Here is a 210822-nt window from a genome sequence, read left to right on the forward strand (position 1 = left end):
CTCCGGCGGTTTCTTCTGATCCAATGTGGTGAGAATATCGCGCAGATTGGTGGCTGATCCCAAATCCATGGGGGCATCGCGCAGGGCCAGCCGATCCGCGCGCATCTGCACCTGCGCTGTGGCTTCTTCGCCCGAGATATAAACACAATGATGGCCCCGTTTTGAAAGGGCGGCCACCGCCTGCAAGAGCAGGGTGGATTTGCCAATGCCGGGATCGCCGCCGATGAGCAGAGCCGAGCCGGAGACAAGACCGCCGCCGGTTGCGCGATCAAATTCGGCGATACCGCTCAGCATCCGGGGCGGGCTGATGCTGGGCTGATCCAGCCCCACCAATTCGATCTTCCGCCCCCGCGAGGGGCCAAGGCCCCGGGGACGTCCCGATCCGCCAAGGCCGGTTTCCTCGATGATCGCGCTCCATTCCTGGCACTGATCGCAGCGGCCCTGCCATTTGCGATAGGTCGCACCACAGGATTGGCAGACAAATTGTGTTGTTGATTTCACCATTTGGAGATGTTAGCGTTTTGTTCTTGTTTTTCCAAGGGCGAAATCGACGAAAACCGGAAAAATCAGCCCATCAGCCGATCCCCGCCGATTAATGAGAGCGCAGGGCCATTTTGATCGGCCCTTCAGCGCGCCCATGAATGAATTGATCGACATAAGCATTGCCGGATTGATCGATATCCGCTTTGCTGCCGTGCCAGATGATTTTGCCATCATAAAGCATGCCAAGATTATCCGCGATCTTGCGGGCGCTGGCCATATCATGGGTGATGGTGACAGTGGTTGCCCCCAGATCGCGCACACATTCCACGATCAGATCATTGATCACATCGGCCATGATCGGATCGAGGCCGGTGGTGGGCTCATCGAAAAAAATAATTTCAGGCTCAGACGCAATGGCCCGGGCCAGGCCCACACGCTTTTTCATACCGCCTGAAAGCTCATCAGGATGCAGATCCGCCACATCGGATTGCAGGCCCACCCGTTTGAGCTTTTCAAGGGCGATGCTTTTGGCTTGTGCCCGCCCCATGCCTTGGGCCTTTATCAGCCCGAAGGCCACATTTTCCCAGACTTTAAGGCTATCGAACAGGGCAGCCCCCTGAAACAGCATGCCAAATTTCGACATCTGCTTTTGCCGATCTTTCTGGCTGCGAGTGAGCACATCCTGACCATCGATGCGGATGGTGCCTTCATCGGGGGTCAAAAGGCCGATGATGCATTTGAGCAAAACCGATTTGCCGGTTCCCGATCCGCCGATGACCACGAGGCTTTCGCCCTTGGCAACGCTTAGATCGAGCCCATCCAGCACGATTTTGGGACCAAAGCGTTTTTTAACGCCTGAGAGTTCGATTTTAGGCGCGGTGCTCATGATTGGAAAACCGTGATGGTGATGATCAGATTGGCAAGTAAAATGAGAATGAAGGCCGAAACCACGGCATTGGTGGTCGCCCGACCCACACCCTGTGCCCCGCCGGTGGAATAATAGCCGTGATAGCAGCCCATCAGGGCGATGACGAACCCGAAAACCGCCGCCTTCACAAGGGATGAGACGATATCGGTGACTTCAAGAAAATTCATCGTCACCGTGAGATAGCTGCCGGGATTGAATCCCAGCCTTTGGGTGGCGACCAGAAAGCCGCCGAAAACCCCGATGATATTAGCGACGATGACCAGCCCGGGCAGGGTGATGACACCGGCGATGAGGCGCGGCACCACAAGATACTTATAAGGATTGGTCGATAAGGTGACGAGGGCATCGATCTGTTCGGTCACCCGCATGGTGCCGATCTCTGCCGCCATCGCTGAAGACACCCGACCCGCCACCATCAGCCCCCCTAAAACCGGGCCCAACTCGCGCACGATGGCAATCACCACCACGGCGGCCATGGTGCTTTCGGCATTGAAGCGTTCCGATCCCACATAGATCTGCTGGGCAAGGGCAGCGCCGGTAAACAAGGCCGTAAGCCCCACAACGGGAAGGGAATTATAGCCGATGACCATCATCTGCTGGCCGATATTCTTCAAAAACAAGGGCGGCAAAACCAGATGCCGAAGGGCATGGCTGGCAAAGAGGCTCAACCGCCCCAATGCCGCCAGACCGTCAAGGGTGAGGCGCCCGATGATGGCAAAAATGTTCATTGCCCGAAAATCCCTTTGCGGATGGACGCTCCATGGTCGTGCAAACTGATCCTGAACGGGCGCAAAGCGGCTGATGGATATTCGGGAGTGTGCATGATCCACTATGATCCGAGGCTAAGGCCGATAAACGGCACTGTTATCACGATAATTTGGCGGGACATTAGAGGAGCCGCAGGCATTGGTCAATTCACGGCCCTGTGGGCATAAAGGCGCGCGCCCCCAAATCACCTAACCGATGCGTTCGGCGGTATATTCGGGCACGGCTTCATCCGTAAAGCGGGTTGTTTCCTTGATGAAGCGCAAACGCACTGTGCCCGTGGGGCCATGGCGCTGCTTGCTGACGATGACTTCGGCCAGGCCACGCGCCCGTTCCATCTGATCCATCCATTCCGCGAATTTTTTCTCATCACCCTCATCGGGCTTGGCCTGTTCTTTATAATATTCATCGCGATAAACGAACATCACGATATCGGAATCCTGCTCGATCGAGCCTGATTCGCGTAAGTCCGATAATTGCGGACGCTTGTTATCGCGGCTTTCAACGGTTCGGCTCAATTGCGAAAGCGCCATCACCGGCACCTCCAGCTTTTTGGCCAGGGCCTTCAAACCCCGGGTGATTTCAGAAATTTCCTGCACCCGGCTTTCGGCTCGGGCTGCCGATCCGCTGAGCAATTGCAGATAATCCACGATCACAAGGCCGATATTATGCAGCCGCTTCAGGCGTCGGGCACGGGTATAGACACCGGCAATCGACAGGGCTGCGGTATCATCAATATAAAGGGGCAGATTTTCGATTTCCTGCACTGCGCGGGTCAGATCTTCAAATTGCCGGTCGGTGAGGCGGCCCCGGCGCATTTCTTCGGATTTGATATTGGCGCGATCCGAAACGATACGGGCCGCCAATTGATCGGCGGACATTTCCAATGAGAAAAAAGCCACCGCCGCCCCACGGGATCGCTTCGGTTCAACGCCATTTTCGCGATCTTCCAGCCAGCGCATGGCGGCATTATAGGCGATATTGGTCGCAAGCGAGGTTTTCCCCATGGCCGGGCGACCGGCAAGGATCAATAGATCGGTTTTATGAAGCCCGCCAATCTGGGCATCCAATGCCTTCAAGCCGGTAGAGACGCCGGAAATCTTGTCGGGGTCTTTATAGGCGGCTTCGGCGGCTTCGAGGGCTTTATAAATTGCCGTGCGAAAAGGGGTGAAGGAACTGTTGGCGCTGCCGGTTTGGGCCAGATCAAAAAGCCGGGATTCCGCCGCTTCCAATTGCCCCTCACCGGAATCCGATGGATCGGCATCATAAGCGGTGATCACCATATCCTGGCCCACCGAGATGAGGGCACGGCGCAAAGCCAAATCGCGCAAAGTGCGGGCATAATCCGTGGCATTGATGATGGTGGCCGCCGAGGCCGCCAATCGCGCCAGATAGGTGCCGCCGCCCATCTCGGCCAAGGCTTCATCCTGATCGAAAAAGGGGCGCAGCTTCACCGGATCGGCAGTATGATCGCGATCAATCAGGCGCAGGATCATATCATAGATGCGCCCATGAACCGGCTCGTGGAAATGTTCCGGCTGCAAAAATTCGCGCACCTGTTCGGCGGCTTCATTATTCACCAGCATCGCGCCCAGAAGCGCCTGCTCGATTTCCAGATTGCTCGGCGGCTGCCGATAATCCAGAGACTCGGGCGATGGCTGCTCGTGGGTGGCCCCGGGATGCAGGGTGACAGTTTTGTGATTGTGTTCTGACATGTCGTCCTTGATGCCATGGCTTTGCCCCAACCGCAAAGCATAAGAAATCAGGAAGTTATCCACAGGCTGTTAACTTCGGGGAGAAGTCAGGAATGTTGTTTTCCTGGCAGCTTATGCAGATGAGGGGCGTTTTCCCTTGCATCCCGGGGCGGCTATGGGTAGGAAAGACGCATTCCGCACATGAGCCGCTGGGCAGGGTGATCGGCAGATCACATCCGCCTTCCGGTGTTTCCCATTTGGGGAAATATTTGGCTCATGGAGGACGAACCGGTAAAGGAGAAGATTACCATGGCGCTGCCACAATTCAGCATGCGTCAGCTTATGGAAGCTGGCGTTCATTTCGGTCACCAAACCCATCGTTGGAATCCCAAGATGCGCGCCTATATTTTTGGCGATCGCAACGGGATTCATGTCGTTGATCTGTCGAAAACCGTTCCCTTGCTCTCGCGAGCGCTGAAAGAAGCGCGCGATGTAGTGGCGGGCGGCGGTCGGGTGCTTTTTGTGGGCACCAAGCGTCAGGCCTCGCCGATTGTTGCGGATGCCGCCCGGCGTTCGGGGCAGTATTTTGTCAATCACCGCTGGCTTGGCGGGATGCTCACCAATTGGCGAACCATTTCCCAATCGATCAAACGGCTGAAACAGCTTGATGAAAAGCTGGCCGAACCGGATACAGGCTTCACCAAGAAAGAACGTCTGCAACTCACCCGGCAGCGCGATAAGCTCGAACTCTCGCTTGGCGGGATTCGTGATATGGGCGGCTTGCCCGATCTGATTTTTGTGATCGATACCAATCGCGAAGAAATTGCCATTCAGGAAGCCAATCGCTTGGGGATTCCGGTGATTGCGGTGGTTGATACCAATTCCAATCCCGATGGCGTAACCTATCCCATTCCCGGCAATGATGATGCCACCCGGGCGGTGAAGCTTTATTGCGATCTGATGGCCATTTCCATTCTTGATGGGATTTCTGTGCAGCTTGGCGAAAGTGGCGCTGATATTGGCGAAATGGAAACCGCGCCGGTGGAAGCGGTTCTGGATGATGCCCCCGCTGATGAAATCCCGACTGAAATCCCGACGGCCGAAGCGCCTGTTGCTGAAGGCACGGACGGCACCGATACCAACGCCTGATCATAAGGAATGAGGGCGGCTGATGGCCTGTTGGCTTTCTGGCCGCCCGCAATCGATCCGGTTCGGGATGTGACGAGACAAGATGCGAAGGAACAGATGATGGCTGACATTACAGCTTCGATGGTAAAAGAGCTGCGCACCAAAACCGGTGCCGGCATGATGGACTGCAAAAAAGCCCTTGGTGAAACCGATGGCAATCTTGAAGAAGCGGTGGATTGGCTGCGTAAGAAGGGTCTTGCAGCAGCGGCCAAGAAATCAGGCCGCGTAGCCGCTGAAGGCTTGATCGGTGTTGCGGTTTCTGATCGGCGCGGGGCGATGGTCGAGGTGAATTCCGAAACCGATTTCGTGGCTCGCAACGAGCATTTCCAGGCCTTTGTCGGCAAAACTGCCGATCTGGCACTGGAATTTGGCGGTGATGTTGAAAATTTGAAAGCAGCCGCTTTTCCTGAAGCTGGTCGCACGGTCGAAGAACAGGCAACTCATCTGATCGCCACCATCGGCGAAAATATGTCCGTCCGGCGGAGCGTTTTGCTTGAGGTGCCCGAGGGTTATGTGGGCTCTTATGTGCATAATGCCGCAGCCGATGGCTTGGGCAAAATCGGTGTACTGGTGGCCTTGAAATCATCGGCACCTCAGGATGTTTTGGAACCTTTGGCCAAGCATATCGCCATGCATATCGCCGCCACAGCGCCGCAATCCCTTGATGTGGCTGATCTCGATCCGCAATTGATCGAGCGTGAAAAAACGGTTCTGAGCGATCAGGCCCGCGCCTCTGGCAAGCCGGAAAACATCATCGAAAAGATGATCGAAGGCCGGATGCGCAAATATTATGAGGAAGTCGTTCTGCTAAAGCAGATTTCTGTTGTCGATGGTGAAAATCGCGTTGAGCAGGTGGTGGAAGCCGCAGCCAAAGCCGCCGGTGCCCCCATTGAACTGCTGGCGTTCAGCCGCTTTGCCTTGGGCGAAGGCGTGGAGAAGGAAGAATCCGATTTCGCCGCTGAAGTGAAAGCGGCTGCCGGTTCCTGATCCTTGTTTCTTTACGGGACATAATCGATAGCCCGGTGGCCTTTTTGGCTGCCGGGCTTTTTTTCACCAAAAATATCCCGGAACATGGTTTCGCCAGTGGCACATCTCGTCAACTGAAGCTAAGCTCCCGTGCGCATTCGTTGTTCCTGATCTCAAGAAAGCCGACCATGACCATGACCAGTTCCCCCAAATATAAGCGCATTCTTCTCAAACTTTCGGGGGAAGCCCTGATGGGGGATAACAGCTATGGCATCGATCCGGCGGTGATTGATCGGATCGCTGCAGATATAAGCGCTGCGCGGGATATGGGTGTGGAAATCTGCCTTGTGGTGGGCGGCGGCAATATTTTTCGGGGCTTATCGGCAGCGGCCAGCGGATTTGATCGGGCATCAGCCGATTATATGGGGATGCTGGCTACAGTGATGAATGCTTTGGCTGTGCAAAATGGCCTTGAAAAACACGGGATTTATACCCGCGTTCTGTCGGCTATCCCCATGTCCAGCGTGTGCGAGCCTTATATCCGCCGCCGGGCGATCCGCCATATGGAAAAGGGGCGGGTGGTGATTTTTGCTGCGGGTACGGGCAATCCCTTTTTCACCACCGATACGGCGGCGGCCCTGCGGGCGGCTGAAATGTCATGTGATGCGCTGCTCAAGGGGACGCAGGTTGATGGTGTTTATACCGCCGACCCCAAAAAGGATAAAACGGCTGAGCGCTATGAGACGCTGAGCTTCATGGATGTCTTGCGCCAGGATTTGCAGGTGATGGATGCTTCGGCTGTCAGCCTGTGCCGCGAGAATAAAATTCCCATTCTGGTTTTTTCCATCCAGAACCCCGGCGAACTCAGCCGCGTTCTCGATGGATCAGGAACATTCACGATTGTCGGAGAGAAGGACTAGACGATGGCGGACACACTCTTCAAAGACCTCGAACGCCGCATGAAAGGCGCGATCGACAGTTTAAAGCATGAATTTTCGGGGCTGCGCACCGGGCGGGCCAATACGGCCATGCTCGATCCCGTGACTGTTGATGTTTATGGCGCGATGATGCCAATCAATCAGGTGGCAACCGTTTCCACCCCCGAAGCCCGGATGCTGAGCGTGCAGGTGTGGGATCGCTCGAATGTGAGCGCGGTGGAAAAAGCCATCCGCAATTCCGGTTTGGGTTTGAATCCCATGACAGAAGGGGCAACCCTGCGTATTCCGGTTCCTGAATTGAGCGAGGAACGTCGGCGCGAAATGTCGAAAGTGGCAGCGAAATATGCCGAGCAATCGCGCATCGCCGTCAGAAATGTGCGCCGCGATGGCATGGACGATGTCAAAAAGCTCGAAAAAGATGGTGAAATTGGTCAGGATGAGGCCAAGAAATGGTCTGATCGCATCCAGAAGCTGACAGATGATATGATTGCGCAGATCGATCAGGTTCTGGCGCACAAGGAAAAGGAAATCATGCAGGTTTGATGGCCTCCGTTCAACCCACAACCGAACCTGCGGGGTTGGCTTCGATCCCCCGTCACATTGCCATCATCATGGATGGGAATGGCCGTTGGGCTGCGGCCCATCATCTGCCGCGCGCCCTGGGGCATCGTCGGGGGGCGGATGCCGTGCGCCGCACGGTTGAGGCCTGCATTGCCGAAGGCATTGCGGTGCTGACCCTTTATGCTTTTTCATCGGAAAACTGGAAACGACCCGCCGATGAGGTTGAAGATCTGATGGCGCTGTTGCGTCTTTATCTGAAGCGCGAAATCAACGATCTGCACCAGAATGGGGTTCGGGTCCGCTTCATGGGTGCATTGAAGGATCTGTCCGCCGATCTGCAAATGATGATCAAAAAAGCTGAGGCCCGTACGATAAACAATAAAAAGCTGACCTTGGTGATTGCCCTTAATTATGGCTCGCAGGCGGAAATTGTGATGGCTTGCAAGGCTTTGGCGCAAAAAGCCGTGGCGGGAGAGATAACCCCCAATGAGATTAATTGCCAAATGCTGGCCAATCATTTGCAATTGGCCGATCTGCCGCAGCCGGATCTGGTGATCCGAACCAGTGGCGAGAAAAGACTGAGCAATTTTCTTCTTTGGCAATCGGCCTATTCCGAATTACTTTTTCTCGATATTTTATGGCCGGACTTCAATGCCGAAAGCTTGAAAACAGCGATCAGGGATTATCAGGGACGGGAGCGGCGATTTGGTGGCCGATAAACGTGCAGAGCAAGAACCGGATGAGCATAAGGATGGGGATGATCTCCTGATCGATGCCATACATGTCCAGCCAACGCCCTCGCAATTGATGACCCGGGTGAGTTCCGCCCTTATTCTCATTCCTTTGGCTTTATCTGCCGTTTGGCTTGGCGGCATCTGGTTTGCCGGGCTTTTGGCCCTTGTGGGCGCGGTGATGAGTGTGGAATGGGCCATAATCGCCGGTTTCAATCGTCGACTTTTGGGCGCTTTTTATGGTTTCACAACCCTTCTTGTTGCAGGGTTTATCCTGTTTTCATCAGAAAAATTTGCTCCTGATTTTGCAGTAGGTTCTCTTTCGTCACTCGCCGATTGGGGGCTTTTTACAGCTTGTGCGGGCGGCGTTTTGTTATTGCTTTCTTTGGCCTCTGCTCGCTTTGCCCCTTTGAAATGGGGGGGGCTTGCCATTTTCTATTGCTGGACCCCCCTATATGCCCTGATGTGGCTGCGGGCACAGGATGGGGGCTTATGGCTTGTGGCCTGGGTGCTTTTGGTGGTGTGGGGAACCGATATTGGCGGTTATTTTGTTGGCCGGGCGGTTGGCGGTGCCAAACTTGTGCCAAAAATCAGCCCTAATAAAACATGGGCGGGCCTTTTTGGCGGCATGGCTTTGGCGGCTGTGGCGGGTTTGATCGGGGCTTTATGGTTTCATTTTGGCTCGATTTTTTATCTGGCTTTGGCGGCGGCTGGGCTTGCCGTGGTCGGCCAGATTGGTGATCTTGCGGAAAGTGCCTTGAAGCGGCATTTCAATGTCAAGGATTCCGGGCGGATTATTCCCGGCCATGGGGGTGTTCTGGATCGGGTGGATGGACTTGTTTTCGTGGCGCCGCTGGTGGCTCTGTTCCTTTATTTTGCGCGATAAACAAAGAGACGATTTATGAATGAGGTTCGCACCATCACGATTTTGGGGTCAACCGGCTCGATCGGGTGCAATACATTGTCTTTGGTTGAAGACAATCCCCAGGCTTGGCGGGTACTGGCTCTGACGGCTCATAGCAATGTCGATTTATTGGCAGAACAGGCAAAGCGGGTAGGGGCCCAATTGGCCGTAATTGCCGATCCGGCGAAATTTGCAGCCCTCAAAGATGCCCTTGCCGGTTCTGATGTGCGGGCTGCGGCCGGCCCGGATGCCCTGCTCGAAGCCGCCGAACTCCCCGCCGACTGGGTGATGGCGGCGATTGTGGGGGCGGCTGGCCTGAAGCCGACGATGAAGGCCATCGAGCGCGGCGCGATCATTGGTTTGGCTAATAAGGAATGTCTGGTTTGTGCGGGCGATCTTGTCATGAAAGCCGTGCAAACCCATGGCGCCACCTTGCTCCCTGTGGATTCAGAGCATAATGCCATTTTTCAGGTGTTTGATTTCGCGCGACCCGAAGGTGTGTCGAAAATCATCCTCACCGCTTCGGGCGGGCCTTTCCGTACCCATCCTCTTGCCAGCCTGCAAGATGTCACCCCGCAACAGGCGGTCAAGCATCCCAATTGGGCGATGGGCGCGAAAATTTCCGTGGATTCCGCCAGCATGATGAACAAGGGTCTCGAGTTGATCGAGGCCTATCATCTTTTTCCTCTGGCCGAAGATCGGATCGAAATTCTGATCCACCCCCAATCGGTGATCCATTCCATGGTGGCGTTTGTTGATGGCTCGGTTCTGGCGCAGCTCGGCAGCCCCGATATGCGCACGCCGATTGCCTATTCTTTGGCCTGGCCCGCCCGAATGAAAGCGCCGGTCAAGCCACTTGATCTTGCCGAAATCGCCCGGCTCGATTTTGAAGTTCCTGATCTGGTGCGGTTTCCGGCCCTGCGGATGGCCCGGGATGCCTTGCGCGCCGGGGGCAGCAGCCCAACCATTTTGAACGCAGCCAATGAAATTGCCGTGGCGGCTTTTCTGGAAAAGCGGATTGGCTTTCTGGATATCACTTCTATTGTTGAAGAGTGCCTTTCAGCCATGCCATCGGTTGATCTTGGCTGCCTTGATGATGTTTATGAAATCGACAGCCGCGCCAGAGCGCAGGCCGCATCCTGCGTCAACGCACTGGTATAAGGTCTTTTGCCATGGAAACCGGCAATCCCGGATTGATCTTTACGATCATCAGTTTTCTGATTGCTCTCACCATCCTCGTTTTTGTGCATGAGTGGGGCCATTATATCGTGGCGCGCCTGTTCAAGGTGCGGGTGGATGTGTTTTCCATTGGCTTTGGTCGTGAAATTTATGGCCGGACCGACAAGAACGGAACACGCTGGAAATTCAGCATTTTGCCCCTTGGGGGCTATGTCAAATTTTACGGCGATGCCAATCAGACAAGTCAGGGCACCCCCGATCTCGATAGCCAGATGAGCGATGAAGAGAAAGCCGTGTGCTTTCATTATAAGCCGGTGGGCCAGCGGGCAGCGATTGTAGCGGCCGGGCCTGTGATCAATTTTCTTTTCGCTATTTTGATCTATTTCGGTCTGTTCGTCAGCATCGGCCAACCGGTGCAGCCAGCCATCATTGCCGATGTTCAGCCCGATATGCCGGCGCAGGGGATTGGATTGCAGGCCGGTGATAAGATTCTGTCTGTGGCGGGCCATAAGATCGAGGACGCCCGCGCCCTGATCCGAACCGTCTCCCTTTATCCAGAGATGACCGTGGATATCGTCTGGCTGCGCGATCAGGATCAATTCAGCCAAAAGGTGACATTGGCTGAAGATGTGCAAATTGACCGATTCGGAAACAAATATCGCCGTGGCCTTTTGGGCGTGGCGCTTGATGCCCCCCAAAGCCTGCAAAGATCAGGGGTTTTTGAAGCCATGGGTGAGGCGGTTTCAGAAACGGTGACGATGGTGCGGCTAATGCTTACCGCCACGGGGCAGGTCATCATGGGGGTGCGCTCTCTTGATGATCTGGGGGGGCCTGTGAAGATCGCGAAGGTAACAGGCGAGCAGGCATCACTGGGAATTCTGGCTTTTATTCAATTGGTTGCCTTGATTTCCATCAATCTTGGTCTGGTCAATCTTTTTCCGATTCCCATGCTCGATGGTGGCCATTTGCTGTTTCACCTGTTTGAAGCGATCAAGGGTTCGCCGGTGAGCGCCCGCATTCAGGAGATGGGATATATGGCTGGCTTTGCCCTGATCATCAGCTTGATGCTGTTTCTTACTTTGAACGACTTGCAATCCTTGGTGCAGTGAGACAGTCTGCCCACGCACTCGATGATGAATTTCAATTTCAGATAAGGTATGTGACATTGCGGACGTTCCTGCTTAATCGGGTGCCCTCCCTTGCTCCTGTTCTTTTTCGTGTCCTTTTGGCATCCGTTCTTCTGCTTTGGACTGCGCCTCAGCTAAAGGCTCAGGATCTGAGCACCACGCCATCCCCCTTTGCCGTTGGTGAAGGCCGGATCGAAGGCATCGCCGTTAGGGGGATCCAACGGATCGAATCCGCTACGGTGGTTTCTTATCTTTCGGTCAGGATCGGGGATCCTTTCGATCCTCGTTTGCTTGACGATAGCCTGAAAAGCCTCTTTGCCACGGGCCTGTTTGCCGATGTGTCTTTTGATCGGCGCGGCAATACCCTGATTATCGATGTCGCTGAAAATCCGATCATCAATCGCATCATTTTTGATGGCAATAAACGCCTTGATAATGAAGAGCTGAGCGCCGAAGTTCAATTGCGCCCGCGGATCGTCTTTACCCGCGCCAAAGTGCAGGCCGATGTGCAGCGGATGCTCGATCTTTATCGGCGATCGGGCCGCTTTGCTGCGGTGATCGAGCCTAAGGTGGTGCAGCTTCCGCAAAATCGTGTCGATTTGATTTTCGAGATTTCCGAAGGCCCGAAAAGCAAGATCAGGCGGATCAATATCATTGGAAACTCTGCCTTTTCCGATAAGGATCTGCGGGCTGAAATGGCCACCACAGAAGCGCGTTGGTGGCGGCTTTTCGGCTCCAATGATACCTATGATCCTGATCGACAGGCATTTGACCGTGAACAATTGCGCAAATTCTATTTCAATAATGGCTATGCCGATTTTCGCGTTGTATCCGCCACCGCTGAGTTGACACCTAATCGTGAGGATTTCATCGTTACCTTCGTGATCGAGGAGGGCGAGACCTATCGTTTTGGCACGGTCGAGATCGAAAGCGAAATCCGCGACATTGATGAATCCCTGTTTCGCGCTTTTTTAGGGATGCGGGAAGGGCAGCTTTATAATCTCGACAGAATCACCAATACCGTTGAGCGGCTGACCAATGCCGCCGGGGTGCTGGGCTATGCCTTTGTGACCGTGCGCCCCATACCGCGCAAAAATCGTGAAACCAATACGCTGGATATCACCTTCCGCATTCTGGATGCCCCACGGGTTTATGTGGAGCGGATCGAAGTGCATGGCAATGTGCGAACCCGCGATCAGGTGGTTCGGCGCGAATTCCGGCTGGTTGAGGGTGATGCCTTCAATCTGTCGAAGATGGAACGGTCGCGTCAGCGCATCAATTCGCTGGGCTTTTTCCGGGAAGCCGAAGTTGAACAGCTTCCAGGCAGCAGACCGGATAGATTGGTGCTCGATGTCAGCCTCGAAGAAGATGCCACCGGTGAATTATCCCTGGGCGCGGCTTTTTCCAGCCTTGAAAATTTCATTTTCGAATTCAGTATCCGGGAACGCAATCTTTTGGGCCGGGCGCAGGAATTGCGGCTGAATTTCTCACTCTCCAGCCTGCGCCAACAGATCGATATCGGCTTCACCGAGCCGCGCTTTTTGGGCCGGAATATTTCAGCCGGGATTGATCTTTTCCAAATCAATCTGGAACAAAGCCGGTTCAGCAGTTTCCAGACCACCACCACAGGCCTTTCCTTGCGCCTTGGTCTGCCGATTGCCGAACGCGCCGTGCTGGCCTTGCGCTATTCCATCCGTCGCGATCTCGTGGATATCGGCAATATCGATCCGAATCGCACGTCCCGCTTTATTCGTGATCAGTTGGGGGATAATATCACGTCTTTGGTGGGCTATAGCCTGATCTATGATAGCCTCAATCATCCCTTGCGCCCAACACGTGGGCAACGGGCGGTTTTCAGCCAGGATCTGGCCGGATTGGGGGGCGATATCTTCTATCTCCGCACCCGGCTCGATTATGATAAATTCGTGCCGTTGATCTGGGGCTTTTATGGCCGCTTGGGCGCCGAAGGTGGCTATATTCGTGGCTTGGGTCAGGATATCCGGATCAATGATCGCTTCTTCCTTGGTGGGCCAAGGGTGCGCGGCTTTGATACGGCGGGTCTGGGACCGGCGGCTGTTCTGCTCGATAATGAAGGCAATCCGATTACCGGTTTCCGGCCTGATTTCATCGGGGGTGAGGCTTTCTATCAAGGGACTGCGGAATTGTTCCTGCCCTTGGGCGAAGCCGCGCGTGAATTAGGGGTGCAAGCCAGCCTTTATCTGGATGCTGCTTCCTTGTTCGAGATTAGCGGCAATACTGAGTTCGAGGGGGAAGCTGTGTTTGGCGATACAGCCAAACCCCGTATTTCTGTTGGTCTGGGCGTAGCTTGGGAATCACCCTTTGGACCATTCCGGATCGATTTCGCCAAAATCTTGCAGAGCGAAGAATTTGACGATACCAAAACGTTCCAGTTCAATGTTGGAACCAGTTTCTGAAAATATACGACCTGAAATAGAAGGAAGGACGTCTCGTGCTGAAAAAAATTCTAATGACAATGGGGCTGATCATGCTGGCGGGCGCGGCCCATGCGCAATCAACCCCCAATTCCAAAATCATCGTCGTTGATTTTGATCGGGTTTCCCGCGAATCTTTGGTGGGCAAGGATATTGCGGCCCAAACCCAATCCTTTCGTCTTGATCTGGAAGGGCAGGCCCGCGCCGTGCAGCAGCAGCTGACGGCCGAAGAAGAAGAACTGACAAAACAACGCAGCATCATCAGCCAGGATGCATTCAACGAAAAAGTGCGTACTTTCCAGCAAAAAGCGCAAAAAATGCAGGCTGATCTTCAAGGCCTTGATCGCCAGAGCGGACAGGCCATGCAGCAGGCCAATCTGGAAGTTCAGCGCGCCTTGCGGCCGATCGTGCGCGAAACAATGGAAGCGAAGGGAGCCAATATCGTTCTGGATAAAGCTCTCGTCTCGCATCATGTGGCAGGGTTGGATGTCACCACTGAAGTGATTGAAAAGCTTAATGAAGTTCTGCCAAGCTATGATGTGTCCCTGCCTAAAGTGAAAGAATGATCCGAGCTTCAGGCCAGCAGACTTATCCCGTCATGAACGAGAGAGCAAAAATCGAATGAGTGAACTGGATGTCCTTGATATTGGCGATATCGTTCGCAAGATCCCCCATCGCTTTCCCTTCCTTCTGGTGGATCGTGTGAAGGATATCGTTCCCGGTGAAAAGGCGACCGGGATCAAGAATGTGACGATCAATGAACCCTTCTTTCCCGGGCATTTTCCTGAACGGCCGGTGATGCCCGGCGTTCTGATCATCGAGGCCATGGCACAAACCTGCGGGATTTTGGTTGTTCATAGCCTGGGAGAAGAGGCTGAAGGGCGGCTTGTTTATTTCATGAGCATTGATAATGCCCGTTTTCGTAAGCCTGTAACCCCCGGCGATGTTTTGCATCTCGAGGTCGTAAAGGAGCGATCACGCGGCAATGTCTGGCGCTTTGCCTGCCTTGGCAAGGTTGAAGGGGCTGTTGTTGCTCAGGCAACTGTGGCTGCCATGCTGTTGGAAAAAGATGCAGGCTAAGCTGCGCTTCAGCTTTTTATCGCCTTCAAAAGCCATCATTAAAACCCGTCATGAAGCCAAGCTTCATGGCGGTTTTTTATGCGCATGGATCCGCTCCATTAAGAAGGTGCAACGAACAAGCGACCAAGAAAAAGCCGCCAGCAGCGGGTTGGCTGCCAGCGGCTTTTCAGATTGAGCACCGCGTGAGGCTCAAGAATTTCAGCGTTTTTCGATCGGCACGAAATCACGCTTGGGCGAACCGGTATAAAGCTGGCGTGGACGACCGATGCGCTGCACCGGATCAGCGATCATTTCATTCCACTGCGCCACCCAGCCCACGGTACGGGCGATGGCGAACAAAACAGTGAACATGGATGTGGGAAAGCCCATCGCCGAGAGAATGATGCCGGAATAAAAATCGACATTGGGATAAAGCTTTTTCTCAACGAAATAGGGATCTTCCAAAGCGATTTTTTCAAGCTCGCGCGCCACATCGAACAAGGGATTCTTGATGTTCAATTCATCCAGAACCTGATGCGCTGTTTTGCGCAATACCGTGGCCCGTGGATCGTAATTTTTATAAACCCGATGGCCAAAGCCCATCAGGCGGAAGGGATCATCCTTATCTTTAGCGCGGGCAATATATTCGGGAATACGATCAGGCGTGCCGATTTCTTCGAGCATCCGCAGGGCCGCTTCATTCGCACCGCCATGCGCCGGACCCCATAAACAGGCACAGCCAGCAGAAATACAGGCAAAGGGATTGGCACCCGAAGAGCCCGCCAAACGCACGGTGGAGGTGGATGCATTCTGCTCATGATCGGCATGCAGCGTGAAGATCATATCCATCGCATCTTCAAGAATGGGATTGACCTTATATTCCTCGCAAGGGACTGAAAACATCATATGCAGGAAATTGCCGGCATAGGATAGATCATTGCGCGGATACATGAAGGGCTGGCCCACCGAATATTTATAGGCCATGGCTGCGATGGTCGGCATTTTGGCGATCATGCGATAGCTGGCAATGATCCGCTGACGTTCATCACTGATATCGGTGCTATCATGATAAAATGCGGCCAATGCGCCCACAACCCCCACCATCACCGCCATGGGATGCGCATCGCGGCGGAAGCCGGTGAAAAAATGATTGAGCTGTTCGTGCAGCATAGTGTGATAGGTGATGTCGTGGATGAATTTCTCTTTTTCTGTCTTGGTTGGCAATTCGCCATAGACCAGAAGAAAGGCAACCTCCATGAAATCGCTTTTTTCAGCAAGCTGTTCAATGGGATAACCCCGGTACATCAACTCGCCCTTATCACCATCGATATAGGTGATCTTTGATTCGCAACTGGCTGTCGAGGTAAAGCCGGGATCATAGGTGAATTTACCGGTTTTCGCATAAAGCTTGCGAATATCCACGACATCGGGGCCAACTGTGCCTGATTTCAGCGGCATATCGAAATCAATCCCGTCACCTTTCAGTGTCAGAACCTTTTCATTCTCACCGCGAGCGGATTTGGTACTCATAGGGTATCTCTCCTTGCCCTTTTGTTATCATTCCGGGTCGAGTGGCTGACATGAAAACACATTAGGACACTCTGTTCTGTTTCAGGCTTTCGTCTGATCACGCAATCTTCCCAGACTTTCATCGCGCCCAAGCACCTCAAGGACATCATAGATGCCAGGCGAAACATTGCTGCCCGTAAGCGCCGCACGCAACGGCTGCGCGACCTTACCGAATTTTAATTCATGAGCCTCAGCAAAGGCCTGCAATGCCTGTTCAATCGATGATGCAGACCAATCCTTTATAGGTTCCAGTGCGTTGATTGAAGAGGCAAGAATGGATCGCGCCTCATCATTTAGAATTTTTTCCGCCGGCTCGTTCATAAGCAGCGGACGTTCCTTAAATAGGAACAATGCACTTTCAGACAATTCCAAAAGTGTTTTGGCCCGTTCCTGCAAGCCCGGCATGGCCTTTGAAAGCAGGGTCAGATCATCTGCCAAAAGCCCGCGGTTCAGGTCTTTTTCGAGAAAAGGGCGGACCTGTTCACAAAGCCGTGCCGGTGATGATTGCCGAATATAATGGCCATTAAAACTGGCGAGTTTCTTGAAATCAAAGCAAGCCGCGCCCTTGCCAATGCCTTCCAGCGAAAACAGCTCGATAGCATCTTCAGTGGAAATCAATTCGGTATCGCCATGCCCCCATCCAAGCCGCAACAGATAATTGCGCAGAGCCTGAGGCAAATAACCCATCTCCTGATAGGCATCGATGCCCAAAGCCCCATGGCGCTTGGACAGTTTTTTGCCATCAGGCCCATGGATCAGCGGAATATGGGCATAGACGGGAGCCGTCCAATCCATCGCATGAATGATCTGGATCTGCCGAAACGCATTGGTCAGATGATCGTCGCCGCGAATGATATGGGTGACCCCCATATCATGATCATCAACCACCACCGAAAGCATATAGGTGGGTGATCCATCGGAACGCAGCAAAACCATATCATCAAGTTCCTGATTGGGAACCCGCACAAGGCCCTGCACATGATCTTCGATCACCGTCTCACCGCTAAGGGGGGCCTTGAAGCGAATGACAAAGGGGCGACCTTCGGGGTGATCCACAGCCGTGCTATCGCGCCAGGGGCTGGCAAAGCGCAAGGGGCGGCCTTCGGCACGGGCCTGCTCTCTGGCGGCCTGCAGCTCTTCCTGGGTGGCAAAGCAGCGATAGGCATGGCCCTTTTCGAGCAATGCCTGAGCGATTTCACGATGGCGATCGGCACAGGATGCCTGCGATATGGCTTCGCCATCCCAATCAAGCTCAAGCCATTTAAGACCATCGAGAATGGCCGCGACGGCCTGATCCGTGGAGCGGCTGCGATCTGTATCTTCGATCCGCAAAAGAAACTGTCCGCCATGATGGCGGGCAAAAAGCCAATTGAACAAGGCAGTGCGGGCGCCCCCGATATGCAAAAAGCCGGTGGGCGAGGGGGCAAAGCGCGTGACCACATTCGTTTTATTCACATGAGGGCCGGAACCCATGATACTCACTACCTTATTCTTGGCCAGATCAAAGACGCTCTCTTTTGAACGCATCTTAGCGTTTCCAATCTGGACTATCAGACTTATCGGATGCAGGTTTAGCAGATCAGCCGGAAAAAGCGCTGCAAAACGTGAACCGCGATGCCTTCTAGCACAATGATTGTTCAGTCACAAAGAGGCCAATTCTGAACCCCGAAAAGAGTGTTGCAGCCTTGGTCGCACAAAATGGCCGTCCCTTTGCACCGGGCGCGCTTTTGGTGCGGGCGATTTCACTTGATCGTGAAGCCTTCATCTTGTGGAGTCCGGTGCTGATGGGCTGCGGCATCGGGGTATATTTTGCCTCTCCCTTTGAAATTCCGGTGATTTTTACGGGCCTTTCCTTCATTCTCTTGCTTGCCTTGTGGATTGTGGGCCGGGGTGTTTTCAAAATTATGATGACCGCCACATTGCTCATGATCAGTGGGCTGATGCTGGCGCAATGGCGGAGTGCGCAGGTCGCCGCCCCGGTTTTAAACGAATCGACCCGCCCCATCGCGCTTTCGGGGCAGATCGCCAGAATCGAGCCGCAGCAGGGCACGTCTGCCCGTTTTACCCTCAACCAACTACAGATGGCTGGATTTGATCCGCACGATACGCCCCAAAAAATCCGGGTCACCGTTCGCACGCAATTTGGAGAGGCAAAGCCGGGGGATCGTGTTTCATTCCGCGCCATTCTCAATCCCCCGCCAGAACCGGTGATCCCTGATGGCTTTGATTTTGCCCGCGATGCATATTTTAAGGGAATTGGGGCCGTGGGCTTTGCAGTGAGTGATGTGGCAATTATCGGTCGGGCGACGGAGTTCTCCATCCTCTCAAAAATTGAAGGGCTGCGCTATCAATTGGCTGATCGCGTGCGCCAAAGGCTGGGGCCGGATGCCGGCCCGATGGCCGCCGCCTTACTCACCGGGATGCGCAGCCCCATCGCCGAGAAGGATGTGAACGCTATGCGGGTGGCGGGATTGGCGCATTTGCTGGCCATTTCCGGCCTTCATATTGGTCTTGTGACCATGGTGGCGTTTTTTGTTTTGCGTGCGGGAATTGCGCTGGTCCCGGCCATCGCTTTGCGCCTTGATGGGCGCAAGCTGGCAGCCATTGGCGCGTGGATGATTGCTTTGGGCTATTTTTTACTGTCCGGTGCCACGATCCCCACCCAAAGGGCCTTTCTCATGACCAGTGTCATTTTATTGGCGCTGCTCATGGGGCGGCAGCCCTTTACCTTACGGCTGGTAGCATTTTCAGCTTTTATCACCTTGCTGTTTTCTCCGGAAGCCCTGCTCAGCCCCAGCTTTCAAATGTCATTTGCTGCGGTGACGGCGCTTGTGGGGGCTTATGAGATTCTGTCTGGGAAATCCTGGCTGAAACCAGATAAAAGCCGCTTTGGCCGCAGGATCGCTTTTTATTTTCTGGGGGTGAGCCTCACCACCATCATCGCTGAGATCGCCATCGCGCCATTTGCTGCCTATCATTTCAATCAATTCACCAGCTATGGGTTGCTGGCCAATCTGGTGGCTGTGCCGCTGATGGCTTTTGTGGTGATGCCCGCCGGGCTTTTGGCACTGATCCTGATGCCTTTGGGGCTGGAGGGTTGGGCGCTGGATCTGATGGGTCTTGGGGTTTCGATTATTTTAAAGACCGCGCATCAGGTTACGGGATTGCCGGGCGCGGAATGGATCATCCCCGCTTTGCCAACCATGGCGCTGGTATTTTTTGTGATGGCGGGATTATGCTTTTTTTTATGGCAGCAGATGATCTTGCGATTGCTATCGCTCCCTTTATTGCTCGTGGCTGCGGCGCTGGCCGCTTCACAGCGCCCGCCTGATCTTCTGATAAGCCGGGATGCCGATCTTTTTGGGGCCACAACAGTTGATGGCCTTGCGGTTTCAACCCTAAGCAAGGCCCGCTATAGCCGAGAGCAATGGACAAGGGTGACCGGGGCCGAAACAGCGTTTTTATGGAATAAGGCCTTGATGGAGAGAGAGGCCGGCAAGGGAAGAGCGGGGCGGCCTTTAGCCCAGTGCGATGCCATGGGCTGCACGATGGGCACGGCCCCCAATCTGATCAGCATAGCCTTTACCCCCGAAGCCCTGCGGGAAGATTGCCACAAAGCCCATATTCTGTTGGCAGCCATCCCGGTTTGGGGTGCGTGCCCGATCCCTGACATTGTCATCGATCGTTTCGATGTCTGGCGGGATGGAGCCCATGCCCTTTGGATCGATGGTGGGAATATCAAGATCAGATCTGTGCGGGAGGCACGAGGCAACCGACCCTGGGTACGAAACAGACAGCATAAAGAAACCGAACAAAACCAACAAAGCGATGAGGATGGATCAAGCGCATTTGAAAGCCCTGATGAGAGCTTTCAATAGCGACGCAAAAGCCCCACCAGGCGCCCTTGGATGCGCACACGATCCGCTGCCAAGCGTTGCACCTGATATTGCCTGTTTGAGGGGATCAATTCAATTTCGCGCCCCGCGCGCCTGATCTTTTTCAGGGTGGCTTCCTGCCCATCCACCAAAGCCACGATGATTTCGCCATCGCGGGCGGTATCGCATCCCGCAATCACAATGGTATCGCCATCCAGAATACCGGCTTCGATCATGCTGTCGCCATCAACGGTCAGGGCATAATGCAGCCCTGCGCCGATCATCCCTTCAGGGACGGAGACAAAGTTGTCGCTATTTTCAAGGGCTTCGACGGGGGTGCCCGCAGCAATCCTGCCATGCAGCGGGATCATGATTCCGGCATCTGAAGACTTCGCCGCCTTTTGCGTGCGAACCTCGCGGGATGCATCCGCCTGATCGCCCATGACAGCAACATCTGCATCAGCAGCAGAAGGGCGACTGAAGGGCAGGATGGTTCCCCCCGGATAACCCTGATCAGCCTGCGAGACGGCACGACCTGTCTTCTCTGCATCGGATTGCACAGAAGGCGAGGGGCGCGCCAAGACCGATTGCACAGACCCCCGCCCTTGGTCCGACCCGAAAGAGGCTCCCCCTTCAGGCAGGCGGATGACATCAAGGGCCCGCGCCTTATTCGGCAAACGGCGGATGAAGCCGCGTTCTTCAAGGGCGGTGATCAATCTATGAATGCCGGATTTTGAAGCCAGACCCAAAGCATCTTTCATCTCATCAAAAGAAGGCGATACCCCCGTGCTTTTCAGCCGCTGATGAATGAAATGGAGCAGTTGATGCTGCTTTTTGGTGAGCATGAGCCAGGCTCCTGAAGGGTGCATGTTTTACTTATGTTCCATCTTAGTTCACGGGAACAATCTGTCAAGACCCCATTTCGCCATCCTTTTAAAGGCCCCACAAAGTGACTTTTCAAATCCCACAATGTTGATCCAAAAGCAGGATCGTGACCGGATCATCCGTCTCGGCTTTCGGGGCATGAGGGGGGCGCAGGATCAGGGCATTGGCTTGGGCAAAAATGCTCAGCACGCTGCTATCATCCTTGGGCAGGGGCTTCACATGCGCATGGCCTTCGGCATCAAGCCAGAAAACGGCCCGGAGATAAGCCTCTCGCGGGCCATTTGCAGCCAAAGACCCAGCAAGGCGGGCGGCCTGCGGATGGGGCAGGCGCGGGGCGCGACCCGCCAGCGCATCGATGGCAGGGCCTAAAAACAAAAGAGCACAGACCAAAGCCGAAACCGGATTGCCTGGCAAACCAAGGAGCGGCATATCCCGCAATCGACCAAACACGATCGGCTTGCCGGGTTTAAGCGCTACTTTCCAGAAGGCGAGATTGGCTTTTTCATCCTGCATCGCCTGTGCCACCAGATCATAATCCCCCACACTGGCGCCCCCCACCGTTACCAGCAGATCGCAGCCCCTGGCCATGGCGATGGCGGCTGCGAGTTGGTCCGGTTGATCCCGGGCGATGGGCAGATGCACCACATCCCCCCCACGGGCGATGATCATCGCTGATAAGGCAGGGCTGATGGAATCGATGATCGCATCCTTTCCCAGCGTTTCGCCGGTTTGCACCAGTTCATCGCCAGTGCTCAACAGGCCGATCCGGGGCTTTCGATAAACCTCGACCCAGGGAACATTGGCCGCCGCGATCACCGCCAGATGACGCGGTGAAAGCGAAGTGCCAACCTCCAGCACGGGATCGCCTATCGTGAAATCGAGGCCCTTGCGCCGGATATTCGCTCCCGTCTGCACTGATTTGTGCAAAATGATATGTTGATCACCGCTGCTTTCGGTTTGTTCCTGCATGATCACGGCATCCGCGCCATCGGGCAGGGCTGCACCGGTGAAAATGCGGATGGCGCTGCGCGCCGGCAAGGGGCCATCAAAGCCTGCACCCGCGCGGGAAACCCCTGCAAGCTTTAGCTTTTGATGGGGTGAGGTGCTGTCGGCGGCACGGATCGCATAGCCATCCATGGCCGAAAAATCCGCCGGGGGCTGGGTTCGGCGGGCCAGCACCGGGGCCGCCAGAACACGATCATAACAGGCCATCAGCATCAGGCTTTCCCGCCCCTGCGGGGCCAGCCCTTCAAGGATTGTCCGGCGGGCCTCTTCAACGCTGATCATGGCGTCTCCTCGTGATAATCGCCTGATTTCCCCCCTTCCTTATGCACCAATCGCAGATCGCCGATCCGCATGGTTTTTTCCACGGCCTTCGCCATGTCATATAAGGTGAGGGCAGCCAGAGAACAGGCGGTGAGGGCTTCCATTTCAACCCCGGTTCGTTCCTGGGTCGATACTTCAGAGATAATTTCAATCCCTTCATCAATCGCATTGAAATCAATGGATAAAGCGGTAATCGCCAAAGGATGACACAAAGGGATGAGATCGCCGGTTCGCTTGGCAGCCATGATCCCGGCGATGCGGGCGGCGGCAATGGCATCGCCCTTGGCAAGGCCGCCTTTCATGATCAGATCGCGGGTTTTGGGGGACATGAAAAGGATGCCCTTGGCCATGGCTTTTCGCGCCGTCACCCGTTTTTGCGAGACATCGACCATATGCGCTGCCCCGCTTTCATCCAGATGGGTGAGCCTTTGCCCCGCCTGATCCTTGATGATTTTTTCAGGCATCCGCCCGCTCCAACAAAGCACGGGTGGCACGGGTGACATCTTTCTGGCGCATCAGCGATTCCCCGATTAAAAAGCTGGTCACGCCCTTTTGGGCACATAAAGCGAGATCAGCGGGGGTGAACAGCCCCGATTCGGCCACCAGCAGGCGATCGGGCGGCACATCGGCGCAAAGATCGAGGGTGGTCTTGAGATCAACACTCAGTGTTTTCAGATTGCGATTATTGATCCCGATCAGGGGCGAGGGGATATTGAGCGCGCGCTGCAATTCATCCCTGTCATGCACCTCAACGAGGATATCCATCCCAAGGCTTTGGGCAGCCTGCGCCAATTCCAACGCCTGATCATCATCAAGTGCGGCCATGATCAGCAAAATGCAATCCGCACCCAAAGCCCTTGATTGGGTGATCTGATAGGGATCGAGCATGAAATCCTTGCGCAAAACCGGAAGGGACACCACAGCCCTTGCCGCGCCCAAAAAGGCATCATCGCCCATGAAATAGGGCTTATCGGTCAGCACCGATAAACAGCTGGCCCCGCCCGCCTCATAGGCAAGGGCCAGGGTTGCGGGATCGAAATCAGCCCGGATCAGCCCTTTCGAGGGGCTGGCCATTTTAATTTCACAAATCAATCCATAGCGATTATCCGCACGGGCTTTTTGCAAAGCCTGATAAAAGCCGCGCGGCGGGCTGATCTGATCAAGCCTTTGTTCCAGATCGGCAAGGGACAGCGCTTGTTTGTCCTTGGCGATCTGCTCGCGCTTATCCGCGCAAATTCTGCTCAAAACATCAGACATCGGCTGTTTCTCCACGGCTATAGGCCGCCCAGTCATTCAAAAGGGCCAAAGCCTTGCCGCTATCAATGGCATTTTGGGCCATGGCAACACCGGCTGCCACATCAGCTGCGCCACCGCCCAGCATCAGCGCCGCCCCGGCATTCAGGGCCACAACATCCCGATAAGCCGAAGGCTGCCCCATCAAAAGATCGCGCAAGGCGGCGGCATTATAGGCCGCATCACCACCCTTTAAAGCTTCCAGGGGATGGCGTTTCAGGCCGAAATCTTCGGGGCGGATGGTCATCTCCTCAAGCTTTCCATTGCGAAAACTGACCACCGAGCTTTCCGTGCTGATGCTCAATTCATCCAATCCATCATGGCCATGCACCACCCACACATGTTCGGACCCCAAAAGCCCAAGGGTTTCCGCCAGCGGTTTCAGCCAGCGTTGATCATAAACCCCGATCAGTTGGCGCTTGGCCCCCGCCGGATTGGTGAGAGGGCCCAGAATATTAAAAATGGTGCGCACGCCCAGTGATTTTCGCACCAAAGCCACATGGCGCATGGCTTCATGATGGCGCGGGGCCAATAAAAAGCACAGGCCAAACCGATCGAGCGCGCCTTGAACGCGATCAAGGGGCGCATCCATTGCCACGCCCAGATGGGCCAACACATCCGAGGAGCCAGACAGAGAGGAAACGGCGCGATTGCCGTGCTTGGCCACCGGCACACCGGCAGCAGCCGCAACAATGGCGGCGGCAGTGGAGATATTATAGGTGCCCAAGCCATCGCCGCCGGTGCCGCAGGTATCCACCGTGCCGGGGGGTGCCTGAAGGGGCAGGGCATTGGCGCGCATCACATCCGCACCCCCGGCGATTTCCGCTACGGTTTCCCCACGCATTTTAAGGCCCATCAAAAAGGCCGCGATTTCGACATCTTCTGCCGCCCCATCCATGATCAGCCGAAAGGCATCGCGAGCTTCGGCACGATCCAATGCATGGCCATCGGCGATGCGGGCGATGATTTTCTGCAGATGCGACATTTCAGATCACCCCTTCGCTATGAAAGGCATCGGCCAGCGCCAGAAAATTTCCCAATATTTTATGGCCATGATCAGAGGCAATGCTTTCAGGGTGAAATTGCACCCCATGAAGCGGTTGATCAACATGCTGCAAACCCATGATCAGGCCATCTTCGGAACGGGCGGTGATCGAAAGGCAGGAGGGCAGATCATCCTCAGACACGATCAGAGAATGATAGCGCGTGGCATTGAATGGCGAGGGCAGGTCCCTGAACACCCCCCGCCCATCATGGCTGATGGTGCTGACCTTGCCATGCATCACTTTGGGCGCCCGCTTCACGGTTCCACCAAAAACTTCGCCGATGGCCTGATGGCCCAAACACACGCCCAAAATGGGCAAGCGGCCCGCCGATTTTGCGATCAGATCCCTGGTGATCCCGGCATCACTTGGGGTCCCCGGTCCGGGTGAGATGATCACCCCATGGGGGCGCATTTCACGAAGCACAGCATCGACACTGATGGCATCATTGCGCACGACCTGAATATCGGCCCCCAATTCACCCAGATAATGGAATAAATTGAAGGTGAAGCTATCGTAATTATCGATCAGTAAATACATCAAGAACACGCTTATCCTGAAGTTGCATTATAAGCCCCATCGCTGGGCAGAGCCATCTGATGCCTGCCAAAAATCATGATCGGGTCGCCTTTTCGTAAGAAAGTGTTTATCAGTGTCCCTGCAAATGAACCAGCCCGAAGCGTCCTCATGATGCATTTCGGGAGATGAGGCGAGATGTGACGGCCAAAAATCAGCAAAAACAGCGTCAAAAGCAAAAGCCCGTCAAAACGGCCAGGATCGGAACCGGTTACAAAACATGGCTTGCGCGGGCGGGGCGGGGCCTTGGCCTGATCGGTACAGTGGCGATTTTTGGCGTTAGCCTTCTGGCTTTATGGCATCTTTCGGGGCTTTACTCATCGTCTGAAAGGGCAGAGCCCGATAAAAGCGCTGCGGTTACGGCCCTAAAAACTGCGCCGCCGCATATCTCAAAAAGCACATCCCTTGCCAATCCCGAGATCGAGGGGGCAAAGCCCCGGCCCCTGATTGCGCGAACGCCGCCGGGCTTACCGGCATGGCAGGCGAACGCCGCAGCTTATCCGAAAGCCACGGGCGGCTCCCTCCATCCAGCTATTGTTTTGGTGATCGATGATCTGGGGTTGGATAAAGCCGCGGGCAGGGCGGTGATTGCACTTCCTGGACCCTTGACCCTCGCCTTTTTGCCCTATGCCGATGATTTGCCCCAACAAACCGCCAGCGCCCGGGGGCGCGGCCATGAATTGCTGGTGCATATGCCGATGGAGCCGATGAGCGACAGCGCCGATCCCGGCCCCATGGCACTTTTAAGCGCATTGGATCAAGCGGCCATGCAAAGCCGGCTCGATTGGAATCTCAGCCGTTTTCAAGGCTATGTGGGGATCAATAATCATATGGGCAGCCGCCTCACCGCCGATGAAAAGGCCATGACCCTGATCATTGGTGATCTGAAAAAGCGGGGCTTGCTGTTTTTGGATTCGCGCACCACGGTGAAAACTGTGGCCAGCCGATTGGCGAAAGATCATGATGTACCCAGTCTATCGCGCGATGTGTTTCTTGATAATGATCGCAGCGCCCAAGCGGTGAAGGCCCGGCTAAAGGAAATGGAGCATATCGCCCTAGAAACCGGGCTGGCCATCGGGATTGGCCATCCCCATGATGAAACGATCAAGGCCATTGCCCAATGGCTGCCCGATGCCCAAAAGCGCGGCTTTGTGCTGCTGCCTTTGAGCGCCGCCATCATCCGCCAGCAATCGCTGTATCGCCATATGGCTGAAAGGCAGGATGGGGCGCGCTGAAGCCTTTCCCGGCTTCAATCCAGCCCAATCCTTAATCCAGTTTTGGCCCATGGCCGGGAAGCTGGGCAAAGCGCACCGCTTCTTCGGCAGCACGAAAAAGGGCTTTGGCTTTGTTTTCACATTCCTGATGTTCCATTTCCGGAACGCTATCGGCCACCAGACCGGCCCCGGCATGAACGTGCATAACGCCATCTTTCACCACCGCCGTGCGCAAAACGATGCAGGTATCCATGCTGCCATTGGCGGCAAAATAACCCACCGCCCCGGCATAAGGTCCTCGGCCTTCGCTTTCCAGTTCATCGATGATTTCCATGGCCCGGATTTTGGGGGCACCCGAAACGGTTCCGGCAGGAAAACCGGCTTCCAGAGCGGCCACGCTATCGAATTTTTCTTCATCAAGCCTGCCGGTCACATTCGAGACGATATGCATCACATGGGAATATTTCTCGACCAGATTGCGCTGGGTGACCTTCACCGTGCCGGGGATGGCGACCCGGCCCACATCATTGCGGCCCAGATCCAAAAGCATCAGATGTTCCGATAGCTCCTTGGGATCGGATAAAAGATCGGCCGCCAGAGCTTCGTCTTCTGCGGCATCCTTGCCCCGGGGGCGGGTTCCGGCGATTGGCCTGATGGTCACATCCCCATCGCGGGCGCGGACCAGAATTTCAGGCGACGAGCCTACCAGTGCGGCTTCCTCGAAATTCAGAAAATAAAGAAAAGGCGAGGGATTGAGCCGCCGCAGTGTGCGGTAAAGCGCAAAGGGCGGTAAGGTGAAGGGCACTGAAAAGCGCTGGGAGAGCACCACCTGAAAAATATCGCCTGCGGCCATATGCTCTTTGGCGCTGGCCACCATCTGGCGATAGCGATCAAGGCCGGTATGGCTGGTGATCTCGGCCTGCGCCGCGTTTTTGCTGCCGTTTTTCGCCCGGATCATCGGCAGGGGCTTTGATAGCGCTTCCTCTGCTGATTGCAGCCTTGAAAGCCCCGCATCATAGGCCGCATCGGCGCTGATTTCGGCATTCGGGCGCAAAGGGGTAACCAAAGTGATGCGATCGGTAACCTGATCGAAAATGGCCATCATGGTGGGGCGCAGAAACAGAGCCGTGGGCAGGCCATAGGGATCGGGATTGCCCGGACCCAGATCTTCCATCAGGCGCACCATATCATAGCCCATATAACCCACCAATCCCGCCGCCATAGGGGGGAGGTCCGAAGGCAGATCAATCAGCGATTCTTTTAGCAAACGGCGCAAGGCCGGCATAGCGGGCAGATCATCGGGCATAAAATGGGCGGGCTGGCCGGGGGTGATCTGCGCCCGTTCCGCCCGATTGCCATGGCAGCGCCAGATCAGATCCGGGGCGAATCCGATGATCGTATAGCGCCCGCGCACGGCCCCGCCTTCCACCGATTCCAGCAAGAAGCTGCCGGGCTGGCCGCCGGTGAGCTTCAGATAGGCAGAAACCGGCGTTTCCAGATCCGCCACCAGGCGGGTGGCCAGAACCTGGGCGATGCCACGATCATAAAGCAAGCGGGCATCATCGCGTGAAACCGTTTCGTCCGGCACCTAGAAACCACCCTGGGGGGTAAGAGCTGCTTGGGGATCAACGATTTGCTGGAACAGTTCGCTATTCACTTCAACCCCCAGATCGGCACGCAGGGCATTTTCATATTGCACCAGAGCATCATTTAAAAGTGCGGTGCCCAAATCCTGGATCAGGGCATCATAAGCCACAGGATCCTGTGCGGGATCACCGGGCTTTACCTCATCAAGCCTGACGATGACATAGCCATCGCCATTGGCAGTGCGTTCGACACTGATTTCACCAACATCCATCCGAAACATCAAACGCCCAACCACAGGGGCCACCTGCTGGCCCTGATCGACCCGCGACCGGATCACCCAATCGGATGAAGCAAGGCCGGCATCATTTTCTTTGGCCAGATCAGCCGCCGCCTTGCCAGCGCGAAGGGCGGTGGCAATGGTTTCTGCCTGCGCCCCGGCCTGTGCCAGCTTGCGTTCATTGATCAGCCGATTCAAAAGCTGGGTGCGAACATCTTCAAAAGGCCGTTGCTGGGGCGGGATTTCATCCACCACATCCACCAGCACAAAGCCGCCATCATCGCTCGGCTCAAGCAAAGCAGGCTCATCAATGGCCAGTTCCCAGCCTTTGGCCAGATGGCGCGCAACGGCCCCCTCAACCGCACCGCCCTCAGCCAATCGACCATCGCGTGACACGGTGGCTTCTGCATAGGTCAGCCCCAATTCATTGGCGATTTCCTTGAGCCCAACACCCCGGGCCAGCATGTCTTCGGCTTTGACCGAAATATCATAAACCGTTTCCAGCGCTTTTTCTTCGGCCAGATCCTGACGGAGTGTTGCGGCAACCTGATCAAGGGGGCGATCAAGGGGTGGGGTGATGGATCGCACCCGAAAGACATGCCAGCCGAAAACGCTTTGGGCGGGGGGGCTCAGCGCCCCTTCATCTGTGGCGAAAACGGCATCGGCCACCCGGGCATTATAATCGGTTTCCAGATCGGTGCGGCTGACATCGCCCAGGGTAATCTCATCAACGCTGAAATCGGTCATTTCTTTGACAAGGCTGGCGAAATCTTCCCCGCTTTCAATCCGGCGGACGAAGGTTTCCGCCTTTTCCTTTTCATCTACACCAAAAGAAACGATATCCACCGTGCGTAATTCAGGGATCTGAAATTGCGCCAAACGCTCTTCATAAGCGGTGGCCAGCTCTTCATCGGTGATGTTTTCTGGTTTGGCGACGGAAGCCGGTGAGATTTCCGCCACTGCGATGGCCCGATAAGGCGGGGTCATATAGCCGGATTTTTCCAGTTCATAAGCCGCCAGCAGTTCATCTTCCGAAGGGGCATCCACAGCGCCGATTTCACTGGCAAGAACGCTGAGAATGGTCGCCTTCCGCCCTTCATTGCGAAAGCGGAACAAAGGCTTGGCCAAAGCATCGGGAACCGGACGCCCCGCGACCAGCGTTTGGAGCATCTGCCGCCTGACAATATCTGTGCGCAGGGATGTTTCAAATTCAGCCGCCGTAAGCCCGGCACGGGCGATCTGATTTTCATAGGCCTGCCGATCGAATTTGCCATCAAACCCGGCAAAGGCCTCAACACCGCGCAAAATATCCACGACCTGACGATTGCTGCCGCGCAGGCCCAGATCGCGGGCATGGCTGACGAAAAGCTGTTCTGAAATGAGCTGCTGCAAAACCTGCTGGGGAATACCCAAACCCAAAGCCTGCTGACGATCAATCGGTTGGCCGATCTGGGATTCGATCTGACGCAGGCGCTGATTATAAGCCCGATCGAATTCCACGACATCAATTTCAGAATCCCCCACACTGGCAATCGTGCGGCCGCCGGTATTGGAAAACAGATCGGGAATCCCCCATAGGGCGAAGCTGGCAATCAAAAGACCCAAAAGGGCAAGAACCACAAATGATCCCAAGGTGCTGCGAATGGCGCTGAGCATGAATTTTATCTCGCTCTAGATGATAAAGGAGCCGCATGATCGAGGCATTGATTTGAGGCGCAGTGTAATGGCTGAAGCGTCAATTGCAAATATCGACCGTTCTTGGCGTTTTCTTATGGTGCTGATAGATATATCTGCAAGGATAATCTGTATCTTTTGGCCGATTTCCCGCTAAACATGCTGATCAATGGGGAAAAAGCCTGCCGATCGCAGCCTATCACGCAAGGAACCTTCTTATGTCTCAGCCAGCTATCAGGCCATTGGTTGCCGGAAACTGGAAAATGTTTGGTCTCAGGTCCGCGCTTGCTCAGATTGAACGCTTGCGCGCATTATTGGCCGCAAACCCACCCGGGGCAGACTGCGCCATCTGCCCGCCTTTCACCCTGATCGATGCCGCCATCAAAATCACCGCTGGCAGCGCAATCGCCATTGGGGCACAGGATTGCCATAGCGCGGATGAAGGAGCCCATACCGGCGATATTGCCGCCCCGATGCTGGCCGATCTGGGGGTGCGCCATGTGATTATTGGCCATTCAGAACGGCGCACGGATCATGGCGAGGGTGATTCTCTGGTTATGGCCAAGGCGTGCGCTGCCCATAAAGCGGGCCTATCGGCGATCATCTGTGTGGGGGAAACCCTTGCCCAGCGCGATGCCGGGGCGGCTCTTGATATTGTCATAAAGCAGCTTGAAGGATCGGTGCCTGCCAAAGCCAATGCCGCGAACAGCATCATTGCTTATGAACCGGTTTGGGCGATTGGCACCGGGCGCACGCCACAAACGGATGATATCGCCCAGATGCATCAGGCGATCCGATCCTATCTCACCAACCGCTTTGAAGATGGTGGATCAATGCGCATTTTATATGGGGGATCGGTGAAGCCCAAAAATGCGGGTGAATTGATGTCGGTGGCTCATGTCAATGGCGCTTTGGTCGGGGGGGCAAGCCTTGACAGCGGCGATTTCAATGCCATTCTCGATGCTTATCGGCGTTGAAAATAGCCGCTTTGCCTGGCGCCTTGCTATGGCTCGGCTTTTTGTTCATCGTCGGCGCTATAAACTTCTTGCTGGTCATTGTCGTTTGTCTGCGTTAGACAGGCGGCCAATGCGCCAACGGGGGTTCGCCCGGGATGGTGCGTTCCACATTTTATCTGCATGGTACTTATAAGATGCAAGTCGTTCTTCTTATTGTTCATCTGGCCATCGCCATTGCTCTGGTTGGTGTTATTCTTTTGCAGCGATCCGAAGGTGGCGGATTGGGCATGGGTGGCGGCCCCGGCGGTATGATGTCGGCGCGCGGTGCGGCTGATCTGCTGACCAAGACCACATCCATTCTGGCGGCTGGTTTTCTGATCACCAGCCTGACCTTGGCGATTCTTGCAGGCCAGGGTGAGGATAATCGTTCGGTTCTGGATGAAACCCCGGTCGAACAGCCGCAATCGGATACGCCCAGCGTTCCCGTACCGGAATAATTAACGTTTTTCGGTCCACGCCTTTTCCTGCTTGTTGTGGGCTTTTTTGTGTAAAGTCTGCTTTGGTGGGGATATTTTCATGATTGTCCTGAAATCCAGAACTGTTGCTTTGCCAATAGTCAACAATAGTGCGCGTTCATGACCCGTTTCATCTTCATCACCGGCGGCGTTGTCTCTTCCCTTGGAAAGGGCCTTTTATCGGCCGCTTTGGGAACCTTATTGCAGGCGCGTGGCTATTCCGTTCGCTTGCGCAAGCTTGATCCTTATCTCAATGTCGATCCGGGCACCATGAGCCCCTATCAGCATGGCGAGGTTTATGTCACCGATGATGGGGCGGAAACCGATCTTGATCTGGGGCATTATGAACGCTTTACCGGGGTGCCTTCGCGTTCCACCGATAATATCACCTCAGGCCGTGTGTATCAGGATATCCTGACCAAGGAACGCCGGGGCGATTATCTGGGCGGCACGGTTCAGGTGATCCCCCATGTTACCGATGCGATCAAGAATTTTGTGCTGGCTGAAACCGCTGGTATCGATTTTGTCTTATGTGAAATCGGGGGCACGGTAGGCGATATTGAAAGCCTGCCATTCATGGAAGCCATCCGCCAATTGGGCACCGAGCTGGAGCGTGGGCAATCGTGCTTCATCCATCTCACCCTTGTGCCTTTCATCAAAGCGGCGGGTGAACTGAAAACCAAGCCAACCCAGCATTCGGTAAAGGAATTGCGCGGGATCGGGATTTCGCCCGATGTGCTTGTATGCCGGGCCGAGCACCCCATTCCCCTCAGTGATCGCCACAAGATCGCTTTGTTTTGCAATGTCGCCAAATCGGCAGTCGTTCAGGCGCTTGATGTGTCATCGATCTATGAAGTGCCCATTGCGTATCATGCCGAAGGTCTTGATGACGAGGTGCTCAAGGTTTTTGGCATCCCCACCGATCCCCCCATCGATCTCAACGGCTGGAAAGAGATCGTGCACAATCTCAACCATCCCGAAGGCGAGGTGACCATCGCTATCGTCGGGAAATATACCGGCCTAAAAGATGCTTATAAATCTTTGGGAGAGGCGTTGATCCATGGCGGCATCGCCAATCATGTGCGGGTGCGGATCGAATGGATCGAGGCGGAAGTTTTTGAACAGCCCGATGCCATTCATCGCCTTGAGGATGTGCATGGCATTCTGGTGCCGGGCGGCTTTGGTCATCGCGGCACAGAAGGCAAAATTGCCGCCGCCCGCTTTGCCCGCGAACATAATGTGCCCTTTTTCGGCATCTGCCTGGGGATGCAGATGGCGGTGATCGAGGCCGCCCGCAATATGGCCGGGATCAAGGACGCCGGTTCAACCGAATTTGGCGAATGCAACGCCCCCATTGTGGGGTTGCTCACGGAATGGGCCACCGAAGCGGGCATTGAACTGCGCGATCAGGATACCGATCTGGGGGGCACTATGCGTTTGGGGGCCTATCCCGCCTTGTTAAAGCCCGGATCGCATGTGCATGAGATTTATGGGGCCGACCGTATCTCCGAACGGCACCGCCATCGTTATGAAGTGAATATTTCCTATCAACAGGATCTGGAAAAAGCGGGGCTGGTGTTTTCCGGAATCTCACCTGATAACAGCCTGCCTGAAATCGTCGAAATTCCCGGGCATCCTTGGTATATCGGCGTGCAATTCCACCCCGAATTGAAATCAAAACCTTTTGATCCGCATCCCCTTTTTGCCAGCTTCATCGGCGCTGCCTTAAAGCAGAGCCGATTGGTTTAAGCAGCCGAACGATACTCAAAATCCCGCATCCGGCATATCCAGAACCGTGGTATCGAGCGACGCCAGAAACGCTGCCTGCGGCCCGGTTTTGGGCAATTCATGATGGAAGAAATAGCGCGCCGTCATCAGCTTTCCGGCATAAAAGGCCCGTTCATCACCCGATGCCTGCTCAATCGCCGCAGCAGCACTGGTGGCTTGGCGCAGCCACATCCAGGCCATCACGATATGGCCGGTCATCAGCAGATAATCATGGGAATTGGCCAGAAAGCTTTCGGTCTTGCCCTCGCGGGCGGCACCTACCAGCTTCATCGTCACCCGCGACATCAAATCAACAGCGCCCTGCATGGCGGCAACAAACTCTTCCAATGCCGGATATTTTGCTGCCGCGCCAATGGCCTCTCCCATGCGTTCCATCACCATATGGAATGCGCGGCCCTGATCGGCCATCACCTTGCGCCCCAAAAGATCAAGACTTTGGATGCCATTGGTGCCTTCATGAATAGGATTGAGGCGATTATCGCGATAAAGGCGTTCCAGCGGATAATCGCGGGTATAGCCATAGCCCCCTAAAATCTGCATCCCCAGCTTATTGGCTTCAAGGCAGAATTCCGATGGCCAGGCCTTGGCCAGCGGCGTCAGAAAATCGAGCAAAAGCAACAGGTCGACTTTTTCCTTAGGGTCATCGCTTTGCTGCGCATGATCCAAAAGATGCGCGCAATAAAGGCACAGGGAAAGGCCACCCTCGACATAGGATTTCTGGGCCAGCAGCATATGCCGCACATCGGCATGGGCAATGATCGGCACCTGCGGGGCTTCGGGGTCTTTGGCATCAACCGGGCGCCCCTGGGGCCTTTGGCGCGCATAATCAAGGGAATAAAGATAGCCCGCGTAACCCATCATGGTGGCCCCAAGTCCCACGCCGATGCGGGCTTCATTCATCATATGAAACATCGTGCCAAGCCCATGATGGGGCTTCCCCACCAAAAAGCCCTGACAGGCACCGGATTCGCCAAAATTGAGCAGGCAATTGGTGGTACCACGATAGCCCATTTTGTGATTGAGCCCGGCCAAAGCCACATCATTGGAACCAAGGGTTTGACCCTGTTCATCCAGCCGATATTTGGGCACGATGAACAGCGAAATGCCCTTCACCCCGGCGGGGCCACCGGGGATTTTTGCCAGGACCAGATGGATGATATTCTCGCTCAGATCATGATCGCCCCCCGATATCCACATTTTCGTGCCGCTGATCTGATAGCTGCCATCCGCATTGGCCACGGCTTTGGTGCGGATATCGCCCAAAGAAGATCCTGCCTGCGGCTCTGAAAGGCACATGGTGCCAAAAAATCGGCCCTCCAGCATGGGTTTTAAAAAACGTTCCTTTTGCCATGAATCGCCATGCGCCGTCAGCAGATTGGCCGCCGCGATGGTCAGAAAGGGATAGGCCGTGGTGGCGGCATTGGCCCCTGTAAAAATGGCCGCCACAGCCTGGCTGATGCATAAAGGCAATTGCATCCCGCCTTCATCTTCATCCCGATGCGCCAGATGAAAGCCGCCTTCAAGATAAGCGCTCATCGCCTCTTTCACTTCGGGGATCAGGCTGACCTTATCGCCATCGAATTGCGGCTCTTGTTCATCGGATTTATGGGCGTGATTGGCAAATTTATCGATGGCCAGCTTTTCCGCCGCATCGATCACCGCTTCATAGGTGGCCCGATCATGATCCTTGAACCGGGGATAGTGGCTAAGCTTTTCAACATCGAGCATTTCATAAAGCTGAAACGCCAGATCCCGGCGATTGATGATGCGGTCCATAAACGACTCCTAAGCTGATATTCTGTCCATTTTATAGAGATGGAACAGAAAAGACATAGCTGATCAAATGGGGGGTTCTGCTGAGGATGGGAAAGGGTGGACTCCGGGTCTCTGCCCGGGGTGACGAAATTTATATGGCGTATCATAAACTTACGTCATCCCGGACGCGGGGCAGCCCGAAGGGATGCGCCGCAGAGCCGGGATCCACGCTTCGGCACGCTCAGCCCTTCACGAGATGGACCCCGGGTCTCCACCCGGGGTGACGGAATAAAAAGCAAAAATAAGATTTTACTGAATTTTCTTTAGAGACTGAGCGAGAAGGACATAAAGCTTGCCCATATCCGATGAAATCAGGGTCACCGACATGGCGCTATGGCGATCGCGTGTTGAAATCTGTTCCATCAGGGCTTCAAAATCACGGAAGAATTTCAATACGGTATCGCGAAATTCACGATCATTTTCAAACATCTGGGTGATGCGTTGGCGGGTTTTCCGATCCGCCATGCGCACCGCCCGGCGCGAAAAGATGGAGCGATCACCGGACAGATAGCGCTGCCACACCTCATCGGGCACATCATCATCAAGAATTTTATCGATATCCACCGAAGCCGAATGCAGGCTATCCACCAGAAGCGACGATGTTCTGACAAATTCATCGCTGGAGGCGGCCAGCAGGCGGCGCTCCACCTCCTCGGATTTACTGAGAAAGCTGTTGGCTTTATGGATCAGCTTATCGGTTTGTTCCGCCAGCCTTTTGGCCATGCGTTCGCTTTCTTCGCCGGCATCATTGGCCGCCTGCCGCAGATGCATAACGGTTTCATTCATCGACTTTGACACCCGGTGTTCCATATCCGCAACACCCTGATCAAACAGGCTATTGAGGCTTTCCATCGAGGCCCCGACATCTTCCAGGCTGCGGCTGATGCTTTCCGACAGATTGCGCTCGAAGCTTTCCGATGAGTCTTTGGCGCTGGTTTCAGCGCGTGCGGCAAGAACAATGATCTGTTCGGCAGCATGGGAAAAGCGCTGGGCGATTTCATCGAGACGATTGCCGGTATCATCGCCAGCCTCGCGGAGGAGGGCGGCTTTATCGGTGACGATCTGGGCAATATCCTGCAAGCGGCTGGCGGCTTCGCTGGTATCGTCCAGCACCCGCTTGCGCTCGCCACCAAAAGCCGTGGCCGCCTGGCCCAGGGATTGGGATGACCGTTCCAGAACATCCATCAGCCCTTCACCCTCATTTTTCAATTGCCGGATAGTGCTTTCCAGGGCATTGGCGGTCTGGTTGCTGCGATCCTTGAGCTGTTCGATTTCATCGCCCAGGCCCTGGCTGCTTTCCTTCAGGCGGGCGGATGTGCTTTCAGCTTGCTGGCTCAGGCTTTCAGACTGTTTGCGGAATTGTTCTGCGGCATCGAGAACAGTGCTGCTGCTGGCTTTTGAAGCTTCGGCCAAAGCGCCGCGCTCATGCTCCAGCTTTTGGGTGACATCATCAACACGACGCCGCATATCCTCCAGAACCTGACCGAGATTGACAGAGCGTTCATCCATACGCTCCCCGGCTTCACCCATATTGCGCGCCGCATCGCCCGCCGCCGAGGCGACCATTTCCGCCTGATCAGCCAGCATGGTGGCAAGCCGGCTCAATTCCTCGACACTGCGGGTGGCGCGATTTTCCACGGCGCCGGCTTCCTGATCGAAGCTGGATTTGAGATGATCCAGCCTTTCAGCGATCCGGGTGCCCGCCTGATCGGCCCTTTGATCGAATTGATTAAGCTCATCAGCAAAGCCGGAGAGCATCGTTTTCACCCGTGAAAGGGTATCTTCTGCCTGTTTCTGGGTTAAAAGATCAGCTTCATGGGCCTGATCGGCGAGATCTTGCGACAAAGCTTTGAAATTATCCCGGGCCTGATCGATGCTGGCGGTGATCACGGCTTTGATTTCAGCCGCCTGTTTTTCAATCAGATGCGCCGCTTCTTCGGTTTTCCCTATGGCCTGCTCGGCGCGGTCTGAAAGCAGATCGCTGTTCTTATTCAGGGCTTCGGATACACGCTGAGCATCGGTTTCTGAGGATTGCGCCAGAAAAGCCAGGCGACCATGGCGTTCCTCCAAGGCTTCGGACAAGGTGCCATCGAGCTTATCCAAGCCTTCCATGCGCTGATGCAAACGGTCGAGCTGCTGATCCATGGCTTCGCTGATCGCGCTCATTCGGGTTTCAAGGCTTAAAGACAGCCCATCGATGGCCTGAAGGCGACGCGACAGCCCCTGTTCTGATGCGGCGATCTGCTCAACGCTGTGATCCGCCGCCCGGATGATATCTTCAGCCCGGGCATCCAGTCGCTTTGACACCTCGTTGATATCTTCATCGGCATGGGTCGTGGCCATGGAAATGCGCTCGGCAAAACGATCCGCCAGATCCGATGCGCCCGATAGTCTGCGGCCAATCAGCTCTTCGATTTCAAGAAGGGCATCGCGTTCACGCTGCAGGGCATTCTGGATGGTGGCCGATTTGGCTTCGGCATCGGCGGTCACCGAAAATAGGTCCGCCACTTCCTTTTTGAAACGCGCTTCAAGGCTATCGATTCGGCTGGCGGCCAGATCAACAGCGGCTTCCACATGATCCATATCATGACGAATTTTGCCAACAAGCTGATCCAGACGCTTTTCGGCATGTTCGATGGGGGCGAGCGCGCGATCAAGATTGCGCGCAATATTCAGGCGATGTTCCAGCAGGGGATCGGTTCGTTGAAACACCAGCGTGATCAGCCACACCACGGCCAAGGGCGAGAATACGCCCCCCACAAGTGCTGAAATGGCCGCTATATCCAAAGGCGCATCGGCCAGAAAATATCCCTTATCCCAGGCAAGAAAAGCCGCCAAACCCAGCCATATCAGGCTAAAAGCCGAAGCCAGCAGAAAAGACCAAAGCCGCCGCACCCGCGAAATCGAGGGGGTCATGTCCTTCAAAGGAGCCGCTGTTTCTCGGCCTGACACAGACCCTTGATCAGTGGCCTGATCTTCGGATTGGGCCTCTTGCGGCGGCGGTGGCTGGAAATCCAGTTTGGCGTTCATATCATATCCCGATGGGGCTTGTGCCACGCTTGCTCAATGGGTCATTGAAGGTGCATGATGCCCGAATTGACCTTCATCATGATTTAAATTCTTTTCGCATTCTGGAAAGCCATTCCATGTCTTCTCTTCAACCAAATGGGGATGATCCCATTGATCTTGCCCATCTTGACAATTTTACATCCGGTGACAAGACCTTGCAGTCGGATGTTTTAAAACTCTTTCTTGATCATGTGCCCGCCTATCTTGATCAGCTTGATGATACGACATCCGATCAAAGGAAGGAACAGCTTCACAGATTAAAGGGAACGGCGCGATCCGTGGGGGCCTGGCCACTGGCAAAGCTGGCGGAAAAGGCCGAGCAGGCGGATTTTGACGAGCAGCTTCCTCTGATCCGGGCCATGCGCGAGGAATTTGCGCGGCTGAAGGCCTTTCTGCCTTAGGATCAGAACCCGGGGCATTTCTGTGTAATATTATTGAAAAATTTACGTTATTCAGCCTTACATAGGCTTTGCGGAACTGTCTTCGGGTGGGTCGAGGCTTCAATGGCTGATTATGATTTTGAAAAACTATGTGTTCTTGTTGTTGAGGACAGCCTTTTCATCAGGTCCCTTTTAATCAATTCACTGCGAATATTGGGGGTGGGAAAGGTTTTTGCCGTTGATCATGGGGGCGAGGCCATTCATTTCCTGAAAAAGGTAAAAGAAGATCCCATGGCTGCGGGCACGCAGGAAGTGGATATCGTGATTTCAAATTGGCAGATGTCGCCGGTGGATGGCATGATTTTACTGCGCTGGGCGCGCCGCCATAAGGAAAGCCCGGATCGCTTCATTCCGTTCATTCTGATTACCGGCTATTCCGAACCCAAAAGGGTGCATGAAGCCCGCGATATGGGGGTCACTGAATTTCTGGCCAAACCTTTTACCATCCATGCCATTGGTAATAAATTGATTTCGATCATCGAACGGCAGCGGCAATTCGTTCATACGCGCTCTTATTTCGGGCCCGACAGGCGGCGGCGCACGGTTGAAATTCCTTTTGAAGATCGGCGGCATCTGACCGATAAAAGCCCCGGTGTGGAGATAGTGCGTGGCTGATCCCAATGAAAAAAAAGCGCCCACAATCGTCCGCTTTTACCGCTTTCGCAATCGGTTGAAGGAAAAAACCCATGGCTTGGCCGGTGGCAAGGGGGGGATTTCCGCTGAGGCTTTGGAAGCGGCTGAAAAAGCCCTTGAATCCATGGCCGAGGATTATCCCGATTGGGTATCGGGTTTGATCACCAAATTGGCCGAACAGCATGGCCGCTGTGTGGATACCCCCGAAGATCGCCGCGATCATTTCGAGGAAATCAATCGGATCGCCCATGATATGAAGGGGCAGGGTGGTACCTTCGGCTTTCCCCTGATCACTGATTTTGCCGATTCCCTTTATAATTTCACCACAATTCGCAATGATATTAATGATCGCATGGTGGAATTGGTGAAAGCCCATATCGATGCCATGCGGGCGGTGATCAAAGGTCGGATCAAAGGTGATGGCGGGGAGATGGGCCAACAGCTTTCGGCCACATTGCAAAAAGCCATCGAATCCTACAAAAAAGGCGATTGAGTCCGAAAGGCCTATTTCGCGCGGTTTTTTATCTGCTTGCCTTGTCAGTCGATGGTCATGGGCCTAAAAGTCAGGGGCTTGGTTCCTTTGGCCTATGAGTGTATTTCATGATGTCATCCGATCAGATTCCTGCCGAAAACGAAACCCGCCCAACGATTTATCTGAAGGATTATCAGCCCCCGGCCTTCAGGATCGAGCGGGTTGATCTGGATTTCGATCTGCAAGAAGAGGGCACCCGGGTCACATGCCGCATGGTTTTGCAGAAATTGGCGGCAGATCAGGATGATCTGGTGCTGGATGGCGATGCCGGATTGAAGCTGTTATCCATCACCCTTGATGGGCAGCCTGTGGCCGCAGATCGCCTGCACCGGCAGGATGAAACCCTGCGCATCAAGGCGGTGCCCGATCATTTCACCCTTGAAACAGTGGTTGAGATCGAACCGCAAAAAAATGACCGTCTTGAAGGGCTTTATCGCTCAGGCGGGCAATTTTGCACCCAATGCGAGGCTGAGGGCTTCCGCAATATCACATTTTTTCTCGACCGCCCGGATGTGATGAGCATTTATCATGTACGCATCACAGCCGATAAAGCCCTTTATCCCGTGCTGCTTTCCAATGGCAATCTTGTGGAAACTGGCGATCTGGCCAATGGCCGCCATTTTGCCCTGTGGCATGATCCTTTTCAAAAGCCGAGCTATTTATTTGCCTTGGTGGCTGGGGATCTGGATTGCCTCAAGGATCATTTCACCACCCGATCGGGCCGTGATGTCAGCCTTAATATCTATGCCCGTGCCCATGATCTGCCCAAATGCCGACATGCCATGGAAAGCCTGAAGCGGGCCATGCGCTGGGATGAAGAGGTTTATGGCCTGGAATATGATCTTTCCATCTTTAATATCGTTGCGGTATCCGATTTCAATATGGGGGCCATGGAAAATAAAAGCCTCAACATTTTCAATACAAAATATGTTCTGGCCGATCCTGAAATCTCAACCGATGATGATTTTGATCATGTGGAAGGGGTGATTGCCCATGAATATTTCCATAATTGGACTGGCAACCGCATCACCTGTCGGGATTGGTTTCAGCTTTCTTTGAAAGAAGGGCTGACCGTTTTTCGTGATCAGGAATATTCATCCGATCAGGGCAGCCGCGCTATCAAGCGCATCCAGGATGTGCGGATTCTGCGCGCGCATCAGTTCGCGGAAGATGATGGCCCGATGGCGCATCCCGTGCGCCCCGAAAGCTATATGGAGATCAATAACTTCTATACTGTGACCGTCTATAATAAAGGGGCGGAGCTGATCCGCATGATGCACCGAATTCTAGGGGCGGATGGCTTTCACCGTGGGATGGATATTTATGTTCAGCGCCATGATGGGCAGGCTGTAACCTGCGATGATTTTGTTGCCGCCATGGAAGATGCCAATGGGGCAGATCTGTCGCATTTTGCTTTATGGTATAGCCAAGCCGGCACGCCGCATCTTGATGTGCGCGAAGATTGGGATGATAAAACAAAGATATATAGCCTTTATTTCAAGCAATATATCAATCCAACACCGGGCCAGAGCACAAAGGCTGCACTGCATATTCCCATTTTGATGGGGTTGATTGGCCCCAATGGTGGGGAGATGGCGGCCCGATTGATCGAAGGCGATGCGGACCAAACGGAGAAGGGTTGGCTTTTGCATGTGAAGGAAGCTGAGGCGGTGTATCGCTTCACTGATCTGGCAGCAAAGCCGGTGCCCAGCCTTTTGCGGCAATTCAGTGCTCCAGTGCAGCTTTCTTCGCCCGTGGATGATGGGCAAAAGCATTTTCTGGTTCGCCATGATCAGGATGAATTTTCCCGTTGGGAAGCCTGTCAGGATCTGATGATTGATGCCATTTTGAAAGGCGTATCGGCGATTTCGCTGCAAAAGCCGATGCCCGATGTCTCTGAACTGATCGAAAGCTGCGCGGCTCTCCTGAAGGATGCAGATCGCGATCCGGCTTTTACCGCAGAAATCCTGACTATGCCGAGCGAGGCTTATATCGGCCAGAAGATGACGCCGGTGGCGGTGGATGCGATCCACGAAGCGCACCAATATCTGAAAAAGGCATTGGCGGATGGTTTGGCAAGCCAATGGCGGGACCTTTATGCTCGATTGGCGAATAAAGGGCCTTATGAATTAACAGCCGAACACAAAGCCCGCCGGGCTTTACGCTCTGTGGCCCTTCTATATCTTTGCTTTGGCGGCGATAGCGATCCGGCTTTAAAGCATTATCAAACAGCCGATAATATGACCGATAGGCTGGCAGCCTTGCGGATCCTATCCCATAGCGATGATGATGATCTGCGCGAGCGGATTTTTGCCGATTTCTATAACAGATTGGCGCATGAGCCCCTTGCCATTGATAAATGGTTTGCCATGCAGGCTTTATCTTTGCGGCCGGATTGTCTGGATCGGGTGAAATCGCTTTTGCGCCATGATGCCTTTTCTTTACGTAATCCCAATCGCCTGCGGGCCCTGGTCGGCAGTTTTGCTGCGGGAAATCAGCTCCGTTTTCATGATATCAGCGGCGAAGGTTATCGCTTTTTAGGAAAAATCGTGGGCGAAGTGGATCGGTTTAATCCGCAAACGGCGGCGCGCCTGATCCTGCCTTTATCAACCCATAAGCGGTTCGATCCCGAAAGATCGGCGATGATGACATCTGTTTTGCGTGGTCTGGCAGCCAATAAAGATCTGTCGCGCGATGTCTATGAAATCCTCACAAAATCGATTTCCGAAGAATAGGAGCAGAACCCTCAATCAAATATGCTTTTCCGAAACCCCTAGAAAAAAGATTTGCGGACTTCCACCTTCCACATGCATGGGAAAGATGCCGCGTGTGATGATCCATTTAATCTGATTGACGATCATATCGCCGCGGCTGAATTGTGGTTGCCCGGAATCCAGCACGCGTTTGAATTCCGCACAACGTTTTAAAAACATAGCATGATCCATCTGTTGGGAAAGAAGCCGCCCTTTCCATGATGCTTTTATCACCGCACTGATCCCGCTGCCATGCAGGCGCACGCGATAATCGGGCTCGGCTTCGGGATCATCTGATGCAGCTACCTGCTCGAAAAGAATGATCCAGGGCAGGGCGGATGGCACTTTAAAAGGATTGAATGTGGTGCGGTGGGGGGTTTTTCCATCATTCAAGGACAGCCAATATTGGTAGAAGGCCATCACCGGATGGGCCGGCTGTAAGCTCTGTGCCTCAATGGGATGAGGCTCATTCATATAAGAAAAATCAGGGTAATCTTCGGATGGATAAATTTGTATCATATGAAAAAGCCCAGACATTTTGTTTCATTTTAGCAGAGAGCGTCATCTTTAGAAAAAAGAATAAGGCCGCATTCTTATATAAGGCTTAATTTCTTTTGGGCAGGCTCCAGCCGAATTGGATGGCTCCGGCGCGAATAATAAAGGATGCCAGAAATCCAATCCCCGCCGCCCAGATGAAGGGTAAGCCTGCCCATGCCAGCAGCACGTAGAAAAGGGCGCCGATAAATGCCGCCGTTGCATAAATTTCCTGCTGCAAGATCATCGGAACATCATTGGCGATGATATCGCGGATGATCCCCCCGGCAACCCCGGTCACAACCCCCATCATCGTGGCGATCAGGGGATCATTGGTCACCAGAAAGGCTTTGCGCGCCCCGGTCACAGCAAATAAGGCAAGGCCCAAAGCATCAAACCAGATGATCACTGTGCGCCGGCTTTCCAGATGCTTTTCCCCGAAATAGGCCGCCAGAACGGCGATGCCGGTGATCCAGATCGGGCGGGTATCTTCGATCCAGAAAACCGGAACATCCAAAATCAAATCCCGCAAGGTGCCGCCGCCCACCGCAGGCATCAGAGCCAAAACGGCAAAACCAAAGATATCCATATCCTTGCGCGCCGCAGAAAGAGCGCCGGAAAGGGCAAAAGCAAGAATGCCAACCGATTCAATGATAACAAATAACGGACTCATGGCTTTACCTATGTCTCCAAATAGTTGAACACTAGCACAGTTATAAATGTCATTGGATAGTGACCATGCTGGGTGAATATCGTGCGCTGACGCAAAATCCGCTGTTGTTTCTGGAGCAGAAGGGCCAATCAAAAGCTGATATAATCCCGATCAAAATCGGTTTTGAAACGCTTTATCTGCTCAATAATGCCGATCATGTAAAATCTGTTTTTGTGGGGAATGATCCCAATTTCGTTAAAGGCCGCTATTATCGCCGCATCACGCCACTATTGGGCGGCGGGCTTTTCACTCTTGAAGGCGAAGAATGGCGGCGTCAACGGCATATTGCCCAGCCCTTTTTCGGGGGGGAGCATTTTCGGGCCTTTGCCCCGATGATCGGCCATTCCGGCCAGCAAACCATCCAGATCATCAAAACGCATCTGGCCGATGGGGCCAATGGGGAAGGGCGATCCGATCTCGATCTGCTCAATTTCTTCTCGGCCATTGCCCTGATGATTGCGGTTCATGTTTTTTTCGGCCTGAAGGTGCGTTTTGATGACAGTGTGCAGCTTGCCCAGGATTTATCGGACATTCTACGTTTTTTAGAAGGCAGACTCTGGTCGCCAATACCGCTGCCCTTATGGGTGCCCACAAAGGATAATCAGCATTTTAATCAGCGAAATCGCCATTTTCATCGTTTTCTGGATCAGCAGATCGATCAAAGATTAGGGGGTGAGGGGGATGATCAGGGGGCATTGCTGCTTGATGCTATCTTAGGGGCCAATGGCCTATCGGCTTCAGATCGTGCTGAAAATCCGGACACGCGCCGCAAAACGACACGGGCGCAACTCTTGTCGATTTTGATAGCGGCCTTTGAAACCAGCGCCTTATCCATGCTCTGGTCACTGATCTTGTTAAAACAAAATCCGGCAATCGAGGCACAGATGCGGGCTGAAGCCGATGCTGTTTTGAATGCTGAAGAATTGACCACAGCCCATATCAATCAACTGGAAATATCAAAGCGCGTGTATCAGGAATCCATGCGCCTTTATCCCCCGGGATGGTGCTTTTCACGGGAACTGGAAAAGCCCCATCAATTTGGTGAGACGCATCTGTCGGCCGGGAAAACGGTGGTCTTGTGTGCGTATAATATTCATCGGAACCCCCTTTACTGGGAGCATCCCACGCGCTTTTATCCTGATCATTTCACCAGTGAAAACAGCGCCAAACGGCCCCGCCATGCCTATTTTCCCTTTGCCGGCGGCCGCCATGCCTGCTTAGGCGCACGCTTTGCGATGCTGGAAGGGCCCTATCTGCTGTCCTTGATCCTGAAAAATTTCGAGATCGATATCGAGGAAGCTGATAAGATCAAACCCATCGCCGCCACGACCTTAAGACCGGACAGGCCGGTGAGGGCGCATTTCGCACTGAGACCGTAAATTTTCGCCATAAAGGACAGATATATTCACGGGAATTCGACCTTGCCTCTCTCTGCATGCTTGAAATTTACAGCAATTTCTGCGCTAATAGGGAAAGTCATTTTCATCCAGGCTTTCAAAAACAACAGGAGATAAGCAATGGAGCCAGGCGATCCAGTTGATAATTATGTAGGGCGGCGGATCCGTGAACGCCGTAAAATTGTTGGGCTCACGCAGCAGAAGCTTGCCGTGAAGCTGGGTTTGAGCTTTCAGCAGGTCCAAAAATATGAGCGCGGAACCAATCGTGTTGGGGCCAGCAAGCTGGTTCAGCTTTCCCAGGCGCTGGATGTTCCCATTTCCTATTTTTTTGAAGAAATCGAGCGCGATCATGGCGTGGAAACAGTCAATCAAAAGCCTGCCATCGATCCCCATATCCTGTCTCATGCCCAGGTTTTATCAGTCGTGAAATGCCTCATTGGGATTCGCGATGATCGGGTCCGGCGGCGGATGATCGATCTTATTCAATCGGTGCATGATAGCCAGGATCAATAGGGCTTCAACTTCCGGACTATGGGGCGATAATATTAGAACCCATTAAGCGGCGTTGCAGTTTGCGACGTCGTTTTTTTATGTGATGACAGTCTCTTAGACAATTTTCTGACAGAAAAACAAGCGGGGGCCTCTCTATCTCACATCATCCATAAAGCGCATAATTTATATTATGTAAAATTTAGCAGCTTTGGGGAAGCCCGTCCGGGGTGATCTGATCCATGGCCCCGAAACGCGGCCTGAAGCTGGCACTGGACCTTAGATCAACAGCATCGATGAAGCCGGCAAAAATCAAAGGCTCATAATGAAAATAAGCTTCAGCAATGATCGCCATATCCCCTTCACCCAGAGACAGGCTTCCCGGAAGAGCAAGCTGTGTCTCTCCCTCATTGCCGATTTCACTCATCAAGCCGATAAGCGCCCCTTCGCATCGCTGCCAGTTGATCTTGTTGCCCTGATTGGCCGTGCCGATGGCCCCGCTCAAGATCACCCGACCTTGCTGGTTCATATCGAATGGCTTTGAAACATGGTTCATCGCAGCGAAAATCTGGGCGATCTCGTTTTCCGTAATGCCATCCTCTGCCTGCGACACCATATCCGCCATGGAAGATGCCAAAGACGACAATTTCTGATTGGCCAGCATGAAACGGCCCATTTCCACGGCTCCCGCCAGCAAAAGCAGCAGCACAGGAAGAACCAGCGCCGTTTCAATCAGGATCGAACCTTTTTGATTGTGATGCATCGAAAGCATCGGCTTCAGCCGCGATCTCAACTGCATAAAATGGCCCCCCCGGTGGAACTATCTTCTTCCAGCAGATTATAAGGCTCATTCCGCACGGCGGTGGAAGCCTGAAGCCCGATCGCGCCTTTATCGGAGCCGGTCATAAATGCAAAAGCCGGGGTGATCAGCTTTAATTGTATCTGCGCATCATAAACGACGATGGCCCCGGAACCGCCCAGCCCCGATGCGCCCATATCCGCATCCCATTGCCCATTTTGATTGATATCGGTGAAACATTCGCCGCTATCATAAACATCATTGGCATTGTCATCGCTGAAGGGCTCGGGTTTTCCGATATCGGCAAAACTCTCATAAACTTTTGTCTCGATCACAACCGGCCCGACAAGAGTAAAATTTTCCATCATGTCGAGAACCCGGCTACGAACATAGCTTTCTCGCGAGCCATCAACGGGCACGAAGCCGGTGACGCCGCGTCTGGATGCTTCGCGTACGGCACCTTCAAGGGTAGCATTGGCAAAGCTGATATGCCCGATTTCAACGATTCCCATGGTCAGCCCGATGATAATGGGAAACGCAATCGCAAATTCCACGATGGCTGATCCCGCCCTGCATCGGCAGAAATCGCGTGCCTTATGGTAAAACATCTGTTTATCAGGCATCTGTGCGTTCTCATGCATTCATAAAGTATTGAATGTTAATCGATGGTTCCTAATAATGTGTTCCCGGTTATTTAAATATTCGTGAAAATATTCTTTATTCTTTAACGGGCTGTTCAGTCCTCTCTGTCAGTCTCATATTTATACGAATCCAACCATGCGGAGGGGAGCATGAAAATGCTGTCAGTTTGGCGAATGGGGCTTTGTGCTCTTGTAAAAGCGCGCCCCCTGCTCCCTTCTATTCCACATCGCTTATGGCGGGAAAAATCGGGTTCGATGCTGGTTTGGGTCGCGGTTTCGCTGATCCCGCTGGTGGTTTCTGTTGGTATGGCCACCGATATTGCCCGTGGCTTTGTCATGCGTTCGCAGCTCAATACGGCTTTGGATGCCGCGGCTTTGGCGGGCGGACGGGCCTTCAATCTGCCCAGCCGCGATGATGATGTGCGCAATTATTTTGCGGCCAATTTTCCCAGCGGATTCATGGGGGCTACCTTAGGTGAGCTTGAAATCGAACCGCTGGAAATCCCCGGAGAGCCGGAACGCCTGCGGGTATCGGCGTCCGTTGAAATGCCAACCCTGTTCATGAAGCTTGTCGGCATCGAAGAGATGAGCGTGGGCACCAGCGCTGAAGTCACCCGTGAAAATCTGGGGCTGCAGGCCGTTCTGGTGCTGGATCATACCGGTTCGATGAAGGGATCAAAGATCAATGCCCTGGAAGATGCCAGCATCGATCTGGTTGATATTCTGTTCGGCAATAAGAAAAACCAGCCCCATGATCGCTTGAGTATTGCCATCGTTCCCTATTCGGCCGCCGTAAATGTAGGCGATCTGGGTAGTTCTTTCCTTGATTTCAGCGGCATTCCACCGGAATTTTTCTATAAACCCAATGATGACAGGAAATGGAAAGGCTGCGTGCTGGCGCGGGAAACCCTCACCTCGCTCAGTTCCAATCCCAATGTGCTTGATGTCGGGGCGTGGGATATCAGCCTGGCCCCGCCTGCCGTTGGCGGGAAATGGCGGCCCTATATGTATCCGCATTGGTATGATAATAAATATCGCAGCTTTCCATTTCAGGATGATGTAGACCCCCGCGACCCCGGTAAAAATGCCGGCAGCAATCTCGATGGTGTTTTTGATGCCAAGGCCTATCGCCAGGGCAAAGGCCCCGATGGTGAGGTCTGGAGCAATCCAAACACCAATCCATCATTGGGCAATGCCTATACCGGCCCCAATATCGGCTGCCCTGCCGAGGTGATGACATTCAACAATAATTATGATCAGGTTATTGATTATATTAAAGACAATACAATCGCCTGGTCGCGCGGGGGCACCATTGGCAGTGAAGGTTTAATGTGGGGCTGGCGGATGCTCGATCCCGAACCGCCCTTCCCCAATATGGTTCCTTATAATGATCCGGCAACGGTGAAGGCCCTTGTGATGATGACCGATGGGGTGAATGAGGTCTTCCGCTGGCCCCATAATCAATATGCCAAAACCGCTTCTAACGGCCGTCGCTCCGAACCTGAGAATGATGGATCGGATATGCCGGAATCCGATTATACCGCTTATGGGCGTCTTGATGATGGCCGCTTGGGGACGACGAATATCAATGTCGCGGCCGAGGCCATCAATCTCAGAATGATCAAGGCCTGTGCGGCGATGAAGATGGGCGGGGTGAATGGTCAGGATCGGGTGCAGATCTATACCGTTATTTTTGGAGGTTTCGCGACTGAAAACAGCCCCAGAGCCAGAAATCTTCGAGAGCTTTATCAAGATTGTGCATCGCGCCCGGCGAATGCCTTTCTGGCCCCCAGCAATGAAGATCTGCGGTCTGCGTTCCGCACCATCGGCAATGATCTCGCCAATCTGCATCTCAGCCGCTGATTTATAAGGGATCAGGGGCGCAGGGTCATCCGCTCGCCCGTGATCTCAAAGCCTTCGAGCCGATTGAGGAAGGACATGCCCAGCAAGGATGTGTTGAGATTGCCATCAGTCACACTGGCCCGCACATTCTCGATGGTCAAATGCCCGCCGATCTCGATGCTTTCAAGAAAGATCGGGGCCCCCATCACCACCCCATTGGCGGTGTAATAGCGCTCGAAAAACTGTTCCGGAGGGGGATTGATCCCTAATGCCATAGCATCCCTTTTCGAGAGGATGACATGGCTGGCCCCGGTATCCACCAGAAAGGTGATCGGTTGGCCGGAAACATGGGCGCGTACCTTGAAATGGCCGCTGGGATCGCGTTCAAAAACCATGGCCTCGCCACTGCGATAGCCCCGTTCTGTCGCCACATTGCCCACCACCCGATCCGCCACCCCGCCTATTTCATGGCGAAAGGCATAGGCAATGGCCAAAACAAGCACAATGCCCGACCAGATCGCGATATTTCGGAAAAATTCCCGAAAATGCATGCGCAAAGAAATGACGATCAGGCTGCCAATGCTCATCAAGGTGACTAAAGTGAGGATGCCGCCCAGATGATTGATCCGCGTGCCGGGAAAAAGCCAGCTGAGCACCAGATATAAAACCAGCAAAAATCCAAACAACCAGAGAAGTTTTTTAAAAACAGGGCGAAGCCCCCCGCGCCCCTTCTGTTCGGGGCGGTGTGATGGCGGCACGGGGCTTTTTGGTCTCCATGGATCTGATGGCATCACCCTAATTTAGGTGCAGCCGCGTGATATTGAAAGATCAAAGGGTTTTTATGCGGCGGCTTCCGCCATAAGGCGCAGCACCATGCCATCATAAGCGGGTTCGATATGGGGCGGCAAAGAACGCCTAAGGCTGTCATAATCCATATCATTGCTTAAATGGGTGAGAATGGCGCGTTCGGGCTTTACCTCATCGATCCAGCCGAGGGTTTTATCCAGATGGGAATGGGTGCGATGGGGGCGATGGCGCAGGGCATCCACCACCCAAAGCTTGATCCCCCGGAGCAGATCAAGGCTTTCCTTGGGGAAGGCATTCACATCGGTGGAATAGGCAAAATCCCCGAAACGAAATCCCAAAGACCAGATGGGCCCATGTTCCTGCCAGAATGGCTGGGCACATAATCCACCGATCCGGATCGGTCCGGCGATTTCATGACCTTTGCAGATCGCCGGATAGCCATGGCGGGATGAAAAAATATAATCAAAGCGCTGATAAAGACGATCCAGCGTTTCTTTAGGCGCAAACAGGGGAATTTCGGCCCCCTGTTCCATATGAAATCCCCGCAGATCATCGATCCCATGGGTATGATCGGCATGATCATGGGTGATCAGCACAGCATCGATATGATCGATCCCGGTGGCCAGCAATTGCGCGCGCATATCGGGCCCGCAATCGATCAGAAGATTGATATCGCCTTGCTGGATCAGAATCGATGCCCGGGTGCGTCGATTTTTGGGCTGCGCCGGATCACAGCGCCCCCAATCATTGGGCAGGCGTGGCACCCCGGTGGATGTGCCGCAGCCCAAAATGGTGATCTGCATGCTATCCGTGCCCTGCCCCATCAAAACCACCTTTTAACGCACCCACCCTTCATCATTGGGCAGCCAATCCGCTTGGCGGGGTGGCTTTGGAAAACAGCCGGAAAAAATTGGCCGTTGTCTGGCGCGCCAAATCCTCAAGCTCAATCCCCCGGAGATTCGCCAAAAACCGCGCGGTATCGGCAACATAGGCGGGTTCGCAAATTTTGCCACGATAGGGCACAGGCGCCAAAAAAGGCGCATCGGTTTCCACAAGCAGGCGATCATCAGGAATGGCTTTCGCGGTTTGCTGCAGGTCGGTGGCTTTTTTGAAGGTAACGATCCCTGAAATCGAGATATAAAACCCCAGATCCACCATCTGTTTCATGAAATTCCGGCTGCCGGTAAAACAGTGGATCACTGCCTTGAATGGCCCCTTTTCCAATTCCGCGCTTAGAATATCAAAGCTATCGGCTTCGGCATCACGGCTATGGATGACCAGGGGCAATCCCGTTTCCCGGGCCGCCGCGATATGCTCTTTGAAGCTTTTGATCTGATGATCGCGCGGGGCATTTTCATAGAAATAATCAAGCCCGGTTTCCCCTAAACCGATGATCCGGGGATGCGCCGTTCTGGCAATAAGATCAGCAGCCCCCATCCCGGTTTCGGCTTGCGCCTCATGGGGATGGATGCCCACCGTGCCAAACACATCATGATACTGATCCACAAGGGCAATGATCTCATCATATTCGCGCAATTTGGTATTGATGCTGAGAAAAGTGCCAATGCCCGCCGCCCTTCCGCGTTCAATCACCGCATCAACATCATGGGCTAAGCCTTCGTAATTCAGATGACAATGGCTATCGACCAACATCAGGATGCATCCTTTTCCGCAAGCCTTGGAAAAATACCGCTTGGCGCCGGCAGGGCCAGCCCCGCCTTCAAACGCCCCGCTTCGCCCAGATCGGCAAAGCCCCGATTTTCATCCGGCACAGCCAGTTGATCAAGCAAATGCGCCATGCTTTTGGGCATCAAAGGCTGGGCCAGAATCGCCAGATTGCGCACCGCTTCGGCGGCCACATAAAGCACCGTGCCCATCCGTTCGGGATCGGTTTTCTTCAGGGCCCAGGGCTGTTCGGCTGCAATATAGCCATTGGCCCGGGAAATCTGCCGCCAGATCACCTCGATCGCTTGATGAATGGCCTGATCATCAAGATGAACCCGCACTTCATTCAAGGTTTTATCAAGATCGCTGAGCAAAACCGCATCCGCATCCGATAAAAGACCCGGTTGGGGGATCAGACCACCACAGTTTTTAGCGATCATCGACAGGCTGCGTTGGGCCAGATTACCAAAATCATTGGCCAGATCGGCATTGCAGCGCGCCAGAAAGCCTTCGCGGGAAAAATCGCCATCATTGCCGAAAGGCACTTCGCGCATCAGGAAATAGCGCACCGGATCAAGGCCGAATTCTTCAACCAAAGCAAAGGGATCAATTACATTGCCAACAGATTTTGAAATTTTCTGGCCTTCATTCGTCCACCAGCCATGGGCAAACACCCGCTGCGGCGGCTCCAGACCTGCCGCCATCAAAAAAGCGGGCCAGTAAACCGCATGAAAGCGCAGAATATCCTTGCCCACCATATGCACATCGGCGGGCCAGAAACGCTGATAATCCCCGCTATCGCTACGTTCGGGATAACCAAGGGCGGTGATATAATTGGTCAGGGCATCGATCCACACATACATGATATGATCGGGATCACCCGGCACCGGAACCCCCCAATTAAAGCTGGTGCGGGAAATCGATAAATCCCGCAATCCGCTTTTAACAAAGCTCATCACTTCATTCATGCGGCTTTTGGGTAAAACGAAATGCGGGTTTTTCTGATAAAAATCCAGAAGCTTATCCTGCCATTCCGATAGCTTGAAAAAATAGCTCGGCTCTTCCAGCCATTCCACGGGCGCACCGCTGGGGGCGCATGTCTGGCCATTCGGCCCGTCGATCAATTCGGATTCGGCATAAAAGGCTTCATCGCGTACGGAATACCAGCCGCTATAAGCTCCTTTATAGATATGGCCCGCCGCTTCGATCCGCTGCCATAAGGCCTGAACCGAGCGGATATGGCGATCTTCGGTGGTGCGAATGAACTGGTCGATGGAAAAATCCATGCTCTCCACCAGATCACGAAAGCGGCCCGACACGCGATCACAAAAGCTTTGGGGATCGACCCCGGCAGCGGCGGCGGATTTTTCCACCTTCTGGCCATGCTCATCGGTTCCGGTCAGGAACATGACATCAAAACCATCCAGCCGCTTGAAGCGCGCCAGCACATCGCAGGCCAGGGTGGTATAGGCATGGCCGATATGGGGCACATCATTCACATAATAAATAGGCGTGGTGATGTAATATGTTTTCCGTTCCGGCATGGCGGACCCTTATCCTATCTGTAAACCTGATCAGTGGTGTGATGGCATGCGGCCAGCGGCGGCTTCATCCAGCATCAAAAGCAAAGACAGCAAAACCTGTTTACGATCAAGATACACAGCATCAGTCCGCGAAATCAGGCCGGTCATCTTTTCCCACAGCTCTACCCAGCGATCAAGCGCCAGTGAAGCCACAAAATGCTGGCGCAGCGCGCCCTCCCCTTCGATCACATCGCGGCTGCCATCAGAAAATGCCTCTGCATTCCCCATTGCCGCCCATCGCACGCTGGTTTCAACCCACCATAAAAGCAGGCTGATCATAAGCTGATAGGCGGGCTCAGCTGATTTGAGGGAGAACCGACCGGAAAATTGATGCGCTTTCACCAGATCGATGCCCGGCATGGTGCGGATCAGCGCCAGCAGATCGGCATAAAGAGAAAGGCCATCGCCTTCGGCCAAACTCATGGCCCGCCCCGGGGCTCCATCCGATAAAATGGCCAAAGCCCGGGCCTCATTCGCCGCCAGATCAGGATGGCTCAAGGCAAGCGCATCGATCACCTTTTGCTGCAACACAGGGGCCAGCGCCAGATTGCGGCAACGCGAGCGGATGGTGGGCAAAAGCCGCCCCGGCGCATGGGAAATCAATAAGAGAAGACAATCAGCAGGCGGTTCTTCAAGAATTTTAAGAATGGCATTGGCGGCATTGCGGTTCAATTCATCCGCCGCATCGATGATGCACACCCGCCAGCCTTTCTGAGCCGCCGTGCGGTTAAAAAAGGCCTGCATCTTGCGTACATCATCCACCAGAATATCGCCGCGCATCACCTTGCGCCGATCATCCCACCCTCGTTCGATCACTAAAAGATTGCCATGCGATCCTTGGGCAATGCGCTGAAACACCGGATCATCCGCCGGAAGATCAAGGCTTGTTAAGGGCGCGAGCTCCGGGCTTTGGACATTATCATTGGGGCCATGATCCTTGAGGTCATGATTTTTGAGGGCGGGGCCAAAAAGCGAGGGGGGGTCATCGCGGCTTGTCTGCTCATTGGATTTCAAGATGAACCGGGCCATGCGATAAGCCAAGGTGGCTTTTCCCACCCCCCTTGGTCCGGTGATCAGCCAGGCATGGTGCATCTTGTGCGATGCGATGGCATCGAGAATGATCCGCTCGGCCCGCTCATGGCCATAAAGCTTTGTGCTATGGCGCGGATCATGGGCATCCGGCCCCGGTTCAGCCGATTTTTGTCCTGCCGCAGGTCTTGCCATCAGCCCTGCCCCGCATCCATCACAGGTCTGGTTTTGAGGGATGCAATTTGCTTCAAGATGATCTGCGCCACCTGATGTTCATCCCCCGATGCATCGATCAAATGGCAGCGCTCGGGGTAGAAGATCGCAAGCTTTTGAAAAGCTGCAGAAAGGGCGTGATGAAAAGCATCCCCCATCCGTTCATAACGATCCTCAGCAAGATTTGAAGCCTTTGTCGTCTGCTGATCATCGATCTGCGATTGCCGCGAATGCGCCCGCAATAATCCCTCAGCTGGGGGCAGATCCAGAATGAAGGTGAGATCGGGCAATAATCCATCGGGATGATCCGGGCTTCCCAAAGCCAGGGCATGGAGGGATTCAATCCGCTCTCGGCCCACGCCCTGAGCAAGCCCCTGATAAACCAGCGTGCTATCCCTGAACCGATCGCTGATCACCCAAGCCCCACGATCAAGCGCTGGCTGGATGGTTTTGGCCACATGATCCACTCGGGCGGCGATATGCAAAAGCGCTTCGCTCATCGGTTCCCAGCGTGCGGGATCGCCCCTGACCAGCAGATCGCGGATCTGCTCTGCCCCCGGTGCGCCACCGGGTTCCCGTGTCAGCACCACATCATGCCCTTGGGCGCGCAGATGATCGGCCAGAAGCCGGGCCTGTGTCGATTTCCCGACCCCCTCGCCGCCCTCGAATGTGATAAACATTCCAGCCACGTGCCGATCTTTGGATGGCAGCCCGCTCATTTCCCGGCAGAACCAAAAAGCAGATAATCAAGCGCCGCGCCAATCCGTCCAAAGCCGCTCACAGGTTCGATGCTTTCCCCCGCCAAGACCGGGATCTGCCTTTCTCCCAGATCAGGCGCGCTTAAGGTGACGGTGGCCACAGGCTGGCCTTTTTCAATGGGGCTGGGGATCGGATTATCATAGCGCAGCACCATTTCGAGTGCCGTGCGATCCCGCCGCGACAAGGTGAGCTTTAGCGGATCCTGAACAATCAGGGGGACTTTGCCGCTTTTGCCCAGCCACACATCGGCCTCGCCGATCTGATCACCGGCATCGAAAATGCTATAAGTATCAAAAGCGCGAAAGCCATATTCCAGCAAGGATTGGCTTTCCCGAGCCCGCGCCGATACGCTATCCAATCCCGCAACCACCACAATCAAACGACGGCCATTGCGGATCGCCGATCCCGTGAGCCCATAGCCAGCGGCTTCGGTGTGGCCGGTTTTAAGGCCATCAGCCCCATCCATACGATAAATCAAAGGATTACGATTGGATTGGGTGATCGCTTCACCCGTGCGGAAATCCTTGCCATGGGTGAAGCTTTTTTCGGCATAAATTTCATAAAGCTCGGGAAAATTCCTGATCGTTTTCTCGGCCAGGGTCGCCAGATCATGGGCGGTGGTATATTGGCCATCCGCAGGCCAGCCGGATGCATTCTTGAACTGGCTGTTGCTCATGCCGATTTCAGCGGCTTTTTCATTCATCCAAAGGGCAAAGGCATCTTCCGTTCCCGACATCATTTCGGCCAGAACCGTGCAGGCATCATTCCCCGACGAGACAATGATGCCGTAGAGTAATTGCTTTACGCTCACCTCTTCACCGGCGCCTAAAAACATCAAAGAGGCTTCGGTGCCCGCCCAGCGCCGCCAGGCTTCATCGCTCACCCTTGTGGTATCATCAAGGGAAAGGCTGCCCGCGCGGATCTGATCGAATGCCAGATACACGGTCATCATCTTTGACATCGATGCCGGGGGGAATGGGGTTTCAGGGTCTTTGGAAAACAGCACATCACCGGTTTCCATTTCCATCAGCAAGGCATGGCGGGCCGATGTTTCAAGCCCCTGCGCCACCGCTGCCAAGGGCGCCGCCACCAAAAGGGCGGCCATGAGACAGCAGATTTTGAATAATCTTTTCACAACAATCATTTTCAGGTGCTTCTTCAAAGTGAACATCAAGGGTGAGTGCCATGACAAACGGCCCGGCCACGGCGTTTTTCATGCAGATATCATATCAGCCCAGCCGATCGGTAAAAATGCGGGCATCATGATAGCCGCGATCAAAAACGCGATCCAGAATGCGCCGGGCATCGCGCTCATTCCCAAAAGGCCCGATACGAACGCGGAAAACCTGCCCTTCATTTGTATCGGCAGCCTGAATGATCACCGATTTCAAATCATTCAAACTGCGAAAAACCCGATCCGCATTGCTCCGATCCGCAAAAGAACCGATCTGGATGAAAAAGGGCCCCGGCACCACGGTATCAGCGGCCACCTGCCGGGGCGTTGCAGACCGTTTTCCGCCATCGGCCAGACTGCCATCGGGGCGCACGACCTGTACCCGCACGCGGGTCGTTCCCTGATCCTGAAATCCCAAAAGCTGAGCTGCCCGGCGCGACATATCGATGATCCGGTCCCGGGCAAAGGGGCCGCGATCATTGATCCGCACCGAAATCGCCCGGCCATTTTCCAGATTGGTCACCCGTGCCATGCTCGGCAAAGGCAAAGTGGGATGCGCGGCGCTCACTTTATTCATATCAAAAACTTCACCATTGGCAGTCGGCTTGCCATGAAAGTTCGGCCCATACCAGGATGCCACCCCTACCCGATCATAATCATGATCGATGGCCGGATAATACCAGATGCCGCCGATCTGATAGGGTCGGCCCACTTTTTGTTCCGTGGATTGCGGTGGGGCGCTTCCTGGGCCATAAGATCCCGATCCGCTGCTGCAGGCAGCCAGAACCAAAAGGCAAAGCGCGGGCAGGATCTGTTTCACTGTCATGGTCTTCAGGATCATATCCCCCCATCATTCAGCCGATAAAAGGGCATCAGCCAGATGCCCCACAGCCAGAGCATAAAGATCGGAACAATTATAGCTCAAAATGGCCCGGTAATTTCCATAAGTCAGAAAAGCCTGATCGGCAACCGTCCCCGGCTTCACAAGGGATGCCTTGATCTCAACCATCGGCAAAGCCTCGCCATTCAGGCGCTTCACGCCTCGGCGATCCCATTCCGCCAGGCTGAGCATCCGGCTGTGATTTCTAAGGGCCCGACTACAGCTTGATGGGGGCGTTTCCTGGGCCAGATCGCCCTTCGTGGGCAAAAGATCAGGAGGCACGCGCACCGACCTGCCCCATATATAGCGATCATCCCAGCCATGGGATTTCAGATAATTGGCAATCGATGCGAAAACATCCACGGGGGTATTCCAGATATCGCGGCGGCCATCCTTATCGAAATCTTCGGCATAGGCGATGAAACTGCCGGGCATGAACTGGCTTTGGCCCATGGCCCCGGCCCATGATCCTTTCATCTCGGATGCGGTGATATGCCCTTCATCAATGATTTGCAGGGCGGAAAAAAGCTGCCGGCGGAAAAAATCTGATCGCCGCCGATCATAAGCCAGGGTGGCAAGGGATTGAATGACATTCATGCCCCCGGTGAAGGAACCATAATTGGTTTCCAACCCCCAAATGGCGGCGATAAACCGAGGCTGCACACCATAATGATCGGCCACGGCGCGCAAAGGCTCGCGATATTCAACCATCATCTCCCGTCCGCGTTTGATCCGCACCGGGGAGACGCGGGCAGCGAGATACTCCTCGAAAGTCTGGGTGAATTCAGGCTGTTTGCGATCCAGTTCCACCACCCGTTCATTGGGGACCACCGCGCCCAAAGCGGCATCAATCGTTGCCTTAGAAATTCCTTTGCTGCGGGCTTCGGCGCGCAATTCATCAAGCCATTGATCAAAAGGCGGCAGCGAAGGCTCTGGTGCGTCAGTGTCCTCAGCGGTGTCTTGAGCCTTCAGGGTGGATGGAGCGAAGGGCAAAAAAGCCACGCTCATAAAGATGATCACCATAAAGGCGCGCATAAAAAGCCAAGGCGAAAGCGTGCGATTAAAATGGCGGAAGGACACAAAACCCATGAAAAAACTTTCCTTATGATCGCACAATCAGATGAAACGCTATAGAATGCCCGCTCATATCCCCTCAAAGCCTCGATATTTTGTGACCTTTACAGAGATGTGCGGCGCATTTTAGGCGGCCATGGTCTTAGTTTCTACAAGTGGCGCTCTGATCGCAAGCATTGTCATTGCTTTTGATGCCAATTGATATTTTTGGGGAATTGGCAATCGCCGATGATACGCTTAGGCACTTGGCGACAGCAAAAACTTCGGATACAAGGGCGCCATATCGCGGACGGGTGGCAGAGCGGTTGAATGCACCGGTCTTGAAAACCGGCAAGGGTGCAAGCCCTTCGTGGGTTCGAATCCCACCCCGTCCGCCATTTTTTCCTGCTCGTTATACCAATAGCCGTCATCCCAAGCATTCAATCGCTGATGTCTTGCGCCAAAGAATCCAGCAGGGCTTTTTCTTCGGGATGGGCAAGAGCGATTTTGGCATGATCCAAAGCCTTCGCCGAAATGATCAAGGCAGCCTTCCCATAAATATCGGGGGCAGCGATCCGCAGAGCCTGCAAGGATTTTTGCAAACGGATCTGCACCTCGATCAGCCCTGCTCCATCACGCGCAATGGGCAGAAAAGCATCTTCGAGCAGTTCAATCGGCTTGATGGGAGGCACGAAAAGATCCGGATATTTCGGCTCTTTTTGTTGCTCGGGATCATATTCGAGCAAAACCGAGACGATCCGCCCCAAAACCTCGATCGCTGTGCCCGGATCATTGACCGAAGGCGACAAGGCGCGCGAGGCGATTTCAGACAAGACGATGACCCCGAAACGCGGGTCCTGATCATAATTTCGCACCTTGCCGATGGTAAAGGCAAAGCTGAGATGCTGCGTATCTTCCTCAGATAATTCGTCGGCCGAATGGCTGAACAAAGGGCGACCGGGATAGCAATAGCTGCCCGGCAGCACCGATAGCCAGATGCGACAGTGCCGCGCGCTGGCAAATTCAGCCAATCGCTCCATATCGATATGCTGAACATATCCACAAAGGGGAGATGTAACCGGCAGGCTTTCATCCGGGGGTGGCCCTTCATAAGGGCACCCACCCAGACTGGGGGATTGGCTTCTGGATTGCAAGGCGTGAATGGCTGCCCGCTCCACACGATTGATGGCATCGCTCATCCGGCCAAATTCCATCAAATGGGAAATCCAGCGCAATAAGGCACCCACCACCATCGCAATGACAGCAATCGTGACCAGAAACAGCAGCAACCGCCCACCATCATCATAAGCGCCAGCCTGCAAGGTGATGATGCCAACGATGCTATAAAGAAAAGACCCGATGAAGCTTGCCAGAACGATCTGGCTGGTTTTGTCTTCGTGTAAAAGCCTTGCAACACGGGGGGTTGCTGCATTGGAAACCGTTGAAAGCGTTGTCACCATGATCGACAGGGAGAAGGTGGTGACTGCCAGCATCGATGTTGCCAGAATACCCAGCACCCGATCAACGGCATCAGCCCCGAAGGTGGCCCCAATATTTTGGGGGATCATGGGGCCCAAAGGAACCGAGACCAAAGCCGTTAACACCCCGAGCAGGGCATAGGAAACGGCCCGCACCCAGATACGCCGCATGATCTGTTGCAGATGCCAGTGCCATTTGCCGATCATTTGATCTTTCCTTCAGAAGCGAAGATTTCCGTGACATAGCATCTGAATATGCCCATAGGATCATGTCGAGCTTTTTGTTAGGAAGGCTCATGCATTTGCACACAAATGAATATCCCTTCCCGCCCATTGATCGGCCAGCCAACCATGACGGATCTGCTCTCGCGCGTTTTATTTCGTGATCATCTGGTGATCATCCTCAATAAACCTGCGGGCCTTGCGGTTCACAGCGGGCCGCGCGGAAAAGCATCCCTCGAGGATGATTTCGATCAATTGCGCTTTGGCCTGCCCCGGCTTCCGGCTTTGGCGCATCGTCTTGATGCCGATACCAGCGGCTGTCTCGTTTTAGGCCGCCATCCCAAAGCCCTGCGCAAGCTGGGGCGGATTTTCAGCGAGGGTTTAGCGCGCAAAACCTATCTGGCCATCACCACATCCCCGCCCCCCGCAACCAAAGGGATCATTGATCATCCCCTGTTGAAAATCAGCAGCAAGGCAGGCGGCTGGAAAATGATTGTCAGCCCTAAAGGAAAAAGCGCGATCACCGATTATCGTGTTCTGGACTCCTGGGATGGGCACCATTTGCTGGAGCTTCACCCCCGCACCGGGCGCACCCACCAGATCAGGGTACATCTGGCAGAAATCGGCTGCCCCATCCTCGGCGAGCCAAAATATGATCCGGCCCTGAAAGCGAGTGCCCCAGCCCATAAGGATCGAGACTCGGCGCAACCTTCAAATGATCAAAAGCTCTATCTTCATGCCCGCCGTATTGAATTACCGCTCTATGCTGATCGCCCCTTAATCGATATCAGGGCCCCCCTGCCTGATCATTTTAAAATGCTGATCAATCAATATGATCAATCCCATCTTTCTTTTTAAAATACGCCTTAAAATTGAATATTAACCTTAGATGCAGCTTAGTTAAAAATCCAGAGGTTGAATTTTGCACATTTTTGCGCGTTAATAAATTGTTGCTGCCTGGTGCCGTCACTTTTGCAAAGATGTCGAAATGCTGAATAACCCTCATGTTCTGTCGCGATTATCAGAGTCCCGCTTTCTGGACTATTTTGAACATATCGGTCGCGGCATCATCATTTTTGACAAGCATTTCAAATATATCTGGTCCAATCGAAATTTTCGCGAGATGATGGGCTATCCTGAGCATTATTATCAGGATGACATGCTGATCGATCAATTTGTGGCCTATGATTGCAAACGGGGCCTTTATGGCACAGCAAGGCCAGAGATCGTTGCGGCTGAATTAAAGGCTGAACTCGGCGCCTCTGATACATCGTCCATCGAGATCGAAATCCCCAATGGCCCGATCGTGCAATTGGATCGTCGCATGGCAGCCGATGGAAGCTATGTATATGAATGCACCAATGTCACCCATCTGCGCTCTGAAACAGAACGCAGCGCGCAGGATACGGCCATCATTCAGCAGCTATCGGATGGTGTGGTTGTCGCCAATCTGGATTATCGGCTGATCTATTTCAATTCCGCTTATCTCAAGCTTTTCAGCTTTGCCCTCAAAGACCCCAATGCCATGTTTTTGCCGCCTCATGGCATGGCCGCGACGATGGAATTTCAGGCCTTTACCAAAGCCATGGACAGCGCCATTGCCGATCATGGGCGCTATGAATGTGAATTGCGCATCAAGGGACAGGATGACGAGGAAAAGATCATCCATAGCACCTGCCTGCCGCGCCGCGATATTGCAGGACACCATATCGGCTATATTGGTATTTTCCGCGATATAACCAAAAGCGCCCATGATCGGGCGCGATTGGAACGCCAGAATCGGGTGATTTCACAATTGAACGATTCCGTGGTGATTGCCGATCACAATGGCAAAATAACCGATTGCAATCCTGCGACCATCGATATCTTCGGCTATGAGCTTGATGAGCTAAAGGGCAAGCGGCTGCTCGAAACCGTTCAGATGTATAAAAATACCGGCAGCATGAAGCTGTTTGTCATGAATGCCTTGAAAACCGGCGGAAGCTGGAATGGCGAGCTTAATCTGCGCCACAAGGATGGGCATCTCGTGGTCATGGATTGCAATGTTCAGCCCTTTTTCGATGAGCATGGCAATCGTATCGGAATGATTGGGGTGCATCGCGATATCACCAAACGCCAGCGCGCGGAAATGGAGATCAAGCAGCAAAACCAGATCATCGAGCATATGTGGGAAGCGGTAATCATTACCGATCCCCAAGGCCGCATCGAAGAATATAATGCCAGCGCTAGCCGCATTTTGGGCCTGCATGATAAACGCCCGGCCAATGAAGCCTGCAAGCAGCATCTGATCCAGATTACCGATAATGTTAAGAAAACGGGCCGCCATGAGGAGGAATATGTCATCGGCGATCCGGCCAGCCCTGATGCGATTTACATGGATTGCCTCGCCATGCCGGTCATCGGCCGGGATGGGGATGTTGTCAGGATCGTCAGCGTGCATCGCGATGTAACAGACCGGATTCGCCGACAAAAAGAGCAGGATGAACGGACGATTCAAAAAGAGCGGTCCATGCGCCTTGAATCTTTGGGAAAAATTGCCGGGGGGATCGCCCATGATTTTAACAATCTGCTGACCCCGGTTCTGGGCTATGCACATCTGGCAAGATCAGCGGCTGAAAAAGAGTCACCCGTTTATCATGATATTGATCGGGTGATTAAAGGCATGGAAAAAGCCCGCAATCTGGTGCGCCAGATCCTGGCTTTCGGCCAAAAGCTGGATAGCACTCGGTCTATCGAGGTGTTTGATGATCTGATTGCCACGACCCTAAGCCTCCTTAAAGACAGCTTCCCGCCGTCAGTCGAAGTTTTATGGACTCCAGGCTGCGCCGATACCCGCATCCAATGCAATAAAACATTAATCGATCAGCTTTTCATGAATTTATGCTGGAATGCAGTGCAGGCCATGCACGAAGGCGGCACATTAAGCATCAAAACCGATCAGAAAGGCGATTGGGCAGCGATCCGATCGCAATTTCAACTCAAAGGCGATGATCATGTAAGATTGGTCATCAGCGATACCGGGCCGGGGATCGACGCCAAAACCAAAAATCACATCTATGAACCGTTTTTCACCACCAAGGGATCATCCAAAAGCCACGGGCTTGGATTGTCGGTGGTGCATGGCGTGGTCAAGGCCCATGGCGGGACCATTCTTGTGCATAACATCAAGCCTCATGGTGCTTGTTTCGAAATTTATCTGCCTGCCACAAAAGATCATAATATAGCTGCAAATCAGCCTGAATTCTCAGATAAACATCAATATAGAAACAACAAAGAAACAATTCTGATTATTGATGATGAGGAGGATGTCAGAAAAATTCTAAGAAGAATGCTCAATGACATGGGTATCAAAACATTGTGTGCCGAAAGCGGACCGCGCGCCATTGAAATAATAAAAAATAATCCCAATATAAATTTGGTGATTACAGATTATTTAATGCCGGAAATGAGCGGTGAAGATTTCGCGAAAACATTTCGATTGCACAACAAATCCACACCCATTGTTTTGCTCAGTGCCGTCATCGAGCCAAGAACTGTCAGGGAATATCGCGCTTGGGGCGTTAATGCCTTGTTACAAAAACCGGTTGTGCCCGAAGATCTGTATGAAATGATCTGCGCGCAACTGGATGGGGAAAACAAAGCTTGAACTGAAATTGAAAATTTGCAGTCGCAAATATGAAGATGGGGATTTTCATGAACAAAGTTGCCTATTTACACACCGAAAAGGCAGACCATGTGGAATGCGGACGCATTCTTCTGGTTGAAGATGATACAGATAATCGGGAGATGATCGCCCGCTTTCTCGCCCGCGATGGGCATCATGTGGACAGCGTTGCCAATGGGGCTGATGCCCTTGAAAAAGGTGCCGAACAAAGCTTTGATCTGGCCATCATCGATCTTGGTCTGCCGGATATTGATGGCATCATTCTGGTGCGCCAATTTTCCCGCCGCCTGGGTATCCCGGTTCTGGTTTTAAGCGGACAATCTGAAACCGAGCAACGCATTCGCGGGCTGAAAGAAGGGGCCGATGATTATTTGGCCAAACCCTTCGAGCCCAATGAGCTAGCAGCCCGCATTGAAGCGATTTTGCGCGCCCGCAGGCAAGCCTCAAGCCTGTCCCTGAAAAACGGCAAGCGCTATGTCATCGATGGTTGGATCATTGATACGCTGCGCGAAACCGTTGTCAATCAGGCGGGTGAAACGGTTTTTCTGTCAAACGCCGAATTCAAGCTTTTAAAAGCCCTGATGGAAAAACCCAATCAGGTGCTATCGCGCAAGGATATTCTTGATCTCACCCATTCCGGAGAGGATGCCACCGAGCGCAGTGTTGATATTCAGGTCACGCGCTTGCGGAAAAAGCTGGAAACCGATCAGGAAAAAATGCAGCTCATCCGCACGGTGCGTCGGGCTGGCTATATGCTCGTAGCCGACAAGATCGAGTCAACAGACTAGGCCTCGTGCCTGTAAAGGCTATCAAGAGGGCAATTGCCTTGTTTTTTGGTGAATGCCCCCTTGATGGCTTGAACGGTCTGTGCTCAATGATAAAAAAATTCGGGCCAAAAATCAGTCTTGATCAGCAGCCTATTGGTATCGTTCATGAGCAGTGAAAAAATCAAAAGCCAATTGATCGCCTTGCAATCAAGCTTACGCGCCTTCCATGATGGGGATGGAGAGCGCACAAAGCCGGTGATGCTTGATCAAAGCTCTGTGGGGCGTTTATCGCGCATGGATGCCATCCAGGGTCAGGCCATGTCATCAGCGGTCCGACAAAGACGCGAAAACACCCTGAAAAAAATCGATCAGGCCCTGCAACGGATCGATGATGGCGACTATGGCTATTGCATCACCTGTGGCGAGGAAATCGCATCCCAGCGTCTTGAGATCGATCCCACCGCATCACAATGCACATCCTGCGCTTCGGGCGGCTTTCAAGGCTGAAGCCCGATATTTTCGGTCACCTCCAAAGGCTTGAGGTTTTCAACAAAAGGCATCACCGTGCATTCGGCGCTTTGTTCATGAAGCTCAGCACAGATTGCTTTCCCGGCGCTATAGCCCTTCACCGGACCGGTTAAAAGCCGCCACACCGTTTTTAGATCCTTGAAGCGTCCTTCGGCATAATAGGGCTTGAACCCGGCCAAAGTTGGCAGGGCATTAACGAGGCTCCAGGCTTTTTCAACGCGCTCAAGGCTTGAAAATGTGCCCAATTGAAGATGATACTCGGGAACGGCCTCGCTGGTCGTTTTTGCGGGCTTCACCGATGCGGGGGCTGGTTCCGGCTTCTTTTCAGGCGCGATGGGCACAGGTTTCTTTGGCGGATCGAGTTTCACCTCTGCACTTCCGTTGATTTCCGGGCTGTCGATTTCCGACCTGTCGGTTTCCGACCTGTCGATTTCAGGGCTCGCCGCTTCCTTTGCTCCGTCGTCATAAGGTAATTGCCCCAAAAAAACGGCAGAGGCGAGCGCGCGCCCCGATAAATCGCCCAATCGTGCATAAAAGGGGGCATTGCGTCGGGCCTGCTCGGCATTGAGCGCCTTTACTGCTAAGCGCTGGGCTTCATCAGGACGGCCTTCCATGGCCGCGATCAGCGCCAGATTTTCGTCAACAACACGGCTGTTGGCTTCAGGTCTATCGGTTGCCTGCAAAAGATCGCGCGCTGCCGCATATTCCCCCGATAAAGCCATTGAAAGCGCCAGATTGCTCAGGATATCCGCATCATCCGGGGCGCGTAAAAGCCCTTCGGCATAGGCAAGGCGGGCCGCATCATGCTGGGCTTTCAGATCAAGGGAAACGGCCAGCAGATTATAGCTGCGCGCCGAGTCCCGCCCCGCATCATGCAGTTTCAAGATCAGCTTTTCACTGCGGTCGAATTGTCCATCACCAATCAAAAGCCCGGCAAGCGCAAGAGTCGCCGCTTCATGATCTGGCTTTTTCAAAAGCGCCTGCTCCAATGCAGTGCGGGCGCGTTCCCGTTCGCCAATCGCCAGAAAAATCTCACCCAATGCGGTATCGATATCGGGATCATTGGGCGCCTTTAACTGCGCCTGACGATAAAATTGCAGCGCCGATTGCAAATCACCAGCCTTTTGAAAGCGGTCCCCCAGCCTTTTCAGGCGCGGCGCGTTCATATCATCGATGCCCGCGCGCACCCCTTCATCACGATCCATGCGCGCGGATTGCGATGCGCAGCCGCCTGCCATCAGGGCCGATAACAAAAGCATGAGCCATAAAGCCAGCTTCAAAAGCCCCCGGTTCATCATCCTGCCCCTTTCTTTAGAATGTCATTTCACCAGATCATTGATTTCCTCTGGTGAAAAGCCAAAATCGCGCAAAATATCGCGGCTATGGGCACCGGGCACAGGCGGCGGACCGGCAATCTGCCCCGGCGTGCGGGATAATTTTGGCGCGGGGGATGGCTGAAGCAGGCCATTATAATCGGTAAATGCCTGCCGCGCTTTCATATGGGGATGATCGGGCACTTCTTTATAATCCAGCACCGGGGCAAAGCACAGATCGCTGCCTTCCAACAGATCGCACCATTCCTGCCGGGTTTTTTCCGCCATTTTCTCGGTTATCGCTGCGCGCATCCCCTTCCAACTGCGAAGATCAAGCTGATTTTGGCAAGCCGGATGATCCGCCAACCCCGTCATTTTCAAAAACAAGGCGAAAAACTGCGGCTCCAAAGGCCCGACAGAGACAAAAAGCCGATCTTTGGTTTCATAAACATCATAAAAAGGCGCGCCACCATCAAGCAGATTGCTGCCCCGTTTCTGGCGCCATAATTGATTGGCATCCATCATATAAACAACCGACATCAGGCTCGCCACTCCATCCACCATGGCGGCATCCACCACCTGCCCTTCTCCGGTGGCACGGGCATGGATCAGGGCACAGAGCATCCCAAACAGCAGATAAAGCGCGCCGCCACCAAAATCGCCCACAAGATTAAGGGGGATGCTCGGCGCCTCATTGCGCCGCCCGATCGCGGCCAATGCCCCGGCCAGCGCGATATAGTTGATATCATGCCCAGCAGCACCCGCTAAAGGTCCGCTTTGCCCCCATCCTGTCATCCGGCCATAAACAAAACGCGGATTTTGGGCAAGGCATTGATCAGGCCCAAGGCCCATCCGCTCCATCACCCCGGGGCGGAATCCTTCGATCAGGCCATCAGCGCTGGCGATGATCCGCAAAAGCGCCTGTTGCCCGGCTTCCGATTTCAGATCCAGCGCCAATGATTGCCGACCGCGATTGAGAATATCGCGCGCCGGATCGCCCACCATCATGGGATTACCGCCGGGCCGATCGATGCGGATCACCCGCGCCCCCTGATCCGCCAGCATCATGGCCGCAAAAGGCCCCGGACCGATGCCGGCAATTTCAACAATCGTGATCCCCGAAAGCGCGCCCATCACTTCAATTCCTTTTCCAAAAGCCTATTTCATAAAGCCTGTTTTGCCATGCTATAACAGCATTCATGACCTGCCGATTTTGGTTAGACCTATTAGGAGAATTTTATGCGCAGCGAAAAGGTGACATTCGAAGGAACGCAGGGAAATCTGGCCGCACGGCTTGATCTGCCAGAAGGCAGGCCCAAAGCCTATGCCCTTTTTGCCCATTGCTTTACCTGCAGCAAGGATGTGTTTGCCGCATCGCGGATCGCTGCAGGTCTGGCCGATCTGGGCATTGCCACCTTGCGCTTTGATTTCACAGGGCTTGGGGCCAGCGATGGTGAATTTGAGAATACCAACTTCACATCAAATATCGAAGACCTTCTCAAAGCCGTTGATTTTATGCGTGAAAGCTATGAAGCCCCCAAGCTTTTGATTGGCCATAGCCTGGGCGGTGCCGCCGTTCTGGCTGCCGCTGGAAAAGTTGATGAAGCGCAGATTGTGGCAACCGTGGGTGCCCCCTATGATCCCGATCATATTCGCCATCATTTTGATCAGCATATCGAAACCATCAATGAGAAGGGTGAAGCCGAAGTGAAAATCGGTGGCCGCCCTTTCCGGGTGAAAAAGCAGTTTCTTGACGATATTGGCGGTCATGATCAAAAGGAACGGATCGCCAATCTGAAAAAGGCACTTTTGATCTTTCATTCGCCCATCGATCAGATTGTGGGGGTGGATAATGCCGCCAATATTTTTGCCGCCGCCAAGCATCCCAAAAGCTTTATCACCCTGGATGATGCCGATCATCTGCTTACCGCCCGGGAAGATGCGCTTTATGTGGCGCAGGTGATTGTGGCCTGGGCGCGGCGCTATGTGAAGGGGTTGAGCACGCCTGAACTGAAAAGCCCGTGGAAGCCAAGCCCGGATCACAGCATTGTGGCGGAGGCCCAGAGCGGCAAATTCCTACAGGTGATCAATGCCAATGGCCATAGCCTGCTGGCGGATGAACCCATTGATATGGGGGGCGATAATCTGGGGCCCAGCCCTTATGGCCTGCTGCTATCCGGCTTGGGGGCCTGCACGGCCATGACCATCCGCATGTATGCCGATCGCAAGAAATTGCCCCTTGAGCATGTTTCGGTCAAGCTCAGTCATCAAAAAATTCATGCCAGTGATTGTGAAGAGTGCGACACCAAAGAAGGGCAGCTCGATGATATCGAGCGGGAAATCGAACTGGTTGGCGATCTTGATGATGAAACCCGGCAAAAGCTGCTGGAGATCGCCGATAAATGCCCGGTTCATCGCAGCCTGCACGGTGAGGTACGCATCCGCACCAGCCTTTTGAAAAGCTGAGATCAGCCCCATCGGGGCACACCTCGGTTAAAAAAACAGCATGATCGGCCTTTATTTTCGGCGGATCATGCTGTGATCATTTTATCGAAAGCTATGCAAAACGCTCAGCCCTGTTTTTTGGGTGGCTCCACAATGCGAATATGCAATTCGCGCAACTGTTTCAAATCCACCATCCCCGGCGCCCCCATCATGGGATCCTGAGCGCGCTGGTTCATGGGAAACAGAATAACTTCGCGAATATTGGGTTCATCGGCCAACAACATCACGATCCGATCAATCCCGGGGGCAAGGCCACCATGGGGCGGCGCGCCATAACGAAAGGCATTGAGCATCCCGGAAAATTTCTCTTCCAAAACATCCTTTGAATAGCCTGCGATTTCAAAGGCTTTGACCATGATATCCGGGCGATGATTTCGGATCGCGCCCGAGCTCAATTCGATGCCATTACACACGATATCATATTGATAGGCCAGAATATCGAGGGGATCTTTGGTTTCCAAAGCCTCCAGCCCGCCTTGGGGCATGGAGAAAGGATTATGCGAAAAATCGATCCGCTTTTCATCCTCATCATATTCAAACATCGGAAAATCAACGATCCAGCAGAATTTATAAGCTTCCGCATCGATCAGTTCGAGCTCTTCGCCAAGCCTTGTGCGGGCCAAACCCGCCAATTTTGCGGCCTGCGCGGGGGTGCCAGCGGCAAAAAACACCCCATCATCTGAGGCAAGGCCCAGATCCTTGAACAACTGAGCGGTTTTCTCAGGGCCATGATTTTTAGCGATCGGCCCGCCGGGAACCCCATCCTTGCTATTGATATAGCCGAGCCCGGCATAGCCTTCGCTGCGCGCCCAATCGTTCATCTTGTCGAAAAAGGCGCGGGGGCGCGCCCCTGCCCCCGGTGCCGGAATGGCCCGCACCACCGATCCTTCTTCAACCAGCTTGGCAAATAATCCAAAGCCGCTGCCACGAAATTGCTCAGTCACATCGACAATTTCGATGGGATTGCGCAGATCGGGCTTGTCATTGCCATATTTGAGCATGGATTGCGCATAGGGAATGCGTGGAAAAGGCGGTTTTGTCACCGGCTTTTTGCTGAATTCCTCAAACACCCCATAAAGCACCGGCTCGATGGCATTGAACACATCATCTTGGGTAACAAAGCTCATTTCCACATCGAGCTGATAAAATTCGCCGGGGCTGCGATCCGCGCGGGCATCTTCATCACGAAAACACGGCGCAATCTGGAAATAGCGATCAAATCCCGCCACCATGATAAGCTGCTTGAACTGCTGCGGAGCCTGAGGCAAAGCATAAAACTGGCCGGGATGCAGCCGTGAAGGCACCAGAAAATCCCGCGCGCCTTCCGGTGATGAGGCGGTCAGGATCGGGGTTTGAAATTCCATGAAGCCTTCATCCGTCATCCGCCGACGGATCGATGAAATCACCTTTGAACGCAACACGATATTTTTGTGCATGGTTTCACGGCGCAAATCCAGAAAGCGATATTTCAACCGAATATCTTCGGGATAATCCTGCTCGCCAAAAACCGGCATGGGCAATTCTTCGGCCGCCGACAGAATTTCGATCTGCTGGGCATAAACTTCGATATCACCGGTTTCCAGATCGGGATTGACCGTTTGCGGATCGCGCAACACAACCTTACCATCCACCCGGATCACCGATTCCGCGCGCAAGGACTCGGCCAGGGCAAAGCCTTCGCTGTCAGAATCGAGCACGACCTGGGTGATGCCATAATGATCACGCAGATCGATGAACAACAAATTGCCGTGATCCCGCTTTCTGTGTACCCAGCCCGAAAGCCGAACGATATCGCCCACCTGATCCTTGCGCAAACTATTGCAACGATGGCTGCGATAAGGATGAAGGGATGATGGATTTTGAAGCTGGGACATGGGGATCACTCGGTCTTTATGATGGCGGAGAAAGAGATTGAAGGCAAAGCGCTGCATTAGATCTGAAACAGCGCTTATGGCAATGGTTCATAGCTAGATAACGGTTTATGCTTCATCTTTGTGGCTGCGGTAAAGCACATGGATTATGGGTTATTGTCAAGGCGTGCACGGTTCTGACGGTCATGATTTGGCAATTTTCAATCATGGGGTTTGTAATGAACCTGATGAGCCGTGTATAGCTCGGATTTCAATTGCAGGATATAATAGCAGGTCATGTCCCTTATAACCGATCAAGATGGGCTGAAAGCCCTTACCGAACGCCTATCGAAAGCGCCCTATATTACGGTTGATACCGAATTCATGCGTGATAACAGCTATTATTCAAAGCTGTGTCTCATTCAGGTGGCTGATCAGGATGGCGCTTTTGCGATCGATCCCCTAAGCCCTGATCTTGATCTGGAGCCTTTTTACGATCTGTTGTTCGATCCTTTGGTGATCAAGGTTTTTCATGCCTGCCGTCAGGATATGGAAATCTTTTTTCATGCCAAGGGCCGCCTGCCCGCACCGATTTTCGATACGCAGGTGGCCGCCATGGTCTGCGGATTTGGGGATTCTGCAGGCTATGAAACACTGGTGAAACAGATTGTCGGTCAATCTTTGGATAAAACCGCGCGTTTCACCGATTGGTCGCGGCGTCCCTTGTCGGATCGGCAATTGACCTATGCCTTGGGCGATGTCACCCATTTGCGGGTCATTTACGAAAAACTTCGCGACAGCCTCGCAAAAAACGGTCGCGAAGGCTGGGTGGCCGAAGAAATGAACATCCTCACCAGCCCCGATACCTATCGCCTTGATCCCGTGAATGCTTGGGAACGCATCAAATTTCGCTCCGGCACGCCACGGTTCATTGCCCGATTGCAGGCTTTGGCCCGCTGGCGTGAAGAACTGGCCCAGGCCCGCGATATTCCACGCAGCCGGGTGGCGAAAGATGATGTGCTTTTGGAAATTGCCGCCCATCCCCCGGCCCAGATCGAAGCTTTGGATCAGGTGCGCGGCTTATCACGTGGCTTTCATGCCAGCAATCCGGGCGCGGCCTTGTGGGATGCGTTGCAAGAGGCGCAGGCCATTCCCGAACAGGAACTGCCGAAAAAACCCCATTCGCCCCGCCCTTCGCAGAAAACGCCTGCGATTGCCGATCTTTTAAAGGTGTTGTTGAAATGCCGCTGTGAAGATGCGGGGGTAGCCCATAAGCTGGTGGCCAGTGGTGCGGATATTGATGAAATCGCCCGCAATGCCCATGCCCCTGTTCCGGCCATGACCGGCTGGCGCTATGAGCTATTTGGCCGGGATGCCCAAGCCCTACGCGAAGGTGCCATCGCCCTCACCGCCCATGGCAATCATATCGAAATCGTGGAAATCGAGCCTGCAAACGACAGCGCCTAACGAGCTATCGGCGCAAACAGCCCGATAACGCATCACGATCAATCGTCACGATGAACTTTTTCCATCTTTTCGTGGCGTTCCTGAGCTTCCAAAGTCATCGTGGCAATGGGCCGGGCATCCAGCCTTTGCAGGCTGATAGGATCGCCGGTCACTTCGCAATAGCCATATTCCCCCTGCTCCAAACGGCGCAGGGCAGCATCGATCTTGGAAACCAGCTTGCGCTGGCGATCCCGTGTGCGCAATTGGATCGACCAATCGGTTTCACTGGATGCGCGATCGGCAATATCCGGCTCTTTCAGGCTATCCTGTTGCAGGCTTGCCAAAGTTTCGCGCGATTCTTTCAAGATTTCTTCGCGCCAATTTAAAAGCTTGCGGCGGAAATATTCCTGCTGCCTTTCATTCATGAAGTCTTCGTCTTTTGACGGACGATAATCCGATGGTAAATCATAACTCATTAGGCTCATCCGCTCCTTTAACCAAGGCCGCCCGGATCGCCCGGCCCGCCTGGGGTGATCCCATACTCATCATCGGCAATCTCATCCAAAGCCGGAGAAAGGGGCATCGGCACTGCACGCCTCGCTCAAGGCTCCAGACCTGCGCCGGATTTATAATGATCTGCAAGGCCTGCGGCAAGCAGTTAGGCGGGAACCCAAGAAAAATTTACAATGTGTTTGGGGGGGATAGATAAAATGCAATTGAATGGCATGGAAACAAGCAGGATAATTCTGGAAGAGGTCAGCTTTCCTGTTCCAATTTTGCCAGTTCCACCTCTGCCCGCACTTCAATGTCATCCAAAATCGCAGACAAGGCAGGATCAAGGGTGCCATCCCGTTGATCACGGGCCAAACGCGATAGCTGGCTGAGCTTTGATTGGGGAATCGCCCCCATCAAAAGGCCCTTGCGCACATCTTCAAGCATATCGAGCATATCATGCGCCCGGGCCAAACCTTTAGAGCGGCCAGCGGTAGCATCCGGCATTTCCTGCAAGGCCAAAAGCGCATCCACGGAGGCAATCGGCCCAGAGGCAGCCGCAGGGGTTGATGAAGAGGTGGCCCGCCCGCCCTCGACAGAGGCAGAAAAGGCGGCACCCCCTGCTACGGAAGACTTTGAAGCCTTCTGCGACGATTTCAACGAACTGGATTTACCGGGGCCATCTATGCGCATGAAGATACAATAACCATTGCGCCGCCAAAAGAGCAAGACTTGCCGAAGCTTCGGGCTAGCCCCCGGAAAATTCTGACCTCCGTTAAAACCAACGGCGTGCTGTGATTAAACAAGCCATTGATTTTAAACTTTATATTTTGTGACCAGTGGATGGCAATAATTGGCATGATTCTCGCATAAATTCTGGCGAGACGATAAAAAGACGCATCATGGGCTTTGGCGGGATCAAATATGAATCAGATGATCAGCCAAGCTTATGAACCGGAACAGAAAGAGACTGGCCATGTTTGCAAAACGCATCATCCATTTATCAGCGCTGCTGTTATCGGCGATCATGCGCCTTGATAGCAGATATTATCTGATTGCGATGGCTGTGGCTTTGGGCTTTTCAACGCCAGCCCATGCGGCCTCTCGGCTGAAAGATCTGATCAATGTTGAAGGTGTGCGCGAAAACCAGCTTGTGGGTTATGGGCTTGTGGTGGGGTTGAACGGCACTGGCGATACCTTGCGCAATGCCCCTTTCACCCAGCAAAGCCTTGAGGCGATGCTGGAACGCTTAGGCGTGAATACCCGTGATGCCAATAATATGGTAACGGATAATGTGGCCGCCGTGATCGTGACCGCCGATCTGCCGGCCTTTGCCCGCCCCGGCAATCGGATCGATGTGCAGGTCAGCACTTTGGGCGATGCCGAAGATCTGCGCGGCGGTGTGTTGATGGTAACCCCGCTTTTGGGGGCCGATGGCGAAGTTTATGCCGTGGCCCAGGGCCCCATCGCGGTGGCCGGATTTGCCGCAGCGGGCAATGCCGCCAGCATCACGGTGGGGGTGCCCACATCGGGCCGCATAGCCAGCGGGGCCATTGTGGAACGCGAAGTCGCCTTTGAATTTTCCAGCCTGCAAAAGGTCCATCTGTCCCTGAAAAATCCTGATTTCACAACTGCCAATCGGATCGCCCAAGCCATCAATGGCGCCATCAGTGGATCGGTTGCCAGCATGATCGATCCTTCTACGGTCACTTTGGTGCGCCCGGCGGGCTATGAAAAATCGCTGATTCAAATGGTAACGGAAATCGAACATCTGGTGATCGAGCCCGATTTCCCGGCCAAGGTGGTGATCGATGATCGCTCGGGGATCATTGTGATGGGGGCCGATGTGCGGGTGAGCACAGTGGCCATTGCCCAAGGTAATCTGACCATCCGCATCACCGAAACGCCGGTTGCTTCACAGCCTGCCCCCTTTGGTGAAGGGGAAACGGTTGTTTTGCCCCGCACTGATGTGGCCGTTGATGATGATGGCGAAAAGCGCCTTGCCATCGTTGATGATGGGGTTTCATTGCAGGATCTGGTGGATGGCCTCAATGCATTGGGGATCGGGCCTCGGGATATGATCTCGATCCTGCAGGCGATCAAGGCGGCAGGCGCCCTACAAGCTGATATCGAGGTGATGTGATGGATATCACCCTCGTCCAAAACGCTTTCCCATCCGGTGGCACGGATTTTGGCCAGGCAAGTTTTGCCGGGATGAAAGCCCGCCTCGACAGCACCCGGGATGCCGCCTTTTCCTCGACCCGCATCAGCGATAGCGAGGCCCGTGACAAGGAAATGCGCAAAACAGCCGAGGATTTCGAGGCCGTGTTCATGGGCCAGATGCTGGCCCCGATGTTCAGCGGATTATCCACCGATGGCCCCATGGGTGGCGGTCATGCCGAAGAAGTTTTCCGTTCGATGATGGTTGATGAACTGGGCAATAGCGTTGCCAGATCAGGCGGAATCGGCATTGCCGATACGATCTACAAACAATTGCTGACATTGCAGGAGATTTGAAACATGACCCGGCAAGGAACAGAAGATGCCACCGAAAAAAACCAAGCGCCTGCGGAGCAACCCGTTCTCGCTCAGCCCGTGCGGGATTTTCTGGCCATATCAGATAATCTCACCAACCTTTTAGCGCGGGAAAATGCCCTGCTGGAAACCCGCAGACCGAGGGAGACGAAAGCGCTGGCGGGTGAAAAAATCCGCCTGACCGAAGCCTATAAACAGGCATTGGAAGATTTGCGCAGCAAGGAAAGCCAGTATCTTGGCCCCAAGGATTCAACCATCCGCAAAAAGGTGAAAGCCACGACCGAACTTTTTCGTGCCGAATTGGCCCGCCATGCCAAGCTGATCATCCGCTTGAAAACGGTCAGCGAAGGGATCGTTAAATCCATCAGCGATGAAGCGATGAAGCAAAAAAATCCGGTGCGGAATTATGGCCAGAATGGACGGATGAACACGCCTTATGGAGCGGGGGCTTCCCTAAGCCTGGATCGGCAAATCTGAAGTGGCGCCATAGGCATCATCGGAAAGTCCGGCGATTTCCGGCCGCAAATTCATGATTTGGGCCAGATTTTGAAAGCGGCGCGCCACCACTTCATTAACGATTTCATGGGCATCCGGCTCAACATCCAGCACCAGCCGATCCGAAAAACGCTTCAGGCTGACCCGCTTTAAAAGATTTGAGGTGCCCCCCGATATCCGATGGCCCAAACGCAAAGCCTCACCCAGGATCAGGGCTTGCCTGATATCTTCTTCCCCCAGCATCGAGCGACACAGGCTGGCCAGCGGCATTCCATCAGATGCCCCGTAAATGCGGCCAAGAGCCAGGCCCACAAACCCGCGATCCTTATGATCGATGCCCACAAACCGGCCATAGAGTGCTTCCATGATCGCCCGCTCTGCCCGGTAATCGGGATGCCCCCGCCATGAAATATCCGATAAAAGGCAGGTGCCATAGCGCAGGCGCTTCAGCTCGGGGCGATCTGTTTTGCTCTCGAATAAGGGATCGATCCAACGCATCAGCCGATCCCCATGCTCCTTGAAACGACCGCCGATTTCCGCCATGTCCCGCGCCGCCGCAATAAACGGATCTTCAGCTTTCAGGGATTGCGGCAATCGTTGATATACCAGTCCTTCGCGCAGCCCCAAAGAAGAGGTGATCACCTTATTGGGGCGCATATGATCCAGAATATGATATAAAATCAAGGCGGCACAGGGCATCACGGCGGCCCGGCGGGATGGCACGGAATTGATTTTGGCAAGGCTTTGCGGCTCTTGTTGCGCAATCAGCTTCGCCAGATCCTGGGCATCCGCGCCTTCAAGAGAAAAGGCGTGCAAAATAGGCAAAGGTGTTTTTTTCTGCACCATATTGACCCGGCTGACCGCGCGCCACGCCCCACCCACGATATAAAAATTCTTATTCCGCCGCGCTTTCAGCCATGGCACTTCTTTCAAGCTGGCGATGATCTTGCGGCTGATCAGCGTCTGATCATCGTTAAAATCACCCTGAAGCCTTAAAGGGCCAATGGGCAAAGTGATCTTTTCCGTGATCGCGCCTTTGGCAATTTCTACGAGTTCGAGACTGCCGCCGCCCAGATCACCAATGATCCCATCGGCATCGGGAATGCCCGATAAAACCCCCAAAGCAGATAATTCGGCCTCTTCTTTCCCGGAAATAACCCGGACCCTGATGCCGGTATCCGATTTGATCCGGGCAATAAAAGCCGCTCCATTGCTGGCTTCACGCACGGCAGCGGTGGCCACGGCATCGATATGACCCGCCTCAATCCGCATGGCTTTCATAAGCAGCTGAAACCGCTTCAAGGTAGCGAGGGCCGCCGCCATCGCCTCATCATCCATCTTGCCGGTTTTGCTGATCATCCGACCAAGCCCACACAGCACTTTTTCATTGAAAAGGATGTGCGGATTGCGGCTCATCTTGTCGAAAACCACAAGACGAACGGAATTGGACCCGATATCAATTACCGCCAGATGATCGCGGGAATCGTGGATGCGGTCTTTAAAAGAGGATTGCGGCACGCATTCAATACTTCACAAAGGGCCTTATTCGGTCAAACGAAAGACACCAGATAAAATCACAAAAGGCAAGGCCCCATAAACGCTTCATCGGTATCGATGATCAGTCACGCGGCGGCAAAATAAGTTGTGGCGCGCCATCCGGCCGGGTTCCATCCGGTTCCATATGATGCAGGTCCACCTCCAGCTTGGCCGGGCGCTCGGTTTCAAGGGCGCGGCCACGACCGGAAAGGCTGGGGTTTTTCATGAAATAGGTATGGGCGGAAAAAGGCTCTTCATCGCCTTCGGGGATAGATCGCTGATAATCGCCATCCGGGCGAAGCCACCAGCTTTGCTGATTATCTTTCAGATTGGCCACCATCACCTGCCCCATGATCTGTTCATGAACCGTGGGGTTTTCAATCGGAACCAGCGATTCCACCCGGCGATCAAAATTGCGTGGCATCCAATCCGCCGAAGAAATGAACACCCGTGCTTTTGCCGATGGCAAACCATGCCCGGCCCCAAAACAGGCAATGCGTGAATGTTCCAAAAAACGCCCGACAATGCTTTTGACCCGGATATTTTCCGATAAATCCGGCACCCCGGGGCGCAGGCAACAAATCCCCCGAATGATCAGATCAATCTCAACCCCGGCCATCGAGGCTTCATAAAGTTTTTCAATGATCTGGGCATCCACCAGTGAATTCATCTTGGCCCAGATCGCCGCCGGACGCCCGGCCCGGGCATGGCCGATTTCAGCATTGATCATCTTGATTAGGGAGTGACGAATATCAAAAGGAGACATCGCCAGCTTTTCCATATTGCGCGGACGGGCATAGCCGGTCACATAATTGAACAGCCGCGCTGCATCGCGCCCCATTTTCGGATCAGCGGTAAAAAAGCTGAGATCGGTATAGATGCGTGCCGTGATGGGATGATAATTGCCGGTGCCAAAATGCACATAAATCTGCAGCCCTGCGCTTTCCCGGCGCACCACCATCGAGACTTTGGCATGGGTTTTGAGATCGAGAAATCCAAAAACCACCTGCACGCCGGATCGTTCGAGATCGCGCGCCCATTTGATATTCTGCTCCTCATCGAAGCGGGCTTTTAATTCCACCAGCGCCGTCACGGATTTGCCCGCTTCTGCGGCCTCCTTTAAAGCATTGATGATTTCCGATTGCGATCCGGCGCGATAAAGGGTTTGCTTGATCGCCACCACATCAGGATCGCGGGCCGCCTGCCGTAAAAAGGCATGCACCACATCAAAAGATTCATAAGGGTGGTGCACCACAAAATCCTTGGCCCGCACAGCCTTGAAAATATCGCCACCATGATCGCGCAGACGCTCGGGATAGCGGGGATTATAGGGCTTGAATTTCAATTCAGGCAGATCATCAACGATCAATTGCCGGGTTTCCCCCACCCCTAAAATGCCATCCACCCGGGTTACGGTATCGGGATCGGCATCGAGTTGATCGATCACCATGGCGGCCAGATCGGCGGGCATTGACTGATTGATCTTGAGCCGGATCACCCGCCCCCGACGACGACGCTTGAGTGCCGTTTCAAACAGCCTGATCAGATCTTCGGCTTCTTCCTCGATTTCCATATCGCTATCGCGCACGATACGGAAAACCCCACTGGCCTGCAATTGATAGCCGGGAAACAACTGATCGAGAAACAGCCCGATCAGGGTTTCAAGGGGCACGAAACGAATCCGCTCCCCGGGCAGCCGAATGAAGCGGTTAACCTGATCAGGGATCGGCAGCAAAGCGCGGATTTCCTTGCCATCCAGCGCCCTTTGCAATGACAGGATGAGGGAGAACCCCAGATTGGGGAGAAAGGGAAAAGGATGTGCCGGATCGATCGCCAAGGGGGTGAGTACGGGAAAAACATTCGATAGAAAATAGCCCTCAAGCCAATGCCGTTCTTTTTTGGTGATTTCATGGGCTTCGAGAACGGCCAGCCCGGCCCGGCGCATTTCATCTTTTAATTGCTGCCAGCGCTGTTGTTGTTCTGATGTCAGCTTATCGGCAAGGGCCGTGACTTTTTTCAATTGTTGGCTGGGTGTCAGGCCATCATCGCTCACGGTTTCAATGCCGGAATCCACCAATCCGCGCAAACCCGCCACCCGCACCATATAAAATTCATCAAGATTGGATGCGGATATCGACAAGAAGCGCAAGCGCTCCAACAGGGGGTGGTGGCTATTGCCCGCTTCTTCCAGAACCCGGCGATTGAAATTAAGCCAGGATAATTCGCGATTGATGAATTTCTCACCTGCCGTCATCCGATGGAGGATTGCCCGCGCCGAACGAGCCGACATCGATTTGGCGGCCATGGTTTTGCCCGTGCTTTGGGTTTCGGCCCCCATGTTCAGCTTTTCTGACGTCGCGGCCTCGGCCTCGGTGGTCATGGCGGGCGCTTCATCCGCTTCGTTCAATTGATTATGGGATGGCATGAAATACAACTCCGAAAAAACACGAACAGTCAAAGATATGACGACGATAACCTGCCGTGCAAGACCGTCAGATTTATGACAACCCGGTGATTACAAACCGGCGGCGGCCAGAACTGCCCGGGCCAAAGGCAAGGTCAGCGGCTTTTTCTGCGACAAAGACGCTTTATCAAGGGCCGCCACGATCTGTTCCACCCCATCAAAAGAGCGTTCGATCCGGGGGAGCACATAATCCAGCACTTTGGGATCGGTGCGCAACTGGCGATCATTGAGCCTTTTCACCATCAAGGCCGCGAGCAAAGCATCATCGGGGGCTTCAATCGCCGCCACCGGGGTGGCGATCAAACGCGACCGCAGATCATTGAGCCGAACCCCCCAGCGTGCAGGCGGCAGGCGCCCTGATATGAGCAAATGACCCTGTCGTTCACGTATCCAATTATAAAGATGGAAAAAATCCACTGGATCAAGCCGCCCTTCGGCCAGCGCCTTATCGGCATCTTCCACAATCACCGCAGGATGGGGCTTGATCATCAGGCGGCTGCGCGCCCCGATATTTTCAGGGGCCACCCGATCCGCCCCCGATTTTTGCTGCCAAACCGCGGCCAGATGCGATTTGCCCGATGCCGGCGGACCGATCACGGCCAGGGCATGGGATGACCAATCCGGCCAGTGATCGATCATCGCTACAGCCGCAGCATTCGACGGCGCGATAAAAAAATCCTCGCCACGAAAGCTTTGCCGGTGGGGCAGATCAAGGGGCAGTTGATACATCATCATGCCCTTTGATGGCTGGGGTTTGTTGGGTTTCCAAACGATAATGGGCGAGCGAGGAGCGCACGAGAACGGCAATCACCGCCGCTGCGGGCACTGCGATCAGCACCCCCACAAAGCCTGCAACCTCGCCCCCGGCAAAAACGGCAAAGATCACCCAAACCGGATGCAGGCACACATGGCGGCCCAATAAACGCGGGGTGAGAACGGCCCCTTCCAAAATCTGCACAAACACCCAAACCAGAACGACCAGCCCCAGATTGGCATAATCAAGCCCCCATTGGCCAAAGCCCACAAACAGGGCAACGGCCAGCGCAAAGGCTGTACCGAAAAAGGGAATGAACCCCAAAATCCCCGCCAGCATCCCCAAAATCAGAGCATAATCAAGCCCCATCACTGACCAGCCAAGACAATATAACACCGCCATGGCCAGCATCACACTGAGCTGACCACGCACAAAGCCTGAAAGCACCTGATCGATCTCGATCATGGTTCTGCGCACAAAGGGTGCTTGGTGGGCAGGGAGCAAGGCATTGGCCCGGCTGATGATTTTATCGAAATCACGCAGGATATAAAAAGCCACCATCGGGGAAATCAGCACCAATGCCAGAATATTGAACAAAGCCAGCCCGCCGGTGAACACCCCCATGATCATCTGATGCGCCATGGCAAAGCCTTGTTGGACCATCGATTCCAGAACATCCTGAGCCTGCTGACCGATTTCGGTGCCAAATTCGGTTTCCATATTAAGCATCATGGAAGATGTCCAAATCCGCAGATCGGCAATAACCCCCGGAACAGCCCGTACCAGACCCACAAGCTGCGCCTGCAACAATGGCCATAAGCCAAAAAGCACACACAAGCTGATGATGAAGCACAAAAAGATGATCAAACCCGCCGCCAGCCCCCGGTCGATATGATATGCTTCCAATCGATCAGCCAAGGGATCGAGCAGATAAGCCAGCGCGAAACCGGCAAGGAACGGTAGCAAAATACCCCGGGTGAGATAGGCAAATAAAAGGGCTATGAGCAACAAACCCCATGGGATCAAACGCGACATCAGGCGCGGGTTCAAGCCTTGTTCATCCGCTTTCCCGGCGTCGCTCATCTGGATGACCCTCCTTCCGATTGCGGTGCTCGCATCTCTCGCCCTTCATCGGCTGTATCGGTTATGAGCACCAGCCCCTGGTCGCTGTTCAACAGTTGAAGCCGGGCCTGGGCTAAAGCCAGCCTTAATTGATCGATCGTCCCCACATAGCTGATGGCAAAACGCGAAAGCGGCAACCCGATTTCGGTCATTTCAAATGAGCGCACGATCCCCACGCTTTCAAGCTTTTGCCGGATCGACAGCCAAGCCTCGGCATGATCGACCGGCGCCATGACGCTGACGACCGATTGATCGCCGGTCGCGGCTAAAAGGGTCTGTTCTTTCCATAAAGCATCGGATCGACGCAGGATAAGATTAGCCGCCCGTTTGAGTACAAAAGCCTCGGTCCCGGCTTCGGTTTCTGACGTCGCCGCTTCTGCTGGATCAAAATCTTCCATAAAAGCCGATAAACTGCCCTCAGCATGGCTCATGCGGCTTTCCCCTTCATCATCCAAGGGACCAACCACCAGATCATAATGCAAATCGGGTTGGCCGGTCCGATAATTGGGCACCAGCCTTGCCGTGGCAATCACGATTCGCGGCACGGCGAAAAATCGCGCCGCCTTGGCAAGCTTGGATGGATCGGGATTGGTCAGCAGATCATCGGACAAAACAGCCCGCGATGAAATCCGATCCGGGGCAAAGCGATAAGCGATCAAGCGGTTTTGCAGATCCGCCCCGGCCAGCGCCTGTTGCCATGGATGATCCCCAAATACCATCCGCACACCGCGATCATAAAGCACCGGCACCAAAAGATAAGGCCCGCCCAGTGATTCTGTATAGGCAACATCGGTACGGGCAAAGATATCGCGCACCGCATCGGGCGAAAACAACACATCAAGCACGGCCATATAACGGCGCGATGAGAATTTTTCCTCGCGAATATCCACCGACCGCACAAGGCTTTGCAATAAAGGCGGGCTGGCCGGGGGCAGATTGCCAAGGCTTTCATCCGCCACCAGCTTTTCGATCAGCGATTGCCAGGCCCGTTCCTGCGCATTGGCCAAAGCCTGCCTGCGGGCTTCGGTGGCATTGGCGGCCTCTACATCAACATCGATGCCATACACACTAAACAAGCGTGCCGAAGCATCCCGATCCGCCTGCACCTGCATTTGCGCCTGTGCCGGCCCACCTATGCCGAATACCATGAGGGCAAAAAGCACTGGGGCAAAAAGCACTGGGATCATCATCACTGCAGAAAGGCCCAGCCGCATATCTTCGTTCTCCTTTGGTTCGCACCACCTTAGCGCCCCAATGCCCGCAGGCAAAGCCATGAAACAGATAAAACCGACGATCTCAGGGTCATGACTGTGGATGGGGTCAGCATAAATCCCTTATAGCAACAAGACGTCATCTTCATGATCATGAAATCTGTTCAGATTTTGGCTAAAGGGGCTTGCTCTCAATAGCCCTTTCGCCCCATGTTGCACAGCCTTTGGATGGCAAGCAGAAAGGTTTAAAACCCGTGAGCGACCCCCTCCCCCCCTCTTATGATTATGCCACAGCCGGTGTTGATATTGCGGCGGGCAATGCGCTGGTTTCCGCCATCAAGCCTGCTGCGGCCTCCACCCGCAGGATTGGGGCCGATGCCGGTTTGGGCGGCTTTGGGGCTTTGTTCGATCTGAAAGCGGCGGGCTATCATGATCCTATCCTGATTTCCGGCACCGATGGGGTTGGCACCAAATTGCGCATCGCCCTCGATACCGGCCTGCATCAAAATGTGGGGATCGATCTGGTGGCGATGTGCGCCAATGATATTCTGGTGCAAGGGGCCGAACCTTTGTTCTTTCTTGATTATTTTGCCACCGGTCGGCTGGACCCGAAGATCGCTACCGAAGTGATCGAAGGGATCGCGCGGGGCTGTATTGAAGCCGGCTGCGCCCTGATTGGCGGCGAAACGGCGGAAATGCCCGGCATGTATGCCCATGGCGATTATGATCTGGCTGGTTTTGTGGTGGGCGCCGTGGAACGGGATCAGATCATCAACGGCGCCACGATCAAACCCGGCGATGCGATCATCGGGCTGGCCTCATCGGGCGTTCATTCCAATGGCTTTTCATTGGTGCGCAAGCTGGTGGCGGATTTTGATCTGGCTTATGATCAGCCCGCGCCCTTTGATGGCCAAACAACATTAGGCGAGGCTCTGCTCACCCCTACCCGCCTTTATATCAAAAGCTGTTTGCCGCTTTTGCGGTCAGGCCAAATTAAGGGCATGGCCCATATTACGGGCGGCGGATTGCTGGAAAATGTCCCCCGTTGTTTACCGGAGGATCTGTGCGCTACCATCGATGTGGATCGCTGGGCCCTGCCCCCTGTTTTTCGCTGGCTGCAGGAAGCCGGGCGCATCACCCCCTATGAATTGGGGCGCACCTTTAATTGCGGCCTGGGGATGGTGCTGTTTGTTGATCCTGATCGGGCAGAACAGGTCATCGCTGCCCTTGATGCGGCGGGCGAAAGTGCGATGCCCATCGGCATGGTTGAAGAAAAACCCGGCAAGGCGCTCTGCAGGCTGCGCGGCAAGCCGGGGGCCTGGGGCGCACAGCAGGGCTTTGATCATATCACCGATGAAGCCTAAGCTCATGGCCCGGATGCAGCTTGGCATTTTAATCTCCGGTCGGGGCTCGAATATGAAAGCCCTGATCGATGCCTGTGCAGGGAGGGATTATCCCGCAGAAATCGCTTTGGTCCTGTCCAATGTCGCCTCGGCCGGTGGTCTTGAAACAGCCCGCGCTGCCGGGATCAAAACCATAGTTATTGATCATAAGGCCTATCCAAGCCGGGCAGAATTTGAGCGAGATCTCGATCAGGCGCTTCGCGATCATGGTGTGGAGCTTGTCTGTCTCGCCGGGTTCATGCGCCTTCTGGATAAGGATTTCGTAAAGCGCTGGCATGATCGCATGATCAATATCCATCCATCCCTGCTGCCATCTTATCGCGGCCTGAAAACCCATGAACGGGTTCTGGAAGATGGCGTGCGCTTCACCGGCTGCACGGTGCATTATGTCAGGCCGCAAATGGATGAAGGGCCGATCATCATGCAGGCTGTTGTGCCCATTGATGATCATGACACCCCCCAAAAACTTGCCCGGCGGGTTCTGGCTTATGAGCACAAGATTTATGTTGAATCGGTGCGTTTGATCGCCAGCGGAAACATCCGCCCCCGGGGCAATAAAACCGCCAGCAAGGGCTTGAAATTCCCCAAAAAAGGCCTGATCAGCCCGACGCCTGACGACGCCTGAAATTACAAAGGCCCCTTTCTCATGAAAATGGCGCGAGAACCCCCCGCGCCATCATTGTCATTCAAATAATGGCCAGAAATGCGGCCATATCAGCACATCTTCAGCCGACGATTTCAATTCCGGCAAAGAAAAAGGCGATTTCAATCGCGGCATTTTCTGCACTGTCTGAGCCATGCACGGAATTGGCTTCGATATTTTCAGCAAAGCTTTTGCGGATGGTGCCTTCGGCAGCTTCCTTAGGATTGGTGGCCCCCATCACGTCACGATTTTTGGCAACGGCATCTTCGCCTTCCAAAACCTGAACAACCACAGGGCCAGAGGTCATGAAGGCGACCAGATCATTGTAAAACGGACGTTCTTTATGCACGGCATAAAAGGCTTCGGCCTGCGCTTTGGTGAGGTGCAGGCGCTTTTGGGCAATGATCCGCAGCCCGGCATTTTCCAGAACGGCATTGATCTGGCCGGTCAGATTGCGGCGGGTGGCATCGGGTTTGATGATCGAAAAGGTACGCTGAAGTGCCATAAGGTGATTGTCCCTCAAAATATGGTTTGCATGAAGCTTCGCGGCGGTTTTTAAGCGATGAGAAAGCGAACTGCAAGGACTACCGTTTTTCATCGGGTCGTGTTAGAGGCACAGCGTCATGTTACATATCAAAGATCTCACCTACCGCATCGGCGACCGGCTTTTGCTCGATCACGCCACGGCACGCATCACCGCTGGTCAAAAGCTTGGCCTGATCGGTCAGAATGGCACTGGGAAATCAACCCTTCTGGGATTGATCACGGGTGCCCTCATGCCCGAAAGCGGATCAATCTCGATCCGCCCCCGTGCCTCTTTTACGCTGGTGGGCCAAGAAGCCCCCTCAGGCCCGCGCACATTGATCAGCGCCGTTCTCGATGCCCATAAGGAAATGCGGGCTTTGGAGGACGAAGCCCAAACCGCAACCGATCCCAATCGGATCGCGGAAATCCATACCCGTTTGGCGGATATCGATGCCCATTCCGCGCCAGCACGGGCAGCAGCCATCTTATCCGGGCTTGGTTTTGATCAGGCAGCGCAGGAACGCCCGCTTGACAGCTATTCCGGGGGCTGGCGGATGCGGGTTGCCCTGGCGGCGGCTTTGTTCACCCGGCCCGATCTTTTGCTGCTGGATGAGCCGACCAATTATCTCGATCTCGAAGGGGTGATCTGGCTGGAAAATTTCCTCCGCACCTATCCCTATACTGTTGTGGTGGTCAGCCATGATCGGTCTTTGCTCAATCGGGCAATCACCTCGATCCTCCATCTGGAAGGCGGCAAGCTGGTGGCTTATGCCGGTGGCTATGATGATTTCGAGCAGGCCCGGCTTTTGCGCAATGAGCAACTGGCCTCGATGAAATCAAAGCAGGATGCCCAAAGGCGTCATCTGCAATCCTTCGTTGATCGATTTCGCGCTCAGGCCAATAAGGCGAGCCAGGCCCAAAGCCGTTTGAAAATGCTGGAAAAAATGCAGCCCATCGCGGCGGTGGTCGAAGAACACACCGTGCCGTTCAACTTCCCGAAGCCCGCGCCTTTATCGCCGCCGTTGATCACGCTGGATGGGATTTCAGTGGGCTATCATGAAAATGAGCCGGTCCTGAGCCATCTTGATATGCGCATTGATCCCGATGATCGGATTGCCCTTTTGGGATCGAACGGCAATGGCAAATCAACCTTTGCCAAGCTTTTATCGAAACGATTGAAGCCGATGGGCGGCAAGATGACCATGCCGCGCAGCCTGAAGGTGGGCTATTTCGCCCAGCATCAGCTTGATGAATTGCATGAAAAAGAAACACCCATCGATCATATGGCCCGATTGATGGCGGATGCCACCGAAACCAAGGTGCGCACGCGATTGGGCAGCTTTGGCTTTTCCGCCGATAAAGCCGACAGGCGGGTGGAAACCTTATCGGGTGGCGAGAAAGCCCGGCTGCTTTTTGCTTTGATGACCCATGCCGCACCTCAGGTGATGATTTTGGATGAACCAACCAATCATCTGGATATCGATAGCCGCGAATCCCTGATCCGCGCTTTAAATGATTATGAAGGCGCAGTGATTTTGATCAGCCATGATCGTCGTTTGGTGGAAGCCTGTGCCGATCGCCTGTGGATCGTGGAAAATGGCGGGATCAATGTTTTTGACGGCAATATCGAGGATTATCGCCAAAGGCTTTTGCGCGAACGCGGAGCCCGCAGCGAATCCGGCGAACGCGATGCCGCCAGCGATAAACGCAAGAATGGCCGCCGCTCTTCTGCCGATAAACGTGCCCGATTGGCCCCTTTGCGTCAGGCGGTCAGCGATATGGAACAAAAGCTGGCCTATCTGAACGAGCAAAAAGAGCGCATTGCCCGGGCGCTGAACAGTCCCGCCCTTTATGATGGCAGCCAGCCCAATGGGCCCGCCAAAGCCGCGCATTTGCAGCAGGAACAAGGCCGATTGGAAAAGCTGATCGCCAAGGCCGAAGATGAATGGCTGACGGCCCAGGATAAGCTGGAAGAGGCACAAGCTTGAAGGATCGAGCCTGAAAGATTGGGCCTGACAGATCAGGCTTTCTGCTCCCAGCCGCCCTGCTCTTTTTGCTGCCAATAGCTCTGGTTTTCCGCCTTGGCCTTAAAGTGCAGCCAATCCGCGCGTGCGCTTTGCACGATGGTATCATCATGGCCATCAAACATATAAAGACACAGCTTATAAGGATGCGGATCATCGGGCAGCGCGCCGCCATTGATTAAGATCAGCACATCAGGATCATTAGGGGGATCGGCAATGGCTTCATCCCCCGCCGCCAGATAAACCGGCTGCAAAGCGGCATGGGGGCTGGCCGCTGTGCCATGGGGCAGGAAGGATACCGGATCATAGGCCCATAAGGCGCGATCAAGGCGATCGAGCACATCCTGATCGGGCACCCGCACAAAGCAGCGCAGGCCGCGCCCCATTACTTTTTCAAGCAATTTGGGAAACGCGGCCTCCAGCGACTGACGTTGAAGATGATAGAAACGGATCTCTTCGAGCATCAGTGATCACATCTTGAAAGGCGGATCGTCATCAGCCTGCAGTTTTCCGGGCTTCGACCCAGCCATTGATCTTTTCTTCAAGAATATCAAGGGGAAGCGGCCCGTCTTTCAGAACCTCATCATGATAGCCCCGAATATCAAACGCATCGCCCAGGGCTTCACGGGCTTCCTCACGCAAGGAGAGGATCTTTTCCTTACCGATCATATAGGCCGTGGCCTGCCCCGGCATCACGATATAGCGTTCGATAGCTTTTGAAAGATCGCCCTCAGGGTTGGGGGTGTTGGTCCGCAGATAATCAATGGCCTCTTCTCGGGTCCATTTTTTATCATGCAAACCGGTATCCACCACCAACCGCGCTGCCCGCCATAATTCCATCGCCAGCCGCCCGAAATCGGAATAGGGATCTTCATAAAAGCCCATTTCTTTTGGCAGATATTCCGAATAAAGGCCCCAGCCTTCGGTATAGGCCGTAAAGCGTGCCATCCTTTGGAACATGGGCACACCCTCAAGCTCCTGCGAAATGGCAATCTGCATATGATGGCCGGGAATGCCTTCATGATAGGCCAAGGCTTCCATCTGATAGATGGGCATATCCGTCATATCATATAGATTGGCGTAATAGGTGCCGGGCCGCGAGCCATCAAGCGCCGGTTGCTGGTAAAAAGCCTTGCCCGCCGCCTTTTCGCGGAAGGGTTCAACCCGCTTCACCACCATATCGGCTTTGGGCAGAATGCCGAAATAGTCCGGCAGTTTTTCGCGCATCTGATCGATCAGCGCCTTCGCCTCATTCAGATAGCGCGCCCGCCCTTCATCGGTATTGGGATAGGTAAACCGATTATCGGTTCGGATGAATTCAAAGAAATCCTGCAAATCGCCTTCAAAGCCCACCTGCTTCATGATGCCCAGCATTTCTTCATGAATGCGGGCAACATTATCCAGGCCGATCTGATGAATTTCGGCGGCACTAAGATCGGTGGTCGTGTAATTTTGCAGGCGATCATTATAATAAGCTTCGCCATTGGGCAGCTTCCACACGCCATCATCGGTGGTGGCGATCTGTTCTTGCCGTTCCAATTCGGTAATCAGTCGTTCATAGGCGGGCTGCACCGATGTCAGCAAGGCATCGCGGGCCTGCTCGCGCAAGGCAGTGGCCTCATCCTCACTCAAATCAAGGGAGGCGAGCTTTTCATTGAAATCATCCCACAAAGCAGAGTTCTCGCCGCTTTCATCAAAAGGAGCGCCGGTGATCACATTACGCGAGGCTTCAATCACGAGGGGATAAACGAAACGCGGCGGTACCACGCCCAGTTCCTCGCTTTTTTTGACATTGGCAAGGATCTGATCCATCAGCCCCGTAACGCCTTCGAGCCGGGAAATATAAGCTTCGATATCCGAAGGCTGTGTAACCCGGTGAATATTGATCAAAAAGCTGGGAATTTGCTGCTGCCAACCAAACATCTGATTGATCGGATAGCTGTAATGGCGCCATTTTTCGCCATCGATGTCTCTTTGGGTGAGGATCTTGAACAGGCGATGCGATAATTTGGCCTGCGCATCAAGGGCATCCACATCAAAGCCCTTCAGCGTTTCAAGGCGCTGTTGATTGATCGCCAAAGTCTCATCGGCAAATTGATCCGACAGATCATCCCATTTGCCATAATCTTCGGTTTTCCGCCCCAAATAGGCCTGGCGCATGGGTGAGCGGGCGAGGTCTTCTTCAAAAGCCTGCTCAAAAAAGCTGTAAAGCCGTTGGGATTCGGTTTGCACCTGTTCGCTGGCCGGGCTTTCGCTTTGGCTCGTTTGGTTATTCTGATTGCCTGCATTATCGCAGGCCGAGACCGCAATCGATAAGGCCAAAGCCGAAGCCCCGCCCAGAATAAGCCGATATAACGCGCTTTTTTGAACCATCTTACGCTCCCTTGAGTGATCTTGCTGTGCGATCATTTTTATGAATTTGGCACGCTCTGACGCCCTTGATGAAAAGAGCACCGCAGGCGGTCATCTTTTCCAAAGATTAATGGAGATGATCCTAGACCCGGGCGCGGCTGACAGCAAGCCATAGACTTTAATGATCCAGTGCTGGAAATATTAAAAAGCCGTGCCGCCCGTGGGGGTGAATTCAGCCCGATAAGCTGAGAGGAAAGAGCGGAATTGATCAACGCCGCCCAATTCACCGGCAATCCGCCCCAATTCACCGGCGGGGGTTCCCGATGGGCTGGTCAATAAATCAAAGACCCCCGCATAATCCCCTTCCATGATCAGGGGGCGATAGCGGGACCGCAATTGCGCCAAACGTTCCCGCGCATCATTAAAGGAGAGCGCCAAGGCCTGACGGATGAGGATTTCCCGTTCCGGCAAGGCCAGGGGCGCATCATTCCGCCAGCGATTGCCCAGCAGCCGATCCGATATAGCGGCCAAAGCAGGCCAATCCTGACTCGCCCAGTAAATATCGGCGCGTAATTGATCCGCCTCGCGCCCTGATGTGTTTTCCAACAGGACCAAAGCTTCCTCATAGCGCTTTAATTCAGACAAGGCCCGGGCCGAAACAAGGGTGCGCTGCTTTAGCACATCATCAGGCAAGATAGGCTGGCGGGTGGCGCGCATGATCCGCAGGGTTTCTTCCGGGCGGCTATCCAGCAGATAAATCTTGCCCAATTGTGCAGCAACCAAAGCCTGTGCCGATCCTTCCAGCCGATAGCTGACCTGATGTTCTAAAAGCTCGGCAGCACGATCCACCAGATCAACGGAAACCAACCGCTCAACCAAATGGCGGATCATCCGATCCCCGGAACTGCCCAAGGGGGTCAATTCGCTGAAATCATAAAAAAGCCCCAAGGCCTCCAAGGGCGGCAGTTTATCGGCAGCGCCATCAAGAAACAGTCTGGAAAAAATAGCCGACATCTGTGCCGCCAGATCCCGGGATTGGGCATCGGTGGCAAAAGCCGAAGCCGCAAGTTGAAGGGTTAAAAGCGCCTGACGATATTGCTCTTGCTGGCGATAAAGATCGGCCAGCGTTTCCAAAACATCCATTTCCAGCCTGTCGCCCCGCCAGGCAAAGCGGAGCCTTTCCAGCCGGGCCGTCGCCTCGCTGATCGAGATATTGCCCTCGCCATATTCCAGCCTTGCCAATTGCAGGCGGGCTTTTGTGGATAAATGGCGATCCCGGGCGCTGGCGGCATCCTGATAACGGGCGCGGGCGGTGGCAATATCCCCCCGGCTTTGCGCCAATTGGCCATAAAGATAATCAACGGCCAGCGCCTGATTGCCGCTCAGCCCCATATTTTGCAGGCTGGTGATCTGCCCGCTGGCCAGATCATAGGCTTTTTCCGCCAAAGCCGATTGGGCGATAGCGAGATGGATTTTTGCCAGAAAAGGCCGATCATGAAGGGCCAATGCCTCGGTGCCTCGACGAAAATAATCAAGGGCCAAGGCATGGCGCTCGGCATGATTGGCAGCCAGGGCCCGCCACAGCCATAGATCGGATTCGGCATCCAGCTTTGGATCGAGCAGGGCCGTCAAAGCCTCAAGAGGCCGATTGAGACCCAACAGAACAACCCCCGAAACGGCCTTCCACTGTAGGGTATTTTTGATTTCGGGATCGGTATCCGCCAAAAGCGCAAGCATCGCATAAGCTTCGGGATAGGCCCCATGGCCGGCATAAAAACGGGCAAGATCCCAGCGCACCGATTTACGTGATGCCGCATCCGCCAGGGATAAATCCACCAGCATCTGCTGTTCGCGCGCCGTATAATCGGCTTTTGTGCCCTCATGGGCTCCTTGTCGCCAAGCCTCAAGATCGATCATCCGCGAGACCACAGTGCCGCCCCGGGCCGCACCCATCCGGGCGGCTAATTCAGAACCTGAAATCGCCAGGCCCCTTTGCGAGCCGATACTGACCCCGGTGGCAAAACGAACGATCTGAAGCCCATCGGCCACAGGATCAATGACCAACCCTTGAGCTGAAGGCAAAAGATGGAAATCCACATATTGATGATCTTGCGCCAGGCCGCGACCATCATCCCCCAAAGGGATAACCGAAAGCCGATCCCCCACCGCCGGATCAACGAGGCTGAGGCGGCCACCCACCTCATCGGCGGCAACGAAGATCACCGTTCCCTGCGCCCCCGCCTGACGCACAGGGGTCAATTCCCGGGCAGGAGCCGATGCCCCGCTCACGATGCGCACCCGCCAGATTTGGCCCGTGCGCCGCACCGATAAGCCCACAGAACCCACCAGATCGAAACGTAAGGCCGTAAAGCCTTGGGCATCCATCTGTTCGGCACTGCGCAAGGGGCCGGAATTTCCCTCGGCTACGGATCGCTCCACGGCCGATAAATCAACCCGACGGCTATCCTCGAATATCGTCCAAAGCCAGCCGGATCGCAGGAAAACAGCCGCCGTGGTGCCCTTTTGCCAGCCAAAAGCAAGCTCGATACCATCCGCATCTTTCACAAGGCTGAGCGGCAACAGATCAGATGAGGCCTCCGGGCGGTAGCTGAGCGGGGATGAGTTGCTTGCCCCCTGCTCTGCTGCTACCGACCGCATTTCTTGTGGCGAATTTTGGGACGGCGGGGCAGGTTCAGCCGCGGCCTCAGCCCTGATCCCTTCGGCATTTTGTGCAGGAAAAACATCCAGAACAAGGCTGGCCCCGCTTAGAAAATGCCTGAAGCTGCTTTGGGGATTGACCATGATATCAAGGATCGTTCCGGACCCGTTTTGATCATCATCAGCCCGTGCCTCAATGGCCATGATATGGGCTAAAGGATCATTTCTCAGCACACTGAAATCAAAAACATGGCTTTGGGTAAACTGAAGCCTGATCCGATCCCCCGCTTTGGTGATCTGATATTGGGGAACCTGCAAAAAATCAAAAACCACCCGGCTATAGGCGGGATGCTCGCCCCGGCGAACGGAGATCGCCGCCGTATCATCCTGAGCAAATACGGCTTGATGAGGAGCGAACCAGATGCCCCAGATCAGCAGGACCAAAAAGAGCCTAGCCATCATCGGACGGCTCCCTTTGCCATGCCAGAATTTCAATCTCGACCCGACGCGCCTGCGCCATTTTTTCTGATCTGTTGCCATCGGCACTGCGTTCGTCAAATTGGCCCGCACCATAGCCATAGATCGTCATGGGATAATGATAGCCCTTATCTGTCAAAAAATCTGCAACGCTTTGGGCGCGGCGCAGGGAAAGCTCCCAATTTGAGGCATAAATCTGCCCCCGCATGGGGCTTGGATCAGTATGGCCGGAAATCACGATCCGATTATCGATCCTTCGCAATTGCTGGGCCAGATCAGACAAAGCCCCCTGAGCTGCTGAATTGAGCCGGGTAGACCCCAATTCAAAGGATAAATCCGACGACAGGCTGATGAGCACCCGATCATCACTGCGGGTGATGTGCGCCATGGGCTGAGCATCGCCGCCTTTTTGGCTACCTGACCATTGATGCGTCAATAAAGCAGCTAAATAATCCAGCCCAACCCCCCAGGGCACATAGCGACGAAGCTGATCCGCATCGGGTTTATCGGACTCCACGATCTGCGCCTGATTGGGATTGAATTGCTTACGAAAGGACGCCAGAACCGATTCCCATTCGGAAAGCTGCACGGCATTCATGGAAAAGAGCAAAACAAAAAATGTCAGCATTAAAGCCAATAAATCCGCAAGGCTAACCATCCATGAGGCTGATGTTTGTGATTTTCTGACAAGGATCGGCGGGGGGCTGATCATGGATCACCCCTGCCGCTCTCCAGGGCAGGCTGTTTGGCCCGCAGATGGATTTTCAAACGCCGACCGAGGGCCTTTTTATCAAGGCCAATGGCCAAAGCCGATTGTGGAATACCCTCCCCCACAAGGCTCAAGGCCAGGGCATTGGCGCGCCGATAGGCCAGATCCCCTTCCGCCTTGGCCTGCCCGAAGATGAAAGCGATTTCACGCTTTTCACCATAAGGAGCGCTTTTGATCAGCGTTGATATTTTTTTGAAAAAGGGCGTGGCCTGCTCGCTCAATTCAGCGCTTTGGGCGAAAAATATGGCCCGGGGATCCAGCTCAAAAACCAGCATATTGCCGCCTTCGGCAGGATAAGAGCGCACGGGCCCCGGCATTTCAGAAATCAGCGCACCGGCAAGACGAAAAAATTCACTATCAGATTGAGCATAGCGATCAGGCGGCAGAAAACCCGGACGCCGCACCGGGGGACCGAATGGACGCTCGAAGGCATCTTCAAGGCTTTGCACCACCGCAACGGAGCGCGCCGTTTCGCGATTTGAAATCACATTCATAACAATGAAAAAAGCCAGAAGAATAAGATAGAGCGAAACAAAAAGCCCTATAGATGGATCAATGAAACGGCCCCGCCCATCCCGCTGCTGGTGATGTTCATGAAAGGCCGACATGGCCATTCATCAATCAAAACTGGCAAGAAGGGCATCGATATCATCCTGATTATTCCCCTTCCCATCCAATTGGGGCCCATGCTTCAGGGCATCTTCATTCACGACCTCACCTTTTTCATTGAAGATGTTTTCTTCCTCATCTTCGTGAATCGTGGTGTCGCCAATGGCTTCGGCCAAAGCAGACAGACGATCTTCAATATGGCGCAAGACGCTGACAACCTTGGAAACCCGCTGCCCGGTAATATCCTGAAAACTCGATGCTTCAAAGATTTCGGTGCTCAGTTCAAATAAGCGGTCACCATGTTCGCCGGTAACTTCGCCTGCAAGCTCACCCATCTTATCGGCGGCATCCATAATCTTGCCTGCCGCTTCTTCGGTATGCGCTACCACGGCATCCAATTCATCCCGAGCGGTAACGATATGCTTGTCGGTCAGGGTTTTGGGCCGCATGAAAGCCAGTTCATCACGGGCATGGGCAATGAAATCGAGCAATTCACGCACTTCGGAACCCACATCCGCCTTGGTTTCCATGCCCTGACCATCAAGGGACGTCAGCAGATTGGCGACCACGGACCCGATTTCATCCACGGTTACAGCCTCACCCTTTGAGGCTTTAATCGCATTGAGCCTGTCCTCAATGCTCAGAGCCACCGCCTTGGTCATCCGCTGCTCCCGAAATTATGTGCGCCTGAGACTGTCTATCACTGTCAAGTCAATATCTGTCAATTTAGCAGTCCGACAGTTAAAAGCCTGTTAATTTCAATCTATTGTGCAGCTGTTTCCTGCCCCAGCGCCTCAACATTCGGCAGAGGATTGCGCGTGGCAAGCCTTGTGGTCAAAGTTTTTGCCACATCGGTATCCATTTCCGCCAGAAGGGCTGCCATTTTGCGATCCGACATCCGCAAAGCAACCTGCTGCTGAATATCCATATCAAGGCGTTCGAAAATCGCGGCAGCATCCTTGGGCTTCATGGTTTCATAAACTTTGACGATCGATTGAATCTGCTGATCTTCCTGATCCTCATGCTTTTCCACCAAGGCAGCGATTTTTTGCTCGATGGTTCGCAATTCAGAAATTTTCTGATCGATCCGGCGTTCGGTCGAGGCCAATATCTGCTCACGCAAAGCTGCTTTTTGCTCTTGTTCTTCAAGCTGTTGTCGGCGCTTTCTCAGGTCTTGCAACAGATTCATTTCAGACCGGCTGATCCCGGCAATCGCGGCTGTTGCGGAAACCGCTTCATCGTCGCCTGACAAAGGTGCTGATACGGTTGCTTCTGCCGCCCCCGCCTCATCTTGGGCCTTTTCCTTGGGCTGATCGGCTTTGGGTTCAGCGCCATTGGCCGCAGGGGCGGCCGTTTCCTGGGCACTGGCCTTGCTCACCAAGCGGCTGAGGTCGCCAGCGAAAGTCCCCGATTTAATGGCGAGGCCCACCACTGCAACCATGATGAAAACCGGCAAAAGCCTCAATCGGGCAAGAGGGCGACCGATGCTATTGACTGATAAAATCGCGCGCACGCTCATCGGGCTTCCTTCAGAGCTTTCAAAAGATCGGGCCGACCACTGCGGATCGGGGTCACTTTTTCTTCAGTTGCCGCCGTTTCAGCCGAATCCCGCGCCGCCTTGGCGGTCAATTTCTTCTCAAGCCGATCGGCCAGATTGTTTCCCGCTTCGGTGATCAGGGTCAATTCATCGGCCATGGCCCGGGCCTTGCGCGTCGAAGATTGAAGATTCTCATCCGCCTCGCCGCCCATTTTCCGCAGATTTGCAATGGATTCTTTTGCCTGAGTGGTGGCATTTTCCAAACGATCCACAAGACCAGCCAGTTCATTTTGACCTTTGCGCATTTCTTGCAAACGGCTGTTCACCCGAATACAGGCATAAAGAACGGCGGCCAGCAGCACGATCAATGTCGCATCAAGCGCAAGACCGGTCATCTCTGTCATCGACATGGTTTCATTCCTTTCGACCCGCACGTTTCAAGCGGTTCACATTATTCACCTGCACCGCCAGTTTTTGCCCTGATCGTCCCATTCTGGCATTCAGCAAAGTCACCTCGCCGCAGCGCATTTCCAGGCTATCCTGAGGCGTGACATTCAGCTGAATGGTTTGGCCCACCTGAAGATTCATCACATCCCGCAGGCTCATCACCTGTTCATCAAGCACCGCCCGAAGCTGCAGGTCGGCAGACCATAATTCCGTGGCGAGATGGGTTTCCCAGATACTGTCGCGACCGAATTTTTCGCCCATGAAACGCTGCAGCAGCAATTCGCGCACGGGTTCCAATGTGGCATAGGGATAAAGCAGTTCCAATCGTCCGCCGCGATCTTCCATGTCGATGCGCAGCTTGATCAGCACCGCAGCATTGGGCGGGCGGGCGATGGTGGCAAAGCGCGGATTGGTCTCCAGCCGATCAAAGGTGAAATTGGTGGGTGATAAAGGCTCGAACGCCGCCGACATATCCTTCAAAATGACCGCGATCATGCGTTCGACAAGGGTTTGTTCGATGGTGGTATAGGGCCGCCCTTCGATCCGCATCGCCGCCGTGCCCCGGCGTCCACCCAAAAGCACATCGACGATGGAATAAATGAGCGAGCTATCAACCGTCATCAGGCCGTAATTATCCCATTCTTCGGCCCGGAACACGGCCAGCATGGCCGGCAAAGGAATGGAATTGAGATAATCGCCAAAACGCACGGAGGTGATATTATCAAGGCTGACCTCGATATTATCAGAGGTGAAATTACGCAAGGAGGTCGACATCATCCGCACCATGCGGTCAAAGATGATATCGAGCATCGGCAGGCGTTCATAGGAAACCAGAGCACTGTTGATCAGCGCCTGAATACCATGAGAATCGCCGCCATCATCCTCGCCATCAAAGCCGAGCAGGCTATCGATTTCATCCTGATCAAGAACCCGCCCCGGCGCACTGCCCGAATAGCCATCCCCATCATCATCTTCCGCATCGCCAGCGGCCATGGCTTCCCATTCTGCAGCCACGGCATCGTCATCGGGGGCATCATCTTCGGCGCCGGCCATAGCAGCCCATTCCGCGGCTACGGCTTCGTCATCGATCTCTTCATTTTCGGTTTCATCGGCCATGATTGCTCTACTGAACCAGCATTTCCCTGAACAGAACGTCTTTGACTTCCACCGGCGCCACCGATGTATTGATCCGAACCAGCAATTCTTCCTTCAAACGATAAAGACCCGCCGAGCCATTGAGATCCTGCACCCGCAATTCGCGCAAATATACCTGAAAATCATCAATGATCCGCGGCATTTTTTCTTCCACCGCCGCCCGGGCACTTTCCCTGTCAACCTCAAGGCTGATGCGGGCCCGCAGAAACTGCTGCTGGCGTTCCCCGGTATTGAGATTGACGACCATTTCGGGCAGATCGATAAAGATCAATTGGATCTGCTCCTTCACCGGCTTGTCTTCGGCTATGGGCTCTTCCTTGCCGCCCATCAGCATCGTCAAGACAACAATGATCGCGATCAGGACGACAAGAGCCGGAACGGCAATCAGGATAATTTTCTTCCCGCTGAATTTTTTGGTTTGGGGCATATCACCCAAATCGCCAGCAAGATCATCATCGAGATTATCGTCATCTGCCATGGAAACGTCCGTTCAATTTCAGGAAACCGATCCTGCCCATAAGCTCAAGCGCGCTCTGTCTTGCTATAGTTAATATCGAGAGTGTTAATAAGTCGTAAGGGTCTTGAAAGACTCTTGGTCGCACACCATCCTGATCAAAGCGGCAAACTCTGCCCCATGATCATCCGTTCATGATCCGCTTTCACGATCAAAATCACCAATCCATTGAAATTATTGAATTCCATAATCTGGCACGGGCATTGCATTGCGATTTGGCAAGGGCAGTGCCGGTGTTTTGGCGATCCTTTTAAGACCTTGCGAAAAATGGAGACGGATGATGGACACATTGCTTTCAATCGGCTTATCGCATCAAGGTGCCATGCTGCGGCGCATGGATGTGATCGCCAATAATATTGCCAATGCATCCACCACGGCCTTCAAGCGCGAACGGGTGGTTTTTCAGGATTATCTGTTCACCATGAAAGGCGAAGGCCCCAAGGAACTGCGCGATGTGCGCATGGTTCTGGATTATGGGGTGGTGCCCGACATGAGCAAGGGCGAGTTTATCATGACCCGCAATCCGCTGGATGTGGCCATGGAAAATGAAGGCTTCATGGTCATCCAGAATGATGAGGGGGAGCGCCTTTATACCCGCAACGGTAATTTTCGCATCAATATCGATGGTGAATTGACCACGCAAACGGGTCAGCGTGTTTTGGGGGTCAATGATCAGCCGATCAGAATCAATCCTGATGATACCAATATCATCATCACCGAAGATGGCACCATGCGCTCGGATCTTGGCGATATCGGCCAGATTCAGATGGTGCAATTTGCCAATTATCAAGGCTTGGAGCGCCGGGGCGACAGCCTTTTTGCCACTGAGCGTGAGGAACTGCCGCCCGATGAGCTGCGGCTTGTTCAGGGGGCTTTGGAAGGCTCGAATGTCAATCCCATCGAGCAGGTGACCAGCATGATCAATGTGCTGCGCAGCTATCAATCGATGGAACGCAGCCTCAACACCTATTCCGAGCAGCAGGACCGCGCCATCGAGCGTCTCTCGCAGGTTCAAGCCTGATTATCAGAACGCCTCTGCCACATTATAGAAGGACAAGACGATGAAAGCATTGAATACAGCCGCCACCGGGATGCTTGCTCAGCAATTGAATGTCGAGGTGATCTCGAACAATATCGCCAATCTCAACACCACGGCCTTCAAGCGCCGCCGTGCCGAATTCCAGGATCTGCTCTATCAGAATATCGAGCGGGTGGGTGCCAATTCAACGGCGCAAGGCAATGTGGTGCCATCGGGCATTCAGGTGGGAGTGGGCGTGCGCGCGGCGGGGGTTTATCGCATCGCCACCCAGGGCAGCCTTGAATTGACCGATAATCCCCTTGATCTGGCGATCAATGGCCGGGGCTTTTTCCGCGTCCAAAGCCCTGATGGCGAAGAGCTTTATACCCGTGCCGGATCATTTCAGCGCGATCAGGATGGCCGGATCGTAACGCCCGAAGGCTTTGAAATCCTGCCCGGCATCAATATCCCCGAAGAAGCGATCGATGTCAGCATCAATCAGGAAGGCGAAGTTCAGGTGACCCTGCAAGGTCAGGTCAATCCCCAGATCGTGGGGCAGCTTGATCTTGCCACCTTTACCAATGAAGCCGGTTTGGAAGCCATTGGCTCTAATCTTTTGCGGGAAAGCCAGGCATCCGGCCCGGCCACTGTGGCCACCCCGGGCACCAATGGCTTTGGCCTGATCGAGCAGGGTTTCCTTGAAAAATCGAATGTCGATCCGGTGCAGGAAATCACCAATCTGATTACTGCCCAGCGCGCTTATGAATTGAATTCCCGGGTGATCACCACATCCGATGAAATGCTCAATGCCGTGAACAGCCTGCGGTGATGAACCCGCCCTTTTGAAATGCTCCTGATGGGGAAAGATGACATGACCAAAACCCGCGCGATGATCGCATCAATGATGCTGAAAAGCCTGATCGCTTTGACCGCATTGAGCGCCCTGCTGATGACCAGTACTCTGGCGATGGCGATGATGACCAAATCATCAGCCACCGTTAATGGTCCGCTGATCACCCTTGGGGATGTGCTGTTGACTTTGCCTGATCAAATGACTGCGCAAAAGGCGGCTGAAACGGTATTGGCCTCAGCCCCCCTGCCCGGTGAAAGCCTGTCTCTATCGCGCTATGATATTGATCGCGTCATGGAAAAGGCGGGCTTTACCCACGGCCTTGAAAACGCCAGCGGCTATATCAAAATCACCCGCGCCGGGCACGCCATTCCCGAAGATATGATCATCCAAAAACTGGCTGATGCGATCTCTCGTTCAAGTAATTACGAACAGGTAAATGTTCGTCTCACCAATGCGAGCAATCCCCTTTATGCCGTCCTTTCGGCTGATCTGGGCAAGCTGCGGATCGAGGCCCTTTCGGTGGATGAAACAACGGGCCGCTTCACCGCCACCCTTGCCATTCCCCATGATGAAGGACGCTGGAACCGGGTGGCCCTTTCCGGCATGGCCGAGCCAACAAGGATGATCCCGGTGCTGGTGCGCAGCATGAGCAGCGATGAAGTGATCAGCCGGTCGGACATCGATTGGATCGAAATGTCGGAGCGGCGCATCAATCGCACCATGATCCTCGATGCTTCGGAATTAATCGGCCTTGCCCCCGTGCGGATGCTGCGGGCCGGGCAAGCCCTGCGCACAAGCCAGGTGCAGCGCCCGCTTCTGGTCACCAAAGGCTCGGTGGTAACAATGTTCGTCCGCCATGGTGCCCTGACCCTGAGCGCCACCGGAAAAGCCATGCAGGATGGCGCCAAAGGTGATTTCATCCGGCTTTTGAATACAGCCAGCAATCGCACAGTGGAAGCCCGCGTCACCGCATCCGGGGTGGTTGAAGTGATGAACCGTGCCGTTGTGGCCGCTTCGCAATGATCTCAATGAAGGCATCTTCTGTAAAAAATAGGAAGGACGTGTCATGAACCGGGCTTATCACATCTGCAGCCAATGGCTAAAAATCGGGCTTCTCAGCGCCAGCCTTGGGGCCTGCACTATGGGGGATCGTCTGGCCAATATCGGTAAAGCCCCCGATCTGGCCCCCATCGAAAATGTTCAGGCCCCCACGAGAACGCGATCCCTGTCCTTGCCGATGATGAGCCAGGACCAAGGCGTGGGCCAGGCCAATTCCTTATGGCGAACTGGGGCGAAGGCTTTTTTCCGCGATCAACGGGCAGCCCAGATCGGCGATATTCTGACCGTGGCCATCGAGATTGATGATCGGGCCGAAATCGAAAATGAAACGATCCGCTCGCGCAATAATACGGAAACCGCCGGTCTCGATGGCTTTTTGGGTTTTGAAGGCAAGCTCGACAAGGTTCTGCCCAATACCGTGAACCCCGCCGCCCTGGCCGATTTCGGATCGACCAGTTCTTCAACCGGGAATGGAGAAGTGGATCGCTCGGAAACCATCGACTTGACCATTGCTGCCATCGTCATCGATGTGCTGCCCAATGGCAATCTGGTGATCCAGGGGCGGCAGGAAGTGCGGGTGAATTTTGAAGTGCGGGAATTGCTGATCGCCGGGATCGTTCGCCCGGAAGATATTTCCGCCACCAATATCATCAACCACTCACAAATTGCCGAGGCGCGCATTTCTTATGGTGGGCGCGGCCAGCTCAGCGATATGCAGCAGCCTCGATATGGCCAGCAGCTTTACGATATCTTGTTCCCATTCTGACGGGCATAGACAGCAAAGAAAAAGGGGGCGATTGCAGCCCCTTTTTTTATAAACAAATGATCAGGATTGATCCCCACCCTGCTGCGCCAGAAATTTGGCATGGCTCACCGGATCGATCCGCACCTTTACATGGGTGCGCCCCTCATCATCGGCAGATTGCGCTAAAACCTCGCCATGGCGATGCAGCCAGGAAAGATCGCCCCCTCGCCAAGGTTCGATGATCAGATCATGCACGCTATCATCGGCACCCACGCACTGATCGATCCTTTCCATTAATTCATCAAGGCCAGCCCCGGATAATGCAGACACAGGCACATCATGCGGCGATTTCTGCGAGAGATTAACCAAAGCGTCCCGCTCATCATCAGGCAGAAGATCGATTTTATTCAAGGCCTCGATCATCATCGGGCCTGCCACCTCGCCCGGCTTCACGCCCAAATCGGCGAGCACATGAAGCACATCGGCCTTTTGCGCCTCGCTATCGGGATGGGCCACATCGCGCACATGCACGATGAGATCGGCAGAGATGACCTCTTCCAATGTGGCCCGGAATGCCGCGATCAGATGGGTGGGAAGATCCGAGATGAAGCCAACGGTATCGCTCAGGATCACTTTGCGTCCGGTGACCAGATCAATGGATCGCATGGTGGGATCAAGGGTCGCAAACAGCATATCGGCCGCCAGCACATCTGAATGGGTCAGCCGATTGAACAGGGTGGATTTGCCGGCATTGGTATAGCCCACAAGGGCAACCACCGGATAAGGGGCCTTTTGCCGCCGGGTGCGATGCAATTCCCGGGTTCGGGTCACGGTTTCAAGCTGACGTTTGATCTGGGCAATGCGATCCGTGATGATGCGTCTGTCGGCTTCGATCTGGGTCTCACCGGGGCCGCCGATGAAACCGAAACCGCCACGTTGCCGCTCCAGATGGGTCCAGCTTCTGACAAGGCGCGATTTCTGGTAATTCAGATGCGCCAATTCAACCTGCAATTCCCCTTCTTTGGTGGCCGCACGTTCACCAAAGATTTCAAGAATAAGCCCGGTGCGATCGATCACCTTGGTTTTCCATTCGCGCTCCAGATTGCGCTGCTGAACAGGCGAAAGTTCGGCATCCATGATCACCAGATCAATGCTGTGTTCGGCGATATAGCTGCCCATCTCCGCAACCTTGCCCTTGCCAAGCAGGGTTGCGGGCCGAGCCGGGGCCAAAGCCACAAGCTCTGCCCGCTCGACCGTGATATTGATGGCCATGGCCAGGCCAACCGCTTCTTCCAAGCGGGCGGCGGGGCTGCGCGCCTTATCGTCATAAGCCGTTTTATGCGCGTTTTTTTTCACCCATGGGTGAATGACAAGAGCCCGGGTCGGCTGCTCCCCATCATGGGGAGACCGAAGCCCGACATGCTCATCCGTAATGTGGATCACAAAGTTTCCCTTGATCGACGATCAATCTGTTTCGAGATCTTTTTCCGGCTCAAACAGGCTCACCGGACCGGACGGCATGATGGTCGAAATCGCATGTTTATAAACCAGTTGAGAATGACCATCGCGGCGCAAAAGGACGCAGAAATTATCAAACCATGTAATCACGCCCTGCAACTTAACCCCATTGACGAGAAAGACGGTTACAGGCGTTTTTGATTTGCGGATTGCATTGAGAAAGACATCCTGAAGATTTTGCGATTTTTCTGACATGTGTCGCCATTCTTTTTTTGTTGAACATTATCGTTGAGATCGACCGTTTCTTCGAACGCTTCATTCCACTTAAAACCAGGATCGACAAAGCCGAACGAATCCGGGGAACTTTATGCCTGAACTTAGAAAATATCCCCCGATGATCATAGCTTGCCACGTTTGTTGCGCCGCGACAATTCGTTGTCGAAAATTTTATCTCGACAATCAACCATGTGTGTCTTTTTGATTCAGGATCAATACAAAAAGCGGATAAGGGGCTCATTCCTCCGCTATCAAAAGAATTCAAGATGCACGGAAAATAATTGCTCAACAGCTTTGACAGCATCTGTAAGCGCCAGCACGATCACCCGGTCTCCGGCTTGAAAAACTGTATCGCCACGCGGCATGATCACCTTTTTATCGCGCACCACAGCCCCCACCAGCACGCCCCGTGGAAGCTTGATTTTCGCCAAAGATCGCCCATTGACGGACGAGGCTTCCAGCACTTCGGCTTCAATGATTTCCGCCGCCCCATCGGCAATAGAATGCAGATCGCGAATCCGGCCGCGCCGAATATGGCGCAAAATCGTGGAAACGGTCATCTCCCTAGGATCGATATGCACATCAATTCCCAAAGTGCCGATCAAAGAGCGAAAGGATGTATTGTTGATCAAGGTCATCGCCCGGGAACAGCCATGGCGCTTGGCCAGCAACGTCGCAAGGATATTGACCTCATCCTCATTGGTAACGGCCACCACCGTTTCCGCTTCGCCCACATTCGCCTCGCGCAGAATTTCGGGATCAAGGGCATCGCCATGGATCACCACCGTGCGGCTCATTTTATCGGCCACATAGGCGGCCCGTTCCTCATCGCGTTCGATCAGCTTCACATTTAAGCGCGGGGTGCGGGATTCCAACTTTTGGGCAAGGAACATTCCCACCGATCCGCCGCCAATCACCACGATCCTTCGGGCGGCCTCTTCCTCATGGCCGAACACACCCATGGCCCGGGCCACATAGCGTTTTTCAACGGCGATATAAACGCCATCGCCGATTTCCATATGATCATCGGCCAGGGGCACAAATAATTTACCCCCGCGCATGATCCCCATCACCCGCACTCGCAGATCGGGAAACAGTTCGGTCAATTGCCGCAAGGGTGTATCCACCACCGGGCAGCGATCATCCAACCTGATCCCCAAAACCCGCACGCTATCATCTGAAAAGGGGAGAGTGTCGAAAGCTCCGGGCACTTCGAGCCTGCGATAAATCGCTTCGGCCACCTCCACTTCAGGTGAGATGACAACATCGATGGGGATATTATCGCGGGTAAACAGATCGCTCCATTGGGGGGCCAGATAGCTTTGATTACGGATGCGGGCAATTTTCGTCGGCACATTGAAAAGCGAATGGGCAATCTGGCAGGCCACCATATTCACTTCATCTGAAATGGTAACGGCAATGATCATATCAGCTTCGGCAAGGCCCGCGGCCTCCAACACATGGGGATCAGACGCATGGCCCTCCATCGCCTGCACATCAAGGCTTTCGCCCACCTTGCGGATCAGCTTTGCCGACCGATCCACGATAATCACATCATTTTTCTGATCGGCCAGATAGCGGGCGATATTAAGCCCCACCTGCCCGGCGCCACACACCACGACTTTCATCATATTCCCCTTGAGCCGGTGCCCCTGATGGCCCGGTTCAGCATTGCTTGTACCGTCTGCCCCTCATTCATCATCATCGCGCCGTTCATGCCCCCCAAGGCCAAGATTTTTCAGCTTTCTGTGCAGGGCGCTGCGTTCCATCCCGATGAAATTGGCAGTTTTTGAAATATTGCCCGAAAAGCGGGTGATCTGCACGCGCAGATATTCCCGCTCAAAGGCTTCGCGCGCCTCTCGCAGGGACAAGGTCATCAGGGCATTATCGCTATCCCCGCGCAAAAGGCTGCTGGCATCTTCGGTGAGTTCCAAAGGCAGCATATCGGGTTCGATAATATCGCGCCCATCATGGGCCATGATCAAAATGCGCTCAATCACATTGCGCAATTGCCGCACATTGCCCGGCCATTCATAAGCCTGCAAAGCGGCGAGCGCCGGTTCGCTAAAGCCTTTGGGGGCACGCCCCGTGGCCGCCGCCACGGCCTTCACGAAATGCTCGGACAAAGATGGAATATCATCGCGACGCTCGCATAAGGATGGCACCTGAATCGGCACAACCGACAAGCGATGAAACAGATCTTCGCGGAAGGTGCCTTGGGTGATTGCCTTTCGCAAATCCCGGCTCGATGCTGAAACCACCCGCACATCAACCTGCACCCGCTTTGAACCGCCCACCCGCTCGAAGGTCTGCTCGGTCAGAATGCGCAGAATTTTGCCCTGGGTGGTCATCGGCATATCCGCCACTTCATCGATGAACAGGGTGCCGGCATGGGCCCGCTCGAACAGGCCGGTTTTCACCAGCCCGCCATCCCGCTCGATGCCGAACAATTCTTCCTCCATGCGATGCGGTTCCATCGAAGCCGCTGATACGATCACAAAGGGCGCCTTAAAGCGCTTGGAGCGCGCATGTAAAAGCCGGGCCGCCACTTCCTTGCCCGAACCCGGCGGGCCGGAAAACAAAACGCGGGAATTGGTGGGAGCCACCCGCTCGATGGCCTGGCGCACCGCATTGATGGCCCCGGAATTGCCAGTCAGTTCAAAAACCGGCCCGACCCGGCGTTTCAGATCTTCGTTTTCACGCCGCAATTCTTCAGCCTCGGTCGCCCGGGCCACAATGAACAAAAGCTGATCGGCCTTGAAAGGCTTTTCGATAAAATCATAAGCCCCGCGCTTGATGGCAGCGACGGCGGTTTCCACATTGCCATGGCCGGAAATGATCACCACCGGCAAATCGGGATGGCGGCGCTTCACGAGTTCAAGCACCTCCAGCCCATCAAGACGGCTGCCCTGCAACCAGATATCCAAAATCAGCAGCGATGGACGCCGGGCTTCCAATTCGGCCAAAGCACTGTCGCAATCATGGGCCACCCGTGTTCCATAGCCTTCATCACTCAGGATTCCGGCCACCAGTTCACGAATATCGGCTTCATCATCAACGATTAAAATATCCAGTGCCATCTGCACCCTTTCTTTTGTAGCATATTCCGGCCTTTTCGGCTCATTCCGCCGCGCGTTTATCGCGTTCGGGCTCGTTTGTCGCCTGTTTCTCCAGATAATCAGCGGCAAAGCGCAAGGTCACCACCGCGCCCCCATCCCGACCATTGGCCAGCAGCAGAGCGCCGCCATGTTCTTCAGCGATTTTCTTCACGATTGCCAGCCCAAGGCCGGTGCCCTTGGCCCTTGTGGTCACATAAGGCTCGACCAGACGATCGGCATCTTCAGGAAGGCCACGGCCATTATCGGCAATGATGATATCAACCTGATCCTCCGCTGATTGCAAAGTCAATTGAATGAGACCCGGGCTTTTATCGCCGTCTTCGATCCGCGCTGAGATCGATTCCCGGGCATTTTTCAAAAGATTGGTCAAGGCCTGCGCCAAAAGCCGACCATCACAAACCATCTTCAAGGCGTGTTCGGGAAGCCTGGTCTCGAAGGTGACATCCCTTTGACCCATTTCCTGTAAAAATACCGTTTGCCGGATGATGTCATGAAGATTTTCCGATTTGAAAACCGGCGCCGGCATCCGCGCAAAAGAGCTGAATTCATCCACCATCCGGCGCAGATCCCCCACTTGCCTGATGATGGTTTCCGTGCATTGGGAAAAAACTGCCGGGTCGCTGACAATCTCACGCACATATTTTCTTTGCAGGCGCTCGGCTGAAAGCTGAATGGGCGTGAGAGGATTTTTGATTTCATGCGCAATGCGGCGGGCCACATCCGCCCAGGCGGCGGTGCGTTGATCGCGCAATTGATCGGTCACATCATCGAAAGTCACCACATAACCGCCCATGCCCCCCTTATAGCCATCGGCTTCGGCGGTGACCCGCACCAAAAGGGTCCGCGCCTGATCCTTGCGCATCACCGTCACCTGTGTTTGGGCGATTTTATGGTTTGATTGTGATGCATCGGCCAATAGGGATGCCATCTGCGGTGCAATTTCGGCCAAGGGCCTGCCCAAAAGCAAATCCGGGGCAATCCCTAAAAGATCGCAGGCCGACCGATTGGGCAGATGAATCATGCCTTCTTCAGTTACCCCCAAAACCCCCGCAGACACCCCTTCGAGCACGGTTTCAAGAAAACTGCGGCGATCATCCAATTCGCGATTGGTGCTGACCAATTCACGCCTTTGGGCTTCAAGCTGCCGGGTCATGCGATTGAATGTGCGCGAAAGCACGCCGATTTCATCAGGGCCACCCGGCCCTTCGGCCCGCGCCGTCAGATCACCCTGGCGAACGCGATTGGCCGCTTCCACCAATTGGCTGATCGGCGCCACCAGCCGATTGGCGAACCACAAACCGATCCACACCGCAGCGAGCAGGATCAAAAGCGTGACCACGATGAAAATGGCATTCGACCGCAGCTGCACCGATGAGCGCTGGCTTTCCAATGTGCGATAGGTTTCCACCGCCCTTCGCGCGGCTTCCACATGGGCGGTGACCCGGGGATCCACCCGGCGTCCGATATATAAAAAGGCATCATAGAATTGATCGAGCCTGGTCAAAGCCCGCACCTGATCATCACCGGGATCGGCGATGATCACCTGCTCGCCCCCTGTTACCCGGCGCATCACCGATTCCGGCACCCGATTGGCGGAAAGATCGAGATTGAAGGAATATTTCGCCAGAACCCGGCCATTGCTGCTGAACACGATCACTTCCTGCAAGGATCGCAACAGCGCCTGTTCTTCCACCAAACCCTGCAAAAATTCACGATCCCGTTCGCCCTGCAAAGCCACGCGATTAAGATCATTGGACATCGCAATCAGATCAAGCTTGATATTCTGGCGATGCTCTTCGATATAGGCATCCGCCACCTCGAGGCTGTTATTCAAAGCCCCGCGCACGGAATCGGAAAACCAGTTCTGCACCCCATATTGCAAGAACAGCACCGATAAAATCGCCATGATCACCGGCGGGACCGAGGCAATGGCCGCAAAAAGGGCCACCAAGCGCAGATGAAGACGCGATCCCGCCGAGCCTTCTTTCCGCGCAAACCACACCCGCACCACCCGCCGGGCCACCAAAGCCGCCAATGAAACTAAAAGCACAAGATTGAGCAGCAAAAGCGTTGCCACCAGCCCATCGGCCACATCTTCGGCAGCCCCCTTGCGGCTGAGGGCGATATATGTGGCAATGCCGGAGGCAACGGCAATGATCGCAAGGCTGATTTCAAGCTTTAAGCCCACCCCGGACCGCCGCACCCACAGGCGAAAACGCGCCATGCGACGCGGCTTACGCGAGGGAGCATGCCAAGCCCGGGGCGATGCCTGATCCTGCTCTTGATCAGGTGCCTCTTTAGGCTCAGATGCATCCGGCCGTGCAGCAGAGATCGGATCGGTTTTTTGGGTCATCAAGGGTTCAGGCAACTGCTTTTGAGATAAGGCATGGGCTGAGTCCATAGGAATAGATGCAAAAATGCAACAGTTTTTTGATCAACTTGACACAGATGTGCACGCAATACCCAATCCTGCATCCTGATGGATCATTTTTGCCCCCGGGCAAAGCTGATTCCCAATTCACGGATTTTCTTGCGCAATGTATTGCGATTAAGCCCCAAAAGCTCGGCTGATTTAAGCTGATTTCCCTGCGTTGCCTTCAGGCTCAATTCAATCAGCGGCCTTTCGATCTCGCGCAAGATTCGCATATGCAGGCCCGCGGGGGGCAAGGCATCGCCATGCGCCTTGAAATAGCGCTTCAGATAGCGTTCGACCGCCTCTTGCAATCCTTCTTCACGCCAATCTTTTTTATGATCTGCATGATCACCGATTTTCAAACCCAGTGTCTGATCCACGGCTTGGGCGCTAATGGATTTTTCCGAATTCAAAACACACAGCCTGCGCACCAGATTTTCCAGTTCCCGCACATTGCCGGGCCAATCATGCCGCGCCAAACGATCCAATGCTGCCGGGGAAAAGCGCTTGAGCGAAAGACCTTCCCCCACCGCCCGGCCAAGAAAATGCTGCACCAGGTCGGGCAGATCACTCAATCGATCGCGCAAGGGCGGTAAATTCAGCGGCACCACACACAGGCGATAATATAAATCCTCGCGAAAGCGGCCATTGGCCACCAATGCGCCCAGATCCTTATTGGTGGCGGCGATGATCCGCACATCGACCGAGATCGGCTGTCCGCCCCCCAAAGTCGTGAATTCGCCTTCTTGTAAAACCCGCAGCAGACGCGTTTGGGCTTCATAGGGCATATCGCCGATTTCATCGAGAAAAAGCGTGCCGGTTCGGGCCTGTTCAAAGCGTCCGTCTGCCCGGCTATGGGCCCCGGTATAGGCCCCGCGTTCATGGCCAAACAGCTCGCTTTCAATGAGATCGCGGGGAATGGCGGCCATATTCACTGCTATGAACGGGCCTTTGCGCCGCCTGCCCATGGAATGCAGCGCCCGAGCCACCAATTCCTTGCCGGTCCCCGATTCTCCGGTGATGGTCACGGTCAGATCGGTGGGCATCAGGCGCGCCATGGCCCGATACAGATCCTGCATCGCCGGAGACCGACCAATCAGGGGATTATCAGCATCATGAGGGTGCGATCCAAAGGGTTGATCATCTTTATGCCGGGCGGCGGCGCTGCGCACCAGACGTTCCAGTTCATCAAGATCAAAAGGCTTTGCCAGATAATCGAAAGCCCCCCTTTCGGTGGCTTTGACCGCTGTCATCAGGGTATTTTGGGCGCTCATCACAATCACCGGCAGATCGGGATGAAGGCTGCGGATATTGGGCAGGATATCCAGCCCGTTATTATCGGGCATCAAAACATCGGTGATCACCACATCAAAGCTTTGGCTGGTCACATATTCCCATAATTGCGCGGCATTATGCGCCATCGTCACCGCACAACCCATGGCCTTCAAGGCTTCCTCGATGACCAGACGGATCGATCGATCATCATCGGCCACCAGAACCCGGATTGCATCTGTCATCATCCCTCCCCCCCTGCATCGTTGGCGGCCCTGAATAGCAAAATAAAGTGGGTCCCCCCCTGATCGGGACATTCCACCTCAACCAACCCACCCAATTCAGCCACCAGCTTTGCCACCATGGCCAGCCCCAAACCCGATCCCCCTTCGCGACCGGTGACAAAGGGTTCAAAAATATGATCCGCAAGATCAGCCCTGATGCCCGGGCCATTATCGCTGATGGTGATTTCCACCGGCAGATCAACCGGCGCGCCATCAGGCGCCGCCATCCGCAAGCCATGGCGAAAAGCCGTGCCGATCCTGATCACACCCCCGCTCGCGGGCACGGCTTCGGCGGCATTTTTCACCAGATTCAGGAATAATTGCACCAGCCGATCCCGATCCCCCAAAACCGGCGGCAAAGACGGATCATAGCTTTCAACAATCTGCACATGGCTGGCAAAGCCGCTTTTCGCCACGGCCCGCACATGATTGAGAACCGTATGGATATTCAACGCCTGCCGGGTAAAGGGCCGCACATCGGTAAAGCTTTCAAGCTGATCCACCAGCCTTTTGATGCGGTCAACTTCATCCCGGATCAGGATGGCCATGGCCCGGCCCCGCCCGGCGCTTTGTTTTTCCAGCAATTGCGCCGCCCCGCGAATCCCGGAAAGCGGATTTTTAATCTCATGTGCCAGCATCCCGGCTAGCCCGAAAACCGAACGCGCCGCCCCTTCCACTGTGGATTGCCGACGCATGACCCCGGGAAGCCTGCGTTCTTCCAAAACCAGAAGCACAAAGCCCGGATGATCGGCGATTTGAGCCGCCTGCACATCGGCCATCATGTGCTTTAAAATGCCCGACAAGGGCAGATCCCGCGCCACCACAACGCCGCTGCCGGCGCGAATCCGCTCGACCAACGGGCTGATCTGATTATCGATCCCGAAAAGCGCATCTAATGCGGCCTTTCGCAAAGCCGCCTCGGCCAAACCCAAAAGGCTTTCCGCCGCAGCATTGGCCAAAGCGATCCGATTATCGGGCCGAATGACAAGGGCCGCCAGAGGCAGCGAATTGAGGATATCTTTTTCCGAAATATCCGGCTCGCAGGATTGAGACACGGAAAGGTCTGACATTCTCAAGCCGCCCATCCTCAAGCAGCCATGGATTTCAAAAGCGGCTCATAATAGCTGCTGATCGCCGAAGTGACGGCATTGAAATCGGATATCTTATTCACATTATTCCTGAATTCAGCCGATCCCGGCAGGCCTTTGGTATACCAGCCCAAATGCTTTCGGGCCAATCTCACGCCCACATCGGCCCCATAATAATCGATCATATCGCGATAATGATCAAGCACCAGCGCCGCCTGGTCCTCAAGGGATGGATCAGCCAGCTTTTGCCCATTTTTCAAAAAATGCCGAAGCTGATTGATGAACCAGGGCCGGCCATAGGTGCCACGACCCACCATCACCCCATCGGCCCCCGACAGGGCCAAAGCCTGTTCGGCATCTTCATAGCTGTTGATATCGCCATTGGCGATCACCGGCAAATGCACGGCCTCTTTCACCTTGCGGATGAAAGCCCAATCGGCATGGCCGCGATACATCTGGCAGCGGGTGCGGCCATGGACGGTGATCATTTTCACCCCCAGATCCTGAGCGATACGGGCCAGTTCCGGGGCATTGCGGCTGCTATCATCCCAGCCCGTGCGCATTTTCAAGGTAACGGGCACCCGCACGGCATCCACCGTGGCCCGGATCAGGCTGGCGGCATGATCAAGATCACGCATCAAGGCCGAACCGGCATAGCCATTGACCACTTTTTTCACCGGGCAGCCCATATTGATATCGATGATATCGGCTCCCAGATCCTCATTCAGCTTTGCCGCATCCGCCATGCTCGATGCCTTGCAGCCCGCAAGCTGCACCGAAACCGGGCGTTCATCCAAAGTGGCCTGCGCCTTTTTCATCGAATCCCGGGTTTCGCGGATCATCGCTTCCGAGGCGATCATCTCGGTCACCAGCAAAGAGGTGCCAAAGCGCTTCACCAATCGCCGGAAAGGCTGATCGGTCACCCCCGACATCGGGGCGAGGATCACCGGGTCCTTTATTTCAACAGAACCAATCTTTATAGAAGGCGAAAGCCGCGTCATGATCGGCGCTCCATTTCCTGTCGCCACGGTGCTTTGACCGCACTGCCTTAAATTTGAGCAATCTATATGTCACAATCAGCACGAAATGCAACAGATCCGGCCAATCTGCCCCCCCGGCCATCCACCCGGATCGCTGTTCTGATCGTGGCGGCAGGGCGCGGCCAGCGGGCTGGTGAGGGTTTGCCCAAGCAATATCGCTTATTGGGCGGGAAAATGGTTTTAAGCCGCAGCATCGCGGCTTTTGCCTGCCATCCCGCTATTCACAGCATTCATGTGGTAATCAACCCTGATGATCGCGCCCTTTATGATACTGCGGCAGCGAACTTTGATATTGCACCGCCGATCAAGGGCGGCGCCACGCGCCAGGGCTCGGTTCATGCGGGGCTTATGGCGCTGGCCGATGAAAAACAGACCGGCGCACCGCCTGATCTGGTGCTGATCCATGATGCCGCCCGCTGCTTTGTCAGAAAGAACCTGATCGACCGGGTGATCGCGGCCTGTGATGCCGGGTCTGGCGCTATTCCGGCACTGGCGGTGACCGATACCCTAAAGCGCGGCGATGGCGGCCAGATCATCGGCACGGTTTCCCGCGATCAGCTTTGGCGGGCGCAAACCCCGCAAGGCTTTCCCTTCCAGCCCTTGTTGAAAGCCCATCAGAATGCGGCTTTGGCGGGCGAGGAGATGACCGATGATGCCGCCATTGCCGAAGCCGCCGGATTGCCCGTGCGCCTGACCGAGGGCGATGAGGAGAATATCAAATTGACCACGCCTGCCGATTTCGCCCGATATGAAACCCAAAATCATGAACCGCGCACTCTTGAGCCGCGCACTGGTCTCGGCTTTGATGTGCACCGTTTCGAGCCGGGGGATCATCTGTGGCTGTGTGGGATCAGGATCGCGCACAGTGCGGGATTGAAGGGCCATTCCGATGCCGATGTGGGCCTTCATGCCTTGACGGATGCAATTTTAGGGGCTTTGGCGGATGGCGATATCGGCCATCATTTTCCGCCGGATGATCCCCAATGGAAAGGGGCCTCATCGGATCGGTTTCTCGCCCATGCCGGGGGGCTGGTGCGGGCGGCATCGGGGCGGATCAGCCATTGCGATATTACCCTCATTTGCGAACGCCCCAAAATCGGACCCCATATGATGGCCATGCGGCAGAAAATCGCGGATACTCTCGATCTGGATATCCGGCGCATATCGGTAAAGGCGACAACGACCGAGGGCTTGGGCTTTACCGGCCGCCGCGAAGGCATTGCCGCCCAGGCCACGGCCACCGTGCTGCTGCCTGCTCCAGACTAACAGCACATCTCATGGCTGATTTTGAAGCCGGAGCGTTCAGCCCTTAGAAGGAAAGGCCCAAGGCATGACCCCTTTTCCCCCCGTGATTGAAGAAGCGGCGCGTGCCCTTGTCACGGCCTGCCGCGCCCGCTCGATCACGTTGGCGACGGCGGAATCCTGCACGGGTGGATTGATCGGCGCGGCGATCACCGAAATCGCCGGTTCATCCGATGTGTTTGATCGCGGCTTCATCACTTATTCCAATGCCGCAAAACAGGATCTGCTTGATGTGCCCATGGCCCTGATCGAGCAATATGGCGCTGTTTCCGAACCTGTGGCCCGCGCCATGGCCGAAGGGGCCCTGCACCATTCCCGCGCCGATATTGCCGTTTCCGTGACCGGAATTGCCGGCCCCGGGGGTGGGAGCGCCGTTAAGCCTGTGGGGCTGGTGTGGTTCGGGCTGGCCTGCCGGGGGGCCACGACCAAATGCATCCAAAGGGAATTTGGCGATATCGGGCGTGCCGCCGTTCGCATGGAAACCGTGGCGCAGGCCCTTGCCCTGCTCATGCCGGATGATAGAGGATGAAATCCTTGCACTCACCTGATCGTGTGCTGTTTATCCCGCTTTCACCCTATACGCTGTGATTATGAAATTTTTATCCCTTATTCTTGTCGCCTCTTTATTTCATCTGTTTGCGCCCGCAGATCGATCTATGGCGCAAAATATTTCGGCCGGTGATCGGCTCAATCTTTCCATCGCCATGAAAATTGCCGATCATCATGGGGGCCTGCTCTGGCCGGATTTTGAACAGACCCCCAAAACAACCCTTTTGATCGCCCCGGATGAACAGGCGGTGATCTGTGTTGATGATGTGCCAGAAGGCTTTGCGCGGCAGATGCCCGATCTGGGCGGCTGCCCGCTTTATCAGGCCAAAACCCCGCATAATCCCTATCGCATTCGCGCTTTTACCACTTTTGGGCGCAAACCCACCATCATCATCGGCTCGCCCTATACGGCCAATCCTTTTCCCTTATGGATCGGGATCTGGCTGCATGAGCATTTTCATCAATATCAGATGACCATGACGGATTATCAAAAACGCGCCGAAGCCCTGATGCTGGCGGATGAGGGCGATGAAAATGGCGCATGGATGAGCGACTTTCCCTTTCCCTATGCTGATCAAAAGGTGCAAAAAGCGTTTCAATTGCTAAGCGAAAGCCTGGCCGCGGCCCTTGCCGCATCGGATCAGGCGCGCCGCCTTGATCTATTGCACATTCATCTTGATGCTTTAGAGCATTTCAAAAATATCAGTGGTGAAAAGGCGGCGCGCTGGGCCGCTTTCACCGCATGGCAGGAAGGCACCGCCAATTATTTTGAAATGAAAATATTGCAATTGGCAGCCCAAGAGCCGGGCGCCATCTTTGCTGAAGCCCCATCACGACCGGATACCGCCGAATTCAAGCGCTCATCAGATCGGCAATATAATAAAATGATCGCATCTTTGAAATCTGCCGATCTGGGCGAACAGAAATCACTGGCCTTTTATGCCCTGGGCGCGGGCCAAAGCTTTCTGCTCGATGATTTGGATGCCGATTGGCATAAAGATTATCGCAACCGGCCTTTTGATCTTGAGCCTTTATTGCGTGAAGCCCTATCAAAGGCCAGATCGTGAAGGCGGCTTTGGCGCATCGGGCTTCGCATAAACACGGTCGGCGCGTTGCTCGAAAGCCTTGACCATGCGGCTCACCGCCTCAGTGAAAACAGCCCCGGCCAATCGCTCGAACAAGTGATTTTTAAACTCGAAATCCACACAGAAATCGATGGCGCAACCGCCCCCCTCCACCGCGTGGAATATCCATTCATTATGCAAATAGCGCAAAGGGCCGCGAATATAATTCACCTGCACCCGCCGCTTTGGTTCTAATTGCACCTTGGATGTAAAGCGCTCTTTAAAAACCTTGAAGCCGACGATCAAATCCGCCTGAAAGCTGTTGTCGCGCTGATCATAAACCCGGGCGCTAACCAGCCAGGGCAGGAACTGCGGATAGGATGCCACATCCGCCACCAGATCAAACATCTGCTCCGGGCTATAGGGCAGATATTTTCGTTCTTCATGATGCGGCATAAATATTTCGCCAGTCCATGCCTTGAGTCCATGCCTTGTCGTGCCTCGATCAGATCATGCCAAATCCTGGCAAGCGGCATACAGATTATTGATTTGTCGTTTGATTTTGGGATTGCCTTTGCAGACGCTCTTCCCGGGCGGCCCGCAAGCGCAAAAAATCATCCCCCGCATGATAGCTTGATCGGGTGAGCGGCGATGCCGAGACCATCAAAAAGCCCTTGGCCCGCGCCAATTGTTCAAAATTGGCAAAATCATCCGGGGTTACAAAGCGATCCACCTTGGCATGGCGGGGGGTGGGTTGCAGATATTGCCCGATGGTCAGAAAATCGATATCCGCCGAGCGCATATCATCCATCACCTGGCTCACCTCAAGACGCTCTTCACCCAAACCGACCATCACACCGGATTTGGTGAAAATCGAAGGATCAACCCGCTTCACGGTTTCAAGCAGCTTCAGGGAATGATAATAGCGCGCCCCGGGGCGAATGGTTGGATAAAGCCGGGGAACGGTTTCCAGATTATGGTTGAACACATCAGGGCGGGCTTCGGCCACCCGCTCGATAGCACCGGCCTTGTGCCGGAAATCGGGGGTGAGAATTTCAATCGTGGTCCCCGGTGAGCGGCTGCGCAATTCTTCGATCACCCGCACAAACTGATGCGCGCCGCCATCATCGAGATCATCGCGATCCACCGATGTGATAACGATATGCTCCAGCCCCATCTCGCCGCAGGCTTCGGCCACATGAACCGGTTCCAGCACATCCACCTTGCCGGGCATCCCGGTCTTGATATTGCAAAAAGCGCAGGCGCGGGTGCAGGTGTCGCCCAAAATCATCACGGTGGCATGTTTTTTCTGCCAGCATTCGCCGATATTGGGGCACGCCGCTTCTTCGCACACCGTATTCAGCCCCAAGCGCCGCATCAGCTTTTTGGTTTCAGCAAATTCCTTGGAAACCGGGGCTTTGACCCGCAGCCAATCGGGCTTGCGCTGATAAGGTGTGTTATCGCGGATGGGTGTAATTTCGGTCATCGATCACTTCCGTTTAAAAAGAATTTGGCTGCCTTACCATAGCTTGCCTGCTTTGTCTCGAACACCGTCATGAACGCATAAGAGACATGCAAGACCATCAGGCATTACCCAAATGAAAGAGACATGCCGCGTGCAAGATAATCCGGCAATATCGTCTCCTCATCGGTAATCGCCTGATTGATTTGCTCTTCGGTCAGATTGCGCACATCGCTTAAATCTGCGCCTTTCAAAATCGTGCCTTTCAATCGGGTGTTTTTAAGATTAGCTCCAACGAGGCTCGCTTTTGAAAGATTTGCATTTTCCAGATTGGCCTCTTCCAAATCAGCCCCATCCAAGCGAACGCAGCCGATTGCCGCCCCGGCCAAATTGATGGGGGGATAATCCTTTCGCAATGCCTTCAGGTCTTTGCGAAATTTTGCGCTATGGGCACCATATGAACTAGCCATGATCGGCATCCCCGCTTTCATCAACATCATCATTCTGGATTATATAGTTTATCATTTCCTGAATGTCAGGCGTGACATTTTCTGAAGAGTCTTCTCTGATCCGCGCCTGAAAAATCTCAACCGTTTTAAAATCGAGATCCGGGTAATTTTCAACAATACCCATGAGAGTATAAACCGCGCCCAGCCTTATGGCGAGATGCTCATGATATAATTGCTCAACAGCTTTATTAAAAAGCTCGGTTGCATGCGCCCTGCGATTAAGATGCGCCTGCTCTCCGGCATGCTTTGCCTGTTTATCAATGGCGCGACTTCTAACAAATGCAAAAATGAGACCGGCAATGATACCAAGACTGACAATCCAATCCTGAACAACGCCGCTTTCCTGTAAAAGCCACTCAAGCATTCACAATCCCACCACCAAAACCAAGTCTATAGCCTAATAATGGATGGCCCGATCATAGGCATCGAGCACGCTTTCATGCATCATTTCCGAAAGCGTGGGATGCGGGAAGATGGTGTGCATCAGTTCGGCTTCTGTGGTTTCCAGCGATTTTGCCACGGCATAGCCCTGGATCAGCTCCGTGACCTCGGCCCCAATCATGTGGGCGCCCAGCAATTCGCCGCTTTTGGCATCGAATATAGTTTTGATGAAGCCTTCCGGTTCGCCCAAGGCAATCGCCTTGCCATTACCGATGAAGGGAAATTTTCCCACCTTCACGCTGTGACCGGCATCTTTGGCGGCGGCTTCGGTCAGGCCCACAGATGCAATTTGCGGGCGAGAATAGGTGCAGCCGGGGATCAGCTCTTTCTTCATCGGGTGCAGCCCCTTTATTCCTGCGATTTTTTCAACAGCAATCACCCCTTCATGGCTGGCTTTATGGGCAAGCCAGGGCGGACCGGAAATATCCCCAATCGCCCAGATGCCATCAACGCCGGTGTGGCCCCATTCATCGGCCACCACATGGCCGCGATCCACCTTTACGCCTGCCTCTTCAAGGCCAAGATTTTCCACATTGCCAGTGATGCCGATGGCCAGAATCACCCGGTCCACGGTCATATCCGTGCTTTTGCCGTCCTTGCCCTTGATCGTGGCCGTAACACTATCGGATTTGGTGGCGATCTTCTCAACACTGGCCTCAAGGATGAATTTCATCCCCTGCTTTTCAAACTGCTTTTTGGCAAAGGCTGAAACCTCGGCATCTTCCACCGGCACGATACGATCCATCATCTCTACGATGGTGACCTCAGCCCCCATATCGCGATAAAAGCTCGCAAATTCGATCCCAATGGCCCCCGATCCCACAACAAGCAGGGATTTGGGCATGGTTTCCGGCGTCATGGCGTGTTTATAGGTCCACACAAGCTTGCCATCAGCCTTCAGATGCGGCAATTCCCGCGCCCGTGCGCCGGTGGCAAGGATGATGTTCTTCGCTTCTAATTCAGTGGTTTTGCCGTCCGCCTTCACACTGACCTTGCCTTTGCCCTTCAGCCGGGCTTCGCCCATGATGGTGGTGACCTTGTTCTTCTTCAAAAGCCCCTTCACCCCGGCATTCAACTGCCCCGCCACCTTGCGCGAGCGTTCAACCACTTTCTTGAGATCAAAGCCAACCTCTTTGACAGACAAGCCAAAACTGGACGCATTATCCAGATAATGTTTGATCTCGGATGTTCGCAAAAGCGCCTTGGTGGGGATGCAGCCCCAATTGAGGCAGATGCCCCCCAGATGCTCGCGTTCGATGATCGCGGTTTTCAGCCCCAATTGCGCCGCGCGAATGGCTGCCACATAGCCGCCCGGCCCGGCCCCGATCACGACAAGATCAAATTTTGTATCGCTCATCCGTTTTTCCTTTTCCTGTCGTCAGCTCACAAAAGCATGGTCATGGGGTCTTCGATATAGCCTTTGAAGGCGGCGAGGAATTCCGCCCCGATCGCCCCATCCAGAACCCGGTGATCCACCGCCAATGTCACGCTCATCATCAACTTCACAGCCACCGCATCATCAACCACCACAGCCCGCTTTTCCCCGGCGCCAACAGCCAGAATGGCCCCTTGCGGCGGATTGATCACCGCGCCGAACTCCCGAATGCCAAACATGCCGAGATTGGAGATCGAAAAGGTGCCACCCTGATAATCTTCAGGCATCAGCTTGCCATCACGGGCTTTCGTGGCCAGATCCTTCATCTCGCGGCTGATGGTGGCAAGCCCCTTTGCCCCGGCATCGCGGATCACCGGTGTGATCAGCCCGCCATCAATGGCCACGGCCACCGATATATCCTGCCGTTTGAACAGATAGGCCTTATCACCCGCAAACATCGCATTGGCCGCCGGCACCTTTTTGAGCGCCAGGGCCGAAGCGCGGATGATGAAATCATTGACCGAGATTTTGACCCCCTCGCCTTCCAAACGGGCATTGAGGTCCTTGCGCTGGGCCATCAGCTTTTCAAGGCTTACATCGATGGTCAGATAGAAATGCGGCACATGGGATTTCGATTGGGTCATGCGCTTGGCGATCACCTTGCGCATTCCCGACAATTTCACCTCATCATAAGGAATATCGGCGGGCGGCACAAAGCCCGGCGCATCCACAGCCCCTGCTCCTGCCCTCGGCCCCGCAGCCGCTTTTTCTGCCGGAGCGGCCTTATCCGCTGAGGCGGCTTTCGGTTGATCAGCGCGGGCGGGCGCACCCCCTTCTTTGGCGGCATCAATATCGGCCTTGATGATCCGCCCCTTGGGGCCGCTGCCAGTGATGGCGGTGAGATCAAGCCCCGCCTGCTGGGCCAAGCGACGGGCAAGGGGGGAGGCAAAAATCCGCTCGCCCTCAGCCGTTTCAGGCGCGGGCGGCGCTTTGGACTCGCCAGAATCCGAATCATCAGATTTTGAACCGGATTTTGGGGCTTCAGTCTTCCGGGCCTCCACCTTTGGCGCGCCCTCCTGATCCTTGGCGGCGTCTTTTTTCGCCCCCCCGCCAGCGCCTTCAAGAGCGCTTTCATCCTCGCCTTCTTCCAAAAGGATGGCGATCACATCATTCACCGGAACATCTTCGGTGCCTTCGGAAATCAAAATTTTGCCCACGCGCCCTTCATCGATAGCTTCCACCTCCATGGTGGCTTTATCGGTTTCGATCTCGGCAATGATATCGCCCGAGGCCACGGTGTCTCCTTCACTGACCAGCCATTTGGCCAGCGTTCCCTTTTCCATCGTGGGCGACAGAGCAGGCATGAGAATTTCGATGGGCATGAAGCTGATCCCTCTTCTAAGCGGAGCGGTGCACAAGAAAGCGCACCTCCTGAAACTGGCGTGCCATTCTTTTTGCACAGCCGGATGAAAAATCTCAATGCCGGGATTGAGACAGGAGCCGATATCGCAAAAATTTTATCCCCTCAAAAGACCGGGTGAAAATTCCCGACCCTTGAAGCGGATCATCGCGACCCGCCCGCCAAAGACGGGCCGCAAAAAAGATAGAAAAGCCTGTGGATCATCCGCGATAGCATACTTTTTTCACGGCCTCGACGATCCGCTCCGGCGAAATCAGCCATAATTTTTCCAGATTGGCGGCATAGGGCGTGGGGGTGTCTTCATCCGTCACCCGCAAAACCGGCGCATCCAGATAATCAAAGGCATCTTCCATCAGGCGCGCGGAAATCTCGCTGGCAATCGAGCATGTGGGCCAGCCTTCTTCCGCCACCACGCAGCGATTGGTTTTGCGGACCGAGCGGGCCACCGTTTCCATATCCAGCGGGCGCAAAGTGCGCAGATCCACCACTTCAACGCTCACTCCTTCATCCGCCAGCTTATCTGCGGCGCTCAGGGCCTCGCGCACGGCGATGGAATAGGCAACGATGGTCACATCCGTGCCTTCCCGCACGATCTTCGCCTTGCCGATGGGCAGCACGAAATCATCAAGCTTGGGTACATCAAAGCTTTGGCCATAGATGATTTCATTTTCCAAAAACACCACAGGATTGGGATCGCGGATGGCCGCTTTCAACAAGCCCTTGGCATCGGATGCAGAATAAGGCGCCACAACCTTCAAGCCGGGAATGGCGGCATACCAGGGCGCATAATTCTGGCTGTGCTGGGCTGCCACCCGCGCTGCCGCCCCATTGGGGCCCCGAAACACAATCGGCACATCCACCTTGCCGCCCGCCATATAGCGCTGTTTGGCTGCGGAATTGATAATATGATCAATCGCCTGCATGGCAAAATTAAAGGTCATGAATTCAACGATGGGCTTCAATCCGCCCAAAGCCGCGCCGGTACCAAGACCAGCAAAGCCATATTCGGTGATCGGCGTATCGATCACGCGTTTCGCGCCAAATTCATCGAGCAGGCCCTGAGTGACCTTGTAGGCACCTTGATATTCCGCCACTTCCTCGCCCATGATAAACACGGCCTCATCCCGCCGCATTTCTTCGGCCATAGCATCGCGCAGGGCCTCGCGCACGGTTTGCTTGATCATCTCGGTGCCAGCGGGGATTTCCACCTCCATGGGCGGGGCGGCTTCAGCGGGGCGCGAGGGCCGCTTTGGCGCATCATCATCCGATTTGGCCGCCGCCTCATCATCGTCAGCAGCAGATTTCGCAGCTTCTTTGGGCTTTTTATCTTCGGCCCGGGATGCGGCTTCCTTTAGATCCGCGCTCTCTTCGCCCTCTTCCAAAAGCAGGGCGATCACCTGCCCCACGGGCACATCTTCGCTTCCCTCATCCACCAAAAGCTTGCCAATGGTGCCTTCATCCACGGCTTCCACTTCCATCGTGGCTTTATCGGTTTCGATCTCGGCGATGATATCGCCAGCGGTTACCGCATCGCCCTCTTTTTTCAGCCATTTCGATAAGGTGCCAGACTCCATGGTAGGAGACAGCGCGGGCATTGTAATTTCAATAGGCATGGTTGTCTCGCGCTCCTCAAGACTCGACAAGAATGTCGGTATAAAGCTCAGACGGATCGGGTTCGGGGGCATTGCGGGCAAAATCCGCAACCTCCGAAATCTCGTCTTTGATCTCTTTGTCGATGGCTTTCAGGGTTTCTTCGTCCACACCATCTTCGATCAGCCGCTTTTTGATGAATTCGATTGGATCGCGTTCCTCACGCGTGGTTTGCACCTCATCGCGGGACCGGTATTTCGCCGGATCAGACATCGAATGGCCGCGATAGCGATAGGTTTTCAGCTCCAAAAGAATCGGGCCATTGCCTTCGCGCACATATTTCACCGCATCATCGGCAGCGGCACGCACTTCCAGCACATTCATGCCATCCACAAGCCTGCCGGGAATGCCAAAGCTTTCCCCGCGCTTGTATAATTCCTGCTGCCCCGATGACCGCGCAACCGATGTGCCCATGGCATATTGATTGTTTTCGATCACATAAATAACCGGCAGGTTCCAAAGCTTGGCCATATTGAAGGCTTCATAAACCTGGCCCTGATTGGCTGCACCATCGCCAAAATAGGTCAGCACTACATTATCCGTGCCTTTATATTTGGCCGCGAAACCAAGGCCGGTGCCAAGGGGAACCTGCGCCCCGACAATGCCATGGCCGCCAAAAAATCCGGCTTTGGGGTCAAACATATGCATCGAGCCGCCCTTGCCCTTGGCAATGCCTGCGGCCCGGCCGGTTAATTCCGCCATCACCGATTTAGGGGTGGCCCCGGTGATGATCGCATGGCCATGGGCGCGATAGCCGGTGATGATATTATCACCCTTTTTAAGGGCTGATTGCAGACCTACGGCCACGGCTTCCTGACCAATATAAAGATGGCAAAAGCCACCGATCAGGCCCATGCCATACATCTGGCCGGCTTTTTCTTCAAAGCGGCGAACAAGCGACATCTGTTTAAAGAAATCCAGCATTTCGTCACGGCTCGCCTTATATTCATGCGATGCCTTGGAATTGCTACCGGTTTTGCTGGATCGAGGGGAAGGAGTCTTTGCCATCGAGCGATCCGTCTTTGCGAGGAACGGGAAACTATGAATGGACAAACCGACCACGGCGAAACCGCATGTCACGCTCAATCGCCACCAAAGCAGGATGAACGCTGTCTGTCCGCCCCATCAATATCGGCGGGAGACGCTTATTTCAAAGAAAAAGCGCTTGATGGCAAGCTTGTGATCATGCTGCGATGCAATAATAATGCGCGAAAGCTCTAAAAAGCGATCATTCAATGCGGCGCAATCAAGTCATCCGGGTTTAAAATCAGAATTTCATCTTGATGCACAAAGCCCAAAGACCGCCGCACCTGCTCATCAAGCATATCGGGATCAAGATGATCGGGCCGCAATAAAGCCACCCGTGCCTCAAGCGCTGCGCGCTTCTGAGCAATCTGGGCGGCTTTTCTTTCCATGATATCGGTTTGCCGCGACAAATCCCGCAAAGCCAGAAAGCCAAGCTGGCCCATGATGGAATGAACCAGAAAATAGCCCAAAAGCAAAACAAGGACGGCCGGAATCATAGCCCTGTGCATGCGGCGGCTGATGGAAATGGATGAACGCATAAACGAATCGAATCACATGCACGAACCGAGATCAAGGGAAAAGATTTTATAAGGCTTTTGATGGTTCTTTGGAGGATCGTCATTTTAAACGGATATGCGTGTATTTGGTTCGTTTATTATTGACATTGTACCAATATGGTTATATTTCTTCTGATGAAGGAGGAGCAGCCCATGAACCATGATCAGATTCTCGACGATATTCTCCGCCGCGAAGGGGGCTTTGTGGATGATCCGGATGATCCCGGTGGCCCCACAAATCTTGGGATCACCTTAAAAACACTGAGCGATTGGCGACAGGCCCCGGCCACTATTGATGATTTGCAGGCCTTGAGCCGGGATGAGGCCAAACAGATTTATGCGGCCCGCTATATCAAAGACCCGGGGCTGGACCGTCTGCCCCCGGCTGTGCAACCTATTTTAATCGATGCTGCCATTCATATGGGGCCAAGCGAGGCCATCCGGCTTTTGCAAAGGGTGCTGAATGCGGTGAGCGGCCCCGCCATCGCGGAAGATGGCCTGATGGGCCCCTTGAGCCGGACGCGGGCGCAATCGGAATATGAACGCCTTGGCCCGGCCTTTCTGGCAAGCCTGCTTGAAGAGCGCCGCCGTTTTTATTTTCGCCTCACCGCCCGACGCCCGGTTCTGGCAAAATTTTTGCGAGGATGGCTCAACAGATTGGCCGATTTCAACGTTGAAAAGAGCCTGTTGAACTCTCGCGAAAGGGGGCTGGCCTGATGCCCCTGCCCCTCATCACCGGGCTTGCCGATAAACTATTCGGCATTGTTGACAGCCTTGTCACCGACAAGGATCAGGCCGCCCTTTTAAAACACGAGCTCGACATGACCTTGTCAAAGCTCAATCTGGCGCAAATGGCTGTCAATGCTGAGGAAGCCAGGCACGCCTCGTTGTTTGTGGCGGGCTGGCGGCCTTTCATCGGCTGGGTGTGTGGCGCGGCTTTGGCATGGGAGTTCATCGGCGCGCCGGTGGGGCAATGGGCGCTCACCGCAGCCGGTCTGGAACTGACCTATGCCCTGCCCCAAGTGGCATCGGGCGATTTGATGGAGTTGGTTCTGGCGATGCTGGGCCTTGCAGGCTTGCGCAGCTATGAAAAGCGCGCGGGTGTTTCCCGAACCCGGATCAGATGATCAGTGCCAAATAAAAAAGGATGCGGCTTTCACACCGCATCCTTTTTCTGAGCTTAACCTAACAAGCCCCTGTTTTTAATTATTTTTGTTTCAGTGCATAAAGGCCCGCATAATCGGCGGCACTTGAAAGCTCTTCTTCGATCCGGATCAACTGATTATATTTTGCCAAACGATCGGACCGCGCCAGCGAACCGGTTTTGATCTGTCCGCAATTAGTGGCCACCGCCAGATCGGCGATGGTTGAATCTTCGGTTTCACCCGAACGATGTGACATCACCGCCGTATAGCCTGCCCGGTGCGCCATATCGACGGCGGCCAGGGTTTCGGTCAATGTTCCAATCTGGTTCACCTTGATCAGAATGGAATTGGCGATCTGTGATGAAATCCCCCGCGACAAGCGCACGGGATTGGTGACAAACAGATCATCACCCACCAATTGCACCTTTTGACCAAGGCTTTTGGTCAACGCCGCCCAGCCATCCCAATCATCTTCGGCCATGCCATCTTCGATGGAAACGATGGGATAATCCGTGACCAGCTTTTCCCAATAGGCCACCAATTCATCAGAGCCAAGGGTTTTCCCTTCGCCCGCCAGCACATATTTGCCATCCTTATAAAATTCGGTCGAGGCGGCATCCATCGCCAAAAGCACATCTTCGCCAGCGCGATAGCCGGCATCGGCTATGGCTTCCATGATCACATCCAAAGCCTGATTTGTACTATTGAGCGCCGGGGCAAATCCCCCCTCATCGCCCACCGAGGTGGACAAGCCCATCTTGCCAAGCTTTTTCTTCAGGGCATGAAACACTTCCGCCCCCATGCGCACGGCATCGGCCATGGTGCCCGCGGTAACCGGCATGATCATGAATTCCTGCACATCGATGGCATTATCGGCATGTTCGCCGCCATTGATGATGTTCATCATCGGCAAGGGCAAAACCCGCGCCGAAGGGCCGCCCAGATAGCGATAAAGGGGTTGCCCCAAACCATCGGCAGCCGCCTTCGCCATGGCAAGGCTGACACCCAGAATGGCATTGGCCCCAAGCCTGCCCTTGTTTTCCGTGCCATCTAGATCGATCATGATCTGATCGAGCTCCACCTGATCTTCGGCATCAAGGCCCGAGAGGGCATCGAAAATCTCGCCATTCACGGCTTCAACGGCTTTCAGCACGCCTTTACCGCCATAGCGGCTGCCGCCATCGCGCAATTCGATGGCTTCATGGGCACCAGTGGAAGCCCCCGAAGGCACGGCCGCGCGGCCAAAACCGCCATTATCAAGGATGACATCCACCTCGACCGTGGGATTGCCGCGAGAATCAAGAATTTCACGACCAATGATATCAAGAATGGCACTCAAGATGATTTCTCCTGAAAAGCGCAATATTATAAGGAAAGAGTCTGCCTATCCCTACTCTGTTCAGGGCCTTTCGGGCAACTGCCTTGGCCACATGTTCTAAAGATTAAAGGCCGATTTCGCTGCTTTCGAGATCAATTTTCGTTCAGACGGATCAAGATCTTCATGGGTGGCTTCGGTGATGCCAAATCCGGCTTCAGCGGGCAGCAAAAAGCGCCTTTGCCCCGGCCCGATGATTTCCGGGATGATGGTAATGATCGGGGTTCGGCGCGCCTGCTGCATGGCTTCGGCCACCGTTTGGGCCCGCGATAGCTTCATCAGATTGAGCCGGGTGGGAAACATCAGGGGCCGTGTGCCCTGTTCCCATGCCTTGAGCAGATCCTGGGGCCGCCACCAATCAAGGTGAATATTTTCAATGCCATCCGATGATGGCCTTTGGCCTATGGGTGCGGGTGCCAGATAAAAGCGGGTATCAAAGCGTTTTGGCGATAATTCCGGGGTGATCCAATGGGCAAAGGGCACCAGTTCATCGGGCCGAAACAAAAGTCCCGCCCGCCGAGCAAAAGCCGATAATGTCAACCCCCCACCCTGCAAGGCATGGCGGTAGCGCTGGGCCAGATGCTGGCGTTTCACCTCGCTCAAACGCCCGGATTGCAGCCGGGCGCGCAAAAGGCCGGTTTCTTCAAAAAGCTCACGCAGGGCGGCCAGGCGAAAGGCATCATAAGGGCCCAAACGCCGGGCGCTTTTCCCTGCTGGGCGCTCGATATGCCTGATGAGGGCGGCGCTGGCATCGCCACGATCCACCCGCCCACCGGGGAATACCATCATCCCGCTGGCAAAGCGCATGGCACGGCTGCGCTCCACCATCAGAACCTCAAGCCCAGCAATCCCATCGCGCACCAGTAAAAGCGATGCCGCCGGGGCCGCGCGCACAGGCTTGAAACCATGGGCCATAAGGCTCATGCGTTCACCGCTTCCAAAACGCCATCAAGGCCTCCGAGGGCATCGATAAGAGCCGGGGTGACACGATAATATCCCGCCAGATCGATGGTGACATCCCCACCCCCGCTCAAAGGGACGATCAGGCTGATCCGGCCGCGACCCCCTTTGAAATGATCGGTCTGGCTTTTGATCTCCGGTAAAGGGCGGGCATCGCTGATCACGATATCGAGGACGGATTCCACCTGTTCGGCAATGGTTTCCAGCGAGATGATGGATTTCGCCGATAATCTGACCGCATCATCATCGGGCCGCCTGCGCACCTCGACATCAAGAACGACAGGGGCACCCTTTTCAGCCAGAATCCGGGCATTATCCAAGCCATCTTCAAACACCATCACCTCGAACCCGCCCGAAGCATCAGACAGGACAAACACCCCGAAGGGCCGGTTTTTAACCCGCGATCTCCGCTCTCCATAGCTTTCGATGGCCCCGGCCATCTTAACGGTCATGCCCGCATAATCGGGGCCGGAGGTGACTTCGGCGGCAGATTTCACCCGATAATGATGCAAGATGGTGGCATAGCTATCCAAAGGATGCGCCGACAGATAAAACCCCACCGCCGAAAGCTCTTTGGCCAGCAAGGTGGCGCTATCCCATGGCTTTACAGTGGGAAGCTTGGGGCGCTGATCAAGATCGGGGCTGCCATCCGCAGCCGCAAACAGGCTGGTCTGATTGCTTTTTTTCATCGCCATGGTGGCCTGGGCATGACGCATCAGAAAATCCGATGCCTCAACGATCCGCGCCCGATTGGATTCCAAGCCATCAAAAGCCCCGGCGGCGGCCAGATGATCGATCTGTCGACGATTGATCAGGCTGGGGTCCAAACGTTCGGCAAAATCATAAAGATCCGCATAAGGGCCATGGGCCGTGCGCTCGGCAATGATCTGCTCCATCGCCTTTTCCCCCACACCCTTGATGGCCGCCAAAGCATAGCGAATGCATAAGCCTGCTTTGGGATCACCGGCGGCAGGCGGTGGTGTATCCTTTTCCATTGGGGCCTTTTCCACCCGGAAATGAACGGCAGAGGCATTGACATCGGGGCGCAGCAGATCAATGCCCATTTTCACGAGTTCTTTTTTGAACATCCCAAGCTTGTCGGTATTGTTCATATCAAGGGTCATGGTAGCGGCCATGAACTCAACCGGAAAATTCGCCTTCAGATAGGCTGTGTGATAGGCGACAAGGGCATAAGCGGCGGCATGGGATTTATTGAACCCATAGCCTGCGAATTTTGCCAGAAGGTCGAAAATTTCATGGGCCTTTTCATCCGGCACAGCTTTTTCACGCGCGCCGCTGATGAAACGATCCCGCTGCTTATCCATTTCCGCAGCGATTTTCTTGCCCATCGCCCGGCGCAGCAGATCGGCTTCGCCCAGGCTATAGCCCGCCATCACCTGGGCGATCTGCATCACCTGTTCCTGATAGATCGCAATGCCATAGGTTTCTTCCAGAATATGGGCGATCATCGCATGGGGATAGATCACCGCCTCCTTGCCATGCTTGCGGCTGATATAGGTGGGGATATTTTCCATAGGCCCAGGGCGATAAAGCGCCACGATAGCGATGATATCCTCGAATTTATCGGGCTTCAGCCCCTTCAGCATCGCCCGCATCCCGGTCGATTCAAGCTGGAACACACCTGCGGTATCGCCATCGGCCAAAAGCGCGAAGGTTTTGGGATCATCAAGGGGCAAAGACGACAGATCGATGCGGATCCCCCGTTCGGCAATATAATGGATGGCATAATCAAGAACGGTAAGGGTTTTGAGCCCCAGAAAATCGAATTTCACAAGCCCCGCCTGTTCCACCCATTTCATATTGAATTGGGTGACCGGCATGGGCGAACGGGGATCGCGATAAAGCGGCACCAGTTCATCAAGGGGGCGATCGCCGATCACCACCCCGGCGGCATGGGTGGAGGCATGGCGATAAAGACCTTCAAGCTGCAAAGCCCGGTCGATCACCTGTGCAGTCAGGGGATCTTCGCGCCGGGCTTCCCGCAGGCGGGCCTCACCCGCAATCGCTTCGGCCAGGGTTTTGGGATCGGCGGGATTGTTCGGCACCAGCTTGCACAAACGATCGGTCACCGGATAGGGCTGTTGCATCACCCGGCCCACATCGCGCAAAACTGCCCGCGCCTGTAATTTCCCAAAGGTGATGATCTGGGCCACCTGATCAAAGCCGTATTTATCCTGAACATAGCGGATGACTTTTTCCCGCTTGTCCTGACAGAAATCGACATCGAAATCGGGCATGGAAACCCGTTCGGGATTGAGAAACCGCTCAAACAGCAAGGAAAAACGCAAGGGATCAAGATCGGTGATCCGCAAAGCCCAGGCCACCAAAGACCCGGCCCCCGATCCACGCCCCGGCCCCACCGGAATGCCATGATTCTTCGCCCATTTGATGAAATCGGAAACGATCAGAAAATAGCCCGGAAAGCCCATATCATTGATGACGCCAAGCTCATAATTCAGACGTTCATGATAGGGCTTTGCCTTTTCCAATTGAGCGGCTTCATTGTCTTGTGCGAGATAGACCGCCTGATCGAGCCGCTCCAGCAGGCCCGCTTGCGCCTCATTGCGCAAGAGTTCGGCCTCAGAAAGGCCCGTATGGGAAGCAAAATTGGGCAGGATCGGCGCCACAATATCAAGCTTATAAGCGCAGCGCTTGGCGATGATCAGGCTATTGTCGATGGCTTCGGGCAGATCGGCAAATAAAGCCCGCATCCGGGCCGCCGATTTAAAACCATGCTCGGGCGTCAGCCGCCGCCGTTCGGGTGTCTCGACATAGGTGCCTTGGGCAATGCACAAAAGCGCATCATGGGCTTCATACATTTTTTCATCGGGAAAAAAGCATTGATTGGTGGCGATCAGCGGAAGATCGCGGGCATAGGCCTGATCCAGAAAAACAGGCTCGGTCGTCTTTTCCTGGGGCAGGCCATGGCGTTGCAGCTCGATATAAAGGCGGCCGGGAAAAAGCCCTGTCAGATCATCAAGAAGGGCATTGGCTTTATCCATCTGGCCATCATGGATCAAATGGCCTAAGGGTCCAAAAGCGCCGCCGGTAAAGGCGATCAGGCCATCGCTGCGGCCCGGTTCCTTCAAGGCTTCAAGGGTGATATGGGCCGGTTCATAGCCATCGCTTTCCAGATGCGCTTTTGATACCAGCTTCATCAGATTGCCATAGCCGATCTTGTTTTTCGCCAATAAAACAATGGATTGTGGATCGGGTTTGCGGCCATTGGACGGCCCCGCCTGATAGGGATTGAGCAGCGGTAAGGTCACCCCGATGATCGGCTGCACACCGGCAGCGGCCATGGTTTGAGAAAATTCAAGGGCACCGAATAAATTGGCGGTATCGGTGATGGCCACAGCAGGCATCCCCTCAGCCTTGCACAAGCTGGCCAAATCCTTGATATGGATCGCCCCTTCCAGCAGGGAATAGGCCGAATGCACTCTTAAATGAACGAAATCCGCACAGGCCATCAGCTTCAACCCGCCTTTATTTCCAGCCAACGATCACGGCACCCATGATCATCATCGCCAGCACCGGCATGCCTTCATTGATGGCAAAAAGCCGGATCGATCTATTTTCAAACACATAAACCGGTAAAGCCGCAGGCACCGAAATCATCAGGCTGACAAAAAGCCCCATCAGCGCCCCCATAAACCAATGGGTGATCCCCAGCAAATGCGCCAGCAAAGCCAGCCCCAAAGCCAGAATGAGCGCCGCCAAAAACGCATAGAGCAAGGCCGGAAACATCCCGCGCTGCTCGATATCTTCGGCACCAAAGCGGTTCTCATCCATCCAGCGCCGCCCCAAAGCCAGCGGCGAATACCACATCGCAGCCACCCCCATATAGATGATCGCCGCAATGGCAATGGCCGGATAATTTAATTGAAACAAGATCATGATGGATGCTCCCACTTGCAAAAGGATGGTTCTTTATACGCGCTGGGGCTACACAAGAGAAGGAAAACACAAAACCCTTCGCTTGCATTCGGGGCATCAATCCGTGATCAAACGCCCTTCACGCAGGGTAAGAATGCGATCCATCCGCCCGGCCAGACCGGGATTATGGGTTGCCACCAAAGCCGCCAATCCCTGTTCCCGGGCAACATCCACCAATTCGTTCATTACCCGCCCGGCGGTCGATTCATCCAGATTGCCGGTGGGTTCATCGGCCAGCAAAACCGCCGGTTTATTGGCCAAGGCGCGGGCGATGGCCACACGCTGCTGCTCGCCGCCCGAAAGCTGCCCGGGGCGGTGATGCAAACGATCCGCCAAGCCTAAGCGGCTGAGACTTTCGGTTGCCCGGGCTTCGGCCTGCGGCTTGGGCACCCCGGCAATGGTGAGGGGCATGGCGACATTTTCAAGGGCGGAAAATTCCGGCAAAAGATGATGAAACTGATAGACAAAGCCCAGCTTTCCAAGCCGTAGCTTCGTGCGCTCCCGCTCGGATGCGGCGGCGCAGGGCGTGCCTTCGATCCACACTTCGCCCGAGGTGGGGCGTTCCAGCAAGCCCGCGCTGTGCAAAAGGGTGGATTTGCCGGCCCCGCTCTGCCCCATCAGCCCAACGATCTCACCGGGTTCGACAGACAGGCTGACATCATGCAGAACCTCAAGGCTGCGCGGCCCCTGACGATAGATTTTTGTGAGCGCGACGATGGCGATGGCGGCGGTCATTCATACCTCAAAACATCAACGGGATCGAGACGCGCCGCCCGCAAGGACGGGGGCAAGGTGGCGAGAAAAGACAGTATCAGCGCCATGGAAACGATGATCACCACTTCCACAGGATCGACGAGCGCCGGAATTTCCGACAGGAACCGCACCTCGGCATTCCACAGATCGGTTCCCGTGAAGGCTTCGAGCACAGATTTGATCGCCTCGATATTGAGGCAGAACAGCACCCCGATAATGACCCCCAAAGCCGTGCCCACCACCCCCACGCTCGCGCCCGATATGATGAAAATCCGCATGATCGAACCCTGGCTCGCCCCCATGGTGCGCAGGATCGCCACATCCCGGGCCTTGTCTTTCACCAGCATGATCAGGCTGGAAATGATATTGAAGGCCGCCACCACGATGATCAGGGTGAGGATCAAAAACATCACATTGCGCTCCACATCAAGCGCCGACACAAGGCTTTGATTGGTTTGCCGCCAAGTGGTCACATAGCTCATCGCGCCTGCCGCCTGATCGATGGGGGCAAGATAGCGCTCCACATCTTCAGGACGTTCCACCATCACCTCGATATTGGTGACCGCATTGCCATAGCGAAAAAATGTCTGGGCTTCGGCTAAGGGCATGCCGATAAACAGATTATCAAAATCATAGATCCCCACATCAAGGGTGGCCGCCACCTCAAAGGCGATCCCCCGGGGCAAGGAGCCAAAGGGCGTGGCGGTAAAGCTTGGGGCGATCAGCGTCACTTCGTCACCGGCATCAACGCCTAAGCTGCGGGCCAGACGATAGCCCATGACGATGGTGCGTTCAAAATCAAGACGCTGCAAATTTCCGCTGCGAATGGTCATGCCATCGAGCTTCGAGAAATCGAGGTCTTCATCAGGCAGGCCGCGCACAAAAGCGCCCGAAGCCCGGCCATCCTTGATCGCCATCACCTGTGCATGAATATAGGGCGAGGCTGATACCACCCCATCCACCTTGCGAATGGCTGCGCTGATGGCCCCATAATCAACGATTTCATTGGCCACGCCGGAAACGATGACATGGCCATTAAAGCCCAGAAGCTTCGAGACCAATTCGGCACGAAAGCCATTCATCACCGACATCACGATGATCAGGGTCGCCACCCCCAGCATGATCCCCAAAAAAGAGAAAATGGCAATCAGCGAGATAAACCCATCCGAACGGCGTGCGCGCAGATAGCGCATCGCCACCGACCATTCAAAGCGCGAAATCAAAAGACTTCATCCTTTTCCACCCGCCAGCTTGGCAAAAGCGGCTTCGGCTGTCAGTTCTTCGCGTTCGCCGGTGGCCCGGTTTTTCAGTTCCACTACCCCGGCTTTCAGCCCGCGCGGCCCCAGCATCACCTGCCATGGCAAACCGATCAGATCCATCTTGGCGAATTTGCCACCCGCCCGTTCGGCGCTATCATCATAAAGAACATCAACACCCGCGCGGCCCAGCTTGTCATAAAGATCATCGCAGGCGGCAGCGCAGGCCGGATCATCGCCGCGCAGATTAATCAGTCCCACCCGCCAAGGGGCCACGCTTTCAGGCCAGATGATGCCATTATCATCATGGCTGGCTTCGATGATCGCCCCCACCAGCCTTGATACCCCAATGCCATAAGAGCCCATATGCACGGTGATCTTCTCGCCATCCGCGCCCTGCACCACAGCCCCCATGGGTTCAGAATATTTGGTGCCGAAATAGAAAATATGGCCCACCTCGATCCCCCGACCGGTCATGAGCATATGATCAGCAGGCACATTCTGGCCTTTGGGATCATGCATTTCCTCGGTCGCGGCATAAAGGCTGGTCCAATGATCGACGATGGGCTGCAGATCGCCATCATAATCAATGTCTTCGCCTGGAATTTCAAAGCGGTTGAAAGCATGATCATAAAAAACCGCACTTTCCCCGGTGGGGGCCAGCACGATGAATTCATGGCTCAGATCGCCACCAATAGGGCCGGTATCGGCGCGCATGGGGATGGCCCGCACGCCAAGGCGGGCAAAGGTGCGCAGATAGGCGACAAACATCCGGTTATAGGAACGCCGCGCCGCCGCCTCATCCAGATCGAAGGAATAATTATCCTTCATCAGAAATTCACGACCCCGCATGACCCCGAAACGCGGGCGGATTTCATCGCGGAATTTCCACTGGATCTGATAAAGATTGCGCGGCAGATCCTTATAGCTTTTGATCGAATTGCGGAAAATATCGGTCACCTGCTCTTCATGGGTGGGACCAAAAAGCATTTCCCGCTCATGGCGATCAACGATCCGCAACATTTCAGGGCCATAGGCATCATAGCGGCCCGATTGCCGCCACAAATCAGCCTGCTGCACGCTGGGCATCAGCACTTCCTGAGCGCCGGCGCGATCCTGTTCTTCGCGCACGATCCGTTCCACATTGCGAAGCACCCGCAACCCCATGGGCAGCCAGCTATAGATCCCGGCCGCCGCCTGACGGATCATGCCGCTTCGCAACATAAGCCGGTGGGAAATGATTTGGGCTTCAGCCGGCGTTTCTTTCATTACCGGCAGAAAAAGTTTTGACAGGCGCATGAGCAGCGAATCTTTCTGACATAAAGTGTGGAAGGCAACCGATAACGGTTTATCTTCCTTTTGCCAAACACAATGGACCCAAGGCAAATGCATTCTGATGCGCAATGACGCAATATCCGAATAAAAATGTGGCATATCGGCAACAGCGACTGAAAAGATGGGCCATCAATCGGCTTTTCGGGTCCGAGACAGGTGACAGGGCAAGGCCTGCTGCGTAACGTTCATCTCGTCGCGTAAGAGGCTTTTAAAAGCTGCGGCGCGGACCAAGTTCAGGGAGGGGAAAACTCTGAATATGAAAATAAAGTCGCCACCAGAAGGCTGACAGTTTTACGGTTTCACAGCCGGATATAATAAAGACAGGGTCATGTGATGATCCTGTCTTTTTTTATGGCTATTATCCTTCAGGCATTTGCCTGACTTTTCGCATGTCATCAGATCTTATTGCTTTGAAGGGGCAGATATTTCATGCCCCTTCACGAGCAAAACGATGTTGCAAAAACGACTGGCTCTAGAAATTGGCCCGCAATTCAACACCCCATAAGGGCGGCGGATTGATAAAGCCGGTCAGATTATTGAAATCAATGCCTCCGCGCAGGAATGTTTGATCCGTGATATTGCGACCATAAAGCGCAAAATCAAAGCGACCATCATTCAACTTCGCCCCCATGCGCACGCCACCAACAGCATTGGTGCCATTGCTGAATTCCTGCGAATTATAGAGGAAGAAATTGGATTTCGTGGTCAGCGCCCAATCGGTGAACAGATAAAACTCATGGGATTCACCAAAGGGGATGCCGTAACGGGCTGTCCAATTAGCAATCCAGCGCGGCGCATTCGGAAGACGGTTTCCATCAATGGAAATCAGGCCATCGACAATTGGATTATCGATGACACAGGTCTGCGGACAAACCCCATTAATCCCGCCCGGAAAGGGAACACGAATATCGGGATCATTGATCTTGGTGAAATTATAGCTCATGCCTGCGGTCAGCCTCAAAGCCGAGGTCACAGCCCATTCCGCATCCATTTCAAAGCCCCGACCATCCGAATCCTGTGCATTCAAAAGCCGGGCCGTATTGACATCGCCACCAACCGCCGTGAGCTGCTGATCATCCATATCATAATTGAAGGCCGATACATTGAGCCGCAGGCGATTATCAAACAATTCGGTTTTGAAACCAGCCTCAATAGATAGAATTGTTTCAGAGTCAGCCACCGTGATATCATCTGCAAAGGTAATGCGACCTTGTATGGAAGGCGCGCGAAAGCTCCGGGCAATCCGGCTATAAACTGTGGTATTGCTGCTTAGATCATAATTGACACTGGCATCCCAACTGATCACCTCATCACTTGTGGAGCGAAAACTTAAAGGCAGGGGGCCAGGACCGCCCAAAGTTCTTTCCGCCTGAAAATCCTTATCTTCCTCGGTATAGCGAACGCCACCGGCCACCGTCAGTCTGGGGGTCAGATGAATATCGACCGAACCAAAAATCCCCCAGGCTTCGGTTTGCTGTCTTTGGCTGGCAGCCCCATTCAGAGCGTTATTGTTCAAGGTGTCGAAGCCGAAATTATTGATCCTGATATCATCCGAGAAATAGAAAAAACCGGCTTGGAAATCAAAGATCCCAAGACCTTCGCCGGCAACTCTGAATTCCTGTGTCCATTGATCAAGATCAGGCACATCCGAGCCTGAAGCCGAAGGAAAGGGGATGAAACCGGGTCCGAAATTCCCTTCGCCCAAAAATGCAGCACCAAAACCGCCATCAATGTCCCCGCGCCCGATCGGTTTGCTGGCATTTTCGAAGCCGGTAATCGATGTGAAGGTCAAGGGCCCCCGCACATAATCCATGCTCAGGCTAGCGCCCCTTAAATCCAGCCCCTGATCATTTTCGCCGTCCTGGAAAACCTGATCCCGCCGAAACCCGTCCACAAAGCCCCCGCCGGGCGCGATGATATTGGCCCGGAAGATTTCTGAATCGCCATCAAAGCTGCGGGCGTGAAAATTCAGCAAGGCAGAAAAATTTTCTGTAGGCGTGTAGAGAAACTGCACCCGGCCGCCAATATCGTTCAAACGGCCCAATTCCAAAGTATTGGCAGGCGCATTTTCCGCCAGATTATCAATATAATCATCCTGATGCTGTAATCGCCCGGAAACGCGCGCCGCCAAAACACCATCAATGATCGAGCCACCCATGGCGCCTTCAAATTGGAAGCTGTTGAACCGTCCATAACTGGCCAAGGCATAGGCATCGAATTCATGGGTTGGTTTGCGGGTTTCGATTTTTACGATCCCAGCCGGTGTGTTGCGTCCGAAAAGCGTACCTTGCGGCCCGCGCAAAACTTCGATCCGCTCGATATCGAACATCATCTGACTTTTGAGCAGGACATTTTCTTTCACAACGCCATCGACATAAATCCCAACCGGCTGTGAAGCATTCAGATCAAAATCTGTATTGCCAAGACCGCGAATATAAAAACGCGGCATGATATTCCCATTCGAGCCTTCGGCATTGAGACTGGGAACACGCCCGGCCAAATCGCGAATATCTGAACCCGGTGATGTTAAAACATCCAAAGCATCACCGCCAAATGTTGCCACCGATGATGGAACATCACGCAAAGATTGTGTGCGCTTTTGTGCCGTCACCATAATTTCTTCAAGAACCAGAGATCCCTCTCGTGAAGAGTTCTGTTCAGACTGCGTAGTCCTTGATTCATCAGACTGTAAAGTTTCAGCTATTGAAAAAGATGGACAACTGATTATAAATATTGAGAATAAATTTCTTGAAAAACGAGAGTATAGCTTAGGAGTTTTTGTCTGTTGATTTGGCATTTTTGTAGACCTTTCCTTCCTGAACACATCAGAAATTCCATTACTACAAGATAATTTGGTGTTTAACCAGAATTACCGAATTAAATTTTTAAGGCAAAACGCTGACGATTATATTTATTTCCAAACAATCATTAAAATATTTAAAGTAGTAAAAACAACAAACAGAGCAGGCCCTTAGGCGATAAATATATAAAAAAACACCCACAAAATCGCGGCGATGATGCTTGCAGCCCCGGCTTTTCGCCAGATCATCGGGCGCACGGGGGCGCTTCCCGGGGTTCCGGGGATCGTGTCATCGGTCGATTCATCTTGTGATGTGACGCCGATAGGCAGGGCCATGAAAAAAACCAGCCACCACAGCACAAGATAAACCATTATTCCCGTTACATAAGACATGCTTGATCCAGATCAGACCTGTTCGATTTCAACCAGAGTTCCGTTGAAATCCTTCGGGTGCAAAAAAAGCACCGGCTTGCCATGGGCCCCGATCTTTGGCTCATCATCACCCAATATCCGCAAGCCATCCGCCAAGAGCCGATCCCGGGCGGCATAGATATCATCCACCTCATAGCACAGATGATGAATACCCCCGGCAGGATTGCGCTCCAGAAATTTGGCCACCGGGCTATTTTCGCCCAGGGGATGCAGAAATTCGATCTTGCTATTGGGCAGTTCAACGAAAACCGTGGTCACCCCATGATCGGGCTGATCTTTGGGCGATGACACCTCGGCCCCCAATGTATCGCGATAAAGCTTTGTGGCCGCCTCAAGATCAGGAACCACGATCGCCACATGATTAAGCCGTCCGATCATCATCTGTGCCTTTCGGTGAAGCTATGGATAAAAGCCGTCATAAGGGCTCATCATCAAAGCGGATCACCCGCACGTCAACCTGCGGATTTTTACCGGTTTTGATCCGCAGAAAACGCCGTGCAGCGATACGGGCGCTTTCCGCCACAGTTTTTTCCAGCAGCATTTCCCGGCTCGATAAATTCGTCAGGGCCTGATCGATTTCATCGAGCAGATCGCTTTCAAGGGCACCCCCCGGCTCCATTCCCGCAACGCCTTGGGCGATGATCTCGGGATCACCCAACAAGCTGCCATCATCTTCCTGCAGAATGACAAGGCTGACGAAACCGTTTTCCATCAAGCGCCGACGCGCATGGATGGCTTCATGGTTCACCGCTATCACAGCCTTCCCATCAAGCACCAAACGCCCGGCGGGAGCCTGATCCACCAAAGCCAAAGGCCCCGGCGCCAGACGAATGATATCGCCATTTTTGGGGGCCAATGCGTGGGGCACGCCCAAAGATTTGGCAAAGGCCGCATGATGCTTCAAATGCCGGGCTTCGCCATGCACGGGGATGGCGATCTGTGGCTTGATCCAGCCATACATCCGTTCCAGTTCCGGCCGTCCGGGATGGCCCGAGACATGAATATCGGCATCCCGCTCGGTGATCACATCCACATCCAAAAGCGCCAGTTTATTCATCAGAAAACCCAGAACGCGCTCATTGCCGGGGATGATTTTGGATGAGAAAATCACTGTATCCCCTGCCGCGAGAGAAAGATTGCGATGATCGCCCGCCGCAATGCGTGCCAAAGCAGCTCGGGGCTCGCCCTGCCCGCCGGTGCATAAAATCAGCACTTCATTGCGGGGCAAAGACGATGCCTTGTCCTCGGGCACCGTTTCCGGCCAATCGGGGAGATAGCCGGTTTTCCGCGCCGCCTCGACGATCCGATGCATGGAGCGACCAGCCAGAACGATCTTGCGACCATGTTTTTGCGCTACCTCCGCCACGGTTTTCAGCCGCGCCGCATTCGAAGCAAAGGTGGTGATCACCACCCGGCCTTCCAGCGTGCCAACCAGCTCGATCAGCGCCGTGCGAACACCTTCTTCCGATCCCGATTGGCGGCTGTTAAACACATTGGTGCTATCGCCGATCATCGCCAGAATGCCGCCATCCCCCATCAGGCCCAGATCGGCCTCTGATGTGGGGCTGCCGATCTGCGGCACATCATCCAGTTTCCAATCACCGGTATGAAAAATCGTCCCATGAGGGGTTTCAATTTTCAGCCCATGGCCTTCGGGGATGGAATGGGCCAAAGGCACATAGGTCACCTTGAAACAGCCAGCTTCCAACGTGCCCCCCACCGGAATGACATGCAATGTCACCTCATTAAGAAGACCGGCTTCGGCCAGTTTTCCCCGCACCAGTTCGGCGGTAAAGGGGGTGGCATAGATCGGGCAACGCAAGCGCTCCCACAAATAAGGAACGGCGCCGATATGATCTTCATGACCATGGGTCAGCACCAAAGCCACCAGATCATCGCGGCGATCCTCGATAAAGCCGGGATCAGGAAACACCAGATCGATGCCGGGCAACCTGTCATCGCCAAAGGTCATCCCGCAATCAACCATCAACCATTGGCCATTGCACCCGAACAAATTCATGTTCATGCCAATCTCGCCCGATCCGCCCAAGGGGCAGAACACAAGATCGTCGTCTTTCATGCCTTCAAATGTCATCAGAAAAAATCTCAATCCTCATCCGGTACCGGGGTGCATTTATGTTGGTTTTTTATAAACAACAGCCGCATGCCCGCAATTGTCAGATCATGGTCCACTTGATCGATGCTTTTCGCCCGACCGTAAAATATCTTTGCCAAGCCGCCCGTGGCGATCACCTTCATATCGGTGGCATGCTCAGCACGCAGGCGCTCATTGATGCCATCAACCAAACCCACATAGCCCCAGAATACGCCCGATTGCATGGCCTCCAGGGTGGAACGACCTGTTACCCGGTCACTCAGCGGGGCTTCAACGGCAATACGCGGCAATTTGGCGGCGGCTTCATGCAGAGCCTTCAGGGATAAATTAATCCCGGGGCTGATCACCCCGCCAAGATAGGCCCCATCGCCCCCAATCACATCAAATGTGGTGGCTGTGCCGAAATCCACAATCACTAAAGGCCCGCCATAGATATGATCGGCCGCGACCGCATTCACCAATCTGTCGGCGCCCACTTCCTGTGGATTATGGACCCGCACATCGACGCCTAAATCAACATTGGGATCGCCCACCACCAACGGATCGCATTGAAAATAGCGCCGGCACAACAAAACCAGATTGAGCTTGCCCTGCGGCACCACAGTCGCAATCACCGCGCCCTGAATATCGGAGACCGACATTTCAGACAGTTTCAAAAGGGCTGAAATCCAGACCATATATTCATCGGCAGTTCGCTTTTCATCGGTAGAAATGCGCCATTTGCGGATGATCGCGTCGCCATCCAGAAGGGCGAAAACGGTATTGGTATTGCCTTGATCGATCGCTAGTAGCACGGCTCACGCCCCCTTTAGCGCCGGAAACACATCACCGGCGGTTATTCTGATCATCCCCTCATGCGGATCTGCCGCCTGCCCCTCCAATCCCAAAGATCGGGGGCGCAGCAAAAGCGCACCATCATCGGCCAAGCCGCAAAAACGCCCGCGCAATTCATTCTCTTCAAGGCGCACCACGATATCCGATCCCAAGCCGGTTGCGCGGGCCAGCCAGTCTTCCCGGATCGGGGCGAACCCTTCTTCTTCCCATTGGGCCACCCGGATTTGAGTCGAACGGCTCAGGGCCTTCAGCATATCCAATCGATCGATGGCAAGCCCGGTTGCCTTTTGCAAAGAAATAGCCGGACGTTCGCTATCATCAGGGGCGTGCAAAAGATTGACGCCCAACCCCATGACCACCCAATCCTGTTCGCTTTCCAGCAAAATCCCGGCTAGCTTTGCGCCATCGAGCAGCAGATCATTGGGCCATTTACAGAATAAACGACCCGACAAGGATTCAAAGACATGGGTCAGCGCATCATGAAGTGCAAGGGCCGCTACGAAAGACAACTGCGCCCTTTGCGATAAAGGCCGCACCGGACGATAGAGCAAGGAGGCAAATAAATTGCCATCTTTCGAAACCCATTGCCGCCCGCGCCGCCCGCGCCCTTTTTCCTGCACCCGGGCACAAATCCACAAAGGGCCCTGCGCGCCGTTCATGGCCCGCCTGCGGGCTTCATCATTGGTGCTATCCACCTGATCAAGCCAAAGGCACGGCACCCCGCCGCCAAGAGCTATCATGCCGCTTGGCGCATTAGAAAAGCGATTGCGCTGCAACCCCGGCCGCTACGGTCAAAGGCCAGATCAGCACAAGATGCAAGGGGGAATTGAGCGCCGCCGAAACAAAGCCTACAGTGGCAATCCCACGGTCTTTCAATGGTTCGATCGTTTCATTGGGCTCGTCGAAATACATCAGCTTTACGATCCGCAGATAATAGACCGCGCCCACCGTGGATGTGACAAAGCCCACCACAGCCAGCCAATAGAGCCCGGCATTAACCACCGCCAGAAACACATAAAGCTTGGCGAAAAAACCCGCCAATAAAGGAATGCCGGCCATGCTGAACATCAAGATGGCCATGGCGGCAGCCAGAGCCGGGCGCGATTTTGCAAGACCCGCCAGATCTGCGATATCTTCGGTCAGGCCATCCTTGCGGCGCATTGACAAGATCAGGGCAAAGGTGCCCGCCGTCATCACCATATAGATCGCCATATACACAAGCACCCCCTGCACCCCATCGATGGTGCCGGTGGCAAGGCCAGTGAGGGCATAGCCCATATGGGCAATCGAGCTATAGGCCATCAGCCGCTTGATATTGGTTTGCATCAGGGCCGCAAAAGCCCCCAAAACCATCGAGGCCACAGAAAGCGCAATCACCACCTGCTGCCATTGATCAACCAGATCGGGAAAGGGCACGATCAGCGCACGGATGAACAAAGCCATCGCCGCCACCTTGGGCGCAATCCCGAAAAAGGCGGTGACGGGCGTGGGCGCACCTTCATAAACATCAGGCGTCCACATATGGAAGGGCACCGCAGAGACCTTGAAAGCCAGCCCGGAAATGAGAAAGACAATCCCAAAAATCAGGCCGATGGCATTGGCCCCATCCCCTGCCCCATAAGCGGCGATGGCTTCAAATGACGTGCTCCCCGAAAAGCCATAGATCAAAGAAATGCCATAGAGCATCAGGCCGGAACTGAGGGCACCCAGAACAAAATATTTCAATCCAGCTTCCGAAGAGCGCAGCTTATCGCGATTGAAGGCGGCAAGGATATAAAGAGACAGGCTTTGCAGTTCCAGACCAATATAAAGGGACAGCAGATCATTGGCCGAGACCATCATCATCATGCCCAGAACCGCCAGCACGATCAGAACGGGATATTCAAAACGCGCAATCCCCCGTTCCCGCAGATATTGGCCGGAAAGGCCAAGGGCAAAAATGGCTCCGGTCAAAATCACGGTTTTCATGAACAGGGCAAAATCATCGGTGATGAAAAGCCCGCCAAAAGCCGTCACCCGGCCCGAGGATGTGGCGATCATGGTAATGAACGCGGCCAAAAACAAACCGGAGGCCAGCCAGTTTAAAAGCCCAAAGCTTTTATCTTGATTGAAGACACCGATCATCAAAAGCCCCATGGCCCCCAAAGCGAGGATCAGTTCCGGCAGAACAGTTAGAACGTCTGGCATGTCTCAATCAGTCCTTTATTGGTCATCAAGGGCAGGTTCGGCAGCCTGTGCATCAAGGGGATCGGCAATCGGAGCCGCAATCGAGACCTGATGCGCACGCAAAAGCGCCTCGACCGAAGGATTGATCACATCAAGAAAAGGCTTCGGATAAAAACCCATCCACAAAACAACGGCAATCAGCGGCACGAAAATCGCAATTTCCCGCCCATTCAAATCCCGCAATGCTTTCAGATCTTCCTTGAGGAGAGCACCAAAAAAGATCCTGCGATAAAGATAAAGCATATAGGCGGCGGCCAGAATAACCCCCAAAGCCGCGACGAAGGCAACCCGGCTATCGGCCAGATAAGCCCCGGTGAGTGCGAGGAATTCCCCCACAAAGCCGCTGGTCCCCGGCAAGCCGACTGAGGCCATGGCAAAGATCATGAACACCAGCGCATATTTCGGCATGATATTGACGAGGCCGCCATAGCGCGAAATCTCCCGCGTGTGGAGGCGATCATAAACCACGCCCACGCATAAGAATAAGGCAGCGGAAACCACGCCATGGCTGAGCATCTGGAAAATACCCCCCTCAACCCCCTGTGGATTAAGGGCGAAAATCCCGATGGTCACAAAGCCCATATGGGCAATCGAGCTATAGGCAATCAGCTTTTTCATATCTTCTTGCACTAAGGCCACGAGCGAGGTGTAGACCACCGCCACCATCGAGAGGCCAAAGACCAGCCACATCAATGTTTCAGAGGCTTCGGGGAACATGGGGATGGAAAAACGCAAGAAACCATAGCCGCCCATCTTCAGCATCACCCCGGCCAGAATGACCGAACCCGCTGTGGGCGCTTCCACATGGGCATCGGGCAGCCAGGTGTGGACCGGCCACATGGGCATCTTCACCGCAAAAGACGCAAAGAACGCCAGCCAAAGCCATGTTTGCACATGCACCGGGAAATCGGCATCGAGCAAAGTGGGGATATCGGCTGTACCGGCATCCAGATACATCCACAAGATAGCCACCAGCATCAAAAGCGAGCCCAAAAGGGTATAGAGGAAGAATTTAAACGAGGCATAAATGCGCCGCACACCCCCCCAAACCCCAATGATCAGGAACATCGGGATCAGGCCGCCTTCAAAGAAAATATAGAACAGGAAAACATCAAGGGCGCTGAACACACCGATCATCAAGGTTTCCATGACCAGAAAGGCGATCATATAATCCTTGACCCGGCGGGTAACCGATTGCCAGCTTGCCAGAATGCACAAAGGCATCAGGAAGGCCGTCAAAACGATAAACAGCATGGAAATGCCATCCACACCCAGCTTGTAGCGGATGGACTCTCCGATCCAGGCATGGTCTTCAACAAGCTGAAAGCCAGCTTCGCCCACGTCGAACATGATCCACATGATGACCGCGAGCAATAGCTCGGCCAATGTGGTGAACATGGCAACATAGCGGATATTCTGTTTTACCTGATCACTCTCGCCACGAATGGAGAGGATCAAAAGCGCGCCAAAAAGTGGAACAAGCAATAGCGCGGTCAGGATGGGCCAATCCGCCATACCTTAAAACCCTCCCCCGGTCAGGACAAAATAGGTGATAACGAGCGCAATGCCGATCAGCATCGCGAAGGCATAGTGATAAACATAGCCCGATTGCAGAACCCGTACGCGGCGGGCGGCTGCCATCACTTGCGCGGCGATGCCATCAGGCCCCAATCCATCGATGGTTTTCTGATCCCCCCTCACCCACAGGAAACGGCCGATCCAAAAGGCCGGGCGGATGAAAATCCGATCATAAAGCTCATCGAAATACCATTTATTGAGCAGGAACTGATAGGCCGCCGGGAATGTTCTGGCCATTGCTGCGGGCAAGCCGGGCTTTGCGATATAAAAAAGGAAAGAAAGCGCAAAACCCAAAGCCATCATGCCGGTTGGCAGCCATTTGATCCAGCTTGCGATATGATGGGCTTCATCCATCACATCGCCTTCGCCAGCCACGAGCGATCCCGCCCAGAAAGCCAATCGCCCCTCGCCAATAAAGGCATCGGAAAAGACCACACCGGCAATCACCGCACCAACCGCCAAGATGGCCAGAGGCACCCACATCACAGCCGGGCTTTCATGCACATGGCTCAGGGTTTTCTCGTCGGCACGAGGCGTGCCATGAAAGGTCATGAACACCAGCCGCCAGCTATAAAAACTGGTCATGAAGGCGGCAATAACGGTCATCAAAAAGCCAAAGCTGGCCGCCGGATTATGGGTCGCGAAAGCGGATTCGATGATCATATCCTTGGAAAAGAACCCGGCTGTATAGGGAAACCCGGTGAGCGCCAGCGTGCCCACCATCATCATCAGATAGGTGAGCGGGACCATCTTCGATAAGCCCCCCATCTTGCGCATATCCTGCTCATCGGACATGGCATGAATGACGGAACCCGCACCCAAAAACAGCAGAGCCTTGAAAAAGGCATGGGTGAACAGATGGAAAATAGCCGCTCCATAGGCGGACGCCCCGATAGCGACGAACATATATCCAAGCTGCGAGCAGGTGGAATAAGCAATCACGCGCTTGATATCATTCTGCACAAGACCAACCGACGCCGCGAAAAAGGCCGTTGCCCCGCCAATGATCATGATCAAAGTGAGCGCGCCGGGCGCCAGTTCCAAAAGAGGCGACATCCGGGCCATCAGAAAGACCCCGGCGGTGACCATGGTCGCAGCATGAATGAGGGCGGAAACGGGCGTTGGCCCCTCCATCGCATCGGGCAGCCATGTATGCAAAAACAACTGCGCCGATTTCCCCATCGCCCCCACAAACAAAAGCACCGCAATGGTGGTGAGGGCATGCACATCCATCCCTAAAAAGACAAAGCGCGCATCTGCAAAGCCTTCAAGAGATTGGAAAATATCTTCGAAAATCACAGACCCGGTGAGCAGAAAAAGGGCGAAAATGCCTAGGCTGAAACCAAAATCCCCCACCCGATTGACCACGAAAGCCTTGATCGCAGCGGCATTGGCACTGGGTTTTTTGAACCAGAAACCGATCAAAAGATAAGAGGCAAGGCCCACCCCTTCCCAGCCAAAGAACATCTGCACCAGATTATCACTGGTCACCAGCATCAGCATCGCAAAGGTAAAGAGCGAGAGATAGGCAAAAAAGCGGGCGCGATGGGGATCATGGCTCATATAGCCAATGGAATACCAGTGCACCAGCGCCGACACCGTATTGACCACCACCAGCATCACCGCTGTCAGGCTATCGATATAAAGCGTCCAATCAAAGCTGAGGCTGCCCGAGCGCACCCATTCCAGCACAAGAATGCGATATTGATTATGATCAAAGGCAACATCCTTCAGCACAAAAGCCGAGAGAATGGCGGATAAGGTGACAAGGCCCGTCGTCACAGCCATGGCGCCGCGATCCCCGATCTGTTTGGCAAACAGACCGGCGATCAGGAAGCCCAGCAAGGGGCCGAAAACAATGATATGAAATTGAGACATCTGGTTCAGCCTTGCATCTGGTTGATCTGCTCAACCGCGATGGTTCCGCGATTACGGAAATACACAACGAGAATGGCCAATCCGATGGCCGCTTCCGCAGCCGCGACCGTCAGCACGAACATGGCGAAAACCTGCCCGGTGAGGTCATTCAGATAGGAAGAAAAAGCAACGAGATTGATGTTCACCGCCAACAGCATCAATTCAATCGACATCAAAATGATGATGACGTTCTTTTTGTTGAGGAAAATTCCGAAGATCCCCAGCGTGAACAAAATCGCCGCAACCGTGAGAAAATGGCCGAGACCGATCTCCATGAATACGTCCTTCTCCAGTGTTGTCCGAATGGCAGATGAGGATCAGATGCCCTCGCCCACATTCACTTTTTTGATCTCGATGGTATCCTTAGAATTTCTGCGGTTTTGCGCCGATATATCCTGACGCTTCACCCCGGACCGACTGCGCAGGGTGAGCACGATGGCACCGATCATCGCCACCAGCAGCACCAGACCGGACGCCTGAAACACATAAAGATACCGGGTATAGAGAACAGAGCCCAAAGCAGCCGTATTGGTAAGATCGGGATCAGCCGTCAAAGCCGGGGTGGCATCGATGGCCGGTGTCAGTTGCCAGGCCCCCACAACCATCAGAAGTTCAACCAGCAGGATCAAACCCACCAGCGTGCCGACGGGCAGATATTGCAAGAAACCCTCGCGCAGCTCGACATAATTGATATCAAGCATCATCACCACGAAAAGGAACAAAACGGCCACCGCGCCCACATAAACGATCAACAGGATCATTGCCAGAAACTCGGCCCCCAAAAGCAGGAACAAAGCCGCAGCATTGAAAAAGGCCAGGATCAAAAACAAAACCGAATGCACGGGATTGCGTGAAGAAATGACCATGAACCCCGATAAAACCGTGATCGAAGCAAACAGATAAAACGCCAGAGCGGTCAAACTCATTGCCATGTCCCCCGCGTTTTTTCCAAAGTCTGGATGGTGCACATCTCGCGCCCCCTGATGATCAGCATATGTGGCTTCATTCTCATGAGTTTGGCCCCGAACGGGCCGTGGATCGTTTCCTAACGATAAGGCGCATCCTGCGCAAGGTTCGCGGCAATCTCGCGTTCCCAGCGGTCGCCATTATCAAGAAGTTTTGTTTTGTCGTATAAAAGCTCTTCACGGGTTTCCGCCGCAAATTCAAAGTTCGGCCCCTCAACGATGGCATCCACCGGGCAGGCTTCCTGACACAATCCGCAATAGATACACTTCACCATATCGATATCATAGCGAGTGGTACGCCGAGAGCCATCTTCGCGCGGCTCGGCTTCGATGGTAATCGCCAAAGCAGGGCAGATGGCTTCGCATAATTTGCAGGCGATGCACCGTTCCTCGCCATTGGGATAGCGTCTGAGCGCATGCTCACCCCGAAAACGAGCCGAAAGCCGACCTTTTTCATAAGGATAATTGATAGTTGTTTTGGGCTTCCACATATAGCTGAAGGTCAGCCCCATGGCCTTAACGAATTCCCATAAAAGGAAGCTGCGCGCCGTTCTGTCCAGAAAGGCAATCATGATCTTACCCGCCTCTCTTAATTACCAATATAGCCAAATGCCATGCCCCAGCCGGTGTAGAAAACCACCGCCGCCAAAGACAAAGGCAAAAACACTTTCCAGCCCAGCCGCATGAGCTGATCATAGCGATAGCGCGGCACCGTTGCTTTCACCCAGGCAAAGATGAAGAAGAAGAAGCAGATCTTGCCGATCATCCACAGCGGGCCGGGAATGAAATCAAGGGCCGAAATGGGCGCATACCATCCACCGAAAAAGAGCACGGAGGTGAGCGCGCACATCAGCAGAATATTGCCATATTCCCCCAGCCAGAACAGCGCGAAGGCCATCGAGCTGTATTCCACCTGATAACCGGCCACCAATTCCGCTTCGGCTTCGGGCAGATCGAAAGGCGGACGATTGGTTTCCGCCATAGCCGAAATCAGAAAGATCACGAACATTGGGAAAAACCAGATGAAATGCCATTGCCATAAGCCGCCAGCCTGATTTTCGACGATGGCCGAAAGATTGGTAGACCCCGCATAGCTGATCAAAGTGACCAGAACAAAACCCATCGAGACTTCGTAAGAAACCATCTGCGCCGCCGAACGCAGCCCGCCCAGGAAGGCATAGCGGGAATTCGAGGCCCAGCCCGACATGATAATCCCATAAACCCCCAAAGAGGAAATGGCAAAGATAAATAAAATCCCCACATTGATATCCGCCAGAACCGCCCCGACATCCCAAGGGATAACCGCCCAGCCGATCAGGGCCAGAACAAAGGTAAGCATCGGCGCCAGAATGAAGATGCCCTTGTTCGCCCCCGAGGGCACAACGGTTTCCTTGATGAATAGCTTCAGACCATCAGCAAAGCTTTGGAAAAGGCCGAACGGCCCCACCACATTCGGACCCCGGCGCAACTGCATTGCCGCCCAGATCTTGCGATCCGCATAAACCGCAAAGGCAACGCCAAGAAGGAGCGGGGCGACAATCGCCAAAATCCATGTGACGATGGAAAAAAACCAGGCAGCATCCGTGCCACCATAAATGCCGGCGAGCCATTCAACCATGGGTACCCGTCGCCTCCATTTTCTGACGTTTCACCGCACTGCACTCGGCCATCGTTTTTGATGCCCGCGCAATCGGATTGCTTTGATAGAAATCGATGTATTTCAGTGGAATAGGCCCTCGGGCCACCGCCCCATCAGAGCCAAAATCACCCCATTGGGCCTGCGGACGCACATCCACATCAGCCAGATGCGGCAAGGCTTCATAAAGCGCGGAATGCAGGTCATTAATGCTGTCGAACGGCAAAGGCGCAGGCCCGATTTCCGCCGAAAGGGCACGGAAAATCGTCCAATCCTCGCGCGCCTGCCCGGGCGGGAAGACGGCCCGGTTCGCCAATTGCACCCGCCCTTCCAGATTGAGATAATGCCCCGGCTTTTCCGTATAGGCCGCCGCCGGCAAAATCACATCCGCCTGCTGCACGCCATGATCGCCATGGCTGCCGATATAAACGGTGAAGCAATCGGCAAGGCGTGATGGATTGATTTCATCCGCCCCCAGCAAAAACACAGCCTTCAATGCCCCGGAGGCAGCATCAGCCAAAATGCCTTCAACGCCACCATCACACACAAGGCCCAAATCCAAAGCACCCACCCGCGCAGCGGCGCTGTGAAGAACATTAAAGCCGTTCCAATCCAGCGACATGAGGCCAAATTTCTCGGCAATATCATGACCAGCCTTCAAAATCGCCGCACCATCCGGGCGCGCCAGGGCCTGCTCGCCCAAAATGATCATCGGTCGATCCGCTGCCGCCAGTTTTTTGGCAACCGGATGCTTGCCCGCCAAAATATCGCTTAAAATAGCGGCATCATCGCCAAGCTGCTCAACCGCATAGGTTTGATCAAGGGCCGGGCCGATATTGGCAACTTTCAAGCCGCGATGCCGGGTGGCCTTTAAAATCCGGGCATTCAAAATGGCTGCTTCATGGCGCGGATTGGCCCCGACAAGCAGGCAGAAATCCGCTTCCTCGATCCCCGCAATGCCGGTATTGAAGAGATAGGATGCCCGCTGGCGAATATCATAGGCGGCACCATTCTGGCGGCATTCAATCCGGCTGGAGCCAAGATTTTTGAGCAGTTCGCGGAAGGCGTAGGTACCTTCAAGCTCATTGAGATCGCCCACCAATCCGGCAATCCGGCTGCCATCAAGACCCGAAATACCATCCTTGATCGCGGCAAAGGCTTCCGCCCAGCTGGCTTCCACCAGCTTGCCATCGCGCTTCACATAAGGACGATCGAGCCGCCCTTTCAAAAGGCCATCACAGGCAAAGCGGGTTTTATCCGAAATCCATTCTTCATTCACATCATCATGATTGCGAGGCAAAATCCGCATCACATCGCGTCCCCGTGCATCAATCCGGATATTCGAGCCCACCGCATCCATAACATCAATGGATTCGGTCTTGATCAATTCCCAGGGCCGGGCATTAAAAGCATAAGGCTTTGATGTGAGGGCACCCACCGGGCACAGATCGATCACATTGCCCTGCAATTCGCTTTCCATTGCCTGCTCAAGATAGGTGGTGATCTGCATATTCTCACCACGATAAATCGCCCCGATTTCGGTGACGCCCGCAACCTCTTCAGAAAAGCGGATGCAGCGGGTGCAATGGATACAGCGGGTCATGATGGTTTTGACCAGCGGCCCCATATTCTTTTCGGTCACGGCGCGCTTATTTTCATCATAGCGCTTTGCCCCACGGCCATAAGCCATGGTTTCATCCTGCAGATCACATTCGCCGCCCTGATCGCAGATCGGGCAATCCAGCGGATGATTGATCAGCAGAAATTCCAGCACGCCTTCGCGGGCTTTTTTCACCATGGGGGTATCGGTACGCACCTCTTGCCCATCGGCGGCAGGCAAAGCGCAGGATGCCTGTGGTTTGGGTGGTCCGGGTTTGACCTCGACAAGGCACATGCGGCAATTTCCGGCGACCGAAAGACGCTCGTGATAGCAAAAGCGCGGAATTTCAACGCCCGCTTCCTCGCACGCCTGCAAAATCGTCGAGCCGGGCGCAACCTCGATTTCCTTGCCGTTGATTGTCAGCTTTGGCATTCGCGTCTCACCTTAACAGTTTCTCTTGGGTCGAGCCTATCGGGGGGTCGAACCCAACAAGGTCTTCATTCGGCAGCTTCGGTCACCTGACGACCATGATAAACATCGATCCGGCGTTCCACCTCATCGCGGAAATGGCGCATCAGCCCCTGAATGGGCCAGGCTGCCGCATCGCCCAAGGCGCAGATGGTATGGCCTTCGACCTGCTTTGAAACATCGAGCAGCATGTCGATCTCTTCTTTTTCCGCCTTACCCAGCACCAGCCGTTCCATCACCCGCCACATCCAGCCGGTTCCTTCGCGGCAGGGTGTGCATTGGCCACAGGATTCATGCTTGTAGAAATAGCTGAGCCGGGCAATGGCCTTCACGATATCGGTGGATTTATCCATCACGATCACCGCCGCCGTTCCCAAGCCCGATTGCACTTCTTTGAGGGAGTCGAAATCCATCAAAACCGTATCGCAGATGGATTTGGGCAAAAGCGGCACCGATGAACCGCCAGGGATGACGGCCAGAAGATTATCCCACCCTCCCCGCACACCACCGGCATGTTTCTCGATCAGTTCCCGCATGGGAATGCTCATTTCCTCTTCCACATTGCACGGCGTATTCACATGGCCGGAAATGCAGAAAATCTTGGTACCCGTATTATTGGGCCGCCCAAAACCGGAAAACCAGCTTGCCCCCCGGCGCAAAATGGTGGGAGCAACCGCAATCGATTCCACATTATTCACGGTGGTGGGGCAACCAAACACACCCACATTGGCGGGGAATGGCGGCTTCAGACGGGGCTGGCCCTTTTTGCCCTCAAGACTTTCGATGAGAGCCGTTTCCTCGCCACAAATATAGGCGCCGGCCCCACGATGCACATACACATCATAAGCATAGCCCGAACCGCAGGCATTGCTGCCCAAAAAGCCCTTTTCATAGGCCTGCGCCACGGCCTGCTCCAGCCGTTCGGCCTCGAGAACATATTCCCCGCGAATATAAATATAGGCCGCCCGCGCCCGCATGGCATAGCCCGCCAGCAAAGCCCCTTCAATCAGCTTATGGGGATCATGACGCATGATTTCGCGGTCTTTGCAGGTGCCGGGCTCGGATTCATCAGCATTGATCACCAGATAGCTTGGGCGACCATCCTTGCTTTCCTTGGGCATGAACGACCATTTCAGCCCGGTGGGAAAGCCTGCCCCCCCCCGCCCCCGCAAGCCGGATTCTTTCATCTCGCCGATGATCCAATCCTGACCCTTGGCCATGATCTCTTTCGTGCCATCCCAATCACCACGGCTGATGGCCCCATCGATATCCCAAGGCTGGAAGCCATAAAGATTGGTGAAGATGCGGTCCTGATCTTTCAGCATCGCCTCACTCCTTATCCGCTGCGGCGGGAACCATATCGCGCAAAACCAAAGGACCCCCTTCAGGGGCAGAGGCCTGACGCCCATTTTGCGGACCCGGTGGCGGCACTTCGCCCCGTTTCAGGGCCTTTAAAATCGCGGTCATGCGGTCATAGTCGAGATCTTCATAAAAATCATCATTGATCTGGACCATCGGGGCATTGCAGCAGGCCCCCAGACATTCCACCTCGGTGAGATGAAACAGCATATCATCCGTGCTTTTGCCCTTTTCCAGCCCCATATCCTTGCAGGCCCGCATCACCTCATCCGATCCCCGCAGCCAGCACGGCGTGGTGCCGCAAAGCTGCACATGATAACGGCCAATGGGCTTTAGGTTGAACATAGTGTAAAAAGTGGCCACCTCAATCACTTGAATCCTGGGCAAGGACAGGATTTCCGCGATTTTTTCAACCGCCTCACTGCTCACCCAGCCGCCATTCTGTGCCTGCGCCAGATAGAGCAAGGGCATCACAGCCGATCTTTGACGACCATCAGGATATTTCGCCAGAATGGTCTTGATTTTTTCCTGATTCTCATCGGAAAAATTGAACGCTCCACCGCTTTCAATGACGTTTAGCATCTCGTCTACCCTTCCTCAGCGGTCAACTTCACCGAACACGATATCGATCGAGCCCAGAACCGCTGGCACATCCGCCAGCATATGACCTTCAAGCATCATGTCCATGGCCTGCAAATGAGCGAAACCGGGCGCCCGGATCTTGCAGCGATAGGGCTTGTTCTTACCATCGGACACCAGATAGACCCCAAATTCCCCCTTCGGCGCCTCCACTGCGGCATAAACCTCACCAGCGGGGATTTTATAGCCTTCGGTATAAAGCTTGAAATGGTGAATCAGGGCTTCCATCGATTGTTTCATCTCGGCCCGACGCGGCGGCGCAATCTTGCGATCCTCGGTTAAAACCTCACCGGCAGGCATCTCGTGAATGCACTGACGCATGATTTTCAAGGATTGCCGCATTTCTTCGACCCGCAAGATGAAACGATCATAACAATCGCCATGCTTGCCCACGGGAATATCGAAATCCATGCGATCATAAACATCATAAGGCTGCGATTTGCGCAGATCCCACGCCAATCCGGTTGAGCGCAGCATCGGGCCGGACATTCCCCAATCAAGGGCCTGTTCCTGGCTCACCACACCGATATCCACATTACGCTGCTTGAAAATCCGATTATCCACCAGAAGCGTTTCCATATCGGCGATAACCCGTGGGAAAGTCTCGGTCCATTTCCAGATATCGTCGATCAGATCGGGCGGCAGATCCTGATGCACCCCGCCGGGGCGGAAATATTTGGCGTGCATCCGCGACCCCGAAGCCCGCTCATAAAATTCGCATAAGGTCTCGCGCTCCTCAAAGCCCCACAGGATCGGCGTGAGGGCCCCCACATCCATGGCATGGGTGGTTAGATTGAGGATATGGTTCATGATCCGGGTCAATTCCGCATAAAGCACGCGGATATATTGGCCCCGGATCGGCACATCGATCCCCAGCGCCTTTTCGATGGCCAGAGCATAAGCATGCTCCTGATTCATCGGCGCGGCATAATCAAGCCGATCAAAATAGCCGATGGCCTGCAAATAGGTTTTATGCTCGATCAGCTTTTCGGTGCCCCGATGCAGCAGGCCGATATGGGGATCGGTCCGCGCGACAACCTCACCGTCAAGCTCAAGAATCAGACGCAAAACCCCATGCGCCGCAGGATGTTGTGGCCCGAAATTAAGGTGATAGTTCTTGATCTGGCGATCATTTTGCATCATGCGCCTCCCTTTTCAGCGCCATCCGCCTTTTCATCGCCGGGAAGCACCGCGCGCGCGCCTTCCCATGGGCTGAGAAAATCGAAATTGCGAAATTCCTGGGCGAGCTTCACGGGCTCATAAACGACACGCTTTTGATCTTCGTCATAGCGCAGTTCAACATAGCCGCTGAGGGGGAAATCCTTGCGCAAAGGATGCCCCTGGAAGCCATAATCCGTGAGGATGCGCCGCAAATCGGGATGGCCCGAAACCAGAACGCCATACATATCCCACAATTCCCGTTCAAACCAATTGGCAGCCGAGAAAACTGAAACCACCGACGGGACAGGCGTCCGTTCATCGGCTTCGACCTTGATCCGAACCCGTTGATTGAGATGCATCGACAGCAAATGATAAACCACATCAAAGCGCATGGCACGCTGGGGCCAATCAACCCCGCAGATATCGACCAGAATACGGAATTTACAATCGGTATCATCGCGCAGATAGGTCAGAACCTTGACGATCTGATCCGTTCTTGCCGTCACTGTCAGCTCGTCATTGGCGATGGTATAACCCGTCACCTCATTTTTGAGCGCTGTCTCGATATGTTTGCCAAGCTGTTCAAGCGCCGTGGCCGTCATGATCATCATCCGTTCATTGATATCGCGTTCATCATCCGCGCCGCAAAGGCCTTGATCGGTCGGGCACCCAAGGCCCCATCAAAGCCTAGCGGTGCAAGGTGCCGGTGCGACGAATTTTCCGTTGAAGCTGAAGGATTCCATAAAGCAGCGCTTCCGCCGTTGGCGGGCATCCCGGCACATAGATATCCACCGGAACGATGCGATCACAGCCCCGCACCACAGAATAGCTATAGTGATAATAGCCGCCGCCATTGGCGCAGGATCCCATGGAAATAACATAGCGCGGCTCTGACATCTGATCATAAACCTTGCGCATGGCCGGTGCCATTTTATTGCAAAGGGTGCCGGCCACAATCATCACATCGGATTGCCGGGGAGAGGCACGCGGCGCCGCGCCAAAACGCTCCAGATCATAGCGCGGCATATTGGTGTGCATCATCTCGACGGCGCAACAGGCAAGGCCAAAGGTCATCCACCACAGGCTGCCAGTACGGGCCCAATTGATCAGATCATCGGCTTTGGCGACCAGAAAACCCTTGTCCGTCAGTTCAGACCGAACATCCTTGAAAAAGGCATCATCTGCGGGGGCGGCAAGACCTTGTGCAGGCACAACCGATCCTTGGCTCTCTACTCCCATTCCAAAGCCCCTTTCTTCCATTCATAGATGAACCCGACGGTCAAAATCCCTAAGAATCCCATCATCGACCAGAAGCCATAAAGGCCAATATCCCCAAGCGCCACCGCCCAGGGAAACAGAAACGCCACTTCCAGATCGAAAATGATGAAGAGGATCGCAACGAGATAAAAACGCACGTCAAATTGTGAGCGCGAATCCGAAAAAGGAGCAAAGCCCGATTCATAAGCCGAAAGCTTTTCACCATCGGGATGCTGTTCCGCAAGGAACCATGCAGCGCCCACGAAAATAACCGAAAAAGCGATGGCCACGCCCAAAAAGATGAGGATTGGCAGATAGTTCAACAAATAGGTTTCCACGGAACGCTCCGTAAAGAGATCCAAATAGCCTCAGGCTTTAGCAGTATACCCAAGGCCCTTTGGTTTGAAGACAAGACCGCATCATGAAAGACGCGACGGTTGCGCTATAGCAAAGATGGGGCCGATTTCAAAGCCCGGCATATGCATAAAGGCATGTGAGGATCATAAAAAGAACAATCGACAGTCTTTGGGCCATTTGTCGCATCATTGTGAACAGACAGTTCTGAGAACAATTCGCAATTATAATGGTAATATTGAGCGGAATGACCAAAATATAAATGGAAAAATGGCGGGAGTGACGGGACTTGAACCCGCGGCCTCTGGCGTGACAGGCCAGCGCTCTAACCAACTGAGCTACACCCCCGCAATCGCGAAAGTCCGCGCCCTGTTTATCAGGAAAGACAAACAGCATCAACGACGACTGGCGGGAGTGACGGGACTTGAACCCGCGGCCTCTGGCGTGACAGGCCAGCGCTCTAACCAACTGAGCTACACCCCCGTTATCGCGTCGTGGCCGTTGAAATAGGCGGGGAATTGATCCCTGTCAACGCAAATATCGCCTTCTTTTTCCAAATAAACTCTGATCGAGACGTCAGAGGCAGAATTCCTATCCTCCAAACAAGATGACCCTGCCCCATTCGCAAAAACACCCGATCAAATCGTAAATTTAGTGTCAAAAAAACAACAATCCATCATATTTAACCAGCCCGGCATGGGCAAATCTTGCATTCACTGCAAGAAAAGCTTAACAAGCTTTCAGTTTCTTGGTTGGGGAGGAGCACCTTTTCACGATCCGGTTTGCAGGCGGCTGAGGCTTTGAGAACAATCACTGAAGCATCTGGCTTCAGATACCATATCCTTCTTCATGAGCCGATAATGGCCGGTTGAAGGACAAGATGGTCTCAAATATGACCGGACAAAGGTTGCTCAAAAAGGCGGAGGGATGCAGGGGCATGTCTCCGCCTTATTTTTTAAGCGCGTGCCTTTAAAAACGTAAAGGCAAGGGCAAAGATCAGCGCCGAGATCAGCATCCCCGAAATCAGCAGGCCGGTCATTTTATCAAGGGCCATGGGGAGCAAATCCGGCAGGCTGGCGGCCAGGGCTGCCACGACCCCCACCAGGATGGCAGGCCGGCGGTGCATCAGGCGAAAGACGGCGAATGGCAACAGCAATTCCACCAACGCCGCCACAAGCCACAGGAAGCCCCAGCTCTGCTCGAACCAGGCCGCCACATATTGCGGCGTTTGCACCATGAAAACGATAATATCCATGGATTGCCGCACGGCTGTTCCCAATGGGACCTGATTGCCATAAATCAGCCCCAGCCAAAAGCCGATGCCATTGACCGCCAGAATGATCAAAAGACTGAACAGGCCCAAGCGCATCATCGAAGCGCCTTTGGCGGTGCGGCTCATTTTTGGTATTGCATCCATGAAATATCCCCTCGTGATCTGTGATTTTTGGCCGAATGGCGTACGCCCCTACTATAGGGATGGGCCGCCCATGGCAAAGACACAGAAAGGTGAGGAGAGCCCAACGCCAACCAGGGTCAGAATTTCATGAACGCTGCTTGTTGAAAGCGATGGTGGGCGGTGACAGTCTCGAACTGCCGACCCTCTCGGTGTAAACGAGATGCTCTACCAACTGAGCTAACCGCCCCGATCCATGGATCAGTTCATCGCTGATGACGTGCATAGCGCCGGATGATCCATAAGACAAGAGCTGATGCACATAAAAAACGGCCGCTCACATTGCTGCAAACGGCCGTTTTCGGATTCAAATCCCCTTTGAACGGGATCCGATCAGTTCACCGCATCCTTCAGCTGTTTACCAGCTTTGAATTTGGGTTGTTTGGACGCAGCAATGGCAATCGGTTCACCCGTGCGTGGGTTACGGCCCTGCGACGCAGCGCGATGTGCAATCGAGAAGGTACCGAATCCGACCAGACGGACTTCGTCACCCTTGGACAGGGCACCGGAGATGCTGGAAAAAACGGCGTCGACGGCTTTCGTCGCATCCGCTTTCGAAATATCGGCCGCCTCAGCGACATTCGCGATCAGTTCGTTCTTATTCAAGGTTTACCCCCTCGTTGCTGTTGTGAGGTTCCTCCGTGAGTCAGCGAGACGGAGTTTAATGCGGCCTTGGAAGGCCTGTCAAAAAGAAAACCGCAGGAGTCTGCGGTTTTCCACAAGTTAAATAAAGAAAGAGAGGCGATCACGCCATATTTCTGTCTTAATGGGTCACGGTGGCTTCCGGATGCTGCTCTGCATCATCAGAAGCTACGGCTTTGATCGCATTGGCTTTTTCTTCATCCTCATCGGTCCACTCAATGGGAACGAGGGGGCGAATGAGCGCCGCACGCAAAACTTCATCCACATGCGACACCGGCATGATTTTCAACCCTTTTTTGACGTTATCCGGGATTTCCGCCAGGTCTTTTTCATTTTCAGCCGGAATCAGCACAGTCTTGATCCCTGCCCGCAAAGCCGCCAAAAGCTTTTCCTTCAGGCCACCAATCGGCAACACCCGGCCCCGCAAGGTCACTTCGCCGGTCATGGCGATATCGCGACGCACGGCAATGCCGGTCAACACCGATACGATCGATGTCACCATCGCCACACCGGCCGATGGCCCGTCCTTGGGCGTGGCCCCTTCGGGCACATGCACATGGATGTCGCTTTTTTCAAAAACCGTTGGCTTCACGCCATAGCTGGCCGCCCGGCTATGCACAAAAGACCGCGCCGCCTGAATCGATTCCTGCATCACCGAGCCAAGCTTGCCCGTGGTGAGTATCCGACCCTTGCCTCGAGTGGTCACGGCCTCGATAGAGAGGATTTCGCCGCCCACCTCGGTCCAGGCAAGGCCCGTGGTCAAGCCAACCTGATCTTCGACTTCTGCCTGGCCATAGCGATAGCGCTTGATCCCGGCATAATTGCCGACATTCTGCGCCGTGACCTGAACCCGCTTGCGCTTGCCTTCAACGATTTCCTTCACCGCCTTGCGCATCAAGCGGGCCAGCATGCGTTCCAAACTCCGCACCCCGGCTTCACGGGTATAATAGCGGATCAGATCCCGCAAAGCGCCATCGGAAATCGACCATTCCGCCCGCCTCAGACCATGATCCTTCACTTGTTTGGGGATCAGATGGCGCTTGGCGATTTCGAGCTTTTCATCTTCAGTATAGCCCGAAAGATGAATGATTTCCATGCGATCAAGCAAGGGCTGCGGCATGCTCAGGCTATTGGCCGTGGTCACGAACATCACATCCGACAGATCATAATCCACTTCCAGATAATGATCATTGAAATGCGAATTCTGCTCGGGATCAAGCACTTCAAGCAGGGCCGAGGCCGGATCGCCCCGGAAATCCTGCCCCATCTTGTCGATTTCATCGAGCAGGAACAAAGGATTGGCCGAGCCGGCCTTTTTCATATTCTGCATCACCTTACCGGGCATGGACCCGATATAGGTGCGGCGATGACCGCGAATTTCGGCCTCATCCCGCACACCGCCCAGGCTGAAGCGAATGAAATTCCGCCCTGTGGCTTTGGCGATGGAGCGGCCTAGAGAGGTTTTGCCCACGCCCGGCGGGCCCACAAGGCACAGAATTGGCCCCTTGATCTTATTGGCGCGCTGCAAAACGGCCAGATATTCAACGATCCGTTCCTTCACCTTATCCAGACCATAATGATCTGCATCAAGGATCTGTTCAGACCAGCCGATATCCTTCTTCACCCGTGTGCGCTTGCCCCAGGGCATGCCCAGAACCCAATCGAGATAATTGCGCACCACTGTCGCTTCCGCCGACATGGGGCTCATGGATTTGAGCTTTTTCAGTTCGGAAATGCACTTTTCCCGCGCTTCCTTGCTCAGCTTGGTTTCAGCGATCCGCTTTTCCAGATCGGCCGTTTCCTCACGGCTTTCATCGGTTTCGCCCAGTTCCTTCTGGATCGCCTTCAATTGTTCATTGAGATAATATTCGCGCTGGGTCTTTTCCATCTGGCGCTTGACCCGGCCACGGATTTTTTTCTCGACCTGCAAGACGCCAATCTCGCCTTCCATGAAGGCATAGACCTTTTCCAGCCGATCTGTGATCGCATGGGTAGATAAAAGATCCTGCTTATCGGCAATCTTCAAAGCCAGATGCGATGCCACCGTATCGGCAAGCTTTGAGGGATCATCGATCTGATTGGCGGACACCAGAACTTCGGGGGCGATTTTTTTGTTCAATTTGACATAATGTTCAAATTGCGAAATCACCGACCGCTTGAGCGCCTGCAATTCTTTTTCATTGCCGGGCACTTCTTCCACATCTTCGATGCTGGCTTCAAAAAACTCTTCATTATCGACAAAGCGCGTGATCCTGGCCCGGCCCGAGCCTTCGACCAGCACTTTGACCGTACCATCCGGCAGGCGCAGCAATTGCAGCACATTCGCCAATGTGCCCATTTCATAGATATCATCTGCCGATGGATCGTCTTCTCCGGCATTTTTCTGGGAGACAAGCAAAATGGGCCTGTCATCCTTCATGACCTCTTCAAGGGCGCGAACGCTTTTCTCGCGGCCCACAAACAAAGGCACGATCATGTGCGGGAATACAACGATGTCTCGCAAAGGCAGGACAGGATAGGTCTTGTCCATGCAATGGTTCCGATCTTGTTAAAAACCTGATTTCAATGGACGCCTGCGCCACAAAATCAATGATGAACACAGGCTAGCCAAAGGACTTATCTTTGAAATAGCGATCCTGCCCAACCTTTCAAGACCTGTGAGTGTCTTTCAAGGATTGGGGATCAGGCAGAGGTCCCCGCTTCGTCACGACGCTCGGCATAAATGAATAACGGCTTGGCGCCTGATGTCACCACATCGCCATTGATCACCACTTCCTCCACCCCTTCGAGCGAGGGAAGATCAAACATCGTCTCGAGCAGGATATCTTCCATAATCGAGCGCAAACCGCGTGCCCCCGTTTTCCGGGCGATGGCACGCTTTGCCACACTGCGGCAGGCATCATCGGTAAAGGTGAGGGCCACATCTTCCATTTCAAACAAACGCTGATACTGCTTTAAAAGCGCGTTTTTCGGTGTGGAGAGGATTTCGATGAGGGCATCCTCATCCAGATCCTCAAGGGTGGCAATCACGGGAACACGGCCAACGAATTCAGGAATCAAACCAAATTTCAACAGATCTTCCGGCTCTGCATGCATCAGCAATTCACCGACCGAACGATCTTCAGGGGAGGAAACCTTGGCCCCGAAGCCCATCGATTTGCCCTGCATCCGGGATGAAACGATCCGATCAAGACCGGCGAAAGCGCCGCCGCAGATGAACAGGATATTGGTGGTATCCACCTGCAGGAATTCCTGCTGCGGATGCTTCCTGCCCCCTTGGGGTGGCACGCTGGCAACCGTGCCTTCCATGATCTTCAGCAGCGCCTGCTGCACACCTTCCCCCGAAACATCGCGGGTGATGGATGGATTGTCGGATTTGCGGCTGATCTTATCCACTTCATCGATATAAACGATGCCGCGCTGCGCCCGCTCCACATTATAATCGGCGGATTGCAAAAGTTTCAGGATGATATTTTCAACATCCTCACCCACATAGCCCGCTTCCGTCAGCGTGGTGGCATCGGCCATGGTAAAGGGCACATCCAGAATACGCGCCAAAGTCTGGGCCAGCAGGGTTTTGCCACAACCCGTGGGCCCTACCAGCAGGATATTGGATTTCGACAATTCCACATCCGAACTTTTGGCGGCATGGTTCAGGCGCTTATAATGATTATGCACGGCCACAGAAAGAACGCGCTTGGCCTTGGGCTGACCGATCACATAATCATTGAGCACATCCAGAATTTCTTGTGGGGTTGGCACCCCATCACTGGATTTGGCAATGCCCGATTTACTTTCTTCACGGATGATATCCGTACACAACTCAACGCATTCATCACAGATGAAAACCGTTGGCCCTGCAATCAGCTTACGCACCTCATGCTGGCTCTTCCCACAGAAAGAACAGTACAAGGTATTTTTGGAATCTCCGCCACTCAATTTCGTCATCAGACTTCCTTAAGTCTCCATTTGAACCATCATCGTAGAACAGCCCGTGACCGTGCAGCAACAGCTTTTCTGCTCAATCAACCATCGCAGCCTTCTTGGGTTCTCAATCTGGTTCTCGTCGGCAAAAAACAGGCCCCATATCAACACATTCTAAACGAACATTTCTTGCTGTAGGCTTAAAATGGCATCAACTGCCAATCATGAAGATGAAAACCGCCTCATTTATCCGGATCATCAGGCCGTTTGAGCAAGACTTCATCAACGATCCCCCAATCCTTGGCTTCTTCAGCGCTCATCCAGCGATCGCGATCAAGAGCTTTTTCAACCTCATCGAGGGTCTGGCCGGTATGGGTCACATAGATATTGTTTAAACGCTCGCGCAATTTGATAATTTCGCGGGCTTGAATTTCAATATCTGTGGCCTGCCCCCGAAACCCGCCGGATGGCTGATGCACCATCACCCGGGCATTGGGCAAACAATAACGCATGCCTTTTTCACCGGCACACATCAAAAGCGAACCCATGGAGGCCGCCTGACCGATACACAAGGTTGCAACCTTTGGACGAATATACTGCATCGTATCATAAATGGCGAGGCCGGAACTGACCACCCCACCGGGGGAATTGATATAAAATGAGATGTCTTTTTTCGGATTATCCGCTTCCAGATAGAGAAGCTGGGCAACGATCAGGCTGGAAATATTATCTTCAACCTGCCCGGTAAGAAAAATAATCCGTTCTTTCAACAGACGGGAATAAATATCAAAAGCCCGTTCGCCACGATTCGTCTGCTCCACCACCATCGGCACGAGCTGACTTGTGAACTGATCCACGATATCGACCATATGCGCTAAACTCCCGTCGTCCTGATCATCAAAAACTAAATATCACGCAGTATTGCGAGTTAAAAAGGCCGCGGCAAGCCCATGTGCTCCCGCGGCCTTCATTCTGCATCAAAAAGCAGATGGCAAGGCTCAGGCGCCTGCATCATCCTTTGCCGAAGCCGCCTTTTTAGGGGCTGCTTTCTTTGCCGCTGCTTTTTTGGCTGGTGCTTTCTTGGTCGCCGGCTCTTTGGCTTGGGTCTTTTCCCCGTCATCAGCGGATTTCGCCGCCGATTTCTTTGACCCGGCTTTTTTTTCGGAAGCCTTTTTGCCAGCCGCCTTTTTACCGTTATCGGCTTCTTCGGCTTCGGCCTCTTCTTCCTCGCGAACGGCTTTACGCAGATCTTCAAGGCTCATTTCAATGTCATCGAGATCAGCCATTTCGAGAATGAAATCAACCACTTTATCTTCGTATAAAGGGGCCCGAAGCTGCGCCAAAGCCTGCTCATTCTTGGTATAGAATTCAAAGACTTCGCGTTCCTGACCGGGATAACGACGGGCTTCTTCAGCCACGCGGCGCATCAGCTCATCCCGATTGATCTCGATCTTATTGGCCATCCCCAATTCGGAAAGCAACAGACCCAAGCGCACCCGACGTTCCGCAATATCGCGATAATCCTTGCGATCCTCTTCGCTTTCCGGCTCATCCTGGCCGGCCAGATCTTCTTCGGTTGCTTCACCGCTCATGATGGCATCGCGTTTGATCTGGCCCCAGATATCGCGATATTCAAGATCGACCATGCCCTGGGGCACGGCAAAATCATAAGCATCAGCAAGCTTATCGAGCAAAGCCCGCTTGACCTTCGCCCGGCTCAGGGCCTTTGCTTCCTGCTCAAGCTGGGTTTTCAAGGCGTCTTTCAAGGCATCAAGCCCTTCAAGGCCGAAATTCTTGGCAAAATCATCGTCGATTTTGGCCTCGGCAGGCTTTTTCACCTCTTTGACCGAAACCTTGAACTGCGCCGGCTTGCCCGACAGATCATCGCGGCCATAATTCTCCGGGAAGGTGACATCGACTGTCAGATCATCACCGGCTTTCGCGCCCGCAAGCTGATCTTCAAAGCCGGGAATGAACTGGCCCGAGCCAAGCTCAAGCTGCACATCATCGCCCTTCCCGCCTTCAAATTCCGTGCCTTCAACCGAGCCGACAAAATCGATGATCACTGCATCACCGGTTTTTGCCTTATAGGTTTTGGCGGCGGCTTCAAAGCTTTTCGATTGCCCGGCCAGGGTTTGGAGGGCGGCATCGATATCGGCATCGGATGGGCTGGCCACCAGACGATCCAAGGCAGGTGCCTTGAAATCCGAAGTATCGACATCGGGCAGGATTTCCGCCGAAACGGTAAAATCAAAGCCCGCATCCGCTTCCACATCACCCACCTTGATGCTGGGTTGAAGGGCTGGCCTGATCTTGCGCTCGCGGAACAAGGCATCGGTGCTTTCCCGCACCGTTTCCTCGATCGCCTGCCCACGGGCAGCCTCCCCATGCAGCTTTTTCAAAAGCGCCAAGGGTGTTTTGCCGGGGCGGAAGCCCTTCATCCGCACTTTGGTGCGCAGATCATCCAATATTTTCTGAACCCGCTGGTCGAGATCGGTCTTTTCAACCGTGATCTTATATTCCCGCGATAGTCCTTCAGTCTTTATTTCATCGATTTGCATGCGCTCACTCGTGGCCTATGGGTGACCATCTCACTTGTCTAATGGTGCGGGCGAAGGGACTTGAACCCCCACGTCCTCTCGGACACCAGAACCTAAATCTGGCGCGTCTACCAGTTCCGCCACGCCCGCTGGTGAAAACTCATCGCTTCATACCCGTTAAATCCCGGAGCACAAAACGCTTTCGCATCCCGACCGGCGCATTTGCGTTCCGTAAACGCATGCGCCCTTGGAAAGCTTTCACATCAAACGCACTGGCCGGTGCGGCAGATTGGCGCTTCCTTAGCACAGGCTGTTCAGGAAAAACCAGCCCGATTCCATAAACGCGATAAACTGATTGCAGGCATCCCCCCAGATCAGCGCTGGAAAGGCTATGATCGCGGCCCGCCTGGCCTTGGAAATTGCGCATCCAGATCCCGCATCACTTTGGGCAAAGCAGCAATCAGATCCCCGGCAATCATGCCCCGGCCTGCGGGCAAAGCCGCCGCCCCATGCAGCCAAACGGCAGAGCAGGCGGCTTCAAAAGCCGGCATGCCCTGCGCCATCAGGCCCGCGATGAACCCGGCCAACACATCGCCCGAACCCGCAGTGGCAAGCCAGGGTGGCGCATTGGCATTGATCACCACCCGGCCATCGGGGGCCGCGATCACGCTATCAGCCCCTTTATGCACGATCACCGCCCCGCTTTTTTGGGCCGCCTCAAGACTGCGCTTTAATTTCGACTCAATAGCCCCGTCCGAATCCGCAGAATCGGGTGCCGGGGTGGGCCCGAAAAGCCGGGCAAATTCTCCGCCATGGGGGGTCATCACCACCTCTTCGGCCCGGCTGCCGATCATCGCAAAAAGGGCTTCGGGATCATCGGCAAAGCTTGAAAGGCCATCGGCATCGAGCACGCATGGCTTTGCGGTAGCCAAAGCATCCGCCACTTTTTGCCGTGTATCGGGATGCAGCCCCAGCCCCGGCCCCAAAGCCAGAACCGTGCGCCGGGGATCATCCATGAAGGCACGATAGCCAGCGCGATCCTTGAACGGGGCCACCATCACCTCCATCAGGCTGGCGGCTTGAATGGGATAGCTTTCCTTAGGGGTGATGAGGGTAACGGCACCGGCACCAGCGCGAAGGGCGGCGCTGGCGGTCAGCCGTGCCGCCCCGGTAAAAGGCGGGCCTCCGCTCATCACAAGGGCATGGCCACGCTGATATTTATGGCCATCAGGGGCAAGCTGCGGCCAATGATCGGCCCATAAAGCCGGGTGATTCTCATAAACCATGGGCTGAATAGCATCGAGAACGCTGTCCGGAATACCGATCTGGCGAACCACCAGTTGCCCGCATTTTTGTCGCCCCGGCATCAGCAGATGGCCCGGCTTCTTGCGAAAAAAACTGACCGTGAGATCCGCATCGAAAACCAGCCCCAAAGGCTGCCCGCTATCGCCCGATAGCCCCGAAGGCACATCCACCGCCACATGATAGGCCCGCGACCTATTGGCAGCGGCGATCAGATCGGCGGCAGCCCCATCCACCGGTCGGCTAAGCCCCGCCCCGAAAAGGGCATCGATGATGAGGTCATACGCCCCCAAAATATCGGAATCGACCAGATTGGGATCAAAAACCGCCCATGCGCCCTTATAAAGGGCGGCCATCGCAGCGGCATCCCCCCGCAATTCTTGGGGATCGACCAAAGACAGCACCTTCACGTCCATCCCGGCGGCCAAAAGAGCACGCGCCGCCACCCAGCCATCCCCGCCATTATTCCCCGGTCCGGCGAGAACCAAAGCTCGGCCGCCCTTCATCTGACCGTCCTTCATGTGAGCCAAAGCTTCTTCGGCAACGCAGCGCCCCGCCGCTTCCATCAGGTTCAGGCCCGATGTGCCGAGGCGGATCGCCGCCTGATCGGCTTTGGCCATTTGCGCACAGCTCAATAGTATCCGCAGGCTTTTATCCTGCTGATGGGAACGCGCAGCATCCACAATGCGGCCGCTGGATTTTTGATTATGGATCAAAGGCCCTGCCCCCATGCTTTGTTTCACAGGGTTGAGTATGATACAAAGGCTCAAGCCGGAAAAGGGCAGATGGTGGGGCGAACGACGGGACTTGAACCCGCAACCTCCTGGACCACAACCAGGCGCTCTAACCAATTGAGCTACGCCCGCCATCATTGGGAAGGCGCTCGTCATACCGGGGAATATGCCGCCAGTCAAGAAGCCCGGAGCGGCTAATTGCATGAGAATGCATTTTTCAAATTGGGATCGCCCTGCCGGGCTTCAAATCCTATCAGCACGCAGGACTCACCATACGGCAAAACTGATTAAAAAATAGGCATGTGCTTTAATAAAAGGCATGAAACCCTTGGGGCATGGCGCTGAACCGCCCAAAATCGGGCCTTTCCCGGGATCAATAAATTGGCATGATCATTGCTAGGTTACGCATAGTGCCAAAAACGGGGACACTTATGTGTTCGAACCTGAACCAACCCGATTGATCAACCAGATAAAGCTCGTGTGAACGGATGCGGATATGAAAAAAATCGAGGCGATCATCAAGCCCTTCAAGCTGGATGAAGTGAAAGAAGCGCTTCATGAAGTTGGTGTTTCGGGCATCACCGTGCTGGAAGCCCGTGGCTTTGGCCGCCAAAAGGGACATACCGAACTTTATCGCGGGGCGGAATATGTGGTTGATTTCGTGCCCAAGGTGAAGCTTGAGATCGTGATCGACGATGCCAAGCTCGAAGCCGCCGTTGAAGCCATCCAAAATGCCGCCCACACCGGCAGAATCGGGGATGGCAAGATTTTTGTTACCGCCATCGAGGATGCCATCCGCATCCGCACCGGCGAAACCGGCAGCGATGCCATTTAATCCATCCCCCCGATCCCCTTTCCAATCCACCCTTTTGAGAAGAAGCAGAGACATATCATGCCAAAATATCTGAATATGACCGCGGCCGACCTTTTAAAGCTGTGCAAGGATGAAGATCTCACCTGGATCGACCTGCGCTTTACCGATCCGCGCGGAACCTGGCATCATCTGACCATGGATTCCTCTTTCATGGATGAAGAAACCCTGGAAGAAGGCCTGATGTTTGATGGATCTTCCATTGCAGGCTGGAAAGCGATCAATGAATCCGACATGGTTTTAAAGCCCGATCTAAGCCATGTGACCACCGATCCCTTCACCGCGCAGGGCACCGCCATCGTTTATTGCGATATTTTAGAGCCCGGCACCGGCCAATCTTATGAGCGCGATCCCCGCTCCACCGCCAAGCGTGCAGAGGAATATCTAAAATTCACCGGCATTGGCGATACCGTTTTCATCGGCCCCGAGCCGGAATTCTTCGTGTTCGATGATGTGCGGTTCAAGGTCGATTATTCCGGTGCCATGTATCAGCTTGATGATATCGAAGGCCCCTATAATTCCGCCAAGGTCTATCCTGAAGGCAATCAGGGCCATCGCCCCCGGGTGAAAGGCGGCTATTTCCCCGCTGGTCCGGTCGATTCTGCCTTCGATATGCGCGGTGAAATGGTCACGATCCTGCGCGAACTGGGCGTGAACATGGACAAGCACCATCATGAAGTGGCCGCCAGCCAGCATGAACTGGGCATGACCTTTGGCAAGCTCACGGAAATCGCCGATAAAATTCAGCTTTATAAATATGTTGTGCGTCAGGTCGCGCATTCTTATGGCAAAACCGCCACCTTCATGCCCAAGCCGGTGAAAGATGATAATGGCTCGGGGATGCACGTCCATCAATCCATCTGGAAAGATGGCAAGCCGCTTTTTGCCGGTTCCGGCTATGCCGATCTTTCGGATATGGCCCTTTATTATATTGGCGGCATCATCAAACATGCCAAAGCCATCAATGCCTTCACCAATCCATCGACCAATAGCTACAAGCGCCTGACACCGGGCTTTGAAGCGCCGGTGCTGCTTGCCTATTCCGCGCGCAACCGTTCGGCATCCTGCCGGATTCCCTATGGATCAAGCCCCAAGGCAAAGCGTGTGGAAGTGCGCTTCCCCGATCCGACCGCCAATCCCTATCTCGCTTTTTCGGCCATGCTGATGGCGGGGATCGATGGAATCGAAAACAAAATCCATCCCGGCGATGCCATGGACAAGGATCTTTATGCCCTGCCTCCCGAAGAGCTGACCAATGTGCCCACCGTGGCCCGTTCTTTGCGTGAAGCACTGGAATCCCTGCAATCGGATAGCGATTTCCTGCGAAAGGGCGATGTGTTCACCCAGGATCAGATCGATGCCTATATCCATCTAAAATTTGAAGAGGTCACGCGCTTTGAATTGGCGCCACACCCCATCGAATTCGATATGTATTACAGCGCCTGATAGAAAGTCAGGACCTAGGGTCAGAACCTTAAAAAGCACCCTGCGGCTGGGACCAAAACCCTTAGCCGCAGGGTTTTTTTATGGGATCTGGCCTGCTTATAAAGATGGCCAGAAATAGGCTGAAAAATTCACGCGAGCCATCAGCAAAAAATGATAAAAAAAAGCCGGAAGTCTATAAAGACCCCCGGCTCAAGTCGGATCCTTTGGGGAGGATCGCCTCACGAAGAGGCTGAAGATATATTGCATCGCAATAATCAATTTTGCAACGCAAAAATGCAGTTGATCAAAAAATAATTTTCCTACCAGACTTAATGATTTGTTTATAAAATATAAATTTTTCAAAAGCTGGGCCTTGATATGCATTTCAAAAACGTGCTTTTTGGCCTGATTCATGGCTGAAAAACCACGCACTTCACCCCCTATTCGCCCCGCAAATTCGTTATCTGGAACACAATATGCTGCGGGCGAATAAAAACCTATTGAGAACATCCAATATTAAGAAATGCGAAAGGCACAAAGCCTAAAATCAAGCCTGGAATGACCCATAAAGACCACAGCATGCCCAGCCACAAATCATCGATAGATCCGGCTGTATCCCAGCCTGCACCGCTGACCGCCCGTCAATCGGCCTTAAAGCCGCATCTGGCGGCGGCCAATATTGATGAGCGATCTTTTTTGGCAACGGATTATCTTAATCATTACAATGAGGTGGTGATGCTTCTTGAGATGGCACCTGATATGCCGGACATGCTTGAAGATGCCGCCGATTGGACCCCCAAAAGCTATCAGCAGCATTTCGCCGATAGCGGTTTTGCCGACAAGGCTTTGGCGATCGAAGCCTATGACCATGCGCCCGGCGCCTGCCGTCTGCTTTTCGATACGCTGCGCCTGAAGCTCGATGCCCTTTTGCTGCAAACGGTGGGCGATGTCGTGATGCTGGGTGATGATGCAAAGGCCATTGCCCGCCATCTGGAAGAGCCCTTAAAAGAAGCACAAAATCTATTATCCGCCCTTAATGGGGTGATCCACGGCAAGATCGAACAGCCCAGTTGCAGCCCTGCACAAGAGGAGAAGGGCGATCAGATCGAAAGCACCGCCGCCAGCCAGGCGGATATCGATGCCCTGTTCGATTAGGCGCGAATTTCCAAGAGTCTATAAGATGTGGTTGCCATCCCCCCCCTGATACCGCCTATATAATGGGCTTCATCATTCGCGTTTTCAGTTGAGAGTAAACGGCCCCATGGCTGATCTGTTTCAAGACGTATCGCATACCCCATCCACTTATTCGGCTCAGGATATCGAAGTTCTTGAAGGTTTGGAGCCGGTGCGCCAGCGCCCGGGGATGTATATCGGCGGAACCGATGAACGCGCCCTGCACCATCTGGTGGCTGAAGTCATCGATAATTCGATGGATGAAGCCGTGGCCGGTCATGCCAATCGCATCGATGTTGAGATGCGCGATGATGGCAGCATCATCATTGGCGATAATGGGCGGGGCATCCCGGTGGATGAACATCCGAAATTTGCCCCCAAATCGGCTTTGGAGGTGATCCTCACCACCCTGCATTCCGGTGGCAAGTTCAAGGAAGGGGCCTATGCCACATCGGGCGGGCTGCATGGCGTGGGCATTTCGGTGGTGAATGCCCTGTCTGCGCATCTTGAGATCGAAGTGGCCCGCGAACGCACCCTTTATCGCCAGAGCTATGCCCGGGGGAAGGCCCTTGGCCCGCTGGAATGCCTTGGCCCGGTGCAAAATCGCCGGGGCACGCGGGTGTGCTTCATCCCCGATCCCGATATTTTTGGCGAAAAAGCCGCCCTCAAAGCCGCCCGAGTTTATAAGCTGGTGCGCTCGAAAGCTTATCTGTTTCGTGGTGTGGAAATCCGCTGGCGCTGCACTGAGGCCCTGATCGAAAAAGGAGACGACACGCCGCGCGAAGATACTTTGCATTTCCCCGGTGGGCTGGCCGATTTTCTGGGCGAAAGCCTGAAAGGCCGGACAATGGCCACAGAAACGCTTTTTGCCGGGATCGCGCAATTTCCCGATCAGGCCGGCAAAGTGGAATGGGCGATAGGCTGGCCGGAATTTGGCGATGGCCAGCTTTCCACCTATTGCAATACCGTGCCCACCCCCCAGGGTGGATCCCATGAAGCCGGGCTGCGGATGGCGGTGCTGAAAGCCGTGCGCGCCTATGGCGAGATGACCGGCAATAAACGTGCCGCCCAGCTTGTGGCAGACGATGTTTTCACGAATGCAGCCGCGATGCTGTCGGTCTTTATTAAAAATCCGCAATTCCAGGGCCAGACCAAGGAAAAGCTCTCAAGCCCCGAAGCCACGCGATTGGTGGATAACGCCGTGCGCGATAGTTTCGATCACTGGCTGGCCGAACAGCCCGAGCGCGGTCAGGCGCTTTTAAGCTGGTCCATCGAACGCATGGATGAACGCCTGCGCCGCCGCGCCGAACGCGAAGTGAAGCGCGCGTCTTATACCTCGAAGCGCCGCCTGCGCCTGCCCGGCAAGCTGACGGATTGTTCGCAGGATAAAGCCGAGGGCACGGAAATCTATATCGTTGAAGGCGATAGCGCCGGAGGCTCGGCAAAGCAGGCCCGGGATCGTAAAACGCAGGCCGTTTTGCCCATCCGGGGAAAAATCCTGAATGTGGCCAGTGCCACCGCCCAGAAAATCGCTGCGAATCAGGAAGTGAAGGACCTGACCCTGGCCTTGGGCTGCGGCGTGCGGGATCATTATAATGGCGATGCCCTGCGCTATGAAAAGGTCATCATCATGTGCGATGCCGATGTGGATGGGGCCCATATCGCCACCCTTTTGATGACCTTCTTCTTTCAGGAAATGCCGCAATTGGTGCGGGATGGCAGGCTTTATCTGGCCCAGCCGCCGCTTTACCGGCTGGCGAAGGGCGGGATCGTGCATTATGCCCGCGATGATGCCCATAAAGATGCGCTGATGGCCTCGGTTTTTGCCGGAAAAACGAAGGTCGAGGTGTCGCGTTTCAAGGGCTTAGGCGAAATGCCCCCCGCCCAATTGCGCGATACCACGATGGCGCGCGCCAGCCGCACGCTTTTGCGGGTCACTTTGCCCCAGCCGGGTGAAGGCTATCGGGTGATTGCCGATCTGGTGGGCCGATTGATGGGCAAGCGACCCGAGGATCGCTTTGCCTTCATTCAGGATCATGCCGAATTTGTGGATAAAAATGCGCTGGATGTTTGAAACCCGGCGCTGCAAATCCGCTCGCGATCAGATCAGGCCGGATAAGGGGCTTGAGGGATCGGCATAGCGTTTTTTCGGCATTCGCCCGGCCAGATAGGCATCGCGCCCGGCTATCACCGCATGGCGCATGGCCCGCGCCATGCGGATGGGATCTTTGGCTTCGGCGATGGCAGTATTCATCAAAACCCCATCACAGCCCAATTCCATAGCAATGGCCGCATCCGATGCCGTGCCCACCCCCGCATCCACCAGAACCGGCACGCGGGATTGCTCAACGATCAAGCGGATATTGACCGGGTTCTGGATGCCCAAACCCGAGCCGATGGGCGCCCCCAATGGCATGATCGCCACACAGCCCATGGCATCCAATTCGCGGGCAAAAAGGGGATCATCGCTGGTATAAACCATCACCTTGAAACCCTCGTCGATCAGCACCTTTGCTGCCGCAAGGGTTTCGCGCATATCGGGATAAAGAGTGGCCTTATCCCCTAAAACCTCAAGCTTCACCAGATCCCAGCCCCCGGCTTCACGCGCCAGACGCAAGGTGCGCACCGCATCATCCGCCGTAAAACAGCCCGCCGTATTGGGCAGATAGGTTATGCTTTTGGGGTCGAGATAATCGGTCAGCATCGGCTGCGAGGGATCAGACAAATTGACCCGGCGCACCGCAACAGTGACGATTTCCGCCCCTGATGCCTTCACCGCCTCGGCCGTTTGGGCAAAATCACGATATTTTCCGGTGCCCACGATCAGCCGCGAGCGATAACGCACCCCGGCAACGACCAACGGCTCATCAATAAAGCTCTGATCCTCTCCGCCGCCCACGAAATGCACAATTTCAAGCCTGTCGCCATGGGCAATATCAACCGCGCCATAGGTGGATCGGGGCACGATCTGACGATTGCGTTCCAAAGCCACTTTCTGCGGGTCCAAAGATAAGCTTTGCAAAAGCGTTTGCGCCGTCATCGGCCCTTCAAAAGACCGCTCTTCGCCATTGATCGAAACAATAATCACAGATACACCCGTATTTGAAAAAACGCGCCGGTTCATTCTGGTGGCTCTATATGAAACGCGCGAGCAAACCGAAATGAACAACGCTTCAACCCTTCCCCTGAAATAATGCAAGGCCCGCTCTATTTCAAAGGCTAATCATAAGGAAAAGAAGCCCAAAGCGCTTTTCTGCATGCTTTTGTCGGTTTATACGCCTAAAACAAAGGGGATAAGATACGATGCCTTATATTAAGGCTCACGCCTTGCCTCAAAATGCCACCGCCCATCACGTCGTATAAAAGACCTGCGAACCAAAGACCGGAATTGCCCTTCTATGCTCCATATCCATGTTTTAAACGGCCCCAATCTCAATCTTCTCGGCACGCGTGAGCCGCATATCTATGGCGCCGAAACGCTCGATGATGTTGAACAAAAGCTGGTCGCTTACGGCAAGGAGCATGATATCAGCTTCACCATGCGGCAAAGCAATCATGAAGGCCAATTGATTGATTGGCTGCATGAGGCCCGCACGAAAGCCGATGGGGTCATCATCAATCCCGGGGGGCTGACCCATAGTTCGATTTCTCTGGCCGATGCCGTGGCAGCGATTGCCATCCCGGTGGTCGAGGTTCATTTAAGCAATATCTTCGCCCGTGAGAGCTTTCGCGCCCATTCCACGATCAGTGCCGTTGCCACCGGCATCTTGACCGGCTTTGGCACCACAGGCTATCTGATGGCAGCCCATGCGCTTGCTGCCCATTTATCCCGCACCGAAAAAGGATGAGACGTTCATGTCAAAGCTGAAAGATGCCAGGGATTTGATCCGGGAATTGGCGGATCTCCTTCAGTCATCAAACCTAAGTGAAATCGAGGTGGAAGACGAAGACATCCGCATACGGGTGGGGCGTCAATACCCAACACAAACCGTGATGCAGGCCGCCGTTCCGTCCTCTTATGGCCCGTCTCAGGCCCCGGCCACATCCGAACCCGCATCCGCTGCATCTGCCCAAGGGTCTGGATCAGGATCTGCAGCCGCCGCACCGAGCCTTGAAAATCATCCCGGCATGGTGCCTTCGCCCATGGTTGGCACGGTTTATCTATCGCCCGAACCGGGGGCACCGGCCTTTTTCAAGGTTGGCGATAGCGTCAATGAAGGGGATACACTGCTGATCGTGGAAGCGATGAAGGTGATGAACCCCATCGCGGCCCCACGATCCGGGAAAATTCTCCATATTCTGGTCTCTGATTCCCAACCGGTCGAATATGGCGAGCCACTTTTGATTCTCGAATAAAGGGTGGCATTTGCAATGTTCCAAAAAATTCTGATCGCCAATCGCGGCGAAATCGCCCTTCGCATCCATCGCGCCTGTCAGGAAATGGGCATCAAAACGGTGGCCATTCATTCCACCGCTGATGCCAGCGCCATGCATGTGCGCCTGGCCGACGAATCCGTGTGTATCGGCCCGCCATCCTCAACGGATAGCTATCTCAATATTCCGGCCATCATCGCCGCCGCCGAGATCACGGGGGCGGAAGCCATTCATCCGGGCTATGGATTTTTATCGGAAAATGCCCGTTTTGCCGATATCGTTGAAGAGCATAATCTCACCTTCATCGGCCCCACCGCCGAGCATATCCGCACCATGGGCGACAAGATCGCCGCCAAAGATACCATGAAGCGCCTGGGCGTTCCTGTGGTTCCCGGCTCGGATGGGGGCATCACCGATGATGAAACCGCCTTTAAAATTTCCGATAGCATCGGCTATCCGGTGATCGTCAAGGCCGCTGCAGGCGGTGGCGGACGCGGGATGAAGGTCGCCCAATCACGATCAGCTTTATCGGGTGCCCTGACCGCTGCGCGCACCGAAGCCCGGGCGGCTTTTGGCGATGATGCGGTTTATATCGAAAAATATCTCGGCCATCCGCGCCATATCGAAATTCAGGTTTTAGGCGATGGGCGCGGGCATGTGCTGCATTTAGGCGAACGCGATTGTTCCTTGCAGCGCCGTCATCAAAAAATTCTCGAAGAATCCCCCTCGCCCGTGATCAGCCTTGCCCAAAGAAATGCCATTGGAGAGCGCTGCGCCAAAGCCCTTGCGGATATCAAATATCGCGGTGCCGGGACCATCGAATTTCTCTATGAAGATGGCGAATTCTTTTTCATCGAAATGAATACGCGCCTACAGGTCGAACATCCGGTCACGGAAATGGTCACCGGGATCGATCTGGTCCGCGAACAGATCCGGGTGGCAGCGGGCGAAGATCTGCGCTTTGCCCAAGGCGACATCACCCTGCGCGGCCATGCCATCGAATGCCGGATCAATGCCGAGGACCCCGCCAATTTTGCACCTTCCCCCGGCACCGTTACCGATTATCATGCCCCTGGCGGTTTGGATGTTCGGGTGGATTCGGCCCTTTATGCGGGTTATCGCATCCCCCCTTATTATGATAGCCTGATCGCCAAGCTGATTGTGCGCGGTGAAAATCGTGAAGATTGCCTGATGCGCCTGCGCCGCGCCCTTGAGGAATATGTGATCGCCGGGGTTAAAACATCGATCCCGCTGCATAAATTGCTGGTTGATAATCCGGATTTTCAAAGTGGAGACTATAATATCCACTGGCTGGAAAAATTTCTGAAATCACGGGCGGATCAGGGGCTTTCATAAAAGGCATCGGATGATAAACCCATGGCGCGGCTAACCCCGGAATTATTGCTACGCGCTTATGCCTGCGGGCTTTTCCCTATGGCAGAAAGCCAGACAGCCAGCGATATTTTCTGGGTTGATCCTGAAAATCGCGGGATATTGCCGCTCTCATCCTTTCATATATCGCGCAGCCTGAAACGGGTGGTGCGCAAGGATCTGTTTGATGTGCGGATCAATACCGCCTTTCGCGATGTGATGATCGGCTGCGCCAGCCCGGCCCCTGATCGGGCCGATACCTGGATCAATGAGCAGATCCTTGCCCATTATTGCCGCCTTCATGAAATGGGCGCCGCCCATAGTGTGGAATGCTGGCAGGATGGCCAGTTGGTTGGCGGGCTTTATGGGGTGGATCTGGCGGGGGCCTTTTTTGGCGAAAGCATGTTTCACCGGGTGACCGATGCCAGCAAAGTGGCCATGGTGCATCTGGTTGCCCGGCTCAAATATGGCGGCTATCAATTGCTTGATACCCAATTTGTAACCGAGCATCTGCAACAATTCGGGGCCCGGGAAATCAACCGGGATGCCTATCATGAGCTTTTGAAATCAGCCTTGCGCGTTCAAGGGGATTTTTATTCACTGCCGGAAGGATTGTCGGGGGAAAGGGTTTTGCACGCCATCACCCACACATCATAAACCGGATGCTCGAGCGCATGAAGGCCGGGGCTTGAGGCCATCATCCATCCGGTAAACAGACGATTCCTGTTGTCGTCGATCATTTCATCGATTTCCAGAAAAGCAAAGGTTTCCGGCTGTTCTTCAGGTGGTCGGGATTGGCAATGGCGGGATGTGATGATCAGGCTGCCAAATTCCACCGGCTCATCTTCAGGGAGCTCAAGCTCGGTGATGCGCGCGGTAACCTTATCCATGGCGCGGGCAATGGTAATGGTTTTCACGCCGTCCTCTGGCTGATCTCTATCCTGTCCAGATAAAGGCTGATTGCTTTGCCCTATCGCGCCCTGCCCCATTATGGCCTGCGCCGATAATGGCGGGATCAACAAAGCACCCGAAAACACAAGGGCTAAAAAGAAGCCAACCGCAAGGGATAAGGGCAAGATGCGGCCTCTCATCATCAGCCGGCCAAGCCCTTTATTCCTCGCTGCTGCTTGCCGGATCGCCACTATAGACCGCCTTGGAAATCAGGCCAAACAGATCAATCGGCCCTTGGGTATCATAGACTTCTTCACCGTCAGACAGATATTCATCAAGCCCGCCCGGCTGCAATTCAACATAGGTATCACCCAAAAGCCCATCAGAGGTGATTTTGGCAAAGCTGTCGGTCGAAATTTCAAGGGATTTATCAACCGTGAAGCGCACCACGGCCTGATAGCTCTGAGGATCAAGGCGCTGCCCGGTCACGGTGCCGATCTTAATCCCGGAAATCCGCACATCCGCCCCGAGGGATAAGCCGCCCACCCGATCAAAACGGGCCTGCAATTCATAGCCCGAGGCACTGCCCACATTCGTTGTGGTATAGGCGATATATAAAAACGCCCCGGCAACCGCCAGAACCACAGCCCCAATCATGGATTCAACGAGATTACCACCCACGCCAGTCTCCCATCCCAAATTCAGCCGAAACAACCGCCAAAAGAACCATAGTCTGTTTCATTCTCGCATTAATTATCAATTGGGCCGCCTTCAATTGGGCCGCCAAGGCTCATAATCGCCCGTGGCCCGGTCGCGCCCGGTGGTTTTTTTCAGGCTGCCCGGGGGCGCATAAGCCGCATCCGAACCCGTGAGATTGGGACGATGGGGCTTTTCCCAGGGCTTTGGCACATAGTGGCTTTGATCGGGCAGATCATTGGTGGTGCGGTGCAGCCAGCGGTGCCATTCCGGCGGCACGCGCGAGGCTTCGACCTCACCTTTATAAATGACCCAGCGGCGATCCCCTTGCCGCGCCTTATAATAGATATTGCCATCCTGATCCTCGCCCACACGCTCGCCTTTGCGGGCGGTAAAAAGCGCGGTGCCGATGGTTGCCCCATTCCACCAGGTGAATAGCTTTTGAAACACAGTCATCTTGCGATCTCGTCCCTTGTGTCATCGCTATGGATCGGCTGCAAAGCATCGACCCGAAAAACGCCGGGACTATGGCAAGTTCAGGCCAAAAGGTCCAGCGCTAGATCATCCATTGTCATGCAGCATAATCCCATTCCTCATGAATGGCGATCAAAGCTGCGCGAGTGAGTTTGGGAGTCGGCAAAATGGGGGACTTCCAGGCCCCCCCTGTCAATAAAACAATTGTAGAAAGATCGCTTGCGACTCCCATGATTCAGACTAAACTTGGTGTCTGCTTGGATGGACATGCCCATATCTATGGTCATCGGCTTGCTGATAGCCGCATGTTTTTGCATGTCGGACAGGACCAAAAGCACAGATTTTATAAACGTTACAATAAGGCCAGGGGGAAGACATGCGTTTTGAGCGTCGATTCACGAAAGATGGGCAATCACCTTATGATGGGCTCATATTTCGTCAGGCCGTGAGTGAGATTCGCAATCCCGATGGGACCATCGTTTTTCAGATGAATGCGGTGGATGTGCCCGCGGCATGGTCGCAGGTGGCCACCGACATCATTGCGCAGAAATATTTCCGCAAGGCCGGTATTCCGGCGGTTTTAAAGCCGGTCGAAGAAAATGGCGTCCCCTCATGGCTATGGCGTCGTGTGGCGGATGAAGAGGCCCTCAAGGCTCTGCCCAAAGACAAGCGCTATGGCGCAGAAACCAGTGCCCGCCAGGTTTTCGACCGGATGGCCGGCGCCTGGACCTATTGGGGCTGGAAAGGCGGCTATTTCCACGCCGAGGACGATGCGCGGGTTTTCTATGATGAAATGCGCCTGATGCTTGCCCGCCAGATGGCCGCCCCCAATTCCCCGCAGTGGTTCAATACCGGTCTGCATTGGGCCTATGGAATCGATGGCCCCAGCCAGGGCCATTTTTATATCGACCCCGAAACCGAAACGCTGGTGCGCTCTAAAAGTGCTTATGAGCATCCCCAGCCCCATGCCTGCTTCATCCAAAGCGTGTCTGATGATCTCGTCAATGAAGGCGGCATCATGGATTTATGGACGCGGGAAGCCAGGCTTTTCAAATATGGTTCCGGGACCGGATCGAATTTTTCCCATATTCGCGGCGAAAAAGAATCGCTTTCGGGCGGCGGCCAATCTTCAGGTTTGATGAGCTTTTTGAAAATCGGTGATCGGGCCGCAGGAGCGATCAAATCGGGCGGCACCACCCGCCGGGCTGCGAAAATGGTGGTGGTGGATGCCGATCACCCTGATATCGAAGCCTTCATAAGCTGGAAAGTGATTGAAGAACAAAAGGTTGCGGCCCTTGTTTCCGGCTCCAAATTATGCGAGATGCATCTCAACCGGATCATCGAGGCCTGCCATGCGGCCCGCGATGCCTTAAGCGATGAAGCCTTCGAGCCCAGGAAAAATCAGGACCTGAAGCGCGAAATTCTCGCCAGTCGCAAGGCCATGATCCCGGAAAACTATGTGCAGCGGGTGATTCAGTTTGCGCGCCAGGGCTATCGCCGCCTTGATTTCCACACCTATAACACCGATTGGGATTCCGAAGCCTATGTGACCGTATCGGGCCAGAATTCCAATAATTCCATCCGTGTTACCGATGCCTTCATGCGCGCCGTGAAAGCGGGCAGCGATTGGGATCTGATCAAACGCACCGATGGATCGGTGGCTAAAACCCTCAATGCCGCCGAATTATGGGATCAGGTGGCCTATGCCGCATGGTCTTGCGCTGATCCCGGCATTCAATTTCACAGCACGATCAATGATTGGCACACCTGCCCCGCATCGGGGGATATCCGGGCGTCCAATCCTTGTTCGGAATATATGTTCCTTGATGATACGGCGTGCAATCTGGCATCGCTCAATCTCATGCAATTCCGTCTCGAAGGCGGCGATTTCGATGTCGAGAATTTTGAACATGCCGTTCGCATGTGGACATTGGTGCTCGAAATCTCGGTGCTGATGGCTCAATTTCCCTCGGAAAAAATCGCCGAACTGAGCTATCGCTATCGCACCCTTGGGCTGGGCTATGCCAATATCGGCGGGCTTTTGATGTCATTGGGCCTGCCTTATGACAGCGATGAAGGCCGCGCCTTATGCGGTGCCATCACCGCCCTGATGACCGGCACATCTTACGCCACTTCGGCGGAAATCGCGTCTGAGCTTGGCCCCTTCCCCGGCTATGCGGATAATGCCGATCATATGCTGCGGGTGATCCGCAATCATCGGCGGGCGGCCTGGGGCGAAGATGATGGCTATGAAGGGCTGAAAACGCGCCCGGTGCCTTTGGACATCGAATGTTGTCAGGATCAGGCTTTGGCGGTGGCCGCCGGGGCGGCCTGGGATCGGGCGCTGGAACTGGGCGAAATGCACGGCTATCGCAATGCCCAATCAACAGTGATCGCCCCCACCGGCACCATCGGGCTGGTGATGGATTGCGATACCACCGGAATCGAGCCGGATTTTGCCCTCGTCAAATTCAAAAAACTGGCGGGTGGTGGCTATTTCAAGATCATCAACCGGATCGTGCCGCAAGCGCTTGATGTTCTGGGTTATGAAGCGGATGAAGTCCGCGATATCATCAATTATGCGGTGGGCCATGGCACCCTCGCTCAGGCCCCGCATATCAATCATGATCGCCTGAAAGAGCGGCATTTCGCGCAGGTGCAGATCGATGCCATCGAAGAAGGGCTGAAAAGCTGTTTTGATATCCGCTTTGTTTTCAATCGCTGGACTTTGGGTGATGCTTTTTGCAAGGACGTGCTGGGCTTCAGCGATGCACAGCTTGCCGATATCAGCTTTGATATGCTCCGCGAGCTGGGCTTCAGCCGGGCGGAAGTGGATGAGTGCAATCTTTATGTTTGCGGCGCCATGACCCTTGAAGGCGCCCCGCATCTGCGCAAGGAACATCTGCCGGTTTTCGATTGTGCAAGCCCCTGCGGACGGATCGGCAAGCGTTCCTTATCGTGGGAAAGCCATATCCGCATGATGGCCGTGGCCCAGCCTTTTGTTTCTGGCGCGATTTCCAAAACCATCAATATGCCCAATCTGGCTTCGGTCGAAGATTGTAAGCGGGCTTATGAGCTGAGCTGGTCTTTGGGCCTCAAAGCCAATGCCCTTTATCGCGATGGCTCGAAATTGTCCCAGCCTTTGTCGGGCTCCCTCCTCAATGAAGAGGATCTGGAAGATCTGCTCGATGATCAGGTGCCCTTGGGTGAAAAGGCGCATAAAGTGGCGGAACGCATCGTGGAGCGGATTATTGAGCGCGAAGCGCCAAAAACCCGCCGCAAGCTTCCGCATCGCCGCAAGGGCTATACCCAAAAAGCCGTTGTGGGCGGCCATAAGGTTTATTTGCGTACCGGCGAATATGATGATGGCGAAGTTGGCGAAATTTTCATCGATATGCATAAGGAAGGGGCGGCCTTCCGGTCTTTGATGAATAATTTTGCCATCGCTATTTCCATTGGCCTGCAATATGGCGTGCCTTTGGAAGAATTTGTCGATGCCTTTACCTTCACGCGATTCGAGCCTTTCGGCCGCGTGGAAGGCAATGATGCCATCAAGATGTCAACGTCGATCCTTGATTATATCTTCCGCGAACTGGCCGTTTCCTATCTTGGCCGTAACGATCTGGCCCATGTGGAGCCTGATGATATGCGCCATGATACCTTGGGCGATGGCATCAATGAAAAGCTGCCTGAAGCTGGCACTTTGGCTGCCTATCAGGCTTCCGAAGCCCTTGATAAAGTGCTGGGGCTGGCATCGAACGGCTATGTGCGCTCCAATCTTTATGTGCTGAATACCCAAAACAGCAGCACAGCTCCGGCCAAAAGCCCAACGCAGCCTTCATCTGTGGGGCTGATGGCGGTAACGGAAGACATTTCAAGAGAAGTGAAAACGGAAACAACAACCTATAGTCGCCGCGCCGAAGCCCGGATGAAGGGCTATGAGGGCGATGCCTGCGGGGAATGTGGCAATTTCACCCTCGTGCGCAATGGCACCTGCCTGAAATGTAATACCTGTGGCGGCACCAGCGGCTGTTCCTAAGTTTAGGGACAGAACCCTAATTGTTTCAATCTGAAACAAAACAAGGAGAGATCTTCGGGTCTCTCTTTTTTTTGATCTGATTTGGGAAAAATTAAGTCCTATCTTTAAGAAATCTTTAGGGGCGAAGGTGGAAGCTGATCCCCGCTCGCCTCATGAAGAAAATATTTGAGGGCCAGCCCAGAAAACGGGATCTGCAAATAATGGATGGACATATGCTGGGGATCGAAAGCGACCGCCTGAAAACGGCAGAAGCCAAAGAGATCGATCCACTCGCCCTTCTCGATCATCTGAACCTCGGGGTTCTGGTTTGCGAGATCGATACCGACCATGGCTGCCTCATCCTGACCGCCAATAAAAGCGCGCAGAATTTGATCCTGATCGATTCAAACCTTGTGAACCAGGCCGATCCCGGGTCTGCGGCGCTGGCAAAATCGATGACTCTTGATGATATTCCGGTTCTGGAATTTGGCGAACCGCTTTTGAGTGAATTTCATCGCGCCCTGCGCCTTCAGCGACCCGTTCAATATGAATGGCAGATCGAGTCAATCGATAGCACCAAAACCTATAGCTGCAATATCACCCCTTTGGATCAAAGTGGTGTGGCTAAGCCCAGAATTTTATGCACCCTCACCGACAAAACCACGGAAAAAAGGGCACAAGCCAATCTACTTCATCATGCCTTGCATGATCATCTCACTGGCCTGCCCAATCGCAGCCACTTTCTCAATCGTCTTGAAGATGAAGTGGCGCGTTGTAAAAATGAGGAAGGCCGTTCTTGTGCCGTGCTCATGCTTAATGTGGATCGCTTTCAGCTGATCAATGAAGGCTTTGGCCATCCTGCTGGCGATGCATTTCTGATTGAAATCGCCGATTCCCTTAGGGCCTGCCTGCGCAATTCTGATCTTTTGGCGCGCTTTAATGGCGATGAATTTGCCATTCTCATCGACGATATTCAAAGCCTTGATGATGCAACCGGCCTTGCCAAACGCATTCACGAGATGATGGCGGCTCCGCGCAAAATTGCCGGTGTCGATGCTTATATGTCAGTCGGCATCGGGATAACCACCAGCGAAATCAGCCATAAACATGCCGAAGATATGATCCGGGATGCCGATGTTTCCATGCACCGGGCGAAAAAACGCGGTCCGTCTAAAACCATTGTTTTTGCCGCTGAAACCAATGCCGTTCGGACCGGCCAGATCCAGCTTGAAACAGATCTGCGTCATGCCATCGAAAATGGCGATCTGGAACTCCATTATCAGCCGATCATCGATCTGGAAAATGGCAATAGCATCGCTTTTGAAGCCCTCACCCGCTGGCATCATCCCATCCACGGCCCTGTGTCTCCGGCTCGGTTCATTCCGATGGCCGAAGAGAGTGGGCTTATCCTGCCTTTGGGCCGATGGGCCATGATGGAAGCCTGCCAGCAATTGGCCGCCTGGCAAAAAAGCATCAAAAATACGCAGAATATCTATGTCAATGTGAATATGTCTGCGGTGCAGCTTTTGGAGGATGATATTTCCCGCACCGTGGCGCATTGCTTGGCGCAATCAGGTATTGAAGGCCGAAATCTGCGCCTTGAAATCACCGAAAGCGCCCTTGTGGCCAATCCTGAATTCACAGCCCGTTGCCTTCATGAAATCAAGGAACTCGGCCCCACCCTTGCTTTGGATGATTTTGGCACGGGTTATTCATCGCTCAATTATCTCAATAGCTTTCCTATCGATTGTATCAAGATCGACCAATCCTTTGTGGGTCAGGTTGATCGCGATGAACAATCATCGAAAATCATTCGCATCATCACTATGCTGGCCGATACCCTGCGCATGTCGGTGGTTGCCGAAGGCATAGAAACCAGCGAACAGCACGTGATGATGCGCTCTTTGGGGTGCCGCTATGGCCAGGGCTATCTGTTTTCACGCCCCCTGCCCAAGGATGACGCAACAGCCCATTTGCGAAAGCAATTCAAATAATAGAAACCAATTTGGCAATAGATAACAGTTTGGTGCGGCAAGGGCTTGAACCCTGGCCATGATGACCGACATAATGGACCTTGAGTTGACCGCAGATAATCTCAAGGAGATGTGCCGTGGCCCAGGACCAAAACCCCAAAGATCTTTCTTCAACGACAGAAGATCCCAACGCGCCAAAGCCCGCCTCCGCCTCCGCCTCCGACTCCACCCCAAAAACATCTGAGACATCTGACAAACCAACACCGACGGCACAAGCTAAAGAAACGGCGTCAGCCCCCGCTTCGCCCGCGAAAAAAACGACGAGCCCGACACGTCCGGCCAAATCTGCAAGCTCAAGGGCCAAACCATCCACCAAGGCGAAAACGGCCAAAAAGCCGGCGTCCCGCTCCACCACAACAAAGAAACCCGCAGCAAAATCGGCATCTGCTGCAAAAGCGGCTCCGAAAACCGCAGCAGTTCAAACCCAAAGCCCGCCAAAAACCGCCAATCCTCAGACAGCCAATCCTCAGACAGCCAATGATGGGGCAGCCAATCATGGCCCTGCGGCCGCAGATAGCCCCCAAAATGACGAGCAAAGACACAGCCAGCCTCCAATGGATCATGAAAAGACCTTTCATCTCGATTGGCTGTGGCGGGCTTTGGCCGTGCTCTCTTTTGGGTTCATATCCTATATTCTGCTGGTTCTGGCTTGGGTTCTGGCCGCCGTGCAATATGGGGTCATCATCATCAGAGGTGAGAAAAATCAGCCGCTTTCAAATCTGATGCAGCATCTCAATGCCTATCTGTCCCAAATCCTGGGCTATCTTGGCGGCGACACAAAGGCCACTGACCTGCCTTTTCCTTTCAGCGATTTACCCACGAAGTCCGAGGCTGATAACGATCAATCTCAAGGTTAAAACCCTTCAGTCCAGAATAAGGGCAGAATAAGGCATGAAAAGCCAGCCATGACGAGAGGTACTATAGCCTCCCGTTTCATAGGCTTATTCGTCTTCAGTCGCTCACGGTCAGCGCCTTGAAAAACATGCGGCAGCTGGTGATCCCGTTTTTATCGGCGGCATAAGTTTCCGAACATTCAAATTGCAATTCGATCAGAGCATGTCCCGGAATGGGAAAATCTGCATCATGCAGTCTTTCAATCACCAAAGCCGCCAGCGCCCGTATTGATAGCTGCTGTTCATCCGCCTTAAGCTCTAAAATCAGCCTGTGTTCTTCTCCGTCAAATGTGGCGGAATGCCAAGCATGAGATGTTCCCGCCCCCATTGTGATCGTGGCTGGCTTTGTCGCGCCCCTATCCGGACCTTTGATATCCGCCACAGCTTTAATCTTCTGATCCCCCTCCAATGCTTTCACCAATGCACGGTGGAGTCCCCATGATGCGTCCGCTTTCATCCAGCCTGCTCCTTGCTTATGCACATAAAAAAAGCCGATGCAGTGTCGCATCGGCGGAAATCCACTATCTGGATTTATCCATATTGGTACATTTATTCTGTTAGTTGTCAAGCTTTTGGATTATTCAATTTGCAATAAATACGCCATACAGCCTTAAGTTGTTAAGTGGGATGGCCTTATTCCTGTGGTAACATTCTGCTTTGAGTAATTAATAAATGTATTTATTACAATAAGTTATTATAATTACCCTACGTGATTAAATGACAATACCAACGATGACCAAAAGCCGCCACGGGCTCTGACAAATTTATGGATCATATAAAAAAGAGGAATAATCCGTTATGAAAAAGGATTTTTCCTATTGCCAAGACAAGAACAAGCGAATAGGCTGCCCCCATGATGAATGATGATTATGAAGACCTCACCGCACGACAAAGGCTGGATGCCCTGATCTCTCAGGCACCGGGGGAAAGCTATGCCTCGGTTTCGGCGCTGATCGGGCGCAATCATTCCTATATCCAGCAATATATCCGGCGCGGCCAACCCCGGCGATTGCAGGAAGCTGATCGCCGCAAAATCGCCGATCATTTCAATGTTGCGGAATATGAATTGGGGGGACCGCGTGAAGGTCGCGATCACCCTCTCGGATTTTTCGAGGCCGAGCCCTCAAATCTGATTTTCGTCCGCCGCTATGATGTGCGGGCCAGCGCCGGGCATGGGTCTTTGGTGGATCAGGAATTATCCAATGGCGAAGTGCCTTTTCAGGCTGCTCATCTCAAAACCCTCACCCCAACCCCCCATGATCGCCTGTCGGTACTGTCGGTGAAGGGGGATTCGATGTATCCCACCTTGGCCGATGGCGATGATATTCTGGTGGATCAGGATGAGCGGCAGCCCCATCGCGATGCCATTTATGTGCTGCGGCTTGAAGATGCGCTTCAGGTGAAGCGGGTCTCGGTCAATCCCATCACCGGCCGGCTGACCATCAAAAGCGATAATCCGCTTTATGAAAGCTGGCCCGATTGCGATCCCCGCCGCACCGATATTCTGGGCCGGGTGGTATGGGTTGGGCGCAGGCTATAAATCGTCTGCCCACCCCTTCAGGGCTGTGCTTTTTCCAGCCCCAATAATCCCCGCATCAAAACCCCGCGATTGGCAAAATCGGTAAAAAACCCATCCACCCCCAGCCCCAAAATCGCTTCATATTCCTGCGCCGGGTTTTCAAAAAGGGGCAAAAGCTGATCATCGCGCAGGGTCCATGGATGGACCAACAGCCCCAATTGATGGGCGCGCTGCACAAAGCCTGTATCCTTGCCATCAGCATCGATCAGCAAAGCCTTGGATGGCCCCACCCCATGGGCAAAGTCCGCGGCTTGGGCCAAAGAAACAGACGGTGTCAGGCTATCGGCTTGCGGGACGATCTCGGATTTCGGGAACACCAGCATGATCCGGCGCAGGGTGCTTTGGTTTTTCAAATCGCGCAAAATGCCCGGCTCAAAGGATTGGATGAACACCGGCGCGCTTTCATCCACATAGCCGTGCCGTTTCAGGCTTTGCAGAAGGGGCGCAATGAAATCAAGGCCGATGGATTTGAAATGCTCCGGGTGTTTGGTTTCAGGATAAACCCCGATCTGCTTGCCCCCCGCCGCTTCATGATCAGCCACAAGGGCGAGGATTTCATCAAAGGTGGGGATTTCAAACCGATCATCAAATGCCTTTGATCGCCCCGGAAAAGCCTGTCGCGCCCGCAAGGTCTTGATCTCGGCCAAGGTAAAATCCTCGACATACCAATCCGCACGGCCATCAAGGGTTTTTCGCCGGTTGGCAAATTCGGGGTGATCGGCAATATCGGTGGAGCCAGAAAGATAATAATCATGGCGGGCAATGAGGATGCCATCTTTGGTCAAAACCAGATCCGGCTCGATGAAATCGGCCCCCATCTCCATCGCCAGCTTATAGCCTTCCAGCGTATGTTCAGGCACATAGCCCGAAGCGCCGCGATGGGCGATGACGACCGGGCGTTCCCCCGATAAGGTGGGATAGGGCCAGGATAAAGCGGGCGATGCGCTCATCAGAAAAATCCCCATGAAAATAAGCCTGAACATGCGTCTCTCTCCTTATGCCCCGATCAGGAAACCGGGTGCAATCCAACTATGATCCCAACTCTATCCGATGTCTTTCGCGATTGATCTGCCGTGCTTTTAAAACAGCGGGAACACTGATCAGTGCCCATAAGGCGCATCCCAAAAACAGCACAGAAAAGCTTATCCCGAGATCGAGCAAAAACCCCATTAAAGCTGGCGACAAAGAGGTGGAAAAAACCATCAGGCTGCTGGTCAGCGCCCGAATGGAGCCCAGATGCCCCAGGCCATAAAGCTCTGCCCACACGGCAGTGGCACAGGGATAAAACAGGCCCGTGGTCAAGCCGGCCATGGCCATGAAGATATAAATCACACTCATATGATCGGATAGGGCAATCACAAACAGCCCCAATCCATAAGGCAGCATGGCATAAACCAGCACATCAAAAGCACTGGTGCGATCCACTAATCTGCCCGCCAGCAGAATACCGAAAACGGTGGTGAGGGCATAAAGGCTGAAGGCCGCAGCAAAAAGCGGCAGGCTCCAGCCTTTCGCCTCGATCAGCGGAATTTGCAGAAAGAAAACGCCGGTATTGATGAAAGGTGGGGCAATCATCGCCACCAAAAGCAGATAAAAAGCCCGATCCCGGATGGCTTCACCCCGCGTCCAGCTTGTGCCGAGATCGCTAGTCGCCACCGACTCATCGGGCTTTGCCCCAGCGCTTTTGCGGGTACTGGCCAGCCAAACCAGCACCGGCAGATATAAAAACAAAAGAATCGCGATGCTGAGCCAGGTCATATGCCAGCCAAAACTGGCCATGATCGCCACCGCCAGAATGGGAAAAAGCGCCTCCCCCGCAGCATGGCCCATCGAGGCAAAGGAAATCGCTTTACCCCGGTTTTCAATGAAATCGCGCGCCATGCTGGTGGATGCGGCATGGCCCATCAGCCCCTGCCCGCACAGGCGGAATAAAAAGATGATGACGAATAAAAACGCAACCGATTGAAAAGGCAGCAAGGCTAATGCAAGGCTGGCAAGCGCCAAAACCGAAACGATCACAAAAAGATAAAGGGGCAGCGCAAAACGATCAATCAAACCACCAAAATAGAGCACGGAAAAACCGCTGAGCAATGTTGCCATGGAATAAACCGAGCCAAAACCGGATACCGACAAATCAAAGGCCTCGCGCAGTTCACCACTGAACAAAGCAATGAAATAGGTTTGCCCGAAAGAGGCAAAAAGGGTGAGGCTAAAGCCCATCAGCAAACGGCGGGGGTGATTTTTGATAAACCTCAGATACGTCATGGCAGGCAGAATATCCAATGGCCCGGGGCCGTGATAATGATGCATTGCACCATGCCCCTCACAAATGAATTAGGCAAGAGAGGCAAGGCTTAAAACCCGCCTTTCATTTGATTAAAGACAAGAAGATGACTTTCTGCTTTTCTCGCTGCCTCAAGGGGCGTATGAAAGGGCGCAAAGCGGCCCAATGCCGTCCTTCCGGCATGTGATCATGATGATCGCCTGCGCTTGTCGTGTTTGATAAGCAGTTTGGGAAGGGTTTATCAATCTCTGAAAGCACGCCTTGATGACACTGAACGATATGATTGCCCCGGCGCTTTTGAGCGCGCTGGAAAAGCGAGGCTATACCGATCTCACGCCGGTTCAGGAACAGGTTCTGACCATTGCGCGCGATGGCCAGGATCTTCTGGTTTCAGCGCAAACGGGTTCGGGCAAAACCATTGCCTTTGGCCTCGCCATTGCCCCCACCTTATTGGGTGAGGCCGAACGCCTGCCCGCCATGGTTTTAGCGCCCATGGCCCTGATCGTGGCCCCCACGCGGGAATTGGCCCAGCAGGTTTCCCGCGAATTGGATTGGCTTTATGCCCCGGCGGGCGGCGTGACCCTATCTTGTGTGGGCGGCATGGATATTCGCAGCGAACGGCGCGGCCTTGAAAAAGGGCCGCATATCATCGTGGGCACGCCGGGCCGCCTGCGCGATCATATCGAACGGGGCTCATTGGATCTGTCGCAAATCCGTGCTGTCGTGCTTGATGAAGCCGACGAAATGCTCGATATGGGTTTCCGCGACGATCTGGAATTCATTCTCGATGCCGCCCCGCGATCACGCCGCACCTTGATGTTTTCAGCCACTGTGCCAAAGCCCATTGCCGCGCTGGCCAAGCAATATCAGCGTGATGCCATCCGCATTTCCACGGCGGGCGAGAAAAAGCAGCATAGCGATATCAGCTATTTTGCCCATCCCGTGGCCCCCAATGACCGGGAAAATGCGATCATCAATCTTTTGCGTTATCATGATGCGCCCAGCACTTTGATTTTCTGCTCCACGCGCGCCGAAGTCAGCCATTTATCGGCGCGGCTGGCCAATCGCGGCCTTTCGGTCGTCACCCTTTCGGGAGAATTGAGCCAAAGAGAGCGCAGCCATGCCCTGCAATCCATGCGCGATGGCCGGGCGCGGCTGTGCATCGCCACCGATGTGGCGGCGCGCGGGATCGATCTGCCCAGCCTTGATCTGGTGATCCATGCCGATCTGCCAAAGGCCGCCGATACCTTTCTCCATCGTTCGGGGCGCACCGGCCGCGCCGGGCGCAAGGGTGCCTGTGCCCTGATCTTTGCCTATAATCGTCGCCGCGCCGCTGAACGATTGCTGATGTCGGCTAAGGTCGATGCCCAATGGGGTCCGCCGCCCTCGGCCAATGATATCATTGCCCGTGATCATGAACGGATGTTGCATGATCCGACCCTTGCCGCTGCACCCGATGAAAGCGAAATGGATCTGGTCACCGAACTTCTGGAAATGCACGGGGCTGAAAAAGTGGCTGCGGCCTATCTGCGGATGCAAAAAGCCCGCTTTCCCGCGCCCGAAGAATTGCTTGAACAATCGCCCGAGCCCGAGCGCGCTGAAAGCCGGGCCAACCGGGGCAGCTTCAAGACCGGGGCATGGTTCCGGCTGAGCACCGGGCGCAAGGATAATGCGGACCCGCGCTGGATTCTGCCTTTGATCTGCCGCGCCGGTCATGTCACCAAAGGGGATGTGGGGGCGATCCGTATATTGGAACGGGATACGCGCTTTGAAATTTCGGCCGAAGCCGCCGATCGCTTCCGGGAAGCCATAGCCAAAGGGATCAGCGAAAAAGGTATCACGATCACCGAGATTGACGCCCCCAGCGACAGCGAACGCGGCGGAAAGCCGCGCGGGCCGCGCAATAATGCAAGATCAGAAGGGCGCGTTGCGGCAAGACCGGAAAGCCGCCCTGCGGCCAGATCAGAGGGCCGGGCTGCTGATCACCCTGCCCCACGCTTTCAAAAGCGGGCTGAAGATCGCCCAGAAAAATCTTCTGAAAAGCCTTCTGAGAAATCTTATGAAAAGCGGCCTGAAAAGCCCTACGAGAAGCGCTATGAGAAACGGGCCGAGCCGAGATCCGACTATAGACCAGAGCGTCCGAAAGAAGACGCGCCCGCCCCGAAAGCGCCGCGCAAATCTCTCGGCTTATCGGGTGGGATGCCCAATCGCGCGACCGGCGATGGACCGGGCGAGCTCGCGACCAAACGGCCCTTCACCAAATCCTTTGACAAGGATTTCGGGGCAACGGATGGCAGGCCCGGGCGCAAGATAGCAGGCAAACCGTCCAAAAAGGCGGGCGGCAAACGACCGGCCGTTGCCGCCCGCAAGGCCGCCAGCAAAGGCTTCAAAAAAGCCCGTCCGGGGGGCAATGCCCCTTATAAAGGCCCGCAAAAAAGCTGATCGGGTTACATTTACCATGTCGGCAAGGGGCCACATCATGCCTCTTGCCGATGCTATTTCGGCTTGATGCCCGCCGCTCGCATCTGCTCCCACAGATTCTTTGGCATTGCAAACAGATCAGAAAAACCCATATATCTGTGATCGTGTGATCCGCATGGGAGGAAACGCCCGCGTAGGTTTTTCAATTTGTGGATCGGGCCAAGACGGTGTTCATCGTGAAATCAGCCGCGGCCTAAATGTTATGTCTCACCCGAAGCTGATGGATCGCGACATGAGCGATCCCAGCCCTGATCAATCCCACTCTCAATGATCCTGTAACGGCGCATCATGGCCTTTCCAGCCCTATGCAATGCATTCCAAGCCAGAATCGCGGCCAGAATCACACCAGAAGGCTCTGGCACAGGATCATATGCAATCTGATGAGAGATTTTTTGGCTGGTTCATTCTTCTTGGTGAGCCCAACAGGATTCGAACCTGTGACCTACTGATTAAAAGTCAGTTGCTCTACCAGCTGAGCTATGGGCCCCCATGAAGCGGCGCAATTTGAAGGCTGCGCCCCGATGAAGTGCGGCGGACCATAAGTGGCAGAGCCGCCCCGGTCAAGCCTTTGACGCACCTTCATGAAAAAATGTCGCACAAAGATGCGTTTGCCTGATTTTTTTACAGTTGATCGCTTTTATGCACCCAGATTTCTTGCACGGCATCCTTAAGCCAAAGCTGGAAATCAGGCCAATCATGAATATGGCTGATATAGCTGGCTACCAATGGCTCCACCGCCACATCATAAGACCGCAGCCGGGTGGCCACCGGAGCGAAAAAAGCATCGGCAATGCTGAAATCGCCATAGAGAAAGGGCCCGCCCGATAAGGTGAGGGCATCGCGCCAAAGGGTGGAAATTCGGGCCACTTCCTTTTGCGCCTGATCGCTTAAAGCAATGGCTTTTGGCGTGCGCTTCAGGTTCATCGGCATTTCAGACCTGACAGCCGGAAAGCCGGAATGCATTTCCGCCACCGCCGAGCGGGCATGAGCGCGCAAAAAGCCTGCCCGTGGCCACCAGTGCCGACCTTTGGGAAAACGCTCGGCCAGATGATCGCAGATCGCCAAACTATCCCAGATCACCAGATCGCCATCCACCAGCAAGGGCACCCGCCCGGCACCGCCAAAGCGCGCCAGTTCATCCTTGAAATGCTCGGTATCGAGAACGATCAGCTTTTCATCGAAATCAAGCCCATTGGCCTTCATCGCAAGCCAGGGACGCAAAGACCAGCTTGAATAGTTCTTATTGCCGATCACCAATGTCAGGTCAGCCATCACCCTCATCCCCTATCAAAGCAAATCATCATAATGGATCGATATCGCCCCGGCGATAATTTTCCAGAAAGTCTGCGGCAAAGGCGGCGCATCTTCCGGCCTCGATGGCATCACGCAAAGCCTGCATCAAGGCTTGGTAGAAAGCAATATTATGCCAGGTGATCAGCATCGGGGCCAAAATTTCTTCACAGCGCACCAGATGATGCAGATAGGCCCGCGAATAATGAGCTGCCGGGCTTTGGATCGCCGGATCAAGGGGGCGCGGATCATCCTTGTGCCGGGCATTGCGCAGATTGATCGGCCCCCGCCATGTAAAGGCCTGCGCGGTGCGCCCCGAACGGGTGGGCATCACGCAATCAAACATATCGATACCGCGCAGCACAGCCCCCACAATATCATCGGGTTTCCCCACCCCCATCAGATAGCGCGGCTTATTTTGGGGCAGCATATCGGTGCAAAAATCAAGGGTGGAAAACATCGCCTCCTGCCCCTCGCCCACGGCCAAGCCCCCCACGGCATAGCCATCAAAGCCGATATCAATGAGCGCTTTTGAGGATTGCGTCCGCAAATCTTCATAGATGCTGCCCTGCTGAATGCCAAAAAGCGCGGCATTCTGTGCCTGCGCATCATGGCCATCAAAAGCCGTGCGCGAACGCCGGGCCCAGCGCATGGAAAGCTCCATCGAATTTTGTGCCACATCATGGCTCGCCGGATAAGGGGTGCATTCATCAAAACACATCACGATATCCGAACCCAGATCACGCTGAATTTCGATGGATCGCTCGGGGCTGAGCAGATGCCGGCTGCCATCGATATGGGATTGAAAGGCCACGCCCTCTTCGCTGAGCTTGCGCAATTTCGCCAGCGACATCACCTGAAACCCCCCTGAGTCGGTCAAGATCGGGCGATCCCAGTTCATGAAGTGATGCAATCCGCCCAAAGCCGCGATCCGCTCAGCTCCGGGGCGCAGCATCAGATGATAGGTATTGCCCAAAATGATATCGGCGCCGGTGGCGCGCACATTTTCGGGCAGCATGGCCTTCACTGTGGCGGCCGTTCCCACCGGCATGAAGGCCGGGGTGCGGATTTCACCCCGCTGCATGTGGATGGTGCCCCGGCGCGCCTTGCCATCATGGGCGATGCGTTCAAAAGAAAAACGGGTCATTGAGGCGCATTCATTGTTTGGGGGAAAAGCAGGCAGGCATCGCCATAGGAATAAAAGCGATAACCCGATCTGATGGCATGATCATAGGCGGCTTTCATACGATCGAGCCCGCTGAAGGCCGAAACCAGCATGAACAGCGTTGATTTGGGCAGATGAAAATTGGTCAGCAATACATCTACCGCGCGGAAGCGATAGCCCGGGGTGATGAAAATATCCGTATCCGAACAATAGGGATGGATGATCCCCGCCCTATCCGCAGCGCTTTCCAAAAGCCGCAAGGATGTGGTGCCCACCGCAATGATGCGCCCCCCGGCAGCCCGCGCCGCATTCAGCCTTTGCGCCGTTTCGGCGGTGATTTCGCCCCATTCGGAATGCATCTTGTGATCATCGCTATCCTCTACCTTTACCGGCAGAAAGGTGCCGGCCCCCACATGAAGGGTCAGGGTTTCCGCCAAAACCCCGCGTGCCTCCAAAGCCGCCAAAAGGCCGGGGGTGAAATGCAGCCCTGCCGTGGGGGCCGCCACCGCCCCCGCCTTACGATTAAAAATCGTTTGATAATCATCCAGATCGCGGGCATCCACCGGGCGCTGCGCCGCAATATAGGGGGGCAAGGGCATCACCCCATGGTGTTCGAGGGCCGCATCCAGATCATCGACAGGAAAATGCAAGGTCACTTCCGCCCCATCACGGGCTTTCACCTCGGCGATCAGGCCATCGAAATCGATCTGATCGCCGATTTTGCATTTTTTGGCCGGACGCGCAAAGGCGATCCAGCTTTGATCATCCAACCGACGATGAAGGGTGACTTCGATCTTGGCCTCGCCTTTCCGCCCGAAAAGCCGCGCCGGGATCACCCTTGTATCATTGCTGACCAGCACATCACCGGGCCGCAGCAATTGATCAAGCTCAAACACCCGATGATCAAAAAGGCCTGCATCATCCACCCGCAGCAAGCGCGCGCTATCACGCGGATTGGCAGGCCTCAGGGCGATCTGCTCTTTGGGCAGATTGAAATCGAACAATGAAATATCCATGGCACAGGCTTTTAATGCAGCAGGCAAAGGGGCTGCAATGCTTATTCGCCCTCTTTTCAATAAGCGCTATGATCAATGCCCGGCAGGATCGGGCAAAATGCCGTGCAAAATGATCTGGCACAGGCTTTCCGACACATCAGAGAAATAATCCTTGGTCAAACGCGGCGTATCCATCACGGCTTTGATCTGAGGCTGGAAATCGGCATAATGCTGGGTCGCCGCCCAGATCAGAAATAGCAGATGATAGGGATCAACCGGGCGTAACCGACCCGCATCGATCCAGCCCCGGATCACCGCTGTTTTGCGTTCCACCAGATTGCGCAGATCGCTTTCCAGATAATCCTGCAAAAAAGGCGCACCCTGCAAAATTTCATTGGCGAAAACCCGCGATGAAATCGGCGAGCGGCGCGACATTTCCACTTTCTCGCGGATATATTTGCTCAATTCCGCTGCAGGATCGCCTTCGGGGTCCAGATGGCTCAGGGGTGCGAGCCATGTTTCAAGGGTGCGGCGCAAAACGGCGATATACAGATCAGGCTTGCGTTTGAAATAATAATGCAGATTGGGCTTCGACATCTCGGCTTTTTCCGCCACTTTGTCGATTGTGGCCCCATGAAAGCCATAAGCCGCAAACACTTCTTGTGCTGCATCAAGAATACGCTTTTCATTCCGGGTTTGAATACGGGTTTTTCGGCCATCATCCGTTTTCAACTGGCCGATTTTATTGATCCGGGCGGCGTATTCCATATGGCATTTCGGGGCAAAGCCCCCCTTCCCCATAAAGCTGAGATCCTATCGTTTCTTGATCACGGCCATTTCTTATTCCCCCATATCATTGGAGATTGAACAGACTGTCAAGATCTGCGCGATAAGGCATAGCTGGTTGCGCCCCTTTGCGGGTGGTGGCAAAGGCCCCCACCCTACAGGCAAATTCCACCGCTTCCTGATAGCCCTTACCCTCTAAAAAGGCAATCACCAGCGCCGCGCAAAAGGCATCGCCCGCCCCCACGGTATCAATCGCCTCTACGGATGGCGGGGCCGCGCGGGCAAGGATCGCGCCATCCCGCTGCAAAATCGCCCCCCGCGCCCCCAGAGTGATCGCCAAAATGCCGTGATAATCGCGCAGATTTTCCTCTAAAGCCTCGGCCTCGCTTTCATTGACGATCAAAAGATCGGTCCGCGACAAAATATCCGGCGGTACCGGCTTCACCGGCGCGGCATTGAGGCAAAATAGCCCCGAAGCCTTGGTTGAGGCTTGTCTGATCACCTCGATGGGCACTTCCAATTGGCATAAAAGCGCATCATGGGGCGGCAGATGGAGCGGATCGGCTTGAAAAGAATGATTGGCCCCCGATGCTACGGTGATCTGGTTTTCACCCTTTTCATCCACAATGATCAGGGCCACCCCGGTTTGGGCATTGGGCAAAGCAAGACATTGGCTGAGATCGACCCCATCGGCCTTTAAAAGCGCCAGGGCAGCATCGGCATCGGCATCCTGCCCGGTGCGGGCGCATAGCGAAACATCGGCCCCCAGCCGCTTGGCCGCAAGGGCCTGATTGGCCCCCTTGCCGCCGGGATAACGGCTTAATGCGGCACCGGAAACCGTTTCCCCCGGGCGCGGCAAATGCGGGGCATGGGCCACGATATCAAGATTGACCGACCCCAAAACCACCAGCCGTTTTTTGCTCAAAAAAATGCCCCCCACCGAACCCTTATGCTCAGCCATGGCATCCATCCCTTGTGGCAAAAAACGCGATCTTGCGCGTTAAAAGGTCAAAAAAGCCTTCCACATCCACATCATAAAGCCAGTGCACCGATTTTGGTTTATCCGTGACATGCCAAAAATCCACAGCCGTATGGCCTAAAGTCAGGGGCGAGGCTGTTTCCACCGAAACATTGCACAATTTTCTTTGGAATAAGGCGGGCTGCAAAAGCCACGCAATGGTGCAGGGATCATGGAGGGGGGCCCCCTCGGTGCCATATTTTTCCGTATCAAAACGATTGAAAAAATTGAGCATATGATAAACCGCTTCGGGCACCGCGCCAGACATGGCGGCAATCGCAGCCAAACGATCGGGGCTCGCCAAAAGCTTATGGCTCACATCCAGCCCGGCCATCACCACGGGCCGCCCGCATCCCAGCACGATATGCGCGGCTTCGGGATCGACCAGAATATTGAACTCAGCCGAAGGGGAAAAATTACCCCCTTCCCGCATGGCCCCGCCCATCATCACGATCTGATGGATTTTCCCGATGATGGCGGGGGCCCGGGCCATGGCCATGGCGATATTGGTCAAAGGCCCGGTGGGCACTAAAGTGATGCTGTCATCTTCTGCCGCCAGCAGGGTTTCAACGATGAAATCAACGCCATGACGCGATTGCAAAGGGGTTTTCGGCTCAAAAACCGTGATACCATCAATCCCCGTTTGCCCATGAACGATTTCCGCCGAAACCAGATCACGCAGGATCGGGCGATCACAGCCCGCATAAACCCCGATATTAAAACAGCCCGCCAGATCACAGATCATCCTGCAGTTTCGCTGGGTGAGCGCCAGGGGCACATTTCCCGCAACCGTGGTGATCCCCAGAATATCGAACACATCGCGTGAGGCCATCGCCATCAGAAGATTAACCGCATCATCCTGCCCGGGATCGCAATCGATGATCATCTTCAGCATAAAACCCCCCTAGAATTGCAACAGCATACTGGCCATGGCCGCGCTCATCAGATTGGAAAGAGAACCCGCCGCCACCGCCCGCAGGCCATATTTGGCAATCAGATCGCGTTTTGACGGGATCAGGCTCCCCAAACCGCCGAGCAGAATGGCAATCGAGGAGACATTGGCAAATCCGCACAGAGAAAATGTGATCACCGCTTCGGTGCGGGGGCTGATCTCGCCCAGAATTTCCCCCAGATGCAAAAAGGCAACGAATTCATTCAGGATCAGCTTTTCCCCAAAAAGCGCCCCGGCAATCTGCGCTTCCGACCAGGGGATAGACAGCAGATACATCACCGGCGCGAACAAATAGCCGAGGATTTTTTCAAGGGTGAGGGACTCAAGTCCGAACCAGCCTCCGACCCCCCCCACAATGCCATTGAACATGGCGATCAGCGCCACAAAGGCCAAAAGCATGGCGCCGATATTCACCGCCAGCTTCACCCCATCCTGCGCCCCCACGGCCGCTGCCAGAATCACATTGGCATGGGGTTTTTCCTCAGCTTCCGCGATGGGTTCGATTTCATGCGGTTCCTGCCCGTTTTTTTCATCATCGGGCATCAAAAGCTTGGCCATCAGCAAGCCGCCGGGGGCCGCCATGAAGCTGGCCGCCAGCAGATAATCAAGCCTGATCCCCATCTGGGCATAGGCCGCCAGAACCGTGCCCGCAACCGACGCCAAACCCGACACCATCACCGTGAAAAGCTGTGCATCCGTGAGCTTGCCCAGATAGGGGCGAATGACCAAAGGCGCTTCGGTTTGGCCCACAAACATATTCGCTGCGGCATTAAGGGATTCAACATTTTGCGTGCCGATCAGCTTATGCAGGATCGTGCCCAGAATCTTCACCACCCATTGCATGATATGAAGATGATAAAGCACCGACATCAATGCAGAAAAAAAGATGATGATCGGCAAAACATTGATCGCAAAGCTAAACAGCCCTTCCTGAGTGGCCAGGCCCCCAAACACCATATTGATGCCGACATTGGAAAAATCGAGGATCGATTGCACCCCGGCCGAAAGCCCGCCGATCATTGCCTTTCCAGCCGGAAAATACAAAACGAAGGCCGCAATCGCCGCTTGCAGGGCAAAGGCGCTGAGAACGATTCGGGGATTGATCGCCCGTCGATTGGTGGACAGGGCAATCGCAATCGACAAAATCACCGCGATCCCGATCAGGCTCACAAAGTTCCCCAAAATCTCTCTCCCTTTATGGCGCCCTTTTGCTGCCGGGCGCGGCGGTGATGGCTTTTATAGCTTGGTTCAGATGGCCGGAAAAACGCGTAGGTTACCGGCATTGCAACGAAGGCCTATGCCTTGGTCAATCGTTCATGGATCACCGGCCCCACTTTTGGCGCAGCATCGGCGATCACACAAGCCCGGCGCAAGGCCAAAGCGGCTTTTTCCGCCGCGTCTTGATCAGCGGCATGAACCATGGCCAAAGGCTGTGATCCATCCATTTTGCTGCCCAAAGGCGCCACAGCCCCAAAACCCACGCTCAGATCAAGCTGATCCTCAACCGATCGGCGGCCCCCGCCCAATTCGATGATGGCATTGCCAATAGCGCGGGCATCCACCGCCGCCAGATAACCTTGCCTTTCGGCATGAACCGGTAGCACCACCGGGGCTTTGGGCAGATAATGGGCATAGCGTTCCATGAAATCGGCCGGTCCGCCCAGGGCCGAGACCATCCGGCCGAAAATCTCTGCCGCCCGGCCCGATACCAGCGCTTCATTGGCCCGGGCCAAAGCATCCTCATGATCAGCGGTGATCCCGGACGCGATCAGCATTTCAGCGGCCAAAGCCATCACCACTTCATCCAAACGCGGCTCGCGCCGGCTATTCGTCAGATACAGCACCGTTTCTTCGATCTCCAAAGCATTGCCCGCGCTATCGCCCAAAACCGCATTCATATCGGTGATCAGGGCATGGGTTTTCAGATCTGCGGCCAGGGCGGTGCCGATAATGCTTTTGGCCAAAGCCCGCGCCTCATCAATGCTTTGCATGAAAGCCCCGGTGCCCACCTTTACATCCATGACCAACGAGCGATTGCCCGCCGCGATTTTCTTCGACAGGATCGAAGCTGTGATGAGGGGGATGGATTCCACCGTGCCGGTAACATCGCGAATCGCATAAAGCCGTCGGTCAGCCGGGGCCAGATCGCTGGTCTGGCCGATGATCGCGCAGCCCACCTCGCGGGTCACTTTACGGAAAATATCAAGGCCCGGGGTGGGATCATAGCCGGGAATGCTGGAAATCTTATCCAATGTGCCCCCGGTATGGCCCAGCCCACGGCCGGAAATCATCGGCACATAGCAGCCGCAGGCAGCAACGACGGGGGCCAGCATGAAGCTCACCTTATCACCCACGCCGCCGGTGGAATGTTTATCCACCACGGGGCCATCCAGCCCTTCTTTTTGCCAATCGAGCATCCGCCCCGAATGGGCCATGGCCAGGGTCAGCGTCCCCGCCTCGTCAAACGTCATGGAGCGCAGAAAAATCGCCATCGCCAAAGCCGATGCCTGCTCCGATGGCAAGCTTCCATCAGCCAGCCCGGATACGAACAGATCGATCTCAGCAGCCGAAAGCTCGCCGCCATCGCGCTTTTTACGGATAATATCCTTGAACAGCATTCTTGCCTCCTCCTCAGCACCAAAGGGTCTCATCTGTTTGCAAAAAAGCGCAGATGATCTTGTTATGTGACCAAACAAACCATATTTTTTATCAAACCGTCAAATTTTATATCAAAGTCTAAAAGCTGAAAGCAGCTTTACGCAAGCCCGCAGCAATTCACGGCCCAACGAAAGGCGCTTTGGCTCGCATCTGATCGGCTTGTTCGTTAAAGATGTGCCCTTGCAAAAGCCCCCCTCTCATATCCCTTGCCCCATCTGAAAGCACATCATGATCAATCCCCGAAAAGCCAATGCCGCAAAAGATGCCGATCAGATCATCATCATCGGCGGTGGCCCGGCGGGGCTGATGGCCGCTGAAAGGCTGAGTGCGGCGGGCTGTGCCGTCACCCTTTATGAGCAGATGCCCACCGTGGGGCGCAAATTTCTGATGGCCGGTCGGGGTGGGCTCAATCTGACCCATAGCGAGCCGCTTGATGATTTCCTTCGCCATTATGGCCCGGCCCGACCCTTTATCGAGCCGATGATCAGGGCCTTTACCCCGGATGATCTGCGGGCCTGGGCCGATGGTTTGGGGGCTGAAACCTTCATCGGCAGCAGCGGGCGGGTGTTTCCCAAAGCCATGAAGGCCTCACCGCTTTTGCGGGCATGGTTATTGCGGCTGTCGCAGCAGGGGGTGGTGATCAAAACCCGGCACCGCTGTTTGGGATGGGATGAAACCGGGGCCCTGTTGATCGAGGATTTAACCGCCCCCGCCCCTGCATCCATTTGCGCCCACAGGCCCCGGGCTACCCTTTTCGCGATGGGCGGGGCAAGCTGGCCAAGATTAGGATCGGATGGGGCCTGGGCCAGATGGATAGAAAAGCAGCAGATCACGCTTAGCCCGCTTGGCCCTGCCAATTGCGGATTCGAACGGGATTGGAGCCCATTTTTTCGTGATAAATTTGCGGGCCATCCCCTGAAACCCTGCCTTTTCAGCATCGGGGATCACAGCATTAAGGGCGAAGCGATGATCACCGCACAGGGGCTTGAGGGCGGGGCCATCTATGGCTTGGGGCCAGTTCTTCGACAGATGATCGCGGAAAAAGGCACCGCGCTTTTAAAACTCGATCTTTGCCCCGATCTGGAATTGGAAGATCTGCATCAGAAAATCCGCCGCACAAGGCGATCCAACAGCCTGTCAAATCGCCTGCGCAAGGCCGCCAGCCTTTCGCCCCAGGCTCTATCTTTGCTGCGGGAAAGCCCTGCATGGTCAGATACTTTTAAAAATGATCCCCATGCCCTTGCAGCCTTCCTTAAAAACCTGCCCTTGCCCCTTGATCGTCCGCGCCCCATCGATAAAGCTATTTCAACATATGGTGGCGTTAAATTTATAAATTTCAACGAAAATGGCTTTATCAATACCGCCCCCAAGGGGGTGTTCTGCGCCGGTGAAATGCTGGATTGGGAGGCCCCAACAGGCGGCTATCTTTTGCAGGCCTGCTTTTCCAGCGCCCTGTGGGCTGCTGGTAACTTATTGAATAACATGTAATACGGTGCTCAGGAAAAAGCCTGTAGCCCGGTGATGGCGCGGCCCAAAATCAGCGCATGAATATCATGGGTGCCTTCATAGGTATTGACGGTTTCCAAATTCACCATATGGCGGATCACATGATATTCATCGGAGATGCCATTGCCACCATGAATATCGCGCGCCATGCGGGCAATATCCAAAGCCTTGCCACAGCTATTGCGTTTGAGCAGGGAAATGGCTTCGGGTGAAAGCTGGCCCTGATCCTTCAATCGCCCGGCCTGCACGCAGCAAACCAGCCCTAAAGTGATTTCAGTGAGCATATCGGCCAGTTTTTTCTGAACGAGTTGGGTAGCAGCCAAGGGCTTTTTAAAAATCTGGCGATCCAAAGCATAGCTGCGTGCCGCATGAAAACAAAATTCTGCCGCCCCCAAAGCCCCCCAGGCAATGCCATAGCGGGCATTGTTCAGGCACCCGAAAGGCCCGGCAAGGCCGCTGACATGGGGCAGCAGATTGGCTTCGGGCACAAAAACATCCTCCATCACCACTTCGCCGGTGACCGAGGCGCGCAGGCTCATCTTGCCCTCGATTTTGGGGGTTTTTAGCCCCTTCATGCCGCGCTCCAGCACAAAGCCCTTGATGCGCCCTTCATGGGCATCGCTTTTCGCCCAGATGATGCAGATATCGGCAATCGGTGAATTGGTGATCCACATTTTGGCACCATTGAGCCGATAGCCCCCCGCAACCGCCTTAGCCGTGCTTTTCATCGACGAAGGATCAGAGCCCGCATCCGGTTCAGTGAGGCCAAAGCAGCCGATCAATTCACCGCTGGCAAGGCCGGGCAGCCATTTTTCGCGCTGATCTTCGGTGCCATAAGCCCAGATCGGATACATCACCAAAGACGATTGCACACTCATTGCCGAACGATAGCCGGAATCCACATGCTCGATTTCACGGGCGATCAAACCATAAGAAACGGCCGAAACCCCGGCGCAGCCATAGCCGGTGATCGTTGACCCCAAAAGCCCCGCCGCCCCCATTTCACGCATGATTGCTTGATCAAATGTTTCATCCCGATTGGCTTTCAAAATGCGGGGCATCAGCGCCGATTGGGCAAATTGCCGGGCCGATTGGCGCACCATCCGTTCTTCTTCGCTCAAAAGCCCATCGATCAATAAAGGATCGAGCCAATCCATGGCAGGCCAGCGCGTGGGCCCGGGCTTTTGATGATCGGCCTTTTCAGGGGCATTTTTATAAGATGGATGGAGATGATCAGACATGGAGATAACATTTCCTAGAAGAGATCAGACGCAACAGGCCTTTCATGTGTCATGCTCTGCCATCCCATCATTTAAGGCAAGAGGCTTTACCCGACTGGAAGCGTTCAGAGCTTATCGGCGATGCAATATTTTTTGCAAAAACTCTGAGGATACGCATGGATAGTCTCTAAATTTATTAGATTCGGGTCATTCAGATCACAAATATAACCCAAAAACATCATTATTGCCTTCAGGCTTTGCAAAAATATATGGTTTAAATTGATATATAAGCGCTTATTTATCAATGATATTATCGCATAGCAGCTAAAAAATCCTAGGTTATCTCTCAGAGAGTTACAAAAACATTTGCAAAAAATGATTTTCTTGCGCATCCTTAAAAGATGAAATGCGAAACAAACCTCATCTTGAAGATGACGCATTCGCCGAAAACAAAGAGCCTAAAGGCCATCAGACCTTGCTGACCGTGCAATAGAGCCGCGCAAAATCTTTGCAAAAATGCAGAAAAAGGGGAGGAATATGACGACATTCAAACGCATCAGGATGCTGTGTGGCACATCATCGGCCATGGCATTGGCTTTGGCCATCAACCCTGTTTTTGCTCAGCAGGTCGATCCTGCCGATAATGAAGACGAAACGGCCCTGGAAGAAATCGTTGTTCAGGGCTTTCGCAGCAGCATTGAAAATTCCATTGCCGCCAAACGCGGCAACAGTTCGATCGTCGAGGCCATTTCAGCAGAAGACATCGGCAAATTGCCCGATGTCTCGATTGCTGAATCCCTTGCCCGGCTCCCCGGATTGACCACACAGCGGGTTGATGGCCGTGGGCAGGTTTTGTCGATTCGCGGTTTGGGCCCGGATTTTTCAACGGCCCTGCTCAATGGTCGCGAACAGGTTTCAACAAGCGATAATCGTGGGGTGGAATTTGATCAATATCCTGCCGAGCTTTTATCTGCCGCCGTGGTTTACAAAACCCCCGATGCTACCCTGATCGGACAAGGGCTGACCGGCACCGTTGATCTGCGCACCATCCGCCCCCTTGATATCAAAGAGCGGATTTTATCGGTCAATGGCTTTTATGAATTCAACGAGGATTCATCGCTTAATCCCGATCAGCCGCGCGCGGGCTTTCGGGCTTCGGCCATTTATGCGGATAAATTCCTTGATAACACCTTGGGCTTTTCCCTTGGGATCGCCCATCAATCCACCCCCACTCAAAGCGAACGTTTCAATGCGTGGGGCTTTCCCAATGTTGAGGGCGATCTTGATGTGAATGGCACCCAGCCTTTCGTGATCGGCGGCGCGAAACCCTTTGCCCAATCCAATGATCTCAATCGTTTCGGGGTGATCGGCACCATCCAATATCAGCCATCCGACAGCTTCAGCACATCCCTTGATTTCAACTATTCCCATTTTGATGAAACCCAATCCCTGCGCGGGATCGAATTACCGCTTTATTGGTCGGCAGCGCAGCTACAGCCCGGCTTCACCGAGGTTGATGGCCTGATCACCGAAGGGGTCTTTACCGATGTGAAGGGGGTGATGCGCAATGATCGCAATGATCGCAATGCCGATCTTTTTGGCGCGGGCTGGAATATGCGTGCCCAGATCACCGATCAATGGAGCGTGGAAACTGATCTCAGCTATTCCCGTGCCGACAGGAAAGACAGCCTGATCGAAACCATCAGCGGAACGGGCCCTGCGGGCGAAGGAATCACCGATACTTTGGGCTTTAGTATTCAAGACAATGGCGTCGTTAGATTCGACTCATCCATCGATTATAGCGATCCCAGCCTTTTCTTCCTCACCGATCCCCAAGGTTGGGGTGCCGGGGCCCAGCCCAATCCCCTGACGCAGGCAGGCTTCATCAATGCCCCCGATACCGATGATGAACTGACCCATCTGCGCTTCAGCGCCGAACGCGCCGGTTATATCGGCCCGATCAGCGCCATCACCTTTGGTGTCGATCTCAGCCGCCGCGATAAAGAACGCGCCATCAGCCAGACATTTCTGGTGCCAGCGGGCGGAGCCACGGCCCTGCCGATCCCCCAAGAGGCGATCCTCGATAAAAGCACATCCCTCGAATTCATCGGCATTGATGGGCATTTAAGCCTTGATCCGCTGTTTCTCATCGACAATGGCTTTTTAGAGCGCGTGCCCACCAGCCTATCGTCATTTGATGTGCCGCAGGATTGGAAGGTGCGCGAGGATGTGGCGATTGCCTATGTCAAATTCGATGTCGAAACAGACATCCTCTCCATCCCGGTGACCGGGAATTTCGGTACGCAGATCGTTTTCACCGATCAGGAATCAAGCGGCTCACGCATCGAATCCGTGGATCTGGGATCGGGTATCAGCGAACCCATGCTGGTCCCCACTCAGGAAGGCGACAAATATACCCGCTTTTTGCCCAGCATGAATTTAAGTTTCGACCTTGGCCATGAAACGGTGATGCGCTTTGGCGCCGCCCGCACATTGGCGCGCTCGCGGATGGATCAGTTGAATTCCAGTCTATCCCTCAGCACCAATGATACGCAATTGCGGTCCACCGATCCCAATCAGGCCTTTTTCAGCGCATCGGGCGGCAATGCGGAATTAAAACCCTTCATTGCCAATTCGGTTGATCTGTCCTTTGAAAAATATTTCTCGCAGGCTGGCTATGTGGCCCTAGCCTTTTTCTATAAGGATCTGCAGGATTTCGTGAATCCCAATGATGCCTTTCTGTTTGATTTTACCGATTTCGTCGATAGCACCCTTTCGCCTGAACAAGTGGCCGAGCTTGGGACCACATTGGGGACCATTTCCGGGCCAACCAATAATGGCCGTGGCAATATCGGCGGGGTGGAATTCACGCTGTCCCTGCCCCTTGATTTCATCAGCATGGCGCTGGATGGCTTTGGCGTGATCAGCAGTGCATCATGGACCGATAGCCGGGTTATATTGGGCGATAATCCCGATCCCATTTCGGTCCCCGGGCTTTCCAAATGGGTCGTGAATTCAACCGCTTATTATGAAAAATACGGCTTCAGCGCCCGCATCAGCCATCGCTATCGCGGCTCGTTTCTGGGCGAGGTCTCGGGCATCAGTGCCACCCGCATTTTGCGATCATCGAAAAGCGAATCGATTTTTGATGCCCAGATTGGCTATGCCTTTGAAACCGGGCCCCTTGAAGGCCTGAATGTCACCTTTCAGGCGCGCAATCTTTCCGATGAGCCCTTCGTAACCTTTGAAGGCGAAGATGGCCGCCGGGTGATCGATCAGCAGAAATTTGGCCGCACCTATCTGCTTGGGCTCTCCTATAAATTCTGATGGCCCTGTTTATACTATGAAGGTGATGGGGGGTGCGGCTGCCGGCACGCGGCGCCCCCCTCCATTGCCGCCCAGATAATCGGAGCCAAGCCCTTATGAACAGCAGTGACAGGCCTGCCCCACCGCCGCATCATCATCCGGGCACGGATCACGCCATCCGCACCATCGCCATCATTGGCGGGGGCACGGCGGGATGGATGGCAGCAGCGGTGCTCGCCAAAGCTTTGGGCCAACAGATCCGCATCAGGCTCGTCGAATCCGATGCCATCGGCACCATTGGCGTGGGCGAGGCCACTATCCCCCAGATCCGCAATCTCAATCACTATCTGGGGCTCGATGAACATGAGATGATCCGCCAAACCAAGGGCAGCTTTAAATTGGGGATCGAATTCAGCGATTGGGGCCGGATCGGTGATCGCTATATGCATGCCTTTGGCGATATCGGCCAATCTTTGGGCCTGTCGCCCTTTCATCATTATTGGCTGCGGGCCACCCAATCCGGCCACCCGCACAGCTTATGGGCGTATTCCCTGAATCAGCAGGCCGCCATCCAAAACCGCTTTGGCCCCTTGGAAAGGCTGGGTGATAGTCGGCTCACCGGCCTTCGCTATGCCTTTCATCTTGATGCCGGGCTTTATGCGGCGATGCTGCGGAGCTATAGCGAGGCGCGCGGGGTCGAGCGCCTTGAAGGCCGTGTGGTGGATGTGAAGCAGCACAGCGGAGATGGCTTCATTCAATCTGTTTTATTGGAAAATGGCACAGAGATTGAAGCCGATCTGTTTATCGATTGTTCGGGCTTTCGCGGCCTTTTGATCGAAGATGCGCTCAAAACCGGCTATGAGGATTGGAGCCATTGGCTGCCCTGCAATCGTGCTGCCGCCGTGCCCAGCGAAACCCCCACAGATGCTTCGGGCAAGCCCCTGATGCGGCCCTATACCCAATCCATGGCCCGGCCTGCGGGCTGGCAATGGCGCATTCCTTTGCAGCATCGGGTGGGCAATGGCCATGTCTATTGCAGCGCTCATCTGAGTGATGATGAAGCCTGCGCCCTGCTTTTGGCCAATCTCGAAGGCCCCGCTTTGACCGAACCCCGGCTTTTGCAGTTCAAAACCGGTCGCCGCAAAAAGGCCTGGAACCGCAATTGTGTCGCTTTGGGCTTGGCCGGGGGCTTCATGGAGCCATTGGAATCCACCAGCATCCATATGATCCAAACCGGGATCAGCCGATTGGTTTCCATGTTCCCCGATAAAAATTGCGATCCGGCACTGGCCGCACACTATAATGAGGCCACACGGTTTGAATATGAACGCATCCGCGATTTTCTGATCCTGCATTATAAAGCCACCCAGCGCCAGGATACGGCCTTTTGGCGGGCGTGCGCAGAGATGCCTATCCCCCAAAGCCTGCAACAGAAGATCGAGCTGTTTGAAGCCAGCGCCCGCCTTTACCGCGAAGCGGATGAGCTGTTTACTGAAATCGGCTGGTTACAGGTGCTTTTGGGGCAATCGATCACCCCCCGCGCCTATCACCCCTTGGCCGATGCCATCAGCGATGCGCAATTGGCAGAATTTCTCGATCATATCCGCCTGCTCATCAACCGGGGCGTGGCCAGCCTGCCCAATCATCACAGCTTCATCAGCCGTATCAGCGCCAATTTTAATTAAAGGAAAGGACGGGGAATGCAGCCATCATCAAAAACGAGCTTAAAAGCCCGATCAGGCAGCGGCGTTTATCAGCTCATGCGCCTTTTCAGCGCCCTGTGCCTTTTCATCCTGCCCCTGAACGCCATGGCGCGATCAGAATCAGCGTCAGGTACGGCAGCAGAAATCGCTTCCCCCGATGGCAAAATACGGGTCAGTGTTGAAAGCATCGATGGAAAGCCCGGCTATCGGGTTTTTTATCAGCAAAAGCCGGTGATCGCTTTCAGCCGTCTGGGCCTTGATTTTGCAGATATTCCCGATCTGGCAGAAGATTTAAAAATCGCCAGCAGCCAGCACAGCCAGCATGACAGCACATGGACACAGCCATGGGGCGAAGAGGAAAACATCCGCGATCAGCATCATGAATTGCGGGTTGTTTTTAAATCCATCCATGATGATGAGCGCGAAATGACGGTCACCTTTCGCGTTTTCAATGATGGTGTGGGCTTTCGCTATGAAATCCCCCAGCAAAATGGGGCTTCAGGTGTCAAGATCATGGATGAACTGACCGAATTCAGCTTTCATGACAATCTCAAGGCATGGTGGATTCCAGCCTACCAAGACAATCGCTATGAATATCAATATGCCCAATCCTCGGTTGATAGCCTGGATGTGATCCACACGCCCGCTACCTTTGAAGCCACTGATTATGCCCTCAGCATCCATGAAGCCGCACTGGTGGATTATGCCAGCATGGCTCTCCGCCGCCCCGCCATGCATGGCCAAACCCTGAAGGCCGATCTGGTGCCCTGGGCCGATGGCGTGCGGGTTTATGCCACTTTACCGGTAAAAACCCCGTGGCGGACCATCCAGATCGCCGAAAAAGCTTATCAACTGGCCGATTCCCGGCTCATTCTCAATCTCAATGAACCCAATAAGCTGGGCGATGTTTCATGGGTCAAGCCGGGAAAATATATCGGCATCTGGTGGTGTATGCATATCCGCACCTGCACATGGGAAACCGGAGAAAATCATGGGGCAACTACGGACAACGCCATCAGTTATATCGATTTCGCCGCCAAACACGGCTTTGATGGTGTTTTGATCGAAGGCTGGAATATCGGCTGGGATGGCAATTGGTACGAGAATGGCGAGCTGTTCCGCTTTGCCGAGCCAACGCCGGATTTTGATATCGAAAAAATTGCCGCCCATAGCCGCAAAATGGGGGTTCCGATCATCGGCCATCATGAAACCAGCGCCAATATTCAAAATTATGAAGCCCAGCTTGATGCAGCCTTTGCATTCAGCGCAAAGCACGGGATGCGAGCGGTAAAAACCGGATATGTTGGCACCCGGCTGGATCACAAGGAATGGCATCATGGCCAGTATATGGTCGAACATTTCTCGAAAGTTATGGAAACGGCGGCCCGTTATAAAATTGCCATCAATGCCCACGAACCGATCAAAGACACCGGCTTGCGCCGCACTTATCCCCATATGATGTCACGCGAAGGGGCGCGGGGCGGGGAATATGATGCCTGGAGCCACGCAGCCCAGGGCAATCATCCCGACCACACAACCATTCTGCCCTTCACCCGGATGCTGGCGGGCCCCATGGATTATACCCCTGCCATTTTCGATCTGCGCTTTGGCCCCAATGAGGACAATGGCGTGTCCTCCACCCTCGCCAAACAGCTTGCCCTGATGGTGGTGCTATACAGCCCCTTGCAAATGGCGGCTGATCTGCCGGAAAATTATGAAGGGCATCCGGCCTTCCAGTTTGTAAAAGATGTGCCCGCAGATTGGTCGGAAAGCCGCGCCCTTGATGGCAGGATCGGTGATTATTTTGTCATGGCCCGGAAGGATCGCGCCAGCGATGATTGGTATGTGGGGGCGATCAGCGATGAAGAGGCGCGCCAAATCCCTTTGTCCCTCGATTTTCTTGAACCCGGGGTGCGCTATCAGGCCACCCGCTATCAGGATGGTGCATCAGCCCATTGGCTCCATAATCCCCAGCCTGTCGAGATATTGGAGGATAAGGTAACAGCCGATCAAAGCCTGATGCTCGATCTTCGACCCGGCGGCGGACAGGCCATTCGCTTCACGCCCTTGCCATAGGATCGGGCCGGCATCCAATAAGGCCGGAGGTATTTTGCTTTCGTCATCCCACCCTTTTTTCTTCGTCATCCCGGCCCTATTTTTCTTCGTCTTCCCGCCCTTTTTTTCGTCACCCCGGGCTTGACCCGGCAACTGTGTTATTGGTTCATGGATGGAATGGTTTTTTATCGCGGATGATTGCATTTGCGGTGACGAGGATTTTTCTGGCGATAGCGATGATGGCGACTTTGGCTGGTTTTCCGGCATTGATCATGGCTTTATAGATTTGAGCGAAGCGATGGGCTGAGCGAATGGCACTGACGGCGGCCATATAGAGGGCTTCGCGGACGCGCCGTCTGCCGCCTTTAATGATGCGCCTGCCGCGAAACTGGCCGCTATCGACATTGAACGGCGCGAGACCCGCCATGGCAGCGACGGATTTAGGCGAGAGGCATCCGAGTTCGGGCATGAGGGCGCTAAGGGTTGCGGCGGCAACGGGTCCGATTCCGGGGATAGACCGCAGCAGGGTCTGATCTTCGGTGAGTTGGGCACTGGCCTTGATCAGGGCGCTGATTTGGCGTTCGATTTCGGCAATTTGTTTGGCCAGCCAAGCGATGTGGGCCTCGATGTCTTCGATGATGATGGGATCATCGATGGCGACGAGGCGGGTGCGTTCCTGCTTGCGCATCAAGACGAGTTGGTCGCGGCGTTTATGCAGGCGGGCCAAGGCTTCGCGTTCGAGGGATGGTGTGGATGTGCAGGCCGGACGCAGGCTGCGGGCCATGGCGGCAAGCATTTGGGCATCGATGGCATCGGTTTTGGCAAGGCGTCCGGTGGCGCGGGCGAAATCGCGGGCACGCGCCGGGTTAACACGGGCAAAGGGAATGGCAGCGGCTGCCAGCGCCCGCCGCAGGCAGCTATCATAAGAACCGGTGGCCTCGAAAAGCACCAGCAGGTCCTGACCTTTCCAGCGTTCGATCAGGGGTGCCAAAGCGGAGGCTTCGTTGGCGATCCGTTCGACTTTGCCGATCCGTTCATC

At 54.3% G+C, this 210822-nt stretch carries 184 protein-coding genes and 7 tRNA genes; 64 read left to right on the forward strand and 127 right to left on the reverse strand.

Annotated features, from left to right (window positions below):
* The 4 genes from AQ1_RS03300 to AQ1_RS03315 form a co-directional block, all read right to left on the reverse strand.
* A partial coding sequence (locus AQ1_RS03300; RefSeq protein ID WP_042084543.1) for an ATPase domain-containing protein occupies positions 1–504 on the reverse strand: 504 nt, incomplete at its 3' end.
* A gap of 88 nt (positions 505–592) precedes the next feature.
* Positions 593–1369, reverse strand: coding sequence for an ABC transporter ATP-binding protein (locus tag AQ1_RS03305; protein ID WP_042084215.1), 777 nt, complete (start codon positions 1367–1369; stop codon positions 593–595).
* Entirely contained in the window at positions 1366–2139 is a 774-nt protein-coding gene (locus tag AQ1_RS03310; protein ID WP_042084217.1) for an MlaE family ABC transporter permease, read from the reverse strand. The genes AQ1_RS03305 and AQ1_RS03310 overlap by 4 nt, the downstream gene beginning before the upstream one ends.
* A gap of 228 nt (positions 2140–2367) precedes the next feature.
* The gene (locus AQ1_RS03315; RefSeq protein WP_081837063.1) at positions 2368–3891 is read right to left on the reverse strand and encodes a replicative DNA helicase; all 1524 of its coding nucleotides are present in this window, start codon (positions 3889–3891) and stop codon (positions 2368–2370) included.
* 288 nt (positions 3892–4179) lie between these two features.
* On the opposite strand from AQ1_RS03315, the gene rpsB reads away from it, so the two are divergent.
* The 12 genes from rpsB to AQ1_RS03375 all read left to right on the forward strand — a co-directional run bounded on the left by rpsB (position 4180) and on the right by AQ1_RS03375 (position 15172).
* Entirely contained in the window at positions 4180–5019 is an 840-nt protein-coding gene (rpsB, locus tag AQ1_RS03320; RefSeq protein WP_042084220.1) for a 30S ribosomal protein S2, read from the forward strand.
* A gap of 99 nt (positions 5020–5118) precedes the next feature.
* Positions 5119–6045 carry a translation elongation factor Ts gene (tsf, locus tag AQ1_RS03325; RefSeq protein ID WP_042084549.1) on the forward strand — a complete coding sequence of 309 codons (927 nt, stop codon included), beginning with the start codon at positions 5119–5121 and terminating at the stop codon, positions 6043–6045.
* A gap of 173 nt (positions 6046–6218) precedes the next feature.
* Complete coding sequence (gene pyrH / locus AQ1_RS03330; protein WP_042084551.1) at positions 6219–6944, forward strand: UMP kinase; 726 nt, start codon at positions 6219–6221, stop codon at positions 6942–6944.
* A 3-nt stretch (positions 6945–6947) separates the two neighbouring features.
* A complete protein-coding gene (gene frr / locus AQ1_RS03335) occupies positions 6948–7505 on the forward strand; it encodes a ribosome recycling factor (protein ID WP_042084224.1) in 558 nt (185 codons plus the stop codon).
* A complete protein-coding gene (locus AQ1_RS03340) occupies positions 7505–8242 on the forward strand; it encodes an isoprenyl transferase (RefSeq protein WP_042084226.1) in 738 nt (245 codons plus the stop codon). The genes frr and AQ1_RS03340 overlap by 1 nt, the downstream gene beginning before the upstream one ends.
* Positions 8232–9140, forward strand: a complete 909-nt coding sequence (locus AQ1_RS03345) for a phosphatidate cytidylyltransferase (protein WP_462686944.1) — start codon at positions 8232–8234, stop codon at positions 9138–9140. The genes AQ1_RS03340 and AQ1_RS03345 overlap by 11 nt, the downstream gene beginning before the upstream one ends.
* A 15-nt stretch (positions 9141–9155) precedes the next feature.
* Positions 9156–10319, forward strand: coding sequence for a 1-deoxy-D-xylulose-5-phosphate reductoisomerase (locus AQ1_RS03350; protein WP_042084229.1), 1164 nt, complete (start codon positions 9156–9158; stop codon positions 10317–10319).
* Between the two features lie 11 nt (positions 10320–10330).
* The gene (gene rseP / locus AQ1_RS03355; RefSeq protein ID WP_042084232.1) at positions 10331–11446 is read left to right on the forward strand and encodes an RIP metalloprotease RseP; all 1116 of its coding nucleotides are present in this window, start codon (positions 10331–10333) and stop codon (positions 11444–11446) included.
* A gap of 50 nt (positions 11447–11496) precedes the next feature.
* Positions 11497–13899 carry an outer membrane protein assembly factor BamA gene (gene bamA / locus AQ1_RS03360; RefSeq protein ID WP_052370864.1) on the forward strand — a complete coding sequence of 801 codons (2403 nt, stop codon included), beginning with the start codon at positions 11497–11499 and terminating at the stop codon, positions 13897–13899.
* Between the two features lie 35 nt (positions 13900–13934).
* Positions 13935–14483, forward strand: coding sequence for an OmpH/Skp family outer membrane protein (locus AQ1_RS03365; protein ID WP_150006773.1), 549 nt, complete (start codon positions 13935–13937; stop codon positions 14481–14483).
* Between the two features lie 55 nt (positions 14484–14538).
* A complete protein-coding gene (gene fabZ, locus AQ1_RS03370) occupies positions 14539–14997 on the forward strand; it encodes a 3-hydroxyacyl-ACP dehydratase FabZ (RefSeq protein ID WP_042084237.1) in 459 nt (152 codons plus the stop codon).
* Positions 14987–15172 (forward strand): hypothetical protein, encoded by a 186-nt coding sequence (locus AQ1_RS03375; protein ID WP_042084240.1) that lies wholly within the window; start codon positions 14987–14989, stop codon positions 15170–15172. The genes fabZ and AQ1_RS03375 overlap by 11 nt, the downstream gene beginning before the upstream one ends.
* A gap of 23 nt (positions 15173–15195) precedes the next feature.
* On the opposite strand, the gene AQ1_RS03380 is transcribed toward AQ1_RS03375, so the two are convergent.
* Positions 15196–16506 (reverse strand): citrate synthase, encoded by a 1311-nt coding sequence (locus AQ1_RS03380; protein WP_042084243.1) that lies wholly within the window; start codon positions 16504–16506, stop codon positions 15196–15198.
* A gap of 81 nt (positions 16507–16587) precedes the next feature.
* A complete protein-coding gene (gltX, locus tag AQ1_RS03385; RefSeq protein WP_042084246.1) occupies positions 16588–18018 on the reverse strand; it encodes a glutamate--tRNA ligase in 1431 nt (476 codons plus the stop codon).
* 212 nt (positions 18019–18230) lie between these two features.
* On the opposite strand from gltX, the gene AQ1_RS03390 reads away from it, so the two are divergent.
* Positions 18231–20423 carry a ComEC/Rec2 family competence protein gene (locus AQ1_RS03390; protein WP_042084248.1) on the forward strand — a complete coding sequence of 731 codons (2193 nt, stop codon included), beginning with the start codon at positions 18231–18233 and terminating at the stop codon, positions 20421–20423.
* Here the strand turns inward: AQ1_RS03390 and lexA are convergent.
* The 6 genes from lexA to AQ1_RS03420 form a co-directional block, all read right to left on the reverse strand.
* The gene (lexA, locus tag AQ1_RS03395) at positions 20417–21265 is read right to left on the reverse strand and encodes a transcriptional repressor LexA (RefSeq protein WP_042084250.1); all 849 of its coding nucleotides are present in this window, start codon (positions 21263–21265) and stop codon (positions 20417–20419) included. The two genes, AQ1_RS03390 and lexA, sit on opposite strands and share 7 nt — an antisense overlap.
* 112 nt (positions 21266–21377) lie before the next feature.
* The gene (locus AQ1_RS03400; protein ID WP_042084252.1) at positions 21378–22592 is read right to left on the reverse strand and encodes a molybdopterin molybdotransferase MoeA; all 1215 of its coding nucleotides are present in this window, start codon (positions 22590–22592) and stop codon (positions 21378–21380) included.
* On the reverse strand, positions 22589–23095 hold the full coding sequence (gene moaC / locus AQ1_RS03405; RefSeq protein WP_042084255.1) for a cyclic pyranopterin monophosphate synthase MoaC: 507 nt from the start codon (positions 23093–23095) through the stop codon (positions 22589–22591). The genes AQ1_RS03400 and moaC overlap by 4 nt, the downstream gene beginning before the upstream one ends.
* On the reverse strand, positions 23088–23888 hold the full coding sequence (gene trpC / locus AQ1_RS03410) for an indole-3-glycerol phosphate synthase TrpC (protein ID WP_042084258.1): 801 nt from the start codon (positions 23886–23888) through the stop codon (positions 23088–23090). The genes moaC and trpC overlap by 8 nt, the downstream gene beginning before the upstream one ends.
* Positions 23881–24909 carry an anthranilate phosphoribosyltransferase gene (trpD, locus tag AQ1_RS03415; protein WP_042084260.1) on the reverse strand — a complete coding sequence of 343 codons (1029 nt, stop codon included), beginning with the start codon at positions 24907–24909 and terminating at the stop codon, positions 23881–23883. Before trpD ends, trpC begins: the two co-directional genes overlap by 8 nt.
* Position 24910: 1 nt before the next feature.
* Positions 24911–25507, reverse strand: coding sequence for an anthranilate synthase component II (locus tag AQ1_RS03420; RefSeq protein WP_042084262.1), 597 nt, complete (start codon positions 25505–25507; stop codon positions 24911–24913).
* Positions 25508–25683: 176 nt separating this feature from the next.
* Here AQ1_RS03420 and AQ1_RS03425 point away from each other — a divergent pair, with 176 nt between their 5' ends.
* A complete protein-coding gene (locus AQ1_RS03425) occupies positions 25684–26778 on the forward strand; it encodes a divergent polysaccharide deacetylase family protein (protein ID WP_161760398.1) in 1095 nt (364 codons plus the stop codon).
* A 31-nt stretch (positions 26779–26809) separates the two neighbouring features.
* Here the strand turns inward: AQ1_RS03425 and trpE are convergent, their stop codons facing one another.
* Entirely contained in the window at positions 26810–28345 is a 1536-nt protein-coding gene (gene trpE / locus AQ1_RS03430; RefSeq protein WP_042084263.1) for an anthranilate synthase component I, read from the reverse strand.
* Positions 28346–30277, reverse strand: coding sequence for a SurA N-terminal domain-containing protein (locus AQ1_RS03435; protein ID WP_042084265.1), 1932 nt, complete (start codon positions 30275–30277; stop codon positions 28346–28348). It lies immediately after the preceding gene.
* A 236-nt stretch (positions 30278–30513) separates the two neighbouring features.
* Between AQ1_RS03435 and tpiA the strand changes: the two genes are divergently transcribed.
* The 3 genes from tpiA (at position 30514) to AQ1_RS03450 (ending at position 33515) form a co-directional block, all read left to right on the forward strand.
* Entirely contained in the window at positions 30514–31272 is a 759-nt protein-coding gene (gene tpiA, locus AQ1_RS03440) for a triose-phosphate isomerase (RefSeq protein ID WP_042084269.1), read from the forward strand.
* Between the two features lie 173 nt (positions 31273–31445).
* Positions 31446–31748, forward strand: a complete 303-nt coding sequence (gene secG, locus AQ1_RS03445; protein ID WP_042084562.1) for a preprotein translocase subunit SecG — start codon at positions 31446–31448, stop codon at positions 31746–31748.
* 138 nt (positions 31749–31886) lie between these two features.
* On the forward strand, positions 31887–33515 hold the full coding sequence (locus tag AQ1_RS03450) for a CTP synthase (protein ID WP_042084272.1): 1629 nt from the start codon (positions 31887–31889) through the stop codon (positions 33513–33515).
* Positions 33516–33530: 15 nt separating this feature from the next.
* Here the strand turns inward: AQ1_RS03450 and AQ1_RS03455 are convergent, their stop codons facing one another.
* Both AQ1_RS03455 and AQ1_RS03460 read right to left on the reverse strand, forming a co-directional pair.
* A complete protein-coding gene (locus tag AQ1_RS03455) occupies positions 33531–35330 on the reverse strand; it encodes an acyl-CoA dehydrogenase (RefSeq protein WP_042084275.1) in 1800 nt (599 codons plus the stop codon).
* Between the two features lie 288 nt (positions 35331–35618).
* Positions 35619–38399 carry a hypothetical protein gene (locus AQ1_RS03460; protein ID WP_042084277.1) on the reverse strand — a complete coding sequence of 927 codons (2781 nt, stop codon included), beginning with the start codon at positions 38397–38399 and terminating at the stop codon, positions 35619–35621.
* 116 nt (positions 38400–38515) lie between these two features.
* On the opposite strand from AQ1_RS03460, the gene AQ1_RS14385 reads away from it, so the two are divergent.
* The 4 genes from AQ1_RS14385 (at position 38516) to pepN (ending at position 42778) form a co-directional block, all read left to right on the forward strand.
* Complete coding sequence (locus tag AQ1_RS14385; protein WP_161760400.1) at positions 38516–38839, forward strand: Hpt domain-containing protein; 324 nt, start codon at positions 38516–38518, stop codon at positions 38837–38839.
* Positions 38840–38941: 102 nt separating this feature from the next.
* Positions 38942–39493, forward strand: a complete 552-nt coding sequence (locus AQ1_RS03470; protein ID WP_042084281.1) for a response regulator — start codon at positions 38942–38944, stop codon at positions 39491–39493.
* The gene (locus tag AQ1_RS03475; RefSeq protein WP_052370871.1) at positions 39486–40004 is read left to right on the forward strand and encodes an Hpt domain-containing protein; all 519 of its coding nucleotides are present in this window, start codon (positions 39486–39488) and stop codon (positions 40002–40004) included. The genes AQ1_RS03470 and AQ1_RS03475 overlap by 8 nt, the downstream gene beginning before the upstream one ends.
* 107 nt (positions 40005–40111) lie before the next feature.
* Positions 40112–42778 (forward strand): aminopeptidase N, encoded by a 2667-nt coding sequence (gene pepN, locus AQ1_RS03480; RefSeq protein WP_313978761.1) that lies wholly within the window; start codon positions 40112–40114, stop codon positions 42776–42778.
* Between the two features lie 15 nt (positions 42779–42793).
* On the opposite strand, the gene AQ1_RS03485 is transcribed toward pepN, so the two are convergent.
* Both AQ1_RS03485 and AQ1_RS03490 read right to left on the reverse strand, forming a co-directional pair.
* Positions 42794–43216: a PAS domain-containing protein gene (locus AQ1_RS03485; RefSeq protein WP_150006779.1), complete on the reverse strand. Its 423-nt coding sequence runs from the start codon at positions 43214–43216 to the stop codon at positions 42794–42796.
* A gap of 184 nt (positions 43217–43400) precedes the next feature.
* The gene (locus AQ1_RS03490; protein WP_042084289.1) at positions 43401–44003 is read right to left on the reverse strand and encodes a trimeric intracellular cation channel family protein; all 603 of its coding nucleotides are present in this window, start codon (positions 44001–44003) and stop codon (positions 43401–43403) included.
* A gap of 59 nt (positions 44004–44062) precedes the next feature.
* On the opposite strand from AQ1_RS03490, the gene AQ1_RS03495 reads away from it, so the two are divergent.
* Positions 44063–45421 (forward strand): cytochrome P450, encoded by a 1359-nt coding sequence (locus AQ1_RS03495; RefSeq protein WP_042084291.1) that lies wholly within the window; start codon positions 44063–44065, stop codon positions 45419–45421.
* 138 nt (positions 45422–45559) lie between these two features.
* Positions 45560–45952: a helix-turn-helix domain-containing protein gene (locus AQ1_RS03500; RefSeq protein ID WP_042084293.1), complete on the forward strand. Its 393-nt coding sequence runs from the start codon at positions 45560–45562 to the stop codon at positions 45950–45952.
* A 178-nt stretch (positions 45953–46130) separates the two neighbouring features.
* On the opposite strand, the gene AQ1_RS03505 is transcribed toward AQ1_RS03500, so the two are convergent.
* Both AQ1_RS03505 and AQ1_RS03510 read right to left on the reverse strand, forming a co-directional pair.
* Positions 46131–46727, reverse strand: a complete 597-nt coding sequence (locus AQ1_RS03505; protein ID WP_081837045.1) for a TadE/TadG family type IV pilus assembly protein — start codon at positions 46725–46727, stop codon at positions 46131–46133.
* A complete protein-coding gene (locus tag AQ1_RS03510; protein ID WP_042084299.1) occupies positions 46718–47350 on the reverse strand; it encodes a TadE/TadG family type IV pilus assembly protein in 633 nt (210 codons plus the stop codon). Before AQ1_RS03510 ends, AQ1_RS03505 begins: the two co-directional genes overlap by 10 nt.
* 273 nt (positions 47351–47623) lie before the next feature.
* Between AQ1_RS03510 and AQ1_RS03515 the strand changes: the two genes are divergently transcribed.
* Entirely contained in the window at positions 47624–49231 is a 1608-nt protein-coding gene (locus AQ1_RS03515) for a pilus assembly protein TadG-related protein (protein ID WP_161760402.1), read from the forward strand.
* An 11-nt stretch (positions 49232–49242) separates the two neighbouring features.
* Here AQ1_RS03515 and AQ1_RS03520 read toward each other — a convergent pair whose 3' ends face one another.
* The 10 genes from AQ1_RS03520 to AQ1_RS03560 form a co-directional block, all read right to left on the reverse strand.
* Positions 49243–49968 (reverse strand): retropepsin-like aspartic protease family protein, encoded by a 726-nt coding sequence (locus tag AQ1_RS03520; RefSeq protein ID WP_052370874.1) that lies wholly within the window; start codon positions 49966–49968, stop codon positions 49243–49245.
* A gap of 81 nt (positions 49969–50049) precedes the next feature.
* Positions 50050–50841 carry an MBL fold metallo-hydrolase gene (locus AQ1_RS03525; RefSeq protein WP_042084570.1) on the reverse strand — a complete coding sequence of 264 codons (792 nt, stop codon included), beginning with the start codon at positions 50839–50841 and terminating at the stop codon, positions 50050–50052.
* A 31-nt stretch (positions 50842–50872) separates the two neighbouring features.
* Complete coding sequence (locus tag AQ1_RS03530; protein WP_042084305.1) at positions 50873–51670, reverse strand: TatD family hydrolase; 798 nt, start codon at positions 51668–51670, stop codon at positions 50873–50875.
* Complete coding sequence (gene metG / locus AQ1_RS03535) at positions 51670–53226, reverse strand: methionine--tRNA ligase (protein ID WP_042084307.1); 1557 nt, start codon at positions 53224–53226, stop codon at positions 51670–51672. The genes AQ1_RS03530 and metG overlap by 1 nt, the downstream gene beginning before the upstream one ends.
* A gap of 30 nt (positions 53227–53256) precedes the next feature.
* Positions 53257–54489: a DNA polymerase III subunit delta' gene (locus AQ1_RS03540; protein WP_042084309.1), complete on the reverse strand. Its 1233-nt coding sequence runs from the start codon at positions 54487–54489 to the stop codon at positions 53257–53259.
* The gene (gene tmk, locus AQ1_RS03545) at positions 54489–55187 is read right to left on the reverse strand and encodes a dTMP kinase (RefSeq protein WP_313979068.1); all 699 of its coding nucleotides are present in this window, start codon (positions 55185–55187) and stop codon (positions 54489–54491) included. Before tmk ends, AQ1_RS03540 begins: the two co-directional genes overlap by 1 nt.
* Positions 55188–55222: 35 nt before the next feature.
* Positions 55223–56356 carry a D-alanyl-D-alanine carboxypeptidase family protein gene (locus tag AQ1_RS03550; protein WP_313978783.1) on the reverse strand — a complete coding sequence of 378 codons (1134 nt, stop codon included), beginning with the start codon at positions 56354–56356 and terminating at the stop codon, positions 55223–55225.
* Complete coding sequence (locus AQ1_RS15265) at positions 56319–56483, reverse strand: hypothetical protein (protein WP_161760404.1); 165 nt, start codon at positions 56481–56483, stop codon at positions 56319–56321. The genes AQ1_RS03550 and AQ1_RS15265 overlap by 38 nt, the downstream gene beginning before the upstream one ends.
* Before the next feature lie 12 nt (positions 56484–56495).
* Positions 56496–57281 carry a septal ring lytic transglycosylase RlpA family protein gene (locus AQ1_RS03555; protein WP_042084318.1) on the reverse strand — a complete coding sequence of 262 codons (786 nt, stop codon included), beginning with the start codon at positions 57279–57281 and terminating at the stop codon, positions 56496–56498.
* Positions 57282–57290: 9 nt separating this feature from the next.
* The gene (locus AQ1_RS03560; RefSeq protein WP_150006783.1) at positions 57291–58409 is read right to left on the reverse strand and encodes a lytic murein transglycosylase; all 1119 of its coding nucleotides are present in this window, start codon (positions 58407–58409) and stop codon (positions 57291–57293) included.
* A gap of 272 nt (positions 58410–58681) precedes the next feature.
* Here AQ1_RS03560 and AQ1_RS03565 point away from each other — a divergent pair.
* Positions 58682–58771 (forward strand) — tRNA-Ser (locus tag AQ1_RS03565).
* A gap of 42 nt (positions 58772–58813) precedes the next feature.
* Here AQ1_RS03565 and AQ1_RS03570 read toward each other — a convergent pair.
* Entirely contained in the window at positions 58814–60058 is a 1245-nt protein-coding gene (locus AQ1_RS03570; RefSeq protein ID WP_042084320.1) for a DUF2254 domain-containing protein, read from the reverse strand.
* 105 nt (positions 60059–60163) lie between these two features.
* Between AQ1_RS03570 and AQ1_RS03575 the strand changes: the two genes are divergently transcribed.
* From AQ1_RS03575 to AQ1_RS03590, 4 genes are all read left to right on the forward strand, one after another.
* Positions 60164–60931 (forward strand): RluA family pseudouridine synthase, encoded by a 768-nt coding sequence (locus AQ1_RS03575; protein ID WP_462686950.1) that lies wholly within the window; start codon positions 60164–60166, stop codon positions 60929–60931.
* A 130-nt stretch (positions 60932–61061) separates the two neighbouring features.
* Positions 61062–63719 carry a PAS domain S-box protein gene (locus AQ1_RS03580; RefSeq protein WP_042084322.1) on the forward strand — a complete coding sequence of 886 codons (2658 nt, stop codon included), beginning with the start codon at positions 61062–61064 and terminating at the stop codon, positions 63717–63719.
* Positions 63720–63766: 47 nt separating this feature from the next.
* Complete coding sequence (locus AQ1_RS03585) at positions 63767–64525, forward strand: response regulator transcription factor (protein WP_042084578.1); 759 nt, start codon at positions 63767–63769, stop codon at positions 64523–64525.
* Positions 64526–64669: 144 nt separating this feature from the next.
* Entirely contained in the window at positions 64670–65011 is a 342-nt protein-coding gene (locus AQ1_RS03590) for a TraR/DksA family transcriptional regulator (RefSeq protein ID WP_042084325.1), read from the forward strand.
* Here AQ1_RS03590 and AQ1_RS03595 read toward each other — a convergent pair.
* Both AQ1_RS03595 and AQ1_RS03600 read right to left on the reverse strand, forming a co-directional pair.
* Positions 65002–66330 carry an SPOR domain-containing protein gene (locus tag AQ1_RS03595; RefSeq protein WP_042084328.1) on the reverse strand — a complete coding sequence of 443 codons (1329 nt, stop codon included), beginning with the start codon at positions 66328–66330 and terminating at the stop codon, positions 65002–65004. The genes AQ1_RS03590 and AQ1_RS03595 overlap by 10 nt on opposite strands.
* 21 nt (positions 66331–66351) lie before the next feature.
* Positions 66352–67479, reverse strand: a complete 1128-nt coding sequence (locus tag AQ1_RS03600; RefSeq protein WP_042084330.1) for a CaiB/BaiF CoA transferase family protein — start codon at positions 67477–67479, stop codon at positions 66352–66354.
* A gap of 105 nt (positions 67480–67584) precedes the next feature.
* Here AQ1_RS03600 and AQ1_RS03605 point away from each other — a divergent pair, with 105 nt between their 5' ends.
* Positions 67585–68811 (forward strand): bifunctional alpha/beta hydrolase/OsmC family protein, encoded by a 1227-nt coding sequence (locus tag AQ1_RS03605; protein WP_042084334.1) that lies wholly within the window; start codon positions 67585–67587, stop codon positions 68809–68811.
* 104 nt (positions 68812–68915) lie between these two features.
* Here AQ1_RS03605 and aspS read toward each other — a convergent pair whose 3' ends face one another.
* Positions 68916–70724 (reverse strand): aspartate--tRNA ligase, encoded by a 1809-nt coding sequence (gene aspS / locus AQ1_RS03610; RefSeq protein WP_042084581.1) that lies wholly within the window; start codon positions 70722–70724, stop codon positions 68916–68918.
* Between the two features lie 273 nt (positions 70725–70997).
* Here aspS and rnd point away from each other — a divergent pair, with 273 nt between their 5' ends.
* Entirely contained in the window at positions 70998–72167 is a 1170-nt protein-coding gene (gene rnd, locus AQ1_RS03615) for a ribonuclease D (RefSeq protein ID WP_042084337.1), read from the forward strand.
* 38 nt (positions 72168–72205) lie between these two features.
* Here rnd and dksA read toward each other — a convergent pair whose 3' ends face one another.
* Both dksA and AQ1_RS14830 read right to left on the reverse strand, forming a co-directional pair.
* Positions 72206–72622: an RNA polymerase-binding protein DksA gene (dksA, locus tag AQ1_RS03620; protein ID WP_042084340.1), complete on the reverse strand. Its 417-nt coding sequence runs from the start codon at positions 72620–72622 to the stop codon at positions 72206–72208.
* Between the two features lie 280 nt (positions 72623–72902).
* Positions 72903–73331, reverse strand: coding sequence for a flagellar assembly protein FliX (locus tag AQ1_RS14830; RefSeq protein ID WP_042084583.1), 429 nt, complete (start codon positions 73329–73331; stop codon positions 72903–72905).
* 334 nt (positions 73332–73665) lie between these two features.
* On the opposite strand from AQ1_RS14830, the gene AQ1_RS03630 reads away from it, so the two are divergent.
* Genes AQ1_RS03630 through AQ1_RS03640 form a run of 3 tightly spaced genes read left to right on the forward strand, consistent with a single transcriptional unit; the run spans position 73666 to position 75650 of the window.
* Positions 73666–74781 carry a flagellar basal body P-ring protein FlgI gene (locus tag AQ1_RS03630; RefSeq protein WP_042084585.1) on the forward strand — a complete coding sequence of 372 codons (1116 nt, stop codon included), beginning with the start codon at positions 73666–73668 and terminating at the stop codon, positions 74779–74781.
* Entirely contained in the window at positions 74781–75155 is a 375-nt protein-coding gene (locus AQ1_RS03635) for a rod-binding protein (RefSeq protein ID WP_052370882.1), read from the forward strand. Before AQ1_RS03630 ends, AQ1_RS03635 begins: the two co-directional genes overlap by 1 nt.
* A gap of 3 nt (positions 75156–75158) precedes the next feature.
* Positions 75159–75650, forward strand: a complete 492-nt coding sequence (locus AQ1_RS03640; RefSeq protein ID WP_042084342.1) for a hypothetical protein — start codon at positions 75159–75161, stop codon at positions 75648–75650.
* Here the strand turns inward: AQ1_RS03640 and AQ1_RS03645 are convergent.
* The 5 genes from AQ1_RS03645 to AQ1_RS03665 all read right to left on the reverse strand — a co-directional run bounded on the left by AQ1_RS03645 (position 75627) and on the right by AQ1_RS03665 (position 82692).
* Entirely contained in the window at positions 75627–77186 is a 1560-nt protein-coding gene (locus AQ1_RS03645) for a Ppx/GppA family phosphatase (protein WP_042084343.1), read from the reverse strand. The genes AQ1_RS03640 and AQ1_RS03645 overlap by 24 nt on opposite strands.
* Positions 77187–77286: 100 nt before the next feature.
* A complete protein-coding gene (locus AQ1_RS03650; protein WP_081837066.1) occupies positions 77287–79494 on the reverse strand; it encodes an RNA degradosome polyphosphate kinase in 2208 nt (735 codons plus the stop codon).
* 225 nt (positions 79495–79719) lie between these two features.
* Entirely contained in the window at positions 79720–80403 is a 684-nt protein-coding gene (locus AQ1_RS03655; RefSeq protein ID WP_042084346.1) for an HdaA/DnaA family protein, read from the reverse strand.
* Complete coding sequence (locus AQ1_RS03660) at positions 80378–81505, reverse strand: AI-2E family transporter (protein ID WP_052370888.1); 1128 nt, start codon at positions 81503–81505, stop codon at positions 80378–80380. The genes AQ1_RS03655 and AQ1_RS03660 overlap by 26 nt, the downstream gene beginning before the upstream one ends.
* Positions 81502–82692 (reverse strand): DUF2066 domain-containing protein, encoded by a 1191-nt coding sequence (locus AQ1_RS03665; RefSeq protein ID WP_161760406.1) that lies wholly within the window; start codon positions 82690–82692, stop codon positions 81502–81504. Before AQ1_RS03665 ends, AQ1_RS03660 begins: the two co-directional genes overlap by 4 nt.
* A 317-nt stretch (positions 82693–83009) precedes the next feature.
* Between AQ1_RS03665 and purM the strand changes: the two genes are divergently transcribed.
* Both purM and purN read left to right on the forward strand, forming a co-directional pair.
* Positions 83010–84119, forward strand: a complete 1110-nt coding sequence (gene purM, locus AQ1_RS03670) for a phosphoribosylformylglycinamidine cyclo-ligase (RefSeq protein WP_042084598.1) — start codon at positions 83010–83012, stop codon at positions 84117–84119.
* 4 nt (positions 84120–84123) lie between these two features.
* Positions 84124–84783 (forward strand): phosphoribosylglycinamide formyltransferase, encoded by a 660-nt coding sequence (gene purN / locus AQ1_RS03675; RefSeq protein WP_042084353.1) that lies wholly within the window; start codon positions 84124–84126, stop codon positions 84781–84783.
* A 100-nt stretch (positions 84784–84883) separates the two neighbouring features.
* On the opposite strand, the gene ndk is transcribed toward purN, so the two are convergent.
* Entirely contained in the window at positions 84884–85306 is a 423-nt protein-coding gene (gene ndk, locus AQ1_RS03680; RefSeq protein ID WP_042084356.1) for a nucleoside-diphosphate kinase, read from the reverse strand.
* A gap of 118 nt (positions 85307–85424) precedes the next feature.
* Here ndk and AQ1_RS03685 point away from each other — a divergent pair, with 118 nt between their 5' ends.
* Positions 85425–87314, forward strand: a complete 1890-nt coding sequence (locus tag AQ1_RS03685) for an ABC-F family ATP-binding cassette domain-containing protein (RefSeq protein WP_042084359.1) — start codon at positions 85425–85427, stop codon at positions 87312–87314.
* A 32-nt stretch (positions 87315–87346) separates the two neighbouring features.
* On the opposite strand, the gene AQ1_RS03690 is transcribed toward AQ1_RS03685, so the two are convergent.
* The 10 genes from AQ1_RS03690 to AQ1_RS03735 all read right to left on the reverse strand — a co-directional run bounded on the left by AQ1_RS03690 (position 87347) and on the right by AQ1_RS03735 (position 97832).
* Positions 87347–87814: a DNA polymerase III subunit chi gene (locus AQ1_RS03690; protein ID WP_042084363.1), complete on the reverse strand. Its 468-nt coding sequence runs from the start codon at positions 87812–87814 to the stop codon at positions 87347–87349.
* Between the two features lie 31 nt (positions 87815–87845).
* Entirely contained in the window at positions 87846–89723 is a 1878-nt protein-coding gene (locus AQ1_RS03695; protein WP_042084365.1) for a DUF885 domain-containing protein, read from the reverse strand.
* A gap of 180 nt (positions 89724–89903) precedes the next feature.
* Positions 89904–92822, reverse strand: coding sequence for a hypothetical protein (locus AQ1_RS03700; protein WP_042084368.1), 2919 nt, complete (start codon positions 92820–92822; stop codon positions 89904–89906).
* Entirely contained in the window at positions 92812–93549 is a 738-nt protein-coding gene (locus AQ1_RS03705) for an OmpA/MotB family protein (protein WP_042084370.1), read from the reverse strand. Before AQ1_RS03705 ends, AQ1_RS03700 begins: the two co-directional genes overlap by 11 nt.
* Positions 93546–94214, reverse strand: coding sequence for a hypothetical protein (locus AQ1_RS03710; RefSeq protein ID WP_150006795.1), 669 nt, complete (start codon positions 94212–94214; stop codon positions 93546–93548). The genes AQ1_RS03705 and AQ1_RS03710 overlap by 4 nt, the downstream gene beginning before the upstream one ends.
* Before the next feature lie 9 nt (positions 94215–94223).
* On the reverse strand, positions 94224–94877 hold the full coding sequence (locus AQ1_RS03715) for a protein phosphatase CheZ (RefSeq protein WP_042084374.1): 654 nt from the start codon (positions 94875–94877) through the stop codon (positions 94224–94226).
* Between the two features lie 101 nt (positions 94878–94978).
* Positions 94979–95734: a magnesium transporter MgtE N-terminal domain-containing protein gene (locus AQ1_RS14395; protein ID WP_052370891.1), complete on the reverse strand. Its 756-nt coding sequence runs from the start codon at positions 95732–95734 to the stop codon at positions 94979–94981.
* Entirely contained in the window at positions 95731–96162 is a 432-nt protein-coding gene (locus tag AQ1_RS03725) for a DUF6468 domain-containing protein (protein WP_152550380.1), read from the reverse strand. Before AQ1_RS03725 ends, AQ1_RS14395 begins: the two co-directional genes overlap by 4 nt.
* Before the next feature lie 4 nt (positions 96163–96166).
* Complete coding sequence (fliM, locus tag AQ1_RS03730; RefSeq protein WP_042084381.1) at positions 96167–97315, reverse strand: flagellar motor switch protein FliM; 1149 nt, start codon at positions 97313–97315, stop codon at positions 96167–96169.
* Between the two features lie 7 nt (positions 97316–97322).
* Positions 97323–97832 (reverse strand): flagellar basal body-associated FliL family protein, encoded by a 510-nt coding sequence (locus tag AQ1_RS03735; RefSeq protein ID WP_042084384.1) that lies wholly within the window; start codon positions 97830–97832, stop codon positions 97323–97325.
* Positions 97833–98145: 313 nt separating this feature from the next.
* Here AQ1_RS03735 and flgF point away from each other — a divergent pair, with 313 nt between their 5' ends.
* Genes flgF through flgH form a run of 4 tightly spaced genes read left to right on the forward strand, consistent with a single transcriptional unit; the run spans position 98146 to position 101564 of the window.
* Positions 98146–98889 (forward strand): flagellar basal-body rod protein FlgF, encoded by a 744-nt coding sequence (flgF, locus tag AQ1_RS03740; RefSeq protein WP_042084387.1) that lies wholly within the window; start codon positions 98146–98148, stop codon positions 98887–98889.
* Between the two features lie 40 nt (positions 98890–98929).
* Entirely contained in the window at positions 98930–99715 is a 786-nt protein-coding gene (flgG, locus tag AQ1_RS03745) for a flagellar basal-body rod protein FlgG (protein WP_042084389.1), read from the forward strand.
* A gap of 42 nt (positions 99716–99757) precedes the next feature.
* The gene (gene flgA / locus AQ1_RS03750; RefSeq protein WP_161760408.1) at positions 99758–100762 is read left to right on the forward strand and encodes a flagellar basal body P-ring formation chaperone FlgA; all 1005 of its coding nucleotides are present in this window, start codon (positions 99758–99760) and stop codon (positions 100760–100762) included.
* Between the two features lie 43 nt (positions 100763–100805).
* A complete protein-coding gene (gene flgH / locus AQ1_RS03755) occupies positions 100806–101564 on the forward strand; it encodes a flagellar basal body L-ring protein FlgH (RefSeq protein ID WP_042084392.1) in 759 nt (252 codons plus the stop codon).
* A gap of 60 nt (positions 101565–101624) precedes the next feature.
* Here flgH and hflX read toward each other — a convergent pair whose 3' ends face one another.
* From hflX to dusB, 8 genes are all read right to left on the reverse strand, one after another.
* Positions 101625–102986, reverse strand: a complete 1362-nt coding sequence (gene hflX, locus AQ1_RS03760; protein WP_150006800.1) for a GTPase HflX — start codon at positions 102984–102986, stop codon at positions 101625–101627.
* 21 nt (positions 102987–103007) lie between these two features.
* Positions 103008–103256, reverse strand: a complete 249-nt coding sequence (gene hfq, locus AQ1_RS03765) for an RNA chaperone Hfq (protein ID WP_042084395.1) — start codon at positions 103254–103256, stop codon at positions 103008–103010.
* 272 nt (positions 103257–103528) lie between these two features.
* Positions 103529–104905 (reverse strand): Trk system potassium transporter TrkA, encoded by a 1377-nt coding sequence (trkA, locus tag AQ1_RS03770; RefSeq protein ID WP_042084607.1) that lies wholly within the window; start codon positions 104903–104905, stop codon positions 103529–103531.
* Between the two features lie 63 nt (positions 104906–104968).
* Entirely contained in the window at positions 104969–106357 is a 1389-nt protein-coding gene (ntrX, locus tag AQ1_RS03775; protein ID WP_042084611.1) for a nitrogen assimilation response regulator NtrX, read from the reverse strand.
* Positions 106358–106397: 40 nt separating this feature from the next.
* Positions 106398–108620 (reverse strand): sensor histidine kinase, encoded by a 2223-nt coding sequence (locus tag AQ1_RS03780; RefSeq protein ID WP_042084613.1) that lies wholly within the window; start codon positions 108618–108620, stop codon positions 106398–106400.
* Positions 108621–108880: 260 nt separating this feature from the next.
* A complete protein-coding gene (ntrC, locus tag AQ1_RS03785; protein ID WP_081837051.1) occupies positions 108881–110329 on the reverse strand; it encodes a nitrogen regulation protein NR(I) in 1449 nt (482 codons plus the stop codon).
* Positions 110326–111435 carry a two-component system sensor histidine kinase NtrB gene (locus AQ1_RS03790; RefSeq protein WP_042084614.1) on the reverse strand — a complete coding sequence of 370 codons (1110 nt, stop codon included), beginning with the start codon at positions 111433–111435 and terminating at the stop codon, positions 110326–110328. The genes ntrC and AQ1_RS03790 overlap by 4 nt, the downstream gene beginning before the upstream one ends.
* A 17-nt stretch (positions 111436–111452) precedes the next feature.
* Positions 111453–112454 (reverse strand): tRNA dihydrouridine synthase DusB, encoded by a 1002-nt coding sequence (dusB, locus tag AQ1_RS03795; RefSeq protein WP_042084401.1) that lies wholly within the window; start codon positions 112452–112454, stop codon positions 111453–111455.
* 66 nt (positions 112455–112520) lie between these two features.
* Between dusB and AQ1_RS03800 the strand changes: the two genes are divergently transcribed.
* The 3 genes from AQ1_RS03800 (at position 112521) to AQ1_RS03810 (ending at position 115411) form a co-directional block, all read left to right on the forward strand.
* Positions 112521–113759, forward strand: a complete 1239-nt coding sequence (locus AQ1_RS03800; protein ID WP_081837052.1) for a bifunctional 2-C-methyl-D-erythritol 4-phosphate cytidylyltransferase/2-C-methyl-D-erythritol 2,4-cyclodiphosphate synthase — start codon at positions 112521–112523, stop codon at positions 113757–113759.
* Positions 113760–113823: 64 nt separating this feature from the next.
* Positions 113824–114324, forward strand: coding sequence for a CinA family protein (locus tag AQ1_RS03805; protein ID WP_042084403.1), 501 nt, complete (start codon positions 113824–113826; stop codon positions 114322–114324).
* 127 nt (positions 114325–114451) lie between these two features.
* A complete protein-coding gene (locus AQ1_RS03810; protein WP_152550381.1) occupies positions 114452–115411 on the forward strand; it encodes a hypothetical protein in 960 nt (319 codons plus the stop codon).
* Here AQ1_RS03810 and AQ1_RS03815 read toward each other — a convergent pair.
* The 8 genes from AQ1_RS03815 to pdhA form a co-directional block, all read right to left on the reverse strand.
* Positions 115394–115864: a type II toxin-antitoxin system RatA family toxin gene (locus AQ1_RS03815; RefSeq protein WP_042084409.1), complete on the reverse strand. Its 471-nt coding sequence runs from the start codon at positions 115862–115864 to the stop codon at positions 115394–115396. The genes AQ1_RS03810 and AQ1_RS03815 overlap by 18 nt on opposite strands.
* A gap of 85 nt (positions 115865–115949) precedes the next feature.
* Positions 115950–116894 carry a lipoyl synthase gene (gene lipA, locus AQ1_RS03820; RefSeq protein ID WP_042084411.1) on the reverse strand — a complete coding sequence of 315 codons (945 nt, stop codon included), beginning with the start codon at positions 116892–116894 and terminating at the stop codon, positions 115950–115952.
* Between the two features lie 104 nt (positions 116895–116998).
* Entirely contained in the window at positions 116999–117373 is a 375-nt protein-coding gene (locus AQ1_RS15405; protein ID WP_081837053.1) for a pentapeptide repeat-containing protein, read from the reverse strand.
* Complete coding sequence (locus AQ1_RS03830) at positions 117333–117743, reverse strand: hypothetical protein (protein WP_042084415.1); 411 nt, start codon at positions 117741–117743, stop codon at positions 117333–117335. Before AQ1_RS03830 ends, AQ1_RS15405 begins: the two co-directional genes overlap by 41 nt.
* A gap of 33 nt (positions 117744–117776) precedes the next feature.
* The gene (lpdA, locus tag AQ1_RS03835; RefSeq protein WP_042084417.1) at positions 117777–119177 is read right to left on the reverse strand and encodes a dihydrolipoyl dehydrogenase; all 1401 of its coding nucleotides are present in this window, start codon (positions 119175–119177) and stop codon (positions 117777–117779) included.
* Positions 119178–119203: 26 nt separating this feature from the next.
* Positions 119204–120577 carry a pyruvate dehydrogenase complex dihydrolipoamide acetyltransferase gene (locus AQ1_RS03840; protein ID WP_042084419.1) on the reverse strand — a complete coding sequence of 458 codons (1374 nt, stop codon included), beginning with the start codon at positions 120575–120577 and terminating at the stop codon, positions 119204–119206.
* Between the two features lie 238 nt (positions 120578–120815).
* Entirely contained in the window at positions 120816–122228 is a 1413-nt protein-coding gene (locus tag AQ1_RS03845) for a pyruvate dehydrogenase complex E1 component subunit beta (protein ID WP_042084421.1), read from the reverse strand.
* A gap of 16 nt (positions 122229–122244) precedes the next feature.
* Positions 122245–123273, reverse strand: coding sequence for a pyruvate dehydrogenase (acetyl-transferring) E1 component subunit alpha (pdhA, locus tag AQ1_RS03850; RefSeq protein ID WP_042084423.1), 1029 nt, complete (start codon positions 123271–123273; stop codon positions 122245–122247).
* Positions 123274–123306: 33 nt separating this feature from the next.
* Here pdhA and AQ1_RS15050 point away from each other — a divergent pair, with 33 nt between their 5' ends.
* Entirely contained in the window at positions 123307–123486 is a 180-nt protein-coding gene (locus tag AQ1_RS15050) for a hypothetical protein (protein WP_152550382.1), read from the forward strand.
* 11 nt (positions 123487–123497) lie between these two features.
* On the opposite strand, the gene AQ1_RS03855 is transcribed toward AQ1_RS15050, so the two are convergent.
* Positions 123498–123788: a septum formation initiator family protein gene (locus AQ1_RS03855; RefSeq protein WP_161760412.1), complete on the reverse strand. Its 291-nt coding sequence runs from the start codon at positions 123786–123788 to the stop codon at positions 123498–123500.
* Positions 123789–124001: 213 nt separating this feature from the next.
* Between AQ1_RS03855 and AQ1_RS03860 the strand changes: the two genes are divergently transcribed.
* The gene (locus tag AQ1_RS03860; protein WP_042084428.1) at positions 124002–124565 is read left to right on the forward strand and encodes a glycoside hydrolase family 108 protein; all 564 of its coding nucleotides are present in this window, start codon (positions 124002–124004) and stop codon (positions 124563–124565) included.
* Complete coding sequence (locus AQ1_RS03865; RefSeq protein WP_042084431.1) at positions 124565–124975, forward strand: 3TM-type holin; 411 nt, start codon at positions 124565–124567, stop codon at positions 124973–124975. Before AQ1_RS03860 ends, AQ1_RS03865 begins: the two co-directional genes overlap by 1 nt.
* A 79-nt stretch (positions 124976–125054) precedes the next feature.
* On the opposite strand, the gene eno is transcribed toward AQ1_RS03865, so the two are convergent.
* The 39 genes from eno to AQ1_RS04065 all read right to left on the reverse strand — a co-directional run bounded on the left by eno (position 125055) and on the right by AQ1_RS04065 (position 166698).
* Entirely contained in the window at positions 125055–126332 is a 1278-nt protein-coding gene (gene eno / locus AQ1_RS03870; RefSeq protein ID WP_042084617.1) for a phosphopyruvate hydratase, read from the reverse strand.
* Positions 126333–126428: 96 nt separating this feature from the next.
* Positions 126429–127292, reverse strand: a complete 864-nt coding sequence (locus AQ1_RS03875) for an NUDIX hydrolase (RefSeq protein WP_052370899.1) — start codon at positions 127290–127292, stop codon at positions 126429–126431.
* Complete coding sequence (gene dnaE, locus AQ1_RS03880) at positions 127289–130849, reverse strand: DNA polymerase III subunit alpha (RefSeq protein ID WP_462686960.1); 3561 nt, start codon at positions 130847–130849, stop codon at positions 127289–127291. The genes AQ1_RS03875 and dnaE overlap by 4 nt, the downstream gene beginning before the upstream one ends.
* Positions 130836–131246: a DUF1761 domain-containing protein gene (locus AQ1_RS03885; RefSeq protein ID WP_042084433.1), complete on the reverse strand. Its 411-nt coding sequence runs from the start codon at positions 131244–131246 to the stop codon at positions 130836–130838. Before AQ1_RS03885 ends, dnaE begins: the two co-directional genes overlap by 14 nt.
* Positions 131247–131342: 96 nt before the next feature.
* Entirely contained in the window at positions 131343–132020 is a 678-nt protein-coding gene (locus AQ1_RS03890; protein ID WP_042084434.1) for an ABC transporter ATP-binding protein, read from the reverse strand.
* Positions 132017–133231: a lipoprotein-releasing ABC transporter permease subunit gene (locus AQ1_RS03895; RefSeq protein ID WP_081837067.1), complete on the reverse strand. Its 1215-nt coding sequence runs from the start codon at positions 133229–133231 to the stop codon at positions 132017–132019. Before AQ1_RS03895 ends, AQ1_RS03890 begins: the two co-directional genes overlap by 4 nt.
* Before the next feature lie 36 nt (positions 133232–133267).
* On the reverse strand, positions 133268–134593 hold the full coding sequence (gene proS / locus AQ1_RS03900; protein WP_042084621.1) for a proline--tRNA ligase: 1326 nt from the start codon (positions 134591–134593) through the stop codon (positions 133268–133270).
* A 508-nt stretch (positions 134594–135101) separates the two neighbouring features.
* Positions 135102–137243 (reverse strand): TonB-dependent receptor, encoded by a 2142-nt coding sequence (locus AQ1_RS03905; protein ID WP_052370902.1) that lies wholly within the window; start codon positions 137241–137243, stop codon positions 135102–135104.
* 357 nt (positions 137244–137600) lie between these two features.
* Positions 137601–137822, reverse strand: coding sequence for a DUF1467 family protein (locus tag AQ1_RS03910; RefSeq protein WP_042084440.1), 222 nt, complete (start codon positions 137820–137822; stop codon positions 137601–137603).
* A gap of 12 nt (positions 137823–137834) precedes the next feature.
* A complete protein-coding gene (gene mce, locus AQ1_RS03915; protein ID WP_042084623.1) occupies positions 137835–138239 on the reverse strand; it encodes a methylmalonyl-CoA epimerase in 405 nt (134 codons plus the stop codon).
* Positions 138240–138276: 37 nt separating this feature from the next.
* The gene (locus tag AQ1_RS03920) at positions 138277–139956 is read right to left on the reverse strand and encodes a ribonuclease J (protein ID WP_042084625.1); all 1680 of its coding nucleotides are present in this window, start codon (positions 139954–139956) and stop codon (positions 138277–138279) included.
* Positions 139957–139967: 11 nt separating this feature from the next.
* A complete protein-coding gene (locus AQ1_RS03925; RefSeq protein WP_042084442.1) occupies positions 139968–140771 on the reverse strand; it encodes a type III pantothenate kinase in 804 nt (267 codons plus the stop codon).
* Positions 140772–140774: 3 nt separating this feature from the next.
* Positions 140775–141551, reverse strand: coding sequence for a biotin--[acetyl-CoA-carboxylase] ligase (locus tag AQ1_RS03930; RefSeq protein ID WP_042084627.1), 777 nt, complete (start codon positions 141549–141551; stop codon positions 140775–140777).
* Between the two features lie 13 nt (positions 141552–141564).
* Entirely contained in the window at positions 141565–142998 is a 1434-nt protein-coding gene (gene nuoN / locus AQ1_RS03935; RefSeq protein ID WP_042084443.1) for an NADH-quinone oxidoreductase subunit NuoN, read from the reverse strand.
* A gap of 15 nt (positions 142999–143013) precedes the next feature.
* Positions 143014–144552 carry an NADH-quinone oxidoreductase subunit M gene (locus tag AQ1_RS03940; RefSeq protein WP_042084446.1) on the reverse strand — a complete coding sequence of 513 codons (1539 nt, stop codon included), beginning with the start codon at positions 144550–144552 and terminating at the stop codon, positions 143014–143016.
* Between the two features lie 3 nt (positions 144553–144555).
* The gene (gene nuoL / locus AQ1_RS03945; RefSeq protein WP_042084449.1) at positions 144556–146493 is read right to left on the reverse strand and encodes an NADH-quinone oxidoreductase subunit L; all 1938 of its coding nucleotides are present in this window, start codon (positions 146491–146493) and stop codon (positions 144556–144558) included.
* Between the two features lie 5 nt (positions 146494–146498).
* The gene (gene nuoK, locus AQ1_RS03950) at positions 146499–146807 is read right to left on the reverse strand and encodes an NADH-quinone oxidoreductase subunit NuoK (protein ID WP_042084451.1); all 309 of its coding nucleotides are present in this window, start codon (positions 146805–146807) and stop codon (positions 146499–146501) included.
* A 42-nt stretch (positions 146808–146849) separates the two neighbouring features.
* Positions 146850–147458, reverse strand: a complete 609-nt coding sequence (locus AQ1_RS03955; RefSeq protein WP_042084455.1) for an NADH-quinone oxidoreductase subunit J — start codon at positions 147456–147458, stop codon at positions 146850–146852.
* A gap of 119 nt (positions 147459–147577) precedes the next feature.
* Complete coding sequence (gene nuoI, locus AQ1_RS03960) at positions 147578–148069, reverse strand: NADH-quinone oxidoreductase subunit NuoI (RefSeq protein ID WP_281301130.1); 492 nt, start codon at positions 148067–148069, stop codon at positions 147578–147580.
* A gap of 17 nt (positions 148070–148086) precedes the next feature.
* A complete protein-coding gene (gene nuoH, locus AQ1_RS03965) occupies positions 148087–149115 on the reverse strand; it encodes an NADH-quinone oxidoreductase subunit NuoH (RefSeq protein ID WP_042084457.1) in 1029 nt (342 codons plus the stop codon).
* Entirely contained in the window at positions 149108–151165 is a 2058-nt protein-coding gene (gene nuoG, locus AQ1_RS03970; protein ID WP_042084459.1) for an NADH-quinone oxidoreductase subunit NuoG, read from the reverse strand. Before nuoG ends, nuoH begins: the two co-directional genes overlap by 8 nt.
* A gap of 65 nt (positions 151166–151230) precedes the next feature.
* Positions 151231–152526 (reverse strand): NADH-quinone oxidoreductase subunit NuoF, encoded by a 1296-nt coding sequence (nuoF, locus tag AQ1_RS03975; protein WP_042084460.1) that lies wholly within the window; start codon positions 152524–152526, stop codon positions 151231–151233.
* Positions 152527–152530: 4 nt separating this feature from the next.
* A complete protein-coding gene (gene nuoE, locus AQ1_RS03980; protein WP_042084462.1) occupies positions 152531–153142 on the reverse strand; it encodes an NADH-quinone oxidoreductase subunit NuoE in 612 nt (203 codons plus the stop codon).
* Positions 153143–153157: 15 nt separating this feature from the next.
* On the reverse strand, positions 153158–154339 hold the full coding sequence (locus AQ1_RS03985) for an NADH-quinone oxidoreductase subunit D (protein ID WP_150006819.1): 1182 nt from the start codon (positions 154337–154339) through the stop codon (positions 153158–153160).
* Positions 154339–154962 (reverse strand): NADH-quinone oxidoreductase subunit C, encoded by a 624-nt coding sequence (locus AQ1_RS03990; protein ID WP_081837068.1) that lies wholly within the window; start codon positions 154960–154962, stop codon positions 154339–154341. The genes AQ1_RS03985 and AQ1_RS03990 overlap by 1 nt, the downstream gene beginning before the upstream one ends.
* Positions 154963–155047: 85 nt before the next feature.
* A complete protein-coding gene (locus AQ1_RS03995) occupies positions 155048–155599 on the reverse strand; it encodes a NuoB/complex I 20 kDa subunit family protein (RefSeq protein ID WP_042084468.1) in 552 nt (183 codons plus the stop codon).
* Positions 155590–155955, reverse strand: a complete 366-nt coding sequence (locus AQ1_RS04000; protein ID WP_042084471.1) for an NADH-quinone oxidoreductase subunit A — start codon at positions 155953–155955, stop codon at positions 155590–155592. Before AQ1_RS04000 ends, AQ1_RS03995 begins: the two co-directional genes overlap by 10 nt.
* A 287-nt stretch (positions 155956–156242) precedes the next feature.
* Positions 156243–156319, reverse strand: a tRNA-Asp gene (locus AQ1_RS04005).
* A gap of 58 nt (positions 156320–156377) precedes the next feature.
* A tRNA-Asp gene (locus AQ1_RS04010) sits at positions 156378–156454 on the reverse strand.
* A 472-nt stretch (positions 156455–156926) separates the two neighbouring features.
* Complete coding sequence (locus tag AQ1_RS15410) at positions 156927–157388, reverse strand: hypothetical protein (protein ID WP_313978947.1); 462 nt, start codon at positions 157386–157388, stop codon at positions 156927–156929.
* Between the two features lie 150 nt (positions 157389–157538).
* Positions 157539–157614 (reverse strand) — tRNA-Val (locus AQ1_RS04020).
* A 143-nt stretch (positions 157615–157757) separates the two neighbouring features.
* Positions 157758–158030, reverse strand: a complete 273-nt coding sequence (locus AQ1_RS04025) for an HU family DNA-binding protein (RefSeq protein ID WP_042084475.1) — start codon at positions 158028–158030, stop codon at positions 157758–157760.
* A 157-nt stretch (positions 158031–158187) separates the two neighbouring features.
* Positions 158188–160596, reverse strand: a complete 2409-nt coding sequence (gene lon / locus AQ1_RS04030) for an endopeptidase La (protein WP_042084480.1) — start codon at positions 160594–160596, stop codon at positions 158188–158190.
* A gap of 152 nt (positions 160597–160748) precedes the next feature.
* Complete coding sequence (clpX, locus tag AQ1_RS04035; protein WP_042084482.1) at positions 160749–162014, reverse strand: ATP-dependent Clp protease ATP-binding subunit ClpX; 1266 nt, start codon at positions 162012–162014, stop codon at positions 160749–160751.
* A gap of 218 nt (positions 162015–162232) precedes the next feature.
* A complete protein-coding gene (gene clpP / locus AQ1_RS04040) occupies positions 162233–162859 on the reverse strand; it encodes an ATP-dependent Clp endopeptidase proteolytic subunit ClpP (protein WP_042084485.1) in 627 nt (208 codons plus the stop codon).
* 129 nt (positions 162860–162988) lie between these two features.
* Positions 162989–164551 (reverse strand): trigger factor, encoded by a 1563-nt coding sequence (gene tig / locus AQ1_RS04045; protein WP_042084488.1) that lies wholly within the window; start codon positions 164549–164551, stop codon positions 162989–162991.
* 42 nt (positions 164552–164593) lie between these two features.
* Positions 164594–164680, reverse strand: a tRNA-Leu gene (locus tag AQ1_RS04050).
* 239 nt (positions 164681–164919) lie between these two features.
* Complete coding sequence (locus AQ1_RS04060; protein ID WP_161760414.1) at positions 164920–166548, reverse strand: NAD(P)H-hydrate dehydratase; 1629 nt, start codon at positions 166546–166548, stop codon at positions 164920–164922.
* Between the two features lie 73 nt (positions 166549–166621).
* Positions 166622–166698 (reverse strand) — tRNA-His (locus tag AQ1_RS04065).
* Positions 166699–167062: 364 nt separating this feature from the next.
* Between AQ1_RS04065 and AQ1_RS04070 the strand changes: the two genes are divergently transcribed.
* From AQ1_RS04070 to parE, 4 genes are all read left to right on the forward strand, one after another.
* A complete protein-coding gene (locus AQ1_RS04070) occupies positions 167063–167401 on the forward strand; it encodes a P-II family nitrogen regulator (protein ID WP_042084494.1) in 339 nt (112 codons plus the stop codon).
* Positions 167402–167476: 75 nt separating this feature from the next.
* Entirely contained in the window at positions 167477–168883 is a 1407-nt protein-coding gene (glnA, locus tag AQ1_RS04075; protein ID WP_042084632.1) for a type I glutamate--ammonia ligase, read from the forward strand.
* A gap of 558 nt (positions 168884–169441) precedes the next feature.
* Complete coding sequence (locus tag AQ1_RS15415; RefSeq protein WP_042084634.1) at positions 169442–170017, forward strand: hypothetical protein; 576 nt, start codon at positions 169442–169444, stop codon at positions 170015–170017.
* A gap of 106 nt (positions 170018–170123) precedes the next feature.
* Entirely contained in the window at positions 170124–172109 is a 1986-nt protein-coding gene (gene parE, locus AQ1_RS04090; protein ID WP_042084499.1) for a DNA topoisomerase IV subunit B, read from the forward strand.
* Positions 172110–172136: 27 nt separating this feature from the next.
* On the opposite strand, the gene thiS is transcribed toward parE, so the two are convergent.
* Positions 172137–173159: a sulfur carrier protein ThiS gene (thiS, locus tag AQ1_RS04095; protein WP_081837059.1), complete on the reverse strand. Its 1023-nt coding sequence runs from the start codon at positions 173157–173159 to the stop codon at positions 172137–172139.
* A 274-nt stretch (positions 173160–173433) separates the two neighbouring features.
* Here thiS and aroQ point away from each other — a divergent pair, with 274 nt between their 5' ends.
* The 4 genes from aroQ to aat are packed head-to-tail and all read left to right on the forward strand — an operon-like array spanning position 173434 to position 176437.
* Entirely contained in the window at positions 173434–173883 is a 450-nt protein-coding gene (gene aroQ, locus AQ1_RS04100) for a type II 3-dehydroquinate dehydratase (protein ID WP_042084502.1), read from the forward strand.
* Positions 173884–173890: 7 nt separating this feature from the next.
* A complete protein-coding gene (gene accB, locus AQ1_RS04105; RefSeq protein ID WP_042084504.1) occupies positions 173891–174391 on the forward strand; it encodes an acetyl-CoA carboxylase biotin carboxyl carrier protein in 501 nt (166 codons plus the stop codon).
* 15 nt (positions 174392–174406) lie between these two features.
* Positions 174407–175765: an acetyl-CoA carboxylase biotin carboxylase subunit gene (gene accC, locus AQ1_RS04110; protein WP_042084506.1), complete on the forward strand. Its 1359-nt coding sequence runs from the start codon at positions 174407–174409 to the stop codon at positions 175763–175765.
* A 21-nt stretch (positions 175766–175786) separates the two neighbouring features.
* A complete protein-coding gene (aat, locus tag AQ1_RS04115) occupies positions 175787–176437 on the forward strand; it encodes a leucyl/phenylalanyl-tRNA--protein transferase (RefSeq protein WP_042084509.1) in 651 nt (216 codons plus the stop codon).
* On the opposite strand, the gene AQ1_RS04120 is transcribed toward aat, so the two are convergent.
* The 3 genes from AQ1_RS04120 to AQ1_RS04130 form a co-directional block, all read right to left on the reverse strand.
* Complete coding sequence (locus AQ1_RS04120; RefSeq protein ID WP_462686968.1) at positions 176374–176874, reverse strand: DUF2155 domain-containing protein; 501 nt, start codon at positions 176872–176874, stop codon at positions 176374–176376. The genes aat and AQ1_RS04120 overlap by 64 nt on opposite strands.
* A gap of 16 nt (positions 176875–176890) precedes the next feature.
* On the reverse strand, positions 176891–177352 hold the full coding sequence (gene mlaD, locus AQ1_RS04125; protein ID WP_150006808.1) for an outer membrane lipid asymmetry maintenance protein MlaD: 462 nt from the start codon (positions 177350–177352) through the stop codon (positions 176891–176893).
* Between the two features lie 90 nt (positions 177353–177442).
* Positions 177443–177823 (reverse strand): NADH:ubiquinone oxidoreductase subunit NDUFA12, encoded by a 381-nt coding sequence (locus AQ1_RS04130; protein ID WP_042084512.1) that lies wholly within the window; start codon positions 177821–177823, stop codon positions 177443–177445.
* A gap of 394 nt (positions 177824–178217) precedes the next feature.
* Between AQ1_RS04130 and AQ1_RS04140 the strand changes: the two genes are divergently transcribed.
* Together AQ1_RS04140 and AQ1_RS04145 are read left to right on the forward strand one after the other, a co-directional pair.
* Complete coding sequence (locus AQ1_RS04140) at positions 178218–181880, forward strand: vitamin B12-dependent ribonucleotide reductase (protein WP_042084514.1); 3663 nt, start codon at positions 178218–178220, stop codon at positions 181878–181880.
* Between the two features lie 200 nt (positions 181881–182080).
* A complete protein-coding gene (locus tag AQ1_RS04145) occupies positions 182081–183853 on the forward strand; it encodes a sensor domain-containing protein (protein ID WP_161760417.1) in 1773 nt (590 codons plus the stop codon).
* Here the strand turns inward: AQ1_RS04145 and AQ1_RS15065 are convergent.
* The gene (locus tag AQ1_RS15065) at positions 183846–184223 is read right to left on the reverse strand and encodes a hypothetical protein (protein WP_152550383.1); all 378 of its coding nucleotides are present in this window, start codon (positions 184221–184223) and stop codon (positions 183846–183848) included. The two genes, AQ1_RS04145 and AQ1_RS15065, sit on opposite strands and share 8 nt — an antisense overlap.
* 223 nt (positions 184224–184446) lie before the next feature.
* Here AQ1_RS15065 and AQ1_RS04155 point away from each other — a divergent pair, with 223 nt between their 5' ends.
* The gene (locus AQ1_RS04155; RefSeq protein WP_042084516.1) at positions 184447–184749 is read left to right on the forward strand and encodes a DUF4389 domain-containing protein; all 303 of its coding nucleotides are present in this window, start codon (positions 184447–184449) and stop codon (positions 184747–184749) included.
* A gap of 94 nt (positions 184750–184843) precedes the next feature.
* Here AQ1_RS04155 and gp17 read toward each other — a convergent pair whose 3' ends face one another.
* A complete protein-coding gene (gene gp17 / locus AQ1_RS04160; protein WP_150006814.1) occupies positions 184844–185353 on the reverse strand; it encodes a tail completion protein gp17 in 510 nt (169 codons plus the stop codon).
* A 285-nt stretch (positions 185354–185638) separates the two neighbouring features.
* Here gp17 and AQ1_RS04165 point away from each other — a divergent pair, with 285 nt between their 5' ends.
* Positions 185639–186325 (forward strand): S24 family peptidase, encoded by a 687-nt coding sequence (locus AQ1_RS04165; protein WP_462686981.1) that lies wholly within the window; start codon positions 185639–185641, stop codon positions 186323–186325.
* 17 nt (positions 186326–186342) lie between these two features.
* Here the strand turns inward: AQ1_RS04165 and AQ1_RS04170 are convergent, their stop codons facing one another.
* Positions 186343–187347, reverse strand: a complete 1005-nt coding sequence (locus AQ1_RS04170) for a glycerophosphodiester phosphodiesterase family protein (RefSeq protein ID WP_052370909.1) — start codon at positions 187345–187347, stop codon at positions 186343–186345.
* A gap of 46 nt (positions 187348–187393) precedes the next feature.
* A complete protein-coding gene (locus tag AQ1_RS04175; RefSeq protein WP_042084645.1) occupies positions 187394–188629 on the reverse strand; it encodes an MFS transporter in 1236 nt (411 codons plus the stop codon).
* Between the two features lie 283 nt (positions 188630–188912).
* On the opposite strand from AQ1_RS04175, the gene AQ1_RS04180 reads away from it, so the two are divergent.
* Positions 188913–191090 (forward strand): DEAD/DEAH box helicase, encoded by a 2178-nt coding sequence (locus AQ1_RS04180; protein WP_081837062.1) that lies wholly within the window; start codon positions 188913–188915, stop codon positions 191088–191090.
* A 450-nt stretch (positions 191091–191540) separates the two neighbouring features.
* Here AQ1_RS04180 and AQ1_RS04185 read toward each other — a convergent pair.
* The 9 genes from AQ1_RS04185 to deoA form a co-directional block, all read right to left on the reverse strand.
* Positions 191541–191616, reverse strand: a tRNA-Lys gene (locus AQ1_RS04185).
* A 134-nt stretch (positions 191617–191750) separates the two neighbouring features.
* The gene (locus tag AQ1_RS04190) at positions 191751–192401 is read right to left on the reverse strand and encodes a glutathione S-transferase family protein (protein WP_042084648.1); all 651 of its coding nucleotides are present in this window, start codon (positions 192399–192401) and stop codon (positions 191751–191753) included.
* A 28-nt stretch (positions 192402–192429) separates the two neighbouring features.
* Entirely contained in the window at positions 192430–193566 is a 1137-nt protein-coding gene (gene tgt / locus AQ1_RS04195; protein WP_042084518.1) for a tRNA guanosine(34) transglycosylase Tgt, read from the reverse strand.
* Entirely contained in the window at positions 193563–194600 is a 1038-nt protein-coding gene (gene queA / locus AQ1_RS04200; protein WP_042084520.1) for a tRNA preQ1(34) S-adenosylmethionine ribosyltransferase-isomerase QueA, read from the reverse strand. The genes tgt and queA overlap by 4 nt, the downstream gene beginning before the upstream one ends.
* Positions 194601–194672: 72 nt before the next feature.
* A complete protein-coding gene (locus AQ1_RS04205) occupies positions 194673–195380 on the reverse strand; it encodes a TetR family transcriptional regulator C-terminal domain-containing protein (RefSeq protein ID WP_462686985.1) in 708 nt (235 codons plus the stop codon).
* Positions 195381–195432: 52 nt separating this feature from the next.
* Positions 195433–196326 carry a ribokinase gene (locus AQ1_RS04210; RefSeq protein ID WP_042084650.1) on the reverse strand — a complete coding sequence of 298 codons (894 nt, stop codon included), beginning with the start codon at positions 196324–196326 and terminating at the stop codon, positions 195433–195435.
* Complete coding sequence (locus tag AQ1_RS04215) at positions 196319–197278, reverse strand: nucleoside hydrolase (RefSeq protein WP_042084523.1); 960 nt, start codon at positions 197276–197278, stop codon at positions 196319–196321. The genes AQ1_RS04210 and AQ1_RS04215 overlap by 8 nt, the downstream gene beginning before the upstream one ends.
* A gap of 9 nt (positions 197279–197287) precedes the next feature.
* Positions 197288–198517: a NupC/NupG family nucleoside CNT transporter gene (locus AQ1_RS04220; RefSeq protein ID WP_042084526.1), complete on the reverse strand. Its 1230-nt coding sequence runs from the start codon at positions 198515–198517 to the stop codon at positions 197288–197290.
* 113 nt (positions 198518–198630) lie between these two features.
* Positions 198631–199953, reverse strand: a complete 1323-nt coding sequence (gene deoA / locus AQ1_RS04225; protein ID WP_042084529.1) for a thymidine phosphorylase — start codon at positions 199951–199953, stop codon at positions 198631–198633.
* Positions 199954–200221: 268 nt separating this feature from the next.
* On the opposite strand from deoA, the gene AQ1_RS04230 reads away from it, so the two are divergent.
* Positions 200222–201481, forward strand: a complete 1260-nt coding sequence (locus AQ1_RS04230) for a TIGR03862 family flavoprotein (protein WP_042084531.1) — start codon at positions 200222–200224, stop codon at positions 201479–201481.
* 8 nt (positions 201482–201489) lie between these two features.
* Here the strand turns inward: AQ1_RS04230 and AQ1_RS04235 are convergent, their stop codons facing one another.
* On the reverse strand, positions 201490–202656 hold the full coding sequence (locus tag AQ1_RS04235; protein ID WP_042084652.1) for an acyl-CoA dehydrogenase: 1167 nt from the start codon (positions 202654–202656) through the stop codon (positions 201490–201492).
* Between the two features lie 600 nt (positions 202657–203256).
* Here AQ1_RS04235 and AQ1_RS04245 point away from each other — a divergent pair.
* The 3 genes from AQ1_RS04245 to AQ1_RS04255 all read left to right on the forward strand — a co-directional run bounded on the left by AQ1_RS04245 (position 203257) and on the right by AQ1_RS04255 (position 209804).
* Entirely contained in the window at positions 203257–206046 is a 2790-nt protein-coding gene (locus tag AQ1_RS04245; protein ID WP_042084535.1) for a TonB-dependent receptor, read from the forward strand.
* A 95-nt stretch (positions 206047–206141) separates the two neighbouring features.
* Positions 206142–207710 carry a tryptophan halogenase family protein gene (locus AQ1_RS04250; protein WP_042084537.1) on the forward strand — a complete coding sequence of 523 codons (1569 nt, stop codon included), beginning with the start codon at positions 206142–206144 and terminating at the stop codon, positions 207708–207710.
* Positions 207711–207725: 15 nt separating this feature from the next.
* A complete protein-coding gene (locus AQ1_RS04255; protein WP_462686986.1) occupies positions 207726–209804 on the forward strand; it encodes a glycoside hydrolase family 97 protein in 2079 nt (692 codons plus the stop codon).
* A gap of 145 nt (positions 209805–209949) precedes the next feature.
* Here AQ1_RS04255 and AQ1_RS04260 read toward each other — a convergent pair.
* The coding region (locus AQ1_RS04260) for an IS110 family RNA-guided transposase (RefSeq protein ID WP_042084540.1) at positions 209950–210822 on the reverse strand (873 nt) is incomplete at its 5' end.

Origin of the sequence: Iodidimonas nitroreducens (assembly GCA_000710935.1) — a bacterium.
Lineage (GTDB): Bacteria > Pseudomonadota > Alphaproteobacteria > Sphingomonadales > Rhodothalassiaceae > Iodidimonas > Iodidimonas nitroreducens.

Coding starts and splice junctions, on each gene's coding strand:
- AQ1_RS03305 (WP_042084215.1), bottom strand. CDS start 1,369: ATGAGCACCGCGCCTAAAATCGAACTCTCAGGCGTTAAAAAACGCTTT.
- AQ1_RS03310 (WP_042084217.1), bottom strand. CDS start 2,139: ATGAACATTTTTGCCATCATCGGGCGCCTCACCCTTGACGGTCTGGCG.
- AQ1_RS03315 (WP_081837063.1), bottom strand. CDS start 3,891: ATGTCAGAACACAATCACAAAACTGTCACCCTGCATCCCGGGGCCACC.
- rpsB (WP_042084220.1), top strand. CDS start 4,180: ATGGCGCTGCCACAATTCAGCATGCGTCAGCTTATGGAAGCTGGCGTT.
- tsf (WP_042084549.1), top strand. CDS start 5,119: ATGGCTGACATTACAGCTTCGATGGTAAAAGAGCTGCGCACCAAAACC.
- pyrH (WP_042084551.1), top strand. CDS start 6,219: ATGACCAGTTCCCCCAAATATAAGCGCATTCTTCTCAAACTTTCGGGG.
- frr (WP_042084224.1), top strand. CDS start 6,948: ATGGCGGACACACTCTTCAAAGACCTCGAACGCCGCATGAAAGGCGCG.
- AQ1_RS03340 (WP_042084226.1), top strand. CDS start 7,505: ATGGCCTCCGTTCAACCCACAACCGAACCTGCGGGGTTGGCTTCGATC.
- AQ1_RS03350 (WP_042084229.1), top strand. CDS start 9,156: ATGAATGAGGTTCGCACCATCACGATTTTGGGGTCAACCGGCTCGATC.
- rseP (WP_042084232.1), top strand. CDS start 10,331: ATGGAAACCGGCAATCCCGGATTGATCTTTACGATCATCAGTTTTCTG.
- fabZ (WP_042084237.1), top strand. CDS start 14,539: ATGAGTGAACTGGATGTCCTTGATATTGGCGATATCGTTCGCAAGATC.
- AQ1_RS03375 (WP_042084240.1), top strand. CDS start 14,987: ATGCAGGCTAAGCTGCGCTTCAGCTTTTTATCGCCTTCAAAAGCCATC.
- AQ1_RS03380 (WP_042084243.1), bottom strand. CDS start 16,506: ATGAGTACCAAATCCGCTCGCGGTGAGAATGAAAAGGTTCTGACACTG.
- gltX (WP_042084246.1), bottom strand. CDS start 18,018: ATGGGTTCCGGCCCTCATGTGAATAAAACGAATGTGGTCACGCGCTTT.
- lexA (WP_042084250.1), bottom strand. CDS start 21,265: ATGCTCACCAAAAAGCAGCATCAACTGCTCCATTTCATTCATCAGCGG.
- AQ1_RS03400 (WP_042084252.1), bottom strand. CDS start 22,592: ATGATCAGCGTTGAAGAGGCCCGCCGGACAATCCTTGAAGGGCTGGCC.
- moaC (WP_042084255.1), bottom strand. CDS start 23,095: ATGCCTGAAAAAATCATCAAGGATCAGGCGGGGCAAAGGCTCACCCAT.
- trpC (WP_042084258.1), bottom strand. CDS start 23,888: ATGTCTGATGTTTTGAGCAGAATTTGCGCGGATAAGCGCGAGCAGATC.
- trpD (WP_042084260.1), bottom strand. CDS start 24,909: ATGTCGCATCTGCAGAAAATCATCGCCCGCATCGCCGATGGCCATGCA.
- AQ1_RS03420 (WP_042084262.1), bottom strand. CDS start 25,507: ATGTATTTACTGATCGATAATTACGATAGCTTCACCTTCAATTTATTC.
- AQ1_RS03435 (WP_042084265.1), bottom strand. CDS start 30,277: ATGCTCAGCGCCATTCGCAGCACCTTGGGATCATTTGTGGTTCTTGCC.
- tpiA (WP_042084269.1), top strand. CDS start 30,514: ATGTCTCAGCCAGCTATCAGGCCATTGGTTGCCGGAAACTGGAAAATG.
- secG (WP_042084562.1), top strand. CDS start 31,446: ATGCAAGTCGTTCTTCTTATTGTTCATCTGGCCATCGCCATTGCTCTG.
- AQ1_RS03450 (WP_042084272.1), top strand. CDS start 31,887: ATGACCCGTTTCATCTTCATCACCGGCGGCGTTGTCTCTTCCCTTGGA.
- AQ1_RS03455 (WP_042084275.1), bottom strand. CDS start 35,330: ATGGACCGCATCATCAATCGCCGGGATCTGGCGTTTCAGCTTTATGAA.
- AQ1_RS03460 (WP_042084277.1), bottom strand. CDS start 38,399: ATGAACGCCAAACTGGATTTCCAGCCACCGCCGCCGCAAGAGGCCCAA.
- AQ1_RS14385 (WP_161760400.1), top strand. CDS start 38,516: ATGTCTTCTCTTCAACCAAATGGGGATGATCCCATTGATCTTGCCCAT.
- AQ1_RS03470 (WP_042084281.1), top strand. CDS start 38,942: ATGGCTGATTATGATTTTGAAAAACTATGTGTTCTTGTTGTTGAGGAC.
- pepN (WP_313978761.1), top strand. CDS start 40,112: ATGATGTCATCCGATCAGATTCCTGCCGAAAACGAAACCCGCCCAACG.
- AQ1_RS03485 (WP_150006779.1), bottom strand. CDS start 43,216: ATGGCCTTCTACCAATATTGGCTGTCCTTGAATGATGGAAAAACCCCC.
- AQ1_RS03490 (WP_042084289.1), bottom strand. CDS start 44,003: ATGAGTCCGTTATTTGTTATCATTGAATCGGTTGGCATTCTTGCTTTT.
- AQ1_RS03500 (WP_042084293.1), top strand. CDS start 45,560: ATGGAGCCAGGCGATCCAGTTGATAATTATGTAGGGCGGCGGATCCGT.
- AQ1_RS03505 (WP_081837045.1), bottom strand. CDS start 46,727: ATGCAGTTGAGATCGCGGCTGAAGCCGATGCTTTCGATGCATCACAAT.
- AQ1_RS03510 (WP_042084299.1), bottom strand. CDS start 47,350: ATGCCTGATAAACAGATGTTTTACCATAAGGCACGCGATTTCTGCCGA.
- AQ1_RS03515 (WP_161760402.1), top strand. CDS start 47,624: ATGCTGGTTTGGGTCGCGGTTTCGCTGATCCCGCTGGTGGTTTCTGTT.
- AQ1_RS03525 (WP_042084570.1), bottom strand. CDS start 50,841: ATGGGGCAGGGCACGGATAGCATGCAGATCACCATTTTGGGCTGCGGC.
- AQ1_RS03530 (WP_042084305.1), bottom strand. CDS start 51,670: ATGTTGGTCGATAGCCATTGTCATCTGAATTACGAAGGCTTAGCCCAT.
- metG (WP_042084307.1), bottom strand. CDS start 53,226: ATGCCGGAACGGAAAACATATTACATCACCACGCCTATTTATTATGTG.
- AQ1_RS03540 (WP_042084309.1), bottom strand. CDS start 54,489: ATGGCAAGACCTGCGGCAGGACAAAAATCGGCTGAACCGGGGCCGGAT.
- tmk (WP_313979068.1), bottom strand. CDS start 55,187: ATGTTTATCACATTCGAGGGCGGCGAGGGGGTCGGGAAATCGACACAG.
- AQ1_RS15265 (WP_161760404.1), bottom strand. CDS start 56,483: ATGAAAAACGCCGTGGCCGGGCCGTTTGTCATGGCACTCACCCTTGAT.
- AQ1_RS03555 (WP_042084318.1), bottom strand. CDS start 57,281: ATGATCCTGAAGACCATGACAGTGAAACAGATCCTGCCCGCGCTTTGC.
- AQ1_RS03560 (WP_150006783.1), bottom strand. CDS start 58,409: ATGGGTTTTGTGTCCTTCCGCCATTTTAATCGCACGCTTTCGCCTTGG.
- AQ1_RS03570 (WP_042084320.1), bottom strand. CDS start 60,058: ATGATCGGCAAATGGCACTGGCATCTGCAACAGATCATGCGGCGTATC.
- AQ1_RS03575 (WP_462686950.1), top strand. CDS start 60,164: ATGAATATCCCTTCCCGCCCATTGATCGGCCAGCCAACCATGACGGAT.
- AQ1_RS03580 (WP_042084322.1), top strand. CDS start 61,062: ATGCTGAATAACCCTCATGTTCTGTCGCGATTATCAGAGTCCCGCTTT.
- AQ1_RS03585 (WP_042084578.1), top strand. CDS start 63,767: ATGAACAAAGTTGCCTATTTACACACCGAAAAGGCAGACCATGTGGAA.
- AQ1_RS03590 (WP_042084325.1), top strand. CDS start 64,670: ATGAGCAGTGAAAAAATCAAAAGCCAATTGATCGCCTTGCAATCAAGC.
- AQ1_RS03595 (WP_042084328.1), bottom strand. CDS start 66,330: ATGATGAACCGGGGGCTTTTGAAGCTGGCTTTATGGCTCATGCTTTTG.
- AQ1_RS03600 (WP_042084330.1), bottom strand. CDS start 67,479: ATGGGCGCGCTTTCGGGGATCACGATTGTTGAAATTGCCGGCATCGGT.
- AQ1_RS03605 (WP_042084334.1), top strand. CDS start 67,585: ATGCGCAGCGAAAAGGTGACATTCGAAGGAACGCAGGGAAATCTGGCC.
- aspS (WP_042084581.1), bottom strand. CDS start 70,724: ATGTCCCAGCTTCAAAATCCATCATCCCTTCATCCTTATCGCAGCCAT.
- rnd (WP_042084337.1), top strand. CDS start 70,998: ATGTCCCTTATAACCGATCAAGATGGGCTGAAAGCCCTTACCGAACGC.
- dksA (WP_042084340.1), bottom strand. CDS start 72,622: ATGAGTTATGATTTACCATCGGATTATCGTCCGTCAAAAGACGAAGAC.
- AQ1_RS14830 (WP_042084583.1), bottom strand. CDS start 73,331: ATGCGCATAGATGGCCCCGGTAAATCCAGTTCGTTGAAATCGTCGCAG.
- AQ1_RS03630 (WP_042084585.1), top strand. CDS start 73,666: ATGCGCCTTGATAGCAGATATTATCTGATTGCGATGGCTGTGGCTTTG.
- AQ1_RS03635 (WP_052370882.1), top strand. CDS start 74,781: ATGGATATCACCCTCGTCCAAAACGCTTTCCCATCCGGTGGCACGGAT.
- AQ1_RS03640 (WP_042084342.1), top strand. CDS start 75,159: ATGACCCGGCAAGGAACAGAAGATGCCACCGAAAAAAACCAAGCGCCT.
- AQ1_RS03650 (WP_081837066.1), bottom strand. CDS start 79,494: ATGTCGGCTCGTTCGGCGCGGGCAATCCTCCATCGGATGACGGCAGGT.
- AQ1_RS03655 (WP_042084346.1), bottom strand. CDS start 80,403: ATGATGATGTATCAACTGCCCCTTGATCTGCCCCACCGGCAAAGCTTT.
- AQ1_RS03660 (WP_052370888.1), bottom strand. CDS start 81,505: ATGAGCGACGCCGGGAAAGCGGATGAACAAGGCTTGAACCCGCGCCTG.
- AQ1_RS03665 (WP_161760406.1), bottom strand. CDS start 82,692: ATGGTATTCGGCATAGGTGGGCCGGCACAGGCGCAAATGCAGGTGCAG.
- purN (WP_042084353.1), top strand. CDS start 84,124: ATGGCCCGGATGCAGCTTGGCATTTTAATCTCCGGTCGGGGCTCGAAT.
- ndk (WP_042084356.1), bottom strand. CDS start 85,306: ATGGCACTTCAGCGTACCTTTTCGATCATCAAACCCGATGCCACCCGC.
- AQ1_RS03685 (WP_042084359.1), top strand. CDS start 85,425: ATGTTACATATCAAAGATCTCACCTACCGCATCGGCGACCGGCTTTTG.
- AQ1_RS03690 (WP_042084363.1), bottom strand. CDS start 87,814: ATGCTCGAAGAGATCCGTTTCTATCATCTTCAACGTCAGTCGCTGGAG.
- AQ1_RS03695 (WP_042084365.1), bottom strand. CDS start 89,723: ATGGTTCAAAAAAGCGCGTTATATCGGCTTATTCTGGGCGGGGCTTCG.
- AQ1_RS03700 (WP_042084368.1), bottom strand. CDS start 92,822: ATGATGGCTAGGCTCTTTTTGGTCCTGCTGATCTGGGGCATCTGGTTC.
- AQ1_RS03705 (WP_042084370.1), bottom strand. CDS start 93,549: ATGATCAGCCCCCCGCCGATCCTTGTCAGAAAATCACAAACATCAGCC.
- AQ1_RS03710 (WP_150006795.1), bottom strand. CDS start 94,214: ATGTCGGCCTTTCATGAACATCACCAGCAGCGGGATGGGCGGGGCCGT.
- AQ1_RS03715 (WP_042084374.1), bottom strand. CDS start 94,877: ATGACCAAGGCGGTGGCTCTGAGCATTGAGGACAGGCTCAATGCGATT.
- AQ1_RS14395 (WP_052370891.1), bottom strand. CDS start 95,734: ATGAGCGTGCGCGCGATTTTATCAGTCAATAGCATCGGTCGCCCTCTT.
- AQ1_RS03725 (WP_152550380.1), bottom strand. CDS start 96,162: ATGTCGATGACAGAGATGACCGGTCTTGCGCTTGATGCGACATTGATC.
- fliM (WP_042084381.1), bottom strand. CDS start 97,315: ATGGCCGATGAAACCGAAAATGAAGAGATCGATGACGAAGCCGTAGCC.
- AQ1_RS03735 (WP_042084384.1), bottom strand. CDS start 97,832: ATGGCAGATGACGATAATCTCGATGATGATCTTGCTGGCGATTTGGGT.
- flgF (WP_042084387.1), top strand. CDS start 98,146: ATGATGGACACATTGCTTTCAATCGGCTTATCGCATCAAGGTGCCATG.
- flgG (WP_042084389.1), top strand. CDS start 98,930: ATGAAAGCATTGAATACAGCCGCCACCGGGATGCTTGCTCAGCAATTG.
- flgA (WP_161760408.1), top strand. CDS start 99,758: ATGACCAAAACCCGCGCGATGATCGCATCAATGATGCTGAAAAGCCTG.
- flgH (WP_042084392.1), top strand. CDS start 100,806: ATGAACCGGGCTTATCACATCTGCAGCCAATGGCTAAAAATCGGGCTT.
- hfq (WP_042084395.1), bottom strand. CDS start 103,256: ATGTCAGAAAAATCGCAAAATCTTCAGGATGTCTTTCTCAATGCAATC.
- trkA (WP_042084607.1), bottom strand. CDS start 104,905: ATGAAAGTCGTGGTGTGTGGCGCCGGGCAGGTGGGGCTTAATATCGCC.
- ntrX (WP_042084611.1), bottom strand. CDS start 106,357: ATGGCACTGGATATTTTAATCGTTGATGATGAAGCCGATATTCGTGAA.
- AQ1_RS03780 (WP_042084613.1), bottom strand. CDS start 108,620: ATGGCGCGTTTTCGCCTGTGGGTGCGGCGGTCCGGGGTGGGCTTAAAG.
- ntrC (WP_081837051.1), bottom strand. CDS start 110,329: ATGATGACAGATGCAATCCGGGTTCTGGTGGCCGATGATGATCGATCG.
- AQ1_RS03790 (WP_042084614.1), bottom strand. CDS start 111,435: ATGTCAGACCTTTCCGTGTCTCAATCCTGCGAGCCGGATATTTCGGAA.
- dusB (WP_042084401.1), bottom strand. CDS start 112,454: ATGACGCGGCTTTCGCCTTCTATAAAGATTGGTTCTGTTGAAATAAAG.
- AQ1_RS03800 (WP_081837052.1), top strand. CDS start 112,521: ATGTCACAATCAGCACGAAATGCAACAGATCCGGCCAATCTGCCCCCC.
- AQ1_RS03805 (WP_042084403.1), top strand. CDS start 113,824: ATGACCCCTTTTCCCCCCGTGATTGAAGAAGCGGCGCGTGCCCTTGTC.
- AQ1_RS03810 (WP_152550381.1), top strand. CDS start 114,452: ATGGCGCAAAATATTTCGGCCGGTGATCGGCTCAATCTTTCCATCGCC.
- AQ1_RS03815 (WP_042084409.1), bottom strand. CDS start 115,864: ATGCCGCATCATGAAGAACGAAAATATCTGCCCTATAGCCCGGAGCAG.
- lipA (WP_042084411.1), bottom strand. CDS start 116,894: ATGACCGAAATTACACCCATCCGCGATAACACACCTTATCAGCGCAAG.
- AQ1_RS15405 (WP_081837053.1), bottom strand. CDS start 117,373: ATGATGATGTTGATGAAAGCGGGGATGCCGATCATGGCTAGTTCATAT.
- AQ1_RS03830 (WP_042084415.1), bottom strand. CDS start 117,743: ATGCTTGAGTGGCTTTTACAGGAAAGCGGCGTTGTTCAGGATTGGATT.
- lpdA (WP_042084417.1), bottom strand. CDS start 119,177: ATGAGCGATACAAAATTTGATCTTGTCGTGATCGGGGCCGGGCCGGGC.
- AQ1_RS03840 (WP_042084419.1), bottom strand. CDS start 120,577: ATGCCCATCGAAATTCTCATGCCTGCTCTGTCGCCCACGATGGAAAAG.
- AQ1_RS03845 (WP_042084421.1), bottom strand. CDS start 122,228: ATGCCTATTGAAATTACAATGCCCGCGCTGTCTCCTACCATGGAGTCT.
- pdhA (WP_042084423.1), bottom strand. CDS start 123,273: ATGGCAAAGACTCCTTCCCCTCGATCCAGCAAAACCGGTAGCAATTCC.
- AQ1_RS15050 (WP_152550382.1), top strand. CDS start 123,307: ATGAATGGACAAACCGACCACGGCGAAACCGCATGTCACGCTCAATCG.
- AQ1_RS03855 (WP_161760412.1), bottom strand. CDS start 123,788: ATGATTCCGGCCGTCCTTGTTTTGCTTTTGGGCTATTTTCTGGTTCAT.
- AQ1_RS03860 (WP_042084428.1), top strand. CDS start 124,002: ATGAACCATGATCAGATTCTCGACGATATTCTCCGCCGCGAAGGGGGC.
- AQ1_RS03865 (WP_042084431.1), top strand. CDS start 124,565: ATGCCCCTGCCCCTCATCACCGGGCTTGCCGATAAACTATTCGGCATT.
- AQ1_RS03875 (WP_052370899.1), bottom strand. CDS start 127,292: ATGAGCCTTATGGCCCATGGTTTCAAGCCTGTGCGCGCGGCCCCGGCG.
- AQ1_RS03885 (WP_042084433.1), bottom strand. CDS start 131,246: ATGATCTTGTTTCAATTAAATTATCCGGCCATTGCCATTGCGGCGATC.
- AQ1_RS03890 (WP_042084434.1), bottom strand. CDS start 132,020: ATGACCGCCGCCATCGCCATCGTCGCGCTCACAAAAATCTATCGTCAG.
- AQ1_RS03895 (WP_081837067.1), bottom strand. CDS start 133,231: ATGCGCTATCTGCGCGCACGCCGTTCGGATGGGTTTATCTCGCTGATT.
- proS (WP_042084621.1), bottom strand. CDS start 134,593: ATGCGCCTGTCAAAACTTTTTCTGCCGGTAATGAAAGAAACGCCGGCT.
- AQ1_RS03905 (WP_052370902.1), bottom strand. CDS start 137,243: ATGGTGACGGCACAAAAGCGCACACAATCTTTGCGTGATGTTCCATCA.
- AQ1_RS03910 (WP_042084440.1), bottom strand. CDS start 137,822: ATGTCTTATGTAACGGGAATAATGGTTTATCTTGTGCTGTGGTGGCTG.
- mce (WP_042084623.1), bottom strand. CDS start 138,239: ATGATCGGACGGCTTAATCATGTGGCGATCGTGGTTCCTGATCTTGAG.
- AQ1_RS03920 (WP_042084625.1), bottom strand. CDS start 139,956: ATGACATTTGAAGGCATGAAAGACGACGATCTTGTGTTCTGCCCCTTG.
- AQ1_RS03930 (WP_042084627.1), bottom strand. CDS start 141,551: ATGATAGCTCTTGGCGGCGGGGTGCCGTGCCTTTGGCTTGATCAGGTG.
- nuoN (WP_042084443.1), bottom strand. CDS start 142,998: ATGCCAGACGTTCTAACTGTTCTGCCGGAACTGATCCTCGCTTTGGGG.
- AQ1_RS03940 (WP_042084446.1), bottom strand. CDS start 144,552: ATGGCGGATTGGCCCATCCTGACCGCGCTATTGCTTGTTCCACTTTTT.
- nuoL (WP_042084449.1), bottom strand. CDS start 146,493: ATGTCTCAATTTCATATCATTGTTTTCGGCCCCTTGCTGGGCTTCCTG.
- nuoK (WP_042084451.1), bottom strand. CDS start 146,807: ATGGAGATCGGTCTCGGCCATTTTCTCACGGTTGCGGCGATTTTGTTC.
- AQ1_RS03955 (WP_042084455.1), bottom strand. CDS start 147,458: ATGAGTTTGACCGCTCTGGCGTTTTATCTGTTTGCTTCGATCACGGTT.
- nuoI (WP_281301130.1), bottom strand. CDS start 148,069: ATGATTGCCTTTCTGGACAGAACGGCGCGCAGCTTCCTTTTATGGGAA.
- nuoH (WP_042084457.1), bottom strand. CDS start 149,115: ATGGTTGAATGGCTCGCCGGCATTTATGGTGGCACGGATGCTGCCTGG.
- nuoG (WP_042084459.1), bottom strand. CDS start 151,165: ATGCCAAAGCTGACAATCAACGGCAAGGAAATCGAGGTTGCGCCCGGC.
- nuoF (WP_042084460.1), bottom strand. CDS start 152,526: ATGCTGAAAGATCAGGACCGCATCTTCACCAATCTTTATGGCTTCCAG.
- nuoE (WP_042084462.1), bottom strand. CDS start 153,142: ATGCTAAACGTCATTGAAAGCGGTGGAGCGTTCAATTTTTCCGATGAG.
- AQ1_RS03985 (WP_150006819.1), bottom strand. CDS start 154,339: ATGCAAAATGATCGCCAGATCAAGAACTATCACCTTAATTTCGGGCCA.
- AQ1_RS03990 (WP_081837068.1), bottom strand. CDS start 154,962: ATGACGGCCACGGCGCTTGAACAGCTTGGCAAACATATCGAGACAGCG.
- AQ1_RS03995 (WP_042084468.1), bottom strand. CDS start 155,599: ATGGGAGTAGAGAGCCAAGGATCGGTTGTGCCTGCACAAGGTCTTGCC.
- AQ1_RS15410 (WP_313978947.1), bottom strand. CDS start 157,388: ATGGATGCAATACCAAAAATGAGCCGCACCGCCAAAGGCGCTTCGATG.
- lon (WP_042084480.1), bottom strand. CDS start 160,596: ATGGACAAGACCTATCCTGTCCTGCCTTTGCGAGACATCGTTGTATTC.
- clpX (WP_042084482.1), bottom strand. CDS start 162,014: ATGACGAAATTGAGTGGCGGAGATTCCAAAAATACCTTGTACTGTTCT.
- clpP (WP_042084485.1), bottom strand. CDS start 162,859: ATGGTCGATATCGTGGATCAGTTCACAAGTCAGCTCGTGCCGATGGTG.
- tig (WP_042084488.1), bottom strand. CDS start 164,551: ATGCAAATCGATGAAATAAAGACTGAAGGACTATCGCGGGAATATAAG.
- AQ1_RS04070 (WP_042084494.1), top strand. CDS start 167,063: ATGAAAAAAATCGAGGCGATCATCAAGCCCTTCAAGCTGGATGAAGTG.
- glnA (WP_042084632.1), top strand. CDS start 167,477: ATGACCGCGGCCGACCTTTTAAAGCTGTGCAAGGATGAAGATCTCACC.
- AQ1_RS15415 (WP_042084634.1), top strand. CDS start 169,442: ATGCCCAGCCACAAATCATCGATAGATCCGGCTGTATCCCAGCCTGCA.
- parE (WP_042084499.1), top strand. CDS start 170,124: ATGGCTGATCTGTTTCAAGACGTATCGCATACCCCATCCACTTATTCG.
- thiS (WP_081837059.1), bottom strand. CDS start 173,159: ATGAACCGGCGCGTTTTTTCAAATACGGGTGTATCTGTGATTATTGTT.
- aroQ (WP_042084502.1), top strand. CDS start 173,434: ATGCTCCATATCCATGTTTTAAACGGCCCCAATCTCAATCTTCTCGGC.
- accB (WP_042084504.1), top strand. CDS start 173,891: ATGTCAAAGCTGAAAGATGCCAGGGATTTGATCCGGGAATTGGCGGAT.
- accC (WP_042084506.1), top strand. CDS start 174,407: ATGTTCCAAAAAATTCTGATCGCCAATCGCGGCGAAATCGCCCTTCGC.
- aat (WP_042084509.1), top strand. CDS start 175,787: ATGGCGCGGCTAACCCCGGAATTATTGCTACGCGCTTATGCCTGCGGG.
- AQ1_RS04120 (WP_462686968.1), bottom strand. CDS start 176,874: ATGATGAGAGGCCGCATCTTGCCCTTATCCCTTGCGGTTGGCTTCTTT.
- AQ1_RS04130 (WP_042084512.1), bottom strand. CDS start 177,823: ATGACTGTGTTTCAAAAGCTATTCACCTGGTGGAATGGGGCAACCATC.
- AQ1_RS04140 (WP_042084514.1), top strand. CDS start 178,218: ATGCGTTTTGAGCGTCGATTCACGAAAGATGGGCAATCACCTTATGAT.
- AQ1_RS04145 (WP_161760417.1), top strand. CDS start 182,081: ATGGATGGACATATGCTGGGGATCGAAAGCGACCGCCTGAAAACGGCA.
- AQ1_RS04155 (WP_042084516.1), top strand. CDS start 184,447: ATGGATCATGAAAAGACCTTTCATCTCGATTGGCTGTGGCGGGCTTTG.
- AQ1_RS04165 (WP_462686981.1), top strand. CDS start 185,639: ATGATGAATGATGATTATGAAGACCTCACCGCACGACAAAGGCTGGAT.
- AQ1_RS04170 (WP_052370909.1), bottom strand. CDS start 187,347: ATGTTCAGGCTTATTTTCATGGGGATTTTTCTGATGAGCGCATCGCCC.
- AQ1_RS04175 (WP_042084645.1), bottom strand. CDS start 188,629: ATGACGTATCTGAGGTTTATCAAAAATCACCCCCGCCGTTTGCTGATG.
- AQ1_RS04180 (WP_081837062.1), top strand. CDS start 188,913: ATGACACTGAACGATATGATTGCCCCGGCGCTTTTGAGCGCGCTGGAA.
- AQ1_RS04190 (WP_042084648.1), bottom strand. CDS start 192,401: ATGGCTGACCTGACATTGGTGATCGGCAATAAGAACTATTCAAGCTGG.
- tgt (WP_042084518.1), bottom strand. CDS start 193,566: ATGACCCGTTTTTCTTTTGAACGCATCGCCCATGATGGCAAGGCGCGC.
- queA (WP_042084520.1), bottom strand. CDS start 194,600: ATGGATATTTCATTGTTCGATTTCAATCTGCCCAAAGAGCAGATCGCC.
- AQ1_RS04205 (WP_462686985.1), bottom strand. CDS start 195,380: ATGGGGAAGGGGGGCTTTGCCCCGAAATGCCATATGGAATACGCCGCC.
- AQ1_RS04210 (WP_042084650.1), bottom strand. CDS start 196,326: ATGGCTGAGCATAAGGGTTCGGTGGGGGGCATTTTTTTGAGCAAAAAA.
- AQ1_RS04215 (WP_042084523.1), bottom strand. CDS start 197,278: ATGCTGAAGATGATCATCGATTGCGATCCCGGGCAGGATGATGCGGTT.
- deoA (WP_042084529.1), bottom strand. CDS start 199,953: ATGCTGTTCAAGGATATTATCCGTAAAAAGCGCGATGGCGGCGAGCTT.
- AQ1_RS04230 (WP_042084531.1), top strand. CDS start 200,222: ATGATCAATCCCCGAAAAGCCAATGCCGCAAAAGATGCCGATCAGATC.
- AQ1_RS04235 (WP_042084652.1), bottom strand. CDS start 202,656: ATGGATTGGCTCGATCCTTTATTGATCGATGGGCTTTTGAGCGAAGAA.
- AQ1_RS04245 (WP_042084535.1), top strand. CDS start 203,257: ATGACGACATTCAAACGCATCAGGATGCTGTGTGGCACATCATCGGCC.
- AQ1_RS04250 (WP_042084537.1), top strand. CDS start 206,142: ATGAACAGCAGTGACAGGCCTGCCCCACCGCCGCATCATCATCCGGGC.
- AQ1_RS04255 (WP_462686986.1), top strand. CDS start 207,726: ATGCAGCCATCATCAAAAACGAGCTTAAAAGCCCGATCAGGCAGCGGC.